The sequence below is a fragment of the Salinimicrobium sediminilitoris genome (genome assembly GCF_020866905.1).
Classification (GTDB): domain Bacteria; phylum Bacteroidota; class Bacteroidia; order Flavobacteriales; family Flavobacteriaceae; genus Salinimicrobium; species Salinimicrobium sediminilitoris.
Map to the genome: position 1 here is coordinate 56,297 of NZ_JAIVCC010000005.1, position 230,686 is coordinate 286,982.

The 230,686-nt window shown below is 41.7% G+C and carries 207 protein-coding genes and 2 tRNA genes (2 of these 209 cut by a window edge); 90 read left to right on the plus strand and 119 right to left on the minus strand.

Going from position 1 to position 230,686, the window contains the following annotated elements; all coding sequences use genetic code 11:
* From LA313_RS05335 to LA313_RS05345, 3 genes are all read right to left on the minus strand, one after another.
* A protein-coding gene (locus LA313_RS05335) for a GEVED domain-containing protein (RefSeq protein WP_228913644.1) crosses the window boundary here: on the minus strand, positions 1 to 1,462 show its beginning. Its footprint begins 1,523 nt before the window's first position; only the first 1,462 of its 2,985 coding nucleotides appear in the window; it begins with the start codon at positions 1,460 to 1,462; its stop codon lies off the left edge, out of view.
* Positions 1,463 to 1,570: 108 nt separating this feature from the next.
* The gene (locus LA313_RS05340; RefSeq protein WP_228913645.1) at positions 1,571 to 3,109 is read right to left on the minus strand and encodes a glycine--tRNA ligase; all 1,539 of its coding nucleotides are present in this window, start codon (positions 3,107 to 3,109) and stop codon (positions 1,571 to 1,573) included.
* Positions 3,110 to 3,174: 65 nt separating this feature from the next.
* Positions 3,175 to 4,056 (minus strand): hypothetical protein, encoded by an 882-nt coding sequence (locus LA313_RS05345; RefSeq protein ID WP_228913646.1) that lies wholly within the window; start codon positions 4,054 to 4,056, stop codon positions 3,175 to 3,177.
* A gap of 73 nt (positions 4,057 to 4,129) precedes the next feature.
* Here LA313_RS05345 and LA313_RS05350 point away from each other — a divergent pair, with 73 nt between their 5' ends.
* Positions 4,130 to 4,810 carry a ComF family protein gene (locus tag LA313_RS05350; RefSeq protein ID WP_228913647.1) on the plus strand — a complete coding sequence of 227 codons (681 nt, stop codon included), beginning with the start codon at positions 4,130 to 4,132 and terminating at the stop codon, positions 4,808 to 4,810.
* A 51-nt stretch (positions 4,811 to 4,861) separates the two neighbouring features.
* Complete coding sequence (locus LA313_RS05355) at positions 4,862 to 6,505, plus strand: Ig-like domain-containing protein (protein ID WP_228913648.1); 1,644 nt, start codon at positions 4,862 to 4,864, stop codon at positions 6,503 to 6,505.
* On the opposite strand, the gene LA313_RS05360 is transcribed toward LA313_RS05355, so the two are convergent.
* Positions 6,486 to 7,271: a nitrilase family protein gene (locus LA313_RS05360; protein WP_228913649.1), complete on the minus strand. Its 786-nt coding sequence runs from the start codon at positions 7,269 to 7,271 to the stop codon at positions 6,486 to 6,488. The genes LA313_RS05355 and LA313_RS05360 overlap by 20 nt on opposite strands.
* Before the next feature lie 101 nt (positions 7,272 to 7,372).
* On the opposite strand from LA313_RS05360, the gene LA313_RS05365 reads away from it, so the two are divergent.
* Positions 7,373 to 7,918, plus strand: coding sequence for a DUF1440 domain-containing protein (locus LA313_RS05365; RefSeq protein ID WP_228913650.1), 546 nt, complete (start codon positions 7,373 to 7,375; stop codon positions 7,916 to 7,918).
* Here LA313_RS05365 and LA313_RS05370 read toward each other — a convergent pair.
* The 4 genes from LA313_RS05370 to LA313_RS05385 all read right to left on the minus strand — a co-directional run bounded on the left by LA313_RS05370 (position 7,902) and on the right by LA313_RS05385 (position 12,680).
* Positions 7,902 to 9,059 carry a methionine aminotransferase gene (locus tag LA313_RS05370; RefSeq protein ID WP_228913651.1) on the minus strand — a complete coding sequence of 386 codons (1,158 nt, stop codon included), beginning with the start codon at positions 9,057 to 9,059 and terminating at the stop codon, positions 7,902 to 7,904. The genes LA313_RS05365 and LA313_RS05370 overlap by 17 nt on opposite strands.
* Positions 9,060 to 9,137: 78 nt before the next feature.
* Complete coding sequence (locus tag LA313_RS05375) at positions 9,138 to 9,881, minus strand: succinate dehydrogenase/fumarate reductase iron-sulfur subunit (RefSeq protein ID WP_228913652.1); 744 nt, start codon at positions 9,879 to 9,881, stop codon at positions 9,138 to 9,140.
* Positions 9,882 to 9,959: 78 nt separating this feature from the next.
* Complete coding sequence (locus tag LA313_RS05380; RefSeq protein WP_228913653.1) at positions 9,960 to 11,963, minus strand: fumarate reductase/succinate dehydrogenase flavoprotein subunit; 2,004 nt, start codon at positions 11,961 to 11,963, stop codon at positions 9,960 to 9,962.
* Between the two features lie 3 nt (positions 11,964 to 11,966).
* Positions 11,967 to 12,680 (minus strand): succinate dehydrogenase cytochrome b subunit, encoded by a 714-nt coding sequence (locus tag LA313_RS05385; RefSeq protein ID WP_228913654.1) that lies wholly within the window; start codon positions 12,678 to 12,680, stop codon positions 11,967 to 11,969.
* 339 nt (positions 12,681 to 13,019) lie between these two features.
* Between LA313_RS05385 and LA313_RS05390 the strand changes: the two genes are divergently transcribed.
* The 3 genes from LA313_RS05390 to LA313_RS05400 all read left to right on the plus strand — a co-directional run bounded on the left by LA313_RS05390 (position 13,020) and on the right by LA313_RS05400 (position 15,598).
* Positions 13,020 to 14,312, plus strand: a complete 1,293-nt coding sequence (locus LA313_RS05390) for an aminopeptidase P N-terminal domain-containing protein (protein WP_228913655.1) — start codon at positions 13,020 to 13,022, stop codon at positions 14,310 to 14,312.
* A gap of 110 nt (positions 14,313 to 14,422) precedes the next feature.
* Positions 14,423 to 15,241, plus strand: a complete 819-nt coding sequence (locus tag LA313_RS05395; RefSeq protein WP_228913656.1) for an alpha/beta fold hydrolase — start codon at positions 14,423 to 14,425, stop codon at positions 15,239 to 15,241.
* A 69-nt stretch (positions 15,242 to 15,310) separates the two neighbouring features.
* Positions 15,311 to 15,598, plus strand: coding sequence for a hypothetical protein (locus tag LA313_RS05400; protein WP_228913657.1), 288 nt, complete (start codon positions 15,311 to 15,313; stop codon positions 15,596 to 15,598).
* Here LA313_RS05400 and LA313_RS05405 read toward each other — a convergent pair.
* Positions 15,585 to 16,028, minus strand: coding sequence for a hypothetical protein (locus LA313_RS05405; protein WP_228913658.1), 444 nt, complete (start codon positions 16,026 to 16,028; stop codon positions 15,585 to 15,587). The two genes, LA313_RS05400 and LA313_RS05405, sit on opposite strands and share 14 nt — an antisense overlap.
* 83 nt (positions 16,029 to 16,111) lie before the next feature.
* Between LA313_RS05405 and LA313_RS05410 the strand changes: the two genes are divergently transcribed.
* Positions 16,112 to 17,008 carry a hypothetical protein gene (locus LA313_RS05410; RefSeq protein ID WP_228913659.1) on the plus strand — a complete coding sequence of 299 codons (897 nt, stop codon included), beginning with the start codon at positions 16,112 to 16,114 and terminating at the stop codon, positions 17,006 to 17,008.
* An 18-nt stretch (positions 17,009 to 17,026) separates the two neighbouring features.
* Here the strand turns inward: LA313_RS05410 and thiL are convergent, their stop codons facing one another.
* Entirely contained in the window at positions 17,027 to 18,082 is a 1,056-nt protein-coding gene (gene thiL / locus LA313_RS05415; RefSeq protein WP_228913660.1) for a thiamine-phosphate kinase, read from the minus strand.
* Positions 18,083 to 18,356: 274 nt separating this feature from the next.
* Between thiL and LA313_RS05420 the strand changes: the two genes are divergently transcribed.
* From LA313_RS05420 to LA313_RS05485, 14 genes are all read left to right on the plus strand, one after another.
* A complete protein-coding gene (locus tag LA313_RS05420; RefSeq protein WP_228913661.1) occupies positions 18,357 to 18,686 on the plus strand; it encodes a HesB/IscA family protein in 330 nt (109 codons plus the stop codon).
* 49 nt (positions 18,687 to 18,735) lie between these two features.
* Positions 18,736 to 19,125, plus strand: a complete 390-nt coding sequence (locus tag LA313_RS05425; RefSeq protein ID WP_228913662.1) for a four helix bundle protein — start codon at positions 18,736 to 18,738, stop codon at positions 19,123 to 19,125.
* A gap of 38 nt (positions 19,126 to 19,163) precedes the next feature.
* Positions 19,164 to 20,609 carry a Fe-S cluster assembly protein SufB gene (gene sufB / locus LA313_RS05430; RefSeq protein WP_228913663.1) on the plus strand — a complete coding sequence of 482 codons (1,446 nt, stop codon included), beginning with the start codon at positions 19,164 to 19,166 and terminating at the stop codon, positions 20,607 to 20,609.
* A gap of 6 nt (positions 20,610 to 20,615) precedes the next feature.
* A complete protein-coding gene (locus LA313_RS05435) occupies positions 20,616 to 21,026 on the plus strand; it encodes a hypothetical protein (protein ID WP_228913664.1) in 411 nt (136 codons plus the stop codon).
* A gap of 22 nt (positions 21,027 to 21,048) precedes the next feature.
* Positions 21,049 to 21,801 carry a Fe-S cluster assembly ATPase SufC gene (gene sufC, locus LA313_RS05440; protein ID WP_228913665.1) on the plus strand — a complete coding sequence of 251 codons (753 nt, stop codon included), beginning with the start codon at positions 21,049 to 21,051 and terminating at the stop codon, positions 21,799 to 21,801.
* Positions 21,802 to 21,859: 58 nt separating this feature from the next.
* Positions 21,860 to 23,173 carry a Fe-S cluster assembly protein SufD gene (sufD, locus tag LA313_RS05445; RefSeq protein ID WP_228913666.1) on the plus strand — a complete coding sequence of 438 codons (1,314 nt, stop codon included), beginning with the start codon at positions 21,860 to 21,862 and terminating at the stop codon, positions 23,171 to 23,173.
* A gap of 20 nt (positions 23,174 to 23,193) precedes the next feature.
* Positions 23,194 to 24,432: an aminotransferase class V-fold PLP-dependent enzyme gene (locus LA313_RS05450; protein WP_228913667.1), complete on the plus strand. Its 1,239-nt coding sequence runs from the start codon at positions 23,194 to 23,196 to the stop codon at positions 24,430 to 24,432.
* A 10-nt stretch (positions 24,433 to 24,442) separates the two neighbouring features.
* Positions 24,443 to 24,856 carry an META domain-containing protein gene (locus LA313_RS05455; protein ID WP_228913668.1) on the plus strand — a complete coding sequence of 138 codons (414 nt, stop codon included), beginning with the start codon at positions 24,443 to 24,445 and terminating at the stop codon, positions 24,854 to 24,856.
* 43 nt (positions 24,857 to 24,899) lie between these two features.
* Complete coding sequence (locus tag LA313_RS05460; RefSeq protein WP_228914448.1) at positions 24,900 to 25,277, plus strand: SufE family protein; 378 nt, start codon at positions 24,900 to 24,902, stop codon at positions 25,275 to 25,277.
* Between the two features lies 1 nt (position 25,278).
* A complete protein-coding gene (locus tag LA313_RS05465) occupies positions 25,279 to 25,602 on the plus strand; it encodes an SUF system Fe-S cluster assembly protein (RefSeq protein WP_228913669.1) in 324 nt (107 codons plus the stop codon).
* A 27-nt stretch (positions 25,603 to 25,629) separates the two neighbouring features.
* On the plus strand, positions 25,630 to 26,133 hold the full coding sequence (locus LA313_RS05470) for a DUF2480 family protein (RefSeq protein WP_228913670.1): 504 nt from the start codon (positions 25,630 to 25,632) through the stop codon (positions 26,131 to 26,133).
* Positions 26,134 to 26,135: 2 nt separating this feature from the next.
* Positions 26,136 to 27,032 carry a DUF3078 domain-containing protein gene (locus LA313_RS05475; protein ID WP_228913671.1) on the plus strand — a complete coding sequence of 299 codons (897 nt, stop codon included), beginning with the start codon at positions 26,136 to 26,138 and terminating at the stop codon, positions 27,030 to 27,032.
* Between the two features lie 127 nt (positions 27,033 to 27,159).
* Positions 27,160 to 28,383, plus strand: coding sequence for a GTPase HflX (gene hflX, locus LA313_RS05480; protein ID WP_228913672.1), 1,224 nt, complete (start codon positions 27,160 to 27,162; stop codon positions 28,381 to 28,383).
* Between the two features lie 42 nt (positions 28,384 to 28,425).
* Entirely contained in the window at positions 28,426 to 29,151 is a 726-nt protein-coding gene (locus LA313_RS05485; protein WP_228913673.1) for a hypothetical protein, read from the plus strand.
* A 207-nt stretch (positions 29,152 to 29,358) separates the two neighbouring features.
* On the opposite strand, the gene LA313_RS05490 is transcribed toward LA313_RS05485, so the two are convergent.
* A complete protein-coding gene (locus LA313_RS05490) occupies positions 29,359 to 30,912 on the minus strand; it encodes an NAD(P)/FAD-dependent oxidoreductase (RefSeq protein WP_228913674.1) in 1,554 nt (517 codons plus the stop codon).
* Between the two features lie 216 nt (positions 30,913 to 31,128).
* On the opposite strand from LA313_RS05490, the gene LA313_RS05495 reads away from it, so the two are divergent.
* Complete coding sequence (locus tag LA313_RS05495; protein WP_228913675.1) at positions 31,129 to 33,306, plus strand: S9 family peptidase; 2,178 nt, start codon at positions 31,129 to 31,131, stop codon at positions 33,304 to 33,306.
* A 22-nt stretch (positions 33,307 to 33,328) separates the two neighbouring features.
* Here LA313_RS05495 and LA313_RS05500 read toward each other — a convergent pair whose 3' ends face one another.
* Both LA313_RS05500 and LA313_RS05505 read right to left on the minus strand, forming a co-directional pair.
* Entirely contained in the window at positions 33,329 to 34,720 is a 1,392-nt protein-coding gene (locus LA313_RS05500; protein ID WP_228913676.1) for a DUF5689 domain-containing protein, read from the minus strand.
* 5 nt (positions 34,721 to 34,725) lie between these two features.
* Positions 34,726 to 37,527 (minus strand): TonB-dependent receptor, encoded by a 2,802-nt coding sequence (locus LA313_RS05505; protein WP_228913677.1) that lies wholly within the window; start codon positions 37,525 to 37,527, stop codon positions 34,726 to 34,728.
* 94 nt (positions 37,528 to 37,621) lie between these two features.
* On the opposite strand from LA313_RS05505, the gene LA313_RS05510 reads away from it, so the two are divergent.
* On the plus strand, positions 37,622 to 38,683 hold the full coding sequence (locus LA313_RS05510) for an endonuclease/exonuclease/phosphatase family protein (protein ID WP_333473549.1): 1,062 nt from the start codon (positions 37,622 to 37,624) through the stop codon (positions 38,681 to 38,683).
* Here LA313_RS05510 and LA313_RS05515 read toward each other — a convergent pair.
* The 12 genes from LA313_RS05515 to uvrC form a co-directional block, all read right to left on the minus strand.
* On the minus strand, positions 38,680 to 39,117 hold the full coding sequence (locus LA313_RS05515) for a hypothetical protein (RefSeq protein ID WP_228913678.1): 438 nt from the start codon (positions 39,115 to 39,117) through the stop codon (positions 38,680 to 38,682). The two genes, LA313_RS05510 and LA313_RS05515, sit on opposite strands and share 4 nt — an antisense overlap.
* An 84-nt stretch (positions 39,118 to 39,201) precedes the next feature.
* Positions 39,202 to 40,848 (minus strand): Ig-like domain-containing protein, encoded by a 1,647-nt coding sequence (locus LA313_RS05520; RefSeq protein WP_228913679.1) that lies wholly within the window; start codon positions 40,846 to 40,848, stop codon positions 39,202 to 39,204.
* A gap of 98 nt (positions 40,849 to 40,946) precedes the next feature.
* Positions 40,947 to 42,671, minus strand: a complete 1,725-nt coding sequence (locus tag LA313_RS05525; RefSeq protein WP_228913680.1) for a hypothetical protein — start codon at positions 42,669 to 42,671, stop codon at positions 40,947 to 40,949.
* Positions 42,672 to 42,682: 11 nt separating this feature from the next.
* On the minus strand, positions 42,683 to 45,220 hold the full coding sequence (locus LA313_RS05530) for a TonB-dependent receptor (RefSeq protein ID WP_228913681.1): 2,538 nt from the start codon (positions 45,218 to 45,220) through the stop codon (positions 42,683 to 42,685).
* A gap of 185 nt (positions 45,221 to 45,405) precedes the next feature.
* Positions 45,406 to 47,040 (minus strand): glucose-6-phosphate isomerase, encoded by a 1,635-nt coding sequence (gene pgi, locus LA313_RS05535; RefSeq protein ID WP_228913682.1) that lies wholly within the window; start codon positions 47,038 to 47,040, stop codon positions 45,406 to 45,408.
* 1 nt (position 47,041) lies between these two features.
* On the minus strand, positions 47,042 to 48,280 hold the full coding sequence (locus LA313_RS05540) for a peptidoglycan DD-metalloendopeptidase family protein (RefSeq protein WP_228913683.1): 1,239 nt from the start codon (positions 48,278 to 48,280) through the stop codon (positions 47,042 to 47,044).
* Positions 48,281 to 48,293: 13 nt separating this feature from the next.
* Positions 48,294 to 49,250, minus strand: a complete 957-nt coding sequence (locus LA313_RS05545) for a tryptophan 2,3-dioxygenase family protein (RefSeq protein WP_228913684.1) — start codon at positions 49,248 to 49,250, stop codon at positions 48,294 to 48,296.
* A gap of 1 nt (position 49,251) precedes the next feature.
* Positions 49,252 to 50,025: a DUF3108 domain-containing protein gene (locus tag LA313_RS05550; RefSeq protein ID WP_228913685.1), complete on the minus strand. Its 774-nt coding sequence runs from the start codon at positions 50,023 to 50,025 to the stop codon at positions 49,252 to 49,254.
* A gap of 297 nt (positions 50,026 to 50,322) precedes the next feature.
* Positions 50,323 to 51,459: a 4-hydroxyphenylpyruvate dioxygenase gene (gene hppD / locus LA313_RS05555; protein WP_228913686.1), complete on the minus strand. Its 1,137-nt coding sequence runs from the start codon at positions 51,457 to 51,459 to the stop codon at positions 50,323 to 50,325.
* Positions 51,460 to 51,548: 89 nt separating this feature from the next.
* Positions 51,549 to 52,709, minus strand: a complete 1,161-nt coding sequence (locus LA313_RS05560; protein WP_228913687.1) for a homogentisate 1,2-dioxygenase — start codon at positions 52,707 to 52,709, stop codon at positions 51,549 to 51,551.
* A gap of 112 nt (positions 52,710 to 52,821) precedes the next feature.
* Entirely contained in the window at positions 52,822 to 55,044 is a 2,223-nt protein-coding gene (locus tag LA313_RS05565; protein WP_228913688.1) for a patatin-like phospholipase family protein, read from the minus strand.
* Positions 55,037 to 56,836, minus strand: a complete 1,800-nt coding sequence (uvrC, locus tag LA313_RS05570; protein WP_228913689.1) for an excinuclease ABC subunit UvrC — start codon at positions 56,834 to 56,836, stop codon at positions 55,037 to 55,039. Before uvrC ends, LA313_RS05565 begins: the two co-directional genes overlap by 8 nt.
* Positions 56,837 to 57,091: 255 nt before the next feature.
* Here uvrC and LA313_RS05575 point away from each other — a divergent pair, with 255 nt between their 5' ends.
* From LA313_RS05575 to LA313_RS05600, 6 genes are read left to right on the plus strand one after another with little or no spacing between them, the layout of a single operon-like run.
* Complete coding sequence (locus LA313_RS05575) at positions 57,092 to 57,517, plus strand: ATP-dependent zinc protease family protein (RefSeq protein WP_228913690.1); 426 nt, start codon at positions 57,092 to 57,094, stop codon at positions 57,515 to 57,517.
* Positions 57,514 to 58,386 carry a 30S ribosomal protein S6--L-glutamate ligase gene (gene rimK / locus LA313_RS05580; protein WP_228913691.1) on the plus strand — a complete coding sequence of 291 codons (873 nt, stop codon included), beginning with the start codon at positions 57,514 to 57,516 and terminating at the stop codon, positions 58,384 to 58,386. Before LA313_RS05575 ends, rimK begins: the two co-directional genes overlap by 4 nt.
* A 3-nt stretch (positions 58,387 to 58,389) precedes the next feature.
* Entirely contained in the window at positions 58,390 to 59,391 is a 1,002-nt protein-coding gene (locus LA313_RS05585) for a succinylglutamate desuccinylase/aspartoacylase family protein (RefSeq protein WP_228913692.1), read from the plus strand.
* Positions 59,366 to 59,938 carry a 5-formyltetrahydrofolate cyclo-ligase gene (locus tag LA313_RS05590; RefSeq protein ID WP_228913693.1) on the plus strand — a complete coding sequence of 191 codons (573 nt, stop codon included), beginning with the start codon at positions 59,366 to 59,368 and terminating at the stop codon, positions 59,936 to 59,938. Before LA313_RS05585 ends, LA313_RS05590 begins: the two co-directional genes overlap by 26 nt.
* Positions 59,939 to 59,985: 47 nt before the next feature.
* Positions 59,986 to 61,437, plus strand: coding sequence for a sensor histidine kinase (locus LA313_RS05595; protein WP_228913694.1), 1,452 nt, complete (start codon positions 59,986 to 59,988; stop codon positions 61,435 to 61,437).
* Positions 61,438 to 61,440: 3 nt separating this feature from the next.
* A complete protein-coding gene (locus LA313_RS05600) occupies positions 61,441 to 61,854 on the plus strand; it encodes a response regulator (RefSeq protein WP_228913695.1) in 414 nt (137 codons plus the stop codon).
* On the opposite strand, the gene LA313_RS05605 is transcribed toward LA313_RS05600, so the two are convergent.
* From LA313_RS05605 to gdhA, 8 genes are all read right to left on the minus strand, one after another.
* Positions 61,851 to 62,486: a lipoprotein signal peptidase gene (locus LA313_RS05605; RefSeq protein WP_228913696.1), complete on the minus strand. Its 636-nt coding sequence runs from the start codon at positions 62,484 to 62,486 to the stop codon at positions 61,851 to 61,853. The two genes, LA313_RS05600 and LA313_RS05605, sit on opposite strands and share 4 nt — an antisense overlap.
* A 34-nt stretch (positions 62,487 to 62,520) precedes the next feature.
* Entirely contained in the window at positions 62,521 to 63,141 is a 621-nt protein-coding gene (locus tag LA313_RS05610) for a DUF4097 family beta strand repeat-containing protein (protein ID WP_228913697.1), read from the minus strand.
* Between the two features lie 70 nt (positions 63,142 to 63,211).
* Positions 63,212 to 63,595, minus strand: a complete 384-nt coding sequence (locus LA313_RS05615; RefSeq protein WP_097054928.1) for a TraR/DksA family transcriptional regulator — start codon at positions 63,593 to 63,595, stop codon at positions 63,212 to 63,214.
* A 5-nt stretch (positions 63,596 to 63,600) separates the two neighbouring features.
* Positions 63,601 to 67,005, minus strand: a complete 3,405-nt coding sequence (gene ileS, locus LA313_RS05620) for an isoleucine--tRNA ligase (protein WP_228913698.1) — start codon at positions 67,003 to 67,005, stop codon at positions 63,601 to 63,603.
* 128 nt (positions 67,006 to 67,133) lie between these two features.
* Positions 67,134 to 69,536 (minus strand): TonB-dependent receptor, encoded by a 2,403-nt coding sequence (locus LA313_RS05625; RefSeq protein ID WP_228913699.1) that lies wholly within the window; start codon positions 69,534 to 69,536, stop codon positions 67,134 to 67,136.
* Positions 69,536 to 70,255 (minus strand): DNA repair protein RecO, encoded by a 720-nt coding sequence (gene recO, locus LA313_RS05630; RefSeq protein WP_228913700.1) that lies wholly within the window; start codon positions 70,253 to 70,255, stop codon positions 69,536 to 69,538. Before recO ends, LA313_RS05625 begins: the two co-directional genes overlap by 1 nt.
* A gap of 157 nt (positions 70,256 to 70,412) precedes the next feature.
* Positions 70,413 to 70,955, minus strand: a complete 543-nt coding sequence (locus LA313_RS05635; RefSeq protein ID WP_228913701.1) for a DUF6090 family protein — start codon at positions 70,953 to 70,955, stop codon at positions 70,413 to 70,415.
* Positions 70,956 to 71,932: 977 nt separating this feature from the next.
* Positions 71,933 to 73,273 (minus strand): NADP-specific glutamate dehydrogenase, encoded by a 1,341-nt coding sequence (gene gdhA / locus LA313_RS05640; RefSeq protein WP_228913702.1) that lies wholly within the window; start codon positions 73,271 to 73,273, stop codon positions 71,933 to 71,935.
* A gap of 183 nt (positions 73,274 to 73,456) precedes the next feature.
* On the opposite strand from gdhA, the gene LA313_RS05645 reads away from it, so the two are divergent.
* Positions 73,457 to 74,233, plus strand: a complete 777-nt coding sequence (locus LA313_RS05645; protein ID WP_228913703.1) for a THC0290_0291 family protein — start codon at positions 73,457 to 73,459, stop codon at positions 74,231 to 74,233.
* Positions 74,234 to 74,566: 333 nt separating this feature from the next.
* Here LA313_RS05645 and LA313_RS05650 read toward each other — a convergent pair whose 3' ends face one another.
* Complete coding sequence (locus LA313_RS05650) at positions 74,567 to 75,709, minus strand: cystathionine gamma-synthase (protein ID WP_228913704.1); 1,143 nt, start codon at positions 75,707 to 75,709, stop codon at positions 74,567 to 74,569.
* Positions 75,710 to 75,804: 95 nt separating this feature from the next.
* Between LA313_RS05650 and LA313_RS05655 the strand changes: the two genes are divergently transcribed.
* Genes LA313_RS05655 through LA313_RS05665 form a run of 3 tightly spaced genes read left to right on the plus strand, consistent with a single transcriptional unit; the run spans position 75,805 to position 77,833 of the window.
* Positions 75,805 to 76,584: a DUF3298 and DUF4163 domain-containing protein gene (locus tag LA313_RS05655; protein ID WP_228913705.1), complete on the plus strand. Its 780-nt coding sequence runs from the start codon at positions 75,805 to 75,807 to the stop codon at positions 76,582 to 76,584.
* A 9-nt stretch (positions 76,585 to 76,593) separates the two neighbouring features.
* Positions 76,594 to 76,947, plus strand: coding sequence for an arsenate reductase family protein (locus tag LA313_RS05660; protein WP_228913706.1), 354 nt, complete (start codon positions 76,594 to 76,596; stop codon positions 76,945 to 76,947).
* Positions 76,940 to 77,833: a DMT family transporter gene (locus LA313_RS05665; RefSeq protein WP_228913707.1), complete on the plus strand. Its 894-nt coding sequence runs from the start codon at positions 76,940 to 76,942 to the stop codon at positions 77,831 to 77,833. The genes LA313_RS05660 and LA313_RS05665 overlap by 8 nt, the downstream gene beginning before the upstream one ends.
* Here the strand turns inward: LA313_RS05665 and LA313_RS05670 are convergent.
* Complete coding sequence (locus LA313_RS05670) at positions 77,817 to 78,311, minus strand: acyl-CoA thioesterase (protein ID WP_228913708.1); 495 nt, start codon at positions 78,309 to 78,311, stop codon at positions 77,817 to 77,819. The genes LA313_RS05665 and LA313_RS05670 overlap by 17 nt on opposite strands.
* A gap of 90 nt (positions 78,312 to 78,401) precedes the next feature.
* Here LA313_RS05670 and LA313_RS05675 point away from each other — a divergent pair, with 90 nt between their 5' ends.
* From LA313_RS05675 to LA313_RS05700, 6 genes are all read left to right on the plus strand, one after another.
* Positions 78,402 to 79,379: a YheT family hydrolase gene (locus LA313_RS05675; protein ID WP_228913709.1), complete on the plus strand. Its 978-nt coding sequence runs from the start codon at positions 78,402 to 78,404 to the stop codon at positions 79,377 to 79,379.
* Between the two features lie 69 nt (positions 79,380 to 79,448).
* Complete coding sequence (locus LA313_RS05680) at positions 79,449 to 80,282, plus strand: DUF1206 domain-containing protein (protein ID WP_228913710.1); 834 nt, start codon at positions 79,449 to 79,451, stop codon at positions 80,280 to 80,282.
* 102 nt (positions 80,283 to 80,384) lie between these two features.
* Positions 80,385 to 81,242 (plus strand): YicC/YloC family endoribonuclease, encoded by an 858-nt coding sequence (locus LA313_RS05685; protein ID WP_228913711.1) that lies wholly within the window; start codon positions 80,385 to 80,387, stop codon positions 81,240 to 81,242.
* Positions 81,242 to 81,832, plus strand: a complete 591-nt coding sequence (gene gmk / locus LA313_RS05690) for a guanylate kinase (protein ID WP_228913712.1) — start codon at positions 81,242 to 81,244, stop codon at positions 81,830 to 81,832. The genes LA313_RS05685 and gmk overlap by 1 nt, the downstream gene beginning before the upstream one ends.
* Positions 81,829 to 82,413, plus strand: coding sequence for a nicotinate (nicotinamide) nucleotide adenylyltransferase (gene nadD, locus LA313_RS05695; RefSeq protein ID WP_228913713.1), 585 nt, complete (start codon positions 81,829 to 81,831; stop codon positions 82,411 to 82,413). Before gmk ends, nadD begins: the two co-directional genes overlap by 4 nt.
* Positions 82,414 to 82,666: 253 nt before the next feature.
* Complete coding sequence (locus LA313_RS05700; RefSeq protein ID WP_228913714.1) at positions 82,667 to 83,662, plus strand: NAD(P)H-dependent glycerol-3-phosphate dehydrogenase; 996 nt, start codon at positions 82,667 to 82,669, stop codon at positions 83,660 to 83,662.
* 78 nt (positions 83,663 to 83,740) lie between these two features.
* Here LA313_RS05700 and LA313_RS05705 read toward each other — a convergent pair whose 3' ends face one another.
* From LA313_RS05705 to LA313_RS05725, 5 genes are all read right to left on the minus strand, one after another.
* Entirely contained in the window at positions 83,741 to 84,136 is a 396-nt protein-coding gene (locus LA313_RS05705; protein ID WP_228913715.1) for a hypothetical protein, read from the minus strand.
* Complete coding sequence (locus LA313_RS05710) at positions 84,137 to 84,304, minus strand: hypothetical protein (protein WP_228913716.1); 168 nt, start codon at positions 84,302 to 84,304, stop codon at positions 84,137 to 84,139. It lies immediately after the preceding gene.
* A complete protein-coding gene (gene pheS / locus LA313_RS05715) occupies positions 84,301 to 85,320 on the minus strand; it encodes a phenylalanine--tRNA ligase subunit alpha (RefSeq protein ID WP_228913717.1) in 1,020 nt (339 codons plus the stop codon). Before pheS ends, LA313_RS05710 begins: the two co-directional genes overlap by 4 nt.
* 114 nt (positions 85,321 to 85,434) lie before the next feature.
* Positions 85,435 to 85,611 (minus strand): hypothetical protein, encoded by a 177-nt coding sequence (locus tag LA313_RS05720; RefSeq protein WP_228913718.1) that lies wholly within the window; start codon positions 85,609 to 85,611, stop codon positions 85,435 to 85,437.
* 96 nt (positions 85,612 to 85,707) lie between these two features.
* Positions 85,708 to 86,064 (minus strand): hypothetical protein, encoded by a 357-nt coding sequence (locus LA313_RS05725; RefSeq protein WP_228913719.1) that lies wholly within the window; start codon positions 86,062 to 86,064, stop codon positions 85,708 to 85,710.
* A gap of 47 nt (positions 86,065 to 86,111) precedes the next feature.
* Between LA313_RS05725 and LA313_RS05730 the strand changes: the two genes are divergently transcribed.
* A complete protein-coding gene (locus LA313_RS05730) occupies positions 86,112 to 86,642 on the plus strand; it encodes a CvpA family protein (RefSeq protein ID WP_228913720.1) in 531 nt (176 codons plus the stop codon).
* Between the two features lie 31 nt (positions 86,643 to 86,673).
* Here LA313_RS05730 and can read toward each other — a convergent pair whose 3' ends face one another.
* The 10 genes from can to LA313_RS05780 form a co-directional block, all read right to left on the minus strand.
* On the minus strand, positions 86,674 to 87,309 hold the full coding sequence (gene can / locus LA313_RS05735) for a carbonate dehydratase (protein ID WP_228913721.1): 636 nt from the start codon (positions 87,307 to 87,309) through the stop codon (positions 86,674 to 86,676).
* A 24-nt stretch (positions 87,310 to 87,333) separates the two neighbouring features.
* Complete coding sequence (locus tag LA313_RS05740) at positions 87,334 to 88,083, minus strand: tetratricopeptide repeat protein (RefSeq protein ID WP_228913722.1); 750 nt, start codon at positions 88,081 to 88,083, stop codon at positions 87,334 to 87,336.
* Positions 88,080 to 89,840 carry a BatD family protein gene (locus tag LA313_RS05745; protein ID WP_228913723.1) on the minus strand — a complete coding sequence of 587 codons (1,761 nt, stop codon included), beginning with the start codon at positions 89,838 to 89,840 and terminating at the stop codon, positions 88,080 to 88,082. Before LA313_RS05745 ends, LA313_RS05740 begins: the two co-directional genes overlap by 4 nt.
* Positions 89,841 to 89,846: 6 nt before the next feature.
* Complete coding sequence (locus LA313_RS05750) at positions 89,847 to 90,716, minus strand: tetratricopeptide repeat protein (RefSeq protein WP_228913724.1); 870 nt, start codon at positions 90,714 to 90,716, stop codon at positions 89,847 to 89,849.
* An 11-nt stretch (positions 90,717 to 90,727) separates the two neighbouring features.
* Positions 90,728 to 91,768 (minus strand): vWA domain-containing protein, encoded by a 1,041-nt coding sequence (locus LA313_RS05755; protein WP_228913725.1) that lies wholly within the window; start codon positions 91,766 to 91,768, stop codon positions 90,728 to 90,730.
* A gap of 12 nt (positions 91,769 to 91,780) precedes the next feature.
* Positions 91,781 to 92,785 carry a vWA domain-containing protein gene (locus LA313_RS05760; protein ID WP_228913726.1) on the minus strand — a complete coding sequence of 335 codons (1,005 nt, stop codon included), beginning with the start codon at positions 92,783 to 92,785 and terminating at the stop codon, positions 91,781 to 91,783.
* Positions 92,785 to 94,419: a DUF4381 domain-containing protein gene (locus LA313_RS05765; RefSeq protein ID WP_228913727.1), complete on the minus strand. Its 1,635-nt coding sequence runs from the start codon at positions 94,417 to 94,419 to the stop codon at positions 92,785 to 92,787. Before LA313_RS05765 ends, LA313_RS05760 begins: the two co-directional genes overlap by 1 nt.
* A 10-nt stretch (positions 94,420 to 94,429) precedes the next feature.
* A complete protein-coding gene (locus tag LA313_RS05770; protein WP_228913728.1) occupies positions 94,430 to 95,293 on the minus strand; it encodes a DUF58 domain-containing protein in 864 nt (287 codons plus the stop codon).
* A 99-nt stretch (positions 95,294 to 95,392) separates the two neighbouring features.
* A complete protein-coding gene (locus LA313_RS05775) occupies positions 95,393 to 96,397 on the minus strand; it encodes an AAA family ATPase (RefSeq protein WP_228913729.1) in 1,005 nt (334 codons plus the stop codon).
* Between the two features lie 147 nt (positions 96,398 to 96,544).
* Complete coding sequence (locus tag LA313_RS05780; RefSeq protein ID WP_228913730.1) at positions 96,545 to 97,363, minus strand: DUF4382 domain-containing protein; 819 nt, start codon at positions 97,361 to 97,363, stop codon at positions 96,545 to 96,547.
* A 149-nt stretch (positions 97,364 to 97,512) separates the two neighbouring features.
* Between LA313_RS05780 and LA313_RS05785 the strand changes: the two genes are divergently transcribed.
* From LA313_RS05785 to LA313_RS05805, 5 genes are all read left to right on the plus strand, one after another.
* Positions 97,513 to 98,280 (plus strand): aldo/keto reductase, encoded by a 768-nt coding sequence (locus tag LA313_RS05785; RefSeq protein ID WP_228913731.1) that lies wholly within the window; start codon positions 97,513 to 97,515, stop codon positions 98,278 to 98,280.
* A gap of 24 nt (positions 98,281 to 98,304) precedes the next feature.
* Complete coding sequence (locus LA313_RS05790) at positions 98,305 to 99,057, plus strand: SDR family NAD(P)-dependent oxidoreductase (protein WP_228913732.1); 753 nt, start codon at positions 98,305 to 98,307, stop codon at positions 99,055 to 99,057.
* A gap of 6 nt (positions 99,058 to 99,063) precedes the next feature.
* Entirely contained in the window at positions 99,064 to 100,200 is a 1,137-nt protein-coding gene (locus LA313_RS05795) for an ATP-binding protein (RefSeq protein WP_228913733.1), read from the plus strand.
* Between the two features lie 2 nt (positions 100,201 to 100,202).
* Positions 100,203 to 100,931, plus strand: a complete 729-nt coding sequence (locus tag LA313_RS05800; RefSeq protein ID WP_228913734.1) for a metallophosphoesterase family protein — start codon at positions 100,203 to 100,205, stop codon at positions 100,929 to 100,931.
* 101 nt (positions 100,932 to 101,032) lie between these two features.
* Complete coding sequence (locus LA313_RS05805; protein ID WP_228913735.1) at positions 101,033 to 102,037, plus strand: acyl-ACP desaturase; 1,005 nt, start codon at positions 101,033 to 101,035, stop codon at positions 102,035 to 102,037.
* Positions 102,038 to 102,076: 39 nt separating this feature from the next.
* Here the strand turns inward: LA313_RS05805 and LA313_RS05810 are convergent, their stop codons facing one another.
* The 3 genes from LA313_RS05810 to LA313_RS05820 all read right to left on the minus strand — a co-directional run bounded on the left by LA313_RS05810 (position 102,077) and on the right by LA313_RS05820 (position 105,299).
* The gene (locus LA313_RS05810; protein WP_228913736.1) at positions 102,077 to 102,628 is read right to left on the minus strand and encodes a hypothetical protein; all 552 of its coding nucleotides are present in this window, start codon (positions 102,626 to 102,628) and stop codon (positions 102,077 to 102,079) included.
* Positions 102,629 to 102,896: 268 nt separating this feature from the next.
* Positions 102,897 to 103,976, minus strand: a complete 1,080-nt coding sequence (locus tag LA313_RS05815) for a linear amide C-N hydrolase (RefSeq protein WP_228913737.1) — start codon at positions 103,974 to 103,976, stop codon at positions 102,897 to 102,899.
* Positions 103,977 to 104,123: 147 nt separating this feature from the next.
* On the minus strand, positions 104,124 to 105,299 hold the full coding sequence (locus LA313_RS05820) for a CapA family protein (protein ID WP_228913738.1): 1,176 nt from the start codon (positions 105,297 to 105,299) through the stop codon (positions 104,124 to 104,126).
* A gap of 108 nt (positions 105,300 to 105,407) precedes the next feature.
* On the opposite strand from LA313_RS05820, the gene LA313_RS05825 reads away from it, so the two are divergent.
* Positions 105,408 to 106,349 carry an EamA family transporter gene (locus LA313_RS05825; protein WP_228913739.1) on the plus strand — a complete coding sequence of 314 codons (942 nt, stop codon included), beginning with the start codon at positions 105,408 to 105,410 and terminating at the stop codon, positions 106,347 to 106,349.
* Between the two features lie 5 nt (positions 106,350 to 106,354).
* Here LA313_RS05825 and LA313_RS05830 read toward each other — a convergent pair whose 3' ends face one another.
* The 4 genes from LA313_RS05830 to LA313_RS05845 all read right to left on the minus strand — a co-directional run bounded on the left by LA313_RS05830 (position 106,355) and on the right by LA313_RS05845 (position 109,718).
* The gene (locus tag LA313_RS05830) at positions 106,355 to 106,732 is read right to left on the minus strand and encodes a hypothetical protein (RefSeq protein WP_228913740.1); all 378 of its coding nucleotides are present in this window, start codon (positions 106,730 to 106,732) and stop codon (positions 106,355 to 106,357) included.
* Between the two features lie 98 nt (positions 106,733 to 106,830).
* Entirely contained in the window at positions 106,831 to 107,409 is a 579-nt protein-coding gene (locus LA313_RS05835) for a nuclear transport factor 2 family protein (RefSeq protein ID WP_228913741.1), read from the minus strand.
* Positions 107,410 to 107,553: 144 nt separating this feature from the next.
* Entirely contained in the window at positions 107,554 to 109,113 is a 1,560-nt protein-coding gene (amaB, locus tag LA313_RS05840) for an L-piperidine-6-carboxylate dehydrogenase (protein ID WP_228913742.1), read from the minus strand.
* An 83-nt stretch (positions 109,114 to 109,196) separates the two neighbouring features.
* Entirely contained in the window at positions 109,197 to 109,718 is a 522-nt protein-coding gene (locus tag LA313_RS05845; protein WP_228913743.1) for a 3-hydroxyanthranilate 3,4-dioxygenase, read from the minus strand.
* A gap of 117 nt (positions 109,719 to 109,835) precedes the next feature.
* On the opposite strand from LA313_RS05845, the gene LA313_RS05850 reads away from it, so the two are divergent.
* From LA313_RS05850 to LA313_RS05880, 7 genes are all read left to right on the plus strand, one after another.
* Entirely contained in the window at positions 109,836 to 110,912 is a 1,077-nt protein-coding gene (locus tag LA313_RS05850; RefSeq protein WP_228913744.1) for an isoaspartyl peptidase/L-asparaginase family protein, read from the plus strand.
* A gap of 395 nt (positions 110,913 to 111,307) precedes the next feature.
* Positions 111,308 to 111,574 carry a hypothetical protein gene (locus tag LA313_RS05855; RefSeq protein WP_228913745.1) on the plus strand — a complete coding sequence of 89 codons (267 nt, stop codon included), beginning with the start codon at positions 111,308 to 111,310 and terminating at the stop codon, positions 111,572 to 111,574.
* Between the two features lie 214 nt (positions 111,575 to 111,788).
* A complete protein-coding gene (locus LA313_RS05860; protein ID WP_228913746.1) occupies positions 111,789 to 112,568 on the plus strand; it encodes a phospholipase A in 780 nt (259 codons plus the stop codon).
* A gap of 90 nt (positions 112,569 to 112,658) precedes the next feature.
* Positions 112,659 to 113,147 (plus strand): GbsR/MarR family transcriptional regulator, encoded by a 489-nt coding sequence (locus LA313_RS05865; RefSeq protein WP_228913747.1) that lies wholly within the window; start codon positions 112,659 to 112,661, stop codon positions 113,145 to 113,147.
* 17 nt (positions 113,148 to 113,164) lie between these two features.
* Positions 113,165 to 114,283 carry an efflux RND transporter periplasmic adaptor subunit gene (locus LA313_RS05870; protein WP_228913748.1) on the plus strand — a complete coding sequence of 373 codons (1,119 nt, stop codon included), beginning with the start codon at positions 113,165 to 113,167 and terminating at the stop codon, positions 114,281 to 114,283.
* 9 nt (positions 114,284 to 114,292) lie between these two features.
* Positions 114,293 to 117,430 carry an efflux RND transporter permease subunit gene (locus LA313_RS05875; RefSeq protein WP_228913749.1) on the plus strand — a complete coding sequence of 1,046 codons (3,138 nt, stop codon included), beginning with the start codon at positions 114,293 to 114,295 and terminating at the stop codon, positions 117,428 to 117,430.
* Between the two features lie 3 nt (positions 117,431 to 117,433).
* Positions 117,434 to 118,837 carry an efflux transporter outer membrane subunit gene (locus LA313_RS05880; protein WP_228913750.1) on the plus strand — a complete coding sequence of 468 codons (1,404 nt, stop codon included), beginning with the start codon at positions 117,434 to 117,436 and terminating at the stop codon, positions 118,835 to 118,837.
* Between the two features lie 59 nt (positions 118,838 to 118,896).
* Here the strand turns inward: LA313_RS05880 and LA313_RS05885 are convergent, their stop codons facing one another.
* The 4 genes from LA313_RS05885 to LA313_RS05900 are packed head-to-tail and all read right to left on the minus strand — an operon-like array spanning position 118,897 to position 121,534.
* Complete coding sequence (locus LA313_RS05885) at positions 118,897 to 119,823, minus strand: DUF5996 family protein (protein ID WP_228913751.1); 927 nt, start codon at positions 119,821 to 119,823, stop codon at positions 118,897 to 118,899.
* A 53-nt stretch (positions 119,824 to 119,876) separates the two neighbouring features.
* The gene (locus LA313_RS05890; RefSeq protein ID WP_228913752.1) at positions 119,877 to 120,380 is read right to left on the minus strand and encodes a YciI family protein; all 504 of its coding nucleotides are present in this window, start codon (positions 120,378 to 120,380) and stop codon (positions 119,877 to 119,879) included.
* Entirely contained in the window at positions 120,377 to 120,862 is a 486-nt protein-coding gene (locus LA313_RS05895; RefSeq protein WP_228913753.1) for a CYTH domain-containing protein, read from the minus strand. The genes LA313_RS05890 and LA313_RS05895 overlap by 4 nt, the downstream gene beginning before the upstream one ends.
* Before the next feature lie 9 nt (positions 120,863 to 120,871).
* A complete protein-coding gene (locus LA313_RS05900; RefSeq protein WP_228913754.1) occupies positions 120,872 to 121,534 on the minus strand; it encodes an NAD(P)H-binding protein in 663 nt (220 codons plus the stop codon).
* A gap of 150 nt (positions 121,535 to 121,684) precedes the next feature.
* On the opposite strand from LA313_RS05900, the gene dinB reads away from it, so the two are divergent.
* Positions 121,685 to 122,782, plus strand: coding sequence for a DNA polymerase IV (gene dinB / locus LA313_RS05905; RefSeq protein WP_228913755.1), 1,098 nt, complete (start codon positions 121,685 to 121,687; stop codon positions 122,780 to 122,782).
* Positions 122,783 to 122,878: 96 nt separating this feature from the next.
* Here dinB and LA313_RS05910 read toward each other — a convergent pair whose 3' ends face one another.
* Positions 122,879 to 123,538 (minus strand): Crp/Fnr family transcriptional regulator, encoded by a 660-nt coding sequence (locus LA313_RS05910; protein WP_228913756.1) that lies wholly within the window; start codon positions 123,536 to 123,538, stop codon positions 122,879 to 122,881.
* Between the two features lie 155 nt (positions 123,539 to 123,693).
* Here LA313_RS05910 and aspA point away from each other — a divergent pair, with 155 nt between their 5' ends.
* From aspA to LA313_RS05930, 4 genes are all read left to right on the plus strand, one after another.
* Positions 123,694 to 125,103 (plus strand): aspartate ammonia-lyase, encoded by a 1,410-nt coding sequence (gene aspA, locus LA313_RS05915; RefSeq protein ID WP_228913757.1) that lies wholly within the window; start codon positions 123,694 to 123,696, stop codon positions 125,101 to 125,103.
* 46 nt (positions 125,104 to 125,149) lie between these two features.
* The gene (locus LA313_RS05920) at positions 125,150 to 126,214 is read left to right on the plus strand and encodes a type II asparaginase (RefSeq protein ID WP_408641368.1); all 1,065 of its coding nucleotides are present in this window, start codon (positions 125,150 to 125,152) and stop codon (positions 126,212 to 126,214) included.
* A 201-nt stretch (positions 126,215 to 126,415) separates the two neighbouring features.
* Positions 126,416 to 127,756, plus strand: a complete 1,341-nt coding sequence (locus LA313_RS05925; RefSeq protein ID WP_228913759.1) for an anaerobic C4-dicarboxylate transporter family protein — start codon at positions 126,416 to 126,418, stop codon at positions 127,754 to 127,756.
* Between the two features lie 20 nt (positions 127,757 to 127,776).
* A complete protein-coding gene (locus tag LA313_RS05930) occupies positions 127,777 to 128,943 on the plus strand; it encodes a porin (RefSeq protein ID WP_228913760.1) in 1,167 nt (388 codons plus the stop codon).
* Positions 128,944 to 129,781: 838 nt separating this feature from the next.
* On the opposite strand, the gene pyk is transcribed toward LA313_RS05930, so the two are convergent.
* The 5 genes from pyk to LA313_RS05955 all read right to left on the minus strand — a co-directional run bounded on the left by pyk (position 129,782) and on the right by LA313_RS05955 (position 134,060).
* Positions 129,782 to 131,212 (minus strand): pyruvate kinase, encoded by a 1,431-nt coding sequence (gene pyk, locus LA313_RS05935; protein WP_228913761.1) that lies wholly within the window; start codon positions 131,210 to 131,212, stop codon positions 129,782 to 129,784.
* Positions 131,212 to 131,700, minus strand: coding sequence for an IPExxxVDY family protein (locus LA313_RS05940; protein ID WP_228913762.1), 489 nt, complete (start codon positions 131,698 to 131,700; stop codon positions 131,212 to 131,214). Before LA313_RS05940 ends, pyk begins: the two co-directional genes overlap by 1 nt.
* A 109-nt stretch (positions 131,701 to 131,809) precedes the next feature.
* Entirely contained in the window at positions 131,810 to 132,547 is a 738-nt protein-coding gene (gene rnc / locus LA313_RS05945) for a ribonuclease III (RefSeq protein ID WP_228913763.1), read from the minus strand.
* A 6-nt stretch (positions 132,548 to 132,553) separates the two neighbouring features.
* A complete protein-coding gene (fabF, locus tag LA313_RS05950) occupies positions 132,554 to 133,807 on the minus strand; it encodes a beta-ketoacyl-ACP synthase II (protein ID WP_228913764.1) in 1,254 nt (417 codons plus the stop codon).
* A gap of 16 nt (positions 133,808 to 133,823) precedes the next feature.
* The gene (locus LA313_RS05955; RefSeq protein WP_013069791.1) at positions 133,824 to 134,060 is read right to left on the minus strand and encodes an acyl carrier protein; all 237 of its coding nucleotides are present in this window, start codon (positions 134,058 to 134,060) and stop codon (positions 133,824 to 133,826) included.
* 148 nt (positions 134,061 to 134,208) lie between these two features.
* Between LA313_RS05955 and purN the strand changes: the two genes are divergently transcribed.
* The 5 genes from purN (at position 134,209) to LA313_RS05980 (ending at position 139,232) form a co-directional block, all read left to right on the plus strand.
* On the plus strand, positions 134,209 to 134,811 hold the full coding sequence (gene purN / locus LA313_RS05960) for a phosphoribosylglycinamide formyltransferase (RefSeq protein ID WP_228913765.1): 603 nt from the start codon (positions 134,209 to 134,211) through the stop codon (positions 134,809 to 134,811).
* Positions 134,804 to 135,286 (plus strand): ribonuclease HI, encoded by a 483-nt coding sequence (gene rnhA / locus LA313_RS05965; RefSeq protein WP_228913766.1) that lies wholly within the window; start codon positions 134,804 to 134,806, stop codon positions 135,284 to 135,286. The genes purN and rnhA overlap by 8 nt, the downstream gene beginning before the upstream one ends.
* Before the next feature lie 65 nt (positions 135,287 to 135,351).
* Positions 135,352 to 136,275 carry a PfkB family carbohydrate kinase gene (locus tag LA313_RS05970; protein ID WP_228913767.1) on the plus strand — a complete coding sequence of 308 codons (924 nt, stop codon included), beginning with the start codon at positions 135,352 to 135,354 and terminating at the stop codon, positions 136,273 to 136,275.
* 64 nt (positions 136,276 to 136,339) lie between these two features.
* The gene (locus LA313_RS05975; RefSeq protein ID WP_228913768.1) at positions 136,340 to 138,238 is read left to right on the plus strand and encodes an amidophosphoribosyltransferase; all 1,899 of its coding nucleotides are present in this window, start codon (positions 136,340 to 136,342) and stop codon (positions 138,236 to 138,238) included.
* Positions 138,239 to 138,563: 325 nt separating this feature from the next.
* Entirely contained in the window at positions 138,564 to 139,232 is a 669-nt protein-coding gene (locus LA313_RS05980; protein WP_228913769.1) for a DUF2490 domain-containing protein, read from the plus strand.
* Positions 139,233 to 139,292: 60 nt separating this feature from the next.
* On the opposite strand, the gene LA313_RS05985 is transcribed toward LA313_RS05980, so the two are convergent.
* From LA313_RS05985 to mce (LA313_RS06005), 5 genes are read right to left on the minus strand one after another with little or no spacing between them, the layout of a single operon-like run.
* Positions 139,293 to 140,546 (minus strand): sodium ion-translocating decarboxylase subunit beta, encoded by a 1,254-nt coding sequence (locus LA313_RS05985; RefSeq protein WP_228913770.1) that lies wholly within the window; start codon positions 140,544 to 140,546, stop codon positions 139,293 to 139,295.
* A gap of 54 nt (positions 140,547 to 140,600) precedes the next feature.
* Positions 140,601 to 141,029 carry a biotin/lipoyl-containing protein gene (locus LA313_RS05990; protein ID WP_228913771.1) on the minus strand — a complete coding sequence of 143 codons (429 nt, stop codon included), beginning with the start codon at positions 141,027 to 141,029 and terminating at the stop codon, positions 140,601 to 140,603.
* Positions 141,030 to 141,039: 10 nt separating this feature from the next.
* Positions 141,040 to 141,411, minus strand: coding sequence for an OadG family protein (locus LA313_RS05995; protein WP_228913772.1), 372 nt, complete (start codon positions 141,409 to 141,411; stop codon positions 141,040 to 141,042).
* A 10-nt stretch (positions 141,412 to 141,421) separates the two neighbouring features.
* Positions 141,422 to 142,981: an acyl-CoA carboxylase subunit beta gene (locus tag LA313_RS06000; RefSeq protein WP_228913773.1), complete on the minus strand. Its 1,560-nt coding sequence runs from the start codon at positions 142,979 to 142,981 to the stop codon at positions 141,422 to 141,424.
* An 11-nt stretch (positions 142,982 to 142,992) separates the two neighbouring features.
* Positions 142,993 to 143,403 (minus strand): methylmalonyl-CoA epimerase, encoded by a 411-nt coding sequence (gene mce / locus LA313_RS06005; protein WP_228913774.1) that lies wholly within the window; start codon positions 143,401 to 143,403, stop codon positions 142,993 to 142,995.
* 865 nt (positions 143,404 to 144,268) lie between these two features.
* Between mce (LA313_RS06005) and LA313_RS06010 the strand changes: the two genes are divergently transcribed.
* From LA313_RS06010 to LA313_RS06035, 6 genes are all read left to right on the plus strand, one after another.
* Positions 144,269 to 145,666: a methylmalonyl-CoA mutase subunit beta gene (locus LA313_RS06010; protein WP_228913775.1), complete on the plus strand. Its 1,398-nt coding sequence runs from the start codon at positions 144,269 to 144,271 to the stop codon at positions 145,664 to 145,666.
* 5 nt (positions 145,667 to 145,671) lie between these two features.
* Positions 145,672 to 147,801 (plus strand): methylmalonyl-CoA mutase, encoded by a 2,130-nt coding sequence (gene scpA, locus LA313_RS06015; RefSeq protein ID WP_228913776.1) that lies wholly within the window; start codon positions 145,672 to 145,674, stop codon positions 147,799 to 147,801.
* A 42-nt stretch (positions 147,802 to 147,843) separates the two neighbouring features.
* The gene (locus tag LA313_RS06020; RefSeq protein ID WP_228913777.1) at positions 147,844 to 149,121 is read left to right on the plus strand and encodes an acetyl-CoA hydrolase/transferase family protein; all 1,278 of its coding nucleotides are present in this window, start codon (positions 147,844 to 147,846) and stop codon (positions 149,119 to 149,121) included.
* Positions 149,122 to 149,235: 114 nt separating this feature from the next.
* Entirely contained in the window at positions 149,236 to 149,907 is a 672-nt protein-coding gene (locus LA313_RS06025; protein ID WP_228913778.1) for a succinate dehydrogenase cytochrome b subunit, read from the plus strand.
* A complete protein-coding gene (locus tag LA313_RS06030) occupies positions 149,904 to 151,826 on the plus strand; it encodes a fumarate reductase/succinate dehydrogenase flavoprotein subunit (RefSeq protein WP_228913779.1) in 1,923 nt (640 codons plus the stop codon). The genes LA313_RS06025 and LA313_RS06030 overlap by 4 nt, the downstream gene beginning before the upstream one ends.
* A 5-nt stretch (positions 151,827 to 151,831) precedes the next feature.
* Positions 151,832 to 152,578 carry a succinate dehydrogenase/fumarate reductase iron-sulfur subunit gene (locus tag LA313_RS06035; protein WP_228913780.1) on the plus strand — a complete coding sequence of 249 codons (747 nt, stop codon included), beginning with the start codon at positions 151,832 to 151,834 and terminating at the stop codon, positions 152,576 to 152,578.
* Positions 152,579 to 152,698: 120 nt separating this feature from the next.
* On the opposite strand, the gene pckA is transcribed toward LA313_RS06035, so the two are convergent.
* The 3 genes from pckA to LA313_RS06050 form a co-directional block, all read right to left on the minus strand.
* Positions 152,699 to 154,333 carry a phosphoenolpyruvate carboxykinase (ATP) gene (gene pckA / locus LA313_RS06040; protein ID WP_228913781.1) on the minus strand — a complete coding sequence of 545 codons (1,635 nt, stop codon included), beginning with the start codon at positions 154,331 to 154,333 and terminating at the stop codon, positions 152,699 to 152,701.
* Positions 154,334 to 154,433: 100 nt separating this feature from the next.
* Positions 154,434 to 155,213 (minus strand): universal stress protein, encoded by a 780-nt coding sequence (locus LA313_RS06045; RefSeq protein WP_228913782.1) that lies wholly within the window; start codon positions 155,211 to 155,213, stop codon positions 154,434 to 154,436.
* A 409-nt stretch (positions 155,214 to 155,622) separates the two neighbouring features.
* On the minus strand, positions 155,623 to 156,375 hold the full coding sequence (locus LA313_RS06050) for a UDP-2,3-diacylglucosamine diphosphatase (RefSeq protein WP_228913783.1): 753 nt from the start codon (positions 156,373 to 156,375) through the stop codon (positions 155,623 to 155,625).
* Positions 156,376 to 156,504: 129 nt separating this feature from the next.
* On the opposite strand from LA313_RS06050, the gene LA313_RS06055 reads away from it, so the two are divergent.
* The gene (locus tag LA313_RS06055; protein ID WP_228913784.1) at positions 156,505 to 157,458 is read left to right on the plus strand and encodes a ring-cleaving dioxygenase; all 954 of its coding nucleotides are present in this window, start codon (positions 156,505 to 156,507) and stop codon (positions 157,456 to 157,458) included.
* Positions 157,458 to 158,105 (plus strand): alpha/beta hydrolase, encoded by a 648-nt coding sequence (locus tag LA313_RS06060; protein ID WP_228913785.1) that lies wholly within the window; start codon positions 157,458 to 157,460, stop codon positions 158,103 to 158,105. Before LA313_RS06055 ends, LA313_RS06060 begins: the two co-directional genes overlap by 1 nt.
* On the opposite strand, the gene LA313_RS06065 is transcribed toward LA313_RS06060, so the two are convergent.
* Positions 158,102 to 158,554, minus strand: a complete 453-nt coding sequence (locus tag LA313_RS06065; protein ID WP_228913786.1) for a 6-pyruvoyl trahydropterin synthase family protein — start codon at positions 158,552 to 158,554, stop codon at positions 158,102 to 158,104. The genes LA313_RS06060 and LA313_RS06065 overlap by 4 nt on opposite strands.
* 140 nt (positions 158,555 to 158,694) lie before the next feature.
* Here LA313_RS06065 and LA313_RS06070 point away from each other — a divergent pair, with 140 nt between their 5' ends.
* Positions 158,695 to 159,315: a 2OG-Fe(II) oxygenase gene (locus LA313_RS06070; RefSeq protein ID WP_228913787.1), complete on the plus strand. Its 621-nt coding sequence runs from the start codon at positions 158,695 to 158,697 to the stop codon at positions 159,313 to 159,315.
* Position 159,316: 1 nt separating this feature from the next.
* On the opposite strand, the gene LA313_RS16350 is transcribed toward LA313_RS06070, so the two are convergent.
* The 7 genes from LA313_RS16350 to LA313_RS06100 all read right to left on the minus strand — a co-directional run bounded on the left by LA313_RS16350 (position 159,317) and on the right by LA313_RS06100 (position 164,170).
* Positions 159,317 to 159,448: a hypothetical protein gene (locus LA313_RS16350; protein WP_255702482.1), complete on the minus strand. Its 132-nt coding sequence runs from the start codon at positions 159,446 to 159,448 to the stop codon at positions 159,317 to 159,319.
* Positions 159,445 to 159,621 (minus strand): hypothetical protein, encoded by a 177-nt coding sequence (locus tag LA313_RS06075; RefSeq protein ID WP_228913788.1) that lies wholly within the window; start codon positions 159,619 to 159,621, stop codon positions 159,445 to 159,447. The genes LA313_RS16350 and LA313_RS06075 overlap by 4 nt, the downstream gene beginning before the upstream one ends.
* Positions 159,622 to 159,653: 32 nt before the next feature.
* A complete protein-coding gene (locus LA313_RS06080) occupies positions 159,654 to 159,836 on the minus strand; it encodes a hypothetical protein (RefSeq protein ID WP_228913789.1) in 183 nt (60 codons plus the stop codon).
* Between the two features lies 1 nt (position 159,837).
* Positions 159,838 to 160,605 (minus strand): enoyl-CoA hydratase/isomerase family protein, encoded by a 768-nt coding sequence (locus tag LA313_RS06085; RefSeq protein WP_228913790.1) that lies wholly within the window; start codon positions 160,603 to 160,605, stop codon positions 159,838 to 159,840.
* A gap of 44 nt (positions 160,606 to 160,649) precedes the next feature.
* On the minus strand, positions 160,650 to 162,221 hold the full coding sequence (locus tag LA313_RS06090; RefSeq protein ID WP_228913791.1) for an AbgT family transporter: 1,572 nt from the start codon (positions 162,219 to 162,221) through the stop codon (positions 160,650 to 160,652).
* A 120-nt stretch (positions 162,222 to 162,341) separates the two neighbouring features.
* Positions 162,342 to 163,667: an MATE family efflux transporter gene (locus tag LA313_RS06095; protein WP_228913792.1), complete on the minus strand. Its 1,326-nt coding sequence runs from the start codon at positions 163,665 to 163,667 to the stop codon at positions 162,342 to 162,344.
* Positions 163,667 to 164,170 (minus strand): GNAT family N-acetyltransferase, encoded by a 504-nt coding sequence (locus LA313_RS06100; protein ID WP_228913793.1) that lies wholly within the window; start codon positions 164,168 to 164,170, stop codon positions 163,667 to 163,669. The genes LA313_RS06095 and LA313_RS06100 overlap by 1 nt, the downstream gene beginning before the upstream one ends.
* A gap of 91 nt (positions 164,171 to 164,261) precedes the next feature.
* Here LA313_RS06100 and LA313_RS06105 point away from each other — a divergent pair.
* Positions 164,262 to 164,335 (plus strand) — tRNA-Ala (locus LA313_RS06105).
* Between the two features lie 119 nt (positions 164,336 to 164,454).
* On the opposite strand, the gene LA313_RS06110 is transcribed toward LA313_RS06105, so the two are convergent.
* From LA313_RS06110 to LA313_RS06130, 5 genes are all read right to left on the minus strand, one after another.
* Positions 164,455 to 165,306: an alpha/beta hydrolase family protein gene (locus LA313_RS06110; RefSeq protein ID WP_228913794.1), complete on the minus strand. Its 852-nt coding sequence runs from the start codon at positions 165,304 to 165,306 to the stop codon at positions 164,455 to 164,457.
* Entirely contained in the window at positions 165,300 to 168,059 is a 2,760-nt protein-coding gene (locus tag LA313_RS06115; RefSeq protein ID WP_228913795.1) for a PD-(D/E)XK nuclease family protein, read from the minus strand. Before LA313_RS06115 ends, LA313_RS06110 begins: the two co-directional genes overlap by 7 nt.
* A 65-nt stretch (positions 168,060 to 168,124) precedes the next feature.
* On the minus strand, positions 168,125 to 169,516 hold the full coding sequence (locus LA313_RS06120; protein ID WP_228913796.1) for an OmpA family protein: 1,392 nt from the start codon (positions 169,514 to 169,516) through the stop codon (positions 168,125 to 168,127).
* Positions 169,517 to 169,915: 399 nt separating this feature from the next.
* Positions 169,916 to 171,109, minus strand: a complete 1,194-nt coding sequence (gene kbl, locus LA313_RS06125) for a glycine C-acetyltransferase (RefSeq protein ID WP_228913797.1) — start codon at positions 171,107 to 171,109, stop codon at positions 169,916 to 169,918.
* Positions 171,110 to 171,139: 30 nt separating this feature from the next.
* A complete protein-coding gene (locus tag LA313_RS06130) occupies positions 171,140 to 174,316 on the minus strand; it encodes a UvrD-helicase domain-containing protein (RefSeq protein ID WP_228913798.1) in 3,177 nt (1,058 codons plus the stop codon).
* A gap of 192 nt (positions 174,317 to 174,508) precedes the next feature.
* On the opposite strand from LA313_RS06130, the gene LA313_RS06135 reads away from it, so the two are divergent.
* The gene (locus LA313_RS06135) at positions 174,509 to 175,117 is read left to right on the plus strand and encodes a superoxide dismutase (RefSeq protein ID WP_228913799.1); all 609 of its coding nucleotides are present in this window, start codon (positions 174,509 to 174,511) and stop codon (positions 175,115 to 175,117) included.
* Positions 175,118 to 175,377: 260 nt separating this feature from the next.
* Here the strand turns inward: LA313_RS06135 and recJ are convergent, their stop codons facing one another.
* Positions 175,378 to 177,075, minus strand: a complete 1,698-nt coding sequence (gene recJ, locus LA313_RS06140; protein WP_228913800.1) for a single-stranded-DNA-specific exonuclease RecJ — start codon at positions 177,073 to 177,075, stop codon at positions 175,378 to 175,380.
* A gap of 165 nt (positions 177,076 to 177,240) precedes the next feature.
* Here recJ and LA313_RS06145 point away from each other — a divergent pair, with 165 nt between their 5' ends.
* Positions 177,241 to 177,588 (plus strand): hypothetical protein, encoded by a 348-nt coding sequence (locus LA313_RS06145; protein ID WP_228913801.1) that lies wholly within the window; start codon positions 177,241 to 177,243, stop codon positions 177,586 to 177,588.
* Here the strand turns inward: LA313_RS06145 and rsmI are convergent, their stop codons facing one another.
* The gene (gene rsmI, locus LA313_RS06150) at positions 177,589 to 178,260 is read right to left on the minus strand and encodes a 16S rRNA (cytidine(1402)-2'-O)-methyltransferase (protein ID WP_228913802.1); all 672 of its coding nucleotides are present in this window, start codon (positions 178,258 to 178,260) and stop codon (positions 177,589 to 177,591) included.
* An 8-nt stretch (positions 178,261 to 178,268) separates the two neighbouring features.
* Positions 178,269 to 179,090 (minus strand): hypothetical protein, encoded by an 822-nt coding sequence (locus LA313_RS06155; protein WP_228913803.1) that lies wholly within the window; start codon positions 179,088 to 179,090, stop codon positions 178,269 to 178,271.
* A gap of 99 nt (positions 179,091 to 179,189) precedes the next feature.
* On the opposite strand from LA313_RS06155, the gene LA313_RS06160 reads away from it, so the two are divergent.
* The 6 genes from LA313_RS06160 (at position 179,190) to LA313_RS06185 (ending at position 186,094) form a co-directional block, all read left to right on the plus strand.
* Positions 179,190 to 179,858 (plus strand): thymidine kinase, encoded by a 669-nt coding sequence (locus tag LA313_RS06160; RefSeq protein ID WP_228913804.1) that lies wholly within the window; start codon positions 179,190 to 179,192, stop codon positions 179,856 to 179,858.
* Positions 179,830 to 180,939, plus strand: a complete 1,110-nt coding sequence (gene alr, locus LA313_RS06165; RefSeq protein ID WP_228913805.1) for an alanine racemase — start codon at positions 179,830 to 179,832, stop codon at positions 180,937 to 180,939. Before LA313_RS06160 ends, alr begins: the two co-directional genes overlap by 29 nt.
* 35 nt (positions 180,940 to 180,974) lie before the next feature.
* The gene (gene mscL, locus LA313_RS06170; protein ID WP_228913806.1) at positions 180,975 to 181,403 is read left to right on the plus strand and encodes a large conductance mechanosensitive channel protein MscL; all 429 of its coding nucleotides are present in this window, start codon (positions 180,975 to 180,977) and stop codon (positions 181,401 to 181,403) included.
* A 332-nt stretch (positions 181,404 to 181,735) separates the two neighbouring features.
* The gene (locus LA313_RS06175; RefSeq protein ID WP_228913807.1) at positions 181,736 to 182,725 is read left to right on the plus strand and encodes an aspartate-semialdehyde dehydrogenase; all 990 of its coding nucleotides are present in this window, start codon (positions 181,736 to 181,738) and stop codon (positions 182,723 to 182,725) included.
* A 131-nt stretch (positions 182,726 to 182,856) separates the two neighbouring features.
* Positions 182,857 to 185,034 carry a prolyl oligopeptidase family serine peptidase gene (locus tag LA313_RS06180; RefSeq protein WP_228913808.1) on the plus strand — a complete coding sequence of 726 codons (2,178 nt, stop codon included), beginning with the start codon at positions 182,857 to 182,859 and terminating at the stop codon, positions 185,032 to 185,034.
* Positions 185,035 to 185,125: 91 nt separating this feature from the next.
* Positions 185,126 to 186,094 carry an ABC transporter ATP-binding protein gene (locus LA313_RS06185; RefSeq protein ID WP_228913809.1) on the plus strand — a complete coding sequence of 323 codons (969 nt, stop codon included), beginning with the start codon at positions 185,126 to 185,128 and terminating at the stop codon, positions 186,092 to 186,094.
* Between the two features lie 132 nt (positions 186,095 to 186,226).
* On the opposite strand, the gene LA313_RS06190 is transcribed toward LA313_RS06185, so the two are convergent.
* From LA313_RS06190 to pdxA, 10 genes are all read right to left on the minus strand, one after another.
* The gene (locus tag LA313_RS06190; RefSeq protein WP_228913810.1) at positions 186,227 to 186,682 is read right to left on the minus strand and encodes a transcription elongation factor; all 456 of its coding nucleotides are present in this window, start codon (positions 186,680 to 186,682) and stop codon (positions 186,227 to 186,229) included.
* Between the two features lie 2 nt (positions 186,683 to 186,684).
* Positions 186,685 to 187,350: a monofunctional biosynthetic peptidoglycan transglycosylase gene (mtgA, locus tag LA313_RS06195; protein WP_228913811.1), complete on the minus strand. Its 666-nt coding sequence runs from the start codon at positions 187,348 to 187,350 to the stop codon at positions 186,685 to 186,687.
* A gap of 2 nt (positions 187,351 to 187,352) precedes the next feature.
* Entirely contained in the window at positions 187,353 to 188,468 is a 1,116-nt protein-coding gene (locus LA313_RS06200; protein WP_228913812.1) for an NAD(P)/FAD-dependent oxidoreductase, read from the minus strand.
* 23 nt (positions 188,469 to 188,491) lie between these two features.
* A complete protein-coding gene (locus tag LA313_RS06205; RefSeq protein WP_228913813.1) occupies positions 188,492 to 188,875 on the minus strand; it encodes a hypothetical protein in 384 nt (127 codons plus the stop codon).
* A 210-nt stretch (positions 188,876 to 189,085) separates the two neighbouring features.
* Positions 189,086 to 190,432: an acetyl-CoA carboxylase biotin carboxylase subunit gene (accC, locus tag LA313_RS06210; RefSeq protein WP_228913814.1), complete on the minus strand. Its 1,347-nt coding sequence runs from the start codon at positions 190,430 to 190,432 to the stop codon at positions 189,086 to 189,088.
* Between the two features lie 42 nt (positions 190,433 to 190,474).
* Complete coding sequence (gene accB / locus LA313_RS06215) at positions 190,475 to 190,969, minus strand: acetyl-CoA carboxylase biotin carboxyl carrier protein (protein ID WP_228913815.1); 495 nt, start codon at positions 190,967 to 190,969, stop codon at positions 190,475 to 190,477.
* A 21-nt stretch (positions 190,970 to 190,990) separates the two neighbouring features.
* Positions 190,991 to 191,986: a beta-ketoacyl-ACP synthase III gene (locus LA313_RS06220; protein WP_228913816.1), complete on the minus strand. Its 996-nt coding sequence runs from the start codon at positions 191,984 to 191,986 to the stop codon at positions 190,991 to 190,993.
* 171 nt (positions 191,987 to 192,157) lie between these two features.
* Positions 192,158 to 192,355 carry a 50S ribosomal protein L32 gene (gene rpmF / locus LA313_RS06225; protein WP_029033380.1) on the minus strand — a complete coding sequence of 66 codons (198 nt, stop codon included), beginning with the start codon at positions 192,353 to 192,355 and terminating at the stop codon, positions 192,158 to 192,160.
* 9 nt (positions 192,356 to 192,364) lie between these two features.
* The gene (locus tag LA313_RS06230) at positions 192,365 to 192,901 is read right to left on the minus strand and encodes a YceD family protein (protein WP_228913817.1); all 537 of its coding nucleotides are present in this window, start codon (positions 192,899 to 192,901) and stop codon (positions 192,365 to 192,367) included.
* Positions 192,902 to 192,997: 96 nt separating this feature from the next.
* Positions 192,998 to 194,044 (minus strand): 4-hydroxythreonine-4-phosphate dehydrogenase PdxA, encoded by a 1,047-nt coding sequence (pdxA, locus tag LA313_RS06235; protein ID WP_228913818.1) that lies wholly within the window; start codon positions 194,042 to 194,044, stop codon positions 192,998 to 193,000.
* A gap of 58 nt (positions 194,045 to 194,102) precedes the next feature.
* Between pdxA and LA313_RS06240 the strand changes: the two genes are divergently transcribed.
* Positions 194,103 to 194,693, plus strand: a complete 591-nt coding sequence (locus tag LA313_RS06240; protein ID WP_228913819.1) for a riboflavin synthase — start codon at positions 194,103 to 194,105, stop codon at positions 194,691 to 194,693.
* Here LA313_RS06240 and LA313_RS06245 read toward each other — a convergent pair.
* The gene (locus tag LA313_RS06245; protein WP_228913820.1) at positions 194,674 to 194,997 is read right to left on the minus strand and encodes a hypothetical protein; all 324 of its coding nucleotides are present in this window, start codon (positions 194,995 to 194,997) and stop codon (positions 194,674 to 194,676) included. The genes LA313_RS06240 and LA313_RS06245 overlap by 20 nt on opposite strands.
* Positions 194,998 to 195,238: 241 nt before the next feature.
* On the opposite strand from LA313_RS06245, the gene LA313_RS06250 reads away from it, so the two are divergent.
* Both LA313_RS06250 and LA313_RS06255 read left to right on the plus strand, forming a co-directional pair.
* Positions 195,239 to 196,300 (plus strand): transporter substrate-binding domain-containing protein, encoded by a 1,062-nt coding sequence (locus LA313_RS06250; protein WP_228913821.1) that lies wholly within the window; start codon positions 195,239 to 195,241, stop codon positions 196,298 to 196,300.
* Positions 196,301 to 196,477: 177 nt separating this feature from the next.
* On the plus strand, positions 196,478 to 199,354 hold the full coding sequence (locus tag LA313_RS06255; protein ID WP_228913822.1) for a M16 family metallopeptidase: 2,877 nt from the start codon (positions 196,478 to 196,480) through the stop codon (positions 199,352 to 199,354).
* Positions 199,355 to 199,405: 51 nt separating this feature from the next.
* On the opposite strand, the gene LA313_RS06260 is transcribed toward LA313_RS06255, so the two are convergent.
* Together LA313_RS06260 and LA313_RS06265 are read right to left on the minus strand one after the other, a co-directional pair.
* Positions 199,406 to 199,798 (minus strand): ribosomal maturation YjgA family protein, encoded by a 393-nt coding sequence (locus tag LA313_RS06260; protein ID WP_228913823.1) that lies wholly within the window; start codon positions 199,796 to 199,798, stop codon positions 199,406 to 199,408.
* Between the two features lie 18 nt (positions 199,799 to 199,816).
* On the minus strand, positions 199,817 to 200,230 hold the full coding sequence (locus LA313_RS06265) for a BLUF domain-containing protein (protein ID WP_228913824.1): 414 nt from the start codon (positions 200,228 to 200,230) through the stop codon (positions 199,817 to 199,819).
* A 285-nt stretch (positions 200,231 to 200,515) separates the two neighbouring features.
* On the opposite strand from LA313_RS06265, the gene LA313_RS06270 reads away from it, so the two are divergent.
* Positions 200,516 to 202,999 carry a DUF5916 domain-containing protein gene (locus LA313_RS06270; protein WP_228913825.1) on the plus strand — a complete coding sequence of 828 codons (2,484 nt, stop codon included), beginning with the start codon at positions 200,516 to 200,518 and terminating at the stop codon, positions 202,997 to 202,999.
* 238 nt (positions 203,000 to 203,237) lie between these two features.
* Here the strand turns inward: LA313_RS06270 and LA313_RS06275 are convergent, their stop codons facing one another.
* From LA313_RS06275 to mce (LA313_RS06295), 5 genes are all read right to left on the minus strand, one after another.
* On the minus strand, positions 203,238 to 203,921 hold the full coding sequence (locus LA313_RS06275) for an aspartate/glutamate racemase family protein (protein ID WP_228913826.1): 684 nt from the start codon (positions 203,919 to 203,921) through the stop codon (positions 203,238 to 203,240).
* Between the two features lie 353 nt (positions 203,922 to 204,274).
* Positions 204,275 to 205,936 (minus strand): RNA-binding domain-containing protein, encoded by a 1,662-nt coding sequence (locus tag LA313_RS06280; RefSeq protein ID WP_228913827.1) that lies wholly within the window; start codon positions 205,934 to 205,936, stop codon positions 204,275 to 204,277.
* Positions 205,937 to 206,178: 242 nt separating this feature from the next.
* Positions 206,179 to 206,252: transfer RNA gene (locus tag LA313_RS06285), tRNA-Ile, on the minus strand.
* Between the two features lie 137 nt (positions 206,253 to 206,389).
* Positions 206,390 to 206,689: a GIY-YIG nuclease family protein gene (locus LA313_RS06290; RefSeq protein ID WP_228913828.1), complete on the minus strand. Its 300-nt coding sequence runs from the start codon at positions 206,687 to 206,689 to the stop codon at positions 206,390 to 206,392.
* 151 nt (positions 206,690 to 206,840) lie between these two features.
* Positions 206,841 to 207,290, minus strand: coding sequence for a methylmalonyl-CoA epimerase (gene mce, locus LA313_RS06295; RefSeq protein ID WP_228914450.1), 450 nt, complete (start codon positions 207,288 to 207,290; stop codon positions 206,841 to 206,843).
* Between the two features lie 163 nt (positions 207,291 to 207,453).
* Here mce (LA313_RS06295) and rbfA point away from each other — a divergent pair, with 163 nt between their 5' ends.
* Both rbfA and LA313_RS06305 read left to right on the plus strand, forming a co-directional pair.
* Positions 207,454 to 207,846, plus strand: coding sequence for a 30S ribosome-binding factor RbfA (gene rbfA, locus LA313_RS06300; RefSeq protein WP_228913829.1), 393 nt, complete (start codon positions 207,454 to 207,456; stop codon positions 207,844 to 207,846).
* 3 nt (positions 207,847 to 207,849) lie between these two features.
* On the plus strand, positions 207,850 to 209,049 hold the full coding sequence (locus LA313_RS06305) for an ABC transporter permease (RefSeq protein ID WP_228913830.1): 1,200 nt from the start codon (positions 207,850 to 207,852) through the stop codon (positions 209,047 to 209,049).
* Positions 209,050 to 209,098: 49 nt separating this feature from the next.
* Here LA313_RS06305 and LA313_RS06310 read toward each other — a convergent pair whose 3' ends face one another.
* The 8 genes from LA313_RS06310 to LA313_RS06345 all read right to left on the minus strand — a co-directional run bounded on the left by LA313_RS06310 (position 209,099) and on the right by LA313_RS06345 (position 221,849).
* Entirely contained in the window at positions 209,099 to 209,671 is a 573-nt protein-coding gene (locus LA313_RS06310) for an outer membrane beta-barrel protein (protein WP_228913831.1), read from the minus strand.
* Between the two features lie 273 nt (positions 209,672 to 209,944).
* Positions 209,945 to 210,937: a tRNA dihydrouridine synthase DusB gene (dusB, locus tag LA313_RS06315; protein ID WP_228913832.1), complete on the minus strand. Its 993-nt coding sequence runs from the start codon at positions 210,935 to 210,937 to the stop codon at positions 209,945 to 209,947.
* Positions 210,938 to 211,191: 254 nt separating this feature from the next.
* Positions 211,192 to 213,606, minus strand: coding sequence for an outer membrane beta-barrel protein (locus LA313_RS06320; protein WP_228913833.1), 2,415 nt, complete (start codon positions 213,604 to 213,606; stop codon positions 211,192 to 211,194).
* A 174-nt stretch (positions 213,607 to 213,780) separates the two neighbouring features.
* Positions 213,781 to 216,732 (minus strand): glycoside hydrolase family 3 N-terminal domain-containing protein, encoded by a 2,952-nt coding sequence (locus tag LA313_RS06325; RefSeq protein ID WP_228913834.1) that lies wholly within the window; start codon positions 216,730 to 216,732, stop codon positions 213,781 to 213,783.
* A gap of 11 nt (positions 216,733 to 216,743) precedes the next feature.
* On the minus strand, positions 216,744 to 217,967 hold the full coding sequence (locus LA313_RS06330) for a C40 family peptidase (protein WP_228913835.1): 1,224 nt from the start codon (positions 217,965 to 217,967) through the stop codon (positions 216,744 to 216,746).
* 60 nt (positions 217,968 to 218,027) lie between these two features.
* Entirely contained in the window at positions 218,028 to 219,680 is a 1,653-nt protein-coding gene (locus LA313_RS06335; protein WP_228913836.1) for a glycoside hydrolase family 10 protein, read from the minus strand.
* A 75-nt stretch (positions 219,681 to 219,755) separates the two neighbouring features.
* Positions 219,756 to 220,580 (minus strand): N-acetylmuramic acid 6-phosphate etherase, encoded by an 825-nt coding sequence (gene murQ / locus LA313_RS06340; RefSeq protein ID WP_228913837.1) that lies wholly within the window; start codon positions 220,578 to 220,580, stop codon positions 219,756 to 219,758.
* Positions 220,581 to 220,583: 3 nt separating this feature from the next.
* Positions 220,584 to 221,849 carry a sugar MFS transporter gene (locus LA313_RS06345; RefSeq protein ID WP_228913838.1) on the minus strand — a complete coding sequence of 422 codons (1,266 nt, stop codon included), beginning with the start codon at positions 221,847 to 221,849 and terminating at the stop codon, positions 220,584 to 220,586.
* A 241-nt stretch (positions 221,850 to 222,090) separates the two neighbouring features.
* On the opposite strand from LA313_RS06345, the gene lepA reads away from it, so the two are divergent.
* Positions 222,091 to 223,887: a translation elongation factor 4 gene (gene lepA, locus LA313_RS06350; RefSeq protein WP_228913839.1), complete on the plus strand. Its 1,797-nt coding sequence runs from the start codon at positions 222,091 to 222,093 to the stop codon at positions 223,885 to 223,887.
* A gap of 57 nt (positions 223,888 to 223,944) precedes the next feature.
* Here lepA and LA313_RS06355 read toward each other — a convergent pair whose 3' ends face one another.
* Both LA313_RS06355 and LA313_RS06360 read right to left on the minus strand, forming a co-directional pair.
* Complete coding sequence (locus tag LA313_RS06355) at positions 223,945 to 225,825, minus strand: cation:proton antiporter (protein ID WP_228913840.1); 1,881 nt, start codon at positions 225,823 to 225,825, stop codon at positions 223,945 to 223,947.
* A 98-nt stretch (positions 225,826 to 225,923) separates the two neighbouring features.
* Positions 225,924 to 227,951 carry a cation:proton antiporter gene (locus LA313_RS06360; protein ID WP_228913841.1) on the minus strand — a complete coding sequence of 676 codons (2,028 nt, stop codon included), beginning with the start codon at positions 227,949 to 227,951 and terminating at the stop codon, positions 225,924 to 225,926.
* A 181-nt stretch (positions 227,952 to 228,132) separates the two neighbouring features.
* On the opposite strand from LA313_RS06360, the gene LA313_RS06365 reads away from it, so the two are divergent.
* Together LA313_RS06365 and LA313_RS06370 are read left to right on the plus strand one after the other, a co-directional pair.
* Positions 228,133 to 229,917 carry a monovalent cation:proton antiporter family protein gene (locus LA313_RS06365; RefSeq protein WP_228913842.1) on the plus strand — a complete coding sequence of 595 codons (1,785 nt, stop codon included), beginning with the start codon at positions 228,133 to 228,135 and terminating at the stop codon, positions 229,915 to 229,917.
* A 34-nt stretch (positions 229,918 to 229,951) separates the two neighbouring features.
* Positions 229,952 to 230,686, plus strand: the 5' portion of a protein-coding gene (locus LA313_RS06370) for an MBL fold metallo-hydrolase (RefSeq protein WP_228913843.1). Its footprint extends 123 nt past the window's final position; the window shows 735 of its 858 coding nt (coding positions 1-735); its start codon is at positions 229,952 to 229,954; the stop codon falls past the right edge of the window.

The window sequence follows — 230,686 nt, forward strand, 5'->3', positions numbered from 1 at the left end:
CTTCCTGCAGGGTCATGAGATTTGGAGGATCGTTAAAGAAACGACCTGTAAACTTAAGAGAAGGAAGAACGGGGGCTTCAGGATTATCATCAACTACAGTAAATCCCATCCCTATATTTCCATGCTTGTCAATATTGATGCTTCCACACCAGCGATCATTTAAATCGGGGGCATAAGTCCCTTCCTGATAAATAGACCAGGGCTGATTTTCTCCAGTTTGTCGCAGTTCATACCATCTTATTCCGGCATGTTGTGCCTGCGAAGGGTCCACATCAACCACAAAATTAAAAACCACCGAATTATGGCTGTCAAACCTCCTGTAAGAGGTTGGATACATTAAAGCTCCCTGGAGCGCATCGAGATCGGGACTTCCAAACGGCTGGGGCAAATTTGAAAATCCGCCGCCATCAAACGTACTTTTGAAAGGGGTGAGACCTTCGGTAGGTGTAATTTCCTGTGATTCCCTTATGGTGGAATTCTGGAGGTTGTTCCAGTCCACGTTAACGAGCCAAATCTTTAGATGATCAACATTCACTCCCATCCAGGAATCGTCCTGAAAATAAATCACCGGCATGTTCCCCGGTGGTGGTGGCACATTTCCGGTAGCATTAAGAGCTGCAGGGCTGTAAAAACCATTATTTCTCACCCTTGGAAGAGGAAAACCTATATGCTTTGCCGCCTCTCCCTGCAACATCTTATCTCTTTCCAGCACATAAACTACTTCAGTAATCTCGGGATCATCCAGGTCCTGGTTTGTCGTGACATAATATCCGTCGCTCCACACGAAATATTTTGGATAATCGGGGAAAGTTCCTGTGGCAAATCTATAGGTGTACCAGCCATCATTCACAGGGTCGGGACCACGTGAAATAGCTACCAACAATGCGTTCGTAGGATCATTCTTGTTAGGACAGCCCCTGGTAGGATCATATGGACATCCTGCAAACTGGGTGATAAGGAAACGATCGGCAAATTGATCATATAACACTATGGGATCCCCAAGTCTTTCTCCCGAAAATTCCCCTCCCAGGGAGGAAAGATCTGTAGGTGGCAGGAGCACATTTCCCTGTTTATCAAAAACCGAAAATCCAGAATTGTAGGCATTGACGTAATGATTGGGGCCGGCAGCCCCTGTAGGATCTGTCGGTGTATGAAAGAGATTGGCGGCATCAAAAGATAGAATTGCCTGTTTTAAGGGAATAGCTCCCTTCTCTTCCTGAAGTGCTGCATCTATACCTTTCGGAAATCCTTTACCCGGCACCACCCTATTTGCGGTCCGGTTCTTTGGATTTACCTCCTTCCTTTCACTAATTGCCGGAATCAATTCCTTCGCCGAAAGTGGAGCAGAAACAGAAGGTTCTGAAAGCCCTTGTGATATAGGCCCCAAGATTTCTTTGTCCTGGGCAGTAATCTGCAAACCAGCAAAAAAGAGGAGCAAAAGAAGGAAGTAATTTTTCACCATGGAAGAACCTTTAACTTCTAAATTTAATGATTTAGAATGAGTAGAAACAAAAAAAAGAACAATTCGGCAGGAATTGTTCTTTTTTAACTCATTTTAAGCAGATAAAAACTACTTTTTCAACCAGTGCTTAAAATTGGTTTCTTCTGCAATTACTTTTGAAATTTCAGAAACAGGTATTCTTTTTTGCTCCATGGTGTCACGGAATCTTACAGTCACAGTGCGATCTTCAAGAGAATCATGATCTACCGTGATACACAGCGGAGTACCGGCGGCATCCTGACGTCTATACCTGCGACCAATGGCATCCTTCTCATCATATTGTACATTGAAATCCCATTTGAGATCTTCAATGATCTCCTGCGCCAATTCGGGTAGACCGTCTTTTTTCACCAATGGCAGTACAGCTGCCTTATTAGGAGCTAAAATAGCCGGCAACTTGAGAACGGTTCTAGTGCTGCCGTCTTCAAGCTCCTCTTCCTTAAGTGAAGCTGAGAGTACAGCCAAGAACATCCTGTCCAGTCCTATTGAAGTCTCAATTACATAAGGCACATAATTCTCCTTAAGTTCGGGATCATAGAACCTCAATTTTCTTCCCGAGAATTCTTCGTGTGCCTTCAGGTCAAAATCGGTACGGGAATGAATACCTTCAAGCTCTTTAAATCCAAATGGAAAATTAAATTCTATATCTGTTGCGGCGTTCGCATAATGCGCAAGTTTCTCATGATCATGGAAGCGATAATTCTCCTCGCCCAAGCCCAGTGAGAAATGCCATTTTTGACGCACCTCTTTCCAGTGCTCATACCACTTAAGTTCTTCCCCGGGACGAACAAAATATTGCATCTCCATCTGCTCAAATTCGCGCATTCTAAAGATGAACTGTCTTGCGACTATTTCATTTCTAAAAGCTTTACCGGTTTGGGCAATCCCAAAGGGAATTTTCATTCTTCCGGTCTTTTGCACATTGGAAAAATTCACAAAAATTCCCTGTGCTGTCTCCGGTCTAAGATAGAGGTCAGATGCAGTTTCAGAGGAAGCTCCCAGCTTGGTACCGAACATAAGGTTGAACTGTCGCACCTCGGTCCAGTTTTTGGAACCTGTCTCAGGATCGGCGATCCCAAGCTCTTCAATAAGTGATTTTACATCCTTAAGATCTTCATTTGTAAGGGAGCGTCCCAGGCGTTCCAGAATCTCCTTTCTCTCAGACAAATATCGCTTCACCCGGTCATTGGTATTTACAAACTGCTCCTCATCAAAGGCTTCTCCAAAGCGCTTGCGCGCCTTTTCAATTTCTTTCTGAGCTTTCTGCAGGATCTTTTCGGCATGATCTTCCACCAAAACATCTGCCCTGTAACGCTTTTTTGAATCCTTATTATCGATCAAAGGATCATTAAAGGCATCGACGTGACCAGATGCCTTCCAGGTTGTGGGATGCATGAGAATAGCGGCATCAATGCCTACAATCTCCTGGTGCAGCTGCACCATGCTCTTCCACCAGTATTCCCTGATATTTTTCTTAAGCTCTGCTCCATTCTGCCCGTAGTCGTAAACTGCACTTAGGCCGTCATAGATTTCGGAAGAAGCAAAAATATACCCATACTCTTTAGCATGGGAAATAACGTTTTTAAATAAATCTTCTTGTTTTGCCATAGAGCAAAAATAAAAAAACCGCCCCGATTCAAGACAGGGCGGTAGGATTAATTGTTTTTTTTGTTTTATCTAAGACTAAACCCGGTTGCACCTATAAGGTTAGTTCCTTCATAGACCAGTACTTTATAAGATCCTTCGATAAGACGATCTGGATTTGTATTGGCTAAAAGGCACACATCAAGCTCCTCGTTTTCGTAGAAAACTTTAGTTGAAGCGCTGTAAACCATGACACCACCTTCGTGTTGAACGGCAATTTGATCTCCCACCAATTCATTGTTGGGGTTGTAAACCTGAACATAAAGTTCCTTATCTCCCGAAGAGGCAAGTGAATTGGGTGTAATGGTAAAGCAGGTTCTTATTTTATCCACTCTACGCGTACGGTCATTTTCTACAAGTCTGCCGCTGTTTCTTTCAATTACTCCTTCCCCTCTCAGGTTACTTACCTTAAGTTGGGCAGCACGATCAATTTGAGATGCCATAGATTGGTTTTGGACCTGAAGCGAATCTGATATTCTGGTCCTTTCAAGCAGCATATTGTTTGTGCTGTCAATTTCGGTTATAAGCCGCTGGTTTTGATTGCTCAAACTATCCACTACTCTAAAAAGTTGTTCTTTCTCTGCTTTAAGGTTACTTACTTCACGACGATAACGTGAGATAAGAACAAGGTTGGCTTCCATATCCTGCACAGAATCACGCAAAGCAACTATCCTGCCTCTCGCAGCACTTAACTCGGAATCCAGTCCTTCATTTTCTGCAATGGCCTCATCATACTTCACTATTAAATCGTTGAGCTCTCCTTCTATAACAGCTTTCTCCTGCTGAAGTAATTCCTGATTCTCCTTTTCGTCATTATAAAATTTAATGGTATAAATACCCAGTGCAATCAAAGCGACTGCCAAAACCCCGGTTAGGATTTTTAAGGCATTATTACTCTTCTGATCCGACATAACAAATGTTTTTTAACGGTTTAGTTTTGTAAATTTAAGAGTTTTAATCAGGCCAAGACCAATTTGTTAACAAATGTTTCACGATTTCCTTAACCTTCTCTACCCTAAGCTATGCTATTCATGTGAATCTACCTTGAAGACCAATGAATATATTCTTTGTACCTCCTGCCTTCATGAGTTACCGATAGCCGATCATCATCTTGAAAAAGATAATCCTGTAGAGAAGATTTTCTACGGAAGAATTCCCGTTGAAAATGCCACTTCCCTGCTGCTATTTGAAAAGAAAGGGATGGTTCAAAAACTCATTCACAACCTGAAATACCGCGGCCACAAGGAAATTGGTCCATTTTTGGGCACCTGGCTGGGAAGCGAATTAAAGGAAATCCCTGCATGGCAGAAAATCACAATAGTAATTCCTGTACCCTTACATCGAAAAAAGCTAAGAATAAGAGGTTTTAACCAGGTGGCCGGCTTTGGAGAGGAAATTGCAAAAGCACTTGAAGTTCCATACCGGGAAGACCTTTTGCTTAAAATTACTGCCACAAAAACTCAAACTATTAAAAAAAGGCTCGCCCGCTGGGGCACAATAGATGAAACTTTTGTCATAAATGATCCCGGTGCTCTGGAAAATGCCCACGTTCTGCTGGTAGATGATCTGGTTACTACAGGCGCCACTCTTGAGGCTTGTGCCCATAAACTGCTCCAAATTCCCAATCTTAAAATAAGTATAGCTACAATGGCCGTTACCCATTAGCTACTTCAGGATTAAAAGAATAAATTGTTTCTTTGTACCAAATAACTTTTTATGCAACGTGCCGGCGTCAATTTCCTGCTGATTCTATCTCTTATCCTGGCCTTTTCGGCCTGTGCAAAAAGAGGTACACCAGATGGTGGACCGCTGGATATGGAACCTCCCAGGTATGTAAAAGCGAGACCCGAGAATTTCACTACCAATTTTGATGCTAATGAAATAAGGATCTATTTCAATGAATATGTAAAACTTTCAGATCCACAGCGGCAAATAATCATCTCCCCTCCAATGGATCCCCGGCCCGAGATCACTCCGTTGGGAACCGCAAGTAAATCGATCCGCATCAGGATCAATGACACCCTGCAGCCGCGCACCACCTACACCATTAACTTCGGAAGAAGTATAACAGATAACAACGAGGCAAACCCGCTGAGTTTTTTCACCTACGCCTTTTCAACAGGGCCATACATAGATTCCCTTTCCATAAGAGGAAGTGTGAATGATGCAGTTCTAAGGGCTCCAGATCCTTTTATTTCTGTCATGCTTTATGAGATCGATTCCACTTACTCAGATTCTGCAATATACACCCGCGTGCCGCGCTACGTTACAAATACTCTCGACAGTGCCACCACTTTTCAGCTGAACAACCTAAAACAAGGCACCTATCAGCTTGTAGCTATGCGAGATGTGAATAACAATTATACCTTCGAACCAAAAACAGATAAAATTGCCTTTGCAGATGAGTATATCACTATTCCTACAGATAAGGAATTTGGTCTCACGCTCTTTAGCGAGGTACTGGAGGGAAGTTTTGAAAGACCACAGGTAAAGGGGCAACAGCATCTCATTTTTGGATATTCAGGGCTCATGTTGGCCGATAGTATTTCAATCACACCTTTAGATGTGCCGGCAGATTTTAAGGATAGGATCACCAAAGATCCTGCGACAGATACCTTACATTACTGGTATAAACCTTTTGAAGAGCGGGATACGCTTCAGTTTGTTGTTCAAACTCCCCGGGTGACAGATACTTTGATCGCCAGATTAAAAAAGGCAAAGCGGGATACTCTTCAGTTCACATTTGAGCCTCAGCCTTCATTAGGATTCCACCAGGATTTACAGGTGCGTCCAACGGTACCACTTGATGAGATAAACGATTCCTTAGTAAGCGTCACTATGAGTGACAGCATACCAGTAACTTTTACAGGGAATTATGACAGGTGGAATAACGTTTACAACCTATCCTTTGAAAAAAGTGAAAAAATGACCTATAAAGTCACCGCCTTACCGGGCGCTTTTACAGATTTCTTCGGAAGGCTCAATGACACTATTACCTCCCAGGTACGCACTCCTGCCCTCTCAGATCTTGGAAACCTTATCATCAACCTTACAGGAGTTGAGGAGTTTCCAGTAATCGTCCAGGTGACTACGGAAAAAGGGGAAGTTATAGCCGAAAAATATTCGACTGGGAGCAATGTGATTAATTTTGAAAAACTAAAACCCGGGAATTACCTTCTAAGGTTGATCTATGATCGCAATGAAAATCAAATTTGGGATACAGGAAGTTTTCTAAAAAGAACCCAGCCCGAACAAGTGGTGTATTTTCCGGTACCTGTAGATGTAAGAGCCAACTGGGACGATACCTATACCTTCGATGCCAGTCCCGAAGCTACTATACCTACTCCAGGTGTACCGTAAACCGGTCCCGGTCCTGCAGGAACTTCAGCTGGGAGCGGGTGTCCAATAGATGCTGCTTATTCAACGCCACCAACTCGGTGAATTCGGTTTCTTCCTTGCTGGAAGAGATCTGCTTTCCGAGGCAATCATAAACTGCCGAATGCCCTAAATAATCAAGTTCACTGCCATCACGGCCCACACGGTTCAAACCTATACAATAGCTCATATTTTCAATAGCACGTGCCTTTAAAAGCGTATCCCAGGCTGTTACACGCGCAGCAGGCCAGTTAGCTACATAAATTAGCAGGTCATAATCTTCGGTATTGCGGGCCCATACAGGAAAACGCAGGTCGTAGCACACCAGAGGACAAATTTTCCATCCTTTGTAATTCACAATAAGCCTTTCCCGTCCCGCAGCATATGTCTCATCTTCCTTAGCTAAGGTGAAGGTATGGCGCTTATCGTATTTTTCTGAAGACCCATCGGGGAAAACAAAGTATAAACGGTTGTAAAAATGTCCTTTTTCAGAAGTAATGAGGCTTCCGGTTACGGCTGAATCTTTTTCTAAAGCCATTTTTTGCATCCATTTAAAGGTTGGTCCTTTATCGGGTTCCGCAAGATTTTCAGCATTCATTGAAAAGCCGGTAGAGAACATTTCGGGCAGGATAATGAGATCTGTTTCCTGCGGAAGTTCTCTAATTTTCCTTTCAAAAAGTGCTCTGTTCTGTTCGATATTCTCCCATTCAAGGTTCGCCTGAAGGATTGCTGTATTTAAAATTTGTGCCATACGTAAAGTTATTAAAAATCCTTTTTATCCTGCTAAATGCTTGTTAAATGGTTGCATTGACCGGAGAAGTTGAATAGTTTTATTTAAGAAAAAAATAAGCTATGAGTTTACAATCATTTTTTGAAAAAGATTCTTTTCCCTCTAATACCTCCCGCGGAATTATATCAGGATTTATTGGCGGTCTTGCCGGAAGCGCTGTGAAATCTATGGTGGAGAGATTCCTGGAAGTGAGAAAGATCGATAATAGATCTGCACAGATCAAGGTCATGGACCAGTTTTCAACAAAACTTACCGGCTCTCCTATTAAACTGCAGAACGAAGCAATCGTAGAACAGCTGGTGAACATTCCACTTGGAGCCACTGTAGGTGCCATTTATGGCTACGGAAAAAGAGATAAAGACGAAGTGAATATCGTGGACGGAGGTATTCTTGGTGCCACCACCTGGGCATCAACCCATGAAACCAGTTTACCGCTGATGGGCCTTGACAAGAGCCCGACCAAAGTCCCTGTAAAAACCCAGGTGCACGAATTGGTAGCACACGTGATCTTTGGTATTACCACCGAAGTGGTGCGAGGCTATGTAAATGATAAGCTGAGAAGAAAGGAAGAAGAGTCTGAAGAAGCCGAATTTACTTCACTTTCTTAAGGATCTCTGCCGCTTCTTTTAATGTATCGTCTGTCTTTGCAAAGCAGAACCTCAATTGCCGGTAATCAACCTTATCCTTATTAAATACTGAAACCGGGATACTTGCAATGCCAAATTCTTTAATGAGCCTGCGTGAAAATTCAATGTCGGGCTCATTGCTTATTCCGGAATAATCGAGCAACTGAAAGTAAGTTCCCCTGGAAGGCACTGCCTTGAAACCGGTGTCTTTAATGAGGTCAAGTAATTTATCCCTCTTCTCCTGGTAAAATCCGCCCAATTCCAGGTAATGGTCCGGGGTTTTTAAATATTCTGCAAAGGCTCGCTGAGTAGGATGATGTACACAGAAAACATTTACCTCCATCACCTTCCAAATCTCGGCCATAAGTTCTTCGGGAGCTACGCAGTAGCCCATCTTCCAACCGGTATTGTGAAAAGTCTTTCCAAAAGAAGCACACACAATTGCCCTTTTTGAAAGGTTAGGAAAAGCTGAAGCGCTATAATGTTTAGCTTCATCGAAAATTATGTGCTCATATACCTCATCGCTCAACAAAATTATATCTGTCCCATCGAGCAGCTGCTCCAATTGCAACATTTCTTGCTTACTAAAAACATTTCCGCTGGGATTGTGAGGCGTGTTTATGATCAACATTCTGGTCTTCGAGCTAATCTTCTCTTTAATGGCTTCAAAATTCAGCTTGTATTCCTGTCCTTCCAGTTGCACAAGCACCGGAATTCCTCCGTTCAGCTCAATTGCAGGTTCATAAGAGTCGTAAGCAGGTTTCAGCACAATCACCTCATCCCCCGGATTAACAAAGGCGGTAATGGCCAGAAATAATGCCTGGGTGGCACCATTTGTTACCGTTACCTCTGTATTTTTATCATACTTTTTCCCATGCAAGGATTCAATTTTGTCCGTGATTTGTTCCCTTAGCGGGGATATGCCTGCAAGAGGCGCATACTGGTTGTAACCATCGAGCATCGCCTGGTACACCAACTCTTTTAGACGCTTATCTGTATCAAAATTGGGATAGCCCTGGGATAGATTCACAGCTTTATGTTCATAAGCCATTTTTGACATGACTGTAAATATGCTGGTCTCGTGCTTCGGAAGTTTAGAGGAAATATGATTGACTGCTGCCATTGATTTTTTTAATAAGTTCCAAAAAAAATCCCGAACTGCAAAGTCCGGGATCTTCAGAAATAATAAGTCTCAAAAATGTTATTTTACGCTGGCTCTTAAGTACTCCCTGTTCATGCGGGCGATGTTCTCCAGAGAGATTCCCTTAGGACATTCAATCTCGCAGGCACCAGTATTTGTACAGTTACCAAAACCTTCTTTGTCCATTTGCTCCACCATCGCAAGTACACGACGATCGGCTTCCACTTCTCCCTGTGGCAAAAGTGCCATCTGGCTTACCTTAGCCGATGTAAACAGCATGGCACTGGCATTCTTACAAGCTGCCACACATGCTCCACATCCAATACAGGTTGCCGCATAGAAGGCTGCATCTGCATTGTCCTTAGCCACCGGAATCGAGTTCGCATCCTGTGTATTTCCCGAAGTATTTACAGAAATATAACCTCCCGCCTGCTGAATCCTCTCAAATGAAGAGCGGTCTACCACAAGATCCTTGATCACAGGAAATGCCTTGGCACGGAAAGGTTCAATAGTAATGGTATCACCATCCTTGAACATTCTCATGTGCAGCTGGCAAGTTGTAATACCCCTATCGGGCCCGTGAGGCTCCCCGTTGATCTGTAAGCTACAGGTTCCGCAGATCCCTTCACGGCAGTCATGGTCAAAAACCACAGGCTCTTCTCCTTTATCTATCAATTCTTGATTCAATACATCAAGCATCTCAAGAAAAGACATATCGGGTTCAACTCCACCTAGTGGATAGGTTTGAATTCCCCCTTTTGAAGCGGCATCTTTTTGACGCCATATTTTTAGTGTAAGATTCATTTTTTATAGTATTGAGTATTGAGTACTGAGTATTGAGTACGAGACAAAATCTCACTTCTCAATACTAACATCTCATATCTATTTATAGCTTCTCGTTTTAACTTCAATGTTTTCATAAACAAGGTCTTCTTTATGTAGAATCGCATCTGCCGGCTCGCCGGTGTATTCCCATGCGGCCACATACATAAAGTTCTCGTCGTCACGAAGGGCTTCCCCTTCTTCTGTCTGGTACTCCTCTCTAAAATGTCCTCCACAAGATTCTTCCCTGTGAAGTGCATCTTTCGCGAAAAGCTCTCCAAGTTCAAGGAAATCGGCTACCCTTCCGGCTTTTTCAAGTTCGGGGTTCATACTGTCGATAGTTCCTGGTACTCGTACTTCTTTCCAGAATTCTTCTCTCAAAGCTTTAATTTCTGAAATAGCTTCTTTTAATCCGGTGGCATTACGCGACATTCCTACTTTATCCCACATGATCTTTCCAAGACGTTTGTGGAAGTAATCGACAGATTTTGTGCCTTTAGTGTTTAGGAAACGCTCCAGTTGTCCGCGGATGTTCTTCTCTGCCGCATCAAATTCAGGTGAGTCGGTAGGGATCTTTCCGGTTCTAATGTCATTAGCCAGATAATCTCCCATAGTGTATGGAAGTACGAAGTACCCATCGGCCAGTCCCTGCATCAAAGCCGAAGCTCCCAATCGGTTGGCACCGTGATCGGAGAAGTTGGCTTCCCCGGCAGCATAAAGCCCCGGTACGGTAGTTTGTAAGTTATAATCCACCCAAAGTCCACCCATAGTGTAATGCACCGCAGGATAGATCTTCATTGGAGTTTCATATGGATTCTCGTCTACGATCTTCTCATACATCTGGAAAAGGTTTCCATATTTAGCTTCAACTACGGCTTTTCCAAGCTCGCGTATCTGCTCTTCGGAAGCATTTTCTATTTTTTGTGTGGAAACGGCTTCTTTTCCGTAGCGAATAAATGCAGCGCTAAAGTCAAGATAAACAGCTTCTCCTGTTTTATTTACTCCAAAACCGGCATCGCAACGTTCTTTAGCAGCTCTTGAAGCCACATCACGCGGCACAAGGTTACCAAAAGCCGGATAACGTCTTTCCAGGTAGTAATCGCGGTCTTCTTCAGCAAGTTGGGTTGGCTTCAGTTTTCCTTCGCGAATTGCTTTTGCATCCTCCAGTTTCTTCGGAACCCAGATACGTCCATCATTCCGAAGAGATTCAGACATCAGGGTCAACTTAGACTGATGCTCTCCTGAAACCGGAATACATGTCGGGTGAATTTGAGTGAAGCAGGGATTGGCGAAAAAAGCACCTTTTTTGTGAACCTTCCAGGCTGCAGTAACATTACTTCCCATCGCATTGGTAGAAAGGAAAAATACGTTTCCGTATCCACCAGAAGCGATCACTACGGCATGGGCACTGTGTCTTTCAATCTCCCCTGTAACAAGATCACGGGCAATGATACCACGCGCCTTACCATCAACCAGCACCACGTCAAGCATTTCATGACGGGTGTAAGATTGTATCTTTCCGCGGTTGATCTGCCTGTTCATGGCAGAATAACAACCTAATAATAATTGCTGACCTGTTTGACCTTTAGCATAAAAGGTACGTGATACCAGCACTCCTCCAAAAGAACGGTTGTCCAGGAGACCTCCATATTCACGGGCAAAAGGCACACCTTGTGCAACACATTGATCAATAATATTTCCTGAAACCTCTGCAAGACGGTAAACGTTTGATTCGCGGGAACGGTAATCTCCACCCTTTACAGTGTCGTAGAAAAGACGATAGTCTGAATCCCCGTCTCCCTGGTAGTTTTTTGCAGCATTGATTCCTCCCTGTGCAGCAATAGAGTGCGCTCGACGGGGCGAATCCTGGTAGCAAAAAGTCTTTACGTTATATCCAAGTTCTGCCAGAGTAGCGGCAGCACTACCTCCTGCAAGCCCGGTTCCTACCAGAATAATGTCGATATTCCGTTTGTTTGCGGGATTGACAAGATTGATCTTATTTTTATGATTGACCCACTTCTCGGCCAATGGCCCTTGTGGTACTTTAGAATCTAATACTCCCATAGCTTATATTTTTTCGAGTACGAAATAGATGTAAAACGGAATGATTGCGAACAACAGCGGCACCACAATGGAAAAAGCGACTCCCACTCTTCTCACAAAGGTGTTGTATTTTGGGTGGTTGATCCCCAGGGACTGAAATCCACTTCCAAAACCATGGTACAGGTGAAAACCAATTGCGATCATCGCAATTAAGTAAATAATTGCCCAGATAAGACCCATTTCTGAATCCTGAAAGGTCATTATTGTAAGCGTGTAAAGATCTTTTACCGTCTCCCCGTTAGCAGTTTCATAAACGGTGTCGTCAAGACCACCAAATTTCATTTCTCCCCAAAAGTTGATCAAATGGATCACAATGAATGCAAGGATCACGGTTCCAAGCACACCCATGTTTCGGGATGACCATTTGGAATTAGTAGAAGGTTTAAAACTAACATACCCTTGTGGTCGTGCTTTCCTGTTATTGATGGTTATGATAATACCATCGATCACGTGAAAAAGTATACTCGCGAAAGTAACTATTGACAACACCCTCACCGCAGGATTTGTAGTCATAAAAAGAGCGTACTCATTGAACTGATCCCTCGCACCCACTCCGGAGACCAACAATTGCAGGTTTCCTGCAAGATGACCTACAAGAAATAAACATAGAAACAGGCCGGTGAAAGCCATCCAGTACTTTTTTGCAAGCGATGACTTTAATAGCGCAGATTTTGCCATAAAATTTATGATTGTTTTAATAAAGTGAAAACAAAAATACGCCCTTTCACATCATTAGCAAACAAACCTTCTTTAATTAGTGTTTATTTAGAATAAATTTAAAGAAGCCGCAAAAAACACATTTTCGAGAGATAATGACAAGAAGCTAAGATAATTATACTTCAGGATACGGAATAAAAATTTCAATCAATTTATTTACCGAATGATCCTTCGCTGTCCGGGATATAGGTTTCAGGAATTTGTAAATCATTAAAAAATCCTTAAAAATTATTCCTTAACCCTTCCCAAGGCTTCTCTCTTTTAATTTTTTAAATTTGTAGCACACACTAAAAAACTCTCATGAAATATCACCAAATAGATCGAAAGCTGTTCATTAAGAACAGAAAGAATTTTACTGAAAAAATGCAGCCAAAAAGCCTGGCTGTTTTCAATTCCAATGACGTCTATCCTATTGGGGCAGATAGCACCATGACTTTCCAGCAGGCTCGTGACCTCTTCTATTTAAGTGGTGTAGACCAGGACAAGAGCATTTTGGTCCTTTTCCCTGATGCACCTTCAGAAAAGCATAAAGAAATGCTGTTCCTAACCGAAACCAATGATCATATCGCTGTTTGGGAAGGAGAAAAGTTAACAAAAGAAAGAGCAGAAGAAGTATCGGGCATCAAAAATGTATTTTGGCTAAAGGATTTTGAAAAGGTATTTTTTGAAGTCATGACTCAGTGCGACACTGTTTACTTTAATACAAACGAACACTACCGCGCCAACGTTGAAACTGAAACTCGTGAAGCCAGGTTCATCAAGTGGTGCAAGCAACAATTTCCGGCTCACCGAGTCGCGAAAAGCAATCCCATCCTGCAACGTCTGCGCTCTGTTAAGGATCCAATCGAACTGGATCTTATGCAAAAGGCCTGTGACATTACTGAAAAAGCTTTCCGCAGAGTTTTAAAATTTGTGAAACCCGGAGTTTGGGAATATGAGATCGAAGCCGAGTACTGGCACGAAATGATAAGAAACCGCTCAAAAGGTTTTGCATACACTCCTATTATTGCAAGCGGAAGTAATGCGAATGTTCTTCATTATATTGAGAACAACCAGCAATGTAAAGAAGGAGAGCTTATTCTTCTCGATACCGGTGCCGAATATGCCAATTACGCCAGTGACCTTTCAAGAACAATTCCTGTTTCGGGAAGATATACCAAGCGTCAAAAAGAAGTATACAACGCAGTTAACCGCGTGAAAAATGATGCTACCAGGATGCTCGTTCCCGGTGCCGACTGGGCAGAATATCATAAGGAAGTTGGAAAGCTAATGACCTCTGAACTTCTCAGACTTGGTCTTCTCGATAAAGCAGATGTTCAAAATGAAGATCCCGACTGGCCGGCTTATAAAAAGTATTTTATGCACGGAACTTCTCATAATATTGGTCTTGACACCCATGACTATGGATTGTTGTACGAGCCAATGAAAGCCAATATGGTATTCACCGTTGAACCCGGGATCTACCTTCCCGATGAAGGCTTTGGGATAAGACTTGAAGATGATGTGGTCATCCAGGAAAAAGGAGAACCTTTCAACATGATGGGCAACATTCCTATAGAGGCCGATGAGATCGAAGAAATCATGAATAGTTAGTTATTAGGAAATAGTTATTTGTTAAAGGTGACAATAAGCAAGGGCCACGAATCCACGAATTAAATTGGTGAATTTGTGGCCTATTTTTTACTAAAAAATACAATTACTTAATGTTCATAAACACTTATAAGAGCTTAGGTAAAAACCACACCTACATGGTCCTCAACTATAAAGGCGCAGAAATTTTTTACTCCGTAACCGGCGAAGGAGAGCCGACGGTATTGCTTCATGGGTTTCTGGAATCTTCAAAGATCTGGGAGGAATTCCTGCCTCAATTTTCCCGCTATGGAAAGATCATAACAATAGACCTTCCGGGGCATGGCAGGTCGGGTTGTATTGAGGAGGTCCACAGCATGGAACTCATGGCCGGTGCAGTTCTTGAAGTGCTCAAAACCTTAGGTGCCAAAAAGGCCAATTTCATAGGTCATTCTATGGGAGGTTATGTGAGCCTGGCACTTCTCAAAAAACACCCTGAAATGATAAAGGATCTCATGCTGCTCAATTCTACTCCCCAGGCAGATAGTGAAGAGAAAAAGGAAATAAGAGATCGATCGGTAAAATTGGTGAAGAGAAACAAAGGCACCTATGTAAGTATGGCTATCAACAACCTACTTTCCCCAAACAATACCGATAAATTTTCCGAAGAAATAGAAGAACTTAAGAAGACTGCAAAAAGTTTCCCCACCAAAGGCATCACTGCTGCTTTAAAAGGTATGAAAATTCGTACGGATAAGATAGATGTCCTCAGGAGCTTCAATGGAAATAAAATTATAGTTGCAGGCAAAGAAGATCCATTAGTTAATATTCAGGAGTTAAAGCAATTGGCAAAGAGCTGTGGCTGCAGGTTTGTCAGTTTTTCAGGGGGTCATCTTTCCTATATCGAAAATAAAGCTCAGTTCGTAAAACTGTGTATTTCAACGAATAATTAACGCTTTTTGTCGATTTTTAAGAAAAGTTTTTTAATTTTAATTTTGAAAACTTTTTTAAATTCTTTACCAATGGAATATAAAAAGCCCCTCTTATTTTCACCTAAGACCTGGATTTGTGCCATATTTGACCATCGTTTTGAGGTTTCTCAAAACATCACAGATCATATTAAGGAATACCAATGCACCCGATGCGGAGAAGAAATGACCGATACTGCACAGGGCTTTATTGCTAAACTCACTCCGAAGTTCAGGGAAACCAATGCCTATATAGCGGAGATCCATCAACGCAGATGTTCGAAAAAATTTTTCGAAAAAAAAAGAGCTTTCCAGGGCTTCTTAAAATTTACTCCTGAATAATTTCTGCTTTGTCTAGATCGAAATCATAGGAAATTGTGATTTCTCCTTCAATATTATCGAAGGCCCAAAACCAAATGTCTGTGTCATATAAGAGATCGTAAATTCGAACTCCTATTTTGGAGACGTTATTAATAGGAGTAAAGGTGACACCTGCTTTCTTATATTTTTTTACTGCACCACTCACAACTTTAATTTCTTCCGAACCATTGTAGCCCACAGATTTGTTCACCCGTTCCCCATAGCCATCAGTTTGGAAAAATACAGCCTGAAAATCATATTCTTCATTTCCATCTTCAGGAATAACAATTACTTCAATAATAATATCCTTTTTTCTGGTTAACTCTTTGAACTCATAGAGATTGTCACCACTACAGGAGATCAAAAGGCCGGCAAAGAGAAAAATGAAAATGAAGTGGGGGGATTTTATCATAAAAGAGTAGGTTTCGTATCGCAATATAAGTAGAACCTCCAAAGGATTTACTATTCTTGTAGTCCATTTCTCAAAGCAATGAATTGAAGTACTTTATCCGAACTCTTTTTCTTACTGTTCTCTTTACCATTTGCTTTTCAAAACCTGTATTTTCACAGGCTAATGATGTCGAAGCCGGACTGTTCAATATTGGGATTGGTAGTGTATTGGGGGGAGTAGGTGCAGTGATAAATAAGAAACCCGGAGAACGTACCGGTAAGGTTTTACTTAAAGGCTTGTGGCAGGGAGCAATAGGAGGTTATGTTGTATTTGAAAGTAAACGGCTGGTTCGGGAATTTGCCGAAACAGGGGATTTTGGATATGTGTGGCCAGTCAAAATTGTAAACTCCGCAGGCACTTCTATAATAGAGAATGCTGCTGCAAATCGCAATCTGTGGGAGAGATGGCATTTGAATATCGGTTTTAACCGCTTTGAAATAAATACAGAAGAAAATTTCAGATTGAGCTACAGGATTATGCCTGCAGCACTTGTAGCTTCCTTCTATCCAATTTCTGAAGGAAAATTTCACCTCAAGCATAGTCTTAAAATGGGGACCCTGGTCTTCACCACTCCCAAAATTGAGCAAGATGGCTATAGCTTTAGTGGACAATCTATAACGAATATGATCCTTATTAGAGAAGATCAAAGAGGAAAATTAGCCTTGCCCCATGAACTTATACACAATTTCCAGTATGAAAGGGTTTCAGGATTTAATTCATTTTTTATCAAACCGGAAAAAGCAATCGCCAAAGAGCTTGGCTTAACAAATTTGCTGAAAACCTACAACAAGATCTTTTATAACGATTACAACGCATTTCTTCAAGCTGGTTTGTACTGGCTCGCCAATCCAGGACAGGAAGAATATTGGAAAAACAACTTTTTTGAAAATGAAGTTGAATATTATACTAATACATTGCCAAAGAACAATTTTTTTAATTGAAAAATAAGATTTTTAAGTCTATTCTTCTTCACTCTTCATTGCATTCCAACCGCGTGCAATCAATTCAATCTTTTGATTGGCACGGGTAACAAGATGCATACCTTCATTCTTTTCGGTCATGTGGCCAATCACCGTAAAATTAGGGTTGCCCTTGATCTTGTCGTAATCTCCCTGGTCAATTGTAAAGAGGAGCTCGTAATCTTCCCCTCCACTTAAAGCAATGGTAGTACTATCCAGCTCAAATTCTTCGCACACAGAAATCACCGCGGGATCCAATGGGATCTTCTCTTCAAAGAGATTTACACCCGTTCCTGAATTCTTACAGAGATGGATGGTTTCAGAAGACAATCCATCACTAATATCGATCATTGAAGTAGGATGTAAATCCAGGGCCTTGAACAGCGGCGGAATATCCTGACGGGCTTCAGGTTTTAATTGTCGCTCAATAAGGTAGGTGTACGGGTCAAGATCGGGTTGGGAGTTTGGATTTACTTTGAATACCTGTTTTTCCCGTTCCAATACCTGTAGGCCCATGTAGGCAGCCCCAAGGTCTCCCGTAACTACCAGTAGATCATTAGCCTTTGCGCCACTACGATAAACAACTTCTTCTTCTTTGGCAGCACCCAAAGCAGTGATACTAATGATCATTCCCGAATTTGACGACGAGGTATCTCCTCCTACCACATCCACTTTATATAACTTGGCCGCCAGTTCAATACCCGAATAAAGTTCTTCGAGCGCCTCAACCGGAAAACGATTTGAAACTGCAATAGAAACAGTGATCTGGCGGGCTTTGGCATTCATCGCATACAAGTCGGAAAGGTTTACCATTACCGCTTTATAGCCAAGATGCTTTAGCGGCATATAGGATAGATCGAAATGAACCCCTTCCACAAGAAGGTCTGTGGTAACCACTACCTTCTCATCCTTAAAATCAAGTACGGCGGCATCATCGCCAATGCCTTTTAAAGTATTTTCAGGAGTAATGACAAAATTGCGTGTCAAATGGTCAATTAATCCGAATTCTCCGTATTCTGAAAGGCTTGTTCTGCTTTCCCCGCTGTTTTCAAACATAATCTTGGTGCATAAATTTTTGCAAAATTAAGGCTTAAATGTTCAATTGAGGAAAGATAAGCTTAAAAAGGCATTTTTGACAGGCGGGTAAATCCTCTTCTTTTCTTTTAATTCTGAAAATGAGATGCTTATATCTTAAACTCGCTCAAATCAAGGGAGAATGACAGATAGCGGATGCTAATGCCCGAATTCTTTTTTCTGATGGCATTTACTATGGTTAAACCTATTGTTTGTATTATATTTGCACTTAATTTAGAATTAATCTTTATAAGCAATGATAAAGGTAAGTGAAAGCGCCAAAACAAGAATAACCATGCTCATGCAGGAGGATGGATTTGATGCCATGCGTGATTTTGTTCGGGTAGGTGTGAAGAGCGGCGGATGCTCTGGCCTTTCCTATGATCTAAAATTCGATCACTCCCAGGCAGAGGGCGATCGGCTTTTTGAAGACAACGATATTAAGATCGTGGTAGACAAGAAGAGCGTTTTATACCTGGCGGGAACTATACTGGAATATTCCGGAGGCCTTAACGGCAAAGGATTCGTATTCAACAATCCCAACGCCCAACGTACTTGTGGATGTGGAGAATCATTTTCTCTCTAGCGAGAGAAAATTAATTCCGAATTCCGAGTTTAAAATTCAAAATTAGTAAATGAGCAGTATTACAAAATTTGAAGATTTAGAAATTTGGAAACTAGCAAGGGAGATCTGCCAGGAAGTTTATTTGATAAGAGAAAGAAGTAATTTGAAGAATGATTATCGGCTTTACGATCAATTAAATGGATCTTCCGGTTCAGTTATGGATAACATAGCAGAAGGTTTTGAGAGAAATGGGAATAAAGAATTTGCCCAATTCCTTTCGATAGCAAAAGCATCCTGTGGAGAGACAAGATCTCAATTATTTAGAGTTCTGGATAGAAAATACATTTCAAAAGAGGAATTCGATATTCAGTATGGAAAATTGATCAATCTTGGCAAACAAATTGGAGGGTTTAGAACATACCTTCAAACCAGTGATTTAAAAGGGAGCAAGTTCAAATAATCTTGAATCTTGAACCTTAAATTTTGAATTAGACAAAGATGGCATATACAGAAGATGATTTAAAAAAAGAGCTCGACAATAAAGAGTATAAGTACGGATTCTACACCGATATTGAATCTGACACTTTTCCTGTGGGGCTTAATGAAGATATTGTGCGAGCGATCTCCCTCAAGAAAAATGAGCCGGAGTGGATGACTAACTGGCGCCTTGAAGCTTTTAAGGCCTGGCAGAAAATGATCGAGCCGGAATGGGCGAATGTGCATTATAAAAAACCGAACTTTCAGGACATTTCTTATTATTCTGCGCCTTCAAAAAAGCCAAAATATGATAGTCTTGATGAAGTTGATCCAGAATTACTGGATACCTTCAAAAGATTGGGGATTTCTCTTGATGAGCAGAAAAAGCTTGCAGGGGTGGCGGTAGATGTTGTTATGGATTCTGTTTCTGTAACTACTACCTTCAAAAAAACCCTGGCCGAAAAAGGGATTATTTTCTGTTCGATGAGTGAGGCAATTCAGGAGCACCCAGAGCTTGTCAAAAAACATTTAGGAACTGTAGTGCCTCAAAAGGACAATTTCTATGCTGCTTTAAATTCCGCAGTATTTAGTGATGGTTCTTTCTGTTATATTCCTAAAGGAGTGCGATGCCCAATGGAATTGTCGACTTACTTCAGGATCAACCAGGCGGGGACGGGACAATTTGAAAGAACTCTTGTAGTTGCCGATGAAGGTAGTTATGTAAGTTATCTGGAAGGTTGTACTGCACCATCAAGGGATGAGAATCAATTGCACGCTGCAGTTGTAGAGCTTATTGCTTTAGATGATGCCGAAATCAAGTATTCAACAGTTCAGAACTGGTATCCCGGCGATAAAGAAGGAAAAGGTGGAGTTTATAATTTCGTTACCAAACGTGGTATTTGCGAAAAGAACGCCAAGATAAGCTGGACCCAGGTGGAAACAGGTTCGGCAGTGACGTGGAAATATCCGAGTTGTATTTTGAAAGGTGATAATTCTGTAGGAGAATTTTATTCTATTGCTGTGACCAATAATTACCAGCAGGCCGATACAGGAACTAAAATGATCCACATTGGGAAGAACACGAAGAGTACGATCATTTCCAAAGGTATTTCTGCAGGGTTTAGCCAAAACAGCTACCGTGGGTTAGTACAGATCAACAGCAAGGCCGAAAATGCACGGAATTTCTCACAGTGTGATTCCCTGTTGATGGGCGACAAATGTGGTGCGCATACCTTCCCTTACATTGAGGCCAAAAATAAAACTGCAAGGGTAGAACACGAAGCTACCACGAGTAAAATTGGGGAAGACCAGATATTTTACTGTAACCAGAGAGGAATTGATACTGAAAAAGCTATTGCCCTTATTGTTAACGGTTTCAGCAAAGAAGTATTGAACAAATTACCAATGGAATTTGCGGTTGAAGCGCAAAAGCTACTGGAAATTTCCCTTGAAGGCTCTGTAGGATAAGGAACTATGAAGAAGATTTATTTTTCATTACTAGCTGTTTTGTTCATGTTTACGGGATGTGGAGAAGATTCTACCCCCGAAGATGCAGAACAGGAAGTTGTGGTTGTGAAAGACAGCATCCCTACAATAACAGGGGATTTCATCTTTCTTGCAGATGCAGCAGTTATAAAAGGAAAAGATTTCATTTACGGAGTGGAGATGGACTCTATAAGCCGAAAGCTGGCCGATAGTGTTGCTTTTTTCAAAAGAGATGAATTTGATATGGTTCCGGTGACCGTAAAAGCAAAAATATTACAGAATCCCGGGCAACAAGGTTGGGAAGAGCTGGTACAGATAAAGGAGATCCTGGAGATATCTGCAAGAATCCCGGACACTGCAACTGCACCAAAAGTTAAAAAAGACATAGACAAACCCTGAGATTTCAGGAAATATAGAAATTATGCTTAAAATAAAGAATTTACACGCCAAAGTAGAAGGTCTTAAAATATTAAAAGGTATCGATCTCGAAATTAATGCGGGAGAAATACATGCTATTATGGGACCTAATGGTTCAGGAAAAAGTACGCTTTCTTCTGTTATCGCAGGGAAAGAAGAATATGAAGTGACCCGTGGAGAGATCATTTTTGAAGGGGAAGAACTTACCGAGTTTGATCCTGAAGAAAGAGCCCATAAAGGTGTTTTTCTTTCTTTTCAATATCCCGTAGAAATCCCGGGAGTAACGGTAACCAACTTTATGCGTACCGTGATCAACGCGAACAGAAAGGCCAAAGGTCTTAAAGATATGCCCGCGAATGAAATGCTGAAGAAGATTCGTGACAAATCTGAACTTTTAGAGATCGACCGCAAATTCCTGTCACGTTCACTTAACGAAGGATTTTCGGGAGGGGAAAAGAAAAGGAATGAGATCTTCCAAATGGCAATGCTGGAGCCAAAACTGGCTATTCTTGACGAAACAGATTCAGGTTTGGATATTGATGCGCTTCGTATCGTGGCCAATGGGGTCAATAAATTAAGAAGACCAGACAATGCTACTCTTGTGATCACTCACTACCAAAGACTGCTCGATTATATCATTCCTGACTTTGTGCACGTGATGCTTGACGGGAAGATCGTCAAATCTGGCGGAAAAGAACTGGCTTACGAGTTAGAAGAAAAAGGTTACGACTGGATCAAGGAAGAAGTAGGAGCGTAAGAACGCAGGAGAAAAACCTTTTAATTTTCCCCTTTTTGGGGAGTAAGAAAAAAGAATAATGGAGTTAAAAGATAAATTATTATCCTCATTTCTGGCTTTTGAAGAGAATGTGGACATGCATACAGATATCCACGAAATAAGAAGCCGGGCAATCAAGGATTTTGAGGAAATGGGATTTCCTACCAAAAAGCAGGAAGCCTGGAAATACACCTCGTTAAACAAGGTTTTGAAGCACGATTATACTGTGTTTCCAAAGAAAGAGGACACCATTGATTACCGGGATGTTGAAAAATATTTTATTGATGACATCGATACCTATAAGATCGTGTTTATCGATGGGATCTATGCTTCCCACCTCTCGGCTACCACACATGAGAAGATCGATGCCTGTTTGATGTCTTCTGCATTGAACAGTTCGAAGTACAAGCCAATTATTGACAATTACTTCAATACAGTGGCGCCAAAAGAAAGCCTTACCTCGCTTAATACAGCTTTTTCAAGGGAAGGTGCTTTTATCAATATTCCCAAGAACACCATGGCCGATAAGCCAATCCAGGTGATCAACTTTTCTACGGGAAATGAGTCGGCCCTTTTGGTACAGCCCAGAAACCTGATCGTTGTGGGAGAAAATTCTCATGTACAAATTATCGAGAGACACCAAAGTCTTACAGATCATCCGGTCCTTACGAATTCTGTAACCGAGATCTATGCCGATAAGCGTGCTATTGTGGATTATTACAAGATCCAGAATGACAATCACCAGGCTTCATTGGTCGATAATACATTTATTGAGCAGCACAGAGAAAGCAATTGTTCTGTTCACACCTTCTCTTTTGGTGGAAACCTTACCCGCAACAACCTTAACTTTTATCAAAAAGGAGAGCGCATAGATTCTACTCTAAAAGGAATTACTGTTATTGGCGGAAAGCAACATGTAGACCATAATACTCTTGTGCACCATATAGAGCCAAATTGTGAAAGTCACCAGGATTACAAAGGTGTTTTTGCAGAATCTTCCACAGGGGTTTTCAACGGAAAGATTATTGTGAACAAGGAGGCTCAGAAAACAAATGCTTTTCAAGCTAACAACAACATTCTTTTGGATGATAAGGCAACCATTAACTCAAAACCACAGCTGGAAATCTTTGCCGATGATGTGAAGTGTAGCCACGGTTGTACTATTGGACAGCTGGACGATGACTCCCTATTCTATCTTCGTTCCCGTGGGGTGCCTTTAAAAGAAGCAAGAGCATTATTAATGTACGCCTTCGCCAATAACGTATTAGAGAGTGTAAAAATCCCTGAACTTAAGACAAGGATCACAAAAATAATTGCTTTAAAACTTGGCGTAAATGTAGGCTATAGCCTCTAACGATATTAAACCCATTTTTAATGAAAGTTGCCTCTACCAGAACTAATTTCGATGTCGAATCTATCCGTAAGGATTTTCCCATTCTCTCACGCGAGGTGAATGGAAAACCCCTGGTGTACTTCGATAACGCGGCAACATCTCAAACTCCGCAGCAGGTAATAGACGCTATTGTTGACTACTACACGCGCTACAATGCCAATATTCACCGTGGAGTGCATACCCTCTCACAGGAAGCTACAGATGCTTATGAGCAGGCAAGGGTAAAGGTGCAAAAGCATTTTAATGCTGCGCATTCTTATGAAGTTATTTTTACTTCGGGAACCACCCATGCAATTAATCTTGTTGCTAGCGGATTTTCATCCCTTCTAAAAGAAGGTGAGGAGATTATAGTTTCGGCACTGGAACATCACAGCAATATTGTACCCTGGCAAATGCTCTGCGAAAAAACCGGAGCAAAGCTAAAAGTTATTCCTATGAATGACGATGGTACTTTGGACATGGAGGAATATGAAAAACTTCTTTCAGAAAAAACAAAGCTGGTTTTTGTAAATCATGTTTCTAATGCTCTAGGCACCATAAATCCTGTTGAGGAAATTATTGAAAAAGCACATAAAGTAGGGGCTGCTGTACTTTTGGATGGCGCCCAGGCGGCACCACATATAAAAGCAAATGTCCAGAAACTGGATGTGGATTTTTATGTTGTCTCTGCTCACAAGATGTGTGGACCTACAGGAGTAGGCATGCTTTACGGAAAAGAGGAATGGTTAAAGAAACTTCCCCCATACCAGGGAGGAGGCGAAATGATCGCGACCGTGACTTTTGAAAAGACAACCTACGCCGATCTACCTCACAAATTTGAAGCCGGCACACCCGACATCTGCGGCGGAATCGCTTTTGGAGCTGCTTTGGATTATATGAATTCCATAGGTTTTGAAAATATAGCTGCCTATGAAAATGAATTACTGGAATATGCCACAGAAAAGCTTCAGGAAATCGAAGGCTTGAGAATTTATGGTACTTCCGCAGAAAAAACTGCAGTGATCTCTTTTAACATTGATGATATTCATCCCTATGACATCGGGACCATTATAGATAAGCTTGGAATAGCAGTAAGGACCGGCCACCACTGCGCTCAACCGGTGATGGATTATTATAAAATTCCGGGAACAGTAAGAGCTTCCTTTTCGTTTTACAATACTAAAGAAGAGATCGATATTTTTATAGAGGCCGTAAAAAGGGCAAAAAATATGCTATCCTAATATACAGGTTATGAAAAAAATCCTGTTTCTAGTATGCTCTCTATTTTTGTTTTCCTGCGCCAATACTGCAGATACAGTTGCAGAAGAAATTTTGCACGGGGAATACAGGGTAATAGAAATTGATGTCGAACAATCTCTTGAAAATGAAATAATTTTCGATTTTAATCCTGTAGGCAACCGGGTATCAGGAAATACTGGATGTAATAGATTTTCCGCCAATTACAGTCAGCAAGGGAACAACCTGGAGTTTTCCACCCCTATGAATACCAGAAAGTATTGCAAGGGAAAAATGGAAGTGGAGAAACAAATTCTTTCTTCCCTTGAAAAGGCTTCCAGGCTGGATCGCAATGGTAAGGAAATTGTGGTTTATTCCAATAATGACATACCTTTAATGACCTTAATTAAAATTGAGCAAAGTGAGTAATAATATCAAAGAAATACAGGACGAGATTGTTGATGAGTTCGAAATGTTTGACGACTGGATGCAGCGGTATGAACATATGATAGAACTTGGAAAGTCACTTCCGCTTATAGAAGAAAAGTACAAGACAGAAGAAAACCTGATAAAGGGTTGCCAGAGTAAAGTGTGGGTTCATGCCGAACTCGAAGGGGACCGGTTGGTCTTTACGGCAGACAGTGATGCAATAATAACCAAAGGAATTATTGCTATACTTATTCGAGCCTACTCTAATCAACATCCAAAAGACATCATAGATGCCGACACAGCTTTTATTGATGAAATAGGATTAAAGGAACACTTGTCACCTACCCGTGCCAATGGTCTTGTAAGCATGATCAAGCAGTTAAAAATGTATGCTGTGGCATATCAAACGCAATTGAATTAAAATGGAACACGCACAGAATTCAGAAGTTTTGGGAGAAAAAATCGTAACGGTTTTAAAAACCATTTATGATCCCGAAATCCCTGTTGATATATACGAACTTGGATTGATCTATGACGTTATGGTAAACGAGGACAACGAGATCAAGATCCTTATGACTCTTACAACTCCAAACTGCCCCGTAGCCGAATCGCTACCCATGGAAGTTGAGGAAAGGGTTAAATCCATGAATGAGGTAAAGGATTGTGAAGTTGAGATCACTTTTGATCCCCCCTGGACCCAGGACCTTATGAGTGAAGAAGCAAAGCTTGAACTTGGAATGCTTTAATTAAACAATAATTTCCTAACAACTTTTATGGCCGAAGAAATTGTAAACCGAATAGCCAACAGTAAACTAGTTACTATTGACCTGGAAGATTATTATCCTGTAGGCGAACGCGTGGTTTTCGACATAAAGGACTGGCTTTTGGAAGGTTTTGTTCTTAGGGAAAAAGACTTTAGGGCGACTGCTAAAGCATATGACTGGGCCCGGTTTGAGGGTAAATATATGGCTCTAACCTGCTCAAGTGACGCCATTATTCCCGGGTGGGCTTATATGCTGCTAAACACTTATTTAGCCCCTGTTGCTAAAAAAGTTGTGGTTGGCGACCTTGAAATGCTGGAAACCGTACTCTACACTGAAATTTTACAGGAATTGGACGTGACAAAATATGAAGGCGCACCGGTTATTATTAAAGGCTGTTCCAGGAGACCTGTTCCTCAAAATGCCTATCTTCACTTAATATCAAAACTTCAGCCGGTCGCCAGAAGCATTATGTATGGTGAAGCCTGTTCTTCTGTTCCACTTTATAAAAAATAAATATGAAGAGAATTTTACTTTCAGTTTTTATTTTTATCGGATTTTTTGCCAATGCCCAGGAGAAAGAGGAGGCCGAAGAACAGCAGGAAGGATGGACTACAGAAGGGAATATTCAACTCCTGTTTAACCAGTCAGCTTTTAATAAAGAGTGGGCCGGAGGAGGAACCTCCAGTCTTGCCGGAAATCTCACTTTTGATTACAGCTTCAATTATTTAATGGATGATATTACCTGGGATAACAAAGTCTGGGCAACCTACGGACTTACAAAGGTAAAGACCGATGAATTTATAAGAAAGACCAATGACAGGTTCGAAATAAATTCTATTGTGGGAAAACAGATCAAAGAAACCAATTGGTTCTATTCATTTTTCGCACATTTCCAGTCGCAGTTTGACAGCGGATATGTTTTTTCTGAAAACCCCGAAACAGGAGAGATCACCCGCACCGAAACTTCCCATTTTTTCTCCCCGGCCTATTTAAAAGCAGGACCCGGTATTGGATGGCATAAAAACGATGATCTGCATTTTAATATAGCACCTGCAACTTCGCGGTTTATTTTTGTAGATGGGGATTTCACCAATGCCGCGGGCTATGTAGATGGAAGTTATTACGGAGTTGATAAAGGAGAAACCATGCGGTTTGAATTTGGTGCCTCTTTCACGGGATATGGAAAATTCAAACTAGTCGAAAACGTCACTTTGGAAAACACTCTTAGTCTTTATTCAAATTATCTGGATACCCCCGGAAACGTTGATATTGATTACCTAATGAATATCAATATGAGTATCAACAAATTCCTTTCTGCCAACCTTATTTTCCAGGCGATCTACGATGATAATACTGTAGGGGCTTTCCAGATTAGAGAGGTTTTTGGTGCCGCAGTGACTTACAATTTTTAATTTCTTCAGGAACAAAAGCTCATCAATCTCAGGATCCAATTTTGGCTAATGTTTAAGACGGCAGTTTTGATCATGCCTGTACTTGTAGCGCATATTTATGTAACTTTGTTGGTATAGCCAATCTTTTATGTTAGAGAAAAACGATTTAGAATACGAAAAGGTAGTTTTAATCGGGATCGTCACCCGGGAGCAGAATGAAGAAAAGCTCGAAGAATATCTCGACGAACTGGAGTTTTTAACCTACACCGCAGGAGGAGAAGTTGTTAAACGCTACACCCAAAAAATGGAGCGTCCAGATCCAAAAACTTTTATTGGTTCTGGAAAGATGGAAGAAGTGCGGGCCTATGTTTCAGAACATGAAATTGGGACTGCAATTTTTGATGATGAACTTTCCCCTGCCCAGCAGAAAAACATAGAAAAGATCCTTCACTGTAAGGTATTGGACAGGACCAATCTTATCCTGGACATCTTCGCCCAGCGTGCCACAACCAGTTACGCACGTACGCAGGTAGAACTGGCTCAATACCAATATTTACTACCCCGTCTCGCAGGGATGTGGACCCACCTCGAGCGTCAACGTGGGGGTATTGGAATGAGAGGACCCGGGGAAACAGAGATTGAAACCGATAGACGTATTGTTCGTGATAAGATCGCTCTTTTAAAGAAAAAGCTTGAAACTATTGACAAGCAGATGGAAGTTCAACGGGGCAACCGTGGCCAGCTGGTGAGAGTAGCTTTAGTTGGGTATACCAACGTTGGGAAGTCTACTTTGATGAACGTGATAAGCAAGAGTAAAGTCTTTGCTGAAAATAAACTTTTTGCGACTCTGGATACGACAGTGCGTAAAGTGGTGATAAGAAACCTGCCTTTCCTGCTTACAGATACTGTAGGATTTATTAGGAAATTGCCAACACAATTGGTCGAATCCTTTAAATCAACACTGGACGAAGTAAGGGAAGCCGATCTCTTGCTGCACGTAGTAGATATTTCGCATCCCCAATTCGAGGATCATATTGCTTCTGTAAACCAGATCCTGGCTGAGATCAAAAGTGCCGAAAAACCTGTCCTTATGGTTTTCAATAAGATTGACGCTTATGAAGCCGAAAAGATCGAAGAGGACGACCTAATGACCGAAAAAACCAGCTCCCATAACACTTTAGCCGAATGGGAAAACACCTGGATGAACCGTTTGGGTGACGATGTACTCTTCATTTCTGCACTCAATAAAGAGAATTTGGAGGAATTCCGTAAGAAAGTGTATGAAGCAGTTCGCGAGATACACGTTACACGATTTCCTTATAATAATTTTCTTTATCCCGAGTACGACACCTACACTGACGAAGAAGAATAATTTATGAAAAATAAGTAATTTAGAGAAGCTAAATTACTTAATATGAAAAACCTGATTCTTTCATCAATGCTATTGTTTTTTGCAATGGCAACTGCCCAGGACCTGGAGGGTTCGTGGCAAGTCATGGAAATTAACGATCAACCTGTTAATGATCGGGAGACAGTAAGGATCTACATGGATGGCTATTTTGCCCAGGGCACCCGTGAAACCGAAACCAATAAATTTATTAGTGCTCTTGGAGGTGAATACACCATGGGTGATTCCTACAATGAGACCTACGACTTTGATACAGCGGACACAAATAACCTTGGGAAAACCCGCACTTTTGAGCCTGTTGAAATTCGTCAAAATATGCTGATTCTTACAGCCGAAGATGGTACAACTTCAACCTGGAAACGCATTTCAAAGAAAAATAATGATCTTTCCGGAAACTGGGTGATCACAGGAAGACAAAGAGACGGGGAGATGAGTCGCAGTACACCCGGAGCTAGGAGAACCATTAAGATCCTGGGAGGCGACAGGTTTCAATGGGTGGCATTTAATTCCGATACCGGCGAATTCTTTGGAACCGGCGGTGGCACTTATACAGCAGAGGAAGGAAAATACATTGAAAACATAGAATTCTTCTCAAGAGACGACAATCGCGTGGGAGCAAGCCTCGACTTTGATTACGAAGTGAAAAATGGTGAATGGCATCACAGGGGAAAAAGTTCTAAAGGGAATCCTATCTATGAGATCTGGTCCCCTTATGCTGAGGCTTATAAGTAGTAAATTTTTAATAAGTTCTGTGACCGCTGCGCTACAAGAACCAAGAGCCAAGACAGATAAAAAACCGATGAGATAGGCTTTATTATCAATTATCACACCTGTGGCCGAAATCTATAAAGAAATTTTCCAGACCTAAATGTGATAACCAAAAACAAGGCAGGTCCACTTTTAGTCTTGACTCTTGCATCTTGGCTCTAGGTTCCTTTTTTATCCCATCGCCAAAACAGCTTTTTCAGCACATTTCTCTCCGTCGATAGCTGCTGAAACAATTCCGCCTGCATATCCTGCCCCTTCCCCACAGGGATAAAGACCTTTGATCTGAAAATGTTCCAGGGTTTCCCTATCTCTTGGGATTCTCACCGGGGAAGACGTTCTTGATTCGGTCGCATGCACAACAGCTTCATTAGTAAAATATCCCTTCATGCTCTTCCCAAACTCTATAAATCCCTTCTGAAGGCTTTCATACACGAATCCCGGCAATACCTCTCCCAGTTCAACTGAAGCGATCCCAGGCTTATAAGAAGTCTCGGGTAGAGAAGAAGAAATTCTTCCGCTGCTGAAATCAACCAACCGTTGAGCGGGTGCTGTCTGAGTTTTTCCGCCGGCTATCCACGCCTTTTTCTCCACTTCCTGCTGAAACTTCAGAGCTGCCAACGGAGAGTCTCCAAAAATGGCAAAATCTGAAGGTTTTATTTCCACCACAATTCCCGAGTTGGCAGTCGCCTGATCCCTTTTACTGGGCGACCATCCATTAGTAACGATCTCTCCGGGGGAAGTCGCACAGGGTGCTATAATTCCGCCGGGGCACATGCAGAAGGAATATACTCCCCTGCCCTTCACCTGTTTTACTATACTGTATGAAGAGGGAGGTAAAAACTCTCCCCTTTTTGCGGTGTGATATTGAATTTGGTCTATCAAAGCCTGTGGATGTTCTACTCTTACTCCCAGAGCAAAAGGTTTGGCTTCAATAAAGATCTTTTTGTTGTAAAGCAGTGTGAAAATATCCCTGGCAGAATGACCGGTGGCTAAAATGAGTTTTTTGGCAACTATTTTCCTGCCATCCATCAATACTACTCCCTCAATTTCTTCACTTTGCAGAAGGATATCTGTAACACGGGAATTAAAAAGCACTTCTCCGCCGTGATCTATAATAGTTTTGGTGATATCCTGAATAATTGCAGGTAACTTATTGGTGCCAATATGCGGGTGTGCCTCCACCAGGATTTGATTTGTCGCTCCAAAGGCAACCAGCAGCTCTAAAATGCGATTTACGTCTCCCCTTTTCTTGCTCCTGGTGTAAAGCTTACCATCAGAATAAGTGCCTGCACCACCCTCTCCAAAACAGTAATTGGAATCCTCATTTACGACGTGTTCAATATTTAACTTTTTGAGATCCCTGCGGCGGGCGCGAACATCCTTTCCCCTCTCTAATACAATTGGTTTCTTGCCCAGTTCAATACAGCGTAAAGCAGCAAAGAGTCCGGCAGGTCCTGCCCCAACTATTATTATCTCTTCGGCATTAGAAACATTTTTATATTCGGGAGTGGTGATCTTCTTTTCCTCAAAATCTTCCTGCAGGTATACCTGGACCTTCAGGTTCACCTTAATGTTTCTTTGCCGTGCATCAATACTTCTCTTTAAAATCTCCACATGGGTGATCTCATATATAGGAAGTCCATACTGCCTGGATACAAAATGTTTTACGGCTTCGGGATTTCCGGCAGTTTCAGGAGATACCTGGAAAGAAAATTCTTGTTGCATGGATAATTATTAGCGGGTGCAAATATAAGATTAAAGCCTTCTTAATTAATAGCTTCAGAAAAAAGCCTCAATATATTTAGAGGATAAAATTCTTCAGAAAAGAAAAGTTTTTAAAATATCCATTTCTATCCAATTTCAGCAAAATTTGTAAGAAACTGAAAATAAATTTGCAAATTAGCAGCAGGAACCTCTCTTCACTCTATAAATTTTATTGATATGAAAAATATACAATTGTTATTCCTGTTCCTTTTTGTAGGCTATCAAGGTCTTTTCGCGCAGGTCATTGTTCAAAAAGAAGTTTCGGCTTCAAATTATCCCGAAGCGCCGGATGTGATGCAGAAGGATTCAGTTCTAAGTATTCACGGCCACACCCGTACAGATCCTTACTTCTGGATGCGTCTTACAGATGAACAGAAAATAGCCGAACGACCCGATGAGCAAACTCAGAAGGTACTGGCCTACCTAAATGCTGAAAATACTTATACCGAAAAGGTAATGGCAGATACCGAGCAGCTGCAGGAAAAACTTTTTAATGAGATCGTGGGCCGCATCAAACAAACAGATGAGTCTGTACCTTATTTCAAGAATGGCTACTGGTATTATACCAGGTACGAAGAAGGCAAGGAATATCCTATTTACGCCCGCAAAAAGGGAAGTATGGATGCAAAAGAAGAGATCCTTATCAATGCCAATGAAAGAGCTAAAGGCCACGATTATTATGCAGTTGGCGGCCTGGAGGTAAGTCCTGACAATAAAATTCTGGCTTTCGGAGAAGACACACTTAGCCGCCGGGTCTACCACATTCAATTCCTGAACCTGGAGACCGGGGAAATGTTGAGTGACAAGCTGGATAACACCACGGGCAGCGGTGCCTGGGCAAACGATAACAAGACGTATTTCTATACAACCAAGAATAAGGTTTCCCTGCTTTCAGAAAAAATTCTAAGACATACCCTGGGAGAGGAAAATGCTCAGGATGATGTGGTATATGAAGAAAATGATCCTTCTTTTTACATTGGGGTCGACAAATCAAAGTCTGGTGAATATGTGATCATCAACACGCGCAGTACTCTTGCCAACGATCATTATATTCTTAAAGCCGATGATCCTGACGGAAATTTTCAACAATTCACACCTCGTGAAGAAGACCTGGAATATGATATTGAACATTACAAAGATAAATTCTACGTGGTGACCAATCTTGATGCAAAGAACTTCAGGCTCATGGAAACTCCAGAAGACAATACGGCTAAAGAAAACTGGGAGGAGGTAATTCCTCACCGCGAAAATGTTCTCCTGCAGGATATCGAGGTTTTTGAAAATTACCTAGTGGTCAATGAAAGAGGAAATGCTTTAACTCAAATACGGGTAATTGATCAGGAAACAGGAGAAGAGCACTATCTTAAATTTGATGAGCCGGCATATGTAGCTTTCTTTTCAGTTAACCCTGAGTTTGAGACCAACAAACTACGCTATATGTATTCCTCTTTTACCACGCCTCTTTCAACCGTAGAATACAATATGGAAACAGGAGAGAAGGATGTCTTAAAAGTACAGGAAGTTGTGGGAGGCCATGATCCCGAAGATTATGTAACCGAGAGATTCTTTGCTGAAGCAAGGGATGAAGCTCAGGTTCCTGTTACTGTGGTCTACAAAAAAACCACCGAAAAGAGTGATGATACTCCTCTGTTATTGTATGCTTACGGGTCTTACGGGTCATCTATGGATCCTTTCTTCAACTCCGCAATTTTAAGCCTGCTGGACCGCGGATTCATCTTTGCCACTGCGCATGTGCGTGGAGGTCAGGATATGGGCCGGGAATGGTACGAGGAAGGTAAAATGTTCAAGAAGAAAAATACTTTCACCGATTTTATTGACGTGGCGGAGCATCTTATAGAGAATAACTACACTTCTCCAGAACATCTTTACGCCAAGGGCGGCAGTGCCGGTGGCCTTCTAATGGGAGCGGTAGTCAACATGGCTCCCGAAAAGTTCAATGGTGTTATAGCCGGTGTCCCTTTTGTAGATGTAATCTCAACCATGATGGATGAAACCATTCCTCTCACCACCAATGAATTTGATGAATGGGGAAATCCAAAGAACAAGAAGAGTTACGACTATATGCTATCCTACTCTCCCTACGACAATGTTGCTGAACAAGATTATCCTCACATGCTGGTTACGACGGGCTTATTCGATTCACAGGTACAGTATTGGGAACCTGCAAAATGGGTTGCCAAATTAAGGGATAAAAAGACAGATGACAACCTGCTTTTACTGGATACCAATATGGAAGCAGGTCACGGCGGTGCTTCCGGAAGATTTGAACGCTACAAAGAAACAGCTCTCGAATACGCTTTCCTGCTGAAGCTGGAAGACATGATAGAAGATTAATTTTTGAATAGTTTCTGCAGAATTAATCTGCAGAAACTATTACATCATCCAGTTCATAAACCCCATTGTAGTAGGTATGATCGCTACCGGTGTACCGGAAGGCTATATAACCTTTGCCGGCTATGCAGGAAAGGTCCACAAGGCCGGAAGAGATCCAGTCGCCAAAGAAGTCATTGCTTTGTGCAATATAGGCGGCAGAAAGTATATTCCATTCTGCCTTTAAAATATTTTCCTCCACTCCATCCCAGTCGGTCGAAATCAGTACTTCCATAAAACTGCCATTGGCTAAACTGGTAGAGGTTTTAAAGCTAAGTGCCTCCCCGCTATTGGTATCAAAATTTATCTTTGGAGTGATCAACCAGCTAAGACTGCGCGCATCTCCCGAACCTGAAGGTCTCATCCTGGCCGATCGTCCCAGAGAAGCATTTGCTCCTTTTGCGGTATAGGCTTCCCATGGGCGGGAACCCTCCTGAATGATATTTTTCCAGCCTTTGCCTTCAACCGGTTTGTTGTTCTTTTGAGAGCTAAAGTCATCCTCAAATAAGATTTTGTCTCCAATTTGAGAAGCCAGGCCACAGTCGGTTACTTTTGGGTCACATCTTAAATTTGTACTCAGTTCTATATCTCCCGGATAGTTCACGTATATCGTATAGAATTCATCATAAAAGTCACGTGTTAAAATTCCGCTAACATTTCCCGAACCCATAGGCAGTTTCAAAGCTGCAAAATCGGCATAAGTACTGGTGCTAAGGATAAATGGAAAATCTCCCGTGCAGCTCTCCACCAGCCTTTCCCCGTCAAACTCATCATTCTCTTCGGCCGCATAGGTTGCAGGTTTTTCAGGAATGGTTAAAAGCTTATTGAATTGAACATCGTTGATCTTCACAAAAAGATTTTCCAGCCCGTCATTAAATTCTGAAGCCTGGATGATCTTTGGAGTGATTTCAACTACTTCAGAACTTCTGTAGATGTGATGTGATACACTCGACTGCGGAATATTCACTATTTGATTTCCTTCGGCCACCCCTAAGGCCGCCACCCCATTTACCTGGCCCACACTAAGCCCTTTTAGGTTAATATGAATTTTTCTTCCGAAGTTGAAAAACTGGTAATAAGAAGCCATGTTGAGTTTTATATTTATTCCTGCAGTTGGATTGTGGGGTTTATCCTGCACCACCATTTCCTTATAAAAATTACCAGCCTCGTCACTGGACACTACATAAGCCTCAAGGACCAGGTCCTTATCAAAAGTCACTAATCTCTCCGGATTTTGAAAATGCAGTCCCAATACCGCAGGAAGGTCCATATTGGTTTCTACAGCTAGATCCCGGGTTTCCTCAGGTGCTGAATGATCATCTTCGGGTGCACAGGAAGCCAAAATTATCAGGCTCAAAAAGGGCAAAATTTTCTTCATTTTTTTCAGAATCTATAGTAAACATGGGCATAATAGGTGGTACCGGGTCCAAACCAGTATTTTGATCCAAAAACAGGCTGCTCTCTTTCCATATCGGCCTTTAGAAGGGCATAGTTAACATTTCGGGATTGTTCATAGCCACCGGTTTTATAAGTAGAATCGAGTATGTTGTTTAAGCTGCCAAAAAAACCTACAAATCTGTTTTTCAGTTTCCATGATTTCCCGCCTACAATATTTACCAGCATGTAGCTTTCAAATTCCTCCTGTCGCAAAAGGCTTTGGGCAATAATTTCATCATAGTCTACAAAAGGAAAGCCGTCCACATCTGTTTTAAAATTCCGGGTTCTGGGGAGGGGCGCCACATCAATGAATGTTTTTGAAAAGAAATTTGCAGAAGCTGAGATCCACCAGTAATCCGGGTCCCTGTATTCAAATCCAGCCTGGACTGCCTGCTGCGGGCCACCGGAAAGCCGGTAATCTTTAAGAGCTGCTTTCCCCATGTGCCTAACCTCGGTAAAATCATCGGAGGTTAAATAAACTTCAGGATCACTATTGAAGATATAATCTCCAACAGAGCCGGCAGTTCGCAGCTTTAATGTACTCGTGAGCGGGATTTCAAATCCAAACTCCAGTCCAATATGTCTTTTATCGATTCCGGTCATTATTTCCTGAACAAAGGCATTGGTAACCTCTCTTCCAGATCCCGCGAGACCATCGGCATAATAGAAGGAAACCTCGGTTGCATCATCAAAAGTGCCGTAAAAACCTGTTATTCTCCCTGTAAGGAATGGTGCCCGAATGGTATACCCGGCATCGGCGGTAAAGATTTTTTCATTATTCAGGCCAATAACAACATCATTATTCTGTCGTGCATTGGAGAAGCTGTTGCGAAGCGTCGGTGGTTTTGTAAAACCCGCCAAATTGGTAGTGAGGTAATGTCTGCCGGTGATCTTATAGGTAAGACCTGCCTTTGCACCATAATCCCCAAAGTTTACCGGGTCGCTTTCCCCTAGAGAATTATCGGGGAAATTTCCATTTTGAAAGTAGCCGGTTCGCTGGTATGATATGGCAGAACCCTGGCCAGCCATATAAGCTTCTATTTTATTATACCTGAATTCCGCCTGAAGAAATCCTCCCCCGTTGGTAGCATTAAGCCCATAGTGGTACTTAAAAATGTCATTTTCGGCTACTAATTTGTTTTGGTTTTGAAGATCATTTTGAGCTTGAATACCTTCTGAAAAAGAATCCACATCAAGAAAAGATGCAGCTCCAAAAAGATCGAGGACCGATGCAAAATTTTCACTTTTAAGCTGCCGAAAATTCAGAGCTCCCGAAACTACCACATGTGAAGATACGGTATACCTGAAATTGGATCCCGCGGTAAGCTGCCGGTCATCTGTCCTGTCCTCATACAATGCATAAATAGCGTTGCCACCTATAGTTGCAGCTGCTTCATTGGCCAGGTACAGCTCCTCCCAGTTCAATTGCCCATTATCGCGAAAATCCTGTTTGGCCAGGTAAGCTCCCCTAAAATCGGGACTGTTTTCGGACCTGAGGTAGTAGGATGGAAGGTTCTGGTAATATGCAGGATCCGGATTACTGCCGCCACCCATGAAAATAGTTTGAGAGTCTGTCTCATACAAGCGGCTACCTCCATAATCGATCCTGCTATTCCCTGTCTTCCCAAATTGATAAGCTACGCTGGAACTAATTTCTAAATCTTCGGAAGGATCCCAATAATAATTGAGCATTAGAACAGGCTCTTCAACAACTTTTATTCTCGAGTTCCTAATTTCCCCGTCCTGCCAGCCCCAGTAAGAATTATACCTGTGGCCCTTCAATTCATACACCTCCTGAGTATTAGGAGAATTCTTCCCCCTTTCATTCGGTGTGTAAAACCCGGTAAAATTCAAGCTGTGTGAATCATTGAACTTTTTTTCAACTGAAACGAAAAAGGAATTGGCATCATAAATACTTCCTTCGACGTAACTTTGTTTTGCATACCTTCTTGAAAGCGACAAAGAATAAGCCCAGCCTGAAGGAAGTAAACCACTGTGATAGCTACCCATTGCTCTCCCGGAATAGGATCGATTTGCCATAGCATAGGAAAATTTGCCTCCGTTTTGATATTTGGTGGCTCTCATAATGATATTAGTTGTACCTGCGGGACCGCCGAAGGAAACATCTGAAGGCGTGGTGCTATTAGAAAATTCCTGGTTCCTCTGTACATCATTTAAACCTCCCCAGTTGCTCCATAAAGGTCTTCCATTGAAGATCTTATTCATTTCCACACCGTTTATCAACACTTTTCCATACTCACTATCGTAGCCACGCGGCCTGAAAAAAGTGGGACTAAAATCAAAAGCTGCAGCATTTAGAAACACATCTTTTGAAGCCTGTAAGAGACCCGAAATATTTGCAAAACCTCCATCCTCATCCAGTTCATGATCGGCCAGTGAAATAATTTCGGTTTGCCGCTGCATTTCGGGCAGGTTGGGTTTCAGAACAATCTCTCCCAGGTCAATGTCTTCGGAAAAGATCTTTACAGGAAAATGTTTATCAAAAAAGCCATTTTTGGAGAGGGTAAGGATCTGCTCTCCCTGCGGAAGGGATTCAGAAAAGACGAAGATTCCGCCGGGATCAGTAAATTCTTCCAGTGTAGTATTAGAAAGCCGGACAGAAACACCATATATCGGTTTTCCCGACACCTTGTCAATCACAACACCCGAAAGGCTCTGGCTAAAAGCAGCAGAAACCGAAAATAAAATTAAAGGAAATAAAATCCTCCCAAAAGAAAATATTTTCATAATTCATTACAGGGGAGGCAATTAGGGCGCAATAATACATTTATTATTTTATCTTTAGACCCCCTCTTAAAATATTTAACAAATTAAATTTCAAGTGATTAAAATATTTCTCAGTTTTCTCATTGTGCTCTTTTTTCCGAGCATCTTTTTTGCTTCTTCCGCACAGGAGAAGAAAGATTACAGGGTGGTGAGTGTTGCCTTTTACAATGTTGAGAACCTGTTCGATATTTATGATGACCCGTTAATTTTTGATGAGGAATTCACTCCCACCGGAAAAAACAGGTGGACAGAAGAATTGTATTTCAAAAAACTTGAAAATCTTTCGAAGGTCATAAACCATATAGGCAAACCAGGAATAGAAACCCCTCCTGCACTTTTGGGGCTTTGTGAGGTAGAGAACCTCCAGGTGCTTGAAGACCTCATTAAAATGCCTCTTTTAGCACCTTATGGCTATCAAATAATTCATTCTGATTCCCCAGATGAAAGAGGAATAGACGTGGCCCTTTTGTATAGACCGGAGATATTTGTAGTGCAGAACACTTCTACCCATTCTCTTTTGCTTTACGACCGGGTGAATACTTCAAAAAGAGATTACACCCGGGACCAACTAGTAGTAAGTGGTTTTTTAGAGGGGGAGGAAATTCATGTTATTGTTAATCACTGGCCCTCACGCAGTGGTGGTGAAAAATCCAGTAGCTACAAAAGAGAAAATGCAGCAAAGCTGAATAGAAAGATCATTGATTCGTTACAGAGAAAGGATCCCTATGCCCGTATTATCAATATGGGAGATTTTAATGATGATCCAGGGAATAAGAGTCTCAAAAAAGTGCTTGGAGCAAAGGGCCAAAAAGAACAGGTTGATTTTCAGGACCTATACAATCCTTTTGCTGTAATTGCTTCAAAGGGTTCGGGAACATCGGCTTATCGTGACCAGTGGAATTTGTTCGACCAGATCCTGGTATCAAAACCATTAATAGAAAAAGACCCTTCAAAATTTACATTTTTCAGGGCCTTTATATTTAATCCGCCATTCTTGGTTACCTCTACAGGAGCTTATAAGAATTATCCTTTCCGCAGTTTTGGTAGTTCAGGTTTTACAGGTGGTTTTAGTGATCATTTTCCTGTTTATATTCTTCTTACCAGAGATTTAGATTAGAACCAGGCCGACCACGGAATTCTTGAGAGAACAAATACAAGTCCCAATCCATAAAATATCCCAAGGGTTTTAAACTTTGATGTTGAAAGGCGCTTGTTCTTATGTTTGGAATAACCAATAGTTATCAATATGATCGCGATGATCATCATAAGAGGATGTTCCACCAGGTAAAGGCGCAACGTTGAATCTCCCATGACTTCTCCCATTCCCACTTGCCCAAAAGCTTTAAAATAAGGGGAAACAAAATACAGCACCAGGCCAATGAGCAATTGAATATGTGATACGATCAATCCAAACAACGCCAGGCGAAAATCTGTCGCCCCATATTCCTTCTTTGAGGTAATACCGATGATGAAATTTACTGTTGCAATGATTAGGACCAGGAGGACCAGGTATGCCCACCAGGAGTGGATAAAAGAAACGGTTTCGTACATAATAATTGGTTTTGGGTAAAGATAGGTTTTTTGCATAAAAAACCCGCCTCCCGGGAAAGGAGACGGGTTCATTTTTTTATAGAATTAATCCCATAGATTTTCTGCCACGGGGCCATCCCAGATTAAGGTAGCGAAGTATGGATTATCAATGAAAGGGTTTCGGTTACCCTGTGCTCCCTCTATGATTTCCTGCCGCTGCATTTCAAAAGCAGATACTGGATCTTCAGCGTTCCATTCCAGGAACATTTGAAGAGTTCCAACATCAGCAAAAGGTTCCTCATACTTAAGGTGGACATACAATACCATGCGAGCGACATCACCCTTCCATTCATCACCTGGATACCAGCTGTTCTCATTTACCAGTTTTGCTTCCCCACTTCCATCTGTGAAGGGGTAATTGGACCTGGTTTCATTAATTTCTATATCCGAAACTCTCATGTGGTGCATATCGTTCTTTGCTTCTGCTGAAGCTAATTTAGACTGTGGATAGATATGCTCGGTATTAAAAGTCTCTCCTTCACTAACATCTCCTTCCTGATATTCTGTCCAATGTCTCAATTCCCCGGTATACATCAAAACAACGTATTCGGGATCTGAAAAACTTGCATCTGCATCATAAAGGTAGTCGTGACGCATGTAGTATTCAAGCTTGTTCACATGTTTCTCTTCTGTGAGTTCGGCAAGTTCTGTTTTTAAAAGAACCGGATCCTGAGAAAGAGTAGCCCCGGAATAATAATCCTGCAATTCCGCCGGAATATTTAGTGCAATCGGCTGAACAATCAGAACCCGAACAGTTGCCGTAGAACAGGTTGCAGTTTCGTCGTCATCACAAATTGTGTATGTGAAACTATCCTCTCCTTCCAAACCTGTTGTTGTACCATAGGTAATTGTACCATCATCGTTAAGAACTACAGATCCCTTACTGCCGGTTGCATCAATTGAAGTAAGAACAGCGTCATCAATTAAATCGTCATTGTCCAGGAGATTGGAGAATACAACTCCTGTAGCTCCCACTTCCACTACTACCTCATCATTTTTTGCTACAGGTGACCCTTCATCTACAACTGTTACTGTAATGGTTGCAGTAGAACAGGTTGGTTCTTCATCATCATCACAAAGGTTATACGTAAAGCTATCTTCTCCAACAAAACCATTTGCCGGGGTGTACAGGATATCACCGTCATCTTCCAGAACAACTGTTCCACTAGTCCCTTCAACTCCTATAGAAGTAACTTCAGCATTGTCTGCCACATCATCGTTCGAGAGGTGATTAATGATCTTTAGTATCTTTTCCTCCTGCGTTTGATAAGTATCGTCTACGGCTGTAGGAGATGAAGCGGTAATATTAATATTAACCGTAGCTGTAGAACAGTTTTGGGTAGTAGCATTATCACAAATAGTATATTCAAAGGAATCTTCTCCCATAAAGTCCTGAGGCGGAGTATAGGTATAGGACCCATCATTATTTTCTGTTATTTCGCCTCCAGCTTCTGTTTCGCTGTCGATCTGGGTGATACGTGCATAGTCAAAGACCGTATCATTATCCATTAGTCCACTGATCTTTAGAGAAGTATTCTCTACGGTGGAAAATTCATCATTAACTGCCACAGGCAATTCTTCTACAGGGGGTTCAACAGGAGGGGTAACTCCCCCACCACCATCATCTTCTGTGCTGCAACCTAGCACCAATAGCAAAAAAGACAAAAACAGAAATTTGTTCATTTCTTTCATTCCGTTAATTTTAATTTTAGCCTAAAATGGCTCATTAATAAATACAAAAACCTCTTATACAAGATAAGAGGTTTTTGTGTTACATCATTATTCTACTACTATTTTACTCGAACCCACTCCCCATCTGTTTTGATAAGGTGTAGTTGCTCTGTAGTATTTGTACCATTGTAGATATCAAAAACCAGTAAATATTTTTGACCTTCCTCTGCATTTGGCGCTACCTTTCCACTTAAAAGTATATCCATCGCTTCAAGAAGCATTGCATCTGTCCACTGGTTTGAATTACCTTTTCTTCTGTCAAAGTTCTTATAGTAACCGGCACTATCTGCAGGACCAGGATACGTATCTATAAGTTGAGACTCTATATATTCATAATCTGAATCTGTAAGAACATGAACTATGGTATTATCAACTACCCATCCTGTATCTTCATAACCAAATTGAAGAGTGTAAGGAATTACAGTTGGAATAAATTCCCATTCTCTGTCTTCCTCATTATAAACAAAACTTGCATAACGGGTAACAAGGCCTCCTGAATACATTTTATATTCCACAGAGACAAAATCTCCATCCTGTGCATAAGGGAAACGTGGCTCTAACCATCTTCCAATATAAAAACCTGCTGTCGCTTCGTTTCCGAAGTTTCCATACTGCTGTTCAAATTCACTCTGATAGATACCATCAGGAAGGATAATTGGCATATGCCAGCTATTATCACCAAATCCAAACACCTGAGTTTCCATTACAGTTGAAACCTCCGGCTCATAGGCTACATACTCGCCATCTTCCAGGATGAAAGAAGACATAACCTCTTCAGTTGAACCACCGGGAAATATCTTATAAGTTACATCATAATGCGCACCTTCGGTAGCATCTGGAAATTCATCCATAAGAACGATATTCATGGCTTCAAGAATCATCTCCTCACTCCAGAAGTTATCACTGGTTGATCTTACATCAAAACTCTTGAAGTATGCAGCATTGTCTGAAGGACCTGGGTAGGCTTCAGCAAGTTCCACACCTATAAGTTCATAATTGCTGTCTTCATATTCAAATGGCATTCCGGCTGCACCAACGGTTACATAACTAGAACCATTATACTTAATATTCATGCTCTCTTCTCCTGGGCTACCATCATATATCTTATAAGAAACCTCATAAGTCTGTCCTTCAATACCAGTGAAATTCTCCTCCATCACCACGTTGAGAGCTTCAAGGATCATGTCATTATTCCAATATGCGTCTCTATCTTCTCTTCTTTCAAAGTTTCCGTACTGACCCGCACTACCGGCAGGTTCGGGATAAATAACTTCAAATTCGTCCTCTATGAGATCAAAATCATCACCTGTTAAAGTATAAGACTGCTCAACGGCTACTGTTCTATATGTTAATTCTACATAATCATTAAGTGTTGCCTGTTGAAATTGATATTCAAGAAAGTCCTTAATCTCTGAAGTCTTCACAAAATAATTTCTTCCAAGATCCAAAGCTTCATAACCTTCCTCAGATACTGTATATTCTTCAATAACAATAGGTGCATTAAGATCAAATGTCACCTGAGCAAGAGAACCTTCTCCCCAGAAAGGGAAATTTTCAGCAAGTATTTCAGGTATTAAGGCACCGGCATCATCTAAATTATCAACAACTCCGTCCTCTATCTCAAGAGTTTCATAATCTGCCTCTGTAAGGGTATATTCTTCTATCCCTATAATAGGTGTATTGGCAATTGTATCATCCACATCATCGTGGAGGTCTTCCATGGGTTCACAGCTCGTAAGAGCAAGACCAAGGAACATCATTAGTAAATAGATCGAATTTTTCATTTTCAATTTTTTTAGAAATTAATTTTTGCTCCAATATTGTAAGTTCTTCCAAAACCATAGAAAACTCCTTCATCAATTCCTCCACGAGCAATAGAAATGTAATCTGTGTCCAATACGTTATTAACGTTACCCATTAGCATAGCCTCAAGATTTCCAATGTCAAACTTATGAGTTAATCCCATATCCACAAGACCGTATGCTGGTAGCTCCCATGACTGACCTAATTCTCTTGTACTCCTGGTTTCAGGCTCAAATTCAGCATAAAGATCGTCAAAATAATTCCAATTTACACGAAGACTTGTTCCTTCAAACACCTCATAGTCAGCACCTGCAGCAAAAGTAGTTTGTGCAGACCCACCTACCTTAAGATCGGCCACGTATAGATTAATTGTTCTTACAACGTCCTGCTCTTCATTATAAATATCAACTCCTGTAATGTCATTCTTCCAGGTCCAGTCTCCAAAAGAAGCCATTCCCGTTAGGATTAGACCTTCTATTGGACGATAATTTAATTCCAGTTCCACACCCTGGTGTAATGCATTTAATCCAAGGATATTTGCTGAAGCTGTTGTACCATCGGGCTGCTGGAATCTTTGAACAAAAGTTTTATCATTCCACTCTGTACGGTAAACGTTCAGGTCTACTCTAAGATTTGAAGTACGGTAACCGTATCCTAATTCAGCACTAAAAATTTTCTGGTTTTTAGCATCTTCGTTTACGTCATTCTTAAAATTAAGGAAAACTGCATTAGAGAAAGGTGCTTTTTCAAAATAACCAATGTTCGCAAAAACATTGTGGCGATCATCAAGATTATAGTTTGCACCACCTTTTGCACTGTATCCCAAAAAGTGTTGGAAATCTGTTTCTCTTGCTGGATCTGTTGCAAGATAGTTGAAGAAATCTTCTCTCTTATAAGAAGTGTTTGAACCGGCAACTGTTACAAAAGCCGATAACGCATCCTTAGAATACTCAGCTTGTGCAAAAAGACCTTCCCAAAGAACAATTCCTATATCATGATAATCAATAATATCACCTACTTGTGCAGCATGAAGAGGATTATTCTCGTTAGCATCATCAATTACATAACGTCCTCCTAGAAGATCGGTAACTTCAGTGAAGTGTTCTCCCTCGTAATATCTAAAATCTACTCCTCCTGTAAACTCAACGTTTTCAAGGACCTCAGCAGAAAAAGTTGAAAGAACTCCATACCATTCATGTTTATTTCTGGAAGCTCTTAAGTAAGTTTCTGAACCGTAAGCACCAAGTGCCATATTCTCCTCAACAATAAGGTCAAGGTTCACAGGCTGAAGGTAACCGAATCTATATGGGGAAGGATCGTTAACATCTCCAATACCGAATTTGTTAACACCACCATATCCACCACCTCCTCCAGAACCGAAAGAAGCGTAAACTGAAGTTGAAAGTTGTGCGTTATCTGAGATATCCCAGTAGTGATTCAAAGACATTTGTGGCTTATGATAGAAGTTGTTCTCAACGTGAGTAACCTGTCCATTCATATAACCCCAATCTGAGTTAAAACGGGTTCCGCTTTCACTTCTTCTGTATACTTCGATAGGAAGCGCATTCTGGCGCTGACCGTGCTCCTGCTGTGCTCCAAAGGCAGTGAAAGACAATTCGTGGTCTTCACCTAGTTCTTTAGCAATGTTGATAAAGTAAGAGAAACCGCTATATTCAGTTCCATCTACATAACCATCACCAACAGTTCTGGCACCAGAAACAGTTGTAGCCCATCCATTATCCATTTTACCGGTTGAAACTGTGGCAGACACTTTCTGATATCCGTCATTACCTAAAGAATAAAAAGCACTTCCACCTTCTTCGGCATCTGTTGATTTTGTAACAATGTTGATCGTACCCCCAATAGAAGGCACAGCAACTTTAGAAGCACCAAGACCACGCTGTACCTGCATAAATCTCGTCACGTCTGAAAGTCCAGCCCAGTTACTCCAGTAGACCCGTCCATTTTCCATGTCGTTAACAGGAATACCATTAATAAGCACTGCAATATTTTCAGACTCAAAACCTCTTAAGCGAATTTCTGAATCTCCAAAACCTCCACCACCTTTAGTAGCATAAACACCTGGCGTAGATTTAAGGATTTCCGGGAATTCCTGGTTTCCCAGTCTTGTCTCAATAGCTTCTGCCTTAATAGTTGAAACGGCCACAGGAGTTTTCCTGTCAATAGCAATAGAGTAAGTTGTAATGATCACTTCTTCCAGTGCGTCTGCATCTGGAGAAAGAAGAATTCTTCCTAGATCAACAGTTTGACCATTTTCAACCGAAAATGGCACGCGTTTTGGTTCAAAACCTACATAGGTTACTTCAATAAATCCTGAAGTTAGATCGGTTTCAACGCTAAATTTTCCACCGAAATCGGTCATTCCCCCTACGGCGGTGCCTACTACCAGTACATTGGCACCCGGTAGCGGTGCATCCATGTCAGAATCGATCACCGTACCGGTAACGACTCCTTGTGCAAAAATTGTAGCCGACGTCAAAAAGAACGCTAATGCTAAAAATTTCCTCATTGTGTAATTTGTTAGTTTGTATTTAAAAAGTTGATGCAAAAGAACAACTTTCTTTAAAAATATCCTTTAACTTAAGGTTAAGAGTTTTTCACAAATGCCAGGACGTTTTCAACATGGCCCATAACAAAATAACCCCCTGATAAACAGGAGGTTATTTGGAAAAGTTAATAAAAGCTAAATGCCTGTTACTGTTGCAGATAAAACTTTAACAGATTCTCGGTTGAAGAATCATGGGAACCGACGTCATTTTTCTCGATTTCGGTGAGAATTGTAGTCGCAAGTTGCTTCCCTAATTCCACTCCCCATTGATCATAACTATATATGTTCCAGATGATACCCTGTACAAATATCTGATGTTCGTACAAAGCCACTAATTTCCCAAGACTTTCAGGAGAAAGCTGGTCGATGAGTAGAGTTGTAGTTGGATTATTCCCTTTAAAAACCTTAAAAGGCAACAATTTGTTAACCTGCTCTCCAGAAAGATTTTTTGCTTCAAGCTCCTTTCTTACCTCTTCAGAAGTCTTTCCCTGAAGTAAAGCTTCGGTCTGGGCGAAAAAGTTTGCCATCAATTTGTCGTGATGTTCTTTCTCTTTATGAAGAGATTTCCTGAAACCAATAAAATCGGCCGGAATAAGTTTTGTCCCCTGGTGGATCAATTGGAAAAAAGCATGCTGCGAATTAGTTCCCGGTTCTCCCCAAACAACATTTCCGGTCTGGTAGCTAACTTCGTTCCCATCGCGATCCACTCCTTTCCCGTTACTCTCCATAATTGCCTGTTGTAAATATGCAGGAAAACGGTGTAAGTACTGAGTATATGGAATTACCGCCTGAGTTTCGGCTTCAAAAAAGTTATTATACCAAACGGTCAAAAGTGCCAGTTGCACCGGAATATTTTCTTTAAAAGGAGTTCCCTTAAAGTGTTCATCCATTTTGCGGGCCCCTTCAAGAAGCGAGTTAAAATTGCCATAGCCTATAGACAGACTTATAGAAAGACCTACTGCGCTCCAAAGGGAGAAACGGCCTCCAACCCAATCCCACATAGGGAAAATATTATCGCTTTCAATTCCGAACTCTTCTACCGCCTTTACATTACTGGAAACAGCAACAAAATGTTTGGCCACAGCATCGGCCGGCGCCTTTTTAGTAAACCATTTCCTTATTGTTGTAGAATTCGCCAGTGTTTCCTGGGTAGAAAAAGATTTGGAAACAATAACAAAAAGTGTAGTCTCGGGATTTAGATCTTTAATTACTTCCTGTACATGGTCCCCATCAACATTGGAAACAAAATGCACTTTTAGGTGGTTTTTGTAGTATTCAAGAGCTTCGGTAACCATTACCGGCCCAAGATCTGATCCTCCAATTCCTATATTGACAACATCTGTAAATGCCTCTCCGGTATATCCTTTTTTTGCCCCTGATATTACCGAGTAGCAAAAGCTTTTAATTTTATTTTTTACTTCAAAAACTTCGGGCATTACGTTTTCCCCGTCTACTTTGACTTCGGCATCCTCTTTACCTCTTAAAGCGGTATGCAAAACAGATCGTCCCTCGGTCCTGTTGATCTCTTCCCCCTCAAAAAGGGCATTTATAGCCTGCTTTAATCCGGCTTCTTCAGCAAGAGCGGTAAGAAGGTCACGGGTTTCTTCAGTAATTAAATTTTTGCTGTAATCTACGTAAAGATCTTCCCATTTTAAGGTGAAAGCATCGGCCCTGTTCTGGTCCTTTTGAAAAGCTTCTTTTATATTAAGACCTTTTATTTCGGAATAATGAGCCTGCAGTTTTTTCCAGGCTTGAGTTTTGGTGGGATTAACGTTATTCATTTTAAATTGATTCTTTAAATTGGATTCGCCCCAGTTCATCTTTAAGAGGTTCTATTGCAGCGAAATAGGATGGGATGTATTTATCTTCTATAGGCTCGGCTGCCGGTAAGTTTTGCCTAAAAGGATCTACCTGCGCGCCATTTTTCCAAAAGCGGTAACAAACATGTGGTCCGGTAGCCAATCCCGTGCTACCTACATAACCAATTATATCTCCCTGTTTTACCCTTTGTCCCTGCTTCACTGCCCTTTTTGACATGTGAAGGTATTGTGTGGTGTACGTGCCGTTGTGTTTGATCTTCACGTAATTTCCATTACCGGCAGTATAAGAAGAGGCTATGACCACCCCATTGGCAGTGCTCCAAATAGGTGTACCATGAGGAGCTGCGTAATCTGTACCCTTATGAGCCTTCCATCTTTGTTGCACAGGATGGAACCTCCTGGGACTGTAACGGGAAGAAATACGGGTAAAATTAAGCGGGGCCTTTAAGAAGAAACTCTGCAGTGGCCTTGCTTTTTCATCGTAATAATCACGCTCGCCCGAAAGAGAATCCACCATAAAATTAAAGGCATAATATGGTTTTTCCTCATGATAGAAGACAGACGCTTCTATGCTCTCAATCCCGGCATAAATACTATCATTAATATAACGTTCATTATAAACCAGTTTAAACCGATCTCCTTTTTGCAACCTGAAAAAGTCAATACTCCATTGGTAAATATTACTCATTTCATGGGCAATGAGATAACTTAAGCCTTCATCCTGAATAGCTTCGGTAAGGCTGGAATTAATAACTCCTGCTACTGTTCTCTTAGTAATAGTCACCGGCTTCTTAGCAGTGTAAACTGAAGTACTGTCTGAAAGATCAACTACCGTATAGTTTATCACATCATTCTCGTAAATAAAAACCCTGGGAGTTTTAGAAGAGTCCTTTTCCTTAAGAATGGTATAGGGTTTCCCAAGAATAATCTTACGCGGATTGAAAGTATCCTTTACCTTATTAACGATCTCAAAGATTCTATTTGGATCAACACCATGAGTGCCAAGAATAAGTCCAAAGCTATCGCCAGACCTGATGGTATCCCTTACCACTTCATAATCATTTAATACAAAACCAAATTCCTGGATTACAGGCGCTGGTTTTACTTTGACCGTGTTATCGGCTATTTCAGGTTTTTCTTTGCTTTCATTACAAGCAGTAAAAACCATCATCAACATTAGCAGGTAACTAAGCTTTTTCACTCTTTAAATTTTTTTATTGTGTTATCATTTCTTCGACCCATTGTTTGCCCCACTCCTCTTTTTCCTCTTCATTCCAAAGTTCAGGAAAAAATGAAATTCTTTGAAAACTTGGCGGTAAAAACTCCTTCCAGTTTGTACCTCCCGTTGCCTTAACAGCTTTTTTCTTCACCATAAGATAGCGTTGAGCTGCTCCTATATGAACCAGGAGCCAGTTTACATTCACTGCAACATCCAGATTACGCAACGCCTCAATAAGTTTTTTATTGTTTCTCTCTTCTTCCGGAAGAGCTTTATAAAGCTCAAAAAGGGTTTTCCCCTCAAGATTTTGTGCCAGCCGTAAAAAGACCTCATCATACTTCTCTTCGAATTGCCTTAGAGTCAAAGTCTTCTCTCCAGTATCTGAACTTATGCCACCTCTCTTCCAGTAAATATTTTGATAAACCTCGTCCAGGTTCAAATTGCTTCGGAAATTTTCCCGATCTGCATGATTTACGAGATTGTAAAGCGGTGTTGCATGGATTTCAATCATCCTAAACTGTGCAGACTGAAAACCACTGGCAGGCAACAGAGCCATTCTAAATTTAAGGAACTGCTCCCGCTCCATCCCTCTTATCATTACATCAAACGAATTTGTTTGAATCCTGAAATACCTGATGATGCGATTTAGCTTTTCTGTAAAAAAATCGGCAGAAAGGTCTTTGGTCGCAATAAGCTGTTTTAGCTCATGAAGCACCAGCTTAAAATAAAGTTCTGTGATTTGATGGTAACTTATAAAAATTTCCTCATCGGGGAAATGAGTTTTGGGCTTTTGCAGACTTAGGAGGGTATCAAGTTCGATATAGTCCCAATAAGTAAGGTATTTGTCGTATAATAGACCGTCTAGATATGAGCCGAGGTCCTGACCAGAATTTCGGAATTTTTCTTCCAGCTGCTTCACCTTTTCGGCTATCTCGGGCTGTATACCACTCATATTATTTCATTATTATATTCAAAGGGTATTTCAAACCTTTAAACGCATCAATATCTGCATCAAGAGAACCCACGGCAAGATCGGCTTTTATCTTTAAAGGGATCCTGTTCTTGTCATCACTCACCCAGATAGTCAGACTTTCCTTTCTTTCAAATACCCTTCCTGCAAGCACGTAGGGTTTAAATTTTAATGCTGCAATATTACCCATTTTTGTTTTTACAACCTCCCTGCCAAGGAACTTTAACTTGAAATCATGACTCTCGTCATCTATGAACATTTTAATATTGAACATCTCACCTTGGTCAAGCGCATTTACGTCCAGATTGTTTCGCAGGTAATAAAAAGAAGAAAGCATATCGTGCACATTCTCTGGCACCGAATAGGTCTCTCTTCTATTGTGCTTACGATTAAAAACATGAGCATTATTACTGTCATGGTCAAAATCTATAAGAAGATCTTTAGTGTGACCACCTTCATCTATTTGCCTGATAAATCTTAACGGAGCTCCATTTTTCTTATCCATAAAGGTTTCGTAATTATCGTCCACCTTAAAGAACAAGTGCAGCAGCCCGGTGGATTTCCCCTTTCCCACAACATGATAAACAGGTTGATTCCTAAGGGTGGTTTCTTTTACTTCGAGGGTAGCAAAACTCGCGTTGAAAACCCCGTAATGAATTCGGAACCTAAACCATTCCCCTGCCTCATAAGCCTGATGGGATTGGGCAGAAACATTTAGAGCAATAAGAGAAATTATAATCGCGGCAATTTTCTTCATTTATAAGGTTTTTTTAGTCTATCGTAGATACAATTACAATTTCTATTCCAAATGTATCAAAACAAAAAACCCCGTCAAATGAATGACGGGGTTTTTAATCTTATTAACCAACTAAAACTTAAATTATGAAAAAAAAGTAATTTTTTTTCCCAATCCTGGTAACCACTCCAAAATTGCGGTGCAAAAGTCTTACTTAAGCAGTTGTTAGACAACTAAAATTTCAACTTTAACGCATCTCCTTTTAAAATGATATTTTTTTAAGCTTTAATCGGCTTTTTAAATGACGTCTATATTAAATTATAATGTTCCCCGTAAATTTTGTTCTCTTTCTATAGCTTCAAAAAGGGCTTTGAAGTTTCCTTTCCCAAAAGATTGAGCTCCTTTTCTCTGTATGATCTCAAAAAACATGGTTGGCCTGTCAAGAACCGGCTTTGTAAAGATCTGCAACAGGTAACCTTCGTCATCCCTATCGATCAATACCCCAAGTTTCTTAAGAGGTTCAAGATCTTCGTCTATTTCTCCCACGCGATCAAGCACGTCATCGTAGTAAGCCTCCGGCACATATAAAAACTCTACTCCGCGATCCCGCAAAGCAGTCACAGTTTCAATAATATTATCGGTTGCCACAGCAATATGCTGTACCCCGGCGCCATTATAGAAATCTATATACTCTTCGATCTGGGATTTCTTTTTCCCTTCGGCAGGTTCGTTGATTGGAAATTTGATCCTTCCATTCCCGTTACTCATCACCTTGCTCATTAAGGCTGTGTATTCGGTTGAAATATCTTTATCATCGAAAGAAACCATTTGAGCAAAGCCCATTACTTTGGCGTAGAATTCACACCATTTGTTCATTTCATTCCAACCTACATTTCCAACCATGTGATCAATATATTTTAGACCTACATCTTTAACCTGGAAATGGGGTTTATATTCGTTGTAGCCCGGCATGAATGGTCCCGTATAATTTTTTCTTTCAACAAAGACGTGCACAGTTTCTCCATAGGTATGTATACCCGAAAGCACGACATGACCATTCTCGTCTCTAACTTCTTTAGGTTCGAAATAAGATTTCGCACCTCTTTTTGTCGTTTCTTCGTAGCTTTTACGTGCGTCCTCTACCCACAGCGCCACTACCTTAACCCCGTCTCCATGTTTATCTATATGGGCATTGATCTCTCCTCCCGGCTGTAAAGGACTGGTAAGGACAAGTCTTATTTTCCCTTGTTGCAGCACGTAAGAAACCCTGTCTTTACTTCCAGACTCCAATCCAGAATAAGCTACCGGCTGGAAGCCCCATGCCTGTTGATAATAAAAGGCAGCCTGTTTTGCATTTCCCACATAAAGTTCCACGTAATCTGTACCCAGAATAGGCAGGAAATCTTCGGCTTGTGGGACCGTCTTCTTTAAATTTGCAGTGTTTTCTGTTGACATATTCAAATATTTTTAGCCGCTACGCGACGTGTTTTTAAACTTAGAATTTAATTCCTCCCAAAAATAACATTTTTGAGAATGTTTTATTTTTAATGGTCTAACCAGGATTTATAGTAATCTCCGTCGGCTATCTCCATTGCATCCTCGGTTACCATTAATGGTTTGAAGGTGTCTACCATTACCGCCAGCTCTTCAGTTTTGGTTTGCCCTATACTGCGTTCTACCGCTCCCGGGTGAGGACCATGAGGAATCCCTGCGGGGTGCAGCGAAATATGACCGGCCTCAATATCATTACGACTCATGAAATCTCCATCGACATAATATAAGACCTCATCGCTGTCAATATTGCTATGGCTATAAGGTGCCGGGATACTTTCCGGGTGATAATCGTATAACCTGGGACAAAAAGAACACACTACAAAAGCATCGGTTTCAAAAGTTTGATGTACCGGAGGCGGTTGGTGGATTCGACCTGTAATAGGCTCAAAATCGTGAATGGAAAAGGCATAAGGGTAGTTATAGCCATCATACCCCACAACATCAAATGGATGTGAAGCGTAAACCATGTCAAACATTTTACCCTGCTTTTTGATCTTGATTAAAAAATCCCCTTTTTCATCATTTGTTTCCAGCTCGTAAGGCCTTCTTAAATCTCTTTCACAGAAAGGAGAATGCTCAAGGAGTTGACCAAAATAATTCCGGTAACGTTTTGGAGTGTAAATAGGTCTTCTTGACTCCACGATGAACAACCTGTTCACCTCATCATCAAAATCCAGTTTATAAATCGTTCCGCGAGGGATCAATAAGTAATCTCCATATTTAAAATCAAGATTCCCAAGATGGGTTCTTAATTTCCCACTGCCTTTATGGATGAACAGCAATTCATCTGAATCGGAGTTCTTATAAAAATAATCTGTAGTAGATTTTTGTGGTGCGGCAAGGGCAATATCCACATCGCTGTTGGTAAGCACCACTTTTCGACTTTTAAGGTAGTCCGGATCTGGTTTTACCTGAAACCCCTTAAATCTGTAGGACTGGATATTTTTTTCGGCAGCTACTTTTGGTTTTACCTCATAACTCCCTTTGATCTCTTTGACCTGGGTGGGCCGCTGCTCATGGTACATGTTAGTATACATCCCGTCAAAACCTATAGTCCCAAAAAGCTGCTCATAATACAAGCTGCCATCGGGCTTTTTAAAAACGGTATGTCTCTTATGCGGAATTTTTCCCAGGGTGTGATAAAAAGGCATATGTTGATCTTTTAATGAAAACGTTTTCGTGATTGATCCCTTTCAGTCGAAAAAACTGAAGAACCAAATACAAATATCAATAATTTTTGCCGGAAAATCCGTTAAAGGACCACTAAAACCAAAAGCCCAGACTAAAATACCACTGGCTTTCCTTCCTTTCGGGCGAGATGGAATACTTCACTTCAACAGGCCCCAGGAAAGTCTCCAGTCCATAGCCTATCGCATAACCCGAATATTCTGGCCATTCCAGCCAGTCTCCCCCCTCAAATAGTTCATTTTCCACATTGGCAAAATTGGCACTAAGTATAAGGTGGTTTTTTTGCAGGAAACGGTAATCCAGCTCCAGCAGCCCCTTGATAAAACTATCCCCCGAAAGGCTGATGAACTCGTACCCGTACAACGAAGTGAAATTATTGATGAAATCATTGCCATAACCGCCAAGGAAGAAATCAAAAATATTGTTCTGCCTGTTGCCAATCCTAAAACCTGCTTCTGAAGAAATATTTACCGCCACTCTGGAGGCAGGAGAAAAAGTGTAACCCAGGGATCCTTTGGCAACCGAAAATGGTGTAAAATCATCTATTGAAGACAACAGGTGCCAGTGAAAATCACTGTCAAAATACACCCCTTTTGTAGGAAAATACTTGGAATCCCGACTGTCGTAAAGTAAATACCCAAATCCCCCGTAATAGGAGTTGTTATCGAATTCCCCCCTTTCCGGTTGATCTGGATTGGATGTATTAATAGTTTCTGAAGTAATATTTAGATGTTTGTGCTCCAATCCCACTCCAAAAGAAAACACCTGTTGGAAAAGGGTCTCCACGTAGAATTGATTTGTAAAATCCTCATAGTCTATCTCCAGTTGATTGATCCCGTCACCGTCAATATCTGCATTTTCACTGGCAAAATCAAAAGAAACCCCTTTACTGAAGCTGTTGAACCTCGACCTGAAGCCTACGCTCCAGTAGTAACCTTTATCAATGTAATAATTAAAGTTATACCTAAAGTCATCTCCTAAAACCACATCGAGCGAACTCACATCATTGGTCACCAGGAGACTTTTATGGGTGATATTCAAAAGCACCCCGCTATGGTAAACATTGTCGTAATGTAATGCCATTCTTAAAAGGGTTTTGCTGGGATTCTCCTCGAGGTGCATCACGAGAACATGCCCATCTTTTTGGGGTGCAAGCCGGTAATTTATACGATTAAAGTTTCTGGTAGCCGAGAGGTTATTGATCCCTAGATTTAGATCTTTATAAAAAATAGTATCTGGATAAGTGATTTTAAGTTTTCCCAGGATGTATGCACGGGGATAGGAAGTATTTCCTTCAATGCGAACATCTTGAATAAAAAGAGACTCCACTGGGGGAATGTATTTCTGCTCCCGGGCCAGCACTTCCTGCCTTGCCGCGATCTCCTTTAACTCCACCATTTTCATTCGGGCAGCAGCTTCACCCGCGTCAATGATCTCGTTTCCTTTTTCAAAAGACATAACAGAGAAAGGCTTAATATCGGGATCAATGTAGATATCTGTCTTTTTGATCTTACTCCGCATATCGGCAATAGTTCTAAAATTGCTTATTTGGGTAAGAATATCAAAGACAGATCGCAGCTCGTCCCGCTCCATAAGCGTATCCTGTACATCCACACCAATTATAATGTCAGCTCCCCTGCGCCGCACCTCTTCAACGGGATAATTATTCACCACCCCGCCGTCAACCAGTAATTGACCGTCCACCACCACCGGACTAAATAAACTGGGTATGGCCGAACTTGCCGAAATTGCCTGCGGAAGATGACCACTATCAAGAAGCACCTCTTTCCCGGTTTCCATGTTGGTGGCTACAGCAAAAAAAGGAATGGGCAAATCCCCGAAATCCTGTACATTCTCCAGGTGCAGGGTGAGTTTTGACATGAGATTATATACATTCTGCCCCCTTGAAAGTGCAGTAGGAAAGCCAATATCAAAATTGTCAAACGGCAGGGTAAGGGCATATCTTTCTGAATCCCTCTTCTCATAAAAGGTCTTAGCTCCCCGGGGCAGTTCATCCTGAAGCAGGATATTAAAATTAGTACTTTTGAAAATACTGTCCAGCTGATTTGCCGAGTAACCGGCCGAATAAAGCGCGCCGACAATTGCTCCCATGCTCGTACCACCAATGTAATCTACCCGCACCCCGGCTTCTTCAAGAACCTTGAGTACCCCAATATGGGCAAGACCTTTGGCCCCTCCCCCGCTCAATACCAATCCTACTTTGGGATCCTCCTTTTCCTGTGCGGTGACCGGCAGGAGACCCAGAAAAAGAAAAAATATAAGCAGTTTTTTATGCATCTTTTAAATGGTAATACTGGTAGATAATCGTGGCTTTTGATTTTCCCACTACCGAAGATAAGCTTTCTAGCGATGCCTCCTTTACTCTTTTTAAAGACCTGAAATTCTTTAGAAGCTCTACCACAGTTTTTTCGCCTATGCCGGGGATTTCCTCCAGTTCGGTATTAAGTGCTACACTGCTGCGTTTTTGACGGTGAAAAGTAATTCCAAACCTGTGGGCTTCATTTCTCAACTGCTGGATGATCTTTAGAGATTCGGTTTTTTTATCCAGGTATAAAGGGATGGAATCTCCGGGATAAAAAATTTCCTCAAGTCTTTTTGCAATTCCGATTATGGCAATCTTTCCTCTCAACCCAAGGGTTTCCAATGCTTTTACTCCAGAGGACAACTGCCCTTTTCCTCCATCCACGATAACCAACTGTGGCAAAGGCTCCCCTTCTTCCAGTAACCTGCGATATCTTCTAAAAACGACCTCCTCCATGGAAGCAAAATCATTGGGTCCTTCCACGGTTTTTATATTGAACTTCCGGTAGTCTTTCTTACTTGGCTTCCCATCTTTAAAAACCACACAGGCAGCTACGGGATTACTTCCCTGTATATTGGAGTTGTCAAAACATTCAATATGCCGGGGCTCTTCATTTAGACGCAGGTCCTGTTTCATCTGCGCCATAATACGATTCACATGCCTGTCGGGATCCACGATCTTCATCTGCTTAAACCGCTCCTGTCTAAAGTATTTGGCGTTACGGGTGGAAAGATCCACGATCTGCTTCTTGTCTCCCAGCTTAGGCACGGTTACCTTTAATTCCTCGCCTACATCAACTTTAAATGGCACATAGATTTCACGGGTATGGGAATTAAATCTTTGCCTTATTTCGGTGATACCCAGCTCCAGCAATTCCTTATCGGTTTCACTCAGCTTCTTTTTCATCTCAATAGTGTGGGATCTTATAATGGCTCCGTGAGATAACTGCAGAAAGTTGACGTACCCATAACCTTCATCGCTCACAATAGAGTAGACATCTACATTATTGATCTTTGGATTAACTACGGTTGATTTCGCCTGATAGTTCTCTAAAATGTCAATTTTGGTCTTGATCTTTTGAGCGTCCTCAAATTCCATTTTTTCGGCGTGATCTTTCATTTGCTGCCGAAACTGCTGCAGGGACTCCTTAAAGTTTCCTTTTACAATTTGACGTATTGCATCTATCTTTTTTTGATACTCAGCTTCAGTTTCATACGCCTCACAAGGCCCCATGCAGTTCCCAAGATGATATTCAAGGCAAACTTTATACTTTCCATTCCTTATTTTATCTTCAGCAAGATCATAATTACAGGTGCGCAAAGGATAAATCCCTTTGATGAGATCCATGAGGGTATGAATGGTCTTGAAACTGGTGAAAGGCCCATAGTATTCACTACCATCCTTGACCAGCCTTCGGGTAGCAAAAACCCTTGGAAATCTCTCATTTTTGATACATATCCAGGGGTAGGTTTTATCATCCTTCAGCATCACGTTAAAACGCGGCTGGTGCTTTTTAATGAGATTATTTTCCAGAAGAAGCGCATCGGTTTCAGAAGAAACAACAATATGCCTTATTTCATGGATCTTCTTCACCATAACCCGAATGCGATGGCTGTCATTGTTTTTTGTAAAGTACGAAGTGACCCTTTTCTTTAAGTTTTTGGCCTTTCCCACGTACAGGATCCTCCCATTCTTATCAAAATACTGGTAAACACCCGGATTTTCGGGCAGGGTTTTTATTTGTAATTCCAGCTTATTTTCCTCCATTCATCAAAGGTAAAATATTAGAATTTGCCTATACCGAATGCCCGGTGCCATAAAGTGTTAAAATTTATTTCAGAAGATTTTTGATTTTTCTGAGTTTTAAAGTCTTCGCGAAAACTTCAGAAGCAACAAAGGTTTCCTAAAGGCATAGCCTGTGAATAAACAATAGAAATATTTAGGTATTAAGTTCATTTTCAGTAAAATATATTTTCAGAAATAGTTAAGATTTTAAAAATCTGCTTTTAGTACCTTGCACCCATGGAAAAAATCACCATTGGCCGTTTTGACAAGGCAGATTTTCCCGATCTGCACCTGGAAGACATAGCGATTAAAGTTGATACCGGAGCCTATACCTCATCCATTCACTGCGATCACATAGTGGAAGAAAAAGGAGTGCTAAAATGCACATTTTTGGATGAGGAACATCCCTTGTATAACGGCAGGACCTATAGATTCAAAGATTACGACATCGTCTTTGTGAAAAGCAGCAATGGAATGGTACAGAAACGATATCAAATTCAAACTACCATCACGCTGTTCGGGAAAACACGTAAAATTTCTCTATCACTTTCTGCCCGGCAGGAGATGAGATTTCCCGTACTTTTGGGCCGTAAATTTATAACAAGAAAATATATCGTAGATACCGAGTACTACGATCTCTCTTTTAAGCAGAAACAAGAATGAATATAAAGATCCTTTCCAGGAACGGTAGCCTGTATTCCACCCAACGGCTAGTTGAGGCAGCAAAAAAAAGACATCACGACGTAGAGATCATAGACCCTCTTAAGTGTGATCTTATCATAGAAAAGAAACATCCCAGTATTTATTATAAAGGAAGGCATATTGAAGATGCCGATGCGGTGATCCCCAGGATTGGGGCATCCGTCACTTTCTACGGTACGGCGGTAGTAAGACAGTTTGAGATGATGGGCGTATTTTCAACGACCGAATCTCAGTCTCTTGTAAGAAGCCGTGACAAACTGCGAAGCCTGCAGGTACTTTCGCGAGCCCGTTTGGGTCTTCCGAAGACTGTTTTTACCAATTATTCCAAAGATGTTGGTGAGGTGATAGATCATGTTGGCGGGGCACCTTTGATCATAAAACTCCTTGAAGGAACACAGGGCCTTGGAGTTGTACTTGCTGAAACAAAAAATGCAGCCGAGTCTGTTATTGAAGCTTTTAATGGTCTACAGGCAAGAGTGATTGTTCAGGAGTTTATTAAAGAAGCCGGTGGTGCCGATATTAGGGCCTTTGTAGTAGACGGTCACGTAGTAGGCGCCATGAAAAGACAGGGGAAAGAAGGAGAATTTCGCTCCAACCTTCACCGCGGTGGAACTGCCAGTATAATTCAACTTACAGATGACGAGGAGAATGCCGCTATTAAGGCTGCAAAATCTATGGGTCTGGGAGTAGCCGGGGTAGACATGCTCCAGAGTTCACGTGGGCCATTGATCCTGGAAGTGAATTCTTCTCCTGGCCTGGAAGGAATAGAACAGGCTACAGGGAAAGATATCGCCAAAACCATAATTCGTTATATTGAGCGAAACGTTTAGTATATGGCATCAATAGATGAGAACAATGTCCTTGAGATCTTAGGCAAAAAAGTTCCTCCCGGTAAAAGTATGACGATCAACTTCAATATGGCGAAGCTTCATACAACGACACATGTAGAGGTACCAATCATCATTGAAAGATCGAAAAAACCGGGTCCGGTTATACTTATTACTGCAGGAATTCACGGAGATGAGATTAATGGAGTGGAGGTGGTGCGCCAGCTTATTGTAAAAGAGATCAACAAGCCTGCAAGAGGCACGGTAATATGCATCCCAATTCTTAATGTATTTGGTTTCCTTAACATGGCCCGGGAATTTCCTGACGGCCGGGATCTTAACAGGGTATTTCCGGGAACTAAGAATGGTTCCCTGGCAAGCAGGTTTGCATATCAGTTTGTTCAAAAAATCCTTCCTGTAGCCGATTTTTGTATGGACTTCCACACCGGAGGTGCAAGTAGGTTTAACGCACCCCAAATAAGAATAAAAAAGGGAGAAGAAATGGCTATGCATTACGCCAGGGTCTTTAATGCACCTTTTACGATAATTTCCAAAACAATTACCAAGTCCTACAGGGAGACCTGTGCAAAACAGGGAAAACCGGTACTGCTTTTTGAAGGTGGTAAATCGCAGGACAGTAATAAAACCGTGGCTAAGCATGGTGTTGATGGTGTTATGCGCATCCTCTCTCACTTCGAAATGCTCAAGCCCAAATTTGATGTCCCAGACGCTACAGGAGACACTATTTTAATCGACTACAGCAGCTGGATGCGTGCAAAATACAGCGGACTCCTGCACGTAAAGATCCCTTGCGGTAAACATGTGGAAAAAGGAGAGTACATAGCCATCATTACAGATCCTTATGGAAAGCTGCGGCATAAAGTAAAAGCTCCCAATTCGGGGTATATTATAAATGTAAATGAATCTCCCATTGTTTACCAGGGGGATGCTATTTTTCATATTTCTCTTTCAAAAGAAACCTATGAACAAGAAGCAGCTTCGGCTTAAATATAAAAAACTAAGGGAGGCACTAACTCCCGATGATATCGAAAAAGGAAGCCTGAAGATAGCTAACCATCTTTTAAGCCTACCCATTTGGGATTATTCTTTTTATCATCTCTTCCTGAGCATTTCAGAAAAAAAAGAAGTAGATACACAGGATATTTTACACATCCTGCAGGGAAAAGATAAGAATATTGTTCTCTCAAAATCAGATTTTAAAAGCGGCTCACTTAACAATTATTTGCTCACAGATTCCACAGTAATTAAAATCAACGACTGGGGCATTCCCGAACCTGTAGACGGTATCGAGGTCCCTGCTCCAAAAATCGACGTTGTATTTATCCCGCTGTTGGTCTTTGATCACAATGGCAACAGGATAGGCTATGGAAAAGGGTTTTATGACAAATTTCTTAGCCGCTGTACTAAAGAAGTAGTTAAGGTTGGATTGTCCCTCTTTCCTGCCGAAGATGAGATCCAGGAAATAAATGAGCACGATGTTCCATTGGATTACTGCGTCACTCCGGAGAAAATATATAATTTCAAAAATTTGTAAACCTTCAGGTTTTCAATTACTTTTAGTGAATCCAATGTGGTATTTTAATGCTCAACGACCTCCAGCTAAACAGTATTCTAGAAGACTTTGATGTTGCTTACTGGAAGATCAACCTCCTCACAAAAGAGATTTCCTGGTCTCCTCATTTTAATTTTTTAATTGGTGATCCCGACACGGGCGGAGATAAATTCGAATATTTCCTCAACAATATCCTGCATAAGGATTACCGCTACGACTTTAGGGAGCATTTTGAGGATCTCACCAATCGCCAAAAACCGTTTACTGCTGAAATTAGGCTTAAGCTCGAAAACGGAAAATACCGTTGGTTTGAATGTCGAAATCTTAAGAGCAGGGAGAAAGGACTGGCAGATGCTGCTGTACTCTTATTTGTAAATATTCACCAAGCAAAGCGGGATGAATATACTATTGAAGAAAACTTTTTCTACTACCGTGAAACTGCCGAAATGACCTCCACCGGGGGCTGGTATTTTGATGTGGAAACCCAGGCCGTTTATTGGGATAATGTAACCAAGAAGATCCTGGAATGCCCTATGGATTACGAGCCGAATCCCCATGATAAAATGAGGTTCTATGCCGGGGATCACCATGAGAAAGTGGAGAACATACTCAAAAAATGTTCGAAATTCGGAATTCCTTTTAAAATGGAAATCAAGATGCGAACCCTTCACAACAAGGAATTTTGGGTAAGGACAACAGGTAAACCGGTTTACAATAATGATCAGGAGATAATTGGGATAAGAGGGGTATATCAGGATATTGATGAGCAAAAGACCAATGAGTTAAACCTTCAGAACTCTCTTGATATAATAGCTTCCCAAAATTCAAGACTCTTTAATTTTGCACATATTGTATCCCACCAGCTGCGATCCCACAGCAGTAATTTAAGCCTCATTTCCCAACTTCTTGGAGAGGCTAAAAATGTTGAAGATAAGCTGGACCTGCTCGTTAATGTAAATGACATTTCCGAAAACCTGGAAGAGGCCATTAGCAAACTTAACGAGGTAGTAACCAGGCAGAACAACCTGAAGAAGGAAAAGCAAATTGTGAGATTCAAAGATGCTCTTGAGGTGGTTATTGCGTCAACTTCTTCCCTGATTAAAAGAGAAAATGCGGAGATCATCGCCGAATTTGATGCGTTGAACGAAATAAGCTACATTTCTGAGTATCTGGAGAGTATTTTATTAAATTTGATTACAAACGCCATAAAATATAAGTTCAAAGGAAGGAAACCTGTAATTTTTATCCAGACGTATAAAGAGCATGGGGAGAATTTCCTGGAGGTAAGTGACAATGGAATGGGGATCGATCTTGATGAGCACGGGGATAAAATGTTTGGAATGTACAAGACCTTTCACCGGCACCCCGAAGCAAAAGGGATTGGTCTTTTTATAACCAGAAATCAGGTGGAAACCCTCGGGGGAAGCATTTCAGTTACCAGCACAGTGAATATTGGCACAACCTTTAAAATCAAATTCTAAATCATGGATAATCCTATAGAACTTGCATGCATAATTGATGATGACAAGATCTATGTTAACCTGGTAAAGAAGATCATCGAGATCAAAAAGCTCTCTCAAAACCTTATAATCTTCAAAAATGGCAAGGAAGCCCTTGATTATTTCAAGGCTACTTTGGAAAGTGTAAATGAAGACCGCCTTCCCAATATTATTTTCCTGGATCTAAATATGCCCATTATGGACGGTTGGGAGTTCCTGAGTGAATTTGTAAAAATTAAAAATAATTTTAATAAAAAGATCACTCTTTACGTGGTAAGTTCCTCCATAGATCCAAGAGACCTGGAAAGGGCGAAATCCTTCAATATGGTAACCGATTATTTGATCAAGCCAATTGAACTAAAGCGGTTTGAAAAGATCTTTAGCCGCGAGGTGGCTTAAGCTACTGCTTTTTTTGAATGCTGCTTTTCCTCTTCATGTTCCGGAAAAGCCTTCTTGCTAAAAATAAGGAGCAGAAATACCCCTATCGTTATTGAGGAATCGGCAATATTAAATACCGGCTCAAAAAAGGTAAAATACTCACCTCCCCAAAATGGCAACCACTCCGGCAAATAGCCCGACCATAAAGGGAAATATAACATGTCTACTACATTACCATGTAGGAGAGTGCCATAGCCTCCTTCTTCGGGTAAAAATGTTGCAACCTGGTTATAGCTATGATTAAAGACTTCCCCATAAAAAACGGAGTCAATAATATTTCCAAAAGCCCCGGCGAAGATCATTGAAATTGCAACTATGAGTATGCGTGACCCATTCTTACGTACAGAATCCCAAAGCCAGTAAGCTATACCAACAATGGCCACCAACCTAAAGCTGGTAAGCAATAGTTTTCCATATTCACCCGGAATACGGGCGCCCCAGGCCATGCCTTCATTCTCCACAAACAAGATCCTGAACCAATCAAAGACTCTTATCTCTTCCCCCAACATAAAGTTGGTTTTAATATAGAATTTCGAGATCTGATCGATGATCAGAATAAGGATGATGATAAGGGAAGCTTTCTTTAAAGACATTGAAAATGAATTGAACGGGGCAAAAATACTAATATTATTTAGTTTCCGAGATCTTTATATCCCCGTTGATACTGGTTAATACCATTTTATGATTTCCGTGGAGAATTTTAGGAATTTCTACTTCTCCATTCCTGGATTTCGCTTCGGCATTTATGCTGCGCGCTGTGCCAAGGATATTGCCGTCATAGGTGTTTATTACTGCATCTCCACTAAAATCCTCAAGGTAGCAGGAACCATTTTTTAGCTGTACAAATACTTGCTCATAAATTCCTGTGAGATAAACCGAAGCCACGTTAGAATTTACTTCAATTATCATATTTTTTGGAATCTCAAGCTCCACTTCCATAGAAAAGACCTTATGAGCACTAAGTTTATCATATCCATTTTGCAGGATCTCCCTGTAGCGGGACGTAAGGAATAAAGTCTTATCGCGGAGCTCTGCATCCAGGCTGATGTCATTAAAATACTCTCCCTCGGTTTGGGTGGTAATAACGATCTCTTTATCGGAGGCGGTACTAAAACTAACTTTAAAAATTTCATCGCCAGAGAGCGAGATCTTTTCAATATTATCTGCACTAATAACCTCCCGCGTCACCTTTTGGGCACTTACCGAAAAGAAAAAGAGCAGGAAAAAAGAAAAGAGATAGAATTTCATAGCTGCAGGAAAACAAAAAACGCTCCAAACCAAAAAGGCCGGAGCGTTTTTTAAAAATGAAAGCCAGGCCTTAGCGTTGCATATTCTTGGCTTCGATACTTAGCGTAGCGTGCGGAACTAATTTTAGGCGCTCTTTGGCAATTAGTTTTCCGGTTACCCTACAAATTCCATAAGTTTTACTCTCAATACGCACAAGGGCGTTTTTAAGATCCCGAATGAATTTTTCCTGACGAATGGCCAACTGCGAATTCGCCTCTTTACTCATCGTTTCACTACCTTCTTCAAAAGCTTTGAACGTTGGAGAGGTGTCATCTGTACCATTGTTTCCGTCATTCATGTAAGCGCTCTTGTAAAGTTCCAGCTGCTCCTTTGCCTTCTCGATCTTGGCAAGGATCAATGTCCTGAATTCCGCCAGCTCTGCGTCGCTGTAGCGTTCTTTTACTTCTGTTGACATAGTTCTTAATGTTTTTTAATTAACAACCTTGTGGTCACTTCATCAAAAGAAACTTCCAGTCCGTTGTTCACTTCTTCTGCTAAGTCGAGATTTGCAGTGAGGGTTTCGGTTTTTATATACTCAATATTTTGTTGAACGGCCTCCTCGACAGTGCCGTCCTTTTGTAGGGTCACATCTATTTTATCGGTTACTTCAAATCCGGAATCTTTTCTAAGGTTCTGAATTCTGTTAACCAACTCTCTTGCAATACCTTCTTTCTTAAGTTCATCAGAAATAGTAATATCAAGAGCTACGGTGATATTTCCTGAATTGGCCACCAGCCAACCTTCAATATCCTGGGAGGTAATTTCTACATCCCCACTCTCTAATGTAAGGAAATTCCCATTAATTTCAACCTGAATTTCACCATCACGCTCAATTTTCTGAATGTCTTCTGCGGAAAAATTATTGATCTTTCCCGCTATAAGCTTCATATCCTTGCCAAATCGAGGTCCCAAAACCTTAAAGTTCGGCTTAATTTGTTTTACAAGAATTCCTGAAGCATCATCAATAAGCTCAAGTTCCTTTACATTTACCTCAGATTTTATTAGATCGGCTACTGCGGCGATCTCTTTTCTCTGTTGTTCATCAAGAACAGGGATCATCACTCTCTGTAAAGGCTGTCTCACCTTGATCATTTCCTTTTTTCTAAGGGAAAGGACCAGGGAAGACACTGTTTGCGCCTTCTGCATTTGTCGCTCCAGCTCCTTGTCTACAAAACGTTGATCTGCCTTTGGAAAGTATGCCAGGTGTACCGACTCAAAATCTTCTTTTTGAGTAGCCTTTTCAAGATCCCTGTACAACCTGTCCATAAAGAACGGTGCAACGGGCGCCCCTAGTTTAGCAACGGTTTCAAGACACGTATAAAGGGTTTGATATGCAGAGATCTTATCTGTACCGTATTCACCTTTCCAGAACCTTCTGCGGCAAAGCCTCACATACCAGTTGCTCAGGTTTTCCTGTACGAATTCAGAAATTGCCCTCGTAGCTTTGGTAGGTTCATAATCTGCATAGAATGCATCTACCTTTTCTATTAAAGTATGTAATTCTGAAAGTATCCAACGATCTATTTCAGGTCTTTCCTCAAGCGGCACATCGGCTTCAGAATATGTGAAGTTGTCAAGATTGGCATAGAGAGAAAAGAAAGAATAGGTATTATAAAGGGTGCCGAAAAATTTGCGGCGGACTTCTGAAATTCCTTCTATGTCAAATTTGAGATTGTCCCACGGATTTGCATTGGAGATCATATACCAACGTGTGGCATCGGGTCCAAAGGCAGCCAGGGTTTCAAAAGGATCTACCGCATTTCCAAGACGCTTGGACATTTTTTGTCCTTTCTTGTCAAGCACGAGCCCGTTAGAAACAACATTTTTATATGCAACATCATCAAAGGTCATTGTCGCAATGGCGTGCAGGGTATAGAACCATCCTCTCGTCTGGTCAACACCCTCGGCTATGAAATCGGCTTTTCGCCAGGTCTTTTCTACTTTTTCGGCATTTTCAAAAGGATAATGCCATTGAGAATAAGGCATGGAACCTGAATCAAACCAAACATCAATAAGATCGGCTTCACGTTTCATAGGCTTTCCTGAAGCCGAAACCAACACGATCTCATCAACCACATTTTTATGCAAGTCTACCTTATCATAGTTTTCATCACTGAAGTTCCCGGGTTCAAAATCGGCAAAAAGATCAGCCTTCAGGAAGCCTGCTTCCACAGACTTTTTCATTTCTTCCTTCAGCTCTTCTATAGAACCAATGATCTTTTCTTCCTTCCCATCATCGGTCCTCCAGATTGGCAGCGGAATTCCCCAATATCTCGACCTTGAAAGGTTCCAGTCATTGGCGTTAGCAAGCCAGTTACCAAAACGACCTTCCCCGGTAGATTTTGGTTTCCAGTTGATTTGCTGGTTCAGTTCATACATTCGGTCCTTAAAGTCTGTTACTTTGATGAACCAGGAATCTAAAGGATAATATAATATTGGTTTGTCTGTTCTCCAGCAGTTTGGATAGCTGTGGACGTATTTCTCAACTTTAAATGCTCTGTTTTCCTCCTTCAGTTTTATCGCCAGCTCTACATCTACAGATTTTTCGGGAGCTTCCCCGTCATCATAGTATTCGTTCTTGACGTATTTGCCACCATACTCACCCAACTCCGGCCTGAATTTCCCTTGCAAATCCACTAGCGGCACAAGGTTTCCATTCTCATCTTTTACCAGCAGCGGTGGCACTTCGGGTTTTGCTTGTTTTGCAACCATCGCATCATCTGCACCAAAAGTTGGAGAGGTATGAACAATTCCGGTACCGTCTTCTGTGGTAACGAAATCTCCAAGGATCACTCTAAAAGCATTTTCGGGATGTTCATAAGGCTGCGCATAAGGCAGGAGCTGCTCATATTTAACATTCTCGAGTTCTTTTCCGCGGAAAGACTCACCTATCAAAAATGGTATTTTTTTGTCTTCTTTTTTATAAGCTCTTAAAGCCTCTTCAGAATCTACTTTTTGAAACTTCTTGTCGAACTGCTTTTCGGCAAGGTCTTTTGCCACCACAACAGTGATAGGCTCAAAAGTGTATTGATTATAAGTCTTTACAGTGACATATTCGATCTTTGGTCCTACAGTAAGTGCAGTATTAGAAGGAAGCGTCCAGGGAGTTGTTGTCCAGGCAATGAAAAATATTTCTCCTTCAATTTCAGAAAGCATTGCCGGAAGCGTCTCCTTTTTCGCTTTGAACATGGCCGTAACTGTGGTATCGGTCACATCCTGGTAAGTTCCCGGTTGATTTAGCTCATGGGAACTAAGACCGGTTCCTGCTTTTGGCGAATAGGGTTGTATCGTATAGCCTTTGTAAATAAGGCCTTTTTTGTAGATCTGGGAAAGCAGCCACCAAACTGTTTCCATGTATTTGGATTTGTAAGTGATATATGGATCATCCATATCCACCCAGTAACCCATTTTTTCAGTAAGGTCGTTCCAAACATCGGTATAACGCATCACGGCATTCTTACATGCCTCGTTATACTCCTCTACACTTATCTTTTTCCCAATATCTTCTTTGGTGATGCCCAGTTCTTTTTCAACTCCCAGCTCGATTGGCAATCCATGGGTGTCCCAGCCCGCTTTACGCTTTACCTGGAAACCCTTCTGGGTCTTGAACCTACAGAAAATATCTTTAATGGCGCGTGCCATGACGTGGTGTATTCCGGGAAGTCCGTTTGCAGATGGTGGACCTTCAAAAAAGACAAAAGGCTCCTTTCCATCCCTGGAGGTAACACTCTTCTCAAAAACATCATTTTCCTTCCAAAAATGCAGAATTTCTTCAGCCACTTTTGGGAGGTCAAGTCCTTTATATTCAGGGAACTTTGCGCTCATCATTTTGTTCTTTCAAAATAGTTGCGCGAAAATAACGATTTTAAATAAATCCTAAGGTTTAAAAAGCGAAAACCTGAATACCAGCTGATGGTTATCAACCATAACAGCTCAAATTCCTGAAGTTTTAACTAAAAAGAGTACTGCAACGCCAAAATTAGATTACGTCCCGCTGCAGCAACACCCGAGGAGTAGGTGCGGTACCTTTGATCGGTGATATTTTCAAGACTGGCCGTCACAATCCACATTTTACCAAGTTGATATTGAGAACTGAAGTTAAGCGTATACCACTCTGGAGCATATGGATCTCCGTTCTCATTCAGAGCGTAGAGATACGCCTTGTCTCTTTCTGAAGGTGCCAGCTCTTCGGCACTTATTTCTCCGTTGTACTCAGTGAAAAGATCGAATCTAAAGTTATTATTTTCCCAGACCAGGTGGACATTTCCAAAAAATGGTGCAGCATGACGCAAAGGAGCTGTCGTACCATCATCCTGCTCTTCTTCCCCTTCTGTAACACTTATTTGTGTGGTCAATTTCAGTTTTTCTGAAAACCTGATCTTTGCCCCGGTCTCAAAGCCATACACGCGAGCCCGTGCTGAATTCTGGATAGCCTGCACCCTGCTCGGTTCTCCACGGTAAATAATGGTTGTCTCCCCGTTGAGATCAAAATCCCTGCGCACTAAAGCATCTTCTAGAAGCGTGTAATAACCCGCAAGATCCACCTGCACAACCCGATCAAAATTAAGCCGAAGCCCAAGTTCTGCATTATATGCTTTTTCGGGTTCAAGATTAGGATTGGGAACGACCACCAGGCCGGGCGCCGAATCAAATATCTTACCTACGTCATCTATGTTAGGGGCTCTAAAGGCGGTAGAAAAATTTAGTTGCCAGCCTAAAATGTCATTTGGCTGCCAGTTTAATCCGGCACTTCCTGTTAGGGCACCTGTTCGCAGATTAGCATCTGAAAAAGGGAAATCATAGGTATCTTCATCAAACGTGGCATCCAGCAAAATATAATTATACCTGGCGCCAGTTTGCAGCGTAAGTTCAGGGTTTAATTCCCACTGAAAATTGCTGTACGCAGCCAAAGATTCCCACGAAGAATTATCGGGATACCTGGAAGCGCCGGGATTCGTCTCACCCGTTACAATATTTTGTTCACTTCCGGCTGAATTAACCCGGTTAAAAACGTATTCTCCTCCATAAAAAAGGCTGCTTTTCCTGAATTTTTTCTCAAAATCCAGGTTCAAAGAATAGGCATTTACCTTTTCCCTGGTATGAAAAAGCACCTCCTCACCGTATCCTCTGTCATTCCGGCTTTCTTCAAAATACTGGTATGCGGCTGTAAATTTTGCCTCATCATAGAACCTTCCATTCCCTACTTTATCCAGCTGCAAATTTGTTTGCAGCCACTCCTGCGGCCCGTAATACCATTCAGCGGCACGTAAAACTCCATCGCGTTTGCGGTAAAGCCGGTCATAACGTGGAAAATTGGAAGTTGTTGAATAAATAATTCCGAGGGAAAAGTCGTATTCCTCTGTAGGTTTAAATCTTATTTTTTGAAGCAGGTTGAGCTGCTCATATCCCGTAGGTTTTTGAACTTTTGGATCCTTATTCTCAACCATAAAGTCACGGCCATCCCTTCGCACGGCATAATCTGGCCGCAAATATTCTTCGGGACCATGGCTACCCATGCGCATATGTCCAAAATCTGAATAGGAAGCACTGGTCAAAAAAGACCATTCCCTGCGCCCATAAGAAATATCTAAATGGCCCGATTTTTCTTCATTGGCGGTGGCATAACGAGTATAAGCCCTTCCGGAAAAATTGCCGCCCTTTGCTACCGAAAAGGCCGGAGTAAGTGTAAAAAAATTAATGACACCCCCAATTGCGTCACTCCCAAAAATAATTGACCCGGGGCCTAAAACCACTTCGGTCCGCTCCACCGAAAGTGGATCGACGGAAATCACATTCTGAACATTTCCTCCACGAAAAATGGCGGTATTCATACGAACCCCGTCCACAGTGATCAATAACCTGTTGGTGGCAAAACCTCTAATCATGGGGCTTCCACCACCCAGCTGACTTTTCTGAATATAAACCTGGCCCGTACTCTCCAGCAAATCGGCCGAAGTTTGAGGTGCCGAGGTTAATATATCTTTCTGATTAATGGTCACTACCTTTTGTGGAACAAGATTTCTCTCCTGCTCAAATTTTGAAACTGAAAGCACTACTTCATCGAGTTCATTTTTGGTGGGCTCCAGGTAGACTTTGCTACCCCGATCGAGAATCTGTTTTTTGGTGGCATGAAATTCTGCGTGAGAAACATGTCTGAAGAAAATTATTTCACCCGATGAAAAAACAGAAAGATTCGCTTCTCCGTCAAAACCTGTGAGCAGGCTCTTGGATTTATCTTTATTAAAAACAGCAACATTAAAAATAGGTTGCCCGCTTTCCCTGTCAAGAACGACAATCTCCTGGGCCGAAGAAATAGCAAAGAACAGGAACAGGAGAAGACTTAAAAACAGCCGCATTAATTGTAAATTTCGTTCAGGACCGCAAGAGATTTGGGCTTATGAAAACCCTGAAGATGAATTTCATAATATTTCAGGATCATAAGCAAAAATCCGGAGCGTGTCGTCTGGTTTAATTTGATAGCAGCAAGTTCATCAAAGTCTGTGCCCAATAGCCGCTGTAAAAGCACAACATTCTCATCATTTATGCAGTCGGGGTTGGTCTCCACATCCTGAAAAGTCCCGTCTACAAGGTTAAAAACAGGCGCATCTTCCTGAGAATCATCGGGATAGAATCCAAGGTAACGGGTAAGCTTCAGCAGGAAAAGCAAGTGAAAATTCACGGTTTTTTCATGAGTATCAAACCATTCCAGGCTTGCCTCCACATAATCGTAAAGGGATGGATTTGCTTCCTCTTCTTTTACAGCATTCCGCAGTACTTCAGAAAGGAACATTACTACAGTAGATTTCACAACATTGGTGTGCAGGCTTTGGTATACAATTCCCAGTTTTGCCTCTTTCATGTACTCCAGGGCACCTTTGTCTTTATGACTGGCCACAATCTCCAGCTGCGTTAACGGCTGGAAAAGCGAGGCTTTAATTTTACCTTTTTTAGACTTTAATACACCCCGAAGAAGATAAGTTTTTAATCCGCTTTTTTGGGTGAAGCACTTGACAATAAGATCGGCTTCCCCATATTTTAAAGCACTAAAGACTATACCTTTTGTAGTGATCAACATCTAATGAAATTGTTTTTTATGCTGAAAAAAATCCTTCAAAAAAGACATTTTTTGAGCAATAAGATTTCTGATGTACAATCTTCCAAAAAAGGCATTTTAATTAAGTATTTTTCCGAGACCGGTTTGAGCATTGTTTCTATATTGTTAGCAACAGGCATTATTCTTTTAAAATGGTTTCAATTTCTCCTTGCAATGGGATTTCCGTATGGATAATATCGAGCATCATTAATTTCATAAACTCTTTTTTCTCTTTTCCGGTTTCCTTAGTATTTGAATAAAGAAAATCTGCTAATTTTTCGGTTTTCATTTTCAAGATTTCCTTCTGCTCCTCGATATTTGCTAAAGTGGATACCTTGTTATATTCCATCAATTCGATCTTTGAATTAGAAATGGCTTTCCAGGAGTTTATTTTTATTGTGGGTATATCAATTCCTCCAGCTTTCAGCGTTATATCAAGTAATGATATTTTATCATTCTCTAAATAAAGATTCAGGGTATCAAGAAATGATTTTTGAACCTTAATGTTATCCATAATTTCTTTATTAGTTTCGGTAAGCTCTTTATCAATTGATGTGGATATTTGATTAATATATCTATTGTCTTTTCTGTTCTCATTCCAGTTATTGATGTAAAGCGCAATTAAAATTCCGAACACTATGGGAACTATTTCTTTAATAAAAGCTTTGAAATATTTTTTCATATAAAATTAAAGTAAAAGAAGGTTGTTTTGCTTCTTTCTAAGGTCTCGAATTGCGCAAGTAGCGGCTTGGTGACTCAAATTTTTTCTTTAAAGACTGCTTTTTATTGGTAGTCAAAAATGCCATTTTTGACAGGTATTCCGCAATTTGTGTTATTCATTGCTGTAAACTGGGCTTTCTCCCCTGTTTCATTTTTAGAGGCGCTTAGTCAATCCGGTTAAATAGTTATTCCATTTATATTTTCCTTTTTTACCATGTTCAGGAGTTATTTAAAGTCCTAAAAGTCGGTTGTAAGAGAATTAAAAACAAAATTCTACAATAGTAAAAGGTAAATTACAGCCCAAATAACAGTAAAGAATGATCCTACAAAAAATGTTTCTTTTATTTGTTTTTTATCCTTTTTGGTAATCAACATATAAGCAAGGATAACAATCCAAAGTATTATCAAAATGATTCCTGATCTGGCCATAAGTTTGGGCTAATTATATTCTTTTATAGAATAAACCAATATCAAAGGTGCTGAAAGCGATGCTAAAATATAGAAGTAGGAGGCAATTTTAAAAAATAAAGTTAGTCTTGGTTTTTTTCTGAGCACAATATCAGTTCTATTCCTGATTTCGTACATATAAAAATTTAACAATATCATTCCTACCTCAAGACCTAAGAAAATTTCACGTAGAGGTAGTTTTAACCTCAAAATATGAAAGATTAGAATGAAAAGAAAAAAAAGGTTTACAGCTTGTGCAGTAGAAAGCACTAAAAGAGGAAAATAAAGAGATGTAACTCTACTCTTTTTAAAATCATAACAATAAAGAAAAAGCTTGTCGTAAAAATTAAGTAATTGATTCATTTAAGGAGTCTTTATTGTTTGTTGCCAATGTATTATTTTTTTGCCTTGTTTACAACGAAGCAATAAATGTAAGCCAAAAATAGAAAAAGCCGCAAACGCGGCTTTTTCAGAAAATATTTCAGCAGAAGTTTAAACTACTCCCTGTGCTAACATTGCATCGGCAACTTTTACGAAACCTGCGATGTTGGCTCCTTTTACGTAATCTATATAATCACCTTCAGTTCCATATTTCACACACTGGGCGTGAATATCGTTCATGATCTGCTTCAGCTTGGCGTCCACTTCTTCAGAAGTCCAGTTGTATCTCATTGAGTTTTGAGACATTTCAAGACCTGAAGTCGCAACTCCACCGGCATTTGATGCTTTCCCCGGAGAGAAAAGGATCTTGGCTTCCTGGAAAACTGCAATAGCTTCGGATGTACATGGCATGTTCGCACCTTCACCAACAACTTTACAGCCGTTATTCACAAGGGTTTTTGCATCATCTTCAAGCAATTCGTTTTGGGTCGCACATGGAAGAGCAATATCACACTTCACATCCCATGGCGTTTTTCCTTCAAAGTATTTTGCTTCTGGATATTCATCAAGATATTCCTTGATTCTTCCTCTTTTCACATTCTTAAGATCCATGATGAAAGAAAGTTTTCCTGCATCTATACCTGTTTCGTCATAGATATATCCTGAAGAATCACTCATGGTAACTACTTTCCCACCCAGCTGGGTAGCTTTTTCGGCTGCATACTGGGCCACGTTACCCGATCCTGAAACTACTATGATTTTTCCTTTTATAGAATCTCCTTTGGTCTTCAACATGTTCTCGGTAAAATACACATTACCGTAACCTGTAGCTTCGGGACGAATTAAAGATCCACCATAAGAAAGACCTTTTCCGGTAAGGATCCCGGTAAATTCATTCTGAAGTCTTTTGTACTGTCCAAACATGAATCCTACTTCTCTTGCTCCAACCCCAATATCTCCCGCAGGAACATCTGTATTGGCACCAATGTGACGCTGCAGCTCGGTCATAAAGCTTTGACAGAACTTCATCACCTCATTGTCTGATTTTCCTTTTGGATCAAAATCTGATCCTCCTTTTCCACCGCCCATAGGAAGGGTAGTAAGGCTGTTTTTAAATACCTGCTCAAAAGCAAGGAATTTTAAAATAGAAAGGTTTACTGAAGGGTGAAAACGCAAACCACCTTTGTAAGGTCCAATTGCAGAATTCATTTGAATCCTAAAACCGCGATTCACCTGAACTTCGCCGCTGTCATTGATCCATGGCACACGAAACATGATCACACGCTCGGGCTCCACCATACGCTCCAGCAACTTCTTATTTTGATATTTTTTATTTTTTTCAATGAATGGGATAACAGTTTCAGCAACTTCATGAACCGCCTGTAAAAACTCTGGTTCATTGGTGTTACGTTTTGAAACGCTATCTAAAAATTCTTGTACATTTTTTTCCATGGTTTTGGCTAAATTTTATTAACGAAAACGTTTTATACGATTCGGTGCAAATATACATTATCTGCAAAATTTAGCCTTAAAATATTTGTTATTCCTTTTATAATTAATCATTTTCTGAAAGGCCCATAATTCCCCGTTTCTTTAGGATGTTTTTATATATTTGCTAAGATACGAGATTCTCATATGGCCAACATTTTCAAAACTTTAATGCTGAGTTACCTGCTTTTTTTCTTCGGAAAAATTGACTCTCACGCACAGGTTGGAATGGTGGGCCAGGAAATAGGAATAGTTGCCGGCCCGGTAGCCTATTTCACAGACTATGGCTTGCGCTGGAATCTAGAAACAAATTCTTCTAATGTTGGCCTGGGGGTTGGGTTGGTCTATTATCTCAATTTTGCCTACAAAGCAGATTGTGACTGCTATGCCCGGTATAGTTATTTTAACGATCATTTTAGAGTTAGGGCAGAGCTGGATTACCACGAAGGACAATTGAACCATTTTGGAGCAATAGCGCAAAAGAAAACTACCGGAGGGGAGCAGCTTCGTAGCATGATAGGACAGGCAAAGGTATATGAGATTGGGGCGCATTTAGAATACTATCCTTTGAGCATAAGAGATTACACTGCGTTTGCATATCCTATCGCCCCATACGTTAGCCTTGGGTTTAATTTTGTTGGTTATGATCCTAATACTTATTCCACCCTTGGACCTTTAGAAGATCATACCTTCCATACTTTTGTAGGTTATGTAGACCAGGAAGCCGGTTCCACATGGTCTGTGGTGGCAGGTGCGGGAATGCGTTACAAGCTGGATGTGAGCAGTGATCTTGTGATGAACATGCAGTGGAGGTACTACAATACAGACTGGATTGACGGGCTGGATCATGATAATCCGCAGAACAAGTTTAATGATATGATGTTCTGGCTAAACTTTGGGTACATCTACTATCTGAATTTCTAAATCTTTGTTGTCTGGGGAAAGAACCAAGATCGCTGCGCTTCTAGAATCAGGAACCAAGACTTGTTCTCAGGTATTTGACTCTTAACCGTACACAACTCCTCTATATAATAAAAAAGGGATAAATCGGCAAACCACCCCCTTATAGCTCGAGAAACAACTTCAACCTCGTTGTTTTCGTGGCTTTTCCAGATTTCAAATTATTTTTATCGGACAATGTTTCTAAATTAAACGGTAGTTGGTAGACTTGAGTCGGCAGACTTTAGACTGGAGATGAAATTGTAAAGGCCCTGAAATATCTTCCAAAGCACCTTCTAAAACCCCATTTTTGAATACCTAGCCCAGAGCTTGTTTCAGGTCATTGAGGAGATCCTCCTCATCTTCGATCCCCACACTTAGCCTGATCAAAGAATCTACAATTCCTATTTTGATTCTTTCTTCCTTCGGAATTGAGGCGTGTGTCATACTCGCAGGATGACCTGCCAAAGATTCCACTCCTCCCAAAGATTCGGCAAGCGTAAATACCTTTAGTTTTTCTACAAAAGAAGCCGCACTTTCCAAAGTTCCTTCAGCAGTGGTAAATGACACCATTCCACCGAAGCCGCTCATTTGCTTTTTCGCAATGTCGTGATTGGGATGATCTTCAAAACCCGGCCAGTACACCTTATCAACTTTTGGATGGCCCTTAAGGAATCTGGCTACTGCTTCGCCATTTTCGCAATGCCGTTGCATGCGCAGATGCAGGGTTTTTATTCCCCTTAAAACCAGGAAACAGTCCTGAGGTCCTGGAATTGCACCACTGGCCTTTTGTATGAAGTAAAGTCTTTCCGCCAGTTTCTGGTCATTAACTACCAGGCTTCCCATCACTACATCACTATGACCTCCAAGATATTTTGTAGCACTGTGCATCACAATATCTGCCCCTAATTCTAGTGGCCGTTGCAGGTAAGCAGTAGCAAAAGTATTATCTACTGCAAGCAACAGGTTGTATTTTTTCGCAACACGAGACATAGCTTCGATGTCGATAATATTCATCATTGGATTGGTTGGCGTTTCCACCCAGATCATCTTTGTATTCTCATTTATATACTGCTCCACCTCCCCTGCATTCTCCATGCTCACAAATTGAAACTTAATTCCAAAATCTTCGTATATCTTCGTGAACAACCTGTAGGAACCTCCATAAAGATCATTGGTAGAAATGATCTCATCGCCACTTTTGAATAATTTGAGCACCGCATCAATGGCCGCAAGCCCAGACCCAAAAGCAAGCCCGAATTTTCCATTCTCGATACTGGCGAGGGATCTTTCTAAAGCAGCCCGGGTAGGATTTCCGCTTCGGGAATATTCGAATCCTTTGTGCCCGCCTGGAGTAGATTGTTTATATGTACTGGTTTGATATATTGGAGGCATTACAGATCCAAAAGCAGGATCGGTATCATGCTGGCCACCATGAATGGTCTTCGTATTGAACTTCATTTTTTAGACTTTATTTAAGATATAAATGTAACATTCGATTTTGGGCTTTCCCAAAATAGCCCGTACCTTTCAGATCAGTTTAACAGTAACCATTTATGTCCCGCAAAGTTTTATGTCTGTTGTTGCTCGTGATCGTTTTTTCAAGCTGCAAAAAAGACAAAGAAGAAGAAAAAAAAGAAGAAACACCGGTATCACTGAGATTTGAAAAAGAGAGCCTGGTAAAAAAAGCGGGAGAAAATTGTGACACGGCCGATTATGATTGTTCCATTATCGCACTTGATGTTGTAAGGGCTGCGGGTGCTTCGGAAGTTTCTAAAAAGATCAATCGCAACCTTGATGAACATATCATAAGACTCATCTCAACCCAGGAAAACCCAGCAATCTTGACGCTCGAAGAACTTTCAGAAAAGTTCCTTGCTGATTACCGCGAGGCAGCCGAAAATTTTTCTGAAGAACCACCATGGGAGGCTTACGTGGATGAAAAAGTATACCTGCTTAGTGACAGCTTGGTTTCTTTTGGGATAACAACCGAAATCTTTAGCGGAGGAGCCCATGGATATAAAACCCTTACTTTTCTTAATTTCGATCCCACCAGCGGAAAAATTCTCTCCAAACAAGACATTTTTGAAAAGGATTTCATCTCTTTTGTAGAAGAAAAATTCCGGAAGGAGCAAGGAATACCCGAGGATGAGAACATTAACAGCACCGGCTTCTGGTTTAAAAATGAGACCTTCAACCTTCCCGAGAACATTGGGTTTTCAAATGATAAAGTAGTATTGGTCTACAACTCCTACGAGATCGCTCCCTATGCAGCCGGAGATATTGTAATGGAAATTCCGCTTGAGGAAGTGCGGCCTTTCATAAGGATTGAATAATTTTACCCAATGAAAAAGATCTACTATCTCTCCACCTGTGATACCTGCAAAAGGATCCTGAAAGAACTCGATCCCCCTGCATCTTTTGAAATGCAGGATATAAAGGAAGAACCCATTACTGAGGAACAGCTACAGGAGCTAAAGCACAAAGCCGGAACTTATGAAGCACTCTTCAGCAAAAGAGCCAGGCTATATAAAGAGGGGGATCTAAAGAACAAGCAGCTTTCTGAAGATGATTATAAAAACCTGCTTTTAGAACATTATACTTTCCTAAAACGTCCCGTGATCGTGGACGGCCAGAAGATCTTTATCGGCAATTCCAAAAAGGAAGTAGCTGCCGCAAAAGCTGCACTAAGTGAATAAGAGGCTGCCGGCAATTCTTGCAGCCATTGGTGCGGGTACAATCTACGGGATCAACCATACGGTTGCAAAAGGTTTGATGCCTATTTATATTCAACCTTTTGGTTTTATCCTGCTAAGAGTGACCGGGGCAGCGATCCTATTCTGGCTCATAAGCTTTATGGGACCAAAGGAAAAGGTCGCCACCAGTGACTGGCCGCGGCTGTTTGGCTGCGCAGTACTGGGAATGTGTATTAATATGCTGTTTTTCTTCAAAGGCCTAAACCTTACTACCCCCATTAACAGCTCGGTGATCACAACTATAACCCCAATTATTGTCCTTGTTCTAGCCGCACTCCTTATTAAAGAAAGGATCACCTTACTCAAAATCTTAGGTATATTAACAGGACTGGCGGGAGCTCTTGGCCTTATTTTGTTCAGCAGCAGCCAGGTACAGAATGCTCCGAACATTCCGCTGGGAAATCTTCTGGTGCTGGTAAACGCCACTTCTTATGGACTATACCTTATTCTCGTAAAACCACTTACTGCCAAATACCACCCTTTCACTTTAATGAAATGGCTTTTTTTAATGGCAGTTTTTATAAACTTACCCTTTACCCTTCAGGAATTCACAGAAGTCGACTGGACCAACCTGCCCAAAGAGGCCATTTTGGGAATGAGCTTCGTTGTTTTTGGAACAACCTTTCTCACTTACCTGTTGAATGTATATGCATTAAAACAGCTGAGCGCCTCGACAATTAGTGCATTTGTTTACCTACAACCCTTAATAGCAATTGTATATGCGGTCTCCACGGGAGCCGATTCTCTCAACATGTTAAAAATTGTTGCTGCTCTCCTTGTTTTCTCCGGAGTTTACATGGTAACCCGAAAACCTAAGCCTGTAGCATAGCAGGATCAAGATCTTTAGGTTTTTTGCCGTATCTCCTGGTGTCCTCTTTGGTTAGCACCTTGAAATCTTCGGTGTGATCAAGATGATCAAGACTGTCAAAAAGATCTTTTGGAAGACCGGTAAGTTTTCTTTCTTTAAGGTCGATCCACCCGCCCATCATTTCACAACTTGCAAAATTACGACCCTTGTGGTCATAGAAATCATGAACAAACTCGAAGTACATTCCGTCTTCAGAAAGACCTCTTAGTTTTAAAGTCACTGTCACTGGTTTGCCCGCAAAAACTTCTTTAAAATAGGAAATATGTTCATAAAAAACCACGGGACCAAGGTTATGCTGCGCCATTTCTTTATGGCCAAAACCATTCTCCATTAAAAAACTCATCCTGGTGTGGCTCATAAAATTTATATACGCAGTATTGGCCAAATGCCTGTTGGCATCAATATCACTCCACCTTATCTCAAATTTCTTTTTGTACATATTCAAATTTTGAGATAAAATTACAAATTTATATTATGCATGCATAATGAATTTTCTTTCATTTACCGTTCTAAACTTTAGGTGAGCACCATGCCCTTAGTAAAAAGCACATACGATCCACCGGTGATCTTCCGGAATTATCACATCTCCACGGTGTATTCGGCGATGGTCAGACGGGCGCCTGTTCAACAAAAGCGAGAGCGAATGGACCTTCAGGATGGAGATTTTATGGATCTGGACTGGAGTTTTTCCAGAGAAAAGACCAACAAGGTCCTGGTGGTGATCCACGGATTGGAAGGAAGTGCCAAGCGGCCTTATGTTACCGGGCTCGCCAAATACTTCACGCAGCACGGCTGGGATGTGGCCGCAGTGAACTTGCGTGGCTGCAGCGGAGAGATGAACCGCCGCTTTAGATCTTACCACGCCGGCGCTACAGATGATTTGCAGGAGGTGGTAGACTTTATTCTGAAAAAGAACAAATACACAGAGATCGCTTTTAACGGCTTCAGCCTTGGTGCTAATCTCATGCTGAAGTACCTGGGTGAAAACAGGGAAATTCCGAAGGAAATAAAGGCAGCCGTTATGGTTTCGGCTCCCTGTGATCTTCACGGAAGCCTTAAACAACTACAGAAGCGGGAAAATTTCCTGTACGCAAAACGTTTCAGGATGAAGCTGCGCGAACACCTGCTTTTGCGAGCAAAAAACTTTCCCGATCAATTAACAAAGGAAGAGATCGAAGCCTGTGACAGCCTATTTGACATTGACAACCTTTACACCAGCAGGGCACATGATTTTGAAGATGCGCTGGATTACTACAATAGGAACAGTTCCCGCCAGTTTCTGGAAAATATAAAGATCCCGACTCTAATAATCAATGCAAAAAATGACGGCTTTCTTTCTCCCGGCTGTTATCCAGCTGATATTGCCGAAAAAAGCAAACATTTATTCCTGGAAACACCAGAATATGGCGGGCATGTGGGATTTATACAGAATAGGCACTCCACCTACAATGAAGAAAGAGCACTCGAATTCATTGAGGCTCAACTACAAACCTTTCAAAAAAGCTAAATACAGGTTAAAATTTTTCGCTATTGCTACCGGAGTACCCGAAAAATTTAAATTAGTAGAAAAAGAAGTATGTACCTGAAACCCGACAAAGGTTACGTTGCCAAGGTGCGGTCCGCTGGCTTTTTTACTAAGGGGTTGGTCTATGTGCTCATCGGCACGCTTACCTTTCTTGCAGCCTTTAATCAAGGTGGAGACATTAGCAGCACAGATGGCGCGGTGAAGTACCTACTTACCCTTCCTCTTGGCAAATTTTTGGGTGCTGTGGTAGCCCTTGGTCTGGTGGCCTACTCCTTATGGAGATTTTACCAGGCACTGTTCCTACCCGGTACCTATATTGATGATAAAAGCATGAAAAGTGGCTTTAAAAGATTCAGATTTTTCTATTCGGGGGTCTTTTATGGATTTATTGCATATTCTTTTTTGAAGCCCCTCTTAAGGAGCTTTTCAAATACAACCAAAGGAAATTCTGGGGAAAACTTAGAACAAAAAGCGGCACTCTGGGAATTGCTATCCACAGACTGGGGGAAGCTGGTCATATGGATCGTCGCTGCGGTTGTGGCAGGACAGGCGCTGTGGCAGTTCAAAATTGCCAGAGATGGAAAGTTTATGAAGAAGATGGACAAATATCCAGATTTGAAACATGAATATACCTTCATTCGGCGTTCCGGGAAATTTGGATATATCGCCCGCGGAGTAGTCTTCGGGATCATCTCATTTTTCCTGGTGAAAGTCATTCTGCAACACAATGCAAGTATTTATAAAGGGACAGAGGGAGCCCTTCAATATCTGCTTTCGTTCTCTTATGGTTCTCTTCTTTTGGGAGCAACCGCTTTAGGGTTAATTGGGTATGGAATATTTCATATTATGGTGGCCCGGCACGCAAATCTCACCACCCTTCAGTAAAAAAATGATAACCCAGTGCTTTCTCCTTAACTGTACAAAGGAGTCATAGCGCTTTGTCCTGCTGCATAATTCCTTATCTTTGTGCAACATTAAAAATTCAGCATGATTCAGTCAATGACCGGTTTTGGAAAGAGCGTACTCCAGCTACCTTCTAAAAAAATAACCGTAGAAATAAAATCCCTTAACAGCAAAAACCTTGATCTTAATGCACGACTTCCTTCCCAGTACAGGGAGAAGGAACTGCAGCTGCGAAACAAGATCTCCCGGGATCTTACCCGAGGCAAAGTCGATTTTTCGGTTTATGTAGAAGTGACGGGAGAAGAGACCACCTCGGCCGTGAATTCGGCAGCGGTCAAGAAATACATGGCACAGCTACGGGAGATTCATCCTGCAAGTGATGTTGATCTACTGCAGATGGCGGTGCGCATGCCCGATGCCTTTAAGACTGAAAGAGAAGAAATTGATGCAGATGAATTCAAGGCTATTGAAGAAGCTGTTGATGAAGCTTTGAGAGAGATCAACGATTTTCGATCTGCTGAAGGAAAAGCCCTTGAAGATGAGCTGGAGCAAAGAGCCGGAAATATCCAGGAATTGCTAAAGCAGGTGATCGCAATGGATCCTGAAAGAATTGCAGGAGTAAGGGAGCGTCTTCAAAAAGGAGTAGCAGAACTTAAAGAAAATGTTGATCAAAACCGCTTTGAGCAGGAATTGATCTTCTACATTGAAAAATTCGATATCACTGAAGAGAAAGTACGACTGGAAAACCATATGGATTACTTCCTGAAGACCCTGAAATCTTCAGATTCCAACGGGAAAAAACTCGCTTTTATTTCCCAGGAAATGGGCCGAGAGATCAACACCATTGGCAGCAAGTCAAATTACGCTCCCATGCAGCAACTTGTGGTGCAAATGAAGGATGAGCTGGAAAAGATCAAGGAACAACTTTTAAACGTACTCTAATGGCAGACGGGAAACTTATTGTTTTTTCGGCACCATCGGGATCTGGGAAAACCACCATTGTAAAATATCTGCTTGCCCAGGAAGAGCTGGGGCTTGAATTCTCAATTTCGGCCACTTCAAGAGAACCCAGAGGTACAGAAATACATGGAAAAGATTACTACTTTTTAAGTCTTAGAGAGTTTAAGGATAAGATCAAGAATGATGAATTTCTCGAATGGGAAGAAGTCTACCGTGACAACTTCTACGGAACTTTAAAAAGCGAAGTAGAAAGAATCTGGTCACATGGTAAAAATGTCATTTTTGACATCGATGTTGTTGGCGGGCTTGACATTAAAAATATTTTTCCAAAAAAAACCCTGGCAGTATTCGTAAAACCGCCTAGCATTGAAGAATTAAAGATCCGTTTAAAGAAACGGGAAACCGAATCTATGGACAAGATCAATATGAGGGTTGCAAAAGCTTCTATTGAACTGGCTACGGCTCCACAATTCGATCATATTATAGTAAATAATGATCTCAATACCGCTCTTGAAGAAGCCTACACTTTGGTTTCAGACTTTGTTGGAGCTACTAAAGTTTCAAAAAGGTGAAAAAAAGAGTCGGACTTTTTTTTGGCACTTTTAACCCGGTACATGTTGGGCATCTTATCCTGGCAAACCATCTACTACAGTACACAGATCTCACCGAGGTATGGATGGTAGTGACGCCTCACAATCCTTTTAAGAAGAAAAGCAGTCTTTTAAATAACCACCACAGGTTTGAAATGGTGTGGCAGCTTTGTGACGAATACCCCGGGATTAAACCCAGTGATATTGAATTTAACCTTCCGCAGCCTAACTACACAGTTTATACCCTTGCGCACCTGGAAGAGAAATATCCCGATTATGAATTCGTGCTTATTATGGGAGAGGACAATCTCAAGAGTTTCCCCAAGTGGAAAAATTATGAGGTAATCCTGGAGAGACACGATATTGTAGTGTATCCTCGATATTCTAAAGGAAAAAATCATCCCGATCTACTGGACCACCCAAGGATCACCCTTACCGATGCTCCAAGGGTAGAAATATCTTCAACATTTATAAGAAAAGCGATAAAAGAGGGAAAAGATGTGCGGCCATTGCTACCCCCAAAGGTCTGGAAATATATAGATGATATGAATTTTTACAGATAAAAAAATTGCCCCCGGAGATTGAGATTCCGGAGGCAACTTTTCACTAACTAACCAACCAAAAAAGATTAAACTCTTATAAAAAATAATCTTTCTTACCTTATAACGTCATCTGCCCGGCAAATAGTACCTGATGGCGAGGTTCAAAATGTTAAAGTTTTAAAGGAATCAGGCATCTTTTTAGAATTTTCTTTGCTGCGGCAGTTCTTTACAACCCCTTTATTTTCCTTACTTTTGGAGGCATAATTGACTTTTTATGGAGAAATCGCCAAAATTCGCCGTTATTGGTGGAGGGAGCTGGGCCACAGCCAATGTTAAAATGCTTTGTGAAAACCTGGATGAAGTGACCTGGTATATGCGTAGTGTGTATGCCATAGAACACATCAAAAAACAGGAACATAATCCCAATTACCTAAGCTCGGTAGAATTTGACACCTCTCAACTTCATCTTACAAGCGATATTAACGAGGCGGTAAAACGTGCTGATATATTAATTTTTGCTATTCCTTCGGCTTTTTTGAAGCGGGAGCTCGACAAACTCACCGAATCCCTGGATGGGAAAATTGTTTTTTCGGCCATTAAAGGTATTGTTCCTGAAACCAGCCTAATTGTAGGCGAGCATTTCCATAAGACTTACAATATTCCTTATGAGAACATAGGAGTAATCACAGGACCTTGTCATGCAGAGGAAGTAGCCCTGGAGCGGCTTTCTTATCTTACTATTGCCTGTTCTGATGAAGAAAAGGCCAAACTGGTTGCGAAATACCTAAGCAGCGATTATATCATGTGCAAGACAAGTGATGATATTGTAGGTACCGAGTATGCTGCAATGCTTAAAAATATTTATGCCATTGCTGCAGGGATTGCCCACGGCCTTGGATATGGCGACAACTTCCAAAGTGTGTTGATGAGCAATGCAATAAGGGAGATGAAGAAGTTCATTAAAAAGGTACACAAGATGAAACGGAACATTAATGATTCGGCTTACCTGGGTGATCTTTTAGTGACAGGATACTCAATCTTTAGCCGAAACAGGATGTTCGGGAACATGATTGGTAAAGGCTACACCGTAAAAAGTGCGCAAATGGAAATGAGCATGGTGGCCGAAGGTTATTACGCCACCGAAAGTGCATTCAAAATCGTGCAGGAAACCGGCGCCAAAACACCTATTATCAATGCCGTTTACGGGATCTTATATCAAAGTAAAGAACCAAAGAAGGTCTTCAAGAAGCTGGCGGAGAAACTGGATTAATTGGTTCAGGGTTTAAGGTTGGGAGACTTTAAGGTTTCCTCCCAATCCCGAATTTGCCAATCCCTAATCACCAATCAACTATTTCAACAACACACCCTTCTTCAGCATCACAGGCAAATCCTGAAGTGCTTTCTCATTAATGCTGTTCTTTTTGAATACAAACTTCTTATGGAACATCTTTCCTTCAGAAAAGAAGGAGACTGAGAATTCATTATTTAGCTGGAGAACATCATCCTGTAGAAATTCCACCTTCGCAAAAGATTGAGGCGGTAAGTTAGAAAGACTGTGACGCATTGTAGAAGTTTCCTTTTTTCCGTCGTAACCTTTGGACACGATCAAAACTCCTTCAATAGCTTGAGAACGGTTGTTTATTAAATAAGCATTCCAGTCAAAAGTGCCATATTCTTCATGCTTTTCCCGCACGGCAGCAATGAAAACGTCCTTTACTTCGGGAATCTCGATATCCTTTTTCACTTAATCTTTGATCTTGCTTTTAGCCCATTTATAAAGTCCCCAAAGGATTAATGCAGCAACTCCCAATAGGATAGCCCCAATGGTGAATTCGATGATCTCGATGGCTACTAAAAGTATAATAATCCCAAGTGCAATAATACCGATAACTATAAGGCCTGCTGTTTTCATATAGATGATTTAAACTGTTCCAAAAACCTCATATCATTCTCATAGAACATCCTTATATCCCCTATTTGGTAAAGCAACATCGCAATTCTTTCTATCCCCATTCCAAAAGCAAAACCTGAATATTCTGAAGGATCTATGCTACAGTTGCGCAGTACATTTGGATCTACCATTCCGCAGCCCATGATCTCCAGCCAGCCGGTACCCTTTGTGATGCGGTAATCGGTTTCGGTTTCAAGGCCCCAGTAAATATCAACTTCTGCACTGGGCTCTGTAAACGGAAAATAAGAAGGTCTAAGCCTAATCTTGGATTTTCCGAACAACTGCTTAGTAAAATACAACAAAGTTTGCTTCAAATCTGCAAACGAAACGTTTTTGTCCACATAGAGTCCTTCCACCTGGTGGAAAATACAGTGCGAACGTGAAGAAATAGCTTCATTCCTAAAAACTCTTCCGGGAGAAATAGTCCTTATAGGCGGCTTGTTATCCTCCATATACCGTACCTGCACAGAAGAGGTGTGGGTGCGAAGCAAAACATCGGGATTGGTCTGGATAAAGAAAGTATCCTGCATGTCCCTTGCCGGGTGATACTCCGGAAGGTTCAAAGCAGTAAAGTTATGCCAGTCATCTTCCATTTCGGGTCCTTCAGAAACATTGAAGCCAATATTGGAAAAGATCTCGATGATCTGGTTTTTTACAATAGAAATGGGATGACGTGCACCTATTTCCACCGGCTCTCCGGGACGTGTAAGGTCTCCATAGATCCCTTTTTCCTCCTCACGGCTCTCCAGCTCATCCTTAAGCTGCTGTACTTTGTTTGTTGCAGCATTTTTAAGCTCATTTACCGCCTGCCCAAAAGCTTTTTTCTCTTCATTGGGTACCGCTTTAAATTCAGCAAAATATTGGTTTAAAATGCCCTTTTTGCCAAGATATTTTATGCGGAAATTTTCTGCTTCTTCCTTCGTCTTTGCCGTGAAGGCTTCGATTTCAGCGATGTGCTCCTTAATGGTTTCTGTCATGGTCCCTTTTCTTTAGGAAGGGCAAATTTAGGAAAAGTAATTGGGATGTGATTTCCAGGAATAAGAAACTTGAATCTATTGTTGCCCGCAGAAAATATTTGTCTATCCTGAATTCTATCTTCCCTGTCTATTCCTGTGATCAAGAAATAATACAATAAAAGCCAGAATAGAAAATATCATCAAGAAGACTTCTGTGGGAATACCCAGTAATTTTGAGTCGGAAATATAGGCGTAAGCAACTCCAAGAAAGCCTATGGCAACAAAAATTTTAAAAATCCTGATTATCCTCATCACTTTCTATTTAACACCAAAGCGGTCTACCTGCTTCCTGCCGCTAACAATAAGTCTTGGTTCCTGGTTCTTGTAGCGCAGCGGTCTTATATCTTTTTATGTGATGTACTCCTTTTCCAAAAAATACTGTACTATAGCCTCTTTCATAAGAACAGCCTGCTCGCCTGCCCTTAAAGTGGGTAAATGTTCCAATACCTTGTAGTGTGGCCAGCCTTCGTCATCATAGAACTCGAATTCATAGTAGCCGTAAGGCTCTAAAAGTCGGCAGATCGCTATGTGCATAAGATCGAGCTTGTGATCTTTTTTGTATTTTCTGTGTAACTGCCCCAATTCCTGAAGGCCAATTATATAAATTATAGCATCGAGCTCGAGTTTCTCCCCGTCTGCAAATTGCCGTGAAAGTTTTTCCTCCACCTCGGCCCAACGTTGTTTTAATTGTTCATCTCTAGACATGGCGCAAAGATAATTACTAAGAACTGGAAATTACTATCTTTGAGAACATGAATATCCTGGATCTGCTCCTCAGTATTTTCCTCCTCCTTGGACTTGCAAGGGGGCTTTTTAAAGGCTTTTTTACAGAACTTGCCGGCCTGCTGGCCCTCATTGGCGGGATATATGCCGCTATTCATTTTTCAGATGCGACTTATGCTTTTCTCGATGCTTTCATAGACTGGGATGCAAAATACCTCAGCATTCTTTCTTTTGCGGTCACCTTTTTTATAGTCGCTGTCCTCATTTCCCTTGCCGGAAGCTTCCTTACCAAAATGGTTCATATGGTAGCACTTGGGATCATCAATAGATTAGCCGGCGGCGCCTTAGGGGTGCTAAAAATGGCATTTTTAGCAAGTATATTTTTTATGTTCTTTGAAAATTTCGAAGTTTTCGAGATAGAGGAACCAACAAAAGAAGAATCTGTACTTTATGATCCGGTGAGGGTACTCGCACCTGCCTTTTTGCCTACCATCATTGAAGAAGTAAAAGAAGGGGATCTTTTCGAGACTTCTTCTGAAGCTGAAAAAACTCCCAGATAGTCCCGAAAAAATCCCATTTTTAAAAGGTATGTTAGAAATTTAACTGGTAAACCTCATCCAATTGATCTTCACTGCTAACATTGACATTAAGATCTTTAATAATACCCGATCCAACGCCATAAGCCCAGCCGTGTAAATGGAGTTTTTGGCCTTGTCTCCACGATGCCTGCACAATTGAAGTCTTGGCAAGATCATAAACCTGCTCCACAACATTTAGTTCTACAAAGCGATCAAAACGTTCCTGTTCATTATCAATAGCATCAAGTTCTTTTTTGTGAAGCCTGTAGATATTCTTGATGTGCCTAATCCAGTTATCGATAAGGCCAATGGAATCGTTGCCCATAGCCGCTTTTATACCGCCACAGCCATAGTGACCACATACAATCACGTGCTCAACTTTAAGCACATTAACCGCATAATCCAGTACACTCAGCATATTCATGTCCGAATGTATGACCATATTGGCGATATTCCGGTGAACAAAGACTTCTCCCGGCTGGGCTCCAATAATTTGGTTCGCAGGCACGCGGCTGTCGGCGCATCCAATCCATAGCAATGGTGGCTTTTGACCTTCGGCTAATCGCGTGAAATATTCAGGGTCTTCTTTGATCATACTTTCGACCCAATCTTTATTATTCTGAATTATTTTCTTGTAGAAATCTGGCATCACATTTAATTTAGGAGAGCTAATTTACAATCTTTTTAGATCATTTTGAAGCATCCAGCCACGGCTTCCGTTTGGCAGCTCTATCTCTACCCAGTCCTGGAAATCTTCGGTGATCTTCACCTTGGCTCCCTCATGAAGCAAAAAGGCTTCTTCGGCCCGGGGCGAAGGTTCGGTCTTTATCTCCACCTCTTCAGAAAAGATTATAGCATAATTTCTTTCCTGCTGAAAATTTTGTTTAGTTGCTGCTACTACTGCTGAAGAAATGGAAATCACAAGGAAGAACATTGCGCCTATAAAAAGTAACCTTTTCACCATGGTTTTTCTACTGAAGTAATACACCAGGAAAAACACCACAAATCCCACCATGCAGAAAATGGCGATCCAACCCCAGCCCGAAGCAGAGAAAGCCGCAGTTGAGGTGTCAAAAATGCCTTTAAAGCCGGTATTTTCTTCTTCTCCAATAGCATCTATGGCCATGTTTTTGGCAAATTCCAGGTTATTGCGGATATCCTCATCCCCGGGATTTAATTGTAAGGCTTTTTCGTAATGATAGATACTGGGAGCGATCCTGTCCAGTTTATAATAGGAATTCCCCAGGTTGTAATGCAAACCGGCCGAGGTTTCCCCATTAGAAAGGATCTTTTCGTATTGATCAATTGCCTCTTCATAATTTCCTGCTGAATAGGCTTTATTACCAGCTTCAAAAAGCCGGGAGTTTTGTGCCGTCCCAAGGAAACTGAAGAGCAGGGCAAGTAAAAAGATCAGCTTTTTCATACTTGTTTATCTAGTTCTGAAATTACACGTACGGCCTTGTCATAATCCTGCTGCATTGCAACGTTGGATGCCGGGGTATAGCGGGCGAATTCACAGCTCTTGAGCAGTTCATTGAATTCTACCACTGTACCGGCATTAGCGCCTTTACTTTCCAGCAACTCCTTTATGCGTTCCTTGCTCATCTCACTGGTTTGTATATGAAGTTTGGCCTTTAAATAATTGTGTAAGGCTCTTTCGAGGGATTCATAGAATTTGGTTTGATCTCCCAGATTCTTCTTAGCTTCAGAAAGATATTTTCGGGCCAGTCGATCGGCTTTTTTAATTCGGTTCCCGCGTACATCCCCTGCAATCGCCTTCCTTCTTTTTCCAAAAAGGATGGCCAGCGGGATAAAAAGCAACGGACTTAAAAATAAGGTCCAGAACAAAGGCGACCCTATAAATGGTGCCTCCCCAATTGATTTTAAAGAGGTATTGAGTTTAATGTATCTAAATTGATTTGCAGCCGCCGGAGTTTGTTGCGCAATTGGCCCCGAACTCTGGGAAGTTGCACGGCTTCCTGCAGGTGCCGCATCAACGTCAACCAGGATCTCATTTGAGGTAAGGGTTTTATAAGATTGGGAATCAAGATCGAAATAGCTGAAACTCACCGGCGGGATGGGATATTTCCCTTTTGACTGCGGTACAAGCGTATATTCATTTGATATGCGTCCCTGCATCCCGTTTATTGTGGTCGTAACATTTTCGACATATTCGGGTTCATATTTTTCCATAGAGGCAGGAACCGTCAATGGTGGCAGGTCAAACAACTTAAGGTTCCCCTGCCCCGTCACTTCGACAGTAGCCTGTAAAGATTCGGTAGCTCTAAGAGTCGTCTTATCGGTAGTAACTTTGAGCCTGAGGTTCTTCCCAACGGCCCCGGTAAAATCGGCAGGACGACCTTCCTGGGGTAAAGGCTTGACGTCGATTGTACGATTTCCGGCAGCAACAACTTTGTCTACAGTCTCGTAAAACCTGTTGCCAAAAATATCCCTTCGGTTGCCAGGCACCTCTACAGAAATATTGAGGGTAAGAGGCTCTATGTTAAGTTTTCCGGTCTTTTGCGGATAAAGTACCGTCTTCCGCAGCACCACAAACCTGTATGGTTCTCCTTTATAAGTTCCGTTCTCTACTTCCAGTCTTCTAATGTCAATATTCTGACTCCAGAAATCGCTGAATTTTGGGCTATCCAGCTGCCGCCAGTCGCTAACGTTGATCCGCGGACTCACGTACAGCTTGTAAACCACAGTAATGGCTTCATTAAGATAAGGGCTGGTATCAGAAATTTCCGCTACGAGATGAATATTTTCTGAAGCTACATATTCCGAGTTTTCACCGTCTGTAGGTTGATCTACAGCCGCGGTAACCTCCACCTGGACGGGGGTGGTTTTGTAAATATTCCCGTCAATGGTAATTTCTGCCTGTCCAATAGTGAATTTCCCGCGGCCCTTAGGAGCGAGAAAATAGCTGTACGTTTTGGAATAAGTTCTTTTACCATTGATCCAGCTGTTGCTCACCGCCTGGTTGGGACCACCCACCACCGTAAAGTTGGTAAACTCCGGCGGATTAAAATTGTCCCCATCCTGGTTCATTTCAAAGTCCACTCTAAGGCGTTCATTTACCCCCAGCTTATCCTTGCTTACCTTGGCCTCAAACTGCACCTGCCCAATAGCAAGGCCGGAGGCCAGTAACATTATAATAAGTAACAGCTTTTCCTTCATTGGTTTCTACCAGTCTTTTTCTGTTTGCACAGGAACACCTTTTGCCTTTTTGGCATTTATCTTTTCCTGAACTTTCTTTTCTTCATTCCCCATAGCTTCAAGCAAATTTTTCACTTGCTGTGGAGAAAGTTGCCCCGGCCGTTGCTGTGGCTGCTTAGGCTGCTCTCCCTCTTTTGGCTGCTCCTGTTTTTTCTGTTCTTTATCATCGGGTTGGCCGGCATTATCTTTCTTCTGTTCGCCTTTTTTATTTTCGTCTTCCTTCTTGTCTCCGCCTTCTTTATCATCGGGCTGGCCTTCTTCATTCTGCTCCTTCTCGCCTTCGCCTTCCTGTTGTTCGTTCTTATCCTGCTGCTTTTGCTGGTCCTGCTCTTCCTTCTCCTTACTGTCGCCGCCGCCATCCTTCTTTTTCTCTTCCTCCAGCATCTTTTTGGCCAGGGCAAGATTGTAACGGGTTTCGTCATCATCAGGATTATTACGCAGCGATTGCTTGTATGCTTCAACAGCTTCGCTGTACTTTTTTTGTTTCATGTAAGCATTCCCCTGGTTGTGATATGCGTCATGTTTTAATGGCTTTTCTTTGGCTGTGGTTGCAGCGCCACGGTGCCGCTCCAAAGCCTGACTTGTAATGTCTTTGTTGTAATAAAGGTTACCTAGGTTGTATTTTGCCTCGGCATTTGCAGGGTCTTTTGCTATGGCTTTGCGATAATAGGCCTCTGCTGTAGCCGGATCATTATCGGCCAGGGCAGCTTCGGCTTCCTGCATACATTTTTTCGCGGCTTTAGTAGCTACTTCAGGTTTTTCCTGTGCAGCGCCAACAAAAGGAAAAGAAAAAAGGAAACCAAAAAATAGCATTTTTGGCAGGTATATTTTCGTCATCCTTTTCATCATCAGCTTCTTTTTTCGTTAAACAAATTTAACCTTTTTAACCATGAGGTTTGGCGTTCAAGTAATAGAATATCAAGCAACAAGAAGAGCAAACCAAGCGCTAAAAACCATTGAAACTGGCTTTTATATTCGGCTATTTGTTGCGACTCGAATTCCTTCTTGTCCATATTTTGAAGGATCTCTGTCACTTCTTCCACCACTTTGGAAGTGACTCTGCCATCAATATATCTCCCATTTGCTTCGGAAGCTATCTGCTTCAGGGTTTCTTCATTGAGCCTCGTTATAACCGTTTCCCCCCGATTGTCCTTCTTATAATTCTGAATCACACCATTCCTTTTCACCGGGATTGGTCCTCCCTTGGCAGTTCCCACTCCAATAGTTACTATTCTGATGCCTTCACGCGCGGCTTCCGCAGCAATCTCTTCAATATCTCCTTCATGGTCTTCCCCGTCACTTATGAGGAACAGCACCCGGTTGGTCTGCTCTTCGTCATTAAAGTAGGTCTTTGCCAGCTCAATCGCTTCCCTAATAGCAGTTCCCTGCGAAGAAAGCATATCTGTATTCATATTTTGAAGGAACATTTTCGCCGCAGCATAATCTGTAGTGATAGGCAACTGCGGGAAAGCGCTCCCTGCATAAGCTATGATCCCCACCCTGTCACTTGCCAGGTTATTGATGATCTGGGTAACAAGCTGTTTTGATTTCTCCAGCCGGTTGGGCGCAATATCTTCTGCCAGCATACTTTTAGAGACATCAACTGCGAAAACCACATCAACCCCTTCTCGCTTAACAGTTTCCAATTTTGTGCCAAACTGTGGATTGACCAGGGCAATGACAAAACTTGTAATGGCGAGGCAAAGCAGGATGATCTTCATAACCTGTTTCCCTGTGGACCGGTTAGGACTTAATTTATCCAGCAATTCTTTGTCGGCAAACTTGCGCTGGGTTCTTTTTTGCCAAAAGATCACCATGGCATACAACAGTGCAATGACCGGGATGCCAATCAATAACCACAAATAAGTTTTATCTTCTAACAAAAACATATTCTATTCTTTTTAAACAAAGCTCCTGAAAATAGTAAATCTCAACAGTACTTCTACCAATAACAGGAATCCTGCCAGCAGGATGAGCGGCCGAAATTTCTCTTCATAATTATAAAACCTGAACTCTTCTATTTCAGTCTTTTCCAGTTCATCTATTTCATCATAAATCTCCTCCAGGGATTGATTGTCTGTAGCCCTGAAGTATTTCCCGCCGGTAGTTTCAGAAATTTCCTTTAAAAGAGCTTCATCTATTTCCACCGGTACTCTGCCGTACTGGAAGGTTCCGTTAGGCAAAATGGCTATGGGAGAGAGGGCGGTGCCGTTACTTCCCACTCCAATCGTATAAACTTTTATGCCAAACTCCACCGCCAGTTCACTGGCAATTTTAGGATCAATAAATCCGGCGTTGTTCATTCCATCGGTAAGCAGGATTACTACTTTGCTTTCAGCTTTGCTGTCCTTTAAACGGTTCACAGCCGTGGCAAGTCCCATTCCAATTGCTGTCCCGTTCTCCAGCATGTTGTTGTATTCAATATCCTCAAGCGCACTCAGCACAATACTTTTATCACTGGTGATAGGTGTTTGCGTAAAACTTTCCCCGGCGTACACGACCAGGCCAATACGGTCTGCCGGCCGGTTTCTCACGAAGTCTGCCGCCACTTCTTTTGTAGCTGCAAGCCGGTTAGGATCAAGATCGCGTGCCAGCATACTCGCCGAAACATCTATAGCCATTACAATGTCAATACCAAAATTACTGCTGGTACGGGAGGAGACATCAACGCTGCGGGGCCTCGCCAGGGCGGTGATCACCAAAGCAAGCACCAGTAACCTTAACACGAATAATATTGGTCGAAATTTACCCAATAAGCCGGGTTTGGCTTCAAAGCCTTTAATGCTGGAGATCCTAAGCTCGGCTGTCTGCCGGTTTCGCTTCCAAACATACCAGCCGAGGGCCAGCGGCAAGAGCAGCAACAACCAAAAGAACTGCGGATCTTCAAAAAATAATCTTTCGAACATTAATTCGCCTTGTTTATAAGTTCAACCGATGTGGTGATGCGCTGGGCAATTTCATCGGCATATTTATCTGCTTCGTTGTAGATCATCACCACCTGCTGATAACCTTCGCCCATTCCAAAGTTCAGAATTGAATATTCCTTGGAAACAGGTTGTGATTTTTCATTTTTTTGGAAGGTCATAGTTCCAAATATTTTTAGTCCCTCTGCTCCATTTATGGTGGTTATTTCCTCCTGCTTGGTAATTATATTTTTTGCACCTCTTTTTTCCAGGTAAGTATAAACCTCTTCAACGGCCGACTCTAAATTAAAGTCTTCCCCGGCCGAGCGGGTATTTATACTTACAAAAAGGTTGCTCTCCAGGCTGCCATAGTTAAAAGTTTCCTTTCCTGCGGCCATGCCGCTGGTGTCGCTGACGTTTCGTACCAACACATCGGGAGTGGCAATAGTGACCGAAGGGGTTCCATATTCACTGGAGATCCATTCACTTTCCAGCATCTCTTTGCTGCTGTTGCCAATGTAAGTATCTGTAAAATATTCAAATCCGCGGGTAGAAATAAGATAAGCAGCACCGGCACTAATAAGGATTACTACGGCAACGATGCCTAAAATGATCTTTTTGACCTTCTTTTTTCGCTCCAGTCTCTCCCTGTATTCACGATCCCGCAACAGCTCTTCTTCTGTTGGCTGCGGAATTGAGGCTTTCGTATCTTTTATAACATTTTCAACGCTACTGCGATCCTCCTTTGCTGTGAGCACATCGGGTCTTGAGTTCGCGAACTTTGCGAGATCGGCCCTTTCCAGAATTTCTTTTAATCGACCTATTGTGGTGTTTTCAAGTTTTAGTCTCCCACGATCTCTTTCGGCTTCAAGATAAGCGATGAGTTCATTTGTAGTGCTTTCCAATGCGTGATCGTAGATATCTCCATCGAGATATCTCCTTACAGCAGCTGATAGTTGAGAGTAATATTCCTTGATCTCCCGTTGCTCTAAAAGGTGGGAATCGTCAAGTTGTTTAAGTTCAAAAAGAGCACGCTCATAAGGCGGAAGCTGTTTGGCAGCCTCTTTTCTTTTCTTCCTGCTTCTGTACAGCAGGTAAATCACCACCCCGAGAATTATTATTCCCAATAGCCACCATAGCCATGAAGGAATTCCAAAAGCCGGCGGTACTTCAACTGCAGGTTTTATGGGAAACATTTTTTGTTTTGTCGTGTCTACCACCACATCATTCACCACCACCAAAAACGAATCTGTGCGGAACTCCCGGTCATTGATAAGCACAAGCTGCCGCGGAATGGTATAACTGCCCGAATCAAACTGTGTTAAAGCATATTCCCGGGTAAGGCGGTAACGATCACTTATTTCACTGGTGTCAATGGCATAAGCCTCGATCATTTCCAGCGGAGAAAAAGTTTGTCCTTCCGGAAAGACCACCAGGTCCTCACGAGCTGCTTCCACGGAAAGTTCATAGGTGATCTGCTCCCCTATTTTTATGGTTGTAGTATCTACTGAAGCTGAAACTTCCTGCGCATGCAGGTTAATAGTGCTTAACAGCAGGAAAAACATACACAGGCAGAACCAGGAAAAACTGTTCCTTGGGGTTCCAAAAATGCCATTCTGCCTAAAATTTTTTTGCATCAATATTCTTTTATCTGGCTTTGAAATAGCCCAGTAATTTTTTTACATAACTTTCATCCACACGGGTGCTAAGGCTCCCGGCCCCGCTTCTTCTAAAACTTTCGGTAAAATAATCCACCCTTTCGCGGTAGTATTTTGAATAATTCCGTCGCACCGATTTTGATGAGGTATCTACTAAAATTCTTTTTCCGGTCTCTTCATCCTGCATAGCGACCATCCCCAGGTTGGGAATATCCTCCTCCCGCTCGTCATAAACCCTAATGCCGGTAACATCATGCCGGCCACTTGTGATCTTGAGGGTACGCTGATAATCTTCAGCAATAAAATCGGAAAGCACAAAAACAATGGCTTTTTTCTTCATTACCCGGGACAGGTAACTCAGCGCATTTTCCAGATCGGTCTTTTGGCTTTTCGGTTGAAATTCCAGAAGCTCCCTAATTATGCGGAGGACATGCGAACGGCCTTTCTTTGGCGGAATATAAAGCTCAATAACATCGGTGAACAGGATGAGCCCTATCTTATCATTATTCTGAGTAGCCGAAAATGCCAAAGTAGCGGCAATTTCTGTAATAATGTCCTGTTTAAATCCATTACGGGTACCAAATAATCCGGAGCCGGAGACATCCACCACCAGCATCATGGTAAGTTCCCGCTCTTCCTCGAACACTTTAACAAAAGGCTCGGAATAGCGGGCGGTTACGTTCCAGTCAATATTCCTTACATCATCTCCAAATTGATACTGGCGTACCTCGCTAAAGGTCATCCCGCGACCTTTAAAGGTGGAGTGATATTCCCCGCCAAAGATGTGGTCACTTAACCGGCGGGTCTTGATCTCTATTTTCCGAACTTTTTTTAGTAACTCCTTAGTATCCATTTTTACAATTAACAATGATCAATGAGCAATTAACAGGGCCAATTTTCAATTACCAGATTTTACTTAGCCTGATAATTGGTAATTGTTTATTGCTAATTGTTAAGGGACTTCGATCTCGTTTACGATCTTGTTGATAATATCTTCAGAAGTTACATTTTCGGCTTCGGCTTCATAAGTAATTCCTATCCTGTGGCGCAGTACATCATGTACTATGGCACGAACATCCTCGGGAACCACATAACCACGACGCTTTATAAAGGCATAACATTTGGCAGCCGTAGCCAGGTTTATACTTCCCCTTGGAGAAGCTCCAAAATTGATAAGCGGCTTAAGGCTCTCCAGTCCGTATTTTTCAGGGAAACGGGTGGCAAAAACTATATCAAGTATATATTTTTCGATCTTTTCATCCATGTAGACCTCACGAACCGCCTGTTGCGCTCTTGCTATTTGCTCCAGGCTCACTACAGGATTTACTTTTTCAAAACTGCCTTTTAAATTGGCGCGAATGATCATTTGCTCATCTGCCATTTCAGGATATTCGATCACCGTCTTTAGCATAAAACGGTCAACCTGGGCTTCTGGAAGTGGATAAGTTCCTTCCTGCTCCACCGGGTTTTGTGTTGCCATCACCAGGAATGGCCGGTCAAGTACAAAAGTTTCTTCCCCAATTGTCACCTGCTTCTCCTGCATGGCCTCAAGCAAGGCCGATTGTACCTTGGCGGGAGCACGGTTGATCTCATCGGCAAGGACGAAATTGGCAAAGATTGGTCCCTTCTTGATGCTGAAGTCATTCAGCTTCATATTGTAAATAAGGGTTCCAATAACATCTGCCGGAAGAAGATCTGGTGTAAACTGGATACGACTGAAAGAACCGTGAACAGCCTGAGAAAGTGTATTAATGGCGAGGGTTTTGGCCAACCCGGGCACTCCTTCCAAGAGGATATGTCCCTGGCCCAACAACCCGATCAATAAACGTTCAACCATATGTTTCTGGCCTACTATGACCTTTTTCATTTCTGAACTCAGTATATCAACAAAGGCGCTTTCGCGTTCTATCTTTTCATTGATACTGGCAATGTCTATTGAGCTGTTATTTTCCTGCATTTAAACAAAATTTTATGAGTGTGAAGATACTTATCTAAGGTCAACGGCGCAACCTCAACAAATATTCAACCAAAGTATCTTAAAATTTTGTTAAAAGAAAAAGGCAGCGGGATTACCGCTGCCTTTTTTATCGTCTTTAAATTTTGACTACTCCCCGTCCAGGAACATAGGATCAAGAATTTTGAGTTCGCCCTGTCCAACAACTACATTGTTGACGGTTGAAATATTTAATCCTAATCCTGCTGCAGGAGTTGCAGTAACTTTATAAGTTCCTGCCGGTAGACCATGCACCTGGAAGTTTCCATCGGCATCAGTATAAGCCGAAGCATTTACAGTAGCATTTTGCACACTTATTAGAGTTTGCTCTGTAGTTGGATGAACACTTCCTTTAATAGAACCTGAATTCTCTTCAACTCCCATTCTTATAACAGGATGAAGATTATAACCATCGGTAGTAGTACTTTTTACTGACTTATCCACATCAAAGTCAAGGATAAAAGTATACTCTGCATTTGCTTCCAATTCCTGCTCAACCTTCACTTTTAATCCTGACTGTTGTGCGCTTGGAGTTTTTAAAGCAAATTCCTGCTTCTGTTCTCCGTTCATGACTACAACAGTGTTATTGTCTCCCAGAACGAGTCTAATTTGATGAAGATATCCTGCCTCTATTTCGGTTTCAACAAGTAATTCTGAAACTCCACCGGTAAGGCTAAGAAGATCAATTACACCAGTATTCACACCTTCAAGGCTGGTCCAACCTTCTTCCTCACTACCTTCGGCAGAGGTTTTGATCATAACATCTTCCACTTCAACATAAACATGCTTATAATCCCCGGGAGCATCGGTAAGTTTAACGGCCACTTTTGCCGTACCTTCCTCTGTTCCACCAGAATTATCATCTGAACTACAACTAACAAGCCCTGTTAACAGAGCAGAAAAGAATAAAAATAAATGGTACTTTTTCATAAAAAATTGTTTTTAGGTTTAGGCATGATAACGCTCGATAACCTGCTTTAATTTATCGACGAACGAAATTTAACTCTTTTTAACGATCCTCCATATTCTTTAACAATACAACTTTTAGTTAAAATGCAGGAGTTCCTTACTTTTAAAACATGAGGCAAAGAAATTCTTATTCCCGGATCATACAGGATCCCGAAGACTGGGAAGAACTATCAAAAGGAAATAAAATTCAGCTTTTCCAGCATTGTGTGGAAAAAGGGATCACCACATTCCTAATCGATCTGTCAAAAAGTGAAAGTTACAGCCATAGTCTCGGCACTGCATTTAGTGAGAGCGGACTTAGTCGCGACCAGGTCCAGTTGATCGCCTGTCCCGGTAAAAATCTTACAACCGAACAAGATATACTGGACCGGGTGGAGAAAATTCTTAACCTCCTGGACACAGATTACCTGGACCTGTTAATCCTGGACTTTGATGCACCTTCAGAAATCATACTTTCGAGCATGGAAAAGCTAAGGGCCCGGGGTAAGATCGTGGAAGTAGGGGTTTTAAAAAGAAGAACGGGAGAGAAAATGGAATTTTTAAAGGATTTTCCTGCCAGCGCCACACTTTCCACCTTCAGCTTTACACCGTCGGCCGTGAAAAGTCTTACCTTAGCTGAAGCCGCTTCCAGTGAAACCACTCAAATGATCATTCCTGAAAGCGGGGACTGGGAAAATGAGCATGAGGCTCTCAAAACAGTCGCAAACAAATATAACCTGCGGCCAAAAGAGATGCTCTTGGCCTGGTTACTACATCACAAAGCTCAATTTCACGCAGTGATTAAAGGAAATTCTCAAGCGGTTATAGATTCGGCTTATAAAGCTTTTCACACTTCTATTATTGAAGAAGATTTTAAAAAGCTTCCCGAAAAACTTTAATATAAATACACATTTTTGACACCTATGAGTAAGACAGCTTTAGTAACAGGAGCCAGCAGCGGGATTGGAAAAGCAACAGCCATTGCCCTGGCCAAAGCCGGTTTCAATTTGATTATCTGCGGAAGAAGAAAAGAAGCCCTTCAGGATCTCAAAACCCGGCTTCAGGATAATGTACAAGTTGAAATACTTCAGTTTGACGTCCGCAATAAGGAAGAAGTAAGTAAAGCAATTAAAAATCTTCCGCAGGAATTCAGAAAAATTGATGTGCTCGTTAACAACGCAGGAAATGCGCATGGTCTCGACCCAATCCAAACCGGAAACCTGGATGACTGGGACGCCATGATCGACATTAACGTAAAAGGCCTTTTGTATGTGAGCAGGGAGATCATTCCGCAAATGGTAGAACGGGGTTCTGGAGACATTATCAACATTGGCTCCCTTGCCGGAAAAGAAGTCTATCCCAACGGAAATGTCTACAGCGCCAGTAAACACGCCGTCGACGCCCTGAATAAAGGAATGCGCATCGACCTAAACGGAAAAGGCATACGGGTAGGCGCCATAAATCCCGGATTGGTGGAGACGAATTTTAGCGAAGTGAGGTTTAAAGGAGATTCAGAAAAGGCGAAATCTGTTTATGAGGGATACCAGGCTTTAAAACCCGAGGACATTGCAGAGCTGGTAGTTTTTATGGTCACCCGTCCTGCTCATGTAAATATTGCCGATCTTTTGGTATTGCCTACAGCCCAGGCCAGTTCCACAATTGTGCATAAGGAATAGGAAACCATGATCAACAAGCGCCTTCTTATAAAAAACCTGCTAGCGCATAACAGCGAAAACAGTTTTTATGATAAAAAGCGCCAGATCAACCTTGCTGAAAGAGAAGGTAAGGCCAAATTTCTAAAACATATTTGCGCCCTTTCAAATTCTAATCCCAACAATAATTCCTTTATGGTTATTGGCGTGGAAGACGCCGATAATGAGGTGAAGGGTGTGGATTTCTTTGATGACAGCAAGATACAGAACCTTGTAAATGCCTATTTGGATAATCCGCCATTGGTGTCTTATGAAAATATTCCCTTTCCGCATTTGCCGGGGGAACTGGTGGTAGGACTGGTAACCATCAGGCCGAATAAAGGCAGAACCTGCTCTTTGCGAAAAGGAATATGGAAATATTCTGCAGGCAGCATCTTTGTGAGGGAGGGTAGCATAAGTATTTCTTCAGAATTCTCCCGCGGGACACAAAGTGATAATTCCCATATTGTTGAGTCTATTGAAGCTCATTCCCAAAACAACATCGAAATGACCCTGGATGGGGTACTCGATTTTATGGGGAGACATGAAAACCTGAGTCCAACCTATAAAGTCTTTAAAGAATATTTTGTCATTTGCTGGAGCGGCAAGAAAAAAGAACTTAGTGGAAAAACATATTTTTCAAGAGTGGACATTGAACTTATTAATGAGCAGGTAAAGCTTTTTTATTCTGAACTTGATGAGGTGAGCATAGAAATTTCAGAAGATCTTTTTACGATCCTGGAACATGTACGACTTGGACTTAATGATAGATTCCATTATTATCCTTTGGAGGAAGTGAAGATACTTTTTAAGGATAATGCTACATATGAGATCAAGACCAATATGCTTTTTGAGCCTCCACAATTTGAAAAAAAGACACTTTACCATATCTATAATTCCAATATTACCCTGGTAAGCAAACTAAGACAAAATTTAAAATTAACCCCTTCTGAAGAAAAGGATCTTTACAATTTGCCGGCCACTTATTTATTGTGCTACTTTAATGGCTTTAATGAGGCACTCGAAAAGCTTGAAGATTCAAAAGATGAATTAAGGAGATATGATGAAAGGATCTATCAACAGTACAAAGACAGTTTAAGGATCCTTCGAAAAGTAAAATACAACTAAGAATGGGAGGGACTCTTGTAATAGGAGATATACATGGCGGGCTAAAAGCCCTGGTGCAGTTGCTCGAACGTGCAAAAATCACCCCCGAGGACGAAATAATCTTTCTGGGAGATTATGTAGATGGCTGGAGCGATTCGGCAAATGTGGTGTCTTATCTCATAGAATTTGCAAAACAAAATACCTGTATTTTTCTGCGTGGAAATCATGATGATCTTACTCATCGCTGGCTTAAGACGGGAGAGCAGAATGACCAGTGGCTGCAGCATGGTGGGCAGTCCAGTATAGACGCATACCGGCAGTTCTCAAAAGAAGAAAAAGAAGAACACATAATCTTCTTCGATCAAATGGTCAATTATTATATTGATAAAGAAAATCGCTTATTTGTTCATGCAGGTTTTACGAATCAAAAAGGTCCAGAAGAAGAATATACTCCCACTTCTTTTTACTGGGACCGTACGCTTTGGGAAATGGCAATGAGCATAGATCCCAATCTAAAACCCGGTGACACGGAGTATCCTAAACGATTAGCTCTTTTTAAAGAGATCTATATTGGACACACGCCCGTGACGAGGATAGGCAGGGACAAACCAACCCGTTTTGCCAATGTTTGCAATGTCGATACAGGGGCAGCATTTATGGGGAAAATATCTTTACTTGACGTGAATTCCGGGGAGCTTGTTCAAAGTGATCCTGTCCACACTCTTTATCCCGAAGAATCGGGTAGAAATTAAGATTATTTTTAAGATGCTTCCTCTATTAACTTCTTATCTTTGTAGATTACCAATACGTTAATTTGGTGCGGTTATTGAACCTACATGTTTAAATTTTTTATATGGCCCTAGAGAATATTCGATTAGAAGTAATGAAGACTGTTGAGAAGTCTATTGATGAATTCGTGGAAAAATATCTTATTCCCGTTGAAGAAATATGGCAACCTACAGATCTTTTACCCAATTCCCAGGAAGAAGGTTTTTTTGAAGAGGTCACCCAAATACGGGAAGAGGCCAAGGAACTGGGATATGATTTCTGGGTAGTGCTGGTAGCCGATATGGTGACCGAAGAAGCTTTGCCTACCTACGAATCCTGGCTTATGGACATGGAAGGAGTGGAGCAGCACGGGCAGCAAAAAGGAATGCAGAACGGCTGGGCTAAATGGATTCGCCATTGGACCGGAGAAGAGAACCGCCACGGAGATACGCTTAACAAATACCTCTATCTCTCCGGAAGGGTGGATATGAAAGAAGTTGAAAAAACCACTCAGTACCTCATCAACGACGGCTTCGATATTGGAACAGGACGTGATCCTTACCGCAATTTTGTTTATACCAGCTTTCAGGAACTGGCAACCAACATTTCTCACAAGCGAGTAGGCCAACTGGCGAGAAAAAAAGGAAATAAAATGCTTGCGAAGATGTGTAATATTATTGCAGGGGACGAAATGCGTCACCACCTTGCCTACAGGGAATTCGTAAAAACCATTTTTGAGTACGACCCTAGTGAAATGATGCTGGCTTTTGAGGATATGATGAAAAAGAAGATCGTAATGCCTGCCCAGTTTATTAGAGAATCGGGCCAGGGGATCGGTGAAGCTTTTGAGAACTTCTCGAATGCGGCTCAAAGACTTGGAGTTTACACCACTCACGATTATATTGACATCCTCCAAAAACTAAATGAATTCTGGGAAATCGACAAGATGACTTCCCTGACAGATAAAGCTGAAAAAGCACGTGATTACCTAATGAAACTCCCGGACAGGATGACCAGGATCTCCGAAAGGATCAAAGTTCCCCAGGATCCTCACCAGTTTGCATGGGTAGCACCAAACGGCACCTTATAAAATATAAAACCCCCGCTTTTGCGGGGTTTTTTGTTCTTCCTAGTTTTTCAGTTTTTTTGGCGAAGTTTCTTTTGTGCTAACCTGCCATCGTTCTCCGTAGACAGATTCATACTCCACTACAAATTCAAGAGTGTCATTGTAAAGAAGGCTGTAAAATTTCTCCAGGCCGGCTTTACTGGAATTCGGTTGAAGGTCTACCATTGAAATTCCTTCCTTTTCAGATATTAGATTTCCTATGGATACATTCGAAATAAGAAAATTTACCGAATCTTTTAAAACCATATGCTCCTGAAGATACCTTCCCACGTCAAGGTCATATTTCTGCCCTTTAATAACTAAGTTCCTTGAGGTTATTAAAGCAGGACCTATTCCCTTATTTCTTAAAATTAGCTCATAATCGTCTGAAAAAACTGCGTGATGCTCAAACTCCAGATAAGGGAGAACAGACATATATTGTTGCTTCCGCACAAGATTAGTTTGATAGAGAAACACGAGGAGTGTGCCGACACTGATAATCACAGCGGTAATGCTGAGAAGCTCCTTTTTTACCCATGATACAGGTTTCTTCGGTTTTAGCTTTTTTCTAGCCATCTTAAACCCATTTTTCCCCACCTCTTTCTTAAGATCTTGAGAGATAAAAATCCTGAGATTTTACACAAGGTGCTTTTACCTATCTAAATTTAAGCGTTTTATAAATACAAAAAACAGAAATTTTAGACCGAAAATTACCGCGTACGATCTTTTACTATGGTTATAAAATTTACACCAGAACCTTTTATTCCGATTATGGAACCTCTTAGAACCTGAATAAAATTAAAGCTTGACGTGAAACAGCCTTTTTAATCAGTCTCTGGTTTTTTCAAATCTTACGCTCTTCACACCTTATGGTCAGGGGATAGTCTGCGTAATACTTCCTTACTTCTAAAGGGAGGGGAGAGAGAAATTCCACTTCGCTCCAAACCCTGTTTATTAGATCTTCATTTTCTTCCGGCGAAAAATCTTCAAACAGAAGTTTCCCGGCAGTTGATCCTTCATCTATATTGGCATATTGAACAGGAGAATCACAATCAAAATCCATTTCCTGCAGGGAAAATTTTCTAAGTTCAGGATTATTTCGGGTTTTAAAATAAACCTCCAGATTATTGAGATCGTACACAATGCTCCACTGAGTGCTTGAATCTTCCTGCTTTACCCTTTCCAGTATATTAAATGAATAATTTATCAAGTCATCTCCGTCAAATTCCTGAAGTGCTACTGCTGCATTAACAAAACGATCCAGAGGTGCAGAAGAAACAGGTATGTCCTTAGTTCCTCCAAATCCCGAGAAATCTTTCAGATATCGCATACCGTTCTTATAGGTGTCATTTGCTAATGCGCTTACCGGAAGCCCTTCTCCCGTATGAACAATCATCTTTCCATCTAAAAATTCTATAGTTGCCACCTTCCCCATTTTGTCTGCCACCAAAAAATGAAGTTTTGCTACCGACTGCGGAGAAATTCTTAAAAATTTTTCAGAAGCTATAACCTCTTCCACACTGGCCGAATTATCGAGCTGATATTGGATCCACTGTAGTTCGGTCAAACCATACCTATGGTCTGTTTCGGGATAAATGGATTCGTTGAGGGCCATTTGCTCAATAACGAGTCCGCTTTCGTTTATTCCCCCGTATGGAAATTCTCTTCCATTCTGGTTAAAGGTGACGCTGCCAAATTTAGAAGTCCATTCAAAGGGTTTTTCGGGTGGGCGAATCATGGCCGCTTTAGTAGTATTACGTTTGTTGATAACCACATGACCGTAACCCACGGGAAAGTCAAAGTTCCTACCAAAGACTACCCGGTCCCCGTCCTGCAAACAAAAAGTGGTGCAGGCAATACCTTCAAAAGAGATAAGAAAAAATGCGTAGAAGGTGAGAATGCAAACAAGAGAATTCTTTTTCATTCGTTATTCCTTTAGGGATGAAGAAAATTTTAGAAACTTCTATAAATTTAACTCTTTCAGGAACTAAAAACTAGGAAAAATCCGTTTAAAAGAACAGTGAATATGCTGGTATCTACAGATTAAAAAGTTTTTGAAGGCCCTTAGAAATTAAAAGAAATCTGCTTCTAAAATGTCATTTTTGAGATCTATTTCTAATCCAAATCTCCTGCTCTCCCTGTCAAGTACCTCCCGCAACCATTCAGCATCTTTTTTAGAAGCTCTGCGAAGGCTAAACTTCCTTATTTCCATGGGCACCATATTTAATTTTAAAAGATCTCCCGTTGAAGGATCCAACTCGGGAAAATACATAAGAGAAAGCTCCCCTCTATACTTTTCATGACCGCTTATGCCCTCATAATCATTGATGAAATCACCTGCTCCGTAAATGATCAGCTTTTTCTTATAAATTTCCAGTCCCATGGGGTGATGGGAAGAATGTCCAAAGATGACATCCACTCCCGCTTTATCGATAAGACCATGAGCAAACTTTCTATGAACCTCCGGGACATTATAGCCCCAGTTCGGTCCCCAATGAATAGAAAAAATCACAACATCCCCCTCCTTTTTTACGGCAGCAATATGATTGGTGATCTCCCGTAAATGTTCTTCGGAAAAACCGGATAAGAAATTTACCCCAGATCTGTCTTTTTTAGCAGCCCAGGTCTCAGGAATTCCGCTGCCGGGAGAGCCATAGGAATATACCAGTACCCTTGCACCATTCAACTGAAAAATTGCAGGTTCGGCTGCTTCCTTTTTATTTTTACCTGCTCCCGAAAATGCTATTTTAGAATCTTCAAGACTTTTCATCGTTTCCACCAAACCTCCCCTTTTCCAATCCAGAACATGATTGTTGGCCAGGCTGCAGTAGTCGATATCGGCCACTTCAAATAGCTTTACATTTTTTGGATGCATGCGGTAATGTATACCTTTTGCAGGCCACGGCTCATCGTGGGTGGTAAGACTCGTTTCCAGGTTGATGAGCTTGAGATGGGGATCTCTTTGATCCCAAATTTTCATTGCATCACCCCAAATATACCTGTAACTCAAAGGGAGCTCCAGCTCTCCGTTTTCCCTTTCTGCCAAAAAAAGGTAATCGCGCGCGTCCTTAATAAAAGGCTCATAAATTCCCGGCCCTACAGAATACTTTAATGCCTGATCAATTCCCCGGCCTGTCATTACATCCCCCGCAAGAAAGATCTTCAAAGTTTTATTTTCCATAGCTGTCTGGGCGGTGCAAAACAGGCCGGTAAGTAATCCAATACAAAGACATATTCCTTTCAGCATTTTTCGCAACCTTAATTTATATAAGTTACAAAATTTCAGGATTATGTATTTACAGGTAATAGCAGTAGCAGCCGATTTATTGCTAAGTTTGTACAGCAAAATTTCAGCATGAGTCAGTCGAAAAATCCTCTTTTTATCCTACTTGCTTTCTTTTCAATCTATGTGATCTGGGGTTCGACTTACCTGCTTAACAAGGTGGCAGTAACCGAGTTGCCGCCTTTCATGCTTGCTTCAATAAGATTTGTCACCGCAGGACTCCTCATTTTTGCCATAAGTAAGGCCATGGGGAAAAAATTGAGAATAACCCGAGCCCAGTTCTTTAATACTGTTATTGCCGGCTTTCTGTTTCTGGCCTTTGGGAATGGTGTTGTAGTGTGGGCCCTAAGGTTCGTTGACAGCGGTTTTGCTGCTTTAGTTATTTCTGCGCAGCCACTGGTTGTTCTGTTATTCATGCGAATCCTTGAAGGTAAAAAGATCCTGCCCATGTCTATGGTAGGCGTAGCTTTGGGACTAATTGGGATCTACCTGCTGGTAAGCCAGAAGCAGGTAACTTCAAATGAAAATTCTGTACTCGGCATCCTTATGATCTTTGCCTGCCTTCTTAGCTGGTCCTATGGAAGTTTATTTGTAGGCAAAGCAAATCTACCCACAAACCATTTTGTGAATACCGGCTACCAGATGTTCACCGCAGGAATTATCTTAGGTATTGCCAGTTTTCTTTTTGATGAACCCTGGAGTACTCCCACCACCTGGAGCACGCCCGTACAGTATTCTATGGTACTACTTATAATTTTTGGAAGTATTGTTGCCTTTACTTCTTTTAATTACCTGCTGAAGGTGGTTTCTCCCGAAAAAGTGGCAACTTCCACCTATGTGAATCCTGTTATCGCGATGATTCTGGGCTGGTATTTTCTTAACGAGCAGATCACCACTCAATCGGCTATTGCCGCTGCGGTACTGTTAACCGGAGTATATTTTATCAATACAAAGAAAAAGCTGGTCATCCTGTCAAGGTTCACCAGCAAGGCTGCTAAATATTCTGAAGATTAATTCAATTACTTTATGTCCAGTACTGTTTGATCGACATTCACCGCCTGTTCCTGAATTGCAAAAATTAAAGTTTTCTTCAGGTATCCTTCCCCCTCTTCATGATAAGTTCCTTTAACCGATTCTTGTTCCCCATTGATTCTGGTGAACCTGAAGGTGTATTTTCCATCGGCTATATTACCTTTTACCTGGAGCGTATGAGCTATATCCTGTCCTGCAGGTAAAACATCGGCTGCAAATGACACCCTGTCCCCGGCCGTAAGTAATTTAATATCTTTTACCGGTTGGGAAGTGTTGTTGATTATTTCTATTTCCAAAACATGATCTTCCGGTACACATGCAAAGAAGAGTCCGGCAATAAATAAGAGAAGGTAAATTTTTTTCATAACGTTACTGGCTTAGTCTTTCCTAAGATAAAAAATTTTCGCCAGTATATATTCGGACATCTTAATTCCCGAAAAAGAGGTTTTTATGAGCCTGTTGGTTATTCTCTTTTAGCCACGATCTCCAGAATATTGTTATCCACGGTCTCTAATATTGGAGTACGGTCATAATAAGTATAGATTCTGTCAATTAAACTATCCTGATTAAAATGTGAGGCTGAATTAGAACGGATATTTACCGGCTGCCCGTTGAAATTCATGTGATTGGAAAAATAAGTAATTGTTATTACCCCAGTTAATCCTGAATAATTTAATTCCTGATTTGCTTTAACAGGAATTGTGACTAAATCCACAAATTCCATGCTATCGATCCCGGAAGTTTTTCTCCAGTTTTTCCACCAGTTTACAACTTCATCTTTTCCCTTTATTATGGTCCTGTCTGCATCACCATCGGGAAAATAATACTCTACATCATCGGCCAGCATATTGCTCCACTCATCATATTCAAAATTTGCCAAATGGGTCATGGCCTTTTCATTCATTTCAGCAAACTTTTCTGATGCTACCTCGTAATTAGACCCGGTTACCGAAACAACAGGTTCCTCAGCTTCAGAGTTCTTATTATTACAGGATAAATAAAATAATGAAAGAACTACCGCACAAAAAGTTATCTTTCTCATAAGTCAACCCTTTAAAATTCTATTAAAGATAATTTAAAATCATTGAAAAAGTAATTATTAAATCTTAATTGTGAGGTAGTTATGATAAAAAAACCCGCTTCTTATGAAGCGGGTTTCTAAATATTCTGCATTATCTGCTAAATACTATAAATCAAATTTTATTCCCTGTGCCAATGGCAGCTCTGTTGTATAATTTATAGTATTTGTTTGTCGGCGCATATAAATTTTCCAGGCATCAGATCCAGACTCTCTTCCGCCACCGGTTTCTTTTTCACCTCCAAAAGCTCCGCCTATCTCGGCTCCGGAAGTACCAATGTTCACATTGGCAATTCCACAGTCAGATCCTTCCACAGAAAGGAATCTCTCTGCTTCGCGAAGGTTATTGGTCATAATTGCAGAAGATAGCCCCTGTACCACTCCGTTCTGTAATTCCAGGGCATTTTCAAGGTCTCCCGAATACTTCATTATATAAAGAACCGGTGCAAAGGTTTCGTGTTGCACGATCTCATATTCATTTTTGGCTTCGGCAATTGCCGGCTTTACATAGCAACCGCTTTCATAACCTTCTCCTTCCAGCACTCCGCCTTCCACGAGGATCTTTCCGCCTTCTTCAACTACTTTGTCTAAAGCAGCCTGATAATTTTTTACTGCATCCTTGTCGATAAGCGGACCTACATGGTTATTTTCATCCAATGGATTACCTATTCGTATTTGTTTATAGGCATCAACAATGGCGTTTTTTACCTTATCATAAATAGAATCGTGAATAATTAGTCTTCTGGTAGAAGTACAACGTTGTCCACAGGTACCCACGGCTCCAAAGACTGCTCCTATTACTGTATTTTTTATATCAGCATCGGGAGTTACGATGATCGCGTTGTTTCCTCCAAGCTCGAGAAGAGATTTACCCAATCTTGCAGCTACTGCCTGGGCAACAATTTTACCCATTCTTATAGATCCGGTTGCAGATATTAAAGGAACTCTTTTATCATTGGTCATCATTTCGCCCACTTTATAATCTCCAGTGATCAAACAGGAAATTCCTTCGGGAAGACCATTTTCTGAAAATACTCTGGCTGCGATATTTTGACAGGCTACAGATGTTAAAGGTGTTTTTTCAGATCCTTTCCAAACGCAAACATCCCCACATACCCATGCAAGGGCAGTGTTCCAGGACCAAACGGCTACAGGAAAATTAAAAGCTGAAATCACTCCCACAATTCCCAGCGGGTGGTACTGCTCGTACATACGGTGGCCGGGACGTTCAGAATGCATGGTAAGACCATGCAGCTGCCTGCTTAATCCAACTGCGAAATCGCAGATATCGATCATTTCCTGCACCTCTCCAAGACCTTCCTGGTAAGATTTTCCCATTTCGTAAGAAACCAGTTTTCCAAGAGGTTCCTTTAGTCGGCGCAATTCATCATTAAATTTACGCACTATTTCTCCTCTTTGAGGCGACGGCATAGTTCTCCAGGTTTTGAAAGCCTCCTGTGCAGTTTCAATTACACGATTATAATCTTCTTCTGTGGTAGCCTTCACTTTTCCAATTAAAGCTCCGTCTACAGGAGAATAGGATTCGATCACCTCTCCCGAAGAGAACCATTCCTTCCCGGTTGAAGTACCTTTATTAACTTCGTCTACATTAAGACCAAGCTCTTTTAAAGCCTGATTTATTCCAAATTTTTCTGCAATTGCGCTCATTCTAGTTGTTGTTTTGTTATGGATTTGTTCGGATTGTTGCGAATATAAAAAAATTAAAGAGGAAAGCCTTGAACAGCTGCAGTCTACTTCGGCTTCTCCATCACAGTCCCACAATTGTTGCAGGTGCGCAGCTCCTCACTCTGGTAAAAATGATCAAAATGCTTTTGAAAATCATTTTCTATATCATGTAAAGGGAAATAGACCTCATAAAGTTTGTTGTTGCAGTTCTCACAGAACCACAACAGGCCATCCTTGGCATCAATATCTGTTCTTCTTCGCTCTACCACAAGCCCTATCGAACCTTCAGTACGCTCTGGAGAATGTGGCACTTTTGAAGGATTGAGATACATATCTCCCGGCCCGAGTTCAAAAGTCCGCTTTTGCCCCTCTTCCTGAATATGAACTTTTATATGTCCCTCAAGTTGATAAAAGAGTTCTTCTGTTTCATTATAATGGTAATCTTTCCGGGTATTTGGTCCACCCACAACCATTACAATGTAATCCTCTGCATCGGGATATAAACTTTTATTGGCCACCGGCGGCTTGAGCAGGTCCCTGTTTTGCTCTATCCATTTGTTAAGATTAAAAGGTTTTGCTATGGCCATAGATTTTGTTTTAGGACCCTAAATTTACGGAATCTTTTCCTGAAGATATCTTCCAAAGCAGCAGTTGAATGCCAAACCACCCTTTTTTCTTAACTTTCCTTCAGAAAATTTAAGATCATGAAAAAATTACTTCTCGTTTTTGCCCTTTTTGGAACCCTTGCCTGCAATAATTCTGCTGAAGAAAATTCAGTAAATTCTGAAACACCTGAAGTTGCTTCAGAAGAAAAAGACACCATTCCAAATTTTGGAATCGTCATTCACGGTGGCGCCGGGACCATCCTAAAAGAAAATATGAGCGACAGCCTGGAACAACAATACAAGGCAAAGCTGGAGGAAGCAATAAAAACAGGGCATGAGATCCTTGCCAATGGCGGTACAGCCCTAGAGGCAGTGCAGCGTACCATAAATGTGATGGAAAACTCCCCATTATTTAATGCCGGTAAAGGTGCTGTTTTTACAAATGAAGGCACCAACGAACTGGATGCTTCCATAATGGATGGAGCAACCCTTAATGCAGGTGCAGTTGCCGGAGTCACCACAATTAAAAACCCAATTAATCTTGCCTATGAGGTAATGGTGAATTCTGAACATGTGTTACTGGCAGGAAAAGGTGCCGAAAAATTTGCAGAAGAACAGGGGATCGAGATTGTTGACCCGCAGTATTTCTATACCGAAGAAAGGTATAAAAGCCTGCAACGCATAAGGGAACAGGAAAAGACCCAGCTGGATCATGATGATCAAAAAACGGCCTTTTTGGATCCCTATATTAAAGACTCCAAGTTCGGAACAGTGGGTTGTGCCGCGCTTGATAAGAACGGAAATCTTGCGGCAGGAACTTCCACCGGTGGAATGACCAATAAACGATACAACAGAATTGGAGATGCGCCAATAATTGGCGCAGGCACATACGCCAACAATAAAACAGTGGCAGTTTCCAGCACCGGCTGGGGGGAATTCTTTATCCGCGGAATGGTAGCGTACGATATTTCGGCGCTTATGGAGTATAAAGGTTTAAGTCTTGAGGAAGCTGCCCGGGAAGTGATACAGAAAAAGATTCCGGCTCTTGGTGGTGACGGAGGAATTATTGCCATTGACCATGAAGGAAATGTGGCCATGGAGTTCAACACCGCCGGAATGTACCGGGCGAAAATGAACCGTGATGGTGAACTGGAAATCGGGATCTATGGAGAGTAGAATATTCTACTCTTTAGCTTTTCCAAAGTTTGAAACTTTGGAAAAGCTCTTCGCTCTTTGCTCTTGCCCTTTTATTTTTTTACTATGATACCGTTAGAACCCGATAAATTCTACCACATCTATAATCGTGGTAATGGCAATGAAAAAATCTTCGCCAATCCCGGGAACTACGAATTCTTTTTACAGAAGTATCAACAACATATCACACCAGTCGCAGAAACTTACTGCTATTGTTTGATGCCAAACCATTTTCATTTTCTAATTAGAATCAAATCTGTCGAAGATTTTCACAATTCGGGATTCTCGAATTCAGAAAAAATCGGATTGTATTGCAGTAAAAAATTTTCCAACTTTTCAGTTCATACTCCCAGGCTTTTAATAAACAGCAAAATAGAATGGGAAGTCTTTTCATGAAGAATTTCAAAAGAAAGGATATAGATTCAGAAAAGTATTTACACCAGCTCATCCATTACATCCACAACAATCCTGTGGCTGCAAATATTGTAGAGACACCTCATGAATGGAAACACTCCTCCTACAACACATTGGTGTCAGATAATCCCACCTTTCTTTTAAGAAAAGAAGTTTTAGATATCTATGACGGTGTCCAAAATTTTAAAATTATTCACTCCCGTCCAAAGCTTTACAATTTTCCTTTTTGATCTTCAGAAGAAGACAAATTCAACTTTTCAACTTTTCCAAAGTTTGGAACTTTGGAAAAATTGAAAAGTTAAAGGTTAACACAAAATTAGCCTTACTTCTCACTCTAAAAAGCTGAAGTAGATTTAATTTCGCGGTATGAAAATAGAACGTTCATATCCCCGCAAAATATGGATAACCGTTATTCATAGTCTTTCTTTTCTTTGCTTCTTTCTAATGAGTGCTAACCTCCAGGGGCAGCGACTTTCCAGGGAACAGATCAAGGATACCATCAATGACATGCCCGCCTTCTCCCTGTATGAAGATAACTACTTCATTTCGGGGGTGCCGCTTAATAAGGACATCACCCGGCAAACTGCAGATGTTAAATACCAGGTTAGCTTTAGATATTTACTAAGCCGCAATAAATTTCCCTGGGATTCCTATCTCTTTCTCACCTATACGCAAAAAGCTTTCTGGGATATCTATGACAAATCAAAACCTTTTCAGGAGATCAATTTTAAGCCGGGTTTAAACTTGGGACTTCCCGTTTTTGACAAAAAAGACGAACTACTGGGAATGGCATTTCTGAAATTCGAACATGAATCCAACGGCCGCGACAGTATTTATTCCCGAAGCTGGAATAAAATTGCCCTGGCTTTTCATGCCGATCTGGGAAAAAGGCACACCCTAAGCGGAGAGGTATGGTGGCCCTTTAGATACAAAAAAGATAACCCGGATCTCCCCGATTATGTTGGGCTTGGGGAAGTAAATTATTCTTTTGAAATAAAACCCGAACTGTGGTCCTTTGAAATTATGGCTCAAAAAGGACTCAACTGGGAACTTAAAGGTGCGCTAAGGACCAGGATTTTGTACAGCCCTTTTGAAATGAAGAGCATTAATTTCATGGCGGAGTGGTACTACGGCTATGCAGAAAGTCTTATTGCATTCAAGGAACTCCGCAGTATGATAAGGGTTGGTTTCGTAATGAAATCAGACGACCTGAATTTCCTATAATTCCTTTAACTAAAATTTAAGGTTCTAATTGTTCGGAAAATTCCGAACTAATCCTATTTTTGCAGCTTCAAACTTCAGAAGGAAAGAAAAATGGATTTAGAAATTCAACGAAAAAATCTTATAGAAGAGCTAGGGGTGCATCTGGAGGGAGATCACCTTGCTCCTCTTGCGGCACGCATTCTTTCTACTTTAATACTGTCCGGCAAGAAAGGGATGACTTTTGACCAGTTGGTATGTGAATTACAGGCGGGCAAGAGCACAATTTCAAACCATCTGGACCATCTTCAAAATACCAATCGCGTCAAATATTTTACTAAAACAGGAGACCGTAAGAGATATTTTATTGTGGATCCAAACCTCGTTCTCAATGTCATGGAGGAAATGATCAACAAATGGGAGAATGAGAAAAAGCTGCATTTAAAGATTAGAGAGTATAAAGAACAGTGTAACAAAGAGGCAGAAGAGACAGCAGATTTTCAATTTGATCTTGAATTTCAGGATGACTTTCTCACCTTTTTGGAGGAGACTTCGACTGCAGTAAAGAAATTTAAAAACAAGATCTTATCAAGAAACAACTAACACCACAGAAAGAAAATATGAGAAAAATAATTTATATAGGACTAATATTAAGTGTCTTTACAATGATCTCCTGCCAGGATGAGAATGCAGGCCAGGCACAGCAAGGTGGTGCTATGCCATTCCCGGTAATAGAAGTACCGCAAAGAACTGTTACAGGCTTTACATCTTACCCGGTAAGCATAGAAGGTACTATAAATAGTGCGGTTAGGGCCAAGGTGCCGGGGTATATTACACAGGTGTTGGTAGATGAAGGTGAAAAGGTAAAAAAGGGACAGATCCTTTTTAGACTGGAAACGGAATCTCTTTCGCAGGAAGCCGGTGCCGCCCGTGCTAATGTAAACGCTGCCCAGGTTGAAGTTGATAAGCTAAAACCACTGGTAGAAAAAGGAATTATTAGTCCTGTACAGCTGGAAACAGCAAAAGCAAGACTTGAACAGGCAAAAGCCGGTTACAGTAGCATAGCAGCCAGTATAGGATATTCCAATATTAAAAGCCCGGTAGATGGTAATGTGGGAGCCATTAATTTTAGGGAAGGGGCTTTAGTAAGTGCGGGAGACCCTACTCCACTTACAACAGTTTCGGATATTGACGAGGTCTACGCCTTCTTTTCAATGAATGAAAGGGATTATCTTAACTTCCTTCAAAATGCCGAAGGAGAAAATATTTCAGAAAAAATTGAGAATTTTCCGCCGGTTCAACTGCAGTTGGTAAATGACAGGATCTATTCAGAAACAGGAGAGATCCAGACGGTAACGGGACAGGTTGATCCTTCCACAGGAACAGTAGGCTTCAGGGCCATGTTCCCTAATCCTAATGGAATTCTTGCCAGCGGGAACAGCGGAAGGATAAGAATTCCCCGCACTTATGAAGATGTTCCGGTAGTGCCCGAATCTGCTTCCTTTGAACAACAGGGAAGAGTTTATGTTTATGGAGTGCAGGGTGATACCCTTGCAGTTTCAGTTCCTATCCAGGTCATAGATCGCGTGCAGAACCTAATTGTGGTAGGAGAGGGAGTTAAGCCGGGAGATAAGATCGTTGCTCAGGGAGTAGGTAAGTTAAGAAATAATACGCCTATTGTTCCGCAGCCGGTTTCCTTTGACAGTATTGCCACTTCCATCAAACCAATCTTTAAATAAGAAAGACTAATGCTGAAAACTTTTATAGAGAGGCCTGTTCTATCTACAGTAGTCTCCATAGTTATAGTTATGTTGGGGGTCCTCGCGATCACCACCCTTCCGGTGACCCAATATCCCGATATTGCACCCCCAACGGTGCAGGTGAATGCCAGTTATCCCGGGGCAAATGCTGCCACGGTACTGGAGAGTGTGATTATTCCCATTGAAGAACAGATCAACGGGGTGGAGGGTATGGATTACATTACCTCTACTGCCAGTAACAACGGTAGTGCAAGTATCCAGGTCTTTTTCGAACAGGGGATAGATCCCGATATTGCTGCGGTAAACGTTCAAAATAGGGTAGCCAGGGCTACTCCTTTGCTTCCGCGGGAAGTTACCCAGAGTGGGGTGACTACTCAAAAACAGCAAACAAGTGCTTTGATGTTCTTCACAGTAGTTTCTGAAAATGATGCCTACGACGCTACTTTTATCCAGAATTACCTCAACATCAACGTGATCCCCGAATTAAAAAGGATCAACGGGGTTGGGGATGTAAACGTCTTTGGAGCCAAAACCTATGCAATGCGAATTTGGTTGCAGCCCGAGAAAATGGCTGCTTACAATCTTATTCCTGCCGATGTTATTGGAGCGATCAATGAGCAAAGTCAGGAAGCTGCGGCGGGATCTTTAGGTCAAAATAATGCTGAAGCTTTTGAGTATGTAATAAGATACAGCGGTAGATACAACAGCGAAGAAGATTACCGGAATATTGTAATCAAAGCCCTAGACGACGGAAGGTTTCTAAGGCTTGAAGATGTTGCAGATGTAGAACTCGACGCACAGGGTTACAACGTGATCTCCTTCACAAACGGAAAACCCGGGGTGAGTATGGGTGTTTACCAAACGCCCGGCTCAAACGCACAGGAGATCATCGAGAATGTTCACCAAAAGCTGGATGAACTGGAAGAAAACTTTCCCACAGGACTGGAAACCAGGATAAACTTTGATTCCAATGAGTTTCTTAATGCCTCTATAAACAAGGTGGTTCTTACCATTTTTGAGGCCTTTCTACTGGTGTTCCTGGTGGTATTTGTGTTCCTTCAGGATTTTAAGTCTACTCTTATTCCGGCCATAGCGGTACCGGTCTCGATCATTGGGACATTCTTCTTCCTAAACCTGTTTGGTTACTCGATTAACCTGCTTACGCTGTTCGCGCTCGTACTTGCTATTGGTATTGTAGTAGATGATGCCATTGTGGTGGTAGAAGCAGTACATGCGAAGCTGGAACAGGGTGCCGAAAATGCCAAAAAAGCGACACATTCTGCCATGGAAGAAATTGCAGGTGCAATTATTTCCATTACCCTGGTGATGGGTGCGGTGTTTATCCCGGTTACGTTTATAACGGGTCCTACAGGAGTATTTTATGAGCAGTTTGGGGTAACGTTAATGGTTGCGATTGCTATTTCAGCAGTAAACGCCTTAACTTTAAGTCCGGCTCTCTGTGCATTATTTCTAAAACCTCATCATGAAAAAGAAGGCAAGAGAAAAGGCTTTTTGAAACGCTTCTTTTCTACCTTCAATGTCGCCTTTGACGTTACCACGAGGAAATACGTCAAGTCAGTTTCCTTCTTATACAAGCATAAATGGATCACCGGGGTGATCATATTGGCCGCAGTTGGAGCGATCTTCTGGGCTTCGGCTACAACGCCAACAGGTTTTGTACCCGATGAGGACCGCGGAATGATCTTCGCCAATATAGAACTTCCTGCCGGAGCTTCCCTTGACAGAACTGCGGAAGTTACTGCGGAATTAACCCGAAGGGTAGAGCAAATTCCCGGAGTGGATGTGGTTTCTGTAGTAAACGGATTCAGCTTTTTAGGTGGTGCCGGAAGTAACTATGGAATTGGCTTTATCAAGCTCGACGACTGGGATGAACGTACTGAAGAGGGCATGTCGGCCGAAGCAATTATTGGAAAATTCTTTGGTACGGCTGCAGGGATAAGTGATGCAAATATTCTCTTTTTCCAGCCTCCAAGTGTGCCCGGTTTTGGAGCATCATCGGGATTTGAGATGAAGGTTCTGGACCGTACTGGCGGTAGTTTTGAGCAGCTCGATAACGCTACCCAGAACTACCTGGCCGATCTTTCTGCAAGACCGGAGATCCTTTATGCCAGGAGTTCTTTTAATACCAACTATCCGCAGTACGAAATAGACCTCAACATTCCAAAAGCCAAAGAAGCAGGAGTAGATATAGGAACTATCTTCTCCACCCTTCAGTCTTATATAGGATCTGTTTACGCTGCCGATTTTGCCCGCTTTGGAAAGCAATATCGTGTATTTGTTCAGGCTTTACCTGAGGATAGAGCGACAGTAGATGATCTAAATTCGATTTTTGTGCGAAATGCACAGGGCGAGATGGCACCAATCACTCAGTTTGTCACTCTTAGCAGGGTCTATGGACCACAATCAGTTACCAGGTTCAACCTGTTCAATTCGGCCAGTGTGAATGGTGCAGCGGCTCCCGGATATTCTTCGGGTGATGCTATTGCTGCAGTGCAGGAAGTAGGAACAGGCTCCCTTCCGGAAGGCTTCGACATTGGGTTCTCGGGATTAACAAGGGAAGAGATTTCCGCAGGAGATCAAACTACTTTTATCTTCCTTTTAAGTATTCTGTTCGTGTTTTTCATTCTTTCGGCACAATACGAAAGTTATTTACTGCCCCTGGCGGTACTGCTTTCACTTCCGGTTGGGGTGATGGGAGCTTATGTCACCACAGCATTGACGGGTCTTGAGAACAACATCTATTTCCAGATCGCACTCATCATGCTGCTGGGATTACTTGCCAAAAATGCCATTTTGATCGTGGAATTTGCCATACAAAGGCGTAACGCCGGTAATTCAATAGTAGATTCTGCCCTTGGCGCAGCACAGGCAAGATTACGGCCCATTCTTATGACTTCCTTTGCCTTTATCGTGGGACTTCTTCCGCTGGTTTTTGCAACTGGAACGGGAGCTGCCGGAAACAGATCTATAGGAACAGGGGCTGTTGGCGGATTGCTGATAGGAACCTTACTTGGAATTTTCATTATTCCTATCCTCTTTATTCTCTTCCAGTGGCTGCAGGAAAAAATGACAGGTCAACCTAAAGCAGCAAATGAAAACCTTTAGAAAATGAGAAAAACCAAAATATACAAGTTCGTTCTAATCCCGGCTGTCCTGCTCTCCCTGCAGTCGTGCTTTGTGGCTAAGGAATACTCCCGCCCTGCCGAAGTTGTGGAGGCAGAAACTTACAGAACAGATCAACTTCCTACAGATACCATCTCCATGGCACAAATTTCATGGAGAGAACTTTTTACAGATCCTGTTCTTGAAAATCATATTGACCGGGCGCTGGAGAATAATATCGATATAAGGATAGCCCTGCAGCAAATAGAGGCTGCGGGTGCTTACCTGAAACAGGCGAAGTCACAGTACCTGCCAACGCTTGGCGTATCGGCTCAGGTAGCTCACCAGGAACTTGCGCAAAACAGTCAGTTTGGAAGCTTCCTTGGCGGTTCCACCACACAATATGATGCAACGGCCAATCTTTCCTGGGAAGCCGATATCTGGGGAAGGATTAAGAGCAATGAAAGAGCACAGAGAGCAGCCTATCTCCAAACTGTGGCAGCACACCGGGCCGTAAAGACAAGGCTAGTAGCTAACATTGCCAATCTCTATTATCAACTTTTGGCTCTTGATGAGCAACTGGAGGTGACAAGAGAAACAGTGGCAAACAGGATGAACAGCCTTGAAACTATAAAAGCCCTCAAACAGGCCGGGAATGTAACCGAAGTTGGTGTTAAGCAAACTGAAGCTCAACTCTACCGCGCACAGGCAGTAGTAATAGACCTGGAGAACCAGATAAGGCTCCTTGAAAACACCTTTTCCATCTTGCTGGGGGAAGCGCCACATTCCATTGAAAGAACCGAGCTGGGGCTACAGGAGCTGAATACTGAGCTAAGAACGGGAGTACCGGTACAACTGCTTAGGATGAGACCAGACGTTATTGCCGCTGAATACAACCTCGTGAACGCTTTCCAGCTCACCAATGTGGCCAGGAGCAACTTTTATCCTGCTTTGCGACTCACCGCCAACGGCGGATTCCAGAGTCTGGACCTGGCAGATCTTATCGACACCAATTCCCTTTTTGCAAGTGTGGTAGGTTCTCTTACCCAGCCCATCTTCAACAGGAGACAAATAAGAACTCAGTATGAAGTAGCGCAGGCACAACAGGAGATTGCATTTCTGGAATTTAGGAGGGCAATACTGGAAGCCTCCGGTGAGGTTTCAGATGCTTTGTACAATTATGCCGCAGCCGACAAAAAGCTGGATATAAAACAGAACGAATTCGAAGCCTATGATCTGGCCACTTCCTATTCGGAAGAATTGCTCAATAATGGCTTCGCAAATTATCTGGAAGTCTTGACTGCGAGAGAAAATGCACTTAATGCACAGCTGGAGCTTGTCAATATAAGGTTTAATGAACTAAGTTCAATAGTAGATCTCTACCAGGCGCTGGGAGGCGGCTGGGAATAATTTTCATGATTGGATTTTTAGTTGTTGGAGCTGCCCTCTTTTGGGGGCAGTTTTTTTGTTTAAAGGTCCTTTAAAGGCGGCACCTTTAGATCCTCAAAATCCCAACCCTTAAGCCGGGCACCCGCCTGATAAGCACTTTCAAGAAAATCCAGCAGAACAGTGGCGGGCTCTTCTACTTCCTGCAAATCCCTGTACGGTAGTATGGCCAGCCAGTTACCTTTGTTCTCAACCCACTTCGCCTGTTTCGGTTTTAGGTCGGTTTTTTCAATGCCATCAGGTGCCGGAAAGGTATAAGAGTAAAATGCAGGTTCAGGAATATTGGGGTCACCGGGCCAGAATCCGAAGCTAATGCACTCGTGGCTGTAAGCATCCTTGTCTGAAATCCTTGCTTCAGAAGGCATTTTTGGCGCCCTCTTACCCGAAAACCTTGTCACCGCCAGGTCCATAGAATGCCAGTAAAGATGAACCGGACAGGTCTTGCCATAGAACCGGCCACTAAAGTCCTTGAAAACATTTGATGCCCACAGCATCACCTTCCAATATCGCTGAACATATTCCCTGTCAAAAGAACTTATCTCTTCTAACTCCCTGAAGCCTTTATCGATGTTAAGATCAAAAGGTTTTTCCAGTATTTCTGTTTCTATACCAAACCTTTTCAGAATGTTCTTTAGTTGCCGGTAAAATTCTGCCACAGTTATTCCTTCAAAAATGTCAAAATAAGCCTCCTCTCCTCCAGATGTAAACACCTCCAGGCGTTGATTGTGCAGGTTCAATAAAAGAGTAAAGGTCTCAAACCCGTTTTTGTAAGGAACAGGTCCTGTGGTGAAACCTTTTGTATCTACGTATAGCGTAATATACCACCAGTGATTCTTTCGGGGACTACAACTCATCCTGATCTTTCCCATGATCTGGAAAAACAGATGTAATGTCAATTTTTGCTGTTCGCTGCCTTTATACTGCAGCCGGGGAAGGGCGTTCTTTTCCATAGCGATAGTGTTTTAACTGCCTCTAAGAATGCTAAGAAAAAGTAGATTGGGATTTACTTCAACGCTTCACCTTTGGCTGCCCACCACGGATGAATTTCTATATCAAGCCTTCCCGCTTCAACCATAGGGTCAAGCCTGGCCAGGCTATCGGCCATTTCAATAGTTGGAGTATTATAAACTGCAATTCCCCGAATCTCTCCATCATCACCAAAGGGACCGGCAAGACTCATATAACCTTCATTGGCCATTCGGCTAAGATGTGCCAAATGTTGTTTTTGAAGCTCTGCAGCTGTAACAGAATCCTGACTCCTATTCGTACCCGATTTAAGAAATACAATAAAATATTGCTGCAAAAGGTGTTTTTCCCCTGCCTCGTCGTAAACAAAGGTTTGATACCCCTGCTTTTGCAACTCCTCTGCCTCCAGTTCAATATTGCGGGTTAGGTCTGGCTGTCGCGCCTCAACTTCCTCGGGCCCCGGAATGCCCCTGGTATCCTTACTTTGGTTGCAGGCCAGCGTTAGCATGATTGCAGCGATTAGAACAATCGGTTTTTTCATAATCTGTCTGTTTGCCATTCTTTAAAAGGAAACTTACTCAAATAGGAATTATAATATCTTTGGTCTCCGGTGACTTCCTTACCCAGCCACAAAGGTTTCTGCACTTCTTCAGATTCATTATTTAACTCAACTTCAGCCAAAAATAAACCTTCATTCTCACCTAGAAATTCATCGGCTTCAAAAATGTGATTTTCTACCTTGATCTCATAACGGAATTTTTCAATTTTCCCCGGCTCACATAACTTCAAAAGTTCTTCAGCTTCAAGTAAAGGTATTTCTTTTTCCCATTCATAACGGGAAAGTCCGTCACTGCTACTTTTGCCTTTAATCGTCAAAAAACCCTTATCCCCTCTTATTCTCACCCTCACAGTTCTTTCGGGTGCCGAGTTAAGATACCCCTGCACGATCCTGGTCTTGCTAAAAGCCTCTTCCCTGAAATCGGGGCTGTCCAAAATGAGAAATTTTCTCTCTATTTCCTGCATTTCCTAAATTTAACGATAACTCTCTGCAATTTCTCTAATCTCCCTGGATTCAATTCGGGTGGCGGCATATTTATTATTAGCCACATAGATCATAGCATCTGCGATCGAACCTGCATGGATGCTGCGATACTTTTTTAGAGGTCCCACGAGCAAATGGTTTCCCACGCTCATCACCTTTTTCCATGCGGCTTCAAAAGGCCGGTTTTCTTCCCTGTTTCCGGCGATGAGGGACGGCTCAAAAATATAAGTTTCGGGAATTCCCTGCGCCAGCACATCGCGTTCCATTTCTCCTTTAGTGCGATTATAGAAAAAGCGGCTATCAGGATCGGCTCCCAGGGCAGAAATTACCATAAAACGAGGTATTCCATTTTCTTTCGCCAGTTTTGCAGCCTCGACAGGGATTCCATGGTCGATTTTGTAGTAGGTCTCCTCATCTGGCGTTTTAGCCTGGGTAGTCCCGATACAGCAGAAGACCTCGTCGGCATTAAAATCTTCGGAATGTTTCCCCAGCTCGAACAGATCAACTAAATGTTCTTCAATTTTGTCATTTTTGACACCTGTGGAAGAGCGGGAGAAAAGTTTGATCTTGCTGTATCTATCATCCTCAAGCAGTTTATGGAGCAGCTCCCCGCCGGTAAGACCGGTAGCTCCTAATATGATCGCTGTTTTCATTGCAATTGTTTTTTATGAAGGTAACCGATTTTAGACTCAAATCAAAGCCTGTCAAAAAAGGGAAAACGGGAACAGGTTTTTCTGCGGAAAATTTAACCTGCGGAAGAACTTCGGCAAACCTGAAGCAGAAGTTTCACTAATTTTACAGCGATGGAGGAGACAAAACAGCGGAAGATCATTCACGTAGACATGGACGCATTTTATGCCTCGGTGGAACAGCTGGATAATCCTGAACTGAAAGGAAAACCTATTGCCGTGGGAGGTAGTTCCCAGCGCGGAGTAGTGGCTGCAGCAAGTTATGAAGCCCGAAAATTTGGTGTGAAAAGTGCCATGAGCAGTGTGCTGGCAAAGCGCAATTGTCCCGACCTCATTTTTGTAAAACCACGATTTGAACGATACCGTGAGATCTCGCAGCGTATAAGAAATATATTTTTTGAATATACCGATCTGGTAGAGCCTTTATCTCTCGATGAAGCTTATCTGGATGTAACTGAAAATAAAAAGGGAAATCCCAGCGCCTCTCTTGTCGCGAGGGAAATTCGTAAAAAAATCAAAGAAAAGACGGGCCTGAATGCCTCTGCAGGTATCTCTATTAATAAATTCATTGCCAAGGTAGCAAGTGATGTTAATAAGCCTAACGGACAAAAAACCGTTCCTCCCGAAGATGTAGCAGCTTTTTTGGAAAACCTGGAGATTAGAAAGTTCTACGGCGTGGGAAAGGTAACAGCAGAAAAGATGTACAGACTGGGAATTTTCACGGGAAAAGATCTTAGAAATAAATCCCTGGATTTTCTTAATGATAACTTCGGAAAGAGCGGGGAATATTATTTCTATGTAGTTCGGGGGATTCACAACAGCGAAGTAAAACCCTCGCGCATCAGGAAATCTCTGGGTGCAGAACGAACCTTTGAGGAGAATATATCTTCAGAAATATTTATGCTCGAACGGCTGCAGAATATTTCCGAAGAAATTGAGCGGCGACTGGCAAAGAATAAAGTGGCAGGAAAAACCATTACTCTTAAGATCAAATACAGCGATTTTACGCTCCAGACCCGGAGCAAAACCCTTTCCTACTTTGTTTCTTCTAAAAATCTCATTCTAGAAACTGCAAAGGATTTGCTGTACCAGGAAAAGATGAAGGAAAGTGTGCGCCTTTTGGGTATTTCGCTTTCAAACCTCAATACCGATAAAGAAGAGCAAAAGGAAGAGAAGAAGGAGATCGCGGTGCAATTGAAGTTTGATTTTTAGAACCAGGAAATCATCTGACCTTTTGAGGAAAAAAAAGAAAATTTTTAAAAAGAATTACAATGGAAGGTTTTTCCTTATTTTGGTGACGTAGAAACTTCAGCTTAGCCTAATTATTTCTTCTAATTTTTCAGGTTCCAGTATTATAATTGATTTTCCTGCTGTTTGAATGTAGCCTCTTTCTCCAAATGATTTTAGAGTAAGAATTACACTTTCTCTTGAATAGCCAATGATATCAGCAATTTCTATCCTTGATAAAAAGAGAGTCTTATTTCTGGTTGTATAGCCATAATAAGTCATTAAAAACATGGCAACCGCGCCATCAATATTTTTAAAATCCAGATTAATTAGCCAGGAGATAGTATTTGACAAGGTTCGGTTCAATCTTTTGGATAATTCCATCCCAAAAACAGGATTTGCCAGGAACATCTTCTTTATAAAGCCGGGCTGTATAACGAGTGTTTCGCATTTAGTTATGGTGTAAACGCTGTAGGGGTAATTCTCTGTTGTGAAAATATAGTCTAATCCTACTATATCATTTGCATGCAATAATTTCACAATCCTCTTTCTTCCCTTGTTGCTATAAACAACCTTGCCTATTCCATCCAAAAAGAGATAACAGTTAACTGCAAAACTTCCTTGTTTGAAAAGAACTTCTGTCTCGTCAAAAATTACGACCGTACAGTGCTTTTTTAAAAGCTCTTTTTCATCTAATGACAGAGTATTGAATAGTTCAAGGTTAAGATAGTCCTTATTCATGAAAAGTGATATTTCTAACTTACAAAGGTAATATCTCAGACAACATAAAAAGGTTTAATTCTTTTTTTTTAGTAGAATACTTGACAGGCTTTTCTAACAATCATCTTCACTTACATCTTAACTTTATATGTATAATTTTAACAAATAATTATGCTATGAAGGCTACAAGAAAAGAACATGATTTTTTGGGTGAATTGTCTATTCCAAATGATGTTTACTACGGAATTCAAACATTCAGAGCTTTAGAAAATTTTAACATAACAGGATTATCCATATCAAAAGAACCTCTACTAATAAAAGCCTTTGGTTTTGTCAAAAAATCTGCTGCCCTGGCAAACCGGGATTGTGGTGTTTTGGATCCTGAAATAACTGAAGCAATATGTTATGGAGCAGACCAACTTGTTTTGGGGAAATACGATAAGGAGTTTGTGAGTGATTTGATTCAGGGAGGTGCAGGAACTTCTGTAAATATGAATGCTAACGAAGTAATTGCCAATATTGGGCTCGAATATTTAGGTCATCAAAAGGGAGAGTATCAGTTTTTGCATCCAAATAATCACGTTAACTGCTCTCAATCTACCAACGACGCTTATCCAACTGCTTTTCGAATAGCATTGTATCTAAAGATGGAAAGCTTTATTACTAAGCTGGAGAGCCTCGAAACTGCCTTTTCAAAAAAAGAAGAAGAATTTAAGACAGTTCTTAAAATGGGGCGTACGCAGCTACAGGATGCAGTACCTATGACCTTGGGACAGGAATTTCACGCTTACGCAACTACAATTGGAGAGGATGTGAAGCGACTTAAAGAAGCACAACAACTTCTATTAGAAATTAACATGGGAGCTACAGCTATAGGAACAAAAGTGAATACTCCCTATGGTTATGCTGAGAAGTGTCTGGAATATCTTCAGAAAGAAGTTGGTATTCCCCTCACATTGTCACCAGATTTAGTTGAAGCCACTGTGGACACAGGGGCATATGTTCAAATAATGGGTACTCTAAAAAGAACTGCAGTCAAGATTTCTAAGATATGTAATGATTTAAGACTGTTAAGCTCCGGGCCGAGAACAGGATTTAATGAAATTAACCTGCCAGCCCGGCAACCTGGCTCTTCCATCATGCCAGGCAAGGTAAACCCTGTTATTCCTGAAGTAGTCAATCAAACTTGTTTCTACGTGATTGGCCAGGATTTAACAGTGACTATGGCTGCAGAGGCGGGGCAACTACAACTTAATGTAATGGAGCCTGTCATTGCTTTTGCGCTTTTCACTTCATTAGACTATTTAGGAAATGCCATTGAAAGCCTGGTGGTTAAATGTATTGACGGTATTACTGCCAATACAGAACATTGTTTCAATATGGTTATGAATAGTATTGGAATAGTGACTCAACTTAACCCGATTCTAGGGTATGAAGAAAGTGCCAGTATCGCCGGGGAAGCTCTCAAAACCGGAAAAAGTGTTCACGATATCGTAGTCCTTGAACGTAAGCTGATTTCCCAGTTTAAGTGGGATGAGATTTACTCTCTTGAAAATTTAATTAACCCTCAATTTATAAATGCTTAAACAACCCCTAACAATTTAAAATTAAATAATTATGAAAACCCTTAGAATAAAAAAGAGAATTTTAATGCTATTCGTTTTTGCTTTGACTTTACAAATGCAAGCTCAAACAAATACAGGTAACACAGAGAAGTTACCGAGAGTTACCATCCTTGCAACCGGAGGCACCATTGCCGGCGCGGGAGAATCTGAAACTAAAGCTGCTTATACAGCAGGGACAGTTCCCGTTGACATCTTATTAAACGCTGTACCTCAAATTCATGAACTTGCTAAAATTAGTGGAGAGCAAATTGCACAAATCGGCAGCCAGGATATGAGCGTTGAAGTCTGGTTGAAACTGGCCAAAAGGATAAATAGGATTTTTGAAGAAGATTCTGCCGATGCTGTTGTGATCACTCACGGGACTGACACCATGGAAGAAACAGGTACCTTTCTGGATTTAACTGTAATGTTTGACAAACCTGTTGTCCTGGTTGGTGCAATGCGTCCTTCTACAGCAATGAGTCAGGATGGAAATAAAAACCTTTTAGATGCAGTAATGGTTGCCGCAGATCCTGCCAGCCAGGGGAAAGGGGTTTTGGTAGCGATGAATGGACTTGTATTTGACGCCAGAGATGTAACAAAAACAGTCACTACCAGTACTTCGACTTTCCAGTCACGCAATTTTGGACCAATAGGTTTGATATACGACGGAAAAGTAAATTTTTACTATCAATCCACTCGTAATCCTTCTCAAAAATTTGATGTGAGTAAGGCGACTTCTCTACCTCAGGTTGAGATCATATATGGTTATGCAGACGCCAGTCCGGTTCCTGTTGATGCACTCATTAAAACTAAAGTGAAAGGAATAGTATATGCCGGCATGGGCAATGGGAACTTTAATGCACCCGTAGGTAAGGCTCTTGAAAGAGCTTCTAAAGAAGGAATAGTTGTTTGCCGGTCAAACAGAACAGGAGCTGGTAGAACTACGCTTTACAATGAAGTAGATGATGCAGCGCTTGGATTTGTTGTAGCCGATGATCTCAATCCTCAGAAAGCGAGAATTTTACTCATGCTTTCTTTAATGGAGACCAGTAATCGCACTTCAATTCAAAACAACTTCTTCAAATATTAACAGTAAATCTTCAGAATACATGGCTGTCTAAAGAGCTATAGGAAAATCTTTCTGAGGTCATTTCAGAATCCAAAGAATCAGATTTCCCAGTTTTTATTAGAACCTGTAATGATTTCAGGTTGAATTAAATAAGGCTTTTAGACAGCCTCGTTAGAGACTTTATGCTTAATCGTGACTGAGGTCAACTAAATTTCTAAGCTTATGTTTTGGATTGAATTCGCCGTTCTTATAGTGATGATCCTTATTGGATCTCAAATGAAAGGGATTGGTCTTGGAGTAATGGGAATCTTTGGACTAGTGATTTTTGTTTTTGGTTTCCATATGAAACCCAGCAGCCCTCCTTTGGATGTGATGCTAATTATAATCGCTATTGTAACCACTGCCGCAACGCTTCAGGCATCAGGAGGCCTGGATTATTTAGTTGGTTTAGCCGAAAAGGTGATTAGAAATAATCCCTCAAACGTGACTTTCATTGCTCCTTTTGCGACTTACGTGTTATGTCTGTTTGCAGGAACTTCTCATATAGTGTATTCCATACTACCGATTATCTCTGAAGTAGCCACCAAAAAAAGGATACGCCCGGAACGTCCACTAAGTGCTTCTGTTATTGCATCTCACATAGCCCTTACCGGGAGTCCCATTAGTGCATGTACTGCTGCTCTTGTAGTGATTTTAGGTTATCCGGGGGCGCTTTTTGACGTCATGATGATCTCTATTCCGGCGGGCTTATTAGGGACTCTGGCCGCTTGTTTCGTTGTAAGAAAAAAAGGGTTAGAGCTGAATGAAGATCCTGTCTTTTTGGAAAAAATGAAAAATTCTGAGTTTGCAGCGAGTATTGAAAGCAGTCCAAAAGGTAGTGAGAAAAAGGTCAAAGCGGGAGCTAAAAACTCTGTTCTGGTTTTTAGTGTGGCAATTCTACTTATTGTACTGGCCGGGGCTTTTCCAGATTTGTTGCCAAATTTTGGTCCCGGAGAAGGTGATTTAGTAGTAAAGGGTGATGGTACTATTTCGATGGTTACTGTTATATGTCTTATCACACTCTCTGCTTCTGCAGCAATGATGTTGCTTACAAAAACCAGTGCGGTGACTGTTACTCAGGTTAGTTTGTTTAGTTCTATGGCATCGGCGACGATATCAGTTTTTGGAGTCGTGTGGATGGCTTCCACTTTCATGCAAAACAATTCAGAAATCATCAAAGAATCTTTGGGTAGTGTAGTAAATGCGTATCCATGGACTTTCGCCATTGCTTTATTTGCTTTAGGAATTATCATGTTTAGCCAGGCAGCTACCGTAAGGACACTGGTGCCACTGGGGATTAGTTTAGGCTTATCTCCTCTAGTCCTGATAGCTTCTTTCCCTACCGTAAATAGTTTCTACGTTTTACCCGGCTATCCAACTTTGTTGGCAGCCATCAATTTTGACAGGACAGGAAGTACCAAAATTGGAAAGTACGTGATTAATCACAGTTTTAACCTTCCCGGATTTGCGTCTACCATCGTTGCTGTGTCAGTAGGATTCCTTCTGGGGTTCCTTATACTCTAATTTTAAAATGGAAATAAAAAATGAAAAAATATATTGTTTACTTCGTTGTTATGCTATTGCCAGTTTTAGCAATTGCGCAAAACCAGGAAAATAAATCAGACCTGGAATATGAATCAATAATTCCCACCAAAAAGCAGTCTTTATTGAAAGACGTTGATGTTATCTTTAATACTCGCCTGGCCTTTGATAATAGATTTGCAGATGGAGAATACACAGGTTCAAATTTTTCTGCCAATCAATTTCGGTTGGAGGTTAAAGGTAAAATACATGAAAAGGTAAGTTTTAGATTTCGGGATAGATATACCAGAGAACATAGAGTAGGTGATCTGGATAATATGAGTAGATCAACAGATCTCGCTTACCTGGTTTTCGCACTTTCACCTCAAACCAAACTTACAGTAGGTAAGCAATCTGCCGACTGGGGTGGAATGGAGCTAGATTTTAATCCCATAGACATTTTAGAATATAATGACCTAATTGAATATGCAGATAATTACTTAATAGGTGCAGGTCTTTCTCACACTTTGAAAGACGGAAAAAACACCTTTGGTTTGCAAGCTTTAAATACCAGAACCAAATCTTTTGATGTTCAATATGAGGGGTACGATACTTCCGGATTAACACCCTCAAAATTACCTTTGGCAGTGGTCACCTCCTGGAGAGGAAAATTATTTAATGGAAAGGTAGAAACTGCTTATAGTTACAGTTTCTTTAATGAAGCTGAAGACAAGGGAATGAACTATTTTGTACTTGGTAACAAATTCAAGTCAAATAACTTCACTCTTATGTACGACTTTCAGTACAGTATGGAAGCCTTAGATAATAAAGGAATTGCTTCGGAAATTATAGCTACAGGTTTTCAGGCTCCGGCAGAAGATGTAAAGTATATTGAACACTGGTTGAGAGCAGAATACCAAATTCAGCCTAAGATAAACTTACTCTTAACTGTTATGACAAATAACACCTATGCTAAGATTGATGGCGATTCTGAGAGATTAGTGACTACTTTTGGATTAATTCCTACCGTACAATATTTTCCTTTCGATGATTTAAATTTAAAATTATATGTGGGATATGTGGCTAGAAAATATGACTATTCTGGTTTTTCAGAGAATAAATTTTCGTCCATTGATAAAGATACAGGTAGGTTAAGTGTTGGTATTATTGCGCCTTTGTTGGTGCTGTAATAAAAGTTGAAGTTGATTGTTGAAAGAGGCTGTCTTACCAGATCATGGTGAGGCAGCTTTTTTTTGTTTAAATTCTACAGAAGTTCGCTTTTTTCAGAATTCTTGGGGCTAATGAAGATTAAACTTACAAAGCATTTTGAATTAATAAAGGGTTTGAATCCAGATCACCAATGTGTACTTAATGCTTTAGGTTTTAAGACAAGAATATCACTCAGGTAGTATATTTTACCCAACCACATTATAGAAACTTTTTGGCCAAGTTTCTGGACAGGAGCATCCTGTTAGATCTAATGTGATTGGCTCAGGTATGAACAAACACTCCATGCAATTTTTGGATGGTATAAGATGCCTTTCCAGAGCACCTAAAATCGCCTCGATCGGAACCAGGTTGAGTTAAACTCAATTCCTGTAAATAATCTCTTATTCCAGTTCAATCAATAAATCTTTTCATCAAGCTCATGCCGCCAAAGAGAGTCACTTGCTTATCATTATACTGGATAAGAAGAATACCAAACTGTTGAAAGATAAAATATCCAATAGATATAGTAATTACAGGAAAATATTTAATGTAGCAAGCTCCTAATTCGTAAAGCGGATTAAACTCAATCGAAAACTTCCCCCTCGGCAAAAATAATTAAAGATCAGTAGACATGATATAAAAATCTAGAAAAGGATCTAAAAATTTTACCCACAAACCTTCAGGTAAAACAAGAAAAAACAAAACCGATGATTTTACTTACACACTTCTTGAAATAGTCCCAAAAAAAAGCCACAAAGATCTTGTCTCTGTGGCTTTTTCTTATCTAAATTCTCCAGTCTACAGTCTAAAATCTCACATCTATTCTATTTCCGAGATCCTCAGCGTATTTACCATTCCTTTATTGGTGATTGGCATAGCTGCAAGGTTGATCGTAAAATCACCTTTTTCAACGAATTTAAATTCTGTTGCGATCCTGTTGATATCGTCTATAGTTTCATCTGTACTCACCATCTTATCGTAATAAAAAGCACGTACTCCCCACAGCAGACTCAATTGGTTAAGAATTCTTTTGTTGGAGGTGAAAACCAAAATATTGGATTCAGGTCTCCAGGCAGAGATCTGGAATGCGGTATAACCACTATTGGTAAGGGTACAAATAGCTTGTGCCTTGATCTCATTGGCCATATGAGCTGCATGGTAACAAATTGATTTAGTAATGTATCTCTTTGTACGCACATGTGGTGGTTCATGAGGAACTTTAATAAGTGGTGAATTTTCAACACTCATAATAATTTGGCTCATTTTCTCGATCACCTGCACAGGATAATTCCCCACAGAAGTCTCTCCACTCAACATCACAGCATCGGCCCCATCCATAACCGAGTTGGCTACATCGTTAACCTCTGCCCTTGTAGGGGTAAGGCTGGTGATCATGGTTTCCATCATCTGGGTGGCAATAATAACCGGAATTCTCGCCTTTTTAGCCTTTAAAACAAGTTGCTTCTGAATAAGAGGTACTTCCTGCGCCGGAATTTCCACTCCAAGATCTCCACGTGCTACCATAAGACCATCACAGTAAGCTACGATCTTATCGATATTATCTACACCTTCGGGCTTTTCAATTTTGGCAATTATCGGGATCTTTTCATCTGTATGTTCCTTAATAAGGTTTTGAAGCTCAATAAGGTCATCGCTATTCCTAACGAAAGAAAGCGCAATCCAGTCCACACCCTGCTTTACTGCAAATTCGGCGTCCTGAATGTCTTTTTCTGTAAGAGCGGGAAGGGAGATCGATGTATTTGGAAGGTTAACTCCTTTTTTCGACCTAAGCGGTCCTCCCTGAACTACTTTAGCCAGAACCTCATCTTTCTTATTGGTGCTTACTACCTCAAAAATTAGTTTCCCATCATCCAGTAAAATACGTTCTCCGGCTTTTACGTCCTGAGGAAATTCGTCATAGTTCATATAGACCCGGGAAGATGTTCCTTCAAACTCCTCTCCCGTGGCAAAAGTGATTTCGTCTCCTTTTGAAACCACAACTTCCTCCCTCATTTTTCCAACCCTGAGTTTTGGCCCCTGCAGGTCACCCAGAATGGCTGTGGTAAAGCCCAGTTCTTCATTGAGCTCACGTATAATTTTCATACGTTGCTTTACATCTTCATAATCGGCATGAGAAAAATTGATCCTGAACACGTTCACACCTGCTAGCATCATATCTCTCAATACATCTTTAGAACTTGAGGCCGGCCCGAGGGTGGCCACAATCTTAGTCTTTTTCGTATTCGGCATTAGTCAAATATTAAATTTTCTTTTGTTTTTATGCGATGAAAATCAATGGCATAAGCGGTAGAAACCTGCGGGATCTCAAGGATCCTGGAGATGAGCATTTTTGTTGATATTGCATCCAGTTCATCTTCGATCTTCACCAAAAAATCTACCTGCTTGAATTCCGGTAATAAAAATGATTTTTTGACAGCCAGTTGATCTCCAAAAAAAAGAGAATCTAAATCTGACCCTGACCTGCCTTCCTGTCTGGCGACATTGTTCACCAGATGATAGGTGCAATATTTCTGCAGATCTTCATAAATAAAATGGGCGAATAAAATGCTTTCTTTCCCTTTATGAAGATCAATGTCTTTTGGCGTTCTGGCCAACTTTAGGTCTATATGCTTGTTCAACAGGTAAGCCAGCTTGAATTCCTCTACCGAAGAATGTATTGCAAGTAGCTTATAAGGCTGTTCAAAAACTTCATCTAAAACCAGTTTGTGCGCCGGCATATGATTTTACATCAAAGGATAAAGATAATTATTGTATCGTAGATAATTAATTTTTTTGGGCCTTATTTTCAGAATATCTTACGAAAACGTTATAGTTTCTGTGATATTTTTAAGATGTGGAAATTTTCGTCTGGAAGGCATAATAGGCCCTTTTAGATGCTTTTTCTTCAGCTTTCTTCTTTGAAGTTGCCCGGGCTTTGGCCACAACCCTGTTATCAATTCGAAGTTTAACGGCAAAATGTTTTAATTCATCCTTTCCCGTGTCCTCGTAAACTTCGTAGTTAAATTCCTTTTTTTCCTTTTGACACCACTCGATGAGAAGACCTTTGTAACTAATCACAGTACCTTCCAACTGTTCTATATCTACATAAGGTTCTATTACTCTTTCATAGATGAACTTACTGGTGTACCTGTAACCTCTGTCAAGATAAATAGCCCCTATTAGGGCTTCAAAGAGGTTGCCGTGAATATTTGTGCCAAATTGTTCGGTTGGAATGTTAGTATTGATGTGTTTGATCAAATCCAGATCTTTGCCTAACTCATTAAGATGTTTGCGACTTACGATCTTGGACCTCATCTTGGTAAGATAGCCTTCATTACCGCCGGGAACTTCATTGAACAGGTGGGAGGCGATAACTGCACTAAGCATGGCATCTCCAAGGAACTCCATTCTTTCAAAATTAATGGCATTCCCTTCGGCGTCTTTCTGGTTTAGAGACCGGTGTGTAAAGGCTTTTTTATAATGTGAAATGTTACGAGGTTTGAAACCCATGATCTTTGTCAATTCGACAAAAAAATTCCCGCCTCTGGAAGAGCGGGAATTTAATATGTTTCTTATAACACTCATGATATTTTACTCGTCCAGCTTCTTGAATAGCACGCAGGCGTTATGACCACCAAAGCCAAATGTATTGCTCATGGCCACTTTCACTTCCCTTTTTTGCGCCTTATTCAAAGTGAGGTTAAGTTCTGGATCGATATTTTCATCCTGTACCTCGTGGTTGATCGTAGGCGGAACAACTCCATGTTTCATGGCGAGAATTGATGCAATCGCTTCAACAGCTCCGGCAGCACCCAAAAGGTGACCGGTCATCGATTTGGTCGAATTGATATTAATGTTTTTTGCATGCTCTCCAAACACCTTCTTGATAGCCTTAAGTTCGGCCACATCCCCAAGCGGAGTAGATGTTCCGTGGGTATTAATGTGATCTACATCTTCGGGCTTAAGTTCGGCATTTTTCAGGCAGTTCTCCATTACAGCAACAACTCCAATCCCTTCGGGATGTGGGGCAGTCATGTGGTAAGCATCCGAAGACAACCCTCCACCAACTACTTCTGCATAAATCTTTGCGCCTCTGGCTTTTGCATGCTCATATTCTTCCAGAATCAAAGCACCTGCACCTTCACCTAAGACGAATCCATCACGAGTCGCATCGAATGGTCTCGAAGCGGTCTCGGGACTTTCATTGCGGGTTGAAAGGGCATGCATGGCATTAAATCCACCCATTCCTGCGGGAGCGACAGCTGCCTCACTACCTCCGGTAACAATTACATCACTGTAACCTAACCTGATGGTATTAAGGGCATCGATAAGCGCATTTGCAGCAGAAGCACAAGCCGAAACAGTAGTATAGTTCGGGCCCATAAAGCCGTGCTTAATCGAGATATTTCCCGGCGCGATATCAGCAATCATTTTCGGAATGAAGAAGGGATTGAACCTTGGGGTTCCATCACCTTTTCCAAAAGCCAAAACCTCATCCTGAAATGTTTCAAGACCTCCAATCCCTGCACCCCAAATGACTCCAACGCGAAGTTTATCTATAGTGTCAAGATTGAGCCCCGAATCTTTTATAGCCTCATCTGAAGCTACTAAAGCATACTGGGCAAACTTGTCTAATTTTCTGGCCTCTTTTCGATCAAAATAATCTTCAGCTTTGAAGTTCTTGATCTCACAAGCGAATTTAGTTTTGAATTTTTCGGCATCAAAGTATGTAATGGGTGCAGACCCGCTTTTACCGTTTACAAGACCTTCCCAATATTCATCAATATTCTTTCCAATTGGGGTAAGGGCACCTAATCCAGTTACTACAACTCGCTTTAACTCCATAAGGATATGTTACTTTTTATTTTTTTGCGTCTTCAATATAAGAGATTGCCTGACCCACAGTAGCAATGTTCTCTGCCTGGTCGTCTGGGATCTGGATATCAAATTCTTTCTCAAACTCCATGATCAACTCTACAGTGTCTAATGAATCAGCGCCCAAGTCGTTGGTGAAGCTAGCTTCGTTTACTACTTCATTCTCGTCAACTCCTAACTTGTCAACGATAATCGCTTTTACTCTTGATGCAATGTCTGACATAACTTGTGTTTTTAATTTTAAATTAAGTGGCAAAAATAAAAAACTTTATTTTAAAACCTGTTTTTACTTGAAAAATGTGATGGTAAATTACATAATTTCCGCCTAAAGCCAGTATTTTTACCTGCTAATAATTGTTAAGACGCTTCTCTTGCAAAAAGTTGAGAATTCCCCAAAAAAGAAAATCGTGATCTTCGCCTCGGGTAATGGATCTAATGCTGAAAATATAATCAAATATTTTCTGAAGCAAGGAACTGCAGAAGTCGTGGCCGTATTTTCAAATAACCGTACTGCAAAAGTTTTGCGACGGGCCCATGACCTGGAGGTAAAAGCCCTGCATTTTGATCGCGAGGCACTATATGAAAGCGATGATGTTCTTAATTTACTAAAGGATATAAAACCCGACCTCATTGTACTGGCCGGTTTCCTGTGGATGTTTCCGAAAAAAATAATTAAACGTTTCCCTAACAAAGTGATCAATATTCACCCTGCCCTGCTTCCCAAATATGGAGGAAAAGGCATGTACGGAATGAACGTTCATAAAGCCATTTTAGAGCAGAAAGAGGTGGAAACAGGAATTAGCATTCATTATGTGAATGATAAATATGACGAGGGAGAGCTTATTTTTCAAACAACAACAGCTATTGAAGCAAAAGATACTGTTGAAGATATAGCTGAAAAAATTCATCAGCTGGAACTTGAGTATTTCCCGAAGGTGATCGAGAATCTTTTATTTTCTTCAGAAGATGCATAACGCCCAGGTTCACATTTATACAGACGGCGCCGCAAGAGGAAATCCCGGCCCGGGTGGCTACGGAATTGTGATGGAATGGGTGGGAAAACCTTACCGGAAAGAATTCTCTAAAGGCTTCAAACATACAACCAACAACCGCATGGAACTTCTTGCAGTTATTGAAGCCTTGAAAAAGCTGAAAAATCCTGAAACGACGGTTATCGTTTTCACAGATTCAAAATATGTGGCCGATGCTGTCGAGAAAGGCTGGGTCTTCAACTGGGAAAAAAAGGGATTTAAAGACCGAAAGAATTCTGACATGTGGATCGAATTTCTCAAGGAGTACCGCAAGCATAAAGTAAGATTTAAATGGATCAAGGGACATAACGAACACCCTCAAAATGAGCGTTGTGATGCTTTAGCCGTGAAAGCATCAAAAGGAAACCGCCTTTTAATAGACACAGGATTTGAAGACGATTCAAAAAGCCTTTTTTAAGACCTTTCCATTTTATTGCTTGAAAAACAAAACCGTATATTTGCACCTCATTTTTAAAGAACACTATGAATAAATTATTAATAGTGGGTACCGTTGCTTTTGATGCCATCGAGACCCCTTTTGGTAAAACAGATAAAATCCTTGGCGGGGCGGCAACTTACATCGGTCTCTCTGCTGCACAATTTGATATTGAAAGTGCAATTGTTTCTGTAGTCGGAGAAGATTTCCCGCAGGAATACCTCGATCTCCTTAAGAACAGGAGTATTGACCTAAAAGGTACTGAAATCGTAAAGGGAGGAAAAACCTTCTTTTGGAGCGGAAAATATCATAATGATTTAAACTCCCGTGACACCCTGGACACACAGCTAAATGTCTTAGCCGACTTCCAGCCTGTAGTACCGGAAAATTTCAAGGCACCAGGTGTGGTGATGCTTGGAAACCTGCACCCATTGGTACAGCTAAGCGTTCTTGAACAAATTGAAAGACCAAAGTTAGTAGTGCTCGACACAATGAACTTCTGGATGGACAATACCTGGGATGATCTTATGAAAGTGATTAGTAAAGTTGATGCCCTTACTATTAATGATGAGGAAGCAAGACAGCTTACAGATGAATATTCTCTTGTAAAGGCCGCCCGTAAGATCGCCGAAATGGGTCCTAAATACGTAGTGATCAAAAAAGGCGAACACGGGGCACTTTTGTTCCATAACGAGCAGATTTTTTTCGCACCTGCTTTACCATTGGAAGAAGTTTTTGATCCCACAGGAGCAGGAGATACCTTTGCCGGTGGTTTCACAGGATATCTGGCCCATACAGGTGACATATCTTTTAAGAACATGAAGAATGCAGTGATCTATGGTTCTAACCTTGCTTCTTTTTGTGTTGAAAAATTTGGTACAGAGAGGATGCAGGATCTAACCAAAGAAGATGTGCATCAACGCCTGGAAGAGTTTAAAGCTCTAACACAATTCCAGATAAAACTTACTTAATAATTCTGCCCTGTAATTTCAGGGCTTTTTTTATGACTAAACCCAGGTCAAATAACAACAGTTTATGAGTGATGCTTTAAAACACGAATGCGGAATTGCCCAGCTGCGCCTTCTTAAACCTTTGGAATACTATAAGGAGAAGTACGGTACAGCATTTTATGGGGTGAACAAAATGTACCTGATGATGGAGAAGCAGCATAACCGTGGCCAGGACGGCGCCGGTCTTGCGAGCATTAAGCTCAACACTCAGCCGGGTGACCGCTACATTAGCCGTATCAGGTCCAATGCAGCACAGCCCATTCAGGATATTTTTGCCCAGATCAATGATCGTATCAATGAAGAGATAAAACAACATCCTGAGTACGCAGATGATGTTGCCTTGCAGAAGAAGTATATCCCTTACCTGGGCGAATTGTTCCTGGGTCATGTGAGGTATGGCACCTTTGGTAAGAACAGTGTTGAAAACGTACACCCCTTTCTTCGCCAGAACAACTGGATGCACAGGAACCTCATCGTGGCAGGAAATTTTAACATGACCAATGTTCACCAGCTCTTCAACAATCTTGTTGAGTTAGGTCAACACCCAAAGGAGAAAGCAGATACTGTCACTGTAATGGAAAAGATTGGGCATTTTTTGGATGATGAAGTTCGTAAACTGTATAAGAAACTAAAGAATGAAGGTTACTCGAAGGTAGAAGCTTCCCCGCTAATTGCCGAGCAGTTAAAAGTTAGCAAGATCCTTAGAAAATCGGCTAAGAACTGGGATGGCGGCTATGCCATGGCCGGCCTTTTAGGTCATGGGGATTCCTTTGTACTTCGGGATCCTGCAGGTATTAGACCGTGTTATTATTATCGCGATGACGAGGTTGTGGTAGTCGCTTCAGAAAGACCTGTCATTCAAACCGTCTTTAACGTTGATTTTGATAAAGTAGAAGAGTTACCACCGGGGCATGCGATCATCACCAAGAAAAATGGAGAGGTTCGTATCAAACAGATCCTTGAGCCATTGGAGAGAAAAGCCTGTTCCTTTGAGCGTATCTATTTTTCCCGCGGAAGTGATGCCGAGATCTACAAGGAGCGAAAAATGCTTGGAAAGCTGTTAATGCCCGAAGTGCTGAAGGCAATAGATCACGATACCGTGAACACCGTGTTCTCTTTTATTCCCAATACAGCTGAAACCTCCTTCTACGGAATGGTGGAAGCGGCCCAGGATGAGCTTAACAAGCAGAAGAATGACACTATTCTTGCCGAAAAAGAAACCTTGACCGATGCTCGTTTACAGGAGATCCTTGCCCACAGGTTAAGGACCGAAAAGATCGCTATTAAAGATGCAAAACTACGCACTTTTATTACCGAAGACAGCAGTCGTGACGACCTGGTGGCTCACGTTTATGACGTAACCTATGGCGTGGTAAAACCGGAAGACAACCTGGTAATCATTGATGACAGTATTGTACGGGGTACTACTTTGAAGAAGAGTATCCTTAAGATGATGGACAGAACCAATCCAAAAAAGATCATCGTTATTTCTTCTGCTCCTCAAATACGTTATCCAGATTGCTACGGAATAGATATGGCAAGACTGGAGAATTTAGTGGCTTTTCAGGCCGCGCTCGCACTTCTGAAGGAAAACGATCAACTTCACATTGTGGAAGAGGTATATGAGAAATGTAAAAAGCAGGTAGATCTTGATGATAAGGAAGTGAAAAATTTTGTCAAAGAAATCTATGCTCCTTTTACCGATGAACAAATTTCGGATAAGATAGCAGAACTGCTGAGCGATGAAAGCATTAAAGCTGAAGTAAAAATCATATTCCAATCTGTAGAAAACCTTCACAAGGCATGCCCAAAAAACCTTGGAGACTGGTATTTTACAGGAGATTATCCAACTTTTGGAGGAAACAGGGTAGTCAATCGTGCATTTATAAATTTTTACGAAGGAAGTACTGATAGAGCCTATTAAAAAGGTTTTTTTCCGACGCTTTTAACGTACTTTGTGCAGTTTGACTAAAATACATGCAGTTCATCTAAAAAGCTCTCACAGACTCAGAATAAAGTCTATTTTTACGAAGCCATAACATAAGTAGGTTAAGTTCATGGTAGATTTGGGGCAAAAAAGGTGGAGCTTTCCACCTTTTTTATTTTATATAAGTTCCAATTACTTCTCCTCTCAAGTTTCCAACATTAGAAATAAGACCTCCCAAAAAAGGCATTTTTGAAGAGTAATTACCAGGGGAATTTCTTTTAGACAATACCGTTATTCCTTAACTTTAAGGGAAATTACTAACGTGTCAAAAAGGGCATTTTTACTACTGTTTCTGTTCTACAGCTCCTCTTTTTCGGCACAGAATCCCGATGAGCTTACAGGTAGCTGGATCGAGCTCATTGGACAGCATGAATTATCTGAAAAATGGTGCCTGGGAACTACAGCTATTTCTCAACATTACAGGGTTTTTGACGATTTTCAGTTTTTACTGCTTCGCACCGGTCTTGCCTATCGCTTTTCAGGGAACGCATTGGTTTCTGTGGGCTACGATTACTTCTATTCGAAATCATATTCAGAAGATAGACCAATCGTGCAACACAGAGCCTGGGGAGAGTTTAATCTTAACAGTCGTTACTCTAACTTCGCAATTTCCCATCGGTACCGCTTTGAGTCATTATGGACGAGACAGGAGCCTCAATATGACCTGTCCCACAGACTACGCTACAGATTAAAGGTGGAGCATCCGCTTTACAAAAGTATATACCTGTCTGTCTTCAATGAGATCTTTATCAACGTGGGTAGGCCATATTTTAATCAAAACAGAATGGCCCTGGGGCTGGGTTATCGTCTAAATCCAAACCTCCGTGTAGAGCTCGGCTATTTAAAGCTGCATTTTGATCGTGCCCATTATGATCGGTTAAGGCTAGCTATGTTTTTCAAAACAGACCTGTTTTCGAGGGAGATAAAGTGAGGAGCCTAAATAGAAAGTCCCGGTTCTACCCGGGACTTTTTCACAACTATCATTTCTAATTTACATTAAGAAACTTATCATAATACCTGCCGCAACAGCAGAACCTATCACGCCGCTCACGTTTGGAGCCATGGCGTGCATGAGCAAGTGATTTGAAGGGTCACTTTTAATCCCTTCCTGTTGTACTACCCTCGCACTATCTGGCACGGCAGAAACCCCTGCAGCTCCAATTAAAGGATTAATTTTATTATTTGTACTTAGGAACAAGTTCATCACTTTAGCAAAGATTAGTCCCCCGGCTGTTGCGATAATAAAAGAAACAGCACCCAGGGCAAAGATTTTAATTGAACTTCCGGTAAGGAATACACTTGCCTGTGTTGATGCACCCACAGTAACCCCCAACAGAATGGTTACAATATCGATCATTTTGGTTCTCGCTGTATCGGCTAAACGATCTGTCACCCCACTTTCTTTGAGGATATTTCCGAAGAAAAGCATTCCTAAAAGCGGTATGGCCGATGGAGAAATGAAGGTAGTAAGCAACAAACCTATGATTGGGAACAGGATCTTTTCAGTTTTAGAAACTGCGCGCGGTGGCTTCATTTTTATAAGCCTTTCCTTTTTTGAAATTAAAAGTCTCATTATAGGAGGCTGGATAACGGGCACCAGGGCCATGTATGAATAAGCTGCAATGGCTATACTACCAATTAAATGCGGGGCCATTTTTGCCGAGGCAAATATTGCGGTGGGACCATCTGCTCCTCCAATTATTGATATTGCACCCGCTTCATGAATTTCAAAACCCAGGGCAACAGCACCAACAAAGGTCCCGAAAACCCCTATCTGTGCAGCTGCACCCAACAACATAAGACGCGGATTGGAAATAAGAGAGGAAAAATCGGTCATTGCACCAATTCCCAGGAAGATAAGCGGGGGATAAATCCCCTGCGTCACCCCGAAGTACAGATAATTAAGTACAGAACCCGATTCATAGATTCCTACTCCTGCACCTGCAGGGAAAGGAATATTCCCCAGAAGAATCCCGGTTCCAATTGGAATCAACAGTAAAGGTTCATAATGAAACCTAATGGCAAGGAATATAAAGAAGAGGCCGACGACAATCATAATTATATTCCCAAAGCTCACATTTGAGAAACCTGTATATTCCCAGAAGTGGCGTAGCCCTTCTAAAAGACCACCAGTTTCTTCAGGTAATTCAGACATTATTGTCTGGGCCATCAAATTCCCGCCAAAAATGAGAGGAATAAGATATAAAACACCCAGTATGCTTATAACGGTTAGAAATTTTTTCACAATAACTTGGTTTTGAGGATTAGGGAGCAGCTTTTATTCTTCTGAATAAAAATCTTACCCTATCACAAGTAGAAGATCGTTTTGAAGTACAGCATCTCCTTCCTTTACTTTTATTTCTTTTACTACCCCTGCCTGGTCTGCCAAAACATCATTTTCCATCTTCATAGCTTCCAGGATGAGCAGGGAATCACCTTTTGCTACAGTATCTCCAACTTTAACCTTTAGCTTAAAGATACTTCCCGGTAGCGGGGCCTCTACAGGAAATCCACCAGCAGATTGTTTCTTTTCTATTCGACCTTCCCCGGGCTGCCTTACTACGCTTTCCCTTACCAGTTTTGGAGTTTTTACAGGCTTTTTCTTTTCCTGGTGGACTTCCACTACATACTCTGTCCCATTCACATGAATGGTAGCAAGATCGTCTTCAATATCCTGTATATCGACCGAATATTTATTTCCGTTTATTGTAAAATCAAATTTTTTCATTTTGAATAAATTATCGGGGATTATTGTTTACTCCGTAAATTTTAGAACTCCATGGGGAATAGGTACGGGCAACACGTTTTATAGTTATTATACCACTTTCTTCGTCGTGCTGCTCCTTAAAATAAAGGGTTAAGGCCAAACCAATTGCGGCACTTACCTCCCCGGAAATATATTTTTCCTCTTTGGCATCTCCATTCCTCCTTGCAGCGGCTTTTTCCCTTACCTCTCTTATCTTCTTACTAAGACCAAGATTTAAGACCCGCGGCATACTTTTAAAAAGGAACATGAGCATAAGGAGAGCAAAAAACACAACTGTATAACCTACTCCTGTGATGATCCATATTTGTGACCAGTCTACTACAGACGTTGTTGTTTCTTCCATAATAATCAAACTATAGTGGGATATTACTGTGTTTTTTAGGAGGATTGGTAACCTTCTTGGTTTGCAGAGTTTGAAGCCCTCTAATGATCCTGAAACGGGTATTACGCGGTTCTATCACATCATCTATATATCCATAAGCAGCTGCCTGATACGGATTGGCAAATTTCTCCTGATATTCCTGTTCTTTTTCTGCCTTGTATTTTGCTCTGGCTTCCGGATCTTTGATCTCACTCATCGCTCTTCCCTCGAGTACCTCAATGGCTCCCGAAGCTCCCATTACAGCAATTTCAGCCGATGGCCATGCATAATTGAGATCCCCACGAAGTTGCTTACAACTCATAACATCATGCGCTCCTCCATAAGATTTCCTCAGTGTGATAGTGATTTTGGGAACAGTAGCCTCTCCATACGCAAACATTAATTTTGCACCATGGATAATAATACCTGCATATTCCTGTCCGCTGCCGGGTAGAAATCCAGGGACATCGACCAGGGTTAAAATCGGAATATTAAAAGCGTCACAGAATCTCACAAACCTGGCTGCTTTCCTGGAAGCATCACTATCGAGAACACCGGCAAGGAAATTAGGTTGATTCGCTACAATCCCAATGGATTCTCCATTCATCCTGGCAAAACCAACAATGATGTTCTTTGCATAATTCCTGTGCACCTCCAAAAATTCTCCTTCATCTACTATGCTGTAGACCACCTCCTGCATGTCGTAAGGTTGATTGGTATTATCCGGTATGATCGTGTTTAAAAAGTCGTCCCGCCTGTCTATGGGATCATTATTACTAAAAATGGGTGCTTCCTCCAGGTTGTTCTGCGGAAGATATGAAAGCAGCTTTCTTATAAGCAATAAACCATTTTCTTCGCTGGACACCTTAAAGTGGGATACGCCCGATTTTGAGGAGTGAATATTGGCCCCGCCAAGATTTTCAACAGAAATGTCTTCCCCGGTTACCGTTTTTACCACTTTAGGACCGGTTACGAACATATAGCTGTTCTCTTCGGTCATCATTACAAAATCGGTAAGAGCAGGAGAATAAACAGCTCCCCCCGCACAGGGACCAAAAATGGCAGATATCTGCGGAATCACTCCCGAAGCGAGAATATTGCGTTCAAAAATTTCAGCATAGCCGGCCAGAGAGGTGACCCCTTCCTGGATACGGGCTCCTCCACTGTCATTTATCCCAATAACCGGGGCTCCCGCTTTCATGGCCATATCCATGACCTTACATATTTTCTGAGCAAAGGTTTCAGAAAGAGATCCTCCAAAGACGGTAAAATCCTGAGAAAACACATAAACTACTCTCCCGTCTATTGTTCCATGCCCGGTCACAACACCATCTCCAAGAAATTTGGTTTTTTCCATTCCAAAATTCGTGGACCTGTGGGTGACAAACATGTCAAATTCTTCAAAACTCCCATCGTCCAGAAGTATGTCGATCCTTTCCCTGGCAGTTAATTTCCCTTTTCCATGCTGGGCATCTATACGCTTCTGCCCACCACCCAATCGGGCTATTTCCCGTTTTTGGATCAATTCGTTTACTTTATCCTGACTTGTCATTTTTTTCTAGATTATTTTACCGGTTCCTCACAGAGTTCTGTCAACACCCCAAAAGTGGATTTTGGGTGCAGAAAAGCTATGTTCAAGCCTTCTGCTCCTTTTCTTGGAGTTCTGTCTATTAACTTCACATCTTTTTGTTCCAGTTCCTCCAGCCTTGCAGGCAGGTCCTTTACCGCAAAAGCAATATGATGCACGCCCTGGCCTTTCTTTTCAAGGAATTTTCCTATTGGTCCCTCAGGATCTGTGGATTCTAATAGTTCTATTTTAGTCTGACCCACTTTAAAAAAAGCTGTTTTCACCTTCTGGTCTTTAACCTCCTCCACAGAGTAGCATTTTAACCCAAAGGTTTTTTCGTAAAAGGGAATGGCCTCTTCAAGGCTTTCAACTGCAATACCTATATGTTCTATATGCGTTGGTTCCATGACTTATATGATTTTTAAATAGATTTCAGTTTTGAGCAAAAAAAAATCGCACAAGGCGATTTCTATTTTCTTCCGGTAAACTAATAATTTCTCTGCCTCGACAGGAAAAGATAACACGGGGCACATTTTGGCCACCCAGGGAAAAATGAGAGGCAGCGCAATTCTCAAATTTTGATATGAAAAGCGCAACCTAAACGAATGTGAAATGTGTCTTATTAGGTGTACCATTTTGATACATTTTTTTGCATTATAAAGATAACGAAACTTTAACTCAACGTGACCTGAATTTCTCAACAATTTTATTGAAATTAACGCAAACGTTGTAGTAATGACAAGACTTTTCAATGGATCTCTAAAAAACCCTTACCACAAATTTCAACGAAAACCTTTTCTTAAAAAATGATTAAAATCATTGGCTTTTAGCCATCGAATCCTAAAACTTATATTTAACTTTACGGGAAAGATTTTCAGAATTCCTGTAAAGGGAAAACAGCTGAACGGAAAAAAATATTCCTGTAGCTGGAAAGAATTTGAAACGAAAAACGCAAAGAGAAAATCTTCTCCTGTTTTTCTTAATTCTACCTTCGGGACAGCCTGGAAACTTTTACAACTAAGATTTAGATTGTGAACTTCTTGTTCCACTATAGCAAAGATCGACAGCCGGCTAACAAAATTTACAGCCAGACCAGACTTTTGCAGTTTCTCAACCTTCTAAAGGATTTACCGGGCAAACAAAAATTAGGCATCACCCTTTCAAAAAAGGCATTTTTAAGAAATTTACTAAAGAACACTAATAGTATAGATTACGAGACGGTCCCGTAATCTCTCACGCAGCAATGCAATCACTTTCATTAAAATGAAAACAATGAAGGAATCATTATTTCAAGAATTTCCTGAAGTTTCAGCAGAACATTGGAAAAACAAGGTCATAGCAGACCTTAAAGGAGCTGATTATGATAAAAGTCTGATCTTTGATTCTCCTCACGGAGTTAAAGTGAAACCTTTTTACACTTCTGAAGATATAAAAGGCAGCATACAATTACCTCCACCTAAGCCCTGGAGCATCTGCGAGCAGATCATTGAAGAAACTGCCGGGGAAGCAAATCGAAAGGCTGCTTATGCACTGGAAAAAGGAGCTGAAAGCCTATGGCTCGTAATTCCCAATGAAGACATAGCTCCTGAAGCTCTTTTCCAAGACCTGGACCTGGAGAAAGTCCAGATCTTTGTAAGGATGCAGTTTCTTTCCGGGGACTATGTGGAAAACCTGAATAGCTTCCTGAAGGGAAAAAAGAACAAAATCCACCTGCAAATAGACATCATTGGCAATTTGGCCAAAACCGGAAATTATTTCTTAGGTAAAAAAGAAGATTTTAAGGCCTTAAATTCTTTATTTTTGAAAACCTCCGCTTTTAAGTCTGTTGTAAGTGTAGACGCCGCCCTTTACCAGAATGCGGGAGCTACGATTCCTCAACAGCTGGCATATGCTTTGTCTCATTTGAATGAGTATTTAAATATACTGTCTCAAAAAGGGCAGATTTCAGAAGGATTTTTGCCACAGTTCATCTTAGCTACAGGAGGCAATTATTTCTTTGAAATAGCAAAAATAAGGGCTTTAAGATGGTTATATGCTACCCTCGCAAATAAATATAAGCTCCCTGGAGAATGTATGATCCTTTCACAGCCAACGAAAAGAGATAAAACCCTTTACGATTATAATGTGAACCTGCTAAGAACTACCACCCAAAGTATGAGTGCGATCCTGGGGGGAGCCGATGTTGTGTGCAATCACCCTTATGACATTGTTTTTCACAAATCTAATGAATTCGGGGAGCGCATTGCCCGCAACCAGTTACTTGTAATGAAGCATGAGGCTTACCTCAACAAAGCAGCCAATGCATCAGATGGGGCGTATTACATTGAAACCCTCACCCGTGAATTTGCAGAAGCTGGTTTACAGATCTTCCGGGAAGTTGAAAAAGAGGGTGGATTCCTGAAGATGCTCAGGCAGGGGAGTATTCAGCAAAAAATCGAACAGAGTGCAGAGAAAGAGCAGCAACTTTTTGATGATGGCCAATTGATCCTGATAGGCACCAACAAGTTCACCAACCTTCAGGAGAATATGGGGCAGGACCTCGAGCTGGACCCATTCAAAAAAACAACTTCAGCCAACATGGAAATTGAACCTATTTTTGAGAAAAGATTAAGTGAGAAGCAGGAACAGGAAAGGCTTCAAAAGGAACATGCCGAACTAACCCAAAGCTAACAACCATGGAAAGAAAATCATTAGAAAATATAGCACTTTTGGAGCCTGAGGCAATCACACTTCCCAGGGCTGCCCAACAGGACCAATTACCTACTAAAAATGGCCCTACGGGTAAAGTTTATACCCCTAAAGACATAGAGGAAATTGAGCACCTAAAATATGCTGCAGGTATCCCACCCTTCCTGCGAGGACCATATAGCACAATGTACGTTATTAGACCGTGGACTATTCGCCAATACGCCGGATTCTCCACTGCCGAAGAAAGCAACGCATTTTACCGAAGGAATCTCGCAGCCGGACAAAAAGGTTTGTCTGTTGCATTTGATCTACCCACTCACCGCGGCTACGATAGCGACCACGAGCGTGTTGTGGGAGATGTTGGAAAAGCGGGAGTTGCCATAGATTCGGTTGAGGATATGAAGATCCTTTTCGATAAGATCCCCCTGGACCAGATGTCAGTTTCCATGACCATGAATGGGGCAGTACTTCCCATTCTGGCATTTTACATAGTGGCCGCCGAAGAGCAGGGAGTAAAACCCGGGCTGCTTCAGGGAACCATTCAAAATGACATTTTAAAGGAGTTTATGGTAAGGAACACTTATATCTATCCGCCTACTCCTTCCATGAAGATCATTTCAGACATTTTTGAATATACTTCTAAGAACATGCCCCGCTTCAACAGCATTAGTATATCGGGGTATCATATGCAGGAGGCCGGTGCTACCAGTGAGATCGAGCTGGCTTACACCCTTGCAGACGGGCTGGAATATATTAGAAAAGGTCTTGATGCGGGCATGGATATCGACAGCTTTGCTCCCAGGCTTTCATTTTTCTGGGCCATTGGTATGGACCACTTCACAGAGATCGCAAAAATGCGTGCTGCCAGGATGCTGTGGGCAAAACTCGTGAAACAGTTTAATCCAAAGAATGAAAAGTCTCTCGCCCTTAGAACCCACAGTCAAACCAGCGGCTGGAGTTTAACAGAACAGGATCCTTTTAACAACGTCGCCAGGACCAGTATTGAAGCAGCGGCGGCTGCATTTGGTGGAACCCAGAGTCTACATACCAACGCACTGGATGAGGCTATCGCCCTGCCCACAGATTTCTCTGCCCGTATTGCAAGAAATACACAACTACACCTTCAGCAGGAAACCCAGATCACCAAGACAGTAGATCCCTGGGCAGGTAGTTACTTTGTAGAGAGTCTTACCCAGGAAATAGCTGAAAAAGCCTGGGAACTCATTCAGGAAGTGGAAGAATTGGGAGGAATGACCAAAGCCATTGAAGCCGGAATTCCAAAAATGAGAATTGAAGAGGCTGCAGCAATAAAACAGGCTAGAATTGATAGCGGGCAGGATATTATTGTAGGGGTAAATAAATACCGCAGGGAAAAAGAAGACCCGATTGTTACCCTGGAGGTCGATAACCAAAATGTACGCAGGCAACAAGTAGAACGCCTAAGGCAGCTTAGGGAAGAGAGGAACAATGAAGAAGTAAAAGCAGCACTTGAAAAACTGACCTCTGCAGCACGATCTGGCGAAGAAAACTTATTGGCTCTGGCTGTAGATGCTGCCCGGAAACGAGCTACTCTAGGCGAAATAAGTGACGCCCTTGAAAAAATCTACGGCAGGTATAAAGCTCAAATAAAATCAATAAGCGGTGTATACTCAAAAGAGATAAAAGACGATTCTTCCTTTAAAAAAGCAAGGGAAATGGCCGATCAATTCGCTGAACAGGAAGGCCGCCGCCCCAGGATCATGATAGCAAAAATGGGACAGGATGGACACGATCGTGGTGCAAAAGTCGTGGCGACCGGTTATGCAGACGTTGGCTTTGACGTGGACATTGGACCACTTTTCCAAACTCCCGCAGAAGCTGCAAAACAAGCGGTAGAAAATGACGTGCATATCCTTGGAGTCTCTTCCCTGGCCGCCGGTCACAAAACCCTTGTTCCCCAGGTGATCGAGGAGCTAAGAAAATATGGTCGCGAAGATATTATGGTCATAGTGGGAGGAGTGATCCCATCACAGGACTACCAGTACCTCTTTGATGCCGGCGCAGTCGCAGTATTTGGCCCCGGCACTAAAATTAGTGAAACGGCCATTAAACTTTTGGAGATCCTTATTGAAGAATAACCATCATGATTAGCACCAATTACAAATTAAAATTCCAATATTATGAGAAATACCCTCAATATAGTATCGCCTGCAGAAGCTGTTTCGGTAGTAAAATCGGGTAACCGTGTCTTTCTGCAAGGGGCCGCAATGACTCCGAATATTCTTATCAATGCCCTTACCGAGAGATATAGAGAACTTAGTGATGTGGAATTCATTCATATTCACACCGAAGGTCCGGCCCCATACACTCAACCGCCTTATAGCGAATCCTTTAAAACCAACAGCTGTTTTGTTGCAGGTAATGTGAGGAAGGCAGTTAATTCTAGTATAGGAGCATATATCCCAATATTTCTAAGTGAGATCCATCTTCTTTTCAGAAGGAATATCTTACCTCTTGATGTTGCTGTTATCCAGGTTTCTCCGCCAGACGAGCACGGATACTGTTCCCTTGGAGTTTCTGTTGATATTACTTTACCTGCGGTGCAGACCGCAAAAAAGGTAATAGCTCAGATAAATCCGCAGGTTCCACGAACACATGGAGACGGAATTATTCATGTGAGTCAAATTTATGCTGCCATTGAAGTAGATCATCCAATTCATACCCATGATCTAACTACCTCTTCAGAAATTGAAGAAAAAGTAGGAGAATATGTTGCCGGTTTAGTTGAAGATGGTGCCACTTTACAAATGGGAATAGGTGGAATTCCAAACGTGGTACTTTCTAAATTAATGAATCATAAGCGGCTGGGAATTCATACCGAATTATTTTCAGATGGTGTTCTGCCTCTAATTGAAAAGGGAATAATTACCGGCGAAGAAAAGAAGATCAAGACCGGCAAGATCGTGACCTGTTTTGCAGCGGGAAGCCAGAAGCTATATGATTTTATTGATGATAATCCCGTGGTGCATTTTAAAGAATCTGCTTATACCAACGATTCTGCCATCATCCGGCAAAATCCTAAAGTGACAGCTATTAACTCGGCCATTGAGATAGATCTCACAGGGCAGGTTTGTGCAGACACCATTGGAAAATATCATTTTTCAGGAGTCGGCGGACAGATGGATTTCATTCGGGGAGCATCTCTATCTGAAGGTGGGAAAGCCATCTTCGCAATGCCTTCTGTAACTAATAAGGGTATTTCGAAGATCGTTCCTACGTTGAAAGAAGGCGCCGGAGTCACTACCACAAGGGCGCATGTGCATTATGTGGCCACAGAATTCGGCGTAGTTAATCTCTTCGGAAAAAACCTAAAAGAACGCGCAAAAGCTTTAATTTCAATTGCCCATCCGGCCCACCGTGAAGAGCTTGAAAAGGCCTTTTTTGAGATGGCGTATTGAACAATTGATTTTTAAATCGATCGGGAAGCCACGTAGGGAGCAACTACTTTAGGAGAGCACCTGAAGTAGTTGTTTTCTATACATCAGCTTTCTGACTGCAATTATAAAATAACCATGATTTTTATAAAAAATTCGATTACCCGAAAAAACCTGATGGCGATCACGGGTCTGTTTTTATCCTTCTTTTTAATCATCCATCTCCTGGGGAATTTACAGCTGTTGCTACCCGCAGAAGAAGCGCAGCTCCAGTATAACTCCTATAGCCATTTATTGGGTGGTAATATTCTTGTGAAACTGGTAGCCTACGTCCTTTACCTGTGCATAATACTGCACACCCTGGATGCTATCTATCTTTCATACAAAAGAAAAAAGGCCAACGGGGTTTCCTATTCGTACGACCGCCGCGGCAGGGCCAGCAGCTGGTACTCTCGGAATATGATGGCCCTTGGGATTATTATTTTTGTTTTCCTGGTCATTCACTTTAAAGATTTTTGGTACCACTACAAATTTGGAGAACTTCCCTTAGACGCGAACGGCAATAAAGATCTATATACGCTGGTGGTATTGGCTTTTGAGCAACTGTGGTATGTTATCCTCTACATCATTGCCATTCTTGCCCTTGGTTACCACTTACTTCACGGGGTTTTTAGCGCCCATAGAACCATAGGTCTTTACCATCCCATGTACAACAGGATTGTGAAGGTTCTTGGGGTTGTTTTCGCAGTAACTATAACCATTGGTTATATTATTATTCCCCTCTTTTTATATTTTAATCTACAATCATGAGTCAAACTATAAAAGCACCTATTCCTGAAGGCCCTTTGGCTGAAAAATGGAGTAATTATAAATCCAAAGCCAAACTGGTAAGTCCTAATAACCGGAAAAAGCTGGAGGTAATCGTCGTAGGTACAGGACTGGCGGGAGCCTCGGCAGCTGCATCTTTAGCCGAAATGGGATATAATGTAAAAAGTTTCTGTTTTCAGGACTCGCCGCGCAGGGCACATTCAGTTGCTGCACAAGGTGGTGTGAATGCCGCCAAGAATTATAAAAATGATGGCGACAGTGTCTACAGAATGTTCTACGACACCCTAAAAGGAGGAGATTTTCGTTCCCGGGAAGCCAACACTTACCGTTTGGCCGAATGCTCGGCAAATCTTATTGATCAGGCCGTGGCCCAGGGAGTTCCCTTTGGTAGGGAATATGGAGGATACTTAAGAAACCGCTCCTTTGGGGGCGTACAGGTGTCCCGAACTTTTTATGCCAGGGGACAAACGGGACAGCAATTGCTGTTAGGTTCGTACCAGGCATTATTGCGTCAACAGCATTCAGGAAAAGTAAAACTTTATGCCAGGCATGAAATGCTCGATGTAGTCATCATAGATGGAAAAGCCCGTGGAATAATTGCACGTAACCTGGATACAGGAGAAATTGAAAGGCATGGTGCTCACACAGTAGTGCTGGCCTCCGGCGGATTCGGAAAGATCTATTACCTGTCAACACTGGCCATGGGCTGCAATGCTTCGGCAATATGGCGTGCTCACAAAAAAGGAGCTTATATGGCTAATCCCAGCTGGACCCAGATTCATCCTACCAGCCTTCCTCAAAGCGGAGAACATCAGTCAAAACTAACCTTGATGAGCGAATCCCTGAGAAATGACGGACGCATCTGGGTTCCGATAGATAAAAATGAAACCCGCCTTCCCGGGGAAATTCCGGAAGAGGATAGAGACTATTATCTGGAACGAAAATACCCTTCATTTGGAAACCTTGCTCCCCGGGACATCTCCTCAAGAGCAGCCAAGGAACAAATTGATCTTGGGAAAGGAGTAGGACCTCTCAAAAATGCCGTTTACCTGGACTTTTCCCGGGCTATTAAAGAGTATGGGAAAGACGTCATTGCCGAGCGTTATGGTAATCTCTTTACCATGTACAAAAAAATAACCGGAATAGACGCCTACAAAGAACCTATGAAAATATCCCCTGCGGCCCATTTCTCTATGGGCGGACTTTGGGTGGATTACGAACTTATGACCTCTGTTCCCGGCCTCTTTGCCATTGGAGAAGCAAATTTTTCTGATCATGGGGCTAATAGACTGGGAGCGAATTCCCTGCTGCAGGCCTGTGTAGATGGTTATTTTATTCTGCCTTATACGCTTCAGAATTTTCTGGCAGATCAAATAAATATCCCAAAAACAGATGTGACCCATCCTGCTTTTGAAGAAAGTGAGCGGCTGGTAAAAGATCAAATGCAGAATTTTCTTAACTCCAAAGGCAAAAAAACAGCCGAAGAATTCCATAAGGAACTGGGAAAAGAGCTGTATGATAAATGCGGGCTTCTAAGAACAAAGGAAGGATTAGAAAAAGCGATAGAAAACATTCAAAAATTAAGAGAAGAATATAAAGTGAACTTGTTAGTGCCGGGAACTGCAGAAGAAGTTAACAGTGAACTTGAAAAGGCCGGTCGCGTCTCAGATTACATGGAGCTCGCAGAGCTTATGTGCATTGATGCTCTTCAAAGAGAAGAGTCCTGCGGAGCTCATTTTAGAGCAGAATATCAAACTAAAGAAGGCGAAGCTAAACGGGATGATGAGAATTTCTGTTATTCCGCAGCATGGGAGTGGACAGGAAATGCATCTTCCCCGGTTCTAAACAAAGAACCTCTGGTATTTGAGACAGTAAAACCATCGGTGAGAAGTTATAAATAGAAGTTATGAAAATCACACTAGAGATTTGGCGTCAAAGGGATGCCGTGAGTAAAGGAGAGTTTAAAGAATATCATCTTGATGATGTAAGCCGGGATATGTCTTTTCTTGAAATGCTTGATACTCTCAATATAAAACTAATAAAGCAGGGGGAGTTGCCGGTGGAATTTGACCATGATTGCCGGGAGGGGATCTGCGGTCAATGCGGGGTTATGATCAACGGGATTGCACACGGTCCCCTGAAAAATACTACGACCTGCCAACTCCACATGAGGTCCTTTAAAGATGGAGATACGATCTATGTGGAGCCATTTAAAGCTGCCGCATTTCCAATTGTACGGGATCTTAAGGTCAACAGGTCTGCCCTTGATCATATAATTGCTGCCGGTGGCTATGTTTCTGTTGACACGGGACAGGCGCCCGAAGCAAATTCCATCCCCGTTACTTTTGAACAGGCAGAATCGGCTTTTGACGCTGCAGCCTGTATAGGCTGCGGAGCATGTGTGGCAAGTTGTAAAAACTCAAGTGCTGCATTATTTACCAGCGCAAAAATCTCTCACCTGTCACAACTACCCCAGGGAGATAAGGAGACCTCAACCCGGGTTGTGAGCATGGTCAATCAAATGGAAGAGGAAGGATTTGGATATTGTACAAATACGGAAGCCTGCCAGGTAGAATGTCCCGAAGATATCTCGGTTCTCAATATTGCACGAATGAACTACGAGTACAACAAAGCCAGGTTGGTAAAAAAATAAATTATCTATGGACCTCTAAAAATGGGAGCATCTATGGTGCTCCCATTTTTAATATGTTATATCAAAAATAAGACCGCCCGAAGAGTCTTCGGGCGGTTTCAAAAGTTGGTTAGTTATTGGTTAAAATTCTGCATCCATGTGGTGGTGCTCGTCAATTAGAGGTCCGCCTTCAATGATCTGCCTGGAAGCTTCCGCAGAGAATTTCTCGAAGTTGAGGTGGAAACTATGTGCCAGCTGAATCGATTTTTGGATATAAGCTCCTTTTTGAAGCCATGTATTCAACGGGTTCAGCATTTCTGAAGGTACATTGTGACAATACTTTGGCATATGAAGGCCAAAGATAGGGTGCATCTCAAAATCTACATTTTGTAATTCTCCTTTAAGGATGGAAGTGATCATAGCCCGGGTGTATCTAAGTTTGATCCTAGATCCCACTCCGTAAGGACCTCCACTCCATCCGGTATTGATAAGCCATACATTAACTCCTGCCTCTTTCATCTTTTTACTCAGCATTTCTGCATAGACGGTTGGGTGCAGAGGCATAAACGGTGCACCAAAACAAGCCGAGAAAGAAGGCACAGGTTCATTAATTCCCGCCTCTGTTCCTGCAACTTTGGCTGTATAACCCGATATGAAATGGTACGCAGCCTGTCCTGGTGTTAATTTAGAAACAGGAGGCAACACTCCAAAAGCATCACATGTAAGAAAGAAAATATTCTTTGGGTTCTTTGCGTAAGATGGCCATTGGATGTTGTCAATGTGTTGCAAAGGATAACTTACACGGGTATTCTGGGTAATGCTGGCATCAAGAAAATCCACTTCTTTTGTGCCTTTTTTGAAGACCACATTTTCCAGTAAAGCTCCCGGTTTTATTGCGCGATAAATATCTGGTTCAGATTCTTCTGTGAGTCCAATGACCTTTGCATAACAACCGCCTTCAAAATTGAAGATCACATTTTCAGATGTCCAGCCGTGTTCATCGTCACCAATAAGTTTTCTATCGGGATCTGCAGAAAGGGTTGTTTTTCCTGTTCCCGATAATCCGAAGAAAATTGCGGTATCGCCTTCCTCTCCCACATTGGCAGAGCAGTGCATTGGTAAAACTTCTTTTTCAATGGGAAGGATGAGGTTAAGGGCAGAGAAAATCCCTTTTTTCATCTCTCCGGTATAAGCAGATCCGCCGACAAGTGCAACTTTTCGGGTGAAATCAAGAATGCTGAAGTTACCCTGGCGTAGACCATATTTTTCGGGCTCTGCTTCTACATAACCCGGGGCACAAACTACCAGCCATTCCTCAGAAAAATTGGCAAGATCTTCCTGCTCGAGACGAAGGAACATATTCTTAACAAAGAAAGCAGACCATGGATATTCGGCTATGGTGCGCACATTCATGCGATAATCTGGATGGGAACAAACATAACCATCGTGAACATATACTTCTTTGCCTGAAAGATATTCGGTTACCTTGTCGTAAAGCTGTCCAAAATTTTCTGAAGACAGAGGCTTGTTAATATTTCCCCACCACACTTTGTCGCGGGTATAATCATCCTTTACCAGGAAACGATCTTGAGGGGATCTACCGGTAAAAGTTCCTGTATTTACACTAAGAGTACCATTTTCGGTTTCTGTACCCATGCCTTTGCGCACAGTGATTTCCTGCAGTGATTCTCCCGAAAGGTTCCAGTGGATCCTGCAATTTTTCAAACCGTATCCTTCGAGGTTAACCGTTTGAGGTTTGTCTAAAACATTTTTCATGATTCAAGTATTGAGAGGTTATAATTGTGCCATATATTCGCTGGCGGTAATAAGTGGTTAAAAGTTCCGGAAGCAAAGAGTCGCTGCTCTTCATCTAATTCTAATCCAGTACCAGTAGGGGAACATTTGAATGCAAAGTGAGCAACCTGGTTAGACGGCCGGGAGAAGCCTCGCTACCCGGTAAGTGGGTTTTAGGCATTATAGCCAGCATATCCATGTCGTTCTTTGCGATATACTCCAGAATTCCCTTTTCTATATCTCCATTTTCGTGGAAACTGTGGTGAGAATAGAACATTTCAAGGAAGTAATTAAGGGTGTTCTCATTGCTCTCGTCATCTTCACTGTATCCCATAGCCATTTCTTTTTGTTGTATGGTTAACACATGAACCTGGGCTTTGTGCTTGCGGGATACTTCCAGGAGAACATATAGAGGAAACCTGTCGGCTATTTTTTCATTTCCAAGGGAAAGGATGATGGTGTTCAACCTGAATTTTCTGTATTTTTCAGGGATTACAAGTACAGGAAGATCTGCTTCCTGAACCAGACGCGATGTAGTGGTTGCTATATTTTCTTCCTCCAGGTTGGCTCCCCTCGTTCCCATAATAATGAGATCAATTTTCAACTCTTTTTGAAGCTGAATAATGGAAGGTACCAGCTCCCCTGTTTTAACCATGGTATGAATTTCAGGAAACAATGGTTTATTGTATTTTTGAATGATCTTTTTGAAGTTTTCTTCTGAAGCTTTAAGATCATTATTTCCGTCGGCTATGTTCAGCAGAAATAAATTGATCAGGGGATCCTTATCTGCAAATTTCACAGCATATTCCAAAGCATTTTTAGATACTTCAGAAAAGTCGAAAGGGATTAGGATATTTTTCATGGCTTTAAAATTGACGGAAAATGCTGCACATATTTCCTGATTAATATCACCTAAAGATACCCCTGAAAAAAGCTTCGTATCATGACAAATATCATTTGCAGATTGAAAGAAATCAACATTTTAGCCCCGAAAACGTTTGCATAAATTCCGGAAATGCTGCTGCAGAAAAATAAGTGTTAGAATTGACATTTTTGACACCCTTAAAAAGACAAAATATCGCTGCGCTACAAGAGACAAGAATCAATACAAAAAAGGAAAAATGGGAACTTTGTTTTTCCTTTAGAATGTGGAGTGGTTAAATACAACGGAAAAAGTGTTTAAATAAAAACCCACAAAACTTTCTTTCAGTCCCTTTAAACAGATTATAGAAATGCCAGGTCTTGTCTCTTGGCTCTTACGTCTTAAAAAATTACCACTCTTTAAGCTGAAGATCTTTCCCGTCAAAAACCCCGTAAGTGTAGAAATTGATCCAGTCACCCAGATTCATGTAAGTAGAATCGTCCTGAAGCTGAATATCCAGCGGAAGGTGCCGGTGTCCAAAAATAAAGTAGTGGTAATGCTGCGTCTCGAGCTTGCGCCGGCAATACTGTATAAGCCATTCCTTTTCTTCTCCTAAAAATGCCACATCTTCTTCTCCCGAAATAGCCTTATTCTTAACCGAAAAATACTGCGCCAGTGGCATACCAATATCGGGATGAAGCCAGCGGTAAAGTCTTTTTGCAATGGGATTAGTGAATACTTTTTTCATGCGTTTAAAGCCCTTATCTCCAGGTCCCAGGCCGTCGCCGTGCCCTACGAGGAATTTTTTGTCATTGAAGATAAATTCCTTCGGCTTTCTAAAAACTGGAATATCAAGTTCTTTTTCAAAGTAGTCGTCCATCCAGAGATCGTGGTTCCCTACAAAGAAATATATGGGAATCCCCCTGTCCCTTAGTTGGGCCAGTTTACCCAGGACCCGCACGAATCCTTTTGGAACTACGTGCTTATACTCAAACCAGAAATCAAAAAGATCTCCCAGTAAAAAAATAGCCGCAGCATCTTCACTCACGTGATCGAGCCAGGCCACGAATTTTTCCTCCCGGGGACGGCTTTCTTCGGCTGTTGGAGCTCCCAGGTGGTTATCGCTGGAAAAATAGATCTTTTTACCCTCGGGTATCTGCATGTTAAGGATTTGCGGGTAAAGATAGTTTTTAAATTTCCGAAGTTAAAATCTTCAGAAAAAATGGCATCACACCCGGCTCTCCTTGGGGGTTTTATAGAATAAAACTATCTTTAAAAGAAACAGAGAAGCATGAACAATTTGGTTACCGGTATTCATCATGTCACTGCTCTCGCAGGAGAGCCACAGTCAAACCTTGATTTTTATACAGGAATTCTTGGTCTGCGTATGGTCAAGAAAACAGTGAATTTTGATGCCCCCGATGTTTACCACTTTTATTACGGGGATGAGCAGGGAAAACCGGGATCTATAATGACCTTTTTCCCTTATGAGGGGATTCAAAAAGGCCGACATGGCATAGGAATGCTTAACATCACCACCTTCTCTGTACCGGCAGGTTCCCTGCTTTTCTGGGAGGAACGCTTAAAAAAATACGATATCAATTTTAGACCCGCACAGGATCGTTTTGATGGCGAGGCTGTGATCTATTTTGAAGATCCCGATGGGCTTGGACTGGAGTTGGTTTTTAATGATCGCGACAACAGGCCGGGCTGGACCTATGGCAATATCCCGTTGGAGCATTCCATTCGGGGATTTTACAGCGTAGAGATATGGCAGGAAGGATACGAACGCACGGCCGGTCTTCTTACCGAAGGGCTGGACCATAAGCTAATCGCCGAAAAAGGTAACCGCTTTCGCTTTGCGGCCACAGATGCTCCTGGAAATTATATTGATATCTTATGTAAACCCGACGCTCTTAGGGGGCTTGGAGGTGGCGGTACAGTGCATCATCTGGCTTTTTCAACAGCAAATAAAGAAAGTCAGCTAAAGGTTCGGGAAAAACTTACCAATTCTGGATACAATCCTACCCCGGTGCTCGACCGGCAATACTTTGAATCCATTTACTTCAGGGAACCCGGCGGAGTTCTATTTGAAGTTGCCACAGCCGAACCCGGTTTTGCTATTGATGAGCCGCAGGATAAACTGGGAGAAGCATTAAAACTTCCAGCACAGTACGAATCCCGCCGTAATCTTATTGAAAAAGCAGTTAAACCTGTAAAACTCAACCCTTCAAATTTCAAGTAATGTTACATAAGAAAAATTTCAAATACAATGGGACTCCTGTAGAACAAGCTAAAAAGGCTCTGATCATGGTGCATGGTCGCGGCGGTTTTGCCGAAGATATCCTGGCAGTAGCCGACCATCTTAAGGTAGAAGGCTTTGCGCTAATCGCTCCCCAGGCCTATAACAATAGCTGGTACCCACTTTCCTTTATGGCACCGGAACAGCAGAACCAACCCTGGCTTGATTCGGCAATAGAAATACTTCAGTTATTGGAAACCGAACTAAATGAAAAAGGGATCGAGTCCAGGGATATTTATTTTTTCGGCTTTTCACAGGGAGCCTGCCTCACGCTTGAATATGTAACGCGCAATGCCAAAAGATATGGCGGTGTTATTTCGATCATTGGCGGACTGATTGGAAAAAACATCAATACAGGAAATTACCTTACAGATTTTGAAAATACCCCCATTTACCTTGGCACCAGTGATCCCGATGCCCACGTTCCTGTAGATCGGGTAAAGCAAACCGCAGAGATTTTAAACACAAAGAATGCCCGCGTAGAATTGCAGGTCCATAAGGATGCAGGTCACGTGATCCTTCCGGAAGAGCTGGGAAGGGCCAATAACTTTATTTTTGGGTATTCGGGAATGGAAAATGAAAAACCTTAGGAATTGTCTGCAGCAAACCACTCGGCATAGGAGGATTCCGTTTCCTGCAACTTAAGTCCAAAAAGTTTTATATGCTCCGGCAGGCGTTTCTGGATCTTTTCGGCAAAATCCTGTATCATATTCTCGCTGGTTGGCTGGTAGTCGACCAGGATCACGCTGTGGCCTCTTGTTTGTAATTCTTCAGCAAGCTCCACATGAGGCGTGTTCTTATTAAAAACCGTTGCATGATCAAACTTATCCACGATCTCCTGTTTCACGATCTTCTTTAGATCCCCAAAATCAATCACCATTCCCAGCTTCACATTATCCTCATCTTTAATAGGCTCGCCAATCACAGTGACACCCAGTTTATAGCTGTGTCCATGTACATTTCTACACTTGCCATCGTAGCCAAAAAGGGCGTGACCGGTTTCAAAAGTAAATTGTTTGGTGATGCGAATTAAAGCCATGACAAATTTTTTTGCAAAGATAAAGCTTTTTGGCTGCCCAAATTTTAACTATTTCCTGCTGAAAAATTTTAATCTTTACTTGGGATACCCCTCAAAAATTGACATTTTGAAGATACATTTGCAGCCTTAAAACTACTACTTTGGAGATAATTGAAAACCCGGTTTATGAAAAGATCATTTCAGATCTCTCAGAGCAGCAATATTCTATTGTTGAAGACTTCTTTAGCCTTTCAGAAGTATTAGAGCTGCGCAATTCCCTCCTGCACAAATACGAAGAAGACAGTTTCAAGAAGGCCGCAATAGGAAACCGCACCAATGAGATCATAGCAAAATCAATTCGGGGGGATTTTATCCTATGGCTTAATGAAGCTGAAGCAGCCCAGGCCGAAAAAGCCTTTTTTAGAAAGGTCAATGATTTTGTTGATTACCTCAACAGGACCTGTTACATGGGGATTCTTCACAAGGAATTTCATTACGCGCTTTACCCTGAAGGTACGTTTTATAAACGTCACCTGGACACCTTTCAAAATGATGACCGGAGGAAACTCTCTATGGTGTGTTACTTAAATGAACAGGACTGGCAACCGGAATATGGAGGAGAATTAGTAATCTTTACTAATGAAAATGGTGTGGAAACCCCCAAAAGTATATATCCATTCCCGGGCAGAATGGTCATTTTTGAAAGCCAGATCCTGGAGCACGAAGTTAAGCCAGTTAAAACTGAAAGATTAAGTATTACCGGCTGGTTAAAAACCCGGTAACTTACTTCCTGGTTTTCTTGATAAGAACCACTACAACCAGTAGCAAGGCGATCATCAACCACCAGCCATAGCCGCTTAGAAACCTAAGAATATCAAAGGTTTCCTCGTTTACAGGTAGATCTTCCTGCCTCAACGTCTATTTCTTTTGCGCCACGCATAACGGGCATAAAAAAACACTACTAGAACAATGAGGATCCCAACGAGGTACATCCATTGATCCTCCAGGAAGTGTTCCAATGAAAATCCATACCCTTCCCTCTCGCTGGCCGGCCTGTCTTTGGGTAAATGCTCCTGCTGAAAATTCATAGTGTCAATTTTAGGCGCCTAAAAAGGCATTTTTAAATCAGTTCTCTTTTCTTTTTTCTGAAAAAGGCCAGATAAAGAATTACAGCCAAAATCACAACGGCTGCTGTTACTACTTCCCAGAAGTTGGAACCTACAAAATAACCAATTTCATAGCCTACTTTGTAAGCTTTGGATTTCTCAACTTCCTGAATGGCAAAAATTGCTAGTGAATACATTTTATTTCCTGAATTTTGATAAAGCATATCTGGTAAATTCTGAAAGGACCAGCTCTCCGGAAATTGCTGCCCTTTCCTGTAGCAGCGAATCCCATTTTTGAGTTCCTTCCCAAAGCACTTTCTTCATCTCCTCAAGTGCCGCCGGATTGTAAGACGCCAGTTTCTCTGCAAAGAACTCCAGCTCCCTGTCCATTTCCTCAATCGAATCGAAAACCCGTGCATAAAGGCCCTTTTCCTGAGCCCAATAAGCATTTTTCCAGTCCTGGGCGGCAAGAGTAAGTTCTGCAAGGGCTGCCACTCCCATTTTCCTTTCCACAGCCGGGGCGATCACGAACGGTCCTATTCCTATACTTAATTCCGATAATTTAATAGCTGCCTGTTCCGTAGCAAAACAGTAGTCACAAGCTGCCGCAAGTCCTACTCCGCCCCCCACAGTTTTCCCGTGGATGCGGCCAATTATAAGCTTTTTACAGCTGCGCATTGCATTTATGACATTGGCAAATCCCGAAAAGAAAACTTTCCCTTGCTGCATGTTCTCTACCGCCAGGAGTTCATCAAAAGATGCACCTGCACAAAAAGCCTTTTCTCCTTCAGATTTCAGGATGATAACTTTCACTTCTTCATCTTCAGAAAGTTTTTCCAGTTCCTTGGTGAGCCGTTCCAGTAAAACTCCGGGAAAGGAATTACTGGCTGGATGCCCAAATTCTAAAGAGGCGATTCCATTGTGAACATTTGTATATAGACTTCCGTTTTCCCTGGTTGTGGTCATTCTTTAAATCTTTTTCCTGTAAAGTTACATTTTTTAAGATGATATTACGATCCTGCAGGATAGACGTAATTCGCCTCAAAACTCAGCGGAATTCCCAGCCACCAGTAAACCAGCAGAAATATCGTCCAGGCAACTAAAAATATAACCGAATAAGGTAACATCATTGATATCAACGTCCCAATTCCCATTTTTTTCACATAACGTTGACCAAAAACCACTACCAGTGGGAAATATGGCAACAATGGAGTAATAATATTGGAAACTGAATCCCCTACCCTATAAGCAGCCTGGGTAAGGTCGGGTGAGATCCCCAGTTGCATCAACATAGGCACAAAAATAGGTGCAATGAGTGCCCATTTGGCCGATGCAGATCCCACCATTAAATTGACAAAAGAACTTAATATCACGATCCCTACAATTGTGACCTGCCCAGGCAAATCGAGTGCCTGAAGGAAATTTGCACCCTTAATGGCAATCAACAAACCTATATTAGAACGTGAAAAAGCATCTATAAAAAGTGCAACAAAAAAGGCCATTACAATATAGTATCCCATACTTTCCATAGACTTTTTCATGCTTTGTATCAAATCCCCCGAAGATTTATACCTGCCAGATACAAACCCGAAAACAAGTCCCGGAATCAATAACAGTATAAAGATCAAAGGTACGATCGCCTTCATTAGAGGCGCATGAAATGAAGTGAGGGACTGGACTTCGGGATCAACCATCCCCGGACCTCTAAGAGCCGAGTCTTCGGGATATGCCCACAAAACGAGACCTATAATTCCAAGTACCATAGCCAAAAATCCCATCCAAAAAGCTTTACTTTCCCTGGAAGTTACACTTTCCATCTTAGGCATTTGATCTTCATCCCCATCAACTTCCATCTTAGAAAGCCTTGGCTCCACAATTTTGTCTGTGATCCACCATCCAATCAGTACGATCAACAAAGTTGAAGCAGAGGTGAAATACCAGTTATTCAAGGGGTTTAAGTTGATATCGGGATCTAATATTCTCGCCGCTTCCAGAGTGAAACTCATGATAAGCGGATCAATAGCCGAAGGGATAAAGTTTGCCGAAAATCCTCCCGAAACACCGGCAAAAGCTGCTGCAATTCCTGCTAGAGGATGACGACCGGCGGCATAGAATATTACCCCTCCCAGTGGGATTACAAGCACGTAACCCGCATCTGCAGCTGTGTGACTCACGATGGCTATCAAAATTAGCATTGGAGTAAGCAGCTTTTTGGGCGTAAAGTTTAAAAGTTTTTTCAGTCCCGCGTCAATCCATCCCGAATGTTCTGCTACCCCCACTCCCAGCATGGCAACCAGAACAATTCCCAGGGGCGCAAAAAGCACAAAGGTATTCACCATATTAGCTAAGAATGCGGCCAATTGGTCTCCTGTAAGCAGATTTTGTACGTTCAGACTGTTTCCGGTCATTGGGTGAGTTTCTCCAAAATCAAACGGCGACAGGATTGCAGATAGCACCCAGATGAAGATCAATAAATAGAAGAAAAGTATAGCAGGATCGGGTAGTTTGTTACCCATTTTTTCAACTACATCCAGGGCTTTATTTAAAATGCCCTTTTTAGGAGAAGTAACTGTTTCTTGCATGTTTAATGAAATAGTTGTTAATGAATTGCTAAAATAAGGATTATTCAAAAACAACAGCTAATCTTAATGCCACAACTCACAAAAAATATTAGCCTTTTGCTACGGGCAAATTCTCCGTTTTTAAACCTCTCTATGAAGATATTTCCTCCGGAATTTAATAACCAGAGCACTGCTCCTTATAAGCATCCATACAAAAAATGCGATCCAGATCGCATAAAGCTTCAGTCCTAAATAATCTCCTATTAACAACGCCGGGGTGAACCCGAGGAAGGTTGCTGCGAGTAATACATTCCGAAGATATTTTGCCTCTCCCAGGCCTTTAAAGATGCCGTCAAACATAAAAGCAATTGCATTTACCGGCTGCATGACCAAAACCATCCAAAAAACTGAAGTAAACAGCACCAGCACCGAGGCTTCCTTGCTGAATATTAGACCTATTTCCTCATAGAAAAGGGCACAAATGCCTATCAAAGTAACGGCAATGATAAGGGAATATTTACTTATTTTCTTGCTAAGCAGCCAAAGTCCCTTATAATCTCTGGCTCCAAGAAGACGCCCGCCCATAGCATTCCCTGCATTTGCATAGCCGTCAATAAAGAAGCTGAAGAAAAGCCAAATGTTCATGAGAATACTCTGGGCTGCGATAAAATTCTTTCCATACCCTGTTGCGTAAGCATTGGCAAGATAAATGGCAAAATTGAGAGCGGCCGTTCGAACAAAAAGATTCCCGCTCATCAAAAGAAGTGCCCTCATCTGCGGATTAATGTTGCGACTAAGCCCAAGATGAAAAGGAGTCTTTTTAAAGAAAAAGTACAAAGCCATTATAAGCATCACCAACTGGGCGATCACACTGGCATACCCTGCACCTTCCAGGTGCAGGGCAGGGATCCATCCATCAATACCGTATACCAGTGCAAAATCAAGCCCCACATTTAAAATTGCCCCGGTGAGACTGCATTTCATAGCCCATAAAGTATTCTGGAGCCCCCTAAATACTCCAAAGAGCGCAAAGGTGACTAAAGTGAGCGGATAGCCTATGGCCCGTATCTGATAGTAATCGGCAGCGTAGTTGAGCACCAGGCCTTCGGCATTATAAGCACTAAAGATAGCGGCTGAAAAATATGCAGTAACAGCATAGATAAGAAGACTCAGTAGAAAATTGAAGAAAATAGCCTGAGGGACCAGGGTTTTTACCGCATGTAACCTTCCGGCTCCAAAATGTTGTGACACCAGGGCAGAAATAGCTGTTTTGGTCTGAGCCACGATCCAGATAATGGCCGATAAAAAGGAACCCACGATTCCTGCTGCCGCGAGAGCTTCAACGGGATCCTGCTCCACGTTGCCAATAATAGCAATATCGGTTAAAGAAATTAGAGGTTCGGCGATGCCTGCAATAATTGCGGGAATTGCCAGCTGGTTTATACTTTTGAAGGTTACTGCAGCCATTACTGCAATATTTTTTCATAACAGTAAAATGGATGCTCGCTTTGCTTCGGAAAATAAATGTTTCCGAGCCTGTTATAACCCCTTGCCTCATAAAACCGCTGATTCCGCTCATTTTGACTGAAGGTGTCCAGCCTCACTGATATATAGCCATTCTCCCGGGCGAATTCCTCGGCAAAATCCATCAATTTGCGACCATTACCGCTGCCCCAGCTCCCAGGATCTGTAGCCAGGCGGTGCACGTAGAGATTGTTGGCGTTGGGGGTGAGCCATTCTATGGGTAAATACTCGTCGTCCATTTCGCAAGTGAGAACAACAATTCCCTGCAGCTCCTCCTTTTCTTCAAGAACAAACAATTCCCTTTTCTCAATATCTGCCCGTAACTTTTCCAATGAAGGATAATGTTCATTCCATTGAAAAATGGCCTTTTCCTGCATGCTTTGAGCGCAAGCTTCGGTAAGGCTTTTAATCGCGGCTAAATCTTTTAAATTGGCTGTTCTAATCATGAGGAGATGGCTTCCTCCACAAAAATAATTTTATAGAAAGAAATAAAGCCTTTATACATTGAAATATATTTTATAAATTTGCCGTCACATTGGGGGATTAGCTCAGCTGGCTAGAGCGTTTGGCTGGCAGCCAAAAGGTCATCGGTTCGACTCCGATATTCTCCACGAAAAACCACTGCTTTGCAGTGGTTTTTTTGTTTTTTCTCTCCGTTATTACAGAGTTCAGAGGTTTAAAAGACTTCTTCAGTCTATGGTAATGTCCCAAAAATGCCATTTTTGAAACATTATTTTTTCACAAATTCCGTAGCCTTCTTAATGATCTTCTCCATAACTGGTGGCAGTTCATTTTGGTTCCATGGATGAGCAGCTTCAAAAACATGGTCACTACCTTCCAGCAGGAATAATTCAGAATTAGTAGACCACTCATGAAGATTATGTGCATCTTCAACTGCAACTGTCGGATCTTTGGTCCCATGAACAATGAGGTAAGGGATATTTAGCTTTTTGGCCGAGCTGGATATGGTCAACCTTTCCTCATTTTGTTTGAAATCTTCATAGAAATCGAACAAGTGTGGCATTTTCTGTTTGGTCCGGGAATTCTCTATATAGGAAATGCCTTTTTGCCGCCAGGCCTCCAGCTCTTCCCCTTTAGGAAACCTGTCTCCAAAGTCACTTACTGCAGCAAGTGAAATAAGCTTTTGAATTCGGCTATCTTCAGCAGCTTTAACTACCACAATTCCGCCGCCCCGGGAGTGACCTATAAGGGTGAATCGGGAGAGATCGGTAATGTTGGCGTATGGGAAATCTTCACTGCTTATCCAGTCAATGAGCACCTTAAGATCGTCAAGTTCCTTGGTGTAGGTATTCTCACCAAAGGCATCGAGGTCGGGGAAGTCAATGGGTTCTTCAAGGGTGCCGCCGTTAAAAGCAAAATTGAATTTCACGAACAGAAATCCATTTTTTGCAAATTCCTCGGCCATTAAATTCCATGCGCCCCAGTCCTTAAATCCTTTATAACCGTGGCAGAATAATAGAACCGGCTTATTTTCTCCTTCTTCAGCATAAAAAACATCTGTAGGAATAGGACGCCCATGTAAACCGGGCAGGCTTATATTCTTCTCTTTCTTAATTACCATGCATTTTGTTTTAATTCTTTTTCTACAAAAGGAACTTCGGGATCACATATCTCTAAAATAAGGTTTTTCAGCTGTACTTTAAACTCTTCCAGGGTTTCTACAGTGACATCTGTATCTTTTTTGGCTCCGTAGCCTTTTTTATCCTTTTTGGTGAACTTGAGAAATCCTTCTTTCAGATTTTTAAAGGAGATCACTCCTGCCTCGGAAACCTCCGGCAATGGATCTTTATCGTTCATCATTAGGGCATAAGTGAGGATCTGGAAAGGTTTGCTGTATTTGTCATAATCTGAGGTGATTTCCTCCCAGTCTACAACCTCTACCTTATTCTGCTCCACTTTTCCGGTTTTGTAATCTATGATCCTTACCTTTCCATTAAATTCATCCACACGATCTACAGTTCCCTTTAAAAACACAGGGAAATCAAGGCCGTCAATTGCTAATTGGATCTTCAGCTTTTGTTCGATTTTGAGGATCTTCAGCGTATTTCCTGCCTTTAAATTTTTGATTTCAGATCTTAAAAAATTCCGCACATAGCGACGGGCAACTTCAAAAATGAGCAGGTTCTTTCCTTTGTCCAGTGGTGCTTTGGTATAATGCTCTCTAAACTGCTTTTCAATCTCTGCATTAGTCTCTTTTAATGCCTGCTCAAGCTTTGTAATTGTTATTTCCTCATTTAGCCACTGCCGGTAAAAAGTCTCCAGGGTGTCGTGCACCACGCTTCCCAGAGTATTATATGCCACTGTCTCCTCCACTTCTTCCCGCTCTTTGAGTCCCAGAACGTATTGCTTATAAAAATCCAGCGGATTTCTCATATAGGTGGTAAGGGCCGATGGAGAGAACCCTTCTGCCGCCCTTTCTTTTATCTTCTCCAACACACCTGCCGACTTATCAATTGTTTTAAGTTGTGCCGGTACGGGAGGCACAACAGGGCTTATATTGAAATTTTCTATGTTGTGGTTTTCATTGTTTTCCATTTCAAGTTGCAACAAAAACCTGCTTTTCTCTCCGGCATTGAGTCCGTCACTTTCTGTATTATACAACAAATGAACGCTCTGGGCCCTTTGCAGCAAATGATAGAAATGATAAGTATAAACTGCATCCTTTTCTTTGTAAGTAGGCAATTTATAAGAGCATTTAAGATCAAACGGAATAAAGGAATTACTGCTTTTACCTGCCGGAAGCACGCCCTCATTTACCGAAGTAAGAATGACATTTTTGAAATCCAGAACCCGTGACTCCAGCATCCCCATAAGCTGCAATCCTGTAAATGGTTTTCCACGGAAGTCGACGGTTTTGGAGGACAGCAAATCTTTGTAAATAGAGGACAGGATCTTTATAGAATTAATGTAAGGATACTCCTGAAGTAAATTGTTTAGTTGGTTGAGCAGTAAATGCAGTTGATAGAGAAACTCAAGGGTAATTTTATCCCGGTCCTTATCGAGTTTATCCTTAAAGATCATCACCAATTCCTGAAGCGAATCCAGGGCGATACGCGGCTCATTCTTCCAGTCCCCAAAACAGATTTTAAAAAGCTGTTTTAGCTCCTGCGGAACTATAGCTAGTATTTCTTCTTCTTTTAGGTATACCAGGTTATTTTTCCTGATATTTTCCAGCATACTGCGGGAATAACCATCTGTTACCTGTTGTACAAGTGGGTGACTTAGCACAAGCATAAGATCCTTGTAATAATGGGTGCCGTCCCCCTGCACTGTATGGATTTTTAATAAATGTTCAAAAAGAAAGGCTATAGGAGCGTTTTGCAGGGCAAATCCCATAGTTATATTCACCTCATCCACGTTGGGAGGCAGGGAATTTAAAACCGGAAGTAACATACTTTCATCCCCAAGAACCACAGCCGTTTGTTGTAACTCCTCCGGTGACATTTTAGACAGCAGTTCCCCCACATATTTGGCCTGTCCAATGTTCTTGGGAACACCTACCATCTTGATGTTTTTAGACCCCTGATAGGACCTGGAAATTTTAGTAGGTTTATTTTCCTTGTAGTAGGGCCAGGAATTGAAATAATTTCTCAAAAATAGTGAGACATCATGCTGTTCATCCTTCAGGAAAACTTCATCCACATCCCAGAATACTTCAGCTTTTCCTGCAGCAAGAAGAGATTGAAAGATATTTTGTTCTGCACTGTTAAGGGCATTAAATCCAATGAAAACAAAAGATCCTGAAGCAGCCTCAGCATATTCAATAACCTTTTCGGAAGCCCGTCTGTAAACCATTCCCTGGTAAGCCAGCTCCTTTTTTTCAAGTTGTTTTTGAAGTGCCTCATAATATTCGGGAAGTTTATTCCAGAAAAGCAGGTAATTCTCCATGAGAGGCGTTCGCTCTTCCTGGAGATACCAGTGATTCATCTCCTGAATGCTTCCCAGGTAGCCAAAAAAGGACTGGTAATCAACAAGGTACCGGTCAATTTCATTAAAATCATATAAAAGGGTTTGTGCCCAGGTGGAAAAGGTTTCAAATCCTTCCCTGTTTTCTTTAGGCGTACAGGCAAGATAAGCCGAATAAAATTCGAAGAGAGAAGTGACATTATCAATAGATTTTAAGCCGGCTACTTCTTCAGCAAAATCTTCAATACTCAAAACTCTTGGGGCAAACATAGGTGCCGAAGACAGCTTTGAAAGCCGGTTAATGAGAAAAGCACCTGCCCGTTTGCTTGGTAATACAAATGTGGTTTCAGAAATCGTGGTTTTTCGGTCCAGTAGCTCCTGAAGTACCTGTTCAATAAATGATGTCATGCCCTAAAAATAAAAAACGCCCCGGTCATACCGGGGCGTTTCTTCAAAAGAATTTAATAACAATTCTACATTCCAGAATTGTCGTCTTTCATAACCTTATCATCTTCAAGAGTGATCTCAACCCTTCTGTTTTCCTGTCTACCTTTAGCAGTATTGTTGGAAGCAATTGGATTATTTTCACCATATCCTTCTGCAGTAAGTCTTTCACGTGCAATTCCTCTTGCAACAAGAGCTTCTCTTACAGATTCTGCTCTTTCTCTTGATAACTGCATGTTATAAGACTCACTACCGGTGCTGTCTGTATGACCTCCTATGTGGAAGATCGTATTAGAATACTCACCCATAATGTCTGCAATAGCCTGAAGGGTTTCTTCTGACTCTTCGCGAATTGTAGCCTTATTCAAGTCAAAAAGGATTGTTCTTGAATACTCGTTCAATTCTTCAATTACTTCTACAGTTGGTTCTGGACATCCATTATTTGCAGCAGTTCCTGCTACTTCTGGACATTCATCATCTTTGTCAAGAACACCGTCGTTATCCATGTCTTCCCATGGGCAACCGTTATTTTCTTCCGGACCGGCTTCATTAGGACACTCATCGTCTCCGTCTCTAATTCCATCACCGTCAGCATCAGGACATCCGTTCATTTCAGGAAGACCTGCTACAGTAGGACATTCATCCTGTGGATCGGCAACGCCGTCACCATCTGTATCAGGACATCCATTGTATTGAGCCAAACCTGCTTCGTTAGGACATTCGTCCATTCTGTCTTGGATTCCGTCACCGTCTGAGTCAGGACAACCGTTGAATTGCTCTAAACCGGCAACTTCTGGACATTCATCATTTTTGTCATAGATTCCATCACCATCAGTATCTTTTCCACCAAAGGCAAATTTGATTCCTGCTGCATGTTGGAAGTGTGACTCCATGTTGTCATCAAAACCGTGCTTATAGATAGTCTGAACTGATAATGCAAGGTGATCTGTAAACCAGAAGTTTAATCCTACTGTTCCATCAAGTGTTGCAAAACCTTCATCATCAAGCCAGGTATATCCACCACCAACTCCGACAATAGGATCTAACCAACCTGCGTTGGCGTCATTGCGAAAGCTGTAGTTAAAAGTACCATCAAGACCATAATACATTAGATCATCACGACCTTCATCTCCAAATTTGCTGATCTGGTTAACAGAACCAGCAGCTTCAAAATAGAATCCTGCTCCAATGTTACGAGCTACAGAAACTCTGGAAAGACCAGCAAGTATGTTCCAGTGATCACCAGTATTGAAGAATTCATCAAAATATCCACCTAAAGGAGCATCCTCCCCTGTTGGATAAAAGTCCACCGCGTTAACTCCTAAACCTAAAGCCCAGGGATTATTGTTATCCTGCGCCTGCATAGTGCTGAAGCTCAGGATGCATAGTGAAGCCAATAATAACTTGTGTAGATGTTTCATATTGAAGTGTTTAATTTTAATTAGTTAGCAGAAACAAAAGTAGACCGATATTCAGTATTGACAAAGCTTAATTTAATAAAGTTTTCTTAATAAGGGCTTGACTATCGGCGGATACAGGGGATTTTGAGGCCTCAAATTTTCAGAAAAATTCATATTTTTAACAAAAAATTAGGTTCAAGAACCTCACTTTTTTAACTCATAAATAATTGGTTACAGAAGAAAACGCTGTTTCTTCCCGAAGCAAAGGGAGAGTATTTTAAGAGATTCACTGGTAATACCTAATAAATATTTACTTTACCAGATGTAAACAGCCGCGTGTCCTGAAGTTTTGCCACAAAGAATAAGATACCAAAAGGATGTTTTGCTGCAAAAAACATCCTTTTGGTATTGCATCTACTACTATATGATATCTGATTCTTTTCCCACTTTTACGAAGGCTGCAATGGCTTTATCCAAATGCTCCTTTGTATGTGCGGCCGAAAGCTGCACGCGAATACGGGCCTTCCCTTTTGGCACAACAGGATAAAAGAATCCAATCACGTAAATTCCCTCGTCGAGAAGTTTGTCTGCCATTTCCTGGGACAATTTTGCATCATGGAGCATCACCGGAACAATTGCTGCCTCCCCGTCTATAATCTCAAACCCGGCGTTTTTAATTCCTTCTTTGAAATATTTCGTGTTCTCCTTTACCTTTTTTCTAAGAGAATTATCCTTTGCCAGCATATCAAATACCTTTATTGAGGCTCCAACAATTGCCGGGGCAAGGGAGTTAGAGAAAAGATAAGGTCTTGACCTTTGACGAAGAAGCTCGATAATTTCTTTTTTGGCTACTGTATAACCGCCCATTGCCCCTCCCAGAGCCTTGCCAAGTGTGCCGGTAATAATATCAATACGACCAAGCACTCCTTTTTCCTCTAGTGTTCCAATTCCATCCTGGCCAATAAATCCTGTAGCATGACACTCATCGATCATCACCAGCGCATCATACTTATCGGCAAGGTCGCAGATCTTATCAAGGGGAGCCACCAGGCCGTCCATAGAAAAAACGCCATCGGTAACGATGATCTTGAATCGGGCACCTTTTTCGTTAGCCGTTTTTAGCTGCTGTTCGAGATCCTCCATATTACCGTTCGCATAGCGGTACCTTGCTGCCTTGCAAAGGCGCACCCCGTCAATAATTGAAGCATGGTTAAGGGAATCTGAAATAATTGCATCTTCAGGGCCTAACAAAGGTTCGAAAACTCCGCCGTTGGCATCAAAAGCAGCTGCATATAAAATGGTGTCCTCCATTCCGTAGAAATCGGCTATTTTACGTTCCAGCTCCTTGTGTATATCCTGCGTACCACAAATGAAGCGAACGCTGGACATCCCGAAACCATGGGAATCGAGGGTATCTTTTGCCGCCTGTATAACTTCGGGATGAGATGAAAGCCCCAGGTAGTTGTTGGCACAAAAGTTAAGAACCTTTTTACCACCTTCCAGAGTGATCTCTGCTCCCTGGGGAGAGGTGATAATCCGTTCTTTTTTATAAAGTCCTTCTTCTTTTATTTGTTCTATTTCTTTCTTTAAATAATCCTTTAATGATCCGTACATAATGGTGATTTTTTACAAAATTACATTCTTTTAAACAAAACTTACTTCGATCTTCTGGTTAATGTATACCAGCATCTTTTTTGCGACCCTGTAGTTCATTTCTTCTAGAATCCGGCCGTATTCATTTATCTGTTCGCGATGCTGTGGGCTTTCGGCACCGGTTTTATAATCAATGATGCTTACAATATTTCCTGAGAAATTCAACCTGTCTGGACGCAAAAGCGCTCCATCTTCAGAGATCATTTCCCTTTCATTATAATTCACAACTCCCTCTTTGTAATACTCCCTCAACTCTTCATGTTTTATAACATCAAAAATGCTCTTTTGAAGTTCTTCTTTTTCTTCGGAAGAAAAAAGTCCTTCATTTTTGGCATTTTCGAGTACCCGCTCTACATCTGCTTCGGTATTAATCCTGGCAAAAAGATCATGAATCAGCTGCCCTTTTTCAATGGCTTCCTTCTGTTTTGAATTCCACATTAGACCCGAACGGGTAATGATGGAAATCCCGTTACTCTCGGTAGGTGAAGAGAAAAAATATTCCTGCTCCAGTGATTCTACCGCCTCCTTCTCTCCCATAAGGACCTCATGGCGGTTTCCAAAATGGTATTCACTACTGCCGTCCCATTTCCCAATAGAACGTAAATAAGAGATCAACAAGCCCGAGAAGCGGCCGGTATTCTCCATACCTTTTTTATCAAGGTCCATTTTGGAGATCACATACAACTGTTGTTCTGGACGGGTCATTGCGACATAAAGGACGTTGAGAGCATCAAGCTGACTATTACATGACAGCTCATGATAAATGTGTGGCGCCTCTCCTTCCCATTCTTTCATTTTTTCGGCTGCACGCAGGTAAGCGATGTTTACATTAGAACCAAAATCCCCCGGCAGGTCCATCCAAAAATGTTCTCTGGCAGTATCACTAATCTGAGTATTGGCGAAAGGGTAAATCACCACCGGAAACTCTAGTCCCTTCGCCTTGTGAATCGTCATTATTTGCACCGCATCTTCTCCCTGCGGCACCACGATGCTCAATTCATCTTTTTTGCGCTCCCACTGTTCCAAAAATGAGAAAAAACCGGCACCTTCTGTACTTGAAACTTCATAAACAAAATCCAGGAAGAACTGCAGGTAGGCATCAGATACTGCTTCAAGGGAAAAAGCCCTGATAATATATTCCACTGCTTCATATACAGACATTGCCGTGGCTGCCCGGGGAGAAAATTGAAATCCATTATTGGATAGGCCCTGAAAAAACTGTTCCCCTTCTGGTTGCAGGTGCTCCATAAGGAAATCAAACTCATTTTCTACCTCGATGGAATTATTCAAAAGATGGTCGAGGATCTCGAATTTCAAAGTTCTATCCCCGGGATCCAGGCAGTACTGCAAAACCGATGTAATAAAATTCACTTTTGGAGACCTGCTTACGAGCAAACTTTCGGCAGAAATTACAGGAATGGAATGTTCACTCAAAAAGTTGGCTACAGCAATACTTTCTTTTCGGGTGCGGGTAAGGATACAAATACCAGAAAGACTATTTCCTTTACCCTGTACTTCAGTTATAATTTCCAGCACTCTTTTAGGGTACGCCTCCATTTCTTCGGAAGCATTTTCGGCTTCTATAAAGGAGAGATTTACATAGCCTTCTCGTTTACTCACAAGCCCCTGACCGCTGTTGAGAAAAAGATCTTTATGCGTTTCATTCAGAAAAAACCCGGAAGCAAATCTGAAAAAATCATTATTGAATTCCACTACCGTTTTTGCACTGCGGTAATTATTAGGAAGCACGAGCATTTCAATATCTTCGATGCTAAAGGGGTGTCGCTTTTGACATAACTCCATGAACTGCTCGGCTTTTCCCCCACGCCACCTGTAAATGGACTGCTTTGCATCCCCTACGAGTGTAAGGGAGCCATGCTCCCCAACAGGATGTTCAATAGAAAGCGTATTGTCCACCAGCGGGATCAAATTTTCCCACTGTAATTGTGAAGTGTCCTGGAACTCATCAATGAAATAGTGACGGTACCGGTCCCCCAGCCGTTCATAGATGAAAGGTGCAGGCTGATCTTTGACGGCTTTCCCTATTGTCGCATTAAATTCTGAAATTAGGACTATTGAGTTCTCAGCCTTTATTTCTTCGATCTGCGCCTGGATAGCATTTAACAAAGATAATGGCACAAGATTTTTTTCCACCGCATCCAGGAACTGAAGCCTTGTGATATTCTTCTTCACTCTCTCGTACATTTCAACTATTTGCGGCTGAAGGGTGTCGAGTATCTGTTTTTTATGAGAGTCTAATTTGCTTGCGTAAAGAGCTTTTTCCGCCAGATCCCTTTGCCAGCCTGCGGAAAAATTGACATTAAAATCCCCTTTTTGAAGCTTCAGAAAAAATTTCGGGCAATATCCACCGCTGAAGCATCCATTGTCAAGTTCATTTTCTTCCAGTAACTGAAAGAACTCATTAGTTGTTCTCCCGATATTTTCCTCCAGGCTTTTTTGACGCTCTTTAATTTCCGTTTTTAAATTTTCAAAGTCAGATAGCTTTAGAGTCTTTAAAATTTGGAGGAATTTGCCGCTGGTTTCCTGCGTTAGCAAGCGACCGATAGAATATAGATCACGGGCTATGTCCCAGCTCTTATCATCATCTGTCCTTGAAAGCACAAAATTAACCAGTACCCGGGTTATAGCTTTATCATTACCCGCTTTGCTTATTAGCCTGTCCACAGCCTCGGTTAAGACCTCATCTGTTCGAAGCTCCACTTCAAAATTGAGAGGTAAGCCCAGGTCTTTGGCGAAAGTTCTCAACACCCGATGGGTAAAACCATCAATGGTAGAAACTTCAAAGGCAGCATAATTGTGAATGATGTTCTTTAGGGTTTCCCTGCTCTTCTCCTGAATTTTATCAGCAGACATTCCCGAACTGGAAGAAAGATCTTCCAGTAAAGCCTGTTCTTTTGCCGATTTTTCGGCATTTGCCAGGGAATTAAGGCTTTCAATGATCCTTGATTTCATTTCCCCCACGGCTTTATTCGTAAAAGTTATGGCAAGGATGTTCTTATAACTGTCTACCCTGGGGGAGGACAATAATAGTAGAAGATATTCTTTAACAAGGGTATAGGTCTTTCCGGAACCGGCCGAAGCATTGTAGATTCTAAAGATATTGGACTGCCTCAAATTTTTTTCACTAAAGTAAGAAATGGTTCTCAATTGACTCCTTTCATTACTCCCTGTTTAATTGAATTATTTTCAAGGAGTTGAATATTCTCTTTTGTTATTCTAATTTAATTTTCAAAAAAAGCAAAAGCTTTAAGGATTTTATAACGTTTTATAATTTTAATTAAATGAGTTTATCTCTAATTTTGAAGTTGACCTAATTAATAATATTAAAAACATATAACTATGGCTTTCGAGTTACCAAAATTAAAATATGGATTTGATGCATTAGAGCCTCACATTGACGCTAGAACAATGGAGATTCACCACGATAAGCATCATGCAGGATATACCAGCAAATTAAATGATGCCGTGAAAGGAACAGATATGGAAGGCAAGAATATTGAAAATATTCTTTCTAATCTGGATATGGAAAATAAAGCGGTACGTAATAATGGAGGTGGATATTTCAACCACAACCTATACTGGGAAATAATGGGCCCAAATGGTGGCGGAAAACCCCAGGGAGATCTTGCCTCTGCAATAGACAAGGATTTTGGCTCTTTTGATGCCTTTAAAGACGAATTTTCAAAGGCCGGTGCCACTCAATTTGGATCGGGATGGGCTTGGCTTTGCGTGCAGGAAGGTGGTAAACTGGAGGTATGTTCTTCGGCAAACCAGGACAACCCACTAATGCCCGGAGTTGGTTGCGGCGGACACCCAATCCTGGGGATGGATGTTTGGGAACACGCTTACTATCTTAAATATCAAAATCAGCGTCCGGCTTACATTGAAGCTTTCTTCAATGTGATCAACTGGGAAGAAGTATCTAAAAGATATGCACAGCACAAATAATTAAACCACGCATAGGTTTTTGATTGTGTCCAGAGCTGCCGTTTAAACGGCAGCTTTTTTTTGCGCATAAAAAAAGGTGGATAGCTCCACCTTTTTTTGCCCCAAATCTACCATGAACTTAACCTACTTATGTTATGGCTCTTCTAAAGTAGATAAACTTCTCTCTTTCAAAAACTTTATTAGACCAACTACTGGGATAATTGTTAAAGAGCATGTGTTCAACTTAACCTGTAAGAATTAGCTAACAGCCTGATAGAAAACTAATTAATATCAATATCTTTTAACTTTAACTGAAGGCTGATATTTCCCTGGAACTCATTTTCCTCAATGCAATAGGCTGCTTTTACTTTCTTAGCTTCACTTAAAAGTTCACACTTTTTACCAAGATCGAACCCAATGGCATCAAAGCTTCGATCATTACCTCTTTGGAAGAAACGTGCTTTAAGATGTTTATCCTCTCCCCCAACACAGCGCGCATACCCGGTATCTTTTAAATTTTTTGTCATAAAAACCGGAGACATATTACCCGGGCCAAAAGGAGCAAATTGTTTAAGGATCCTGTGGAATTTTGAGGTGATATCTCCGAGTTCTAATTCGGCATCTATTTGGATTTCGGGAGTCAACAGCCGCGGATCTATTGTTGCTGAAACCACCTCTTCAAATTTCTTTTTGAAGTTTTCGTATTGCTCAGATAGCAAAGTTAATCCGGCAGCATATTTATGCCCCCCGAATTGTTCAATGAATTCACTGCATCCTTCAAGAGCATCATAAACATCAAACCCGCGTACCGAACGTGCCGAGGCAGCAAGTTTTTCCCCGCTACGGGTGAATACCAGCGTAGGCCGGTAATAGGTCTCGGTAAGCCTGGAGGCTACAATCCCAATAACCCCCTTGTGCCAGGTCTCCCGGTAAACTACCGTGGTGTTTCTTTCCTGCTCACTAAGTTCTTCGATCTGGGCCAGAGCTTCTTTAGTTATGAGCTTATCTGTATCCCTGCGGGTGGTGTTGTATTCTTCGATTTCAGCTGCGAACATCCTAGCCTGTACCATATCTTCTTCAGTAAGCAGGTTGACAGCATGGAGCCCGTGCTTCATTCTTCCCGCAGCATTGATACGTGGTGCAACTATAAAAACCACATCTGTAAGTGTTAGTTGCTCTTTTTTCACTTGTTCCAATATCGCACTAAAACCTGCACGGGGTGCGACATTAATTACTTGCAGACCGTGGTAAGCCAGGATTCGGTTTTCTCCCGTCACCGGCACAATGTCGGCACCTATGGCTGTAGCTACCAGGTCCAGGTATGGTATGAGAATTTCAAAAGGCTCTCCCCGCTTTTGATTAAAAGCCTGAAGCAATTTAAAACCTACGCCACAACCACAGAGTTCCTTATAAGGATATTCACAATCCTGCCTCTTTGGATCCAAAACTGCCACCGCAGCGGGAATTTCTGCTCCCGGCCTGTGATGGTCACAAATTATAAAGTCAATACCTTTTTGACCGGCATAAGCCACTTTTTCAATAGCTTTAATCCCGCAGTCAAGGGCGATGATGAGGCTAATATCATTATCTGCCGCGAAGTCTATACCTTTATAGGACACTCCATATCCTTCTCCGTACCGGTCTGGAATGTAGGTGGCAACATTAGGATATATTTTTTTTAGATATGATGAAACCAGGGCTACACTTGTAGTGCCGTCCACATCGTAGTCACCAAAGACCATTATATTTTCACCTTTTTGAAGGGCAAGTTCGATCCTGTTCACTGCTTTCTCCATATCCTTCATTAAAAAAGGATCATGGAGATCCTCAAGGCTGGGCCTGAAGAATTTCTTTGCCTCTTCGAATGTAGAAATCCCGCGCTGGACCAGTAATGAAGCAATGGGTTTTTCGACACCTAAAGCTTCCTGCAGATGTTCAACAATGGAAGGATCGGGTTTAGGTTTAAGTGTCCAGCGCATGAAGTTTTTTTTTCAAAAGTACATATTGTTGCGATCAATTTGCTTCCTACACAACTTCAGAAAATAAGAAATGAAGAAAATTCTTTCCAAAGAAGAGGCTTCGATAATGACATTTTTGGGAGATTATATATTTATTTTCAATAATTTAGCTTCAAAGCTACACTTATGAGAAATTTTGTTTTTGTTTTAATTTCTGTTTTCCTCTTTGGTTGCAGCGGGGATTCCCTGAAGACTGGAAAGATAGCCGATACTTATTCGGTTTCTAACACGGAAACCTTAGAGATCTTCTTAACGGAAGCAATTCCCATTGAAGGCGGATACAATATTTCTCAGCAGGCAGAACATTTTACTGTAAGTGAGATCCAATACCGGGATAAAGGAATTTATTATGTCTATGTCCCTGAAGCCGATTTTACCGGAGAAGATGTAGTAAAAATTACCAGAGCAGATTCAAATGGCGCGACGGTTTATGCCAAGACAGTGACCACGTATAACATTGATGTGACAGAATAACTATTTCTTACCGGCAATTACAAGGACAATTTCCCCCTTAGGCGGCTTTTTTTCGTAGTATTCCAGTACTTCTACAGCTGTTCCTCTTACTGTCTCCTCATGTAGTTTAGAAATTTCCCTGGAAACAGAAACCTCTCGGTCTTCTCCAAAATATTCCTTTATCTGTCCAAGAGTCTTCAAAAGCTTATGTGGCGATTCATAAAGGATCATGGTTCTTGTTTCCTGCGCAAGGATTTCCAGGCGTGTCTGCCTTCCTTTTTTCACCGGAAGAAAACCTTCGAAAACGAATTTATCATTTGGCAACCCACTATTCACAAGCGCCGGAACAAAGGCAGTGGCCCCTGGCAAACAATCTACTTCAATACCGGCTTCCACACAGGCGCGGGTTAATAAAAATCCCGGATCGCTAATGGCCGGGGTGCCGGCATCACTAATAAGCGCAATAGTTTTTCCATTCTGGATTTGCCGCACCACATTCTCCACCGTCTTATGCTCATTGTGCATATGGTGGCTCTGCATGGGAGTGTTAATTTCGAAATGTTTTAGAAGTTTTCCGCTGTTACGGGTATCTTCAGCCAGGATAAGATCGGCTTCTTTTAGAATCCTTATGGCGCGAAAAGTAATGTCTTCCAGGTTGCCAATGGGCGTTGGCACAAGATATAATTTAGCCATACAACCTGTTACTCGAAGTTCTTTTCAACTATAGCCAAAAACCTGCTTTCATAATCTTCTTTTCCTTCCCAGTTATTATAATCTGGTTTGACCATGTTAGCGACAAAATTAAAGGCTTCTTCTTTCGACCTGATGGTTATGAGTTGCGAAAGAACCCGGTTATAGTCGGAAGTACTTCCGTCAAAAAGATGTTTCACAAAGGCCATGCGATCATTAAGGCCGATATTTATACCTTTTTTGAGACGGTCATTAAGAGAACGTGGTTTATCCCGGGGTGATCCTGCCCTGTTTACCGGCTCAAACTGCGGTAGGTTATCATAATGAACCCCGCCAATATCGTTCATGTCATTCTTCTTGTAATCACGTGATTCAACATGTGCAAAAAGATCATCCACCTGCTGAGTTTCGGGTGGCATCTGGGCAACTATATCTTTTATCTTTTCGGTATTGGGTTCTGTGATCTCTTCAGAATCATTGTACTCAAGACCGGTAGGATTGTATTCGTCAGGTTCCGGAGAATCTTCTTCCTGCTTTACGGGCTCAGCCTGCTTTTCCTGGGTTTTTTCCTCCTGTTTTTTTTCTGCCGGTGCTTTTACAGTTTCCTTTTCTTCTTTTGGAGCTTCTACTTTCTGCGCAGTTTTCACTACTTCCTGCTGCCTTATTTCAGCAGCGGTATAAAGGTTTGATTCTGTAAAATTATACACCGTTAATTTCTCGTACAACCTCCTGGCCAGTTCTTTTAACTCACCGGTAGAGACCTGTTCCTGGTCTTTTAAAAGAGCAACTTTTTCGGCCAAAGCTACTAATTCCTCTTTCAACTGCTTTTTCATAACTTTCATGCTTGCAACCCAAATGCGGTTGTATTTTTAATAAATTTGTGTCACCTTTATCAAAAGCGATGTCCGCTTTTTGGTCTTGAAAAATACAAAATGTTTCTCGAAAATACAGTAAATCATAAGGAGCAATTTGGGTGGATTGAAGTTATATGCGGTTCGATGTTCTCGGGAAAGACCGAAGAGCTTATTCGCAGGCTCAAACGCGCCAAATTTGCCAAACAAAAGGTTGAGATCTTTAAACCTGCAATAGATGTTCGCTATAATGAAGAGATGGTTGTTTCACATGACTCAAATGAAATAAGATCCACGCCTGTACCTGCTGCCGCCAATATTAGGTTGCTGGCAGATGACTGCGATGTTGTAGGCATTGATGAGGCTCAATTTTTTGACCAGGAGATCGTCTCTGTGTGCAATGATCTTGCAAACAGAGGTGTAAGAGTAATAGTAGCGGGTCTTGATATGGATTTTAAAGGCAATCCATTTGGTCCCATGCCTAATCTTATGGCCACAGCCGAATATGTAACGAAGGTCCATGCCGTATGCACCCGCACGGGTAACCTGGCCCAATTCAGCTATCGCAAAACTTCTAATGAAGATCTGGTGATGCTGGGGGAGACCGAAGAATATGAGCCCCTTAGCCGGGGCGCTTTTTACAAGGCACGATTAAAGGAAAAATTAAGAAATTTCGAGGTGAAAGACCCTGAGGAATTAAAAGATACAAAAAGAAGTGAGCATGCCGAAAGCCAGGGAGACCGTACTTGAGATTGACCTCAATGCCTTAGCGCATAACTACAATTACATAAGATCAAAAATTGATAAAGACGTTAAATTCATGGCCGTTGTCAAAGCCTTTGGCTACGGAAGTGATGTTACCGGGATAGCACAAAAACTTGTGGAACTCGGTGCAGACTATTTTGCGGTTGCCTATACCTCTGAAGGTATTGCTCTTAGGGAAGCTGGCATAGAAACACCAATTCTTGTACTCCATCCTCAGTCTGCAAATTTTGAAGCTGTAATTGACCATTGTCTGGAACCCAGCCTTTACAGTGAATTTGTGCTAGAGGAATTCATTAAAACAGCCGAAAAGCAGCAACAAAAGAACTATCCGGTACATATTAAATTCAATACCGGGTTGAACCGGTTGGGTTTTTCAGAAAAAGAAACTTCTGTAGTGAGAGACTTACTAAAAGGAACATCGGCTGTCAAGGCAACCTCTTTCTTTTCTCATCTTGCAGCAAGCGAAGACTGGCGGGAAAGGGAATTCACCCTAATGCAGATCCATACCTTTCGCAAAATTGCCGTTAAACTATACGATGAATTGGGTTATAGGCCATTGTTGCACATTTGTAATACTTCGGGAGTTATAAACTATCCCAAAGCGCATTTCGATATGATTCGATCGGGAATTGGACTGTACGGGTTTGGCAACGATGAATCCGAAGATCAAAAACTTAAGCCCATAGGCACCTTAAAGACTATAGTTTCTCAAATCCATACTATGGAAAAGGGAGAAACTTTGGGGTACAACCGTGCCTTTACTGCCCAAAAAACCACCAGGACAGCTACCCTGCCTATTGGCCATGCCGATGGGATCAACAGGCAATACGGTAATGGCCGTGCCGGTGTCCTTATCAATGGTAAATATGCACCTATTATAGGTAATATTTGTATGGACATGATCATGGTGGATGTTACAGGAATAGATTGCGAAGAAGGGGATGAAGTAATTATTTTTGGAGGATCTCAACATGCTACAGAATTTGCAGCAAAGGGAAATACAATCTCTTATGAGCTTATTACCGGCATCTCCCAAAGAGTAAAGAGAATAATCGTTAATAATTAATCCTTATTTTTAACCTGCAAATTTCAATTAAAACTATGGCATTTTTTAAAGATTTCAAGACCTTTTTAATGAAAGGTGATATTATCGCTCTTGCTACAGCAGTAGTTGTTGGAGGTGCGTTTAATAAAATAGTTTCTTCTGTTGTCGCAGATATCATCATGCCGCTTATAGGAGTAATCACAGGCGGAGTGGATTTCTCGCAGAAGTTCATTTCCCTTGATGGAAATGACTATGAAACTTTAGACGCTGCAAAAGAAGCCGAGGCTGCTGTTCTCACCTATGGAAATTTGATCCAGGCCATTATTTATTTTATTATTGTAGCCTTTTTCATTTTCTTGGTCCTACGTGCTTATGAAAGGACAAAGACCCAGAAGGAGGCTCCAAAAGTGACCGAGCCAAAAGGACCGTCCCAGGAAGAATTGCTTACAGAAATAAGGGATGAACTAAGGAAAAATAACAGGTAAATCTTAAGCTACAACCATGTAAGCTTCAAAAGATTGAGCAGGATTTTCTATATTTGCCGAAAGACATAACTAAAGACACGTAGTAACCGCTACGCTACATATCCTATTCCTAAACCCCCGAATAAATCGGGGGTCTTTTTTTTGCTTTAATATTCATATTTAACAATCTGTGTAAATTGGTTATAATAAATTGGAGTTTTTATAATTTTCATTTCCCTATTCTTTTAATTACAAGCAGTACAATACCTTTGCATCGTTAAAAAATAAGACCCCGGGAAGGAGAGACCAATTAGGTTTCCAAACCCTTAAAGGTCCTCTAATAAATATAAATTATGAAAGTAGCAGTAGTTGGTGCCACCGGGATGGTGGGACAGGTGATGTTAAAAGTGCTCGCAGAAAGAAATTTCCCGGTAACCGAATTATTACCGGTAGCTTCAGAAAGATCTGTGGGCAACAAAATAAATTTCAATAATAAGGAGTATGAAGTAATAGGCCTGGAAGAGGCAGTCGCACAAAAACCTGATATTGCTCTTTTTTCGGCGGGAGGGGAAACCTCTCTGAAATGGGCTCCAAAATTCGCAGAAGCAGGCACTACAGTGATTGACAATTCTTCAGCCTGGAGAATGCACCCGGAAAAGAAACTTGTTGTGCCCGAGATAAATGCTTCAGAATTAACCAGAGAAGACAAGATTATTGCCAATCCAAATTGTTCCACTATTCAAATGGTTATGGCTCTTGCTCCCCTGCACAAGAAATATGGAATTCAAAGGGTGGTGGTCTCGACCTATCAGTCCATTACAGGAACAGGAGTGAAAGCCGTTCAGCAATTAGAAAATGAATATAAGGGGGAACAGGGCGAAATGGCTTATCCTTACCCAATTCACCGCAATGCCATCCCTCAGTGTGATGTTTTTGAAGCAAATGGTTACACCAAGGAGGAGATGAAACTCACCAACGAAACCAAAAAGATCCTGAAGGATAACAGTGTCGAAGTTACAGCTACTGCTATTCGAATTCCTGTAGTTGGCGGCCACAGCGAATCTGTCAATGTAACCTTCAAAAATGATTACGATATTAATGAGGTGCGAAGAATCCTCAAAGATTTTCCCGGCGTTACGGTGCAGGACAATACAGATGTCAATACTTACCCAATGCCTATTTATGCCGAAGGTAAAGATGATGTTTTTGTGGGGCGCATTAGAAGGGACCTTTCTCAGCCAAATTCGTTAAATATGTGGATAGTAGCCGATAACCTGCGCAAGGGTGCGGCAACCAATGCGGTACAGATAGCCGAATACCTGGTTAAAAATGATCTTGTATAGAAAAAAGGTGTCAAAAGTGACATTTTTGAGAAGTTATATTTTAGGGCTGCATATTCCCGTGCAGCCTTTTTTAATACCATACGATTTAGCAGAAAAATACCTATTTTAGGACCTGTCTTAAATTTTGAGAAATGAAGAAAACAATAATTACTGTAATCGCTGCCGGAGCATTGATCTCTTGCGGAAGTTCACAACAACAACAGCCGGAACCACCCGTTCCGCCAACACCTCAAACCCCCTCAACTGCATTGGAATATCCTGAAACCCGCAAAGGCAATACCGTAGACACATACTTTGGAACTCAGGTACAGGATCCCTACCGCTGGCTGGAAGATGACCGCAGCGCAGAGACCGAAGCCTGGGTAAAGGCACAAAATGAGGTCACATTTGATTATTTAGACCAAATTCCTTTTAGGGATGAACTTAAACAGAGACTAACCGAACTCTGGAACTATGAGAAACTAAGTGCTCCAAATGAAGAAGGTGGATGGATCTACTTCAGCAAGAATGATGGACTTCAAAACCAAAGTGTTATCTACCGTAAAAAGTCTGAAGATGCCACTCCTGAAGTCTTTTTAGATCCGAATAAATTCAGTGAGGACGGCACTACTTCTCTCGCCGGAATGAATTTTTCTGAAGACGGAAAAAAACTGGCTTACAGTATATCTGAAGGTGGTAGCGACTGGAGAAAAGTGATTGTCATCGACGCCGAAACAAAAGAGGTTATTGAAGATACCCTTGTAAATGTAAAATTCAGCGGACTTTCCTGGAAAGGTAATGAAGGTTTTTATTACTCGAGCTATGATAAACCTGAAGGAAGCGAACTTTCAGCAAAGACAGATCAGCACAAGCTGTATTACCATGAACTGGGAACACCCCAAAGTGAGGATAAAGTGATCTTTGGAGCTACTCCAGAGCAAAAACATCGTTACATAGGTGGAAATGTGTCCGAGGATAACCGTTACCTGTTTATTTCGGCCAGGAGTTCAACTTCAGGAGGAAAGCTTTTCATGATGGACCTTACCAAAGATAATCCTACCATTGACACTATTGTAGGACATGAAAAGAATGAGAGCTATGTGATCGACAACCGTGACAGCAAACTTTTTATTGTCACCAATATGGATGCGCCAAACAGGAAGATCGTTACTGTTGATGCTGCAAACCCAACTCCCGAAAATTGGAAAGACCTTATTCCTGAGACCGAAAACGTTCTTAGCCCCTCAACCGGTGGCGGGTACATTTTTGCAGAATACATGCAGGATGCAGTTTCGAATGTAAAACAGTATGACTACGAAGGAAAACTTGTTAGAGAAGTTGAGCTTCCGGGAATTGGTACCGTAGGCGGCTTTGGTGGTGAAAAGGATGAAAAAGATCTTTATTACAGCTTTACGAACTACGTCACCCCGGGCAGCATTTATAAATACAATGTTGAAAGCGGAACTTCTGAACTTTACAACAGCCCAAAAGTGGCTTTTAATCCGGATGAATACACCAGTGAGCAGGTTTTTTATACCTCAAAAGACGGTACAAAGGTCCCAATGATCATCACTTACAAAAAGGGGACTACAATGAATGGAAAGAACCCAACCATCCTCTACGGTTATGGCGGATTCAATGTAAGTCTTACCCCTTCCTTTAGCATTGCGAATGCTGTATGGATGGAACAGGGAGGAATTTACGCTGTGCCTAACCTTCGCGGAGGTGGGGAATATGGAAAAGAATGGCATGACGCCGGTACTAAAATGCAGAAGCAAAATGTTTTTGACGATTTTATTGCAGCTGCCGAATATCTTATAGAAAACGATTATACATCCAGAGATTACCTCGCTATTAGGGGAGGTTCTAATGGAGGACTTTTAGTGGGAGCTACCATGACCCAGCGTCCAGACCTGATGAAGGTGGCTTTACCCGCCGTAGGAGTGCTGGATATGCTTCGCTATCACACTTTCACCGCAGGTGCGGGATGGGCCTATGATTATGGTACTTCTGAAGAAAGTGAAGAAATGTTCAATTATATAAAAGGTTACTCTCCCGTTCACAATGTGGAAAAAGGAGAGGAATATCCTGCCACCTTGATTACCACAGGAGATCACGATGACCGTGTGGTCCCTGCTCATTCGTTTAAGTTTGCTGCCGAGCTTCAGGAAAAGCACGCGGGAGACGAGCCGGTGTTAATAAGAATTGAGACCAATGCAGGTCACGGTGCAGGAACTCCTGTGAGTAAAATCATTGAACAATATGCAGATATTTTTGGGTTCACGTTATACAACATGGGATTTGACCGTCTACCAAAAGATGAACAATAAATATTAGTAAATTTTATTACCTCTTCAAAAAGCCTTCGTGAGAAGGCTTTTTGCTTTTAAAGCCGTAAATTTACTGCCCAATTGAAAGAACATGCTTAAGGTTAAAAATCTCTCTTTTGCTTACAGAGAAAAGCCGGTATTAAAGAACCTGAGCTTTAATATTGAAAAGGGGGAAAACGTCTCAATCATTGGTGCCAGCGGCTGTGGAAAAAGTACACTGCTCCAATCCATCTACGGGCTCCACCACGTGGACGGAAAGATCTTTTGGGACGAAGAGCAATTACTGGGGCCAAATTTTAATATCGTTCCCGGTGAGGACTTTATGAAGTACCTCACCCAGGATTTTGATCTCATGCCACCTTTAAGTGTAGCCGAAAATGTGGGCAAATATCTTTCCAATGCCTTTCCGCGGAAAAAGCAACAAAGGGTAAATGAGCTCCTGCAACTGGTCGAAATGAAGGAGCTGGCAAGGGTAAAAGCAAGATTATTAAGTGGAGGGCAACAACAACGGGTAGCGCTAGCAAGAGCCCTGGCAAAATCGCCTGAAGTTCTACTCCTGGATGAGCCTTTTAGTCACATTGATCATTTTAGAAAGAACAAACTCCGCCGCAATCTCTTCACTCACCTAAAAAAAGCCGGCATCACCGTTTTGGTTGCCACACACGACAGTACCGACGCCCTCTCATTTGCCGATAAGACTATCGCAATGAAAAATGGTAAGATCATCCAAATAGGAGAGCCTAAGGAGCTTTACAACAATCCTAAAAGTGCTTACGTGGCTTCCCTTTTTGGGGAAGTGAACGAGCTGCCTGCATCCCTTTTCTTTAAAGAACTACCTGCACGAAAAAGAGTGGTGCTTTATCCTCACGAAATTCAAATTACTAATAGCGGAAATTTCCAAGCCAGAGTGAAAAGATCCTTTTTCAAAGGCAATCATTTCCTTCTGGAAGTGGAGAGAGAAGGAGAAAAAATTTTACTTGAGTCGACCCGTGATATCCTTCCAAACAAAATGGTTCACCTTTCCTTTAAAGATGAACTGCTGGAAAAAAGGTTGAGGTGATTTAGGATCTGTCAGCGTTCCTGCATAAGACCCAATTCTTCCTTCAGGAGAGCCATCACCCGTGTTGTAGATCGCGTTTGAATATTAACCCCCCAGAAGAAATAGGTAACTGAGTAACATATAGAGTCAGGATTAAATAACCTTCTTTATTTGAAATTCTCTACCATTAAAGGTTACAAAATTCCCTTCAGTTTTTCCGTTTAAAGCCTTTGCTATTGGAGAACCCGCTCCCACTGCATAGTATTTCTCTCCTTCCACCGTTAATTCTCCCGCCGGGATTGCAATAAAATAATTTGCTAAAGAAGTCTTGACCACACTACCAAAACCGGCAGCAGTATCCTTTCGGCTTCCAGGAATCATTCTCAATGTTTTTCTCAATTTGCTGAACTCCTGATGTTGCCCTGCCAACTTTTCGAATTCCAGGTGAAGCATGGCACGTCCTGTTTCATATTTGTCACCCATGGAGCACTTTGTTTCTAATTTGAGTGCAGCTTCGAGATCTTTAATGGCATTCTGTACCGTATGAAGTTTTGACTCCACATAATCCTCACAGGCTTTTATAAGTTGTTCTTTTGTCGAGGTACTCATTCCTAAAGTTCTAAAGGCCCCAGATTCCTCATTTGCCGCACTATCCACGACTGTCTTCCCTGTATGTAGCTGCTGGCCGGTTTAGCCCTGTACTGTCTTGGATTGGGAAGAATAGCTGCAATGGCTGCTGCCTCATAAGCAGTAAGGTTTTCCGCACTCTTTCCAAACCAGGCTTGAGCGGCAGCCTCGGCACCATAAATCCCCTGCCCCATTTCAATGCTGTTGAGGTACACTTCCAGAATTCTTTCTTTACTCCAGAGAAGTTCTATCCAAAAGGTAAAATATACCTCCAGACCTTTCCTGAACCAGCTTCGCTGAGGCCACAAAAAGACATTTTTAGCCGTTTGCTGGGAGATTGTACTCGCCCCTCTTACTCTCCTGCCTTTTTTGTTGTCCTCCATCGCCTTCTGAATAGCCTCGTAGTCAAAGCCGCTATGAACCGGAAAATTCTGATCTTCACTCGCGATCACGGCAAGCTTCAGGTTATCTGAGATCTTCTCCATAGCCACCCAGTCATGCTGAATATCTTCTTCAGGGTTTTCAAAATATCTTATGGCCATTAGCGGAGTAAAAGGTACCGGCACCCACTTATAAATAACAACCATTAGAATACTGAAGAGGAATAGGCCCAGCAAAAATTTCAGTAAAAATCTGAAGAATCTTTTCATACTTAATCTATTAGATCGGCAAGTTCTTTACCTACGAGACTACCAATTGCAACCCCCATTCCGCCGAGACGCACCCCGCAAAACACATTTTTGGAAACTTTCTTGATAACAGGATTCTTTTGTTCCCCCATGCCCATTATTCCGCTCCAGCGTCTTTCGATCCTGAAAGGGGTACCGGGTAAAATTGTATTTTTTAATAGGCCTTCAAGCCGCTGCTGAATAAGAGCAGTGAGCGCAAGCTCTGTAGTTTCTTCACCTTTAATATTAAGGTTCCTGCCACCCCCTAATAGAATCCTGTTGTTAATATTCCGGAAATAATAGTATCCTTTTTCAAGGTGAAAAGTTCCCTTTATATGTAAATCTGGAATGGGTTCTGTGATCAACACCTGTGCGCGGGCAGGTTTTACTTCGGGTATTCCCAATTGTGCAGCAAAACCATTGGTGGCAATTAATAAATTACCGGTGTAGAAGCTAAAATGCTCGGTCTCCACTTCTACAGAATCACGTCCTTCCACAAAACCATTTACAGTGACCGAATTAAGGATCTTAACTCCTGCTGCATGCACCTTTTGTAATAAAGCATTCATCATTTTTCCCGTGTCCAGCTGACCTTCAAACCTGTTAAAGATCAAATTATCCTGAACTTTCCCAAAGCCAAACTTGTTGTTGGTTATGCTAAAAACATCCTCTCCAAAAATGGGATTTAAAAGGGTGTTTACTTTTGCCATTTTTGACACGCAGGCGTCATATAGTTTTCCTTCGTTTTGGGTGAATAGTTCATACCCGCCATTTACCTGAAGATCTATATTTTCGCTCCCCAGGTTTTCCCTGAGTAGATCAAGACCCTGCATTCGCTTCCTCACAAGGGCTACCATTTCCTCTTCGGAATGATGTTCCAGATCATCTAGGATTTCGCTAAGACTCCCAAAGCAGGCGAAACCTGCATTTTTAGTACTTGCCCCATTAGGCAAAAGCCCTCTTTCCAGGACAACGATCTTAGCTTTGGGATACCGCGTTTTTAGCTGCAGGGCACAGTTGAGACCTGTAATCCCACTGCCAACTACTGTAAAGTCAATATTTGAGAACCAGGAATCATGTTCCCAATAAGAAAAGCTCATAAAATATCATTTGGTAGCCAAAGTTATTCTTTTTTTGCCTCTTCTTTTACCTCTTCAGGTTTCTCTCTGGAAAGTTTAAGAGGTACGAGTGCTCCACCTTGCCTCAATGAGCCGGAAAGCCCCTCTTGTTGTAGTTTCCCTTTAAAATGAAACCCTCCAAGCTTTGGGGCCTTTACTTCCAATACATCATCTTCAAAAGTTGTAGACTCCACCGGAATATCAAAAGCATTTTGTGCGGGACTGTCTAAGGTAGTGGTATAGCCATCCTGAGTTTCAGAAATATGAAAGACAATTCCCATACTACGATCCTGCACCATCAATTCGCCATACCAATCGCCCGTGATCTCCTGTGCACTTACGGAAGTGCCTATGAATAAAAGAAATAACACTGAAATTAACTTCTTCATAAATTTTAGGTTTAAAGAATTAATAAAGACGATTATATTGCTCCGACTACCATCGTAGATAAAGATTTTTCTTAAGGTAAGAATTTATTGTTAAACCCCTGTAAAGGAAACCTTTTGCGAAAAACCCTGAAGAAGATATTGAAGTGTTGTAACCTTTTTTCGGCTGAAGGAAGATAAAAAAAGCCCCTTTTAAAAAGGGGCTTGAATAAGTTATTCTATTGGCTTCATCTTGAAGCTCTCCATGAACTTGGTTGTGTAATTCCCCGCAACATAATCGGGTTCATCCATTAACTGCCTGTGAAATGGAATTGTAGTTTTTACCCCTTCTATCACAAACTCATCCAGGGCCCGTCTCATCTTGCTTATGGCTTCTTCGCGGGTTTGGGCAGTAGTGATTAGTTTGGCGATCATTGAATCGTAGTTCGGAGGGATCACATAGCCACTGTATACGTGAGTATCTATTCTTACCCCGTGACCTCCCGGCGCATGCAGGTTGGTGATCTTCCCGGGAGAAGGTCTAAAGTCATGATAAGGATCCTCTGCATTGATACGACATTCGATAGAATGCAACTGCGGAAAATAATTCTTTCCAGAAATTGGCACACCTGCCGCAACAAGGATCTGCTCCCTAATAAGGTCGTAATCTATCACCTGTTCGGTAATTGGATGTTCCACCTGGATACGGGTATTCATCTCCATGAAATAGAAGTTCCTGTGCTTGTCCACAAGGAATTCAACTGTACCGGCACCTTCATACTTGATATATTCGGCTGCTTTTACGGCAGCATCTCCCATTTGCTTCCGGAGTTTATCGGTCATGAAAGGAGAAGGAGTTTCTTCTGTAAGCTTCTGGTGACGACGTTGCACAGAACAATCTCTTTCTGAAAGGTGACATGCCTTTCCAGAGCTGTCTCCTACGATCTGGATCTCAATGTGACGTGGCTCTTCAATAAGTTTTTCCATGTACATCCCGTCGTTTCCAAAAGCGGCACCTGCTTCCTGCCGGGCAGATTCCCATGCTTTTTTCAGATCTTCTTTTTTCCAAACGGCACGCATTCCCTTACCTCCGCCTCCGGCTGTCGCCTTGAGCATCACAGGGTAACCCATATCTGCAGCAATTTTTTCGGCCTCCTGCAAAGATTCAAGAATCCCTTCAGAACCAGGCACGCAAGGTACTCCTGCAGCTCTCATGGTAGCTTTTGCCGTGGCTTTGTCCCCCATCTTCGCAATCATTTCGGGACTGGCGCCTATAAATTTTATTTGGTGTTCGGCACAGATCTTTGAAAATTTGGCATTTTCTGAAAGAAATCCGTAACCTGGATGTATAGCATCTGCATTGGTGATCTCTGCAGCTGCTATGATATTTGACATTTTTAAATAGGAAAGGTTGCTGGGAGGAGGGCCAATACAAACGGCTTCATCGGCAAAACGCACATGAAGACTTTCGGCATCGGCCGTGGAATAAACCGCCACGGTTTTTATGCCCATCTCCCTACAGGTGCGAATAACGCGCAAGGCGATCTCTCCCCTGTTGGCAATCAATATTTTTTTAAACATACCTGTATAGTTTTGGCTTTAAGGTAAACTGCTTACAGCAATTTAAGACGGATCTACTAAAAATAGTGGTTGATCAAATTCTACCGGTGAAGAATCATCCACCAATACCTTTACGATCTTTCCGGAAACTTCACTTTCAATCTCGTTGAAAAGTTTCATGGCCTCTATCACACAAAGTACATCTCCCACTTTTACAGAGTTTCCAACTTCCACAAAAGGTTCTTTATCTGGAGATGGTTTTCTATAGAAAGTTCCAATGATAGGTGATTTGATCGTGATATATCCTTTGTCTTCCTCACCAGCTGTATCACCGCCGCCAGATGGTGTACCCTCCTGCTGCTGTGGAGCCTGCTGTTGCTGTACAGGTTGTTGCATTTGGGGTGCAGATTGCATAGGTACCTGTTGCAAAATCGTGGTCTCCTTATCGTCAGAGCCGGTTTTGATGGTGATCTTTATATCATCCATTTCCAGCTTTACTTCACTGGCTCCAGACTTGGCCACGAACTTGATTAGATTCTGAATTTCTTTTAAATCCATAATATTTAGTGTTGGGTGTTTTTAAGAATTATAAGCCCACTTAAGGTAAATAGAACCCCAGGTGAAACCTCCTCCAAAGGAAGCGAAAATTAAATTATCTCCTTTTTTGAATCGTTTTTCAAAATCGTTTAATAATAACGGCAATGTAGCCGAAGTTGTATTACCATACCGCTGAATGTTCATAAGTACTTTTGAATCATCAAGTCCCATTCGGCTGGCAGTGGCGTCTATGATTCGGCGATTGGCCTGATGAGGCACCAGCCAGTTCACATCTTCATTAGTCAGGTTATTGCGCTCCATGATTTTGGCACTTACATCCGCCATATTGGTCACGGCAAATTTAAATACCGTTTTTCCATCCTGGTAAACGTAGTGCTGCTTATCGGCTACGGTTTGTGCGGTGGCAGGAATAAGTGAGCCACCGGCAGAAATCTTCAGAAATTCTCTCCCTGATCCATCACTCCTAAGAATCTCATCCTGAAGTCCCAGACCTTCATCATTAGGCTCAAACAAAACAGCACCGGCACCATCTCCAAAGATAATGCAGGTAGTTCTATCTGTATAGTCAATTATTGAAGACATTTTATCGGCTCCAATGACGAGAACTTTTTTATATCTGCCAGACTCAATATAGGCTGTTGCGGTAGACATTGCATAGAGAAAACCAGAGCAGGCCGCCTGCAAGTCATAAGCAAATGCGTTTACAGCACCAATTTCGGTAGCCACATAAACTCCTGTTGCCGCCACAGGAAGATCGGGGGTAGCAGTTGCTAAAATTACCAGATCGATCTCTGCGGGATCTATTCCCGATTTCTCCATAAGATCTTCGGCTGCCTTTATAGCGAGATAGGAAGTTCCTTTATCTGAATCTTTGAGGACGCGGCGCTCCTTAATACCTGTCCTCGAAGTAATCCACTCATCATTGGTATCAACCATGGTTTCAAGGATCTTATTAGAAAGGACAAATTCCGGTACATATCCGCCTACAGCTGTAATCGCTGCTGTTGTTTTATTCATAAAAATGCATTTAATGCCTCTGTATGCTATCTAGATTACTGAAAAACAGCAAATTAATAATTGATCAAAATACAGCGGTGCAAATTAAGGTGTTTTTAGCACTTTATCAACTTAAAACAAAAAACTCTCACAATGTGAGAGTTTGGTATATGGTTTCAAAGCTCTTAATTACTAAGCTTCTACTTCTTCTGTATTATCGATCAAAACCTGACCACGGTAATATAATTTACCTTCATGCCAGTGAGCTCTGTGGTACAAATGAGCTTCTCCTGTTGTAGGATCTGTAGCTATTTGTGGAACAGAAGCTTTGTAATGCGTTCTTCTTTTATCTCTTCTCGTTTTCGAGATCTTTCTTTTAGGATGTGCCATGGCTGCGTATTATTTATCGTTTAATAAATTTTTCAATTTGTTCCAGCGGGGATCAATATCCTCCTCTGTTTTAGTCTCTTTTTCCCGCGGACTTAATTCGTCCAGTTTTTCAAGTACATCTGACTTTAAAGTGCCGTCCAGCACTCCAGGATGAACTCTTTTTGACGGAACGGCCAATACCAACATTTCATAAATATACTGCTGAATGTTTACCTCGTACTCACCATGTGGCAAGATCAAAATATCCTCGTTATCATCATTATATTCCTGCCCAAACTTTATGACCAGCAACAATTCACTTTCGATTGGCTGGTTATAAGGTTCATTGGTAAGGTCGCAATAAACGTTTACCGTTCCCGATGCTTTAAAAGTGAGTTCCATCATCGTAGATTTCTTCTCCAAAAGGAGGTCTACCTTAATGTCGGCACTATTGAATTCATCGTAGTCAAAATGTTCAAAGAACTTATTGTCAATATCGTACTCGAACTGGTGTTTGCCTTGTTTAAGACCCACAAAAGGGATCGTAAACTCCTTTAGTTTCCTCATTTCATCATCAGTTTCAAGTGCCTACCCCTCAGGATAAGGCGGGTGCAAAGATATAAAAATTAATGAATTGCCTATTCTTTATAAACAAATTTTTGTTTATATCTTTTTCCCTTGTTTCTTTAGTACGTTTTGGGTGAGTTCTTCAAATTCCTGGCGGCTTTTGAAGATGTCCATTCCTTTGAATACGGCTTCTTTAAATGAATGGTGATCTGCTTTATTTTTTCCCGCAATCTCATAGGCTGTACCATGATCGGGCGAGGTGCGCACCTTACTAAGACCGGCGGTAAAATTCACTCCGCTTCCAAAAGAGAGCGTTTTAAATGGAATTAAACCCTGATCATGATAGGCAGCAACAATAGCGTCAAAATTCTTATAGTTACCCGATCCAAAAAAACTGTCGGCAGAATAGGGGCCAAAAATGAGTTTTCCAGAGTTCTTTAATTTCTCCAGGGTAGGTTTCATGATCTCCTCATCTTCTTTTCCTATCACTCCGCTATCCCCACTATGCGGATTAATCCCAAGCACCGCAATTTTAGGCTGCTGAACTTTAAAATCCTGCTGAAGGGTTTTATGAATGATCTTTATCTTCTTTTCAATTAACTGGGGTGTAATAGCCGAAGCAACATCTTTTACTGCCACATGATCTGTCAATAATCCCACTTTAAGGCTGTCGGTGATCATGAACATAAGGCTGTCACCACCTAGTTCCTTCGCCAGATAATCTGTATGTCCCGGGAACTTGAATTCTTCACTTTGAATGTTGTGTTTATTAATGGGCGCCGTGACAAGAATATCTATTTCCCCATTTTTTAAAGCATTGGTAGCTGCCTGCAGGGAAAGAAAAGCAAACTTCCCTCCCTCTTCAGTCTCTTCTCCAAAATTCACGGGAACATTTTCCTTCCATACGTTCACCACATTGAACTTATTGTCAATAGCCTGTGCGGCTTCGTCGATACCCTGAAAAGGAATATCGAAATTAAGTTTCTTCTTTATAAAAGTAATCGTCTTGGCTGAAGCAAAAACTACAGGAGTACATAGTTCCATCATCCGGGCATCCTCAAAAGTCTTAAGCACGATCTCGCTCCCAATCCCATTGAGATCCCCTATACTAATTCCCACTCTTATTTTGTCGGATGATTTCATAATGATTCCCTGTATTTATCCTAATTTTATACCTGCAAAGGTAATTAATAATAAGAGAATGTTTACAGGCATCATTGAAGAACTGGGAGTAGTAACAGCACTGGAAAAAAATCAGGAGAACCTGAATATAAGTATAAAAGCAAACTTGGCTTCAGAGCTTAAAATAGATCAAAGTGTGGCTCACAACGGGGTGTGTTTGACCTTAGTGGATATATCCAACGGCGAATATACTGTTACCGCCATACAGGAAACCCTTTCCAAAACGAATTTAGGGGAACTTAAGCAGGGGGATATAGTGAACCTGGAACGCGGAATGCAACTAGGAGCAAGACTGGACGGCCACATAGTCCAGGGGCATGTAGATCAAACTGCCCTTTGCACCGGGGTAGTTGAAAAAAACGGTAGCTGGGAATTTACATTTGAGTATGATCCCGTTTTGCAGAACATCACCATTGAAAAGGGCTCAATTACAATAAACGGGGTGAGTTTAACAGTAGTTAATTCAGGAAAAAATAGCTTTAGCGTCGCCATCATTCCTTATACTTTTGAACATACTACTTTCAAATTGATCAAAAAAGGTGCAAGAGTAAACCTTGAGTTTGATGTCATTGGAAAATACGTAAAGCGGCTTACTGAACTGAACTCTTAAGCTTTTCCTCCTTATCAAAATCTTCCTCCTCCTTATCAAACCTTATAAGGTAAAATGATCCAAGGGCCACTCCGGCCAATAAGAGAGGTAACAAATAATCATTTATAGGCAAGCACAAGCCCGGAGGAGGAGGAGGAGGACTTCCCTGCCCCGGGTTATCAGGACGATCACAAGGTCCCCTGCCTTCCCGAGGTCCATTCTGTGCCTCGGCCATCATTGGCTCTGGAGGAGTTTGGCTGTAAACGGCTAAACTAAATCCCGCCACAGCAAAGATTAAGATCCAGTAATTCATCCATTTACCCATGATCACAATATTCTAATATTAAAGAGTAATAAACAAATTGCCACTAATCAATTTTTGTTTTTCTTTTCATATTTCTCCTATTATCAAAAATATAAAATAAAACATCGCTTTTTCCAAACTATTCAGGGAATGAACAATCATTCGCAAAAATACCTCTTACACGACAATATTATCTCAGGAGAAATATTCTAAATGCCTGCTTTTCCAGATTTTTATAAATTGGGGGCTACAAACAAGCCTTATGAACAAATTATACTTTCTATTATTTTTCTTTGCTATCTGTTCAACAAGTAAAGCCCAGGATTCCCTGGGAATTACAGAGGAAAAAATTATTATTGGATTAACCGAAGCCCCTCCTTTCGTTATGAAAAACGGAGGTAATTTTTCAGGTCTTAGTGTTGAATCATGGAAGCTTGTCAACAGGCAACTGGACACTGAATATGAATTTAGGGAATTTCCAAACCTGGAAAGCCTGTTGCAGGCTGTAGAACAGGGAAGCGTTGATCTTAGCATCAATCCTATCACTGTTACCGATCAAAGGATGCAGCGAATGGACTTTTCGCAACCTTATTTTATCTCCTATACCGGCATCGCCCGCCAGAGTGGTTCTTCTGTATGGAGATATCTATCCAACATTTTTAGCTGGAACTTTTTTTCTGCCATTCTTATACTTGTGGGAGTGATCTTTATCTTCGGCTTACTGGTTTGGATCTTTGAGCGTAAGAAGAATAAAGAAGAATTTGGCCCGGGAGCTAAAGGTATCCTACAGGGCTTTTGGTGGAGTGCAGTCACAATGACTACGGTAGGTTATGGCGATAAATCTCCCCGCACTTTTGGAGGTAGGTTTATAGGATTTATCTGGATGTTCATGGCAATCATTATGATCTCTACCCTAACTGCGGGGATAGCTTCCTCTCTTACTGTACAAAACATTCAGGATGATATTACCTCTGTCCAGGATCTTGAAAGATTTAATGTATACACAGTGAAAAGTTCCAGCGCCCAGGAACTCCTGGAACAGTACGGCATTAATCCTTCTAAAATTTCCAGCGCCGATGAAGGTCTGGAAGCCCTCTTAGAAAACAACAATAATGTGCTGGTCTATGACAAACCCATTTTAAGCTATCGTATAGAAGAAAAAGGACTGGTGGAAGAACTGGCAGTATTAGAAAACACTCTCAAAAAGGATTATTACAGCTACAGTTTCCCCGATAATTCAGATCTTTTGGATAAGATCAACCCTATCCTTATAGGTACTCTAAAGTCCATGGAGTGGAATAGTCTTATTTCTGAGTACAAGTAACTCTCATATCTAATCATTTTTTTCGATCAGATTCAGAAGTTAAAACAACAATACTTCTTTATTTTAACTTTCTATCGGCTTCAAGTAAACAATCTGTAACAGTATGCCTGAAAATCAGACATATTAGTATCTGGTATTTATTATATTTAGCAGCATTTTAACTAAAACTAACAAAGTATGAAAAAATTAAGGTTTGTCGCAATGGCGCTTTTTATGCCATTGCTAACTGTATCCTTTGTGTCCTGTGAACAACTACAGGGTCAGGAAACAGAAGCAGTCCAGGACCAGGGACTGTCTATTGATTATGAGAAATACGAACTGGATAACGGACTCAATGTGGTGCTTCACCAGGATGAGTCAGATCCAATAGTATCTGTTGCCATACAATACGGCGTAGGATCAAACAGGGAGAAAAAAGGCCGTACCGGTTTTGCACACCTGTTTGAACACATGCTGTTTCAGGAATCTGAAAACGTTCGGCAGGATCAGTTCTTTAAGAAGATCCAGGACGTGGGGGGAACTCTTAACGGTGGTACCTGGCAGGATGGAACTATCTACTATGAGGTAGTGCCGCAAAATGCACTTGAAATGGTGCTTTGGCTGGAATCTGACCGTATGGGGTATTTTATCAACACTGTAACCGAGTCCGCCTTTGCCAACCAACAGGAAGTCGTACAAAACGAAAAACGCCAACGGGTAGACAACAACCCTTACGGCCACACCAACTGGGTAATAGACAAGAACCTTTTCCCTGATGGGCATCCGTATAGCTGGCAGGTGATCGGGGAACTGGAAGACCTGCAGAAGGCCACTGTAGAAGATGTAAGGGAATTCTACGACAGGTTCTATGGTCCCAACAATGCTACGCTTGTAATTGCCGGAGACTTTGAAAAAGAGGAAGCAAAGGAACTTATTGAAAAATATTTCGGGGAGATCAAAAGGCGTCAGGAAGTTGCCCCGCTTGAAGTTCAGAATGTAGAGCTTTCAGAAACAAAAAGGCTTTACCATGAAGACAATTTTGCTACCGCACCTCAGCTCAATATGGTGTGGCCAACAGTAGAACATTATACTGAAGATGCTTATGCACTTGATTTCCTTGGGGAGATCCTTTCCGACGGAAAAGAAGCACCGCTTTATGAAGTGCTGGTAAAAGAAAAGGAACTGGCTTCAGAACCACGCGCTTTCAACAGTTCTGACCAAATTGCCGGGAAATTCCGCATTATGGTTACCGCCAATGCAGGTGTGGATCTGGACAGCGTCGAAGCCGGTATTGAAGAAGCTTTTGACCGATTTGAAAAAGAAGGTGTGACCGAAAAGGATATAGAGCGCATCAAGGCAGGTCTTGAAACCGACTTTTACAACGGAATAAGCAGCGTGCTTGGAAAGTCCTTCCAGCTGGCTCAATATGATGTTTTCACGGGAGATCCCGGTTATATTGAAAAAGATATTGAGAACATCAAAAAGGTGACTAAGGAAGATGTGATGAGGGTTTATAACACCTACCTAAAAGATCAACCTTATGTAATGACCAGTTTTGTTCCTAAGGGCCAGGTGGAACTTATTGCTGAAAACTCTGAAAAAGCACAGGTTGTAGAAGAAGAGATCACCGAAAATGTAGAAGCAGAAGTTGCCGAAACAGAAGAAAAAGAGATTGAAAAGACTCCGTCAAAAATTGACAGATCTACTCCTCCTGCAGTAGGGGAAACTCCGGGTCTTAATGTTCCGGAATCGTGGAATGTAGAACTCGAAAACGATCTTGAAGTTTACGGGATCGAGCAGAATGAACTTCCACTTGTAAACTTTAGCTTAGTGATCGAAGGCGGACATTTACTCGACGACCTCAGCAAAAACGGGGTGGCCAACTTGATGACCGATATTATGATGGAAGGAACTGCTAATAAAACTCCGGCAGAACTTGAAGAGGCTATAGACCTTCTTGGGGCTAACATTTTTATGTATACCACCAATGAGTCTATCGTAATAAGAGGAAATACCCTTACCCGGAATTTTGAAGAGACTATGGAACTCATAGAGGAAATCCTGCTTGAGCCAAGATGGGATGAGGAAGAGCTGGCGCGTATCAAGACCAGTACCATCAACTCAATTAAAAGGAATGAAGCCAATCCAAACGTAATCGCCAGCCAGGTGTACGACAAGCTTCTTTATGGTGAAAACCATCCATTTGCTTATCCAACATCTGGTACGGTAGAGTCTGTAGAGGCTATTACCATACAGGATCTTAAGGATTTCTACAACAACTATTTTTCCCCAACGGTGAGCCGCTTCCATGTAGTAGGTGATATTTCGAAGGAAAAAGCCGTAGAAGCCCTGGATGACATTAAAGACAACTGGGAACCTAAGGAAGTAACCATTCCTGAATTTGAAGTAGTGACCAACAGGGATAAAGCTTCCCTTTACTTTGTTGATGTACCGGGTGCAAAGCAGTCGGTGATCAATATTGGTTACCTTGCCCTGCCTCGTACCAGTGAAGATTTCTTCCCTGCCGAGGTTATGAACTACAAGCTTGGAGGATCTTTTTCGGGTAATGTGAACTTAGTTCTACGGGAAGAAAAAGGATATACTTATGGTGCCCGCACCGGCTTTAGTGGTTCCAAGATCCCCGGTACTTTCACAGCTGCTTCCAGTGTGCGTACCAATGCTACGGGAGAATCTGTTGGTATCTTTAAAGATGAGATCGCCAAATACAGGGAAGGTATAACTCCCGAAGATCTTGAGTTCACTAAAAATGCTCTTATCAAGTCCAATGCACGTCGTTTTGAGACCCAGGGATCATTGCTGGGTATGCTTCAGGAAATGAGCGCTTATGACCTTCCAGTCGATTATATCGAAAAGGAGGAGGAAATAATCCGCAATATGACCCTTGAGCAGCACAAAGAATTGGCTCAAAAATATCTTGATGAGTCGAAAATGGCTTATCTGGTAGTGGGAGATGCCGCTACTCAATTTGAGCAGTTCAAGGATATGAACTTTGATGAAGTAAAACTTATCAATAAAAAAGGAGAAGAAGTAGAGCTTTCTGAGCTAAAACCCTAATCCTACATAAATTTTAAACTGAAAGCTCCCGTTTATTGGCGGGGGCTTTTTTTATGCTGAAGTTTTCCTGCTTCGGAAGGCAGCAGATCTCAATTTTTCTGTTCCGAAGATTGCAAGAGCCCCAAGTGTGTACAGCAACATATCCAGCAATTCAAAATGATTTCCCATAACGGCCGAAGCGATTGTATTATCCTGCATTCCCAGCAAATAAATCAGCTTAAAATGCTGTGAACCTTCCACAGCAAATGCAAAAAGAAGTACTCCTAAAATGGCATTTTTGACGGGTAATCTAAAAAAGCTTTTCAGCAAACAATAGAGAAAAATTACCACCAGGAAATCACCACCGTAAGGCCGTATAAAGCAATCCTGCACAAAGGCAGCGATCAAGACTTCTACAAAGAATAGAATGACGGCCGCAAGGAAATATTTTAAGTTGAATTGCACCCCGGGAAGGTAAGAAACTTATAAACTGCGGGTATCAATAAAAGAATCCAGGATTTCCCTTATTTGTTGCTGCGTTTGAGGATCCATGCCTTTGACAGATTCGCAGTATTTTCTTATCAAATTAGGCCTGGAGAAGCCGGGTGTTTTAAGATGTTCTACAACGTAACCGTCCAAAGAACCCCGGGAAACATCTTTCCCCATAACCTGAATGACGTTAGTATGCCGGGGATCTTCCATGATGCTATAGTACAAAGCCAAAACCTTTTCTTTTTCTCCTTCAAGGACCTGAAAAAAATGACCTTCAGAAAATAACAAAATACCCTTAATATCTGTATTGCTGTTCTTCTCCCGCCATTCGGCCAAAAGGTTCTCAATTTCCTGGTTATTAAATTGTGAAGTGGCGGTGCTTATATAGCAAATGGCATGCTGCATGGAGATTCGGTTGGATTTACAGTTTATTTTGGAACCTCAATTTAAAAAAGTATGGCTTTATCACGTCCTAAGATTATCCTAAATCTACACGGGAACCTCTACTTGTGTTGTTTTTCCATAGAAAAGAGTATAAAAATTCGCTGTCAGAATTCCTCACCTCTCAAAAATGACATTTTGGAAAGGTCTTTCCCACCAATTCTTCAGGAAATAGAAAAATAATAGATAAAAATCTGCCTTAAACTGCAACAAGTTCGTTTTTTTGTGGTCTTTAGTCAAAATCCATCAATGAAATCACTTTTTACGGCTTTTATCCTGTTCTGGAGCTTTTCAGCGGTCGCCCAGGAAAAAGACAGCATTCCGCGGAAACAGATCCATATATACAGAATCCAGGAAACGCCGAAGATCGATGGGAAATTAGATGATGTTGCCTGGAAAAATGCAGCCGTAGCTACCAATTTTGTAGAGCGCCAACCCAATAACGGAAGGCCAGCCCCCGACAGTCTTGCGACAAGAGTAAAAGTGGTTTATGACGATCTTGGGATATATTTTGGGGCCGAGATGCTGGACCCGGACCCTTCAGAAATAAGGAAAGAGCTTACCGAAAGGGATGACATAGGTAATGACGACTTCTTTTTTATCCTGCTCAATGGTTATAATGATCGCCAGCAAAGCATGCAATTCATAGTGACTGCTGCCGGGGTGCAGTATGACGCCAAGATGACCAATGGGAACGAAGATCCTTCCTGGAATGCCATTTGGTACAGCGGTGTGGACCTCAACGGCCGCGGCTGGACAGCCGAAATCTTTATCCCTTATTCTGAACTGCGATTCCCCGAAAAAGACATTCAGGAATGGGGGTTACAAATGGAAAGGGAATTTAAGCGCAGTGGCACCCGGTACAGCTGGAGTCCCATCAACACTGCCAAAGGTTCTTTTTCTATTTACGATGGCGAGATCCAGGGGATAGAGAATATACAAACCCCTACCCGACTTTCGGTGCAGCCATATATTTCCACTTATCTCAACAATTACGACGGCGAGACCTCCACCAACTTTAACGGCGGGATGGACCTAAAATACGGGATCAATGACGCCTTTACGCTGGACATGATCCTTGTACCCGATTTTGGTCAGACCAGATTTGATGAATCTGTGCTGAATCTTTCGGCTTTTGAGGTGCAGTATGACGAGCAGCGGCCTTTTTTTACCGAAGGAACCGAACTTTTCACCAAAGGAGATCTCTTCTATTCCCGTAGGGTTGGAGGTGTTCCCTTTGGAGATGTAGAGCTTTCCGAAGAAGAAGAGATCGAGAATTTCCCTGCTTCCGTAGATCTAATTAATGCTTTAAAAGTTTCGGGACGTACAGATGGTGGCCTGGGAATCGGCTTTTTTAATGCCATAACCGAAAAGACCTATGTGAAGGTGAAAAATACTGAAACAGGGGAGTCACGCCGTGAGCTTATCGAACCTGTCACTAATTACAACATCCTGGTGCTGGACCAGCGTTACGGCGATAATTCCTCAATTTCGCTTGTCAATACCAACACTACCCGTGAAGGCCATTTTAGGGATGCCAATGCCACAGGGCTCTACCTGGACCACACTAACGAAAACAATACTTACAAATTCTTTACGGGAATTGAAGGCAGCTGGGTCATGGAAGATGACACAAAGTCGGGACTCGAGGCCCAGGGAGGATTCTCCAAAATAAGCGGGAAGAACAGGATCGACCTCAACGCCCAGTTGCGTACAAAAGATTATGACATCAATGACCTGGGCTACTCCAGCGCCACTAATTATATGAAATACCAGGGGCTTTACCAGCGTAGGCTACTACAGCCTAAAGGTTTTCTCAACAACATGTACCTTAATTTCGTAGCCGTACACGAGCGTCGCCTGGAACCCGATCTTCACAGCAGACTGATCCTGAATTTCAACTCCAGTTTTACCACCAAAGAATTTTTTAATTTTGGCGGAGGTTTTGAAACCACTCCCATTGGTACCAACGACATTTATGAGCCACGGGTGGATGGCATGTATTTCACCATCCCCACCTATTACGACCAGTGGTTGTGGTTTAATACAGATTTCAGGAAGAAGCTGGTCGTAGAGGCGGTAGCCGACTGGTATAAGTACGATGAACGAGGTCGGGGAGATCTTATTTTTGACTTCAGTCCGCGGTACAGGTTCTCAGATAAATTTAAGGTGCAGCTTTCTACCAACGTGAGACTTTCAGATAAAGAGGAGGGATATGTGGACTCTCTGGAGGATGATATCCTGTTTGGGCAACGGGACCGCAATACCATTGTAAATTCTTTGGGAGCGAACTATATCTTCAATAATAAGATGGGCCTGAACCTGGCTTTTAGACATTATTATTCTGAAGTCTTTTATACTGAATTCTACACCCTGCAAAACGACGGGGAATTAAGCTACTACGGCCCTGCCAACAACGAGTACAATACTACCTACAATAGCTGGAATGTAGATTTGCGCTTTTCCTGGTGGTTTGCGCCAGGAAGCCAGATGACGCTCCTCTACCGCAATGCTACCGACAGTTATATCGAGCGTTCCCAAATAAATATTGGTGATAATTTTAAAAATCTTTTTGACCGGCCCCAGGTGAACAGCCTCTCGCTTCGAGTTTCCTATTACCTGGATTACAACCGCGTAAAAAGCTGGTTCAAATCATCTGGTAATCCCGCAGGGGAACAGGTTGGTATGAGTTACCTCGACTCAAAAACGAGGTTTTTAAGAGGAGATTTTTGAACCCATGTATATATCTAACAATATATAGTTTTCATTGCCTTTAACTCCTAAACTACATTAGGTCTCAAGCCTATTCGTGTTCTTAAGTGTATGCAAAAGTTCTGGATGAATAGGCATATTTTAATTACTGGCAATCAATTAATTATATTGGATATAGACAAACCCGAAGGCATGGGAACATCACCTTCCTATTTCATGTGTGCTTATGGACAGGCCGGGTTTACACTTTCCCAAATTCTTACCCGTTCAGGATAAAATCTGCAGCCATTTTTGCATGAAGCTGGGTGGTAGCGATCATAGGCAGCTGAAAATCTGAAGCATCCAGCAGCATTGGCAATTCGGTACAACCCAGAATGATCCCATCTGCTCCTTTCTCTTTGAGCAACACCATTTGCTTCTGGAAAAAGGTTTTGGCCTCCTGGGTAAAGATTCCCTGGGTGAGTTCGGCAGAAACATAATGGTGGTTTTGATCTATATATTGAGCATCGGGAATTATGGTGTCAATATCGTAATGGTGTTTTAAATACTTTGGAATAAAATCTCCCGTCATGGTTGGGCGGTTTCCAAGTAGACCGAGGGTTTTTAGTCCCTTTTCCCGGGCTTCTTTTCCTATGGCATCGGCGATATGCAGGATTGGAATTTCGATTTTAGGCTGCACAAAATCAAACACCATATGCGGGGTATTGGCACATATCACCAGCGCTTCGGCACCTGCATTTTGTAGAGTATGTGCGATTTCCAGATACTTATTGTTGATCTTCTCCTTGTTCTGCTCCCGCATGAGCTCAATGTTAAGGCTGTAGATGAGCAACTCGGGATTTGCCTGAGTTCCTATCTTTTCCCCTACCATTTCATTGATAAGCCTGTAATAAACAATGGTGGAATGCCAGGAAGTGCCACCTATCAATCCAATTTTTTTCATATCGCCAGGTTTTTATTTTTACTGAAGTTAAAACAATTCCCGGAGTGCGAGTGTTACAAAGGTCACACTCTTTTGTACCTAGGTATTTAATTAAGAAAGGTTAGGTAGCGTCTATATGCAGTACTAAAAATATTTAAAACCCCGTCCTGGATTTTAACACCTCCCTACCTCCTCGGTGGAGAGGTCGAGAAAATTTTAGGTTTTCAAAGTTTCTCTCTTCCCAGGGTAGAAAAATGACGTGATCTCCTAATACTATAAAGTTTGAAAAAAATAGAAAAAATGAATTAGGATAATATTATCTAGTTGGGATAAAAATGTCTAAAATTGGTCTAGAAATGTCTAACATACTCTAGCTAATATTTTTTAGACATTTTCCAAACCTTTCCAAAAGGCTCAATAATTCCTTGTCGCCTAAGCTTTTGAAGATTGTTTTTTATTTTATTTTGCTTCTGGCTAATGTCTAGAACATCTGGAAGTTTATCTAGAAGAATAAGTTCAAAATCTGTTCTTTTTCCTTCACCAAATTTCTTCAAATATTCAAGAATGATCTTCTGGCAATATCCATCGTCAATTCCTCTTTGCTTGATATAATCTCCTTTTTCTCCTGTAACTTTAGCAACAGATGCGGCAATATGGAAGTTCGGTTTTCTTCCTTCTATTAATCCCTTATTTTTTAAATCTCTTATTTCACCTTTATTTAATTTTTTCCCTTTGGCCACCTTATCTAGAGCAATAATATCAGCTAAGCTCAAGTCTTTTACTGTGGCTAACTTTCTTGCATAATTAAGATCTACAACTTTACCAGTAATTGTCACTTTAACTTGTTCATCTGAAATATCATAATCTGGCAGGGGGAAATATTTTCGTTTTTGAATGATAAACATCTTTTTTATTCCACTTCCTATTGTGTCAATCATATTTAGATTAACCATGGCATCTGCAAGAAATCTATTTCTATATTTGGATTCTGGCGCATCAGTGACTACTACGTCCTCTACTGTATTAGGAATAAATCTTCCCTGATTACTAAAAATTAGACTTCCTTCTTCATTTTCAACTACAGTTATTCGACCGCCTAGAGTATAGTCTTGATGAGCTATACAATTGTTCAGTGCCTCCCTAATAATATAAGGATCAAATTGATCTACCTCTTCTGGAAAGAGACTTCCGTCATTGATATATCTATATTTTAAGTTCCGAATTTTAGAATATACCTTCTCTGCACTTAAAATTAAAGGGCAAGTGAAATGTTCGTAGTCCTTTTCTAAATTATCCCGGTCTTTTAATATCCAGGTGATTTTACTGGTAGCAGGATTTACATAATGCTCAGCCTCTGGTTTTCCTAACAGTAATATGGCAGTCCTGGTAATTTTTCCCTTAATAGTAACTTTTGCTTTATTTAAAAATGTTTCATCACTCCAGAAATCTATTTCTTCAACTAATTTTGGATTCTTCGTTTTAAAAGATTGTCTCGCTTTTTGAATTGCTTCTTCCGATAAATCGGATATAGATGCAGATTTTATTATCCCTACGCTCCAATCCTCTTGTTTTGCCTGAAGCCTAATTCTTTCTAATTCCTCTAAATTAAGAGGTTGAAGCTCTTCACCATCCCTCCCAAAATAATGCCCCTTCCAAGCTATAGGTAGACCTTGGGGAGCTGCCGGTATTTCAAACATTAATACTCTTCCCTCTTCATACTTAATTTCATGAATTTCTTTAAAAGTGATTCTATTTGTGGTGTGATTCGCTACTTCAGGTTTTAAACTGTGTAGATCACTTTCATTGAGTCTAAACCTTGTATCAACTACTGCTTTATCACCATCTCTAATTCCAAAGATTAACCATGCCGCCTTTTTTCCCTTAAGATTAGCTTCATTACTAAGTGCAGAAAAATATTTTCCAAGTTTATTGAAGTCATATTGATTTTTTGCCTCTTTAAACTCTACGATTTCATTTTCATAGTTTTGAGATAGCAGTTCACTTAATTTATTTTCTATAAAATCCCTAGCACTCATAATGTTCAATTTATTGCTGAAGTTCTTTTGAACTATTTATTTTCAAATTTAACAACATACTTGGAATATATCCGTCATTCGCATGGTTATGCAAGAATAAAACCCCTTATAAGAATAAGATTCAGTAAAACATTAAGGAATTAATGGAAAGATCAGGAATTCAACCGTACATTAATCGTACAGTTTTAAAAACAAAAAAACCGTAAACTGCCAACTATCAGCAGTGTTACGGTTTATTTCTGTGGTCCCACCTGGACTCGAACCAGGGACCACCTGATTATGAGTCAGGTGCTCTAACCAGCTGAGCTATAGGACCGTTTGGTGCTCTAACCTCCAAATAATTATCAGGAGAGCTACAAGACCGGCTCATTGGTGTTATGAGAGCGCAAATTTAGATAAAAATAGCTATTGAACAAATATTTCTTATTTAAATAATCCACTTCTTCCGTTTATCTATGGAGCACGATATTCAAACCTGTATTTTAATCTTTCTACCATTTCTGAATAGCTTTTTAGGTTTTCAATATATTTCCTGCTTTTCATCTTTTTAATATGCTTTTCAATGGAAATGGCCTGCTGAACACTGGTACATTTTATATTAAGGAACAGTTCCCAATCTGATGCTATAGAAGAATATTTTTTCGAATAAAAATCACTGTTATGTTTATCAATCCGTGCTTTTAGGGAATCCTGTGTCATTCCTATATAATACTTATCAGTTGACTTGCTATGTAGAATATAAGTGTTTGCCATTATGCAATCTATCATTTTCAAAAAATACATAGAAAACGTGAGTCAGGTGCTCTAACCTCCCGATAGCTATCGGGAGAGCTATAGGACCGGGTGATCATTAAAGTTTTGACCACTACCTGACAAGCATTTCAAAAATATATTTTTCGCAAAACTACAAATCCTCCCACACCGCATCTCCAATGGGGACGGTCTCCTCCTCATCCTTGATCTCTTCACATAACTCCACCAGCACTCCGTTGGCAGACTTGGGATGTAGGAAAGCCACCAGTTTATTGTCTGCTCCTTTTTTCGCTCGTTTTGAAATAAGTTCAAATCCCTCTTCTTTGAGGCGCTTCATTTCGGCTTTGATATCGTCTACCTCAAAAGCTATGTGATGGATACCTTCGCCTCTTTTGGCAAGGAATTTTGCAATTGCACTATCTTCCGAAGTGGCCGCCAGCAATTCGATCTTACTGTCCCCGGTTTTAAAGAAAGAGGTTTCCACCCCTTCACTTTTTACTTTTTCACTCTTGTAACTTTCGGTTTGCAGCAGTTTGGCGTATAATTCATTTGCCGCTTCCAGGTCTTTGACTGCAATGCCAATGTGTTCTATCTTTTTCATCATCAAATATTCGATTGTTTTTTAAATTAAATTTCCGGGGCCACAGTGCAGCTCCGGAAATTTCAAGGTTTAAAGATAAAAACCCGAAAACGTTTAGGAGCAAAACCAAAAGCAATTAACGTAGATTTTAAGATTTGAGCGGTAAATGTTCTACTTTTGTACCATGGAAACTAACAGACAGAAAAAAATAGGAGGCGTATTACAGAAGGATCTGGCCGATGTATTACAGTCTCATTTGAGGGATGCGGGAAGAACAGGAATTTTGATCTCTGTTTCAAAAGTAAAAGTGACTACAGATCTTTCGCAGGCAAAAGCTTACCTAAGCATCTTTCCCGCGAAAAATGGACAGGATATTTTAAAGGAGCTTAACCTGCTTAAGCCCAAGATAAAACATGAGCTCGCCCAGCGTACCAAAAACCAGTTGCGAAGAATGCCCAACCTGGATTTTTACATCGATGATTCCCTTGATTACATTGAGAACATCGAAAAATCCATCAAAGGTGAAGACAATCCAATTGAACAGCCCGATTTGCTCTCGAAGCGGAAAAAATCTTAAGGCTTGAAATTCCCCTTTTACATAGCCCGCAGGTATTTGTTCTCCAAAAGCAGCAACAATGCCATCAATATCATCACCATCATTGCGGCGCTGGGGGTTTTTGCAGGAGCCTTTGCTCTGTTTATCGTGCTTTCGGGCTTTACCGGGCTCAAAGATTTCAGCCTTTCCTTTTCAAATGAATATGATCCCGATCTAAAGGTGCTTCCGGCAACGGGAAAGACTTTTAATTTTTCTGCGGAAGAAAATCAGAAGCTGAAAAATATTGAGGGAATTTCCGTTTTTTCAGAAGTAATTGAGGAACGTGTTTTCCTTGATTTTAGATCGAAGAATAAAACCGCCTACATCAAAGGCGTGGATGAGAATTTCCTGAAGGTGAACAAACTCGACAGCGCAATAGGGATGGGCGGCTGGTTTCATCCCGAAGAAGCCCAGGTGGTGATTGGGAATACAATTTCCCACGAGCTTAACCTCGGCACTTTCGATTACATGAGCCTGCTGGAGATCATGGTTCCCCGCCCGGGAAAAGGACAGATCCTCGATCCCACTCAGGCCTTTAATTCCAAGAGAACAGTAGTTTCGGGCATTTACAGCATTAATGAAGAACTGGATGGTAAATATGTTTTTGCTTCTATTGGATTTGCAAGAGATTTGCTTAACCTCAAACCCGATGAGATCACCGGTCTTGAATTAAAACTGAAACGGGGTGCCGATCCCGAAACGGTAAAATCTGCCGTACAATCGGTCATTAAAGAAGAGGTGGAAATAAAGAACAGGGCACAACTCAATGACGCCCTGTACAAAATGCTGAATACCGAAAACCTCGCCGTTTACCTCATCTTCACGCTGGTCCTTATTATTGCCCTTTTTAATGTTGTGGGTTCCATCATCATGGTCATCCTTGACAAACGGGACAATATTAAAACCCTTCACAGTTTGGGTGCTACCCCGGGACAGATCAAGAATATATTTTTTGCACAGGGGGTTTTTATGACCCTGCTGGGTGGTAGCGTAGGTTTGTTGTTTTCTATTGCGCTGGTGTATTTACAGCTTCAGTATGACCTGGTGATGATCACCCCTACCCTTGCGTATCCTGTAGCGATCACCTGGCAGAATATTGCCGTTGTTTTGGTGACGATCTCTACCCTGGGCACTATTGCCTCTTATATCGCGGCGAGCCGAAGCAAAAAAGCCCTTAGGGCATAATGACTTTGCTGAAAAGCCACCTCCCCTAAGAGCTCCAAAAAATGCATTTTTAGAACTTCATGGCAAATCCCAGTCCAAAACTTATATACTGCAGGTCTATGTCCGCCTCAATTTGACCAAAGTCTGCTGTAGCCGAAAGCGACCTGTAGATCACCTGTGGCCTTAGATCAAAGTTGTTTCCAAGATCGAACACCAGGCCGCCCATGATCTCAAATCCCAGTTCGTGACCGGAATCTGCTGTAATATCTCCTGAAGAATCTTCCACTTCAAAGTGTTTATAGATTCCGCCTACGCCAATGAGGTATGACATTGAATTTTTAATGGGATGAATGTATTTTAATCCGAAGGAATATCCGGTTTCATCAATTTCAAGATCTTCAATTCCATTTTCATCGTCTACTCCAAAATTGTTCCAGCCCCACCCTGCATATACACCAAGGTGTTCCATAAAACTATACGACAACATGGCTTCAAATCCATAGCCTGTTTTAAGATCAATAAGATCTGGCTGCTGAGTAGGGAAATTCACTTGTGGTCGTACTTCGACAGCCCACTTTTCCTGTGCGGTCATTTGAAAGGACCACAGCCCCAGGAAGAACAATAACATGATAGATTTTTTCATGACCTGCTTTTTTTAAGTAAAGGGGGAAGAATTGCCTGTGAGGATCCTCAAAAGACAATAGATCCCACTTTAAAGGTTTAGCATTAAGCAACAAAACTACAACCTACGGAAGGCTTTTATCATGACATTTGTCAACTGGAACTAATAAAATGTACAGGTAATACCTTGTTTTTCAGCACAAAAGTCACAGAAAGCCTGAAACCATCAGGATGGTGACCTTAGAAAAATAAAGAGGTGAAAAATGCTTTTTTAAATTCTTAGTTGATCCAGATCTTAAACAAACTGGTAGCCGGAAAATTCCTTTTCCACCTCATCAAAGGCAGCAAAGACATCGGCGGCATCATCGCTGGTCACCATCTTTTGCCGGTACTCCTTAAAATGAGGAATTCCCTTAAAGTAGTTGGTGTAATGCCTCCTGGTTTCAAAAACCCCCAGCTTCTCACCTTTCCAGTCGATAGCCATTTGCAGGTGGCGACGGGCAGCATCAAGCCGCTCTTCCATAGTGGGAGGCGCAAGATGTTCTCCTGTTTTGAAGAAGTGTTTCACTTCTTTGAAGAACCAGGGATAACCAATACTGGCGCGACCTATCATTGCCCCGTCAAGACCATACCTGTCACGCATCTCCACAGCTCTTTCGGGCGTGTCTACGTCCCCATTTCCGAAAATTGGAATATGCATCCGCGGATTGTTCTTAACCTCGGCAATTGGCGCCCAGTTAGCTTCTCCTTTATACATCTGTACCCTGGTGCGGCCGTGAATGGAAATAGCACTTGCACCTACATCCTGTAACCTTTCGGCTACTTCTACAATTTTGATGGAATCCTGGTCCCAACCCAGGCGGGTCTTAACAGTAACCGGAAGATTGGTGTGCTTTACCATGGCTTCCGTCAAAGAAACCATCAAAGGAATATCTTTTAGGATCCCAGCGCCTGCCCCTTTGGAAACAACCTTTTTGACAGGACAGCCAAAGTTGATATCGATAATATCAGGACCAGATTTTTCCACGATCTCTACAGATTGCAGCATGGATTCCAGGTTGGCTCCAAAGATCTGGATCCCAACCGGTCTTTCCTTTTCGTAAATATCAAGCTTCATGACGCTTTTTGCAGCATCGCGAATAAGTCCTTCACTGGAAATGAATTCGGTATACACCACATCGGCGCCCTGTTCCTTGCACAATGCACGAAACGGCGGGTCACTCACATCTTCCATTGGTGCTAGCAACAATGGAAATTCTCCTACATCTATGTTTCCTATTTTGGCCAAAGCAACTGTTTTTCAGGCTGCAAAAATAATGAAATTTATTTAGTTGGTAGTCTTAAGTCGATAGCCGGTAGTGCAATCATAAATTGTATAAGTGACCTCAGATTTTCAGTTTAAATTTTCAGAATTTGATGAATTGAATTTAACCTGAAAAGGAAAACCTCCTCCCGAGGGAAGTCGATACTTCAAAAGGTCCTGTTGTAAATTGGTGCTTTACAATTAAACTGCCCACTTAGAGCTGCGCACTGCCTACTTAACTACAACCTGTCTCTCTCCGCTGCCTCAATAGCTCTCTGATTATCGCTTAGCCTGAAGTTTCCAAAGTTGTATTTAAATCCTACACGCACGTAGCGGGTTTCGGGCCGTGGGAAGTAGCCATTATCCTGATTGAGATACCGTGACCTTAACCAGGTGTTGGTTTCGTCCAGAAGGTCTTCCACATTGACACTCACCTCTGCACGATTATTCCACAAGGTTTTTCGCAGGCCAAGGGAAAGTGTGGTCATGGGATCCATTATATAAGATCCGGTAAGAAATTGGGAGATGTAAGTAAGACTCAGTTCCCCTGTAAAAGTGCCGTCCTTAGAGATTATAAAGTTATTGTAAAGACTTCCGTAGAAACCATCTAATTCAATAGTAACAGGAACATCCCCACTTTCAATGGCAGCAAAAGTTCGTTCTTCATTAAAAATGGACACATAAGCATAGGTATACCACCAGTTCGCAATAGAACGTCCATGGGTAATATCGAGCCCATAAGATTGACTGTCAAGCAGGTTTACACTTACTCTACGAATGAGGCCCAACTCATTGTCCTGAAAACTGAGGGTCTCGGGAGTTTCCCCACTATCCCTGTAATAAAGATCGAAAAAATACTCATTTTTGAGGGCGTAGCTCAGGGTGAAATTATTACTGATAGAAGCTTTTAGATCTGGGTTACCCGAATTAAAATCGAATTCTGTGAGGTAGTACCTAAAAGGATTCAGGCTTTCATACCGCGGCCGTTGGATCCTTCGGCTATAGTCAAAGGTAAGACTGTGGTTGTCGTTGAAATTGTGTTGCAGGTAAAATGTGGGGAACAACCCAAAATATTCCCGGCTGTCTATCTGCTCCATTGATCTTGAATCTCCGGTACGATCTGTGAATTCTCCTCTTAACCCACCTTTAATGCTCCAACTTTCCCAGTCTTTGGCGAGGGAGAAGTAGGCTGCATAAATATTTTCGTCGTAAAGGAAATTGTCCGATTGATCCTCCTCAAAATAATACTCCCCTGTATCGAGTGCCATTCTAAAGTAGTTAATCCCGCTTTCAGACCCAATTATGGACGCTTTTACTCCGCTTTCAAAGCTGGCACTTCCAATAGGAGTAAGATAATCCAACTGGGCTGTAAAAATATCTGTCTCTTGCTGCGCTTCAGTGGTAAAGGCATAGTCATAAATGGCATCGTCAAAATCCACTATAGTAGTATTTATGCCCTGATACCTGTCCTGGTCGAATCTTGTATAATGCGCTCTAGCCGTGATTTGTGCTCCCGGTTTATCCAGTAAATGTTTATACTCGAGATCAAAGGCTGCATTGGAAATATCTTCCTCCAGGTCGCCATCGGTGATTAGGCTCCCCACTTCACTGTTCCTGTCAAAAACCCTGGTGAATACATCATTGTCAAAGGTCTTGTTTGGAGAATAAGTAAGGCTGGAAGAGAAATTAAATATGTTATTATCGTCGAAGTAATAATCCAGCAAAACATTGGCATTATGGGCGTTTGAGCGGGTAGTACGTTCAAAATCTGTTTCCCACCGACTAAAAATATCTCCGCCATCATTTCTGAAATTTATATAGCTCTCGTCTTCTTTGAATTCCTTCCGGGGAGAATAGGTGTAATTTCCAAAGACATTCAACTTATCCGTTTTGTAGTAGTGGCTGGTCCCCACCTGGAATTTTGGATAAACTGCCTGCGTCCATGCCCCATTAATATTTCCTTTATAACCTGGTGCAATACTTTTTGAGGTAATAATATTAAGAATAGCTCCCCCTTCGGCATCATAACGTGCCGGTGGTGTCGTAATGACCTCAACAGACTTTATATTTTCTGCGGAATAATTCTCAAGAAGTGTTTGTAATTCTGAAGCCGTAAGCTGCACCTTTCTATCGTTGATATAAACCTGTACGCCCTGATTCCGCACCATTAAAGAATTTCCTGAAAGGATTACTCCCGGTGTCTTCTTTAAAATGTCCCATGAGTTCCCTGTAGAGAGCGTGGTATTTTCAACGCTAAAAACAAGCCTGTCAACTTCTCTTTTTACTGAAGGATTTCTGTAATTTATAGAAACTTCATTAAGAGTCGCTGTATCTTCCTTTAAGAAAAGATCGCTCATTTTCCGATCTTTTGATACCTCGATCTTTCGAAGCAGATCTTGAAAACCTACAAAACTTATTTTGAGCAGGTAATCATTTTCCTCGATATTACTTAATAGAAATTCCCCGTTTTCTGAAGAGACAGCTCCCTTGTACACGCTGGTAGAATCCTCTGAATTGAGGAGAATAACATTGGCAAAGGCTACTGGGTTGCGGGCAGGATCCAATACCCGGCCCTCAACCGAATGTTGTGAAAAACCTGAAAAAGAACAAAAAAATAAGAACAGTAACTGGGGGAGGCGGTATATTTTAATCATGCAGGTTAGTTGGTTAGCGCTTGATAAGATTAAGAAAATCAAACAAATATAGTATTTCTCCTACAAGAACAAAAGATTTTAACCTCTGCTGCTGCACAAGCTGCAAAAAAAATAACCTTTTACCAGCAGTCTGGAATTTGAGAGTTCACCGGCAAGAAAAAATCTCTGTTTCCATCAATCTTTAGAAGATTTAAGAGCATCATAAAGTACCTGCTGCACCTGCGTGCGGGTATTAAGCTTTGAAAGACGATTATTGTCACGGGTAGGATAGACCCTATTGGAAAGAAAAATATAGAGGAGGTTGTATTGGAGATCCATCCAGACTAGTGTACCAGTAAAGCCGGCGTGGCCAAAACTTTCTTTTGAGGCATCCCTGGCCGTATTGTTACTAACACCTTTGTATTCTAGGTTAGGCTTATCGAAACCCAGCGCCCGGCGGTTGTCATTTTCAGGAAATTGAGTGCGGGTAAATTCAGCCAGCGTCTCTTCCTCTAAATATCGACGACCCCCGTATTCCCCACCATTGAGGAACATTTGCAAAAGCTTCGCCAGATCATTTGCGTTGGAAAAAAGGCCTGCATGACCGGAGATCCCTCCCAGTAATATTGCACCTTCATCGTGCACATTACCATGGATCAATTTGTTCCTGAAAAAAAAATCATTTTCTGTAGGCACAATATCGGCGGTAGAAAATGATTCTGCAGGATTGAACATAAGGCTGGTAGCACCCAAAGGATCATAGAATTCCTCCTGTAAATACCGGTCAAAATTTTCGCCGGTGATGTTCTGCACGATCCAGGGCGCGAGAATAAAAAAGAAGTCTGAGTACACATATTCCTTCTTATCCGTGAGGTCAGATTTCCTTATGGCTTTCCTTATCTTCTTGTGGTAATTGCGGTGCAGGTACATATCATCTGCAATTTTTATAGGATATCTCTTTGAAGAATCCTGCTGAACTGTCCACCACCTAAAACTGCCATTTTTTCGATACATTTTCTTCCAAAAGGGGATCCACGGCTGGAAACCGGCCTGGTGCGCCAGAATGTCCCTATAAGGAATATCTTTTTTATTCGATCTTCTAAAATCTTTTAAATGGTCGGCCAGCGTCTGGTCTAGTCCAAATTTTCCCTCTTCATACAGCTGCATGATCGCAGGCATTGTGGCTGCTATTTTAGTGACCGAAGCAAGGTCATAAAGATCTGTTTTCTCCACAGTTATAGTGTCGTGATAAACATGTTCGCCGTAAGCCTTGTAAAAGATCACTTTTTGATCCTTTGCCACCAGGACCTGCCCGCCAGGCGTAGCTTTCAATTGCATCGCCTGCTGCATGAGGGAATCAATGCCTTTTTCCAGAACTTCGGAATTCATTCCAACAGCTTCGGGCATAGAATAGCTAAGGCGTATTCTTTCCTGAAGGTCAATCCCTGCCCCTGCTTTAAATTTATCCCCGATACTTACCGGAAGTTTTCCCGTAGCTCCTATCCCTCCAAAAATGACTTCTGCAGCCTTCTTTTGTGTCATTTCGGAATCCTGATAGGTAAGCAGCAAAGCCGGTGCATTCTCAATATTCTTCAGCTTATCGATCACATAAGGATTTTTAAAAAAGCTTATCAGCGTGTTCTCATTTCCTGAAAGCTCAGCTATGAATTTTACAAGCGAATCTGAAAACTTCATGCTGTTGCGCGGAAATCTGCTGTCATCATGTATCCCAACGATCACCAGGTTGTAATCCTGAAGTTCTTTTCTTAATTCCGCAATATCTGAAGCATCTGCATCCATTGGAAGCTGATAATCTTCCACTTCTGTATATAGCCGCAGTGACTTTTGAAATTCTGTTCTCTTTTTAGCCCCTATTGAAACCAAAGCGATCTTAAGCAGATCCAGCTCCTTTAAAGGCATGCTATTTTTGTCATTTTTGAGTACCGTGAGCGAAGCTTCAACCAGCTGTTCATGCAGGTACTTTGCTGCCGGGGAATTCAGTTTTTTCTCCAGCCCTTTCTTTTTTACCCGCTCATATTCATTCAATCCTACCCACTGCTTTACGGCAAGTACTTTACGTACTTTATCGTCTATTTCGGCTTCAGAGATCAAGCCGAGTTCCACTGCTTTTTTAACTTCCTCAATAGTTTTGGGAACATCTTCGGTAAATTCCAGCAGGTCATTCCCGGCGAGAATGGCATCTTTATCCACCACTCCGGGAAGATTACCCTTGGTTACGCCCATCATATTCATGGCATCGGTCACGATAAGCCCCTCGAAATTCAGCCTCTCTTTGAGAAGCTCGGTAATGATAGGGCGTGACAGCGTAGAAGGCAAACCCGAAGCATCAAGCGCCGGAATATTCAAATGAGCCACCATCACCCCGCCAACTCCGGCTTCAATCAATCTTCGGAAAGGATACAGTTCTAAAGAATCCAGCCTCGCCAACGGATGGTTGATCTGCGGCAGGGCATAATGTGAATCTGTGTCTGTATCGCCATGGCCGGGAAAATGTTTGGCTGTTGTGAATAACTTGTGGTCCTGCATGCCTTTCATATAGGCAATAGATTTGGTGGACACGTTTATTTTATCCTCTCCAAAACTCCTGAAGTTGATCACAGGATTGGCCGGATTATTATTCACATCCACCACCGGCGCGAAGTTTACGTGCAATCCACTAAGTCTTACCTGCCGCGCCATTTCCTTCCCCATTTCATAAAGCAGCTGGTTATCCTGGATGGCACCCAAAGCCATCTGGAAAGGATAGCTAATGGTGTTGTCCAGTCTCATACCAAGGCCCCATTCTGCATCAATGGCACCTATTAACGGAACTTTTGAAGCCTCTTGGTAACCGTTCATCAATTCCACCTGACTTTCGGCATCGCCCTGGAAGAAGATGAGTCCGCCAATCTTTTGCTCTTCGATGAGCTTCAGGATCTCCTTTTTGTGTTTTTCCCCTCGATTGGAATAAGCAGCCACCATGATCAACTGCCCTATCTTCTCTTCAAGGCTAAGCCCGGTCATAATTGAATCTACCCATTCGCTGTTACGGTATTGTAGGAATTCAGGGGATACTGTTTGTGCTGAAGCCTGAAAAGCAGCAAAGAACAGCAGGGTCAAAAAGGGCAAAAATTTAATCTCTTTCATGGGGCAATTATTTATCCCTGCGAAGGGGATGCAGTAAACAGCTCGCTTTCTTTCAATCTTACAAGTTTCGGGTCTTCCTGGTCAAGATATCTCTTAGTGCGCAGGTAACGGTTGTAATTAAACTCGTCAAAATTGGAAGCTTCAGAATTCATACTGCTCACGTGAACACGACCCGAAGAATGAATGAATTGACCATCACCTATCCACATACCAACATGCACCACTTTCTCTTTTGAAGTGTCGGTTGCGGGAGTGCCAAAAAATAGCAGATCTCCCTTTTGAAGCTTCTCAAAGTTTTTCTCCTCATCTATAAGTTCTCCCGCATGAACCTGCTGGGAAGCATCCCGTGGAATGATCATTCCGTTCATGAAGAAGACCGTTTTTGTATAGCCGCTGCAGTCAACTCCTTTTGCCGAAGTTCCGCCCCACAGGTATGGAAGACCCATCAATTTTTTTGAAGTTTCCACTAAATTCTCTTCGGAAGCTTCGAGGTTATTAAGCCAATCTGAATAATTTTCAGCTTCAGATGTTTTGACAAAGCCGGTACGGGCATCGGGATATTCTACTTCAAAAAAGCCATTTTTGACACCTTTTAACTTAAAAATATTTCCTGCCACCGCATCGGAGACCGTTCCTGAATTTTCTGAAGCTTTTTCATTCACCTGCCCAAAAGGCTCTGTGAAGATCACTTTTTCTGAAGCTTTCCATTCTTCCAGTTCTTCATCTGAATATAATGTAACGCCGCCGTGATCAACCCACGCAAGATATTTATCGGGAGTTTGTACCAGGTACCACTCCCCTTCTTTTTTCAAAACCTTTAGCGGAGTTCCCAGGGTAGCCTGAGTTGCCAGTTCTGCCGAATGTTGAGGATTGGACCTAATATTGGCCACCGAGATCCTTACCAGCGCATTGGTTTTCCCTTCAAGATCCTTCGCAGGATAAACCTGAATGCTGTCCACGTATTCAATACGCGCAGAATCAAGTTTTTGTTTCAGGCTGGAAAGGGCTTCAGGATTTGTTGTTTCCCCGCGAAGCACAAACTTCCCTTTGTACTCCTCCCCTGTCACGTCAAATCTCGCTACCCGCCTGTCGGGTACATATTCTTCCTGCACTTCATTTATGTAAACATCTGTAGGATTTTCTTCCGCAGTAATTGGCTCCTGTTTTGCATCATTGCAGGAAATGAGAAAAGTTGCCAGTGAAAAAGCAAAAATATATCGGTTCAAAAATGTCATTTTTAAGGCTTTATTTTAATGATATTCCACAATCTGGAAAATAGTGATTTTTAGTAAAAGTTAGGGCAAAGTAGTTATTACTTTCTTCTCTACAAACTCGCTTTGGTTCCCCGTCCTGTCTACAGCCGTCACTCCCACTTTAGAAAGCTGATGCCCGTTAACCGACTTTGGCAATAGTAAAGACCTTTCATTTTTGTTGAGGATCTTGTAGTCCCACTTTCCGTTGAACATATAATGCACCACCCATTTAAACACCTTCTTTTCTGAAGGATGTTCCCAGTCTACAGTTACCTGATTTCCGTTCGTGACTATGGCAACTTTTGGTATCGCAGGCGCTTCATCATTCATCCATGGGGAAGCAGGAACAAGGGCTTTTTTCCTGTAAGCGTTGTCAAGAATGCCGGCAGAAAGGTTAGGGTATTTCAAAAGCGGACCTATGCTCCAGTGAATACTACCTTTACTTTCGGGCAGCATTCCGCGGGTGATCATGATCTGGCTTACGGTTTCGATAAGATTTGGATCATCACCACCAAAATCAATGTTTATTCCGGGCCATAAATGCCTGTTGTGGTGGTTTTCATTTTCCCACCAGCCCAGTAACACCGGGAAGCTCTGCCCCGTCTGACTTATTTTCCAGTAGAGCTGTGGGGAATAATAATCTATCCAGCCTTCATTAAGCCACAGCCGGGCATCGGCGTACAGTTCGCTATACTGGTCCATTCCGGTAATTGTTTTAGGATATCCCGGACGGTAGATCCCGAAGGGACTTATTCCAAATTTTACTTCCGGCTTTTCAGCTTTAATTTCCTTGTAGATCCTTTCTACAAAGTTGTTCACGTTCTCCCGGCGCCAGTCGGGTTTGGAGAGCTTTCCGCCGTTGGTTTGATATGCGGCGTAGTTTGCAGCATCGGGAAAATCTTCTCCTTTGTTGTAAGAAGCATACGGGTAGAAATAATCATCAAAGTGAATCCCATCGATATCATAGCGCTTCACGATATCCATAACTACTTTTGAGGTATGGTCCTGAGTGGCTTTTTTCGCAGGATCCATCCACCACATCCCATTCTTTAGTTCGACCATGAAAGAGGGATATTTTTTTACTGCGGAAGCTTCGGTCACTTTACCGCCGGTGGAATGATGGGCACGGTAAGGATTGAGCCACACGTGAAATTCCAGCCCCCGTTCATGAGCGGCATCGAGCCAGAATTGTAGCGGATCGTAAAAAGGCTCCGGTGCCTGCCCCTGCATTCCGGTGAGGAAGAAAGACCAGGGTTCCATTTGACTTTCGTAAAGCGCATCGGCCTGAGGTCTCGCCTGAAAGATCACGGCGTTATAGTTGTGATCTTTTAAAAAATCTAGAAGGGCTATGGCTTCTTTTTGCTGCTCGGCGGTAGAAAGGCCAGATTTGCTGGGCCAGTTAATATTGGCCACAGTAGCGATCCATGCCGCACGGAATTCCCGCATCACAAAAGGAGAGCTGCGGAAGGCTTTTTCTGCAGGTGTTTCCTTGGCAGCTTCAGGTTTGACCGGAAGTTCTTCGACAATCTCTTCGCGAGTGACCACAGGTACATCTTCGGCCGTTTCGGCGGGTATTTTCATCACTTTTTCCGAAGCAGGTTTTTTGTCGCGAACAACAGACTTGGAGCTGGAGCATCCACTTAATCCAAGGGTAAAGGCTAAAAGGCCGGTAATGAAAAACTTTTTCTTCAGCATAGATCTTTTTAAACAGGTTAAGTTATTTCAGGTTATATAACCTTTAAACCGGTAAAATTAGTGTATTGTAAAATGTTATTTTTCAGGATTATTTTTAAAGATCTCCAGGACCTTTCGCACACTTTTATGCTCTTCAAGCAAAGTTTTCGCGAGATGTTCTGTAATACCCAACTCTTCCATCAACATGAGCTCTCCCCTGCTCACAAGTTTTTTGTTGGAAAGCTGCATGTCAACCATTTTGTTTCCTTTTATGCGGCCGAGCTTTATCATCACCGCCGTGGAAATCATGTTGAGCACAAGCTTTTGAGCAGTTCCCGATTTCATGCGGGTACTGCCGGTAACAAATTCGGGCCCTACTACAACTTCAATGGGAAATTCTGAAGCCTCACTCAGTGGAGAACCGGCATTGTTTGTGACGCAGGCAGTGATAAGTCCATTCTCCCGAGCTTCTTTAATGCCTCCAATCACGTAGGGCGTGGTGCCCGAAGCTGCGATCCCCACCAAAACGTCATTTTTGGAGATGCTGAATTCCTGCAGGTCTTTCCATGCCTGCTCGGTATCATCTTCGGCATTTTCAACAGCTTTTCTTAAAGCGCCGTCTCCCCCCGCGATCAAACCGATCACCACATTGTGAGAAACCCCAAAAGTGGGAGGACATTCGGAAGCATCAAGAACTCCCAGCCTGCCACTGGTGCCGGCACCAATATAAAATAGACGGCCCTTGTGGTTTGAGATCTTATCTACAATTTTCTCAACCAGTTGCTCTATCTGCGGGATAGCTTTCTCTACCGCCAGTGGTACTTTTTTATCTTCGTTGTTTATATTTTTCAGAATTTCTTCCGTAGACATCTTTTCAAGATGGTCATAATTGGAAGCCTGTTCTGTAGTACGTGTGCTCATTTTTTATAAAGATTTGATCTTATAACCTTTGGTTGCAAAAAATAGTATGTAAAGGTAGCAGGGAATAAGTATCCAGTAAGCCTGCTGTGGATCCCAGGAATCGGCCAGTAAGCCGTAGATCGGCGGGATAACCGCTCCCCCGGCAATGGCCATGATTAAAAATGAAGAACCAACTTTAGTAAAACGGCCCAGTCCTGCCAGTGCCATGGGCCAGATAGCCGGCCAAACCAAGGCGTTAGCAATACCGAGAAGGGCAATCGCGGAAACCGAAATTATCCCCGGACTGAAAATGGCTACCACTCCAAAAACAATTCCCAGGATGGCGGAAATTTTTAAAGCGTTCTCCTGACTAATGTACTTTGGAATTGCAAAGATCCCGACAACATATCCCACGATCATGGCTCCAAGGGTGAAGCTCGCGAAAAATTTAGCGTCCACCAGCGGAATACCGTGAGCTTCATTCGCATAATTTATAATTGTGTCCCCTGCGATCACTTCCACCCCAACGTAAAGGAACAATGCCAGTGTCCCCAGAAAAACATGTGGGAACTGAAAAATGCTGTTTTTGGTGAGGTTTGATTTTGCTACTTCCTCATCTTCGGCGTCGGCATCAACCTCGGGCAGGGAAGAATAATAGACCAACACAGCCAGTAAAATAAGTACTCCCATCATCACCAGGTATGGATTGACAACCCTTTCGGCTAAAGCATCAAGTGCGGCAGTTTTTTCCGCTCCGGTCAAAGCTTCAATGGTTTCAGTTAGATTATCGGAAGAACTAAAAAGGATCGCTCCCAGGACTATTGGAGCCAGCACTCCTGCTACTTTATTACAGATTCCCATTATGCTTATTCGTTTCGCAGCACTTTCCAAAGGTCCCAGCACCACCACATAAGGATTGGCAGCAGTCTGTAAAAGAGCGAGTCCGGTTCCCTGCACAAACAGCCCAAGTAGGAAAAGTTCATAGGTTCGGGAATAAGCTGCGGGTATAAATATCACCGCTCCTACTGCCATTACTAATAGGCCGAGAGACATTCCTTTTTTATAGCCGGTCTTTTGCAACACCCAGGCAGAAGGTAACGCCATGACCAGATATGAAATGTAAAAAGCCGTAACTACAAAATAGGACTGGAAGTTATTGAGCTCACAGGCTATTTTAAGGTATGGGATCAATACCGAATTGAGCCAGGTCACAAACCCGAAAATAAAGAATAGGGCACCAATGATGAAAATTGATTTGTTAGTGCCAGAGGTGGTAGAAGTTTTTTCCATATGCCGGGGGAAAGGATCGAGGTTTAAATTGAAGCCACCAAGATATACAATTCTTAAATAAAGCTTAAATGAAGAAAGAATAAAATAAGAGTTCTGTAAATTTTGGAAGGTGCTGAAGATTAGGCTGTAAAACCTATTTTTGACACTTTACATGGAAATTGAAGTTTTCTTTAGAGGCCTTTAAAAAAGACTATATTTGTAGCCTTTAATTGAGAAGGAAATTTAAGCCTGAAACAGACACATGAAGAACATTCGGAATTTTTGCATCATTGCCCATATTGACCACGGAAAAAGCACCCTGGCCGACAGGTTACTGGACGCCACAGGATCTGTGACCGATCGTGAGAAGCAGGAACAGCTGCTGGACAGTATGGATTTGGAGCGGGAAAGAGGTATCACCATCAAGAGCCATGCAATCCAGATGGATTACACCTACAAGGGGGAGCAATATATTCTGAACCTTATTGACACGCCGGGACACGTGGATTTTTCTTATGAGGTGTCCCGATCCATTGCTGCATGTGAAGGAGCTTTGCTCGTTGTTGATGCGGCACAGAGCATACAGGCGCAGACTATTTCCAATTTATACCTTGCACTGGAGAATGATCTTGAGATCATTCCCGTTTTGAACAAGGTGGATCTGCCAAGTGCAAATCCCGAAGAAGTAACAGATGACATCGTAGATCTTTTAGGTTGCGACGCTTCAGACGTTATTCCGGCGAGTGCCAAGACAGGTTTGGGAATCGAGGAAATCCTCGCTGCCATTATTGAAGGAATTCCGCCGCCAACAGGGAAAGTTGACGCACCTTTAAGAGCTTTGATCTTCGATTCTGTTTACAACCCTTTCCGCGGAGTGGAAACTTATTTTAGAGTGATCAATGGTTCTATTAAAAAGGGCCAGAACATCAAGTTCGTTGCTACAGATAAAAATTACTTTGCCGATGAAGTTGGCACCTTAAGGCTGAAACAATTCCCGAGGCAGGAAATTAAGACCGGAGATGTGGGTTACCTCATCACAGGAATTAAAGAAGCCAAGGAAGTAAAAGTGGGAGATACTATCACCGATGCCAAAAACCCTACAACTGAAGCAGTACCGGGATTTGAGGACGTAAAACCAATGGTTTTCGCCGGAATTTATCCCGTAGATACCGAAGATTATGAGGACCTCCGTGCTTCGATGGAAAAGTTGCAGCTTAACGATGCTTCGCTGGTCTTCGTTCCTGAAAGTTCTGCAGCTCTGGGCTTTGGCTTTCGTTGTGGCTTCCTGGGAATGCTACACTTAGAGATCATCCAGGAACGTTTGGAAAGAGAATTCGATATGACCGTAATTACTACGGTTCCTAACGTATCCTACCACGCCTATACGCATAAAAATAAAGACCAGGTGATCCTGGTAAATAACCCTTCAGACCTGCCGGAGCCATCCAGCCTCGACAGAGTTGAAGAACCCTATATTAAAGCAACGATCATCACGAAAGCGGACTTTGTAGGTCCGGTGATGTCTCTTTGTATCGAAAAACGCGGACAGATCACGAACCAAACCTACCTAACTACAGATCGTGTGGAATTGTCTTTTGACATGCCGCTTGCAGAGATCGTTTTTGACTTCTACGATAGGCTGAAGACCGTTTCTAAAGGATATGCATCCTTTGACTACTCACCTATTGGAATGCGTGCATCCAAGCTTGTAAAAGTAGACGTGCTGCTTAACGGAAACGTGGTGGACGCCCTTTCTGCGCTGTTGCACGTGGACAATGCCTATGATATAGGAAAGAAGATGTGTGAAAAGCTAAGGCAACTCATCCCGAGACAACAATTCGACATTCCTATCCAGGCTGCCATTGGAGCGAAAATCATTGCCCGTGAAACCGTAAAAGCTCTGCGTAAAGATGTAACAGCAAAATGTTACGGGGGAGATATTTCACGTAAGAGAAAGCTTCTTGAAAAGCAGAAAAAAGGTAAGAAGAGAATGCGCCAGGTTGGAAACGTAGAGATCCCCCAGGAAGCATTTATGGCCGTTTTAAAGCTGAACGATTAAAGTAAATTCAAGATTTTTATAGATAAAAAAACCGGGAACTAAAATTCCCGGTTTTTTTTATTTCTCTTCTGGATTTTGTTCTACCGTTTCTTTATAATTCTCCTCCTTTTCTTCCTCTTCCTTCTGAATCTTTTTACCAAGATAGACCAGTTGATAACCGCTGTTAATCTCTACCTCGGCACTGTGAGAAGGTATAATTTTAAGTTCTCCGGTATCTTTTTTTACGAAAAGGGGAATAATATCAGGATCGGTCTTGGAAATTTCCAGTAAGCCTTCATAATGCGCCCTGCTGTTAAGCTCCACCTCATGAATTGTAGGGAAACTTCTTGCGACCTCGGTAAGCTTAATATAGTCATCTGTGTGAGAGAATAGACCTTCGGAAGGATTGGTTTCTGGGTCATTCATTTCATCGGAAGAAATGAGCCTAAATGAACCTTTCTCTCCATACTGGCTGGTGAATTTTCTAATGGCGGTTTTATTAATGTCGCTGTTCCCGGTCATGGCCATTAAGTAACCCACATCATTTAATTCAATATTGTTGAAGAGATCATCTTCATACACACTGCCCGCAATAGCATCAAGGCCAAGGTCTTTTGCTTTCATCACATTGTCTCCATTATTATCCATGAGCACCACATGCCGTTTATTGTCCTGCAGGTACTTTCCTATAAGTCGGGAGACCGAAGATGCTCCAATAATGAGAATTCCTTCAGCATCTTTTACAAATACCCCAACGACTTTGGCGAAGACCCTGGCAGTAGTAGCATTTAACAGAACAGTAAGTAATACCATCATAAACACTAATGGTGTGATATATTCTGCCCCTGGCACCCCTTCCCGTGCGAGCTTAAGCCCAAAAAGCGAAGCAATACCGGCGGCCACAATCCCGCGGGGACCAACCCAGCTTATAAACGCGATCTCACTGGCTTTGAGATTGGAACCAAGGGAGCTCAGAATTACCCCAATTGGCCTTACAACAAGTATTATTACTCCAAAAAGCATAGCCGCTTTCCAGTTGAAAATTAACTGAAGTTCTGCTATTTCTATGTTGGCTGCCAGCAGAATGAAGAGGATCGATATAAGCAGAACACTCAGGGACTCCTTGAAGTAGAGTAATTCTTTAATGTTGGGAAGGTCTTTGTTACCCATTACCATTCCCATTACTACAACTGCCAAAAGTCCGCTTTCATGAGCAAACATGTCTGCCAATACGAAAACTCCCAGGACGGTTGCAAGGGTAAAAACATTCAGTAAGTAGTGGGGGATAATATTCCGTTTAATTAATAAAGCAAGGATGTGTGCGAAAGTGAAACCAAAGGTAAAACCAAAAAGGATGATCTTCCCAAATTCAGTCAATGCCGTCATGGTAAAATCCTGCCCACCTTCCACACGAATGAACTCATACATCAATACTGCAATAAGAGCACCAATAGGATCTATTAAAATCCCTTCCCATTTAAGAATGGAAGAGACGTGGGTCTTCAGCGGAATATTCCGAAGAATAGGTGCAATAACGGTGGGACCTGTGACTATGATAAGGGAGGAAAAAAGAAAGGATATCTGCCAGGAAAATCCATAAATAAAGTGTGCTGCCAGACCTGCGCCAAAAAAGGTGACCACCACCCCTACACTAATCAATTTGACAATTACGGGACCAATATTTCCTACCTCACCCCTTCTTAAGGTTAATCCTCCCTCGAAAAGTATGACTGCAATAGCCAGGGAAACGAAATAAAATAAACTTTCCCCGGGAAAAACCCCTTCCTCTCCATTCCAGATGGGTTCCAGCCATTTGGTTCCGTCTTCGGAAAGTAAAGTGGATATTGGGCCAACAAAAAGCCCGATAAGTATAAGCGGGAGAATTGCGGGAGTTTTTGTTTTCCACGCAACCCACTGCGCCAGTATTCCCAGGATAACTAAGCCTGCCAGTTCTAACATATGATCTATTTAACCAAATAAAATTGGCCATAAAGTTAACTGTTTATGTTTTAACAGCAGAACTTCTAAGCATCCTCCCCCTGATTTCTTCAGAAAATTTAGGGATAAACGATGATGCGGCTTTTATCAAAGAAATATTTTTCGAGTTTTGCAGGAATTCCCGCGAGTACATTCTGAAAGGATTTAGTGCCCTTTCTAGCTGTAATAAGTATTACAATGTCCTCCTCCTGCATATCCCTGCCAAGGATGAGGAAATCATTCCAGTCTCTAAACATCTTATAAGTCACCGGCGAATCGCTCTTCATCTTTTTAAACTCTTCAGAAAGTGCCTTTTTTGAAGCCTCATTACAATTGATCACCACGGGAACACTAAGTTCTTTGGAAAGCACTTCAATTTTTTGGACCCACAAAGAAAAGCCTGCTTCCTCTTCGGCAAGTGCGGGAACAGCCAGAAACAGTCGTTTATGAGTAGCCAGCGGCCTGTTAAAGTAGGTAATGAAAGAAGTCTTACTGTTGGCCTCAATAATTCGTTCCATCTTTTTTCCAATAAGCTTATCCATGAGCCCTTTGTCTGAAGGCCATCCAAAAATGACAAGATCGGCAACTATTTCCCTGGCTTTACGGGCAATTCCCTGCGCAACATTATGATCAATGGTAGCCTGGATAGTTACTTCGGCCTCGGCAGCTGATGCCTGTGAAACGAAATCTTCAAGTTTTCCAGTGGCACGGGCAATATTGGCTTCAGCTTCAGCATTATTGGGAACTACAGAAAGTATGGAAATAGGATTGGGAGAGGTCTTATCCTTGATAAGAATAGCAAATTCCAGCAACTTGTCAAAATTCAGAATATTGGCAATAGGTAGCAGGATGGTCTCATTTTTAAAAGTATCGGTTTTTTTGATTTCGCTGGTAAGATCCTTTTCAACTTCAGCCTTTAATTTAGTGGCCGCACGTTGCGTTGCCAAAGTAGCTACAATAGAGGTTACAAGGATAAGAATAATGGTACCATTAAGGATATTTTCATCAATGATCCCCGCATTAAAACCTACAATAATTACTGCCAGAGTAGCTGCCGCATGACCACTACTAAGTCCAAAGATCACCTTTCTCTGCGCCGCAGAATACTTAAAGGATATCTGGGTGAAAAAAGAGGCCAGCCACTTTCCTAAAATAGCCACGAAGCTTAGCGTTCCAGCTACGATCAAGGCTGTGGGTCCACTAAAGATCACACTTATGTCTACCAGCATTCCCACACTAATAAGGAAAAACGGAATGAACAGGGCATTGCCAATAAACTCGATCCTGTTCATCAAAGCTGAAGAATGCGGAATAAGCCGATTCAGGGCAAGACCTGCAAGGAAAGCTCCGATGATTGGCTCCACCCCGGCAAGTTCTGCAAGGAATGCAGCTATAAAAACCACTGTTAGCACAAAGATATAATGGGAGTGCTTTTCATTTTCCATACTGGTGAAAAACCATTTTGCAATACGTGGTACCAGGAAGAACAAAATAGCCGAAAAGATGGCGAGGGAGATTCCCAGTCTCTGCCAAAAAGCGGCATTTAATGTTCCTTCATGATTCCCCATGATTACTGCCAGTACAATAAGCACGGCAGTATCTGTAAGGATTGTTCCTCCAACAGTTATGGCTACAGCTTCATTTTTTGAAACCTTTAGCTTGCTCACGATAGGATATGTAAGCAGAGTATGGGTAGCAAACATACTTGCAGTCAAAAAACTTGCATTAAAATCATAATTAAGCAAATAGTAACACACGGGAAATCCTATTCCCAGGGGAATGATAAAGGTGAAAAAACCAAAGAGAAAACTCTTATTGCGGTTAGCCTTAAACTGGTTCATGTCCAGTTCCAGACCTGCTATAAACATGATGTACAATAGGCCTATGGTGGAAAAGAGATCAATGGCCGAATTCTGTTCCAGGAGTCCCACGCCATAAGGACCAATCACAATTCCCGAAACAATGAGAATAATAATCCCGGGGATATTTAACCGCCTTAAAACAATGGGCGAGATAAGAATGATAAGCAGAATAAGAGAGAATACCAGAACCGGATTCGATAATGGCAGTTCAAATTCATGCTTCAACAACTCGAGGAACTCATTCATATATTTATTATTATAGGCTTAAAAATAGCAGATATCATTACTATAAAAATGTAAATGTTTGTAAAAATGCTATTTTTAAGTGATTTTTGAGAAAATCAGAACTATTTTCTTTTTCATGCCTCCGCTTTCGTGTTTGTTTTCGGAGATTAAAAATTTATGAACCTGCTCTTAAAACCTGATTATGGAAGAATTCAACATTTTAAATTTGCTAATAATTCTGATAGGAGCCTGGGTGGGCGGCGCTGCTGCAAAAAGAATGGGTTATCCTGCCATTTTAGGAGAGTTGGTAATTGGAATTATTCTTGGCCCGGCCGTCCTGGGGATGCTGGAAACTTCAGAAATGATAAGTGTTCTTGCAGAAGTGGGGATCATCCTCCTCATGGTGTACATTGGAATGGAGATCAACTTCAGGGATTTAGGTAAGGCTTCCTGGCCGGGTTTGCTGGCTGCTATTGGTGGTTTTATTGTGCCTTTTGCCCTGGGTTACTACACAATCATTTACTTCGGCGGAACACAAATGGCCGCTATCTTTGTCGCTATTGCCGTTGGAGTGACCTCTCTGGCCACAAAGAGCCGAATCCTCGTAGACCTTAAGCTGCTCAACACACGAATTGCTTATGTACTCATGGCGGGAGCGCTTATAAGTGACACCCTTGCGCTTATAATCTTCGCCGGGATGATGAGCTTTGTTGATGCCGGGAATATTGATACTTTAGGAATCACATGGGTGGCAGGAAAAGCTGTTCTCTTTTTCATTCTTACTGCTCTCGCAGGTATCTATTTGCTACCCTTACTTGGCCGATTCCTGGCCAAAACAAATATTAAAGATCGTACCCTGCACTTTACCCTCATCCTGATTATTGTTTTTGGTTTTGCCGAACTGGCAGAATTAGCAGGGTTACATAGCATACTTGGAGCTTTTATGGCGGGTCTTTTCATAAGGGATGGAGTTTTTAACAGGCAAATTTCTAAAGAGATCAATGATATTTTTCATGACGTTTCCATAGGATTTCTCGCTCCGATTTTCTTCGTGTCTGCTGGTTTCAATGTGACCCTGGATATCTTCCAGACAGATCTTTGGATGCTTATTGCCGTCACCCTGGTTGCCATGATAGGTAAGATTGGTGGGACCGCTTTGTTTTATCTTCCCAGTGGCTTTGGCTGGCGTGAAGGGATAACTGTAGGAACCGGAATGAATGGGAGAGGTGCTGTAGAGATCATTATTGCGGGAATAGGACTGGAAATGGGAATCATTTCTGCCGAAATTTTTTCTATCCTGGTGTTCATGGCCATTTTTACTACGCTCACGGTCCCATTATTCCTTACCTGGACCACAAGATGGCTTAAAAACAGGGGAGAGCTTATTCACCAGGAATCCAGAAAAGGTTTTCTCATTTTAGGTGCCAATCCCCTGGGAATACACATAGCTAAACATTTGCAGGAAGAAAATGATGTAACCCTGGTGGACTCCAATCGGGAAATGGTTGAACTGGCCAAAGAAGAAGGGTTGGATGCTGTTTTTGGCAATATTTTAAAGGAAGAAACCATGGAGCAGGCAAAAGCTATAGATAAAGGTACTTTTATTGCAATCACAGCAAATAGTGAGATCAATCTACTGGCAGCTCAACTGGCAAATGATTCTTTTTATATCCCAAAGAAGATCGTTCTTGTAGATCCAAAGGAATCTGGTGCGGGAGTAGACCTGCTGGACAGGATCGATGCCTCTTCCATGTTTGCAACTAAAACACTGCTGGAACCCTGGACTTACAAGTTAACTACAGGCAATGCTAAGGAGCAGGAAATTTTAATAGAGGAAGAGATGTCAACCCGGCAATGGGTAAAGGAGCAAAAGAAAAAGCAAAAAGATTTCCTTCCCTTTTTAATTGTTAATCCTGAAGGACATAAAAGGCCATTTCACTTTCACGATACTATTAGCCCCGGTGAAAAAATAATATATTTACAGTGAATTTATTCAGGAATTAAAAAAACACCTAAAATTCATGAAAATATATACTATCGAGGCCGGTAATTTTAAACTGGATGGAGGTGCTATGTTTGGCGTGGTTCCAAAGTCTATCTGGAACAAAACAAACCCGGCCGATTCGAATAATATGATCGATATTGCCGCCACCTGCCTGCTTATCGAAGATGGAGACCGGCTAATACTCATAGATACAGGAATGGGAGATAAGCAAAGTGAAAAGTTCTTTGGTTATTATTACCTCTGGGGAGATGACAATCTGGACAAATCTTTAAAGAAACACGGCTTTTCAAGAGATGATATCACCGATGTGTTCATGACGCACCTGCATTTTGACCATTGCGGCGGAAGCGTACAGTGGAATAAAGATCGCACCGGTTATGAACCTGCATTTAAAAATGCAACCTTTTGGAGCAATGAAGAGCACTGGAATTGGGCAACAAATCCCAATGCCAGAGAAAAAGCATCTTTTCTGAAGGAAAACATTCTTCCCATGCAGGAAAGCGGGCAGCTTAAATTCATCAAAAGACATGGTGGAGCCTATCAGGATTCCTCCGAACTTGATTTTGGAATTCTTTTTGTAGATGGTCATACAGATAAGCAAATGATCCCTCACATAAAATATAAAGGGAAAACCCTTGTTTTTATGGCCGATCTTTTGCCCACCGCGGGACATATTCCTTTGCCTTTTGTAATGGGATATGATACCAGGCCTTTACTTACATTACCCGAAAAGCAGACATTCCTGGAAAAG

Coding starts and splice junctions, on each gene's coding strand:
- LA313_RS05340 (WP_228913645.1), bottom strand. CDS start 3,109: ATGGCAAAACAAGAAGATTTATTTAAAAACGTTATTTCCCATGCTAAA.
- LA313_RS05345 (WP_228913646.1), bottom strand. CDS start 4,056: ATGTCGGATCAGAAGAGTAATAATGCCTTAAAAATCCTAACCGGGGTT.
- LA313_RS05350 (WP_228913647.1), top strand. CDS start 4,130: ATGTTTCACGATTTCCTTAACCTTCTCTACCCTAAGCTATGCTATTCA.
- LA313_RS05355 (WP_228913648.1), top strand. CDS start 4,862: ATGCAACGTGCCGGCGTCAATTTCCTGCTGATTCTATCTCTTATCCTG.
- LA313_RS05360 (WP_228913649.1), bottom strand. CDS start 7,271: ATGGCACAAATTTTAAATACAGCAATCCTTCAGGCGAACCTTGAATGG.
- LA313_RS05365 (WP_228913650.1), top strand. CDS start 7,373: ATGAGTTTACAATCATTTTTTGAAAAAGATTCTTTTCCCTCTAATACC.
- LA313_RS05370 (WP_228913651.1), bottom strand. CDS start 9,059: ATGGCAGCAGTCAATCATATTTCCTCTAAACTTCCGAAGCACGAGACC.
- LA313_RS05375 (WP_228913652.1), bottom strand. CDS start 9,881: ATGAATCTTACACTAAAAATATGGCGTCAAAAAGATGCCGCTTCAAAA.
- LA313_RS05380 (WP_228913653.1), bottom strand. CDS start 11,963: ATGGGAGTATTAGATTCTAAAGTACCACAAGGGCCATTGGCCGAGAAG.
- LA313_RS05385 (WP_228913654.1), bottom strand. CDS start 12,680: ATGGCAAAATCTGCGCTATTAAAGTCATCGCTTGCAAAAAAGTACTGG.
- LA313_RS05390 (WP_228913655.1), top strand. CDS start 13,020: ATGAAATATCACCAAATAGATCGAAAGCTGTTCATTAAGAACAGAAAG.
- LA313_RS05395 (WP_228913656.1), top strand. CDS start 14,423: ATGTTCATAAACACTTATAAGAGCTTAGGTAAAAACCACACCTACATG.
- LA313_RS05400 (WP_228913657.1), top strand. CDS start 15,311: ATGGAATATAAAAAGCCCCTCTTATTTTCACCTAAGACCTGGATTTGT.
- LA313_RS05405 (WP_228913658.1), bottom strand. CDS start 16,028: ATGATAAAATCCCCCCACTTCATTTTCATTTTTCTCTTTGCCGGCCTT.
- thiL (WP_228913660.1), bottom strand. CDS start 18,082: ATGTTTGAAAACAGCGGGGAAAGCAGAACAAGCCTTTCAGAATACGGA.
- LA313_RS05420 (WP_228913661.1), top strand. CDS start 18,357: ATGATAAAGGTAAGTGAAAGCGCCAAAACAAGAATAACCATGCTCATG.
- LA313_RS05425 (WP_228913662.1), top strand. CDS start 18,736: ATGAGCAGTATTACAAAATTTGAAGATTTAGAAATTTGGAAACTAGCA.
- sufB (WP_228913663.1), top strand. CDS start 19,164: ATGGCATATACAGAAGATGATTTAAAAAAAGAGCTCGACAATAAAGAG.
- LA313_RS05435 (WP_228913664.1), top strand. CDS start 20,616: ATGAAGAAGATTTATTTTTCATTACTAGCTGTTTTGTTCATGTTTACG.
- sufC (WP_228913665.1), top strand. CDS start 21,049: ATGCTTAAAATAAAGAATTTACACGCCAAAGTAGAAGGTCTTAAAATA.
- sufD (WP_228913666.1), top strand. CDS start 21,860: ATGGAGTTAAAAGATAAATTATTATCCTCATTTCTGGCTTTTGAAGAG.
- LA313_RS05450 (WP_228913667.1), top strand. CDS start 23,194: ATGAAAGTTGCCTCTACCAGAACTAATTTCGATGTCGAATCTATCCGT.
- LA313_RS05455 (WP_228913668.1), top strand. CDS start 24,443: ATGAAAAAAATCCTGTTTCTAGTATGCTCTCTATTTTTGTTTTCCTGC.
- LA313_RS05460 (WP_228914448.1), top strand. CDS start 24,900: ATGTTTGACGACTGGATGCAGCGGTATGAACATATGATAGAACTTGGA.
- LA313_RS05465 (WP_228913669.1), top strand. CDS start 25,279: ATGGAACACGCACAGAATTCAGAAGTTTTGGGAGAAAAAATCGTAACG.
- LA313_RS05470 (WP_228913670.1), top strand. CDS start 25,630: ATGGCCGAAGAAATTGTAAACCGAATAGCCAACAGTAAACTAGTTACT.
- LA313_RS05475 (WP_228913671.1), top strand. CDS start 26,136: ATGAAGAGAATTTTACTTTCAGTTTTTATTTTTATCGGATTTTTTGCC.
- hflX (WP_228913672.1), top strand. CDS start 27,160: ATGTTAGAGAAAAACGATTTAGAATACGAAAAGGTAGTTTTAATCGGG.
- LA313_RS05485 (WP_228913673.1), top strand. CDS start 28,426: ATGAAAAACCTGATTCTTTCATCAATGCTATTGTTTTTTGCAATGGCA.
- LA313_RS05490 (WP_228913674.1), bottom strand. CDS start 30,912: ATGCAACAAGAATTTTCTTTCCAGGTATCTCCTGAAACTGCCGGAAAT.
- LA313_RS05495 (WP_228913675.1), top strand. CDS start 31,129: ATGAAAAATATACAATTGTTATTCCTGTTCCTTTTTGTAGGCTATCAA.
- LA313_RS05500 (WP_228913676.1), bottom strand. CDS start 34,720: ATGAAGAAAATTTTGCCCTTTTTGAGCCTGATAATTTTGGCTTCCTGT.
- LA313_RS05505 (WP_228913677.1), bottom strand. CDS start 37,527: ATGAAAATATTTTCTTTTGGGAGGATTTTATTTCCTTTAATTTTATTT.
- LA313_RS05515 (WP_228913678.1), bottom strand. CDS start 39,117: ATGTACGAAACCGTTTCTTTTATCCACTCCTGGTGGGCATACCTGGTC.
- LA313_RS05520 (WP_228913679.1), bottom strand. CDS start 40,848: ATGAAAGAAATGAACAAATTTCTGTTTTTGTCTTTTTTGCTATTGGTG.
- LA313_RS05525 (WP_228913680.1), bottom strand. CDS start 42,671: ATGAAAAATTCGATCTATTTACTAATGATGTTCCTTGGTCTTGCTCTT.
- LA313_RS05530 (WP_228913681.1), bottom strand. CDS start 45,220: ATGAGGAAATTTTTAGCATTAGCGTTCTTTTTGACGTCGGCTACAATT.
- pgi (WP_228913682.1), bottom strand. CDS start 47,040: ATGAATAACGTTAATCCCACCAAAACTCAAGCCTGGAAAAAACTGCAG.
- LA313_RS05545 (WP_228913684.1), bottom strand. CDS start 49,250: ATGAGTGGTATACAGCCCGAGATAGCCGAAAAGGTGAAGCAGCTGGAA.
- LA313_RS05550 (WP_228913685.1), bottom strand. CDS start 50,025: ATGAAGAAAATTGCCGCGATTATAATTTCTCTTATTGCTCTAAATGTT.
- hppD (WP_228913686.1), bottom strand. CDS start 51,459: ATGTCAACAGAAAACACTGCAAATTTAAAGAAGACGGTCCCACAAGCC.
- LA313_RS05560 (WP_228913687.1), bottom strand. CDS start 52,709: ATGCCTTTTTATCACACCCTGGGAAAAATTCCGCATAAGAGACATACC.
- LA313_RS05565 (WP_228913688.1), bottom strand. CDS start 55,044: ATGCATAAAAAACTGCTTATATTTTTTCTTTTTCTGGGTCTCCTGCCG.
- uvrC (WP_228913689.1), bottom strand. CDS start 56,836: ATGGAGGAAAATAAGCTGGAATTACAAATAAAAACCCTGCCCGAAAAT.
- LA313_RS05575 (WP_228913690.1), top strand. CDS start 57,092: ATGGAAAAAATCACCATTGGCCGTTTTGACAAGGCAGATTTTCCCGAT.
- rimK (WP_228913691.1), top strand. CDS start 57,514: ATGAATATAAAGATCCTTTCCAGGAACGGTAGCCTGTATTCCACCCAA.
- LA313_RS05585 (WP_228913692.1), top strand. CDS start 58,390: ATGGCATCAATAGATGAGAACAATGTCCTTGAGATCTTAGGCAAAAAA.
- LA313_RS05590 (WP_228913693.1), top strand. CDS start 59,366: ATGAACAAGAAGCAGCTTCGGCTTAAATATAAAAAACTAAGGGAGGCA.
- LA313_RS05595 (WP_228913694.1), top strand. CDS start 59,986: ATGCTCAACGACCTCCAGCTAAACAGTATTCTAGAAGACTTTGATGTT.
- LA313_RS05600 (WP_228913695.1), top strand. CDS start 61,441: ATGGATAATCCTATAGAACTTGCATGCATAATTGATGATGACAAGATC.
- LA313_RS05605 (WP_228913696.1), bottom strand. CDS start 62,486: ATGTCTTTAAAGAAAGCTTCCCTTATCATCATCCTTATTCTGATCATC.
- LA313_RS05610 (WP_228913697.1), bottom strand. CDS start 63,141: ATGAAATTCTATCTCTTTTCTTTTTTCCTGCTCTTTTTCTTTTCGGTA.
- LA313_RS05615 (WP_097054928.1), bottom strand. CDS start 63,595: ATGTCAACAGAAGTAAAAGAACGCTACAGCGACGCAGAGCTGGCGGAA.
- ileS (WP_228913698.1), bottom strand. CDS start 67,005: ATGAGCGCAAAGTTCCCTGAATATAAAGGACTTGACCTCCCAAAAGTG.
- LA313_RS05625 (WP_228913699.1), bottom strand. CDS start 69,536: ATGCGGCTGTTTTTAAGTCTTCTCCTGTTCCTGTTCTTTGCTATTTCT.
- recO (WP_228913700.1), bottom strand. CDS start 70,255: ATGTTGATCACTACAAAAGGTATAGTCTTTAGTGCTTTAAAATATGGG.
- LA313_RS05635 (WP_228913701.1), bottom strand. CDS start 70,955: ATGAAAAAATATTTCAAAGCTTTTATTAAAGAAATAGTTCCCATAGTG.
- gdhA (WP_228913702.1), bottom strand. CDS start 73,273: ATGGAAAAAAATGTACAAGAATTTTTAGATAGCGTTTCAAAACGTAAC.
- LA313_RS05645 (WP_228913703.1), top strand. CDS start 73,457: ATGGCCAACATTTTCAAAACTTTAATGCTGAGTTACCTGCTTTTTTTC.
- LA313_RS05650 (WP_228913704.1), bottom strand. CDS start 75,709: ATGAAGTTCAATACGAAGACCATTCATGGTGGCCAGCATGATACCGAT.
- LA313_RS05655 (WP_228913705.1), top strand. CDS start 75,805: ATGTCCCGCAAAGTTTTATGTCTGTTGTTGCTCGTGATCGTTTTTTCA.
- LA313_RS05660 (WP_228913706.1), top strand. CDS start 76,594: ATGAAAAAGATCTACTATCTCTCCACCTGTGATACCTGCAAAAGGATC.
- LA313_RS05670 (WP_228913708.1), bottom strand. CDS start 78,311: ATGTACAAAAAGAAATTTGAGATAAGGTGGAGTGATATTGATGCCAAC.
- LA313_RS05675 (WP_228913709.1), top strand. CDS start 78,402: ATGCCCTTAGTAAAAAGCACATACGATCCACCGGTGATCTTCCGGAAT.
- LA313_RS05680 (WP_228913710.1), top strand. CDS start 79,449: ATGTACCTGAAACCCGACAAAGGTTACGTTGCCAAGGTGCGGTCCGCT.
- LA313_RS05685 (WP_228913711.1), top strand. CDS start 80,385: ATGATTCAGTCAATGACCGGTTTTGGAAAGAGCGTACTCCAGCTACCT.
- gmk (WP_228913712.1), top strand. CDS start 81,242: ATGGCAGACGGGAAACTTATTGTTTTTTCGGCACCATCGGGATCTGGG.
- LA313_RS05700 (WP_228913714.1), top strand. CDS start 82,667: ATGGAGAAATCGCCAAAATTCGCCGTTATTGGTGGAGGGAGCTGGGCC.
- LA313_RS05710 (WP_228913716.1), bottom strand. CDS start 84,304: ATGAAAACAGCAGGCCTTATAGTTATCGGTATTATTGCACTTGGGATT.
- pheS (WP_228913717.1), bottom strand. CDS start 85,320: ATGACAGAAACCATTAAGGAGCACATCGCTGAAATCGAAGCCTTCACG.
- LA313_RS05720 (WP_228913718.1), bottom strand. CDS start 85,611: ATGAGGATAATCAGGATTTTTAAAATTTTTGTTGCCATAGGCTTTCTT.
- LA313_RS05725 (WP_228913719.1), bottom strand. CDS start 86,064: ATGTCTAGAGATGAACAATTAAAACAACGTTGGGCCGAGGTGGAGGAA.
- LA313_RS05730 (WP_228913720.1), top strand. CDS start 86,112: ATGAATATCCTGGATCTGCTCCTCAGTATTTTCCTCCTCCTTGGACTT.
- can (WP_228913721.1), bottom strand. CDS start 87,309: ATGCCAGATTTCTACAAGAAAATAATTCAGAATAATAAAGATTGGGTC.
- LA313_RS05740 (WP_228913722.1), bottom strand. CDS start 88,083: ATGAAAAAGCTGATCTTTTTACTTGCCCTGCTCTTCAGTTTCCTTGGG.
- LA313_RS05745 (WP_228913723.1), bottom strand. CDS start 89,840: ATGAAGGAAAAGCTGTTACTTATTATAATGTTACTGGCCTCCGGCCTT.
- LA313_RS05750 (WP_228913724.1), bottom strand. CDS start 90,716: ATGACGAAAATATACCTGCCAAAAATGCTATTTTTTGGTTTCCTTTTT.
- LA313_RS05755 (WP_228913725.1), bottom strand. CDS start 91,768: ATGTTTTTGTTAGAAGATAAAACTTATTTGTGGTTATTGATTGGCATC.
- LA313_RS05760 (WP_228913726.1), bottom strand. CDS start 92,785: ATGTTCGAAAGATTATTTTTTGAAGATCCGCAGTTCTTTTGGTTGTTG.
- LA313_RS05765 (WP_228913727.1), bottom strand. CDS start 94,419: ATGCAAAAAAATTTTAGGCAGAATGGCATTTTTGGAACCCCAAGGAAC.
- LA313_RS05770 (WP_228913728.1), bottom strand. CDS start 95,293: ATGGATACTAAGGAGTTACTAAAAAAAGTTCGGAAAATAGAGATCAAG.
- LA313_RS05775 (WP_228913729.1), bottom strand. CDS start 96,397: ATGCAGGAAAATAACAGCTCAATAGACATTGCCAGTATCAATGAAAAG.
- LA313_RS05780 (WP_228913730.1), bottom strand. CDS start 97,363: ATGAAAAAGTACCATTTATTTTTATTCTTTTCTGCTCTGTTAACAGGG.
- LA313_RS05785 (WP_228913731.1), top strand. CDS start 97,513: ATGAGGCAAAGAAATTCTTATTCCCGGATCATACAGGATCCCGAAGAC.
- LA313_RS05790 (WP_228913732.1), top strand. CDS start 98,305: ATGAGTAAGACAGCTTTAGTAACAGGAGCCAGCAGCGGGATTGGAAAA.
- LA313_RS05795 (WP_228913733.1), top strand. CDS start 99,064: ATGATCAACAAGCGCCTTCTTATAAAAAACCTGCTAGCGCATAACAGC.
- LA313_RS05800 (WP_228913734.1), top strand. CDS start 100,203: ATGGGAGGGACTCTTGTAATAGGAGATATACATGGCGGGCTAAAAGCC.
- LA313_RS05805 (WP_228913735.1), top strand. CDS start 101,033: ATGGCCCTAGAGAATATTCGATTAGAAGTAATGAAGACTGTTGAGAAG.
- LA313_RS05810 (WP_228913736.1), bottom strand. CDS start 102,628: ATGGCTAGAAAAAAGCTAAAACCGAAGAAACCTGTATCATGGGTAAAA.
- LA313_RS05815 (WP_228913737.1), bottom strand. CDS start 103,976: ATGAAAAAGAATTCTCTTGTTTGCATTCTCACCTTCTACGCATTTTTT.
- LA313_RS05820 (WP_228913738.1), bottom strand. CDS start 105,299: ATGCTGAAAGGAATATGTCTTTGTATTGGATTACTTACCGGCCTGTTT.
- LA313_RS05825 (WP_228913739.1), top strand. CDS start 105,408: ATGAGTCAGTCGAAAAATCCTCTTTTTATCCTACTTGCTTTCTTTTCA.
- LA313_RS05830 (WP_228913740.1), bottom strand. CDS start 106,732: ATGAAAAAAATTTACCTTCTCTTATTTATTGCCGGACTCTTCTTTGCA.
- LA313_RS05835 (WP_228913741.1), bottom strand. CDS start 107,409: ATGAGAAAGATAACTTTTTGTGCGGTAGTTCTTTCATTATTTTATTTA.
- amaB (WP_228913742.1), bottom strand. CDS start 109,113: ATGAGCGCAATTGCAGAAAAATTTGGAATAAATCAGGCTTTAAAAGAG.
- LA313_RS05845 (WP_228913743.1), bottom strand. CDS start 109,718: ATGGCCATAGCAAAACCTTTTAATCTTAACAAATGGATAGAGCAAAAC.
- LA313_RS05850 (WP_228913744.1), top strand. CDS start 109,836: ATGAAAAAATTACTTCTCGTTTTTGCCCTTTTTGGAACCCTTGCCTGC.
- LA313_RS05855 (WP_228913745.1), top strand. CDS start 111,308: ATGGGAAGTCTTTTCATGAAGAATTTCAAAAGAAAGGATATAGATTCA.
- LA313_RS05860 (WP_228913746.1), top strand. CDS start 111,789: ATGAGTGCTAACCTCCAGGGGCAGCGACTTTCCAGGGAACAGATCAAG.
- LA313_RS05865 (WP_228913747.1), top strand. CDS start 112,659: ATGGATTTAGAAATTCAACGAAAAAATCTTATAGAAGAGCTAGGGGTG.
- LA313_RS05870 (WP_228913748.1), top strand. CDS start 113,165: ATGAGAAAAATAATTTATATAGGACTAATATTAAGTGTCTTTACAATG.
- LA313_RS05875 (WP_228913749.1), top strand. CDS start 114,293: ATGCTGAAAACTTTTATAGAGAGGCCTGTTCTATCTACAGTAGTCTCC.
- LA313_RS05880 (WP_228913750.1), top strand. CDS start 117,434: ATGAGAAAAACCAAAATATACAAGTTCGTTCTAATCCCGGCTGTCCTG.
- LA313_RS05885 (WP_228913751.1), bottom strand. CDS start 119,823: ATGGAAAAGAACGCCCTTCCCCGGCTGCAGTATAAAGGCAGCGAACAG.
- LA313_RS05890 (WP_228913752.1), bottom strand. CDS start 120,380: ATGAAAAAACCGATTGTTCTAATCGCTGCAATCATGCTAACGCTGGCC.
- LA313_RS05895 (WP_228913753.1), bottom strand. CDS start 120,862: ATGCAGGAAATAGAGAGAAAATTTCTCATTTTGGACAGCCCCGATTTC.
- LA313_RS05900 (WP_228913754.1), bottom strand. CDS start 121,534: ATGAAAACAGCGATCATATTAGGAGCTACCGGTCTTACCGGCGGGGAG.
- dinB (WP_228913755.1), top strand. CDS start 121,685: ATGGAGGAGACAAAACAGCGGAAGATCATTCACGTAGACATGGACGCA.
- LA313_RS05910 (WP_228913756.1), bottom strand. CDS start 123,538: ATGAATAAGGACTATCTTAACCTTGAACTATTCAATACTCTGTCATTA.
- aspA (WP_228913757.1), top strand. CDS start 123,694: ATGAAGGCTACAAGAAAAGAACATGATTTTTTGGGTGAATTGTCTATT.
- LA313_RS05925 (WP_228913759.1), top strand. CDS start 126,416: ATGTTTTGGATTGAATTCGCCGTTCTTATAGTGATGATCCTTATTGGA.
- LA313_RS05930 (WP_228913760.1), top strand. CDS start 127,777: ATGAAAAAATATATTGTTTACTTCGTTGTTATGCTATTGCCAGTTTTA.
- pyk (WP_228913761.1), bottom strand. CDS start 131,212: ATGCCGAATACGAAAAAGACTAAGATTGTGGCCACCCTCGGGCCGGCC.
- LA313_RS05940 (WP_228913762.1), bottom strand. CDS start 131,700: ATGCCGGCGCACAAACTGGTTTTAGATGAAGTTTTTGAACAGCCTTAT.
- rnc (WP_228913763.1), bottom strand. CDS start 132,547: ATGAGTGTTATAAGAAACATATTAAATTCCCGCTCTTCCAGAGGCGGG.
- fabF (WP_228913764.1), bottom strand. CDS start 133,807: ATGGAGTTAAAGCGAGTTGTAGTAACTGGATTAGGTGCCCTTACCCCA.
- LA313_RS05955 (WP_013069791.1), bottom strand. CDS start 134,060: ATGTCAGACATTGCATCAAGAGTAAAAGCGATTATCGTTGACAAGTTA.
- rnhA (WP_228913766.1), top strand. CDS start 134,804: ATGCATAACGCCCAGGTTCACATTTATACAGACGGCGCCGCAAGAGGA.
- LA313_RS05970 (WP_228913767.1), top strand. CDS start 135,352: ATGAATAAATTATTAATAGTGGGTACCGTTGCTTTTGATGCCATCGAG.
- LA313_RS05975 (WP_228913768.1), top strand. CDS start 136,340: ATGAGTGATGCTTTAAAACACGAATGCGGAATTGCCCAGCTGCGCCTT.
- LA313_RS05990 (WP_228913771.1), bottom strand. CDS start 141,029: ATGAAAAAATTTGATTTTACAATAAACGGAAATAAATATTCGGTCGAT.
- LA313_RS05995 (WP_228913772.1), bottom strand. CDS start 141,411: ATGGAAGAAACAACAACGTCTGTAGTAGACTGGTCACAAATATGGATC.
- LA313_RS06000 (WP_228913773.1), bottom strand. CDS start 142,981: ATGACAAGTCAGGATAAAGTAAACGAATTGATCCAAAAACGGGAAATA.
- mce (WP_228913774.1), bottom strand. CDS start 143,403: ATGGAACCAACGCATATAGAACATATAGGTATTGCAGTTGAAAGCCTT.
- LA313_RS06010 (WP_228913775.1), top strand. CDS start 144,269: ATGAAGGAATCATTATTTCAAGAATTTCCTGAAGTTTCAGCAGAACAT.
- scpA (WP_228913776.1), top strand. CDS start 145,672: ATGGAAAGAAAATCATTAGAAAATATAGCACTTTTGGAGCCTGAGGCA.
- LA313_RS06020 (WP_228913777.1), top strand. CDS start 147,844: ATGAGAAATACCCTCAATATAGTATCGCCTGCAGAAGCTGTTTCGGTA.
- LA313_RS06025 (WP_228913778.1), top strand. CDS start 149,236: ATGATTTTTATAAAAAATTCGATTACCCGAAAAAACCTGATGGCGATC.
- LA313_RS06030 (WP_228913779.1), top strand. CDS start 149,904: ATGAGTCAAACTATAAAAGCACCTATTCCTGAAGGCCCTTTGGCTGAA.
- LA313_RS06035 (WP_228913780.1), top strand. CDS start 151,832: ATGAAAATCACACTAGAGATTTGGCGTCAAAGGGATGCCGTGAGTAAA.
- pckA (WP_228913781.1), bottom strand. CDS start 154,333: ATGAAAAATGTTTTAGACAAACCTCAAACGGTTAACCTCGAAGGATAC.
- LA313_RS06045 (WP_228913782.1), bottom strand. CDS start 155,213: ATGAAAAATATCCTAATCCCTTTCGACTTTTCTGAAGTATCTAAAAAT.
- LA313_RS06050 (WP_228913783.1), bottom strand. CDS start 156,375: ATGCAGATACCCGAGGGTAAAAAGATCTATTTTTCCAGCGATAACCAC.
- LA313_RS06055 (WP_228913784.1), top strand. CDS start 156,505: ATGAACAATTTGGTTACCGGTATTCATCATGTCACTGCTCTCGCAGGA.
- LA313_RS06060 (WP_228913785.1), top strand. CDS start 157,458: ATGTTACATAAGAAAAATTTCAAATACAATGGGACTCCTGTAGAACAA.
- LA313_RS06065 (WP_228913786.1), bottom strand. CDS start 158,554: ATGGCTTTAATTCGCATCACCAAACAATTTACTTTTGAAACCGGTCAC.
- LA313_RS06075 (WP_228913788.1), bottom strand. CDS start 159,621: ATGAATTTTCAGCAGGAGCATTTACCCAAAGACAGGCCGGCCAGCGAG.
- LA313_RS06080 (WP_228913789.1), bottom strand. CDS start 159,836: ATGTATTCACTAGCAATTTTTGCCATTCAGGAAGTTGAGAAATCCAAA.
- LA313_RS06085 (WP_228913790.1), bottom strand. CDS start 160,605: ATGACCACAACCAGGGAAAACGGAAGTCTATATACAAATGTTCACAAT.
- LA313_RS06090 (WP_228913791.1), bottom strand. CDS start 162,221: ATGCAAGAAACAGTTACTTCTCCTAAAAAGGGCATTTTAAATAAAGCC.
- LA313_RS06095 (WP_228913792.1), bottom strand. CDS start 163,667: ATGGCTGCAGTAACCTTCAAAAGTATAAACCAGCTGGCAATTCCCGCA.
- LA313_RS06100 (WP_228913793.1), bottom strand. CDS start 164,170: ATGATTAGAACAGCCAATTTAAAAGATTTAGCCGCGATTAAAAGCCTT.
- LA313_RS06110 (WP_228913794.1), bottom strand. CDS start 165,306: ATGGTAATTAAGAAAGAGAAGAATATAAGCCTGCCCGGTTTACATGGG.
- LA313_RS06115 (WP_228913795.1), bottom strand. CDS start 168,059: ATGACATCATTTATTGAACAGGTACTTCAGGAGCTACTGGACCGAAAA.
- LA313_RS06120 (WP_228913796.1), bottom strand. CDS start 169,516: ATGAAACATCTACACAAGTTATTATTGGCTTCACTATGCATCCTGAGC.
- kbl (WP_228913797.1), bottom strand. CDS start 171,109: ATGTACGGATCATTAAAGGATTATTTAAAGAAAGAAATAGAACAAATA.
- LA313_RS06135 (WP_228913799.1), top strand. CDS start 174,509: ATGGCTTTCGAGTTACCAAAATTAAAATATGGATTTGATGCATTAGAG.
- recJ (WP_228913800.1), bottom strand. CDS start 177,075: ATGCGCTGGACACTTAAACCTAAACCCGATCCTTCCATTGTTGAACAT.
- LA313_RS06145 (WP_228913801.1), top strand. CDS start 177,241: ATGAGAAATTTTGTTTTTGTTTTAATTTCTGTTTTCCTCTTTGGTTGC.
- rsmI (WP_228913802.1), bottom strand. CDS start 178,260: ATGGCTAAATTATATCTTGTGCCAACGCCCATTGGCAACCTGGAAGAC.
- LA313_RS06155 (WP_228913803.1), bottom strand. CDS start 179,090: ATGAAAAAGCAGTTGAAAGAGGAATTAGTAGCTTTGGCCGAAAAAGTT.
- LA313_RS06160 (WP_228913804.1), top strand. CDS start 179,190: ATGTTTCTCGAAAATACAGTAAATCATAAGGAGCAATTTGGGTGGATT.
- alr (WP_228913805.1), top strand. CDS start 179,830: ATGCCGAAAGCCAGGGAGACCGTACTTGAGATTGACCTCAATGCCTTA.
- mscL (WP_228913806.1), top strand. CDS start 180,975: ATGGCATTTTTTAAAGATTTCAAGACCTTTTTAATGAAAGGTGATATT.
- LA313_RS06175 (WP_228913807.1), top strand. CDS start 181,736: ATGAAAGTAGCAGTAGTTGGTGCCACCGGGATGGTGGGACAGGTGATG.
- LA313_RS06180 (WP_228913808.1), top strand. CDS start 182,857: ATGAAGAAAACAATAATTACTGTAATCGCTGCCGGAGCATTGATCTCT.
- LA313_RS06185 (WP_228913809.1), top strand. CDS start 185,126: ATGCTTAAGGTTAAAAATCTCTCTTTTGCTTACAGAGAAAAGCCGGTA.
- LA313_RS06190 (WP_228913810.1), bottom strand. CDS start 186,682: ATGAGTACCTCGACAAAAGAACAACTTATAAAAGCCTGTGAGGATTAT.
- mtgA (WP_228913811.1), bottom strand. CDS start 187,350: ATGAAAAGATTCTTCAGATTTTTACTGAAATTTTTGCTGGGCCTATTC.
- LA313_RS06200 (WP_228913812.1), bottom strand. CDS start 188,468: ATGAGCTTTTCTTATTGGGAACATGATTCCTGGTTCTCAAATATTGAC.
- LA313_RS06205 (WP_228913813.1), bottom strand. CDS start 188,875: ATGAAGAAGTTAATTTCAGTGTTATTTCTTTTATTCATAGGCACTTCC.
- accC (WP_228913814.1), bottom strand. CDS start 190,432: ATGTTTAAAAAAATATTGATTGCCAACAGGGGAGAGATCGCCTTGCGC.
- accB (WP_228913815.1), bottom strand. CDS start 190,969: ATGGATTTAAAAGAAATTCAGAATCTAATCAAGTTCGTGGCCAAGTCT.
- LA313_RS06220 (WP_228913816.1), bottom strand. CDS start 191,986: ATGAATAAAACAACAGCAGCGATTACAGCTGTAGGCGGATATGTACCG.
- rpmF (WP_029033380.1), bottom strand. CDS start 192,355: ATGGCACATCCTAAAAGAAAGATCTCGAAAACGAGAAGAGATAAAAGA.
- LA313_RS06230 (WP_228913817.1), bottom strand. CDS start 192,901: ATGAGGAAACTAAAGGAGTTTACGATCCCTTTTGTGGGTCTTAAACAA.
- pdxA (WP_228913818.1), bottom strand. CDS start 194,044: ATGAAATCATCCGACAAAATAAGAGTGGGAATTAGTATAGGGGATCTC.
- LA313_RS06240 (WP_228913819.1), top strand. CDS start 194,103: ATGTTTACAGGCATCATTGAAGAACTGGGAGTAGTAACAGCACTGGAA.
- LA313_RS06245 (WP_228913820.1), bottom strand. CDS start 194,997: ATGGGTAAATGGATGAATTACTGGATCTTAATCTTTGCTGTGGCGGGA.
- LA313_RS06250 (WP_228913821.1), top strand. CDS start 195,239: ATGAACAAATTATACTTTCTATTATTTTTCTTTGCTATCTGTTCAACA.
- LA313_RS06255 (WP_228913822.1), top strand. CDS start 196,478: ATGAAAAAATTAAGGTTTGTCGCAATGGCGCTTTTTATGCCATTGCTA.
- LA313_RS06265 (WP_228913824.1), bottom strand. CDS start 200,230: ATGCAGCATGCCATTTGCTATATAAGCACCGCCACTTCACAATTTAAT.
- LA313_RS06270 (WP_228913825.1), top strand. CDS start 200,516: ATGAAATCACTTTTTACGGCTTTTATCCTGTTCTGGAGCTTTTCAGCG.
- LA313_RS06275 (WP_228913826.1), bottom strand. CDS start 203,921: ATGAAAAAAATTGGATTGATAGGTGGCACTTCCTGGCATTCCACCATT.
- LA313_RS06280 (WP_228913827.1), bottom strand. CDS start 205,936: ATGAGTGCTAGGGATTTTATAGAAAATAAATTAAGTGAACTGCTATCT.
- LA313_RS06290 (WP_228913828.1), bottom strand. CDS start 206,689: ATGGCAAACACTTATATTCTACATAGCAAGTCAACTGATAAGTATTAT.
- mce (WP_228914450.1), bottom strand. CDS start 207,290: ATGAAAAAGATAGAACACATTGGCATTGCAGTCAAAGACCTGGAAGCG.
- rbfA (WP_228913829.1), top strand. CDS start 207,454: ATGGAAACTAACAGACAGAAAAAAATAGGAGGCGTATTACAGAAGGAT.
- LA313_RS06310 (WP_228913831.1), bottom strand. CDS start 209,671: ATGAAAAAATCTATCATGTTATTGTTCTTCCTGGGGCTGTGGTCCTTT.
- LA313_RS06320 (WP_228913833.1), bottom strand. CDS start 213,606: ATGATTAAAATATACCGCCTCCCCCAGTTACTGTTCTTATTTTTTTGT.
- LA313_RS06325 (WP_228913834.1), bottom strand. CDS start 216,732: ATGAAAGAGATTAAATTTTTGCCCTTTTTGACCCTGCTGTTCTTTGCT.
- LA313_RS06330 (WP_228913835.1), bottom strand. CDS start 217,967: ATGACATTTTTGAACCGATATATTTTTGCTTTTTCACTGGCAACTTTT.
- LA313_RS06335 (WP_228913836.1), bottom strand. CDS start 219,680: ATGCTGAAGAAAAAGTTTTTCATTACCGGCCTTTTAGCCTTTACCCTT.
- murQ (WP_228913837.1), bottom strand. CDS start 220,580: ATGAGCACACGTACTACAGAACAGGCTTCCAATTATGACCATCTTGAA.
- LA313_RS06345 (WP_228913838.1), bottom strand. CDS start 221,849: ATGGAAAAAACTTCTACCACCTCTGGCACTAACAAATCAATTTTCATC.
- lepA (WP_228913839.1), top strand. CDS start 222,091: ATGAAGAACATTCGGAATTTTTGCATCATTGCCCATATTGACCACGGA.
- LA313_RS06355 (WP_228913840.1), bottom strand. CDS start 225,825: ATGTTAGAACTGGCAGGCTTAGTTATCCTGGGAATACTGGCGCAGTGG.
- LA313_RS06360 (WP_228913841.1), bottom strand. CDS start 227,951: ATGAATGAGTTCCTCGAGTTGTTGAAGCATGAATTTGAACTGCCATTA.
- LA313_RS06365 (WP_228913842.1), top strand. CDS start 228,133: ATGGAAGAATTCAACATTTTAAATTTGCTAATAATTCTGATAGGAGCC.